General features: G+C 60.5%; 204 protein-coding genes, 3 tRNA genes, 1 other RNA gene and 1 pseudogene. 116 read left to right on the top strand and 93 right to left on the bottom strand.

Translation table 11 applies throughout. From position 1 onward, the window contains the following. Nucleotides 1–94 precede the first annotated feature (94 nt). From ACIPQ1_RS01065 to tig, 11 genes are all read right to left on the bottom strand, one after another. Entirely contained in the window at nt 95–2,206 is a 2,112-nt protein-coding gene (locus ACIPQ1_RS01065; protein WP_446533403.1) for an ATP-binding protein, read from the bottom strand. 273 nt (nt 2,207–2,479) lie between these two features. Continuing rightward, on the bottom strand, nt 2,480–5,557 hold the full coding sequence (locus ACIPQ1_RS01060) for an error-prone DNA polymerase (protein ID WP_446533402.1): 3,078 nt from the start codon (nt 5,555–5,557) through the stop codon (nt 2,480–2,482). Continuing rightward, nucleotides 5,554–6,975, bottom strand: a complete 1,422-nt coding sequence (locus tag ACIPQ1_RS01055) for a Y-family DNA polymerase (protein WP_446533401.1) — start codon at nt 6,973–6,975, stop codon at nt 5,554–5,556. Before ACIPQ1_RS01055 ends, ACIPQ1_RS01060 begins: the two co-directional genes overlap by 4 nt. Before the next feature lie 7 nt (nt 6,976–6,982). Further along, entirely contained in the window at nt 6,983–7,615 is a 633-nt protein-coding gene (imuA, locus tag ACIPQ1_RS01050) for a translesion DNA synthesis-associated protein ImuA (protein ID WP_250963988.1), read from the bottom strand. After that, complete coding sequence (gene lexA, locus ACIPQ1_RS01045; RefSeq protein WP_250963989.1) at nt 7,615–8,232, bottom strand: transcriptional repressor LexA; 618 nt, start codon at nt 8,230–8,232, stop codon at nt 7,615–7,617. The genes imuA and lexA (ACIPQ1_RS01045) overlap by 1 nt, the downstream gene beginning before the upstream one ends. Before the next feature lie 679 nt (nt 8,233–8,911). Then, a complete protein-coding gene (locus ACIPQ1_RS01040) occupies nt 8,912–10,783 on the bottom strand; it encodes a SurA N-terminal domain-containing protein (protein WP_446533400.1) in 1,872 nt (623 codons plus the stop codon). 224 nt (nt 10,784–11,007) lie between these two features. Then, nucleotides 11,008–11,280 (bottom strand): HU family DNA-binding protein, encoded by a 273-nt coding sequence (locus ACIPQ1_RS01035; RefSeq protein WP_002552737.1) that lies wholly within the window; start codon nt 11,278–11,280, stop codon nt 11,008–11,010. A gap of 149 nt (nt 11,281–11,429) precedes the next feature. Next, a complete protein-coding gene (gene lon / locus ACIPQ1_RS01030) occupies nt 11,430–13,826 on the bottom strand; it encodes an endopeptidase La (RefSeq protein ID WP_014339302.1) in 2,397 nt (798 codons plus the stop codon). A gap of 161 nt (nt 13,827–13,987) precedes the next feature. Beyond that, nucleotides 13,988–15,271 carry an ATP-dependent Clp protease ATP-binding subunit ClpX gene (gene clpX / locus ACIPQ1_RS01025; RefSeq protein ID WP_063322129.1) on the bottom strand — a complete coding sequence of 428 codons (1,284 nt, stop codon included), beginning with the start codon at nt 15,269–15,271 and terminating at the stop codon, nt 13,988–13,990. 112 nt (nt 15,272–15,383) lie between these two features. Further along, nucleotides 15,384–16,019: an ATP-dependent Clp endopeptidase proteolytic subunit ClpP gene (gene clpP / locus ACIPQ1_RS01020; protein WP_186609760.1), complete on the bottom strand. Its 636-nt coding sequence runs from the start codon at nt 16,017–16,019 to the stop codon at nt 15,384–15,386. A gap of 93 nt (nt 16,020–16,112) precedes the next feature. Beyond that, nucleotides 16,113–17,423 (bottom strand): trigger factor, encoded by a 1,311-nt coding sequence (tig, locus tag ACIPQ1_RS01015; RefSeq protein ID WP_122568033.1) that lies wholly within the window; start codon nt 17,421–17,423, stop codon nt 16,113–16,115. A gap of 264 nt (nt 17,424–17,687) precedes the next feature. Between tig and ACIPQ1_RS01010 the strand changes: the two genes are divergently transcribed. Then, on the top strand, nt 17,688–17,834 hold the full coding sequence (locus tag ACIPQ1_RS01010; RefSeq protein WP_446533399.1) for a hypothetical protein: 147 nt from the start codon (nt 17,688–17,690) through the stop codon (nt 17,832–17,834). A 13-nt stretch (nt 17,835–17,847) separates the two neighbouring features. On the opposite strand, the gene ACIPQ1_RS01005 is transcribed toward ACIPQ1_RS01010, so the two are convergent. The 3 genes from ACIPQ1_RS01005 to ACIPQ1_RS00995 all read right to left on the bottom strand — a co-directional run bounded on the left by ACIPQ1_RS01005 (nt 17,848) and on the right by ACIPQ1_RS00995 (nt 18,184). After that, a tRNA-Leu gene (locus ACIPQ1_RS01005) sits at nt 17,848–17,932 on the bottom strand. Between the two features lie 58 nt (nt 17,933–17,990). Further along, nucleotides 17,991–18,066 (bottom strand) — tRNA-His (locus ACIPQ1_RS01000). A 41-nt stretch (nt 18,067–18,107) separates the two neighbouring features. Beyond that, nucleotides 18,108–18,184 (bottom strand) — tRNA-Arg (locus ACIPQ1_RS00995). 281 nt (nt 18,185–18,465) lie between these two features. Here ACIPQ1_RS00995 and folD point away from each other — a divergent pair. Both folD and pbpG read left to right on the top strand, forming a co-directional pair. Then, nucleotides 18,466–19,320 carry a bifunctional methylenetetrahydrofolate dehydrogenase/methenyltetrahydrofolate cyclohydrolase FolD gene (gene folD, locus ACIPQ1_RS00990; RefSeq protein ID WP_053120836.1) on the top strand — a complete coding sequence of 285 codons (855 nt, stop codon included), beginning with the start codon at nt 18,466–18,468 and terminating at the stop codon, nt 19,318–19,320. A 340-nt stretch (nt 19,321–19,660) separates the two neighbouring features. Then, nucleotides 19,661–20,599 (top strand): D-alanyl-D-alanine endopeptidase, encoded by a 939-nt coding sequence (gene pbpG, locus ACIPQ1_RS00985; RefSeq protein ID WP_411387489.1) that lies wholly within the window; start codon nt 19,661–19,663, stop codon nt 20,597–20,599. A 374-nt stretch (nt 20,600–20,973) separates the two neighbouring features. Here pbpG and ACIPQ1_RS00980 read toward each other — a convergent pair whose 3' ends face one another. Together ACIPQ1_RS00980 and ACIPQ1_RS00975 are read right to left on the bottom strand one after the other, a co-directional pair. Beyond that, a complete protein-coding gene (locus ACIPQ1_RS00980; protein ID WP_186708331.1) occupies nt 20,974–21,168 on the bottom strand; it encodes a DUF6021 family protein in 195 nt (64 codons plus the stop codon). Nucleotides 21,169–21,269: 101 nt separating this feature from the next. After that, nucleotides 21,270–21,947: a peptidase C39 family protein gene (locus ACIPQ1_RS00975; RefSeq protein WP_411387018.1), complete on the bottom strand. Its 678-nt coding sequence runs from the start codon at nt 21,945–21,947 to the stop codon at nt 21,270–21,272. Nucleotides 21,948–22,171: 224 nt separating this feature from the next. Between ACIPQ1_RS00975 and ACIPQ1_RS00970 the strand changes: the two genes are divergently transcribed. Further along, on the top strand, nt 22,172–22,336 hold the full coding sequence (locus tag ACIPQ1_RS00970) for a hypothetical protein (protein WP_411387017.1): 165 nt from the start codon (nt 22,172–22,174) through the stop codon (nt 22,334–22,336). Nucleotides 22,337–22,423: 87 nt separating this feature from the next. On the opposite strand, the gene ACIPQ1_RS00965 is transcribed toward ACIPQ1_RS00970, so the two are convergent. Both ACIPQ1_RS00965 and ACIPQ1_RS00960 read right to left on the bottom strand, forming a co-directional pair. Continuing rightward, nucleotides 22,424–23,173: a TerC family protein gene (locus ACIPQ1_RS00965; RefSeq protein WP_053120828.1), complete on the bottom strand. Its 750-nt coding sequence runs from the start codon at nt 23,171–23,173 to the stop codon at nt 22,424–22,426. Nucleotides 23,174–23,199: 26 nt separating this feature from the next. Continuing rightward, complete coding sequence (locus ACIPQ1_RS00960; RefSeq protein ID WP_024619156.1) at nt 23,200–23,451, bottom strand: hypothetical protein; 252 nt, start codon at nt 23,449–23,451, stop codon at nt 23,200–23,202. 138 nt (nt 23,452–23,589) lie between these two features. On the opposite strand from ACIPQ1_RS00960, the gene nhaR reads away from it, so the two are divergent. Beyond that, complete coding sequence (gene nhaR / locus ACIPQ1_RS00955; RefSeq protein WP_092472701.1) at nt 23,590–24,486, top strand: transcriptional activator NhaR; 897 nt, start codon at nt 23,590–23,592, stop codon at nt 24,484–24,486. Here nhaR and ACIPQ1_RS00950 read toward each other — a convergent pair. Continuing rightward, nucleotides 24,483–25,643 carry an MFS transporter gene (locus ACIPQ1_RS00950; protein WP_186708323.1) on the bottom strand — a complete coding sequence of 387 codons (1,161 nt, stop codon included), beginning with the start codon at nt 25,641–25,643 and terminating at the stop codon, nt 24,483–24,485. The two genes, nhaR and ACIPQ1_RS00950, sit on opposite strands and share 4 nt — an antisense overlap. Before the next feature lie 282 nt (nt 25,644–25,925). Between ACIPQ1_RS00950 and sstT the strand changes: the two genes are divergently transcribed. Then, nucleotides 25,926–27,158 (top strand): serine/threonine transporter SstT, encoded by a 1,233-nt coding sequence (sstT, locus tag ACIPQ1_RS00945; protein WP_411387016.1) that lies wholly within the window; start codon nt 25,926–25,928, stop codon nt 27,156–27,158. Between the two features lie 222 nt (nt 27,159–27,380). On the opposite strand, the gene ACIPQ1_RS00940 is transcribed toward sstT, so the two are convergent. After that, nucleotides 27,381–27,890 carry a DUF1993 domain-containing protein gene (locus tag ACIPQ1_RS00940; protein WP_186708319.1) on the bottom strand — a complete coding sequence of 170 codons (510 nt, stop codon included), beginning with the start codon at nt 27,888–27,890 and terminating at the stop codon, nt 27,381–27,383. 130 nt (nt 27,891–28,020) lie between these two features. Here ACIPQ1_RS00940 and ACIPQ1_RS00935 point away from each other — a divergent pair, with 130 nt between their 5' ends. After that, on the top strand, nt 28,021–28,668 hold the full coding sequence (locus ACIPQ1_RS00935) for a YceH family protein (RefSeq protein ID WP_411387015.1): 648 nt from the start codon (nt 28,021–28,023) through the stop codon (nt 28,666–28,668). A 6-nt stretch (nt 28,669–28,674) separates the two neighbouring features. Here ACIPQ1_RS00935 and ACIPQ1_RS00930 read toward each other — a convergent pair whose 3' ends face one another. Then, nucleotides 28,675–29,496, bottom strand: coding sequence for a shikimate 5-dehydrogenase (locus tag ACIPQ1_RS00930; RefSeq protein ID WP_411387014.1), 822 nt, complete (start codon nt 29,494–29,496; stop codon nt 28,675–28,677). A 256-nt stretch (nt 29,497–29,752) separates the two neighbouring features. Here ACIPQ1_RS00930 and ACIPQ1_RS00925 point away from each other — a divergent pair, with 256 nt between their 5' ends. Further along, nucleotides 29,753–30,103: a hypothetical protein gene (locus ACIPQ1_RS00925; protein ID WP_063322141.1), complete on the top strand. Its 351-nt coding sequence runs from the start codon at nt 29,753–29,755 to the stop codon at nt 30,101–30,103. Between the two features lie 110 nt (nt 30,104–30,213). On the opposite strand, the gene ACIPQ1_RS00920 is transcribed toward ACIPQ1_RS00925, so the two are convergent. The 5 genes from ACIPQ1_RS00920 to ACIPQ1_RS00900 all read right to left on the bottom strand — a co-directional run bounded on the left by ACIPQ1_RS00920 (nt 30,214) and on the right by ACIPQ1_RS00900 (nt 38,001). Beyond that, nucleotides 30,214–31,734 carry a nucleobase:cation symporter-2 family protein gene (locus ACIPQ1_RS00920; RefSeq protein WP_411387013.1) on the bottom strand — a complete coding sequence of 507 codons (1,521 nt, stop codon included), beginning with the start codon at nt 31,732–31,734 and terminating at the stop codon, nt 30,214–30,216. 123 nt (nt 31,735–31,857) lie between these two features. Next, nucleotides 31,858–32,682: an arylamine N-acetyltransferase family protein gene (locus ACIPQ1_RS00915; RefSeq protein ID WP_250965650.1), complete on the bottom strand. Its 825-nt coding sequence runs from the start codon at nt 32,680–32,682 to the stop codon at nt 31,858–31,860. 101 nt (nt 32,683–32,783) lie between these two features. Then, nucleotides 32,784–33,578: an exodeoxyribonuclease III gene (xth, locus tag ACIPQ1_RS00910; protein ID WP_446533398.1), complete on the bottom strand. Its 795-nt coding sequence runs from the start codon at nt 33,576–33,578 to the stop codon at nt 32,784–32,786. Nucleotides 33,579–33,648: 70 nt separating this feature from the next. Then, nucleotides 33,649–36,225: a bifunctional diguanylate cyclase/phosphodiesterase gene (locus tag ACIPQ1_RS00905; protein ID WP_446533397.1), complete on the bottom strand. Its 2,577-nt coding sequence runs from the start codon at nt 36,223–36,225 to the stop codon at nt 33,649–33,651. Nucleotides 36,226–36,429: 204 nt separating this feature from the next. Beyond that, on the bottom strand, nt 36,430–38,001 hold the full coding sequence (locus tag ACIPQ1_RS00900) for a sensor domain-containing diguanylate cyclase (protein ID WP_411387010.1): 1,572 nt from the start codon (nt 37,999–38,001) through the stop codon (nt 36,430–36,432). 277 nt (nt 38,002–38,278) lie between these two features. Here ACIPQ1_RS00900 and chrA point away from each other — a divergent pair, with 277 nt between their 5' ends. Continuing rightward, nucleotides 38,279–39,637, top strand: a complete 1,359-nt coding sequence (chrA, locus tag ACIPQ1_RS00895; RefSeq protein ID WP_411387009.1) for a chromate efflux transporter — start codon at nt 38,279–38,281, stop codon at nt 39,635–39,637. Here the strand turns inward: chrA and arsN2 are convergent. Further along, nucleotides 39,634–40,065 (bottom strand): arsenic resistance N-acetyltransferase ArsN2, encoded by a 432-nt coding sequence (arsN2, locus tag ACIPQ1_RS00890; RefSeq protein ID WP_250965655.1) that lies wholly within the window; start codon nt 40,063–40,065, stop codon nt 39,634–39,636. The genes chrA and arsN2 overlap by 4 nt on opposite strands. 288 nt (nt 40,066–40,353) lie before the next feature. Between arsN2 and ACIPQ1_RS00885 the strand changes: the two genes are divergently transcribed. Together ACIPQ1_RS00885 and ACIPQ1_RS00880 are read left to right on the top strand one after the other, a co-directional pair. Continuing rightward, entirely contained in the window at nt 40,354–40,842 is a 489-nt protein-coding gene (locus ACIPQ1_RS00885) for a hypothetical protein (protein WP_411387008.1), read from the top strand. A gap of 139 nt (nt 40,843–40,981) precedes the next feature. Next, nucleotides 40,982–41,140: a hypothetical protein gene (locus tag ACIPQ1_RS00880; RefSeq protein WP_411387007.1), complete on the top strand. Its 159-nt coding sequence runs from the start codon at nt 40,982–40,984 to the stop codon at nt 41,138–41,140. Between the two features lie 131 nt (nt 41,141–41,271). On the opposite strand, the gene ACIPQ1_RS00875 is transcribed toward ACIPQ1_RS00880, so the two are convergent. After that, on the bottom strand, nt 41,272–42,489 hold the full coding sequence (locus tag ACIPQ1_RS00875; RefSeq protein ID WP_411387006.1) for an MFS transporter: 1,218 nt from the start codon (nt 42,487–42,489) through the stop codon (nt 41,272–41,274). Between the two features lie 309 nt (nt 42,490–42,798). Here ACIPQ1_RS00875 and ACIPQ1_RS00870 point away from each other — a divergent pair, with 309 nt between their 5' ends. Beyond that, nucleotides 42,799–43,716: an AraC family transcriptional regulator gene (locus tag ACIPQ1_RS00870; protein ID WP_411387005.1), complete on the top strand. Its 918-nt coding sequence runs from the start codon at nt 42,799–42,801 to the stop codon at nt 43,714–43,716. Between the two features lie 146 nt (nt 43,717–43,862). On the opposite strand, the gene ACIPQ1_RS00865 is transcribed toward ACIPQ1_RS00870, so the two are convergent. Beyond that, the gene (locus ACIPQ1_RS00865) at nt 43,863–45,374 is read right to left on the bottom strand and encodes an amino acid racemase (protein ID WP_411387004.1); all 1,512 of its coding nucleotides are present in this window, start codon (nt 45,372–45,374) and stop codon (nt 43,863–43,865) included. Between the two features lie 10 nt (nt 45,375–45,384). Continuing rightward, on the bottom strand, nt 45,385–46,680 hold the full coding sequence (locus ACIPQ1_RS00860) for a dicarboxylate/amino acid:cation symporter (RefSeq protein WP_411387003.1): 1,296 nt from the start codon (nt 46,678–46,680) through the stop codon (nt 45,385–45,387). 182 nt (nt 46,681–46,862) lie between these two features. Between ACIPQ1_RS00860 and ACIPQ1_RS00855 the strand changes: the two genes are divergently transcribed. Beyond that, nucleotides 46,863–47,810: a LysR substrate-binding domain-containing protein gene (locus ACIPQ1_RS00855; protein WP_446533396.1), complete on the top strand. Its 948-nt coding sequence runs from the start codon at nt 46,863–46,865 to the stop codon at nt 47,808–47,810. 320 nt (nt 47,811–48,130) lie between these two features. Here the strand turns inward: ACIPQ1_RS00855 and ACIPQ1_RS00850 are convergent, their stop codons facing one another. Next, nucleotides 48,131–48,406: a hypothetical protein gene (locus tag ACIPQ1_RS00850; RefSeq protein WP_250965768.1), complete on the bottom strand. Its 276-nt coding sequence runs from the start codon at nt 48,404–48,406 to the stop codon at nt 48,131–48,133. A 674-nt stretch (nt 48,407–49,080) separates the two neighbouring features. On the opposite strand from ACIPQ1_RS00850, the gene ACIPQ1_RS00845 reads away from it, so the two are divergent. Together ACIPQ1_RS00845 and ACIPQ1_RS00840 are read left to right on the top strand one after the other, a co-directional pair. Continuing rightward, nucleotides 49,081–49,359, top strand: coding sequence for a BrnT family toxin (locus ACIPQ1_RS00845; protein WP_250965769.1), 279 nt, complete (start codon nt 49,081–49,083; stop codon nt 49,357–49,359). Between the two features lie 5 nt (nt 49,360–49,364). Continuing rightward, entirely contained in the window at nt 49,365–49,727 is a 363-nt protein-coding gene (locus ACIPQ1_RS00840) for a BrnA antitoxin family protein (RefSeq protein ID WP_250965770.1), read from the top strand. Nucleotides 49,728–49,743: 16 nt separating this feature from the next. Here ACIPQ1_RS00840 and ACIPQ1_RS00835 read toward each other — a convergent pair whose 3' ends face one another. Continuing rightward, nucleotides 49,744–50,622, bottom strand: coding sequence for a TIGR03915 family putative DNA repair protein (locus tag ACIPQ1_RS00835; RefSeq protein WP_446533395.1), 879 nt, complete (start codon nt 50,620–50,622; stop codon nt 49,744–49,746). Next, on the bottom strand, nt 50,613–51,833 hold the full coding sequence (locus ACIPQ1_RS00830; RefSeq protein WP_446533394.1) for a putative DNA modification/repair radical SAM protein: 1,221 nt from the start codon (nt 51,831–51,833) through the stop codon (nt 50,613–50,615). Before ACIPQ1_RS00830 ends, ACIPQ1_RS00835 begins: the two co-directional genes overlap by 10 nt. A gap of 141 nt (nt 51,834–51,974) precedes the next feature. On the opposite strand from ACIPQ1_RS00830, the gene ACIPQ1_RS00825 reads away from it, so the two are divergent. Then, a complete protein-coding gene (locus ACIPQ1_RS00825) occupies nt 51,975–52,145 on the top strand; it encodes a YhfG family protein (protein ID WP_250965773.1) in 171 nt (56 codons plus the stop codon). Beyond that, nucleotides 52,145–52,744, top strand: coding sequence for a putative adenosine monophosphate-protein transferase Fic (locus ACIPQ1_RS00820; protein ID WP_411386998.1), 600 nt, complete (start codon nt 52,145–52,147; stop codon nt 52,742–52,744). Before ACIPQ1_RS00825 ends, ACIPQ1_RS00820 begins: the two co-directional genes overlap by 1 nt. Before the next feature lie 318 nt (nt 52,745–53,062). Here ACIPQ1_RS00820 and ACIPQ1_RS00815 read toward each other — a convergent pair whose 3' ends face one another. Beyond that, entirely contained in the window at nt 53,063–53,374 is a 312-nt protein-coding gene (locus ACIPQ1_RS00815) for a hypothetical protein (protein WP_250965774.1), read from the bottom strand. A 432-nt stretch (nt 53,375–53,806) separates the two neighbouring features. Between ACIPQ1_RS00815 and ACIPQ1_RS00810 the strand changes: the two genes are divergently transcribed. Continuing rightward, entirely contained in the window at nt 53,807–54,247 is a 441-nt protein-coding gene (locus tag ACIPQ1_RS00810) for a hypothetical protein (protein ID WP_250965775.1), read from the top strand. A 252-nt stretch (nt 54,248–54,499) separates the two neighbouring features. Here ACIPQ1_RS00810 and ACIPQ1_RS00805 read toward each other — a convergent pair whose 3' ends face one another. Further along, nucleotides 54,500–54,808 carry a BrnA antitoxin family protein gene (locus ACIPQ1_RS00805; RefSeq protein ID WP_250965776.1) on the bottom strand — a complete coding sequence of 103 codons (309 nt, stop codon included), beginning with the start codon at nt 54,806–54,808 and terminating at the stop codon, nt 54,500–54,502. Nucleotides 54,809–55,335: 527 nt separating this feature from the next. Here ACIPQ1_RS00805 and ACIPQ1_RS00800 point away from each other — a divergent pair. Continuing rightward, on the top strand, nt 55,336–55,551 hold the full coding sequence (locus ACIPQ1_RS00800; protein ID WP_446533393.1) for a hypothetical protein: 216 nt from the start codon (nt 55,336–55,338) through the stop codon (nt 55,549–55,551). 167 nt (nt 55,552–55,718) lie between these two features. Then, nucleotides 55,719–57,167, top strand: a complete 1,449-nt coding sequence (locus ACIPQ1_RS00795) for a hypothetical protein (protein WP_446533392.1) — start codon at nt 55,719–55,721, stop codon at nt 57,165–57,167. Between the two features lie 820 nt (nt 57,168–57,987). Here ACIPQ1_RS00795 and umuC read toward each other — a convergent pair. From umuC to ACIPQ1_RS00770, 5 genes are all read right to left on the bottom strand, one after another. Beyond that, the gene (umuC, locus tag ACIPQ1_RS00790; protein WP_446533391.1) at nt 57,988–59,265 is read right to left on the bottom strand and encodes a translesion error-prone DNA polymerase V subunit UmuC; all 1,278 of its coding nucleotides are present in this window, start codon (nt 59,263–59,265) and stop codon (nt 57,988–57,990) included. Beyond that, nucleotides 59,258–59,683 carry a LexA family protein gene (locus ACIPQ1_RS00785; protein WP_446533390.1) on the bottom strand — a complete coding sequence of 142 codons (426 nt, stop codon included), beginning with the start codon at nt 59,681–59,683 and terminating at the stop codon, nt 59,258–59,260. Before ACIPQ1_RS00785 ends, umuC begins: the two co-directional genes overlap by 8 nt. 169 nt (nt 59,684–59,852) lie before the next feature. Then, nucleotides 59,853–61,178: an ApeA N-terminal domain 1-containing protein gene (locus tag ACIPQ1_RS00780; protein ID WP_446533389.1), complete on the bottom strand. Its 1,326-nt coding sequence runs from the start codon at nt 61,176–61,178 to the stop codon at nt 59,853–59,855. A gap of 78 nt (nt 61,179–61,256) precedes the next feature. Further along, a complete protein-coding gene (locus tag ACIPQ1_RS00775; RefSeq protein WP_446533388.1) occupies nt 61,257–62,282 on the bottom strand; it encodes a phage portal protein in 1,026 nt (341 codons plus the stop codon). Continuing rightward, nucleotides 62,279–64,039, bottom strand: a complete 1,761-nt coding sequence (locus tag ACIPQ1_RS00770) for a terminase ATPase subunit family protein (protein WP_446533603.1) — start codon at nt 64,037–64,039, stop codon at nt 62,279–62,281. The genes ACIPQ1_RS00775 and ACIPQ1_RS00770 overlap by 4 nt, the downstream gene beginning before the upstream one ends. Nucleotides 64,040–64,206: 167 nt before the next feature. Here ACIPQ1_RS00770 and ACIPQ1_RS00765 point away from each other — a divergent pair, with 167 nt between their 5' ends. The 27 genes and pseudogenes from ACIPQ1_RS00765 (at nt 64,207) to ACIPQ1_RS00635 (ending at nt 83,718) form a co-directional block, all read left to right on the top strand. Further along, nucleotides 64,207–65,037: a GPO family capsid scaffolding protein gene (locus tag ACIPQ1_RS00765; protein WP_027912630.1), complete on the top strand. Its 831-nt coding sequence runs from the start codon at nt 64,207–64,209 to the stop codon at nt 65,035–65,037. A 43-nt stretch (nt 65,038–65,080) separates the two neighbouring features. Next, on the top strand, nt 65,081–66,088 hold the full coding sequence (locus tag ACIPQ1_RS00760) for a phage major capsid protein, P2 family (protein ID WP_027912631.1): 1,008 nt from the start codon (nt 65,081–65,083) through the stop codon (nt 66,086–66,088). Between the two features lie 10 nt (nt 66,089–66,098). Continuing rightward, a complete protein-coding gene (locus ACIPQ1_RS00755) occupies nt 66,099–66,797 on the top strand; it encodes a phage terminase small subunit (RefSeq protein WP_027912632.1) in 699 nt (232 codons plus the stop codon). A 104-nt stretch (nt 66,798–66,901) separates the two neighbouring features. Beyond that, nucleotides 66,902–67,363, top strand: a complete 462-nt coding sequence (locus tag ACIPQ1_RS00750; RefSeq protein WP_027912633.1) for a head completion/stabilization protein — start codon at nt 66,902–66,904, stop codon at nt 67,361–67,363. Then, nucleotides 67,363–67,575 carry a tail protein X gene (locus ACIPQ1_RS00745; RefSeq protein ID WP_446533387.1) on the top strand — a complete coding sequence of 71 codons (213 nt, stop codon included), beginning with the start codon at nt 67,363–67,365 and terminating at the stop codon, nt 67,573–67,575. The genes ACIPQ1_RS00750 and ACIPQ1_RS00745 overlap by 1 nt, the downstream gene beginning before the upstream one ends. A gap of 45 nt (nt 67,576–67,620) precedes the next feature. Next, a complete protein-coding gene (locus ACIPQ1_RS00740) occupies nt 67,621–67,944 on the top strand; it encodes a phage holin, lambda family (protein WP_172436079.1) in 324 nt (107 codons plus the stop codon). Continuing rightward, nucleotides 67,941–68,783: an N-acetylmuramidase domain-containing protein gene (locus tag ACIPQ1_RS00735; RefSeq protein WP_446533386.1), complete on the top strand. Its 843-nt coding sequence runs from the start codon at nt 67,941–67,943 to the stop codon at nt 68,781–68,783. Before ACIPQ1_RS00740 ends, ACIPQ1_RS00735 begins: the two co-directional genes overlap by 4 nt. Then, the gene (locus ACIPQ1_RS00730; protein WP_446533385.1) at nt 68,780–69,262 is read left to right on the top strand and encodes a hypothetical protein; all 483 of its coding nucleotides are present in this window, start codon (nt 68,780–68,782) and stop codon (nt 69,260–69,262) included. The genes ACIPQ1_RS00735 and ACIPQ1_RS00730 overlap by 4 nt, the downstream gene beginning before the upstream one ends. Then, nucleotides 69,259–69,465: a hypothetical protein gene (locus ACIPQ1_RS00725; protein WP_446533384.1), complete on the top strand. Its 207-nt coding sequence runs from the start codon at nt 69,259–69,261 to the stop codon at nt 69,463–69,465. Before ACIPQ1_RS00730 ends, ACIPQ1_RS00725 begins: the two co-directional genes overlap by 4 nt. Continuing rightward, entirely contained in the window at nt 69,462–69,905 is a 444-nt protein-coding gene (lysB, locus tag ACIPQ1_RS00720) for an Rz-like lysis system protein LysB (protein WP_446533383.1), read from the top strand. The genes ACIPQ1_RS00725 and lysB overlap by 4 nt, the downstream gene beginning before the upstream one ends. Further along, nucleotides 69,817–70,005 (top strand): annotated as a pseudogene (gene lysC / locus ACIPQ1_RS00715) (Rz1-like lysis system protein LysC); the annotation flags it as partial. The gene lysB and the pseudogene lysC, both read left to right, overlap by 89 nt. Next, nucleotides 70,002–70,478, top strand: coding sequence for a phage tail protein (locus tag ACIPQ1_RS00710; protein WP_446533382.1), 477 nt, complete (start codon nt 70,002–70,004; stop codon nt 70,476–70,478). The pseudogene lysC and the gene ACIPQ1_RS00710, both read left to right, overlap by 4 nt. Beyond that, nucleotides 70,475–70,945 carry a phage virion morphogenesis protein gene (locus tag ACIPQ1_RS00705; RefSeq protein WP_446533602.1) on the top strand — a complete coding sequence of 157 codons (471 nt, stop codon included), beginning with the start codon at nt 70,475–70,477 and terminating at the stop codon, nt 70,943–70,945. The genes ACIPQ1_RS00710 and ACIPQ1_RS00705 overlap by 4 nt, the downstream gene beginning before the upstream one ends. Nucleotides 70,946–70,990: 45 nt before the next feature. Next, nucleotides 70,991–71,566 (top strand): hypothetical protein, encoded by a 576-nt coding sequence (locus tag ACIPQ1_RS00700; RefSeq protein WP_446533381.1) that lies wholly within the window; start codon nt 70,991–70,993, stop codon nt 71,564–71,566. 120 nt (nt 71,567–71,686) lie between these two features. Beyond that, a complete protein-coding gene (locus tag ACIPQ1_RS00695) occupies nt 71,687–72,259 on the top strand; it encodes a phage baseplate assembly protein V (protein WP_446533601.1) in 573 nt (190 codons plus the stop codon). Beyond that, nucleotides 72,256–72,600, top strand: coding sequence for a GPW/gp25 family protein (locus tag ACIPQ1_RS00690; protein ID WP_446533380.1), 345 nt, complete (start codon nt 72,256–72,258; stop codon nt 72,598–72,600). The genes ACIPQ1_RS00695 and ACIPQ1_RS00690 overlap by 4 nt, the downstream gene beginning before the upstream one ends. Beyond that, nucleotides 72,597–73,508 (top strand): baseplate J/gp47 family protein, encoded by a 912-nt coding sequence (locus tag ACIPQ1_RS00685; protein ID WP_446533379.1) that lies wholly within the window; start codon nt 72,597–72,599, stop codon nt 73,506–73,508. Before ACIPQ1_RS00690 ends, ACIPQ1_RS00685 begins: the two co-directional genes overlap by 4 nt. Next, nucleotides 73,508–74,125 carry a phage tail protein I gene (locus ACIPQ1_RS00680; RefSeq protein ID WP_027912645.1) on the top strand — a complete coding sequence of 206 codons (618 nt, stop codon included), beginning with the start codon at nt 73,508–73,510 and terminating at the stop codon, nt 74,123–74,125. The genes ACIPQ1_RS00685 and ACIPQ1_RS00680 overlap by 1 nt, the downstream gene beginning before the upstream one ends. Then, nucleotides 74,122–76,305 carry a phage tail-collar fiber domain-containing protein gene (locus ACIPQ1_RS00675; RefSeq protein WP_446533378.1) on the top strand — a complete coding sequence of 728 codons (2,184 nt, stop codon included), beginning with the start codon at nt 74,122–74,124 and terminating at the stop codon, nt 76,303–76,305. The genes ACIPQ1_RS00680 and ACIPQ1_RS00675 overlap by 4 nt, the downstream gene beginning before the upstream one ends. 5 nt (nt 76,306–76,310) lie before the next feature. Continuing rightward, complete coding sequence (locus tag ACIPQ1_RS00670) at nt 76,311–76,712, top strand: phage tail assembly chaperone (RefSeq protein ID WP_446533377.1); 402 nt, start codon at nt 76,311–76,313, stop codon at nt 76,710–76,712. Between the two features lie 113 nt (nt 76,713–76,825). After that, nucleotides 76,826–77,995, top strand: coding sequence for a phage tail sheath protein (locus ACIPQ1_RS00665; protein WP_446533376.1), 1,170 nt, complete (start codon nt 76,826–76,828; stop codon nt 77,993–77,995). Nucleotides 77,996–78,052: 57 nt separating this feature from the next. Beyond that, nucleotides 78,053–78,568 carry a phage major tail tube protein gene (locus tag ACIPQ1_RS00660; RefSeq protein WP_095962940.1) on the top strand — a complete coding sequence of 172 codons (516 nt, stop codon included), beginning with the start codon at nt 78,053–78,055 and terminating at the stop codon, nt 78,566–78,568. Nucleotides 78,569–78,617: 49 nt separating this feature from the next. Further along, nucleotides 78,618–78,947 carry a phage tail assembly protein gene (locus ACIPQ1_RS00655; protein WP_145132726.1) on the top strand — a complete coding sequence of 110 codons (330 nt, stop codon included), beginning with the start codon at nt 78,618–78,620 and terminating at the stop codon, nt 78,945–78,947. An 8-nt stretch (nt 78,948–78,955) separates the two neighbouring features. After that, nucleotides 78,956–79,075: a GpE family phage tail protein gene (locus tag ACIPQ1_RS00650; protein WP_003183333.1), complete on the top strand. Its 120-nt coding sequence runs from the start codon at nt 78,956–78,958 to the stop codon at nt 79,073–79,075. Then, the gene (locus ACIPQ1_RS00645; RefSeq protein ID WP_446533375.1) at nt 79,065–82,010 is read left to right on the top strand and encodes a phage tail tape measure protein; all 2,946 of its coding nucleotides are present in this window, start codon (nt 79,065–79,067) and stop codon (nt 82,008–82,010) included. Before ACIPQ1_RS00650 ends, ACIPQ1_RS00645 begins: the two co-directional genes overlap by 11 nt. A gap of 5 nt (nt 82,011–82,015) precedes the next feature. Next, on the top strand, nt 82,016–82,456 hold the full coding sequence (locus ACIPQ1_RS00640; protein ID WP_145132730.1) for a phage tail protein: 441 nt from the start codon (nt 82,016–82,018) through the stop codon (nt 82,454–82,456). Beyond that, on the top strand, nt 82,453–83,718 hold the full coding sequence (locus tag ACIPQ1_RS00635; protein WP_446533374.1) for a phage late control D family protein: 1,266 nt from the start codon (nt 82,453–82,455) through the stop codon (nt 83,716–83,718). The genes ACIPQ1_RS00640 and ACIPQ1_RS00635 overlap by 4 nt, the downstream gene beginning before the upstream one ends. Nucleotides 83,719–83,722: 4 nt before the next feature. Here ACIPQ1_RS00635 and ACIPQ1_RS00630 read toward each other — a convergent pair whose 3' ends face one another. From ACIPQ1_RS00630 to ACIPQ1_RS00620, 3 genes are all read right to left on the bottom strand, one after another. Beyond that, nucleotides 83,723–84,364: a hypothetical protein gene (locus ACIPQ1_RS00630; RefSeq protein ID WP_446533373.1), complete on the bottom strand. Its 642-nt coding sequence runs from the start codon at nt 84,362–84,364 to the stop codon at nt 83,723–83,725. Further along, nucleotides 84,361–85,260 (bottom strand): hypothetical protein, encoded by a 900-nt coding sequence (locus ACIPQ1_RS00625; protein WP_446533372.1) that lies wholly within the window; start codon nt 85,258–85,260, stop codon nt 84,361–84,363. The genes ACIPQ1_RS00630 and ACIPQ1_RS00625 overlap by 4 nt, the downstream gene beginning before the upstream one ends. A gap of 410 nt (nt 85,261–85,670) precedes the next feature. Next, nucleotides 85,671–86,087 carry a helix-turn-helix domain-containing protein gene (locus tag ACIPQ1_RS00620; protein ID WP_446533371.1) on the bottom strand — a complete coding sequence of 139 codons (417 nt, stop codon included), beginning with the start codon at nt 86,085–86,087 and terminating at the stop codon, nt 85,671–85,673. 101 nt (nt 86,088–86,188) lie between these two features. Between ACIPQ1_RS00620 and ACIPQ1_RS00615 the strand changes: the two genes are divergently transcribed. From ACIPQ1_RS00615 to ACIPQ1_RS00565, 11 genes are all read left to right on the top strand, one after another. Continuing rightward, nucleotides 86,189–86,437: a hypothetical protein gene (locus ACIPQ1_RS00615; RefSeq protein WP_144924355.1), complete on the top strand. Its 249-nt coding sequence runs from the start codon at nt 86,189–86,191 to the stop codon at nt 86,435–86,437. Nucleotides 86,438–86,477: 40 nt separating this feature from the next. Next, nucleotides 86,478–86,951, top strand: a complete 474-nt coding sequence (locus tag ACIPQ1_RS00610; protein ID WP_305389115.1) for a YmfL family putative regulatory protein — start codon at nt 86,478–86,480, stop codon at nt 86,949–86,951. Continuing rightward, the gene (locus ACIPQ1_RS00605) at nt 86,948–87,238 is read left to right on the top strand and encodes an ogr/Delta-like zinc finger family protein (RefSeq protein ID WP_003183346.1); all 291 of its coding nucleotides are present in this window, start codon (nt 86,948–86,950) and stop codon (nt 87,236–87,238) included. The genes ACIPQ1_RS00610 and ACIPQ1_RS00605 overlap by 4 nt, the downstream gene beginning before the upstream one ends. Then, nucleotides 87,235–87,606, top strand: a complete 372-nt coding sequence (locus tag ACIPQ1_RS00600) for a hypothetical protein (RefSeq protein WP_003199719.1) — start codon at nt 87,235–87,237, stop codon at nt 87,604–87,606. Before ACIPQ1_RS00605 ends, ACIPQ1_RS00600 begins: the two co-directional genes overlap by 4 nt. A gap of 75 nt (nt 87,607–87,681) precedes the next feature. Further along, nucleotides 87,682–87,915, top strand: a complete 234-nt coding sequence (locus ACIPQ1_RS00595; RefSeq protein WP_446533370.1) for a hypothetical protein — start codon at nt 87,682–87,684, stop codon at nt 87,913–87,915. Between the two features lie 6 nt (nt 87,916–87,921). After that, nucleotides 87,922–90,774, top strand: coding sequence for a toprim domain-containing protein (locus ACIPQ1_RS00590; protein WP_446533369.1), 2,853 nt, complete (start codon nt 87,922–87,924; stop codon nt 90,772–90,774). A gap of 58 nt (nt 90,775–90,832) precedes the next feature. After that, entirely contained in the window at nt 90,833–91,171 is a 339-nt protein-coding gene (locus ACIPQ1_RS00585) for a DUF7673 family protein (RefSeq protein ID WP_305389110.1), read from the top strand. Then, complete coding sequence (locus ACIPQ1_RS00580) at nt 91,168–91,374, top strand: hypothetical protein (RefSeq protein ID WP_025569819.1); 207 nt, start codon at nt 91,168–91,170, stop codon at nt 91,372–91,374. The genes ACIPQ1_RS00585 and ACIPQ1_RS00580 overlap by 4 nt, the downstream gene beginning before the upstream one ends. Before the next feature lie 57 nt (nt 91,375–91,431). Further along, entirely contained in the window at nt 91,432–91,695 is a 264-nt protein-coding gene (locus ACIPQ1_RS00575) for a hypothetical protein (protein ID WP_446533368.1), read from the top strand. 277 nt (nt 91,696–91,972) lie between these two features. After that, complete coding sequence (locus ACIPQ1_RS00570; protein ID WP_305389108.1) at nt 91,973–92,518, top strand: DUF2786 domain-containing protein; 546 nt, start codon at nt 91,973–91,975, stop codon at nt 92,516–92,518. A 256-nt stretch (nt 92,519–92,774) separates the two neighbouring features. Further along, nucleotides 92,775–93,050 (top strand): pyocin activator PrtN family protein, encoded by a 276-nt coding sequence (locus ACIPQ1_RS00565; RefSeq protein WP_122567964.1) that lies wholly within the window; start codon nt 92,775–92,777, stop codon nt 93,048–93,050. Here ACIPQ1_RS00565 and ACIPQ1_RS00560 read toward each other — a convergent pair. Beyond that, on the bottom strand, nt 93,025–94,176 hold the full coding sequence (locus ACIPQ1_RS00560; RefSeq protein ID WP_446533367.1) for a tyrosine-type recombinase/integrase: 1,152 nt from the start codon (nt 94,174–94,176) through the stop codon (nt 93,025–93,027). The genes ACIPQ1_RS00565 and ACIPQ1_RS00560 overlap by 26 nt on opposite strands. A 103-nt stretch (nt 94,177–94,279) precedes the next feature. Here ACIPQ1_RS00560 and dusA point away from each other — a divergent pair, with 103 nt between their 5' ends. The 4 genes from dusA (at nt 94,280) to tal (ending at nt 100,283) form a co-directional block, all read left to right on the top strand. After that, the gene (dusA, locus tag ACIPQ1_RS00555) at nt 94,280–95,290 is read left to right on the top strand and encodes a tRNA dihydrouridine(20/20a) synthase DusA (protein WP_446533366.1); all 1,011 of its coding nucleotides are present in this window, start codon (nt 94,280–94,282) and stop codon (nt 95,288–95,290) included. A gap of 162 nt (nt 95,291–95,452) precedes the next feature. Further along, nucleotides 95,453–97,189, top strand: coding sequence for a DEAD/DEAH box helicase (locus tag ACIPQ1_RS00550; protein ID WP_446533365.1), 1,737 nt, complete (start codon nt 95,453–95,455; stop codon nt 97,187–97,189). Further along, nucleotides 97,186–99,174: a UvrD-helicase domain-containing protein gene (locus tag ACIPQ1_RS00545; RefSeq protein ID WP_411386952.1), complete on the top strand. Its 1,989-nt coding sequence runs from the start codon at nt 97,186–97,188 to the stop codon at nt 99,172–99,174. Before ACIPQ1_RS00550 ends, ACIPQ1_RS00545 begins: the two co-directional genes overlap by 4 nt. A gap of 182 nt (nt 99,175–99,356) precedes the next feature. Further along, complete coding sequence (tal, locus tag ACIPQ1_RS00540) at nt 99,357–100,283, top strand: transaldolase (RefSeq protein ID WP_186705210.1); 927 nt, start codon at nt 99,357–99,359, stop codon at nt 100,281–100,283. Nucleotides 100,284–100,501: 218 nt separating this feature from the next. Here tal and rssC read toward each other — a convergent pair whose 3' ends face one another. The 3 genes from rssC to ACIPQ1_RS00525 form a co-directional block, all read right to left on the bottom strand. Beyond that, a complete protein-coding gene (gene rssC, locus ACIPQ1_RS00535; RefSeq protein ID WP_025212773.1) occupies nt 100,502–100,984 on the bottom strand; it encodes an anti-sigma factor antagonist RssC in 483 nt (160 codons plus the stop codon). After that, nucleotides 100,984–102,165 carry a two-component system response regulator RssB gene (rssB, locus tag ACIPQ1_RS00530; RefSeq protein ID WP_053120765.1) on the bottom strand — a complete coding sequence of 394 codons (1,182 nt, stop codon included), beginning with the start codon at nt 102,163–102,165 and terminating at the stop codon, nt 100,984–100,986. Before rssB ends, rssC begins: the two co-directional genes overlap by 1 nt. A gap of 345 nt (nt 102,166–102,510) precedes the next feature. Further along, a complete protein-coding gene (locus ACIPQ1_RS00525) occupies nt 102,511–103,200 on the bottom strand; it encodes an MlaA family lipoprotein (RefSeq protein WP_411386951.1) in 690 nt (229 codons plus the stop codon). A 202-nt stretch (nt 103,201–103,402) separates the two neighbouring features. On the opposite strand from ACIPQ1_RS00525, the gene ACIPQ1_RS00520 reads away from it, so the two are divergent. Continuing rightward, the gene (locus ACIPQ1_RS00520; RefSeq protein WP_446533364.1) at nt 103,403–104,023 is read left to right on the top strand and encodes an HAD family phosphatase; all 621 of its coding nucleotides are present in this window, start codon (nt 103,403–103,405) and stop codon (nt 104,021–104,023) included. 108 nt (nt 104,024–104,131) lie between these two features. Then, the gene (locus tag ACIPQ1_RS00515) at nt 104,132–104,398 is read left to right on the top strand and encodes a DUF4404 family protein (RefSeq protein WP_250965531.1); all 267 of its coding nucleotides are present in this window, start codon (nt 104,132–104,134) and stop codon (nt 104,396–104,398) included. Between the two features lie 214 nt (nt 104,399–104,612). Here ACIPQ1_RS00515 and queF read toward each other — a convergent pair whose 3' ends face one another. After that, entirely contained in the window at nt 104,613–105,443 is an 831-nt protein-coding gene (queF, locus tag ACIPQ1_RS00510) for an NADPH-dependent 7-cyano-7-deazaguanine reductase QueF (RefSeq protein ID WP_446533363.1), read from the bottom strand. Between the two features lie 61 nt (nt 105,444–105,504). Next, entirely contained in the window at nt 105,505–106,026 is a 522-nt protein-coding gene (copI, locus tag ACIPQ1_RS00505) for a copper-resistant cuproprotein CopI (RefSeq protein WP_250965529.1), read from the bottom strand. A 151-nt stretch (nt 106,027–106,177) separates the two neighbouring features. Between copI and ACIPQ1_RS00500 the strand changes: the two genes are divergently transcribed. Continuing rightward, nucleotides 106,178–106,858 (top strand): heavy metal response regulator transcription factor, encoded by a 681-nt coding sequence (locus ACIPQ1_RS00500; protein ID WP_250965528.1) that lies wholly within the window; start codon nt 106,178–106,180, stop codon nt 106,856–106,858. Beyond that, nucleotides 106,855–108,207, top strand: a complete 1,353-nt coding sequence (locus tag ACIPQ1_RS00495) for a heavy metal sensor histidine kinase (protein WP_446533362.1) — start codon at nt 106,855–106,857, stop codon at nt 108,205–108,207. The genes ACIPQ1_RS00500 and ACIPQ1_RS00495 overlap by 4 nt, the downstream gene beginning before the upstream one ends. 200 nt (nt 108,208–108,407) lie before the next feature. Here ACIPQ1_RS00495 and ACIPQ1_RS00490 read toward each other — a convergent pair whose 3' ends face one another. From ACIPQ1_RS00490 to ACIPQ1_RS00480, 3 genes are all read right to left on the bottom strand, one after another. After that, on the bottom strand, nt 108,408–109,652 hold the full coding sequence (locus ACIPQ1_RS00490) for a lipoprotein-releasing ABC transporter permease subunit (RefSeq protein ID WP_186705218.1): 1,245 nt from the start codon (nt 109,650–109,652) through the stop codon (nt 108,408–108,410). A gap of 63 nt (nt 109,653–109,715) precedes the next feature. Continuing rightward, on the bottom strand, nt 109,716–110,399 hold the full coding sequence (lolD, locus tag ACIPQ1_RS00485; RefSeq protein WP_446533361.1) for a lipoprotein-releasing ABC transporter ATP-binding protein LolD: 684 nt from the start codon (nt 110,397–110,399) through the stop codon (nt 109,716–109,718). Between the two features lie 7 nt (nt 110,400–110,406). Then, nucleotides 110,407–111,657, bottom strand: a complete 1,251-nt coding sequence (locus ACIPQ1_RS00480) for a lipoprotein-releasing ABC transporter permease subunit (protein ID WP_250965525.1) — start codon at nt 111,655–111,657, stop codon at nt 110,407–110,409. Between the two features lie 94 nt (nt 111,658–111,751). On the opposite strand from ACIPQ1_RS00480, the gene ACIPQ1_RS00475 reads away from it, so the two are divergent. Next, nucleotides 111,752–112,348, top strand: a complete 597-nt coding sequence (locus ACIPQ1_RS00475) for a PilZ domain-containing protein (RefSeq protein WP_207961299.1) — start codon at nt 111,752–111,754, stop codon at nt 112,346–112,348. After that, nucleotides 112,345–113,067, top strand: coding sequence for a glycerophosphodiester phosphodiesterase (locus tag ACIPQ1_RS00470; RefSeq protein WP_053120741.1), 723 nt, complete (start codon nt 112,345–112,347; stop codon nt 113,065–113,067). The genes ACIPQ1_RS00475 and ACIPQ1_RS00470 overlap by 4 nt, the downstream gene beginning before the upstream one ends. Before the next feature lie 42 nt (nt 113,068–113,109). Here the strand turns inward: ACIPQ1_RS00470 and sthA are convergent, their stop codons facing one another. Together sthA and ACIPQ1_RS00460 are read right to left on the bottom strand one after the other, a co-directional pair. Next, nucleotides 113,110–114,504 carry a Si-specific NAD(P)(+) transhydrogenase gene (gene sthA / locus ACIPQ1_RS00465; RefSeq protein ID WP_003183399.1) on the bottom strand — a complete coding sequence of 465 codons (1,395 nt, stop codon included), beginning with the start codon at nt 114,502–114,504 and terminating at the stop codon, nt 113,110–113,112. 348 nt (nt 114,505–114,852) lie between these two features. Next, on the bottom strand, nt 114,853–115,902 hold the full coding sequence (locus ACIPQ1_RS00460) for an FAD:protein FMN transferase (RefSeq protein WP_446533360.1): 1,050 nt from the start codon (nt 115,900–115,902) through the stop codon (nt 114,853–114,855). Between the two features lie 172 nt (nt 115,903–116,074). On the opposite strand from ACIPQ1_RS00460, the gene tcuC reads away from it, so the two are divergent. Beyond that, complete coding sequence (gene tcuC, locus ACIPQ1_RS00455) at nt 116,075–117,373, top strand: MFS transporter (RefSeq protein ID WP_250962703.1); 1,299 nt, start codon at nt 116,075–116,077, stop codon at nt 117,371–117,373. Nucleotides 117,374–117,556: 183 nt separating this feature from the next. Here tcuC and ACIPQ1_RS00450 read toward each other — a convergent pair whose 3' ends face one another. Next, on the bottom strand, nt 117,557–119,020 hold the full coding sequence (locus ACIPQ1_RS00450; RefSeq protein WP_411386946.1) for a glyceraldehyde-3-phosphate dehydrogenase: 1,464 nt from the start codon (nt 119,018–119,020) through the stop codon (nt 117,557–117,559). A 168-nt stretch (nt 119,021–119,188) separates the two neighbouring features. On the opposite strand from ACIPQ1_RS00450, the gene mfd reads away from it, so the two are divergent. Genes mfd through ACIPQ1_RS00435 form a run of 3 tightly spaced genes read left to right on the top strand, consistent with a single transcriptional unit; the run spans nt 119,189 to nt 125,920 of the window. Further along, complete coding sequence (mfd, locus tag ACIPQ1_RS00445) at nt 119,189–122,638, top strand: transcription-repair coupling factor (protein WP_072407814.1); 3,450 nt, start codon at nt 119,189–119,191, stop codon at nt 122,636–122,638. A 10-nt stretch (nt 122,639–122,648) separates the two neighbouring features. Continuing rightward, nucleotides 122,649–123,215, top strand: coding sequence for a CsiV family protein (locus tag ACIPQ1_RS00440; RefSeq protein ID WP_186705225.1), 567 nt, complete (start codon nt 122,649–122,651; stop codon nt 123,213–123,215). A gap of 11 nt (nt 123,216–123,226) precedes the next feature. Then, nucleotides 123,227–125,920 (top strand): DEAD/DEAH box helicase, encoded by a 2,694-nt coding sequence (locus ACIPQ1_RS00435; protein WP_411386945.1) that lies wholly within the window; start codon nt 123,227–123,229, stop codon nt 125,918–125,920. A gap of 184 nt (nt 125,921–126,104) precedes the next feature. On the opposite strand, the gene nagZ is transcribed toward ACIPQ1_RS00435, so the two are convergent. Further along, nucleotides 126,105–127,103, bottom strand: coding sequence for a beta-N-acetylhexosaminidase (nagZ, locus tag ACIPQ1_RS00430; RefSeq protein ID WP_250962705.1), 999 nt, complete (start codon nt 127,101–127,103; stop codon nt 126,105–126,107). A gap of 183 nt (nt 127,104–127,286) precedes the next feature. Continuing rightward, nucleotides 127,287–127,994: a TetR family transcriptional regulator gene (locus ACIPQ1_RS00425; protein ID WP_446533359.1), complete on the bottom strand. Its 708-nt coding sequence runs from the start codon at nt 127,992–127,994 to the stop codon at nt 127,287–127,289. Between the two features lie 242 nt (nt 127,995–128,236). Between ACIPQ1_RS00425 and lexA (ACIPQ1_RS00420) the strand changes: the two genes are divergently transcribed. Together lexA (ACIPQ1_RS00420) and sulA are read left to right on the top strand one after the other, a co-directional pair. Beyond that, nucleotides 128,237–128,845, top strand: a complete 609-nt coding sequence (gene lexA / locus ACIPQ1_RS00420; RefSeq protein WP_003199651.1) for a transcriptional repressor LexA — start codon at nt 128,237–128,239, stop codon at nt 128,843–128,845. A 10-nt stretch (nt 128,846–128,855) separates the two neighbouring features. Further along, nucleotides 128,856–129,329 carry an SOS-induced cell division inhibitor SulA gene (gene sulA, locus ACIPQ1_RS00415; RefSeq protein WP_003199648.1) on the top strand — a complete coding sequence of 158 codons (474 nt, stop codon included), beginning with the start codon at nt 128,856–128,858 and terminating at the stop codon, nt 129,327–129,329. Between the two features lie 70 nt (nt 129,330–129,399). Here the strand turns inward: sulA and ACIPQ1_RS00410 are convergent, their stop codons facing one another. The 7 genes from ACIPQ1_RS00410 to ACIPQ1_RS00380 all read right to left on the bottom strand — a co-directional run bounded on the left by ACIPQ1_RS00410 (nt 129,400) and on the right by ACIPQ1_RS00380 (nt 137,956). Next, on the bottom strand, nt 129,400–129,633 hold the full coding sequence (locus tag ACIPQ1_RS00410; protein WP_250962697.1) for a hypothetical protein: 234 nt from the start codon (nt 129,631–129,633) through the stop codon (nt 129,400–129,402). 106 nt (nt 129,634–129,739) lie between these two features. Then, nucleotides 129,740–130,264, bottom strand: a complete 525-nt coding sequence (locus ACIPQ1_RS00405) for a DUF6586 family protein (protein WP_186705229.1) — start codon at nt 130,262–130,264, stop codon at nt 129,740–129,742. A gap of 214 nt (nt 130,265–130,478) precedes the next feature. Then, complete coding sequence (gene topA, locus ACIPQ1_RS00400) at nt 130,479–133,091, bottom strand: type I DNA topoisomerase (protein ID WP_446533358.1); 2,613 nt, start codon at nt 133,089–133,091, stop codon at nt 130,479–130,481. Between the two features lie 115 nt (nt 133,092–133,206). Next, complete coding sequence (locus tag ACIPQ1_RS00395; RefSeq protein ID WP_003199644.1) at nt 133,207–133,443, bottom strand: DUF1653 domain-containing protein; 237 nt, start codon at nt 133,441–133,443, stop codon at nt 133,207–133,209. A gap of 108 nt (nt 133,444–133,551) precedes the next feature. Beyond that, nucleotides 133,552–134,727 carry an acetyl-CoA C-acyltransferase FadA gene (fadA, locus tag ACIPQ1_RS00390; protein ID WP_053120718.1) on the bottom strand — a complete coding sequence of 392 codons (1,176 nt, stop codon included), beginning with the start codon at nt 134,725–134,727 and terminating at the stop codon, nt 133,552–133,554. A gap of 31 nt (nt 134,728–134,758) precedes the next feature. Further along, the gene (fadB, locus tag ACIPQ1_RS00385) at nt 134,759–136,906 is read right to left on the bottom strand and encodes a fatty acid oxidation complex subunit alpha FadB (RefSeq protein WP_411386943.1); all 2,148 of its coding nucleotides are present in this window, start codon (nt 136,904–136,906) and stop codon (nt 134,759–134,761) included. A gap of 612 nt (nt 136,907–137,518) precedes the next feature. Continuing rightward, on the bottom strand, nt 137,519–137,956 hold the full coding sequence (locus ACIPQ1_RS00380) for a hypothetical protein (RefSeq protein WP_411386942.1): 438 nt from the start codon (nt 137,954–137,956) through the stop codon (nt 137,519–137,521). A 101-nt stretch (nt 137,957–138,057) separates the two neighbouring features. Here ACIPQ1_RS00380 and ACIPQ1_RS00375 point away from each other — a divergent pair, with 101 nt between their 5' ends. Beyond that, nucleotides 138,058–138,498: a universal stress protein gene (locus ACIPQ1_RS00375; RefSeq protein WP_446533357.1), complete on the top strand. Its 441-nt coding sequence runs from the start codon at nt 138,058–138,060 to the stop codon at nt 138,496–138,498. Between the two features lie 126 nt (nt 138,499–138,624). Here the strand turns inward: ACIPQ1_RS00375 and ACIPQ1_RS00370 are convergent, their stop codons facing one another. After that, nucleotides 138,625–140,541, bottom strand: coding sequence for an ATP-binding cassette domain-containing protein (locus ACIPQ1_RS00370; RefSeq protein ID WP_186705233.1), 1,917 nt, complete (start codon nt 140,539–140,541; stop codon nt 138,625–138,627). Between the two features lie 213 nt (nt 140,542–140,754). Here ACIPQ1_RS00370 and ACIPQ1_RS00365 point away from each other — a divergent pair, with 213 nt between their 5' ends. Continuing rightward, entirely contained in the window at nt 140,755–142,683 is a 1,929-nt protein-coding gene (locus ACIPQ1_RS00365) for a transglycosylase SLT domain-containing protein (protein ID WP_411386941.1), read from the top strand. A gap of 277 nt (nt 142,684–142,960) precedes the next feature. Here ACIPQ1_RS00365 and ACIPQ1_RS00360 read toward each other — a convergent pair whose 3' ends face one another. Continuing rightward, entirely contained in the window at nt 142,961–144,727 is a 1,767-nt protein-coding gene (locus tag ACIPQ1_RS00360; RefSeq protein ID WP_446533356.1) for an ABC transporter transmembrane domain-containing protein, read from the bottom strand. A 257-nt stretch (nt 144,728–144,984) separates the two neighbouring features. On the opposite strand from ACIPQ1_RS00360, the gene ACIPQ1_RS00355 reads away from it, so the two are divergent. Next, on the top strand, nt 144,985–145,164 hold the full coding sequence (locus ACIPQ1_RS00355; RefSeq protein WP_186705236.1) for a PA1571 family protein: 180 nt from the start codon (nt 144,985–144,987) through the stop codon (nt 145,162–145,164). 249 nt (nt 145,165–145,413) lie between these two features. On the opposite strand, the gene pdxB is transcribed toward ACIPQ1_RS00355, so the two are convergent. Next, on the bottom strand, nt 145,414–146,556 hold the full coding sequence (gene pdxB / locus ACIPQ1_RS00350; protein ID WP_411386939.1) for a 4-phosphoerythronate dehydrogenase PdxB: 1,143 nt from the start codon (nt 146,554–146,556) through the stop codon (nt 145,414–145,416). Between the two features lie 360 nt (nt 146,557–146,916). Between pdxB and ACIPQ1_RS00345 the strand changes: the two genes are divergently transcribed. Next, the gene (locus ACIPQ1_RS00345; RefSeq protein ID WP_411386938.1) at nt 146,917–148,320 is read left to right on the top strand and encodes an MATE family efflux transporter; all 1,404 of its coding nucleotides are present in this window, start codon (nt 146,917–146,919) and stop codon (nt 148,318–148,320) included. On the opposite strand, the gene tusA is transcribed toward ACIPQ1_RS00345, so the two are convergent. Both tusA and rlmM read right to left on the bottom strand, forming a co-directional pair. Then, nucleotides 148,317–148,568: a sulfurtransferase TusA gene (tusA, locus tag ACIPQ1_RS00340; protein WP_250962690.1), complete on the bottom strand. Its 252-nt coding sequence runs from the start codon at nt 148,566–148,568 to the stop codon at nt 148,317–148,319. The genes ACIPQ1_RS00345 and tusA overlap by 4 nt on opposite strands. Nucleotides 148,569–148,756: 188 nt before the next feature. Beyond that, complete coding sequence (gene rlmM / locus ACIPQ1_RS00335; RefSeq protein WP_446533355.1) at nt 148,757–149,830, bottom strand: 23S rRNA (cytidine(2498)-2'-O)-methyltransferase RlmM; 1,074 nt, start codon at nt 149,828–149,830, stop codon at nt 148,757–148,759. Nucleotides 149,831–150,002: 172 nt separating this feature from the next. On the opposite strand from rlmM, the gene acnA reads away from it, so the two are divergent. The 3 genes from acnA (at nt 150,003) to ACIPQ1_RS00320 (ending at nt 155,535) form a co-directional block, all read left to right on the top strand. Further along, nucleotides 150,003–152,744, top strand: a complete 2,742-nt coding sequence (gene acnA, locus ACIPQ1_RS00330) for an aconitate hydratase AcnA (protein ID WP_446533354.1) — start codon at nt 150,003–150,005, stop codon at nt 152,742–152,744. Nucleotides 152,745–153,103: 359 nt separating this feature from the next. Beyond that, a complete protein-coding gene (locus ACIPQ1_RS00325; protein ID WP_446533353.1) occupies nt 153,104–153,892 on the top strand; it encodes a CPBP family intramembrane glutamic endopeptidase in 789 nt (262 codons plus the stop codon). 77 nt (nt 153,893–153,969) lie between these two features. Then, nucleotides 153,970–155,535: a methyl-accepting chemotaxis protein gene (locus ACIPQ1_RS00320; RefSeq protein ID WP_411386936.1), complete on the top strand. Its 1,566-nt coding sequence runs from the start codon at nt 153,970–153,972 to the stop codon at nt 155,533–155,535. Between the two features lie 162 nt (nt 155,536–155,697). On the opposite strand, the gene ACIPQ1_RS00315 is transcribed toward ACIPQ1_RS00320, so the two are convergent. After that, on the bottom strand, nt 155,698–156,390 hold the full coding sequence (locus ACIPQ1_RS00315) for an alpha/beta family hydrolase (RefSeq protein WP_446533352.1): 693 nt from the start codon (nt 156,388–156,390) through the stop codon (nt 155,698–155,700). A gap of 96 nt (nt 156,391–156,486) precedes the next feature. Between ACIPQ1_RS00315 and ccoN (ACIPQ1_RS00310) the strand changes: the two genes are divergently transcribed. From ccoN (ACIPQ1_RS00310) to ACIPQ1_RS00225, 18 genes are all read left to right on the top strand, one after another. After that, the gene (gene ccoN, locus ACIPQ1_RS00310; RefSeq protein WP_411386934.1) at nt 156,487–157,911 is read left to right on the top strand and encodes a cytochrome-c oxidase, cbb3-type subunit I; all 1,425 of its coding nucleotides are present in this window, start codon (nt 156,487–156,489) and stop codon (nt 157,909–157,911) included. A gap of 10 nt (nt 157,912–157,921) precedes the next feature. Further along, nucleotides 157,922–158,530, top strand: a complete 609-nt coding sequence (gene ccoO / locus ACIPQ1_RS00305; RefSeq protein WP_053120686.1) for a cytochrome-c oxidase, cbb3-type subunit II — start codon at nt 157,922–157,924, stop codon at nt 158,528–158,530. 5 nt (nt 158,531–158,535) lie between these two features. Next, on the top strand, nt 158,536–158,736 hold the full coding sequence (locus tag ACIPQ1_RS00300; protein ID WP_186705243.1) for a cbb3-type cytochrome oxidase subunit 3: 201 nt from the start codon (nt 158,536–158,538) through the stop codon (nt 158,734–158,736). Next, nucleotides 158,733–159,686: a cytochrome-c oxidase, cbb3-type subunit III gene (gene ccoP / locus ACIPQ1_RS00295; protein ID WP_411386932.1), complete on the top strand. Its 954-nt coding sequence runs from the start codon at nt 158,733–158,735 to the stop codon at nt 159,684–159,686. Before ACIPQ1_RS00300 ends, ccoP (ACIPQ1_RS00295) begins: the two co-directional genes overlap by 4 nt. 481 nt (nt 159,687–160,167) lie before the next feature. Next, complete coding sequence (ccoN, locus tag ACIPQ1_RS00290) at nt 160,168–161,610, top strand: cytochrome-c oxidase, cbb3-type subunit I (protein ID WP_053120682.1); 1,443 nt, start codon at nt 160,168–160,170, stop codon at nt 161,608–161,610. After that, complete coding sequence (ccoO, locus tag ACIPQ1_RS00285) at nt 161,610–162,218, top strand: cytochrome-c oxidase, cbb3-type subunit II (protein ID WP_072407855.1); 609 nt, start codon at nt 161,610–161,612, stop codon at nt 162,216–162,218. Before ccoN (ACIPQ1_RS00290) ends, ccoO (ACIPQ1_RS00285) begins: the two co-directional genes overlap by 1 nt. Nucleotides 162,219–162,223: 5 nt before the next feature. Further along, nucleotides 162,224–162,409 (top strand): CcoQ/FixQ family Cbb3-type cytochrome c oxidase assembly chaperone, encoded by a 186-nt coding sequence (locus ACIPQ1_RS00280; protein ID WP_003183474.1) that lies wholly within the window; start codon nt 162,224–162,226, stop codon nt 162,407–162,409. Then, on the top strand, nt 162,406–163,389 hold the full coding sequence (ccoP, locus tag ACIPQ1_RS00275) for a cytochrome-c oxidase, cbb3-type subunit III (RefSeq protein WP_186705245.1): 984 nt from the start codon (nt 162,406–162,408) through the stop codon (nt 163,387–163,389). The genes ACIPQ1_RS00280 and ccoP (ACIPQ1_RS00275) overlap by 4 nt, the downstream gene beginning before the upstream one ends. A 152-nt stretch (nt 163,390–163,541) precedes the next feature. After that, a complete protein-coding gene (locus ACIPQ1_RS00270; RefSeq protein WP_250962680.1) occupies nt 163,542–163,796 on the top strand; it encodes a type II toxin-antitoxin system Phd/YefM family antitoxin in 255 nt (84 codons plus the stop codon). Next, complete coding sequence (locus ACIPQ1_RS00265; RefSeq protein WP_250962679.1) at nt 163,797–164,213, top strand: type II toxin-antitoxin system VapC family toxin; 417 nt, start codon at nt 163,797–163,799, stop codon at nt 164,211–164,213. It abuts the gene before it with no gap. 449 nt (nt 164,214–164,662) lie between these two features. After that, nucleotides 164,663–166,078, top strand: coding sequence for a cytochrome c oxidase accessory protein CcoG (gene ccoG, locus ACIPQ1_RS00260; RefSeq protein ID WP_446533351.1), 1,416 nt, complete (start codon nt 164,663–164,665; stop codon nt 166,076–166,078). Between the two features lie 11 nt (nt 166,079–166,089). Continuing rightward, nucleotides 166,090–166,629, top strand: a complete 540-nt coding sequence (locus ACIPQ1_RS00255) for a FixH family protein (RefSeq protein ID WP_411386929.1) — start codon at nt 166,090–166,092, stop codon at nt 166,627–166,629. A 196-nt stretch (nt 166,630–166,825) separates the two neighbouring features. Continuing rightward, a complete protein-coding gene (locus tag ACIPQ1_RS00250; protein WP_446533350.1) occupies nt 166,826–169,276 on the top strand; it encodes a heavy metal translocating P-type ATPase in 2,451 nt (816 codons plus the stop codon). A gap of 24 nt (nt 169,277–169,300) precedes the next feature. Further along, nucleotides 169,301–169,519, top strand: a complete 219-nt coding sequence (ccoS, locus tag ACIPQ1_RS00245) for a cbb3-type cytochrome oxidase assembly protein CcoS (protein ID WP_003183505.1) — start codon at nt 169,301–169,303, stop codon at nt 169,517–169,519. Next, entirely contained in the window at nt 169,512–170,195 is a 684-nt protein-coding gene (locus ACIPQ1_RS00240) for a sulfite exporter TauE/SafE family protein (RefSeq protein ID WP_446533349.1), read from the top strand. Before ccoS ends, ACIPQ1_RS00240 begins: the two co-directional genes overlap by 8 nt. Before the next feature lie 271 nt (nt 170,196–170,466). Beyond that, on the top strand, nt 170,467–171,849 hold the full coding sequence (gene hemN / locus ACIPQ1_RS00235) for an oxygen-independent coproporphyrinogen III oxidase (RefSeq protein WP_411386927.1): 1,383 nt from the start codon (nt 170,467–170,469) through the stop codon (nt 171,847–171,849). Between the two features lie 94 nt (nt 171,850–171,943). After that, a complete protein-coding gene (gene fnr / locus ACIPQ1_RS00230; RefSeq protein ID WP_053120659.1) occupies nt 171,944–172,678 on the top strand; it encodes a fumarate/nitrate reduction transcriptional regulator Fnr in 735 nt (244 codons plus the stop codon). A gap of 76 nt (nt 172,679–172,754) precedes the next feature. Further along, a complete protein-coding gene (locus ACIPQ1_RS00225) occupies nt 172,755–173,303 on the top strand; it encodes an adenine phosphoribosyltransferase (protein WP_003183509.1) in 549 nt (182 codons plus the stop codon). A 127-nt stretch (nt 173,304–173,430) separates the two neighbouring features. Here the strand turns inward: ACIPQ1_RS00225 and recR are convergent, their stop codons facing one another. The 4 genes from recR to dnaX form a co-directional block, all read right to left on the bottom strand. Further along, complete coding sequence (recR, locus tag ACIPQ1_RS00220; RefSeq protein WP_003183510.1) at nt 173,431–174,033, bottom strand: recombination mediator RecR; 603 nt, start codon at nt 174,031–174,033, stop codon at nt 173,431–173,433. A 66-nt stretch (nt 174,034–174,099) separates the two neighbouring features. Then, on the bottom strand, nt 174,100–175,128 hold the full coding sequence (locus ACIPQ1_RS00215; RefSeq protein WP_411386926.1) for an NADP-dependent oxidoreductase: 1,029 nt from the start codon (nt 175,126–175,128) through the stop codon (nt 174,100–174,102). 287 nt (nt 175,129–175,415) lie between these two features. After that, nucleotides 175,416–175,754, bottom strand: a complete 339-nt coding sequence (locus ACIPQ1_RS00210) for a YbaB/EbfC family nucleoid-associated protein (RefSeq protein ID WP_003183512.1) — start codon at nt 175,752–175,754, stop codon at nt 175,416–175,418. Nucleotides 175,755–175,818: 64 nt separating this feature from the next. Further along, nucleotides 175,819–177,894: a DNA polymerase III subunit gamma/tau gene (gene dnaX / locus ACIPQ1_RS00205; protein WP_250962669.1), complete on the bottom strand. Its 2,076-nt coding sequence runs from the start codon at nt 177,892–177,894 to the stop codon at nt 175,819–175,821. Nucleotides 177,895–178,026: 132 nt separating this feature from the next. Between dnaX and ACIPQ1_RS00200 the strand changes: the two genes are divergently transcribed. Next, nucleotides 178,027–178,797: a substrate-binding periplasmic protein gene (locus tag ACIPQ1_RS00200; RefSeq protein WP_250962668.1), complete on the top strand. Its 771-nt coding sequence runs from the start codon at nt 178,027–178,029 to the stop codon at nt 178,795–178,797. Here ACIPQ1_RS00200 and ACIPQ1_RS00195 read toward each other — a convergent pair. Beyond that, complete coding sequence (locus tag ACIPQ1_RS00195) at nt 178,743–180,491, bottom strand: putative bifunctional diguanylate cyclase/phosphodiesterase (protein WP_446533348.1); 1,749 nt, start codon at nt 180,489–180,491, stop codon at nt 178,743–178,745. The two genes, ACIPQ1_RS00200 and ACIPQ1_RS00195, sit on opposite strands and share 55 nt — an antisense overlap. Before the next feature lie 337 nt (nt 180,492–180,828). Between ACIPQ1_RS00195 and ACIPQ1_RS00190 the strand changes: the two genes are divergently transcribed. Beyond that, the gene (locus ACIPQ1_RS00190; protein WP_186705257.1) at nt 180,829–181,143 is read left to right on the top strand and encodes a helix-turn-helix domain-containing protein; all 315 of its coding nucleotides are present in this window, start codon (nt 180,829–180,831) and stop codon (nt 181,141–181,143) included. Between the two features lie 184 nt (nt 181,144–181,327). Here the strand turns inward: ACIPQ1_RS00190 and ffs are convergent. From ffs to ACIPQ1_RS00160, 6 genes are all read right to left on the bottom strand, one after another. Next, an RNA gene (gene ffs / locus ACIPQ1_RS00185) (signal recognition particle sRNA small type) lies at nt 181,328–181,424 on the bottom strand. A gap of 350 nt (nt 181,425–181,774) precedes the next feature. Next, nucleotides 181,775–182,935, bottom strand: coding sequence for a zinc-binding metallopeptidase family protein (locus ACIPQ1_RS00180; RefSeq protein WP_250962666.1), 1,161 nt, complete (start codon nt 182,933–182,935; stop codon nt 181,775–181,777). Nucleotides 182,936–183,202: 267 nt separating this feature from the next. After that, nucleotides 183,203–185,560 (bottom strand): NAD-dependent DNA ligase LigA, encoded by a 2,358-nt coding sequence (gene ligA, locus ACIPQ1_RS00175; RefSeq protein ID WP_446533347.1) that lies wholly within the window; start codon nt 185,558–185,560, stop codon nt 183,203–183,205. A gap of 153 nt (nt 185,561–185,713) precedes the next feature. Next, nucleotides 185,714–186,559 (bottom strand): cell division protein ZipA, encoded by an 846-nt coding sequence (gene zipA, locus ACIPQ1_RS00170; protein WP_411386922.1) that lies wholly within the window; start codon nt 186,557–186,559, stop codon nt 185,714–185,716. Nucleotides 186,560–186,817: 258 nt separating this feature from the next. Next, nucleotides 186,818–190,306, bottom strand: a complete 3,489-nt coding sequence (smc, locus tag ACIPQ1_RS00165; RefSeq protein WP_411386921.1) for a chromosome segregation protein SMC — start codon at nt 190,304–190,306, stop codon at nt 186,818–186,820. A gap of 1 nt (nt 190,307) precedes the next feature. Continuing rightward, entirely contained in the window at nt 190,308–190,967 is a 660-nt protein-coding gene (locus ACIPQ1_RS00160; protein ID WP_186705262.1) for a GntR family transcriptional regulator, read from the bottom strand. 383 nt (nt 190,968–191,350) lie between these two features. Here ACIPQ1_RS00160 and xdhA point away from each other — a divergent pair, with 383 nt between their 5' ends. The 4 genes from xdhA (at nt 191,351) to guaD (ending at nt 197,483) form a co-directional block, all read left to right on the top strand. After that, nucleotides 191,351–192,805 carry a xanthine dehydrogenase small subunit gene (gene xdhA / locus ACIPQ1_RS00155; protein WP_446533346.1) on the top strand — a complete coding sequence of 485 codons (1,455 nt, stop codon included), beginning with the start codon at nt 191,351–191,353 and terminating at the stop codon, nt 192,803–192,805. Continuing rightward, on the top strand, nt 192,798–195,197 hold the full coding sequence (xdhB, locus tag ACIPQ1_RS00150; RefSeq protein WP_446533345.1) for a xanthine dehydrogenase molybdopterin binding subunit: 2,400 nt from the start codon (nt 192,798–192,800) through the stop codon (nt 195,195–195,197). Before xdhA ends, xdhB begins: the two co-directional genes overlap by 8 nt. A gap of 124 nt (nt 195,198–195,321) precedes the next feature. Continuing rightward, complete coding sequence (xdhC, locus tag ACIPQ1_RS00145) at nt 195,322–196,158, top strand: xanthine dehydrogenase accessory protein XdhC (protein WP_446533344.1); 837 nt, start codon at nt 195,322–195,324, stop codon at nt 196,156–196,158. A gap of 20 nt (nt 196,159–196,178) precedes the next feature. After that, nucleotides 196,179–197,483, top strand: a complete 1,305-nt coding sequence (gene guaD, locus ACIPQ1_RS00140; protein ID WP_446533343.1) for a guanine deaminase — start codon at nt 196,179–196,181, stop codon at nt 197,481–197,483. Between the two features lie 123 nt (nt 197,484–197,606). Here the strand turns inward: guaD and ACIPQ1_RS00135 are convergent, their stop codons facing one another. After that, complete coding sequence (locus tag ACIPQ1_RS00135) at nt 197,607–198,371, bottom strand: GntR family transcriptional regulator (RefSeq protein ID WP_186705267.1); 765 nt, start codon at nt 198,369–198,371, stop codon at nt 197,607–197,609. Between the two features lie 368 nt (nt 198,372–198,739). Between ACIPQ1_RS00135 and ACIPQ1_RS00130 the strand changes: the two genes are divergently transcribed. Further along, nucleotides 198,740–199,930, top strand: a complete 1,191-nt coding sequence (locus tag ACIPQ1_RS00130; protein WP_411386916.1) for a benzoate/H(+) symporter BenE family transporter — start codon at nt 198,740–198,742, stop codon at nt 199,928–199,930. A 158-nt stretch (nt 199,931–200,088) separates the two neighbouring features. Here the strand turns inward: ACIPQ1_RS00130 and ACIPQ1_RS00125 are convergent, their stop codons facing one another. Then, nucleotides 200,089–200,433 carry a YggL family protein gene (locus ACIPQ1_RS00125; RefSeq protein ID WP_186705268.1) on the bottom strand — a complete coding sequence of 115 codons (345 nt, stop codon included), beginning with the start codon at nt 200,431–200,433 and terminating at the stop codon, nt 200,089–200,091. Nucleotides 200,434–200,666: 233 nt separating this feature from the next. Between ACIPQ1_RS00125 and dacB the strand changes: the two genes are divergently transcribed. After that, entirely contained in the window at nt 200,667–202,133 is a 1,467-nt protein-coding gene (gene dacB / locus ACIPQ1_RS00120; RefSeq protein ID WP_411386914.1) for a D-alanyl-D-alanine carboxypeptidase/D-alanyl-D-alanine endopeptidase, read from the top strand. 329 nt (nt 202,134–202,462) lie between these two features. On the opposite strand, the gene ACIPQ1_RS00115 is transcribed toward dacB, so the two are convergent. Further along, complete coding sequence (locus ACIPQ1_RS00115; protein WP_446533342.1) at nt 202,463–204,847, bottom strand: sensor domain-containing diguanylate cyclase; 2,385 nt, start codon at nt 204,845–204,847, stop codon at nt 202,463–202,465. Between the two features lie 142 nt (nt 204,848–204,989). Then, nucleotides 204,990–207,260, bottom strand: a complete 2,271-nt coding sequence (gene rlmKL / locus ACIPQ1_RS00110) for a bifunctional 23S rRNA (guanine(2069)-N(7))-methyltransferase RlmK/23S rRNA (guanine(2445)-N(2))-methyltransferase RlmL (RefSeq protein ID WP_446533341.1) — start codon at nt 207,258–207,260, stop codon at nt 204,990–204,992. Nucleotides 207,261–207,792: 532 nt separating this feature from the next. Here rlmKL and rmf point away from each other — a divergent pair. Then, nucleotides 207,793–208,008 carry a ribosome modulation factor gene (gene rmf, locus ACIPQ1_RS00105; RefSeq protein WP_003223300.1) on the top strand — a complete coding sequence of 72 codons (216 nt, stop codon included), beginning with the start codon at nt 207,793–207,795 and terminating at the stop codon, nt 208,006–208,008. Nucleotides 208,009–208,310: 302 nt separating this feature from the next. Here the strand turns inward: rmf and ACIPQ1_RS00100 are convergent, their stop codons facing one another. After that, nucleotides 208,311–209,330, bottom strand: a complete 1,020-nt coding sequence (locus ACIPQ1_RS00100; protein ID WP_411386911.1) for a quinone-dependent dihydroorotate dehydrogenase — start codon at nt 209,328–209,330, stop codon at nt 208,311–208,313. A gap of 232 nt (nt 209,331–209,562) precedes the next feature. On the opposite strand from ACIPQ1_RS00100, the gene ACIPQ1_RS00095 reads away from it, so the two are divergent. The 8 genes from ACIPQ1_RS00095 (at nt 209,563) to cobA (ending at nt 221,395) form a co-directional block, all read left to right on the top strand. Beyond that, nucleotides 209,563–210,774 (top strand): CmpA/NrtA family ABC transporter substrate-binding protein, encoded by a 1,212-nt coding sequence (locus ACIPQ1_RS00095; protein WP_411386910.1) that lies wholly within the window; start codon nt 209,563–209,565, stop codon nt 210,772–210,774. Between the two features lie 14 nt (nt 210,775–210,788). Further along, nucleotides 210,789–211,364, top strand: a complete 576-nt coding sequence (locus tag ACIPQ1_RS00090) for an ANTAR domain-containing response regulator (protein ID WP_003199539.1) — start codon at nt 210,789–210,791, stop codon at nt 211,362–211,364. Nucleotides 211,365–211,830: 466 nt separating this feature from the next. Beyond that, nucleotides 211,831–213,042, top strand: coding sequence for a nitrate/nitrite transporter (locus ACIPQ1_RS00085; RefSeq protein WP_053120618.1), 1,212 nt, complete (start codon nt 211,831–211,833; stop codon nt 213,040–213,042). 9 nt (nt 213,043–213,051) lie between these two features. Then, on the top strand, nt 213,052–214,722 hold the full coding sequence (locus tag ACIPQ1_RS00080) for a protein kinase domain-containing protein (RefSeq protein WP_446533340.1): 1,671 nt from the start codon (nt 213,052–213,054) through the stop codon (nt 214,720–214,722). Between the two features lie 422 nt (nt 214,723–215,144). Continuing rightward, on the top strand, nt 215,145–217,598 hold the full coding sequence (gene nirB / locus ACIPQ1_RS00075; RefSeq protein ID WP_186728155.1) for a nitrite reductase large subunit NirB: 2,454 nt from the start codon (nt 215,145–215,147) through the stop codon (nt 217,596–217,598). Next, entirely contained in the window at nt 217,595–217,912 is a 318-nt protein-coding gene (gene nirD / locus ACIPQ1_RS00070) for a nitrite reductase small subunit NirD (protein WP_186705301.1), read from the top strand. Before nirB ends, nirD begins: the two co-directional genes overlap by 4 nt. After that, nucleotides 217,912–220,629: a nitrate reductase gene (locus ACIPQ1_RS00065; protein ID WP_446533339.1), complete on the top strand. Its 2,718-nt coding sequence runs from the start codon at nt 217,912–217,914 to the stop codon at nt 220,627–220,629. The genes nirD and ACIPQ1_RS00065 overlap by 1 nt, the downstream gene beginning before the upstream one ends. 10 nt (nt 220,630–220,639) lie before the next feature. Continuing rightward, nucleotides 220,640–221,395 carry a uroporphyrinogen-III C-methyltransferase gene (gene cobA / locus ACIPQ1_RS00060; RefSeq protein ID WP_250965641.1) on the top strand — a complete coding sequence of 252 codons (756 nt, stop codon included), beginning with the start codon at nt 220,640–220,642 and terminating at the stop codon, nt 221,393–221,395. Nucleotides 221,396–221,647: 252 nt separating this feature from the next. Here the strand turns inward: cobA and ACIPQ1_RS00055 are convergent, their stop codons facing one another. From ACIPQ1_RS00055 to ACIPQ1_RS00025, 7 genes are all read right to left on the bottom strand, one after another. After that, on the bottom strand, nt 221,648–222,682 hold the full coding sequence (locus ACIPQ1_RS00055; protein ID WP_250965642.1) for an OmpA family protein: 1,035 nt from the start codon (nt 222,680–222,682) through the stop codon (nt 221,648–221,650). A gap of 107 nt (nt 222,683–222,789) precedes the next feature. Then, nucleotides 222,790–223,380, bottom strand: coding sequence for an RNA polymerase sigma factor SigX (sigX, locus tag ACIPQ1_RS00050; protein WP_003183614.1), 591 nt, complete (start codon nt 223,378–223,380; stop codon nt 222,790–222,792). Between the two features lie 91 nt (nt 223,381–223,471). Continuing rightward, a complete protein-coding gene (locus ACIPQ1_RS00045) occupies nt 223,472–224,296 on the bottom strand; it encodes a mechanosensitive ion channel family protein (protein WP_003199523.1) in 825 nt (274 codons plus the stop codon). A gap of 2 nt (nt 224,297–224,298) precedes the next feature. Continuing rightward, the gene (locus ACIPQ1_RS00040) at nt 224,299–224,544 is read right to left on the bottom strand and encodes a hypothetical protein (RefSeq protein WP_014337331.1); all 246 of its coding nucleotides are present in this window, start codon (nt 224,542–224,544) and stop codon (nt 224,299–224,301) included. A gap of 63 nt (nt 224,545–224,607) precedes the next feature. Beyond that, nucleotides 224,608–225,603, bottom strand: coding sequence for a zinc transporter ZntB (locus ACIPQ1_RS00035; protein WP_446533338.1), 996 nt, complete (start codon nt 225,601–225,603; stop codon nt 224,608–224,610). A gap of 25 nt (nt 225,604–225,628) precedes the next feature. Next, nucleotides 225,629–226,120 (bottom strand): ribonuclease E activity regulator RraA, encoded by a 492-nt coding sequence (rraA, locus tag ACIPQ1_RS00030; protein WP_207965835.1) that lies wholly within the window; start codon nt 226,118–226,120, stop codon nt 225,629–225,631. A gap of 126 nt (nt 226,121–226,246) precedes the next feature. Continuing rightward, entirely contained in the window at nt 226,247–227,236 is a 990-nt protein-coding gene (locus ACIPQ1_RS00025; RefSeq protein ID WP_446533337.1) for an alpha/beta fold hydrolase, read from the bottom strand. Nucleotides 227,237–227,422 lie beyond the last annotated feature (186 nt).

Here is a 227,422-nt window from a genome sequence, read left to right as displayed (position 1 = left end):
GCACCTCGTTCATGGCAGGGCCGGATGGTTGACCGGTCTTGAACATTCGAAGGTGACGCAACGGCTTCGGTTCCATTTGTTTAAAACGCAGCGATCAACCGCCCAACACACTCCTGATCATCCGGGCCAATGCGTCCGGGCCGTAGGGTTTGCTCAACAAATGGGTGTCGGGGCTCAATTGATGGTTTCGGGAGATGATGTCCCGGGTATGGCCCGAGGTGAACAGCACCGGGACCGGCGGGCTCTGCACCTTGGCCCAGGCGGCCAGGTCGGAACTCTTGATCAGGCCAGGCATGACCACGTCGGTGAAAATCAGGTCCACCGCGGTGCCGTCCAGCAGCAGTTTCATCGCCTCATCGCCGTTGGCGGCCGTGAGGGTCCGATAGCCTGACTGCTCCAGCAGGTCCACCGACGCACTGCGCACCTCGTCGTTGTCCTCCACCACCAGAATCGTCTCCTGCCGTCCGGACTGAAGCGCGTCGTGTTGCTCGGTTTCCCCTACTTCGGGCGCAAGGCTTCGAGGGAAATACATCCGCACCCGCGTGCCTTCACCCAGGTCGCTGGAAATCTCGATATGGCCGCCACTCTGCTTGACGAACCCGAACACCATGCTCAATCCAAGCCCAGTGCCCTGGCCATCGGTCTTGGTGGTGAAAAACGGTTCGAACACTTGCTGCAGGACATCGGGCGGCATGCCGGCACCACAATCGATCACCGACAGTCGAACATAGTCGCCGGCCGGGATTCCCTTGCCTGCGCAGAACGCTTCATCGAGCACGATGTTCTCGCCGAGCAGGCGGATGGTGCCCTCGCCATCCATGGCGTCACGGGCATTGATTGCCAGGTTCAACAGGGCGTTTTCCAGTTGGTTGCGATCAACGTGGATGCACCATGGCGCCTGGGGCAGGCTCACTTCAATCTGAATGGTTTCGCCCAGGGCCCGTTGCAGCAACTCACCCATGCCCTCGTAGATGCGCCGAGGGTTGTAGACCGCCGGTGACAAGGGCTGGCGCCGGGCAAATGCCAGCAACTGCGAGGACAGCTTGGCCCCCCGCTCCACGGCTTCGATGGAAGCACTGACCCGTCGTTGCACATTGGCATTGTCTCGTTCGTGGCGTGCCAGTAAATGCAGGTTGCCGGCGATCACCTGCAGCAAGTTGTTGAAGTCATGGGCCACACCACCGGTGAGGCCGCCAATGGCCTCCAGCTTCTGTGACTGGCGCAACTGTTCTTCCGCTGCCAGCCGCGCCTGCACCTCGTTGGCGACGCGTTGCTCCAAATCGCGGGTGAACTTGAGCAGCGACGCTTCGGCCGTCTTGCGCTCATCGATATCAATCAGCACCCCCGGAAAACGCAGGGGCTTGCCCGCCCCATCGAACTCACATCGACCGCTGGCCAGCACCCAGCGATAGTTGCCGTCCAGGCGGCGAACCCGATATTCAGCGCTGTAAGACACGCCGGTGCGCACGGTCAGTTCGACCCGCTGGTTGACCTCTTCAAGGTCGTCCGGGTGGATACCCTGGCGGGCAATTTCGATGGGCAATGCGTCCAGCGAACAGTCGGGTGGGTAGTTGAAAGTACGGGCGAAACGCTCATCGCCCGATAACGTGTCGGCCTGGATGTCCCAGACGAACGACCCCAGCAAGGGCCCGGCCGAGAGCGCCAGCTGGATGCGTTCATTGACCGCGCGGTAACTGCGTTCGGCCGCTTGCCGGGCGCGCTCGGTCAATACGTGCTCGGTGGTTTCCACCACAATCGCCAACACCCCCGCCGGAGATTGGTCGTCATCGGGCACCGGGCTGTAGTAGAGGTCCATCCACACGTCTTCAGGCTTGCCATCGCGTAGCAGGACCAGCTCTTTGCTACGGTAGGACAAGGTGCCGCCGGCCAGGCAGACGTCCAGGACATGGCGATTGAATTCAGCGACCTCCGGCCAGCCCAACTCCACCGCGCACCCCAGCAGGTAGGGATGGCGGCCGCCAGCGAACTCGGCGTAGGCATCGTTGTAGATCATGAAGCCCTGGCGGCCCCACAACATCACCATCGGCAGGGGCGAAGCCAACAACAATTGGACAGCGCTGCGCAAGCTGGCGGACCAGTGCTCGATGGCGCCCAACTCGGTTCGGCTCCAATCGAACGCCCGGATACGCCCGGCCATCTCACCGCCCCACCCAGGGCACCCGTGATTCTGGGATAGAAACTGCATGGTCGACTCTGAGCCTCAAAATACCTGCAGGGAATCGGCATACACAAATCCCTTGCGATCAGAGCTTCGAGCGTCGGGTTGGCGTTTGGTTTCATGCTGACCGGTTTGCGCACGATCCCTGTGGCGAGGGAGCTTGCTCCCGCTGGGCTGCAAAGCAGCCCCAAAAAAGGCTGACGCAATCCTTCAGGCACACCGGGCCGGCTGGTTTACGACGGCTGCGCCGCCGAGCGGGAGCAAGCTCCCTCGCCACAGGGTTGTGGTGTTATAGCAACCTCAGCGGAAATCGCGGCTTTGCACCTGGATACCCGCCAACAATTCAGTCAGGTCGCTCAAGCGCCCGGCGATCAAGTGGCGGACCTCGCCGACGCTTTCCCAGCGCCCGTCGACCCTGAGCAATTGCGAGCCCACCAGGGTCTTGCGCTGGCGCTCGGCCAGGTCGCGCCAGACCACCACGTTGAGGTTGCCGAATTCATCTTCCAGGGTGACGAAGGTCACGCCGCTGGCCGTGCCTGGGCGTTGGCGGCCGGTGACCAGCCCGGCGACGCTGACGTTGCGGCCATGCTCCACGTCCTGCAATTCCCGTGAACTGCGGCAGCGCCGGGCGCGCAGTTCGGAACGCAGCAGGGCCAGCGGATGAGGGCCAAGTGTCGTGCCCAGCGTGGCGTAATCGGCAAACAGGTTTTCCCCCAGCGTGGGTTCGGGCAGGGTCACGGGCGGTTCTTCCTGGCTGGGCAAACCGGCGAAAAGGCCCAGTTGCTTCTGCACCCCGGCCACTTCCCAGCGAGCCCGATGGCGATCCCCGGCCAAGCCTTGCAAGGCCCCTGAGTCCGCCAGTTGCGCCTGGGCCCGGGCATCGAGTTGCGCGCGTTCACCCAAGTCGGCCACGTCGCTGAAGGGCCGCTGCCGGCGCGCCGCTTCGATACGGCGGGCATCCTCTTCGCGAAACCCCTTGACCAGGCGCAGCCCCATGCGGATCGCCGGTTGCCGGCCGTCCATGGGCTCGAGGCTGCACTCCCAATCGCTGGCGCGCACATCCACCGGGCGGATCGACAGTTGATGCCGGCGGGCATCCTGGAGGATCTGGTCCGGGCTGTAGAACCCCATCGGCCAACTGTTGATCAAGGCACAGGCAAACGCCGCCGGTTCGTGGCATTTGAGCCAGCTGCTGGCGTAGGTCAGCAAGGCGAAACTGGCAGCGTGGGATTCGGGAAAACCGTAATTGCCGAAGCCTTTGATCTGTTCGAAGATTTGCGCGGCGAATTCAGCGGTGTAGCCATTGTTCTTCATCCCCTGCGCCAGGCGTTCCCGATGGGGCTCCAACCCACCGTGACGTTTCCAGGCAGCCATGGAGCGCCGCAATTGGTCGGCTTCGCCCGGGGTGTAGTCGGCCGCGACGATGGCGATCTGCATGACCTGCTCCTGGAACAAGGGCACACCCAGGGTGCGGTCAAGCACTGTTTTCAGCGCTTCAGAGGGATACGTCACCGCCTCTTCCTTGTTTCTGCGCCGCAGGTACGGGTGCACCATCCCTCCCTGGATCGGCCCGGGCCGCACGATCGCCACTTCGATGACCAAATCGTAGAACCTCTCGGGTCTCAGCCGAGGCAACATCGACATCTGCGCCCGGGATTCGATCTGGAAGACACCGATGGTGTCGGCCCGCGAGATCATCTGGTAGGTCGCCGGATCTTCCTGGGGCAACGACGCCAAGGCATAACGCTGCCCCCGGTACTGCTCGATCAGGTCGAAACAACGCCGAATCGCGCTGAGCATGCCCAAGGCCAGGATATCCACCTTGAGCAGCCCGACCGCGTCCAGGTCGTCCTTGTCCCACTGGATGATGGTGCGCTCGGCCATGGCCGCGTTTTCCACCGGCACCAGGGTGTCCAGGGGCTGTTCGGAAATCACGAAGCCGCCAGGGTGCTGGGATAAGTGCCGGGGGAAACCGATCAATTGCTGGGTCAGGCCCAAGACCCGGCGCAACACCGGGCTGTCCGGGTCGAAGCCGCCTTCACGCAAGCGCTCCACCGGCGGCGCCTCGTCGCTCCAACGGCCGCAGCAATCGGCCAGGGCATTGACCTGGTCCGGCGGCAGGCCCAGGGCCTTGGCCACATCGCGCACCGCCCCGGCGCCGTGGTAACTGCTGACCACCGCCGTCAAGGCCGCACGATGACGACCGTAGCGCTGGAATACGTACTGCAGCACCTCCTCGCGACGGTCGTGTTCGAAGTCGACGTCGATGTCCGGCGGCTCGTTGCGCTCCCGGGACAGGAAACGCTCGAACAACAGGCTGGTGAGACTGGGGTCGATTTCGGTAATGCGCAAGGCGTAGCACACCGCCGAGTTGGCCGCCGAACCGCGCCCCTGGCAGAGGATATGGCGACTGCGGGCAAAGCTGACAATGTCCTGCACGGTGAGGAAATAGCTGTCATAGCCCAATTCGGCGATCAGGCTCAACTCCTTGTCGATCTGTGCCCGCACCTTGTCTGTCACGCCATCCTTCCACCGCTCGTGCATGCCCCGCTCGGTCAGTTCCCGCAGCCAGGACGCAGGATCATGCCCCTCGGGCACCAGCTCACGCGGATATTCATAGCGCAGTTGGCCAAGGTCGAAGGTGCAGCGCCGGGCGATGGCCAGGGTTTCATCGAGCAAGGCCCGCGGGTAGAGCTCGGCCAGATCCTTGCGGCTGCGCAAGTGGCGCTCGCCGTTGGGGTGCAGGCGCTGGCCGGCCTCGGCCACCGTGACGTGGTGGCGGATGGCGGTCATGGTGTCCTGCAAGGCACGACGGCCGCGCACATGCATGTGCACATCGCCGCTGGCCACGGCCGGAAGATCCAAGCGTTCGGCCAGTGCCAGGCAGTCCGCCAGCCGTCGGCGGTCGTCCTGTCCACAATGCAACTGGACCGTCAGCCACAAGCGCCCGGCAAAGATCGGCTGGAGCCAACGCCCGTGCTCCTCGGCGTCCTTGCCCTCGGCGACCCACAACGCCAGCAGCCCCGGCAAGGGCTCGTCGAAGTCCTCCCGCACGATGCGATAGTGGCCCTTCTCGCTGCGGCGACGGGCGCGGGTGATCAACCGGCACAAGGCTTGATAGCCGTCCAGGTTTTCCACCAGCAGCACCAGTTTCGGACCGTTCTCGACCTGGATTTCGCTGCCGACAATCAATTGCAGCGCCAACTCCTTGGCCGCCTGCCAGGCCCGGACGATCCCGGCCAGGGTGCATTCATCGGTGATCGCCAAGGCCTGATAGCCCTGCTGCTTGGCGCGACGGCACAACTCCAGGGCACTGGAGGCGCCGCGCTGGAAACTGAAGTTCGACAGGCAATGCAGCTCGGCATATTCAACGCTCATGCGAACCAGCCCTGCAGCCACAGCGGCCCGCCCTCGCCCACCGGTCGATAGGCCCAGCCCCGTTGTCCGCTGCGGGTTTCGATCAGGTAATAGTCGCGGCGCACATCCGCGCCATCCCACCAACCGGTCTCGATGCGCTCGGGCCCCATGAGGATCTGTGCCTGGCCTTGCGGCAAAGCCTGGGGTTCATCCAACAGCCAGCCGGGACGCTGCACGCCCTCGCGCGCCGGACAAACCTGGGAACGGGGTTGGGCCGTCATCTGCCAGGCGCACTCAGGCCGATGGTCGTCGCGAAACCCCAAGCCTTGCACGGCATCATCCCCCAGGCGGGCCCGCAGCCGTTCCCGCAGTTGCTCCCAGGGCAATGACTGTTGCGGGCGTTCGTCAAACAGCTCCAGGCGCTGGGGCACGAAACTCGGCAGGTCTTCTGCGCACAAGCGAAAACCCCGCACCGGGGCCTCGACCTGGACTTGTTCCAAGCGACCGCGGGCCAGTTCGAAGAGCATCGCCGGGTCACGTTCGGCGCTGAGCAGGCCGACCTTGATCACCGTATCCGGCAACCCGGCGTGTTCCAGGTGCAAGTCGAAGCGCTGCACGCCGCTGTCGCGGCCGCAGAGGAAGGCCGACAGGTCACCGGTCAGGCGGCGCAACGGGAACAGCAGCGCCTGATGGGATTGCACGTCATAGTTGAGTTCGATGCGCACATCGAAACGGTCGGGCGGCAGGTAGAACGACAGCGCCAGGGTGCGGCTGCCCGTCAACGCATCGAGGTGCTTGAGCACCTGGGCCTCGAAACGCCGAGCCAGGGTCTGTCGGGGCAAGGCCTGGACCTGGTTCAGGCGGCGCAGGCCCATGCGCGACAGCGCCGTGGCGACGTCGGGCTCCAGGCCAATTCGTTCCACGGGCATGTGGCCCAGGCAGTGCTGCAAGGTCTCGGCATCGGGCACCACCAGGGCGTCATAGGCATTGGCCAGCACCCGCGCCGCCACCGGGTTGGGGGCGGCGACGATGCGATGACGAAAGCCCAGCTCGGTCAATTCGGCGCGCAAGCGCGCCTCGAACACCGGCCAGGGTCCGAACAGGCCCAGGCTCGACTCGATCTCGAACAGCAGGGTACGCGGGTAATGCACGCTGACCTGGGAGCTGAAACGGTAGGCCCAGGCCGCCAGGAACTGTTGCCAATACTCGATCTGCGCCGCGTCGTACTCGGCGGTGGCAAAGCCTTTGCTCAAGGCCTGGGCGGCGGTCATGGTCTGGCCGGGACGCAAGCCCAGGGCCCGTGCCGGCGCGTTCACCGCTTGCTGGACCCGGCGCTGGGCCGGACCGGTCAGCAAGGCCAGGGGCTGGTCGGGATCGGGGCGCTGACGCAGCGCGGCGTCCAGCGCCAATTGCGGGAAAAGAATACAGACCCAGCGCATCGCAACCTCAATGCCCGGTTTGTGGGGCGAGCGTGGCAAAGGCAATCGGCGCCGAACGGGCCAGCCCGCCCCGGCACTTGAGCACGCGCAATTGCGCCGGCCGGGTATCGATGGCGATGCGCAAGGCCGCCGGCGACGGGTTGATAGCCTCCTGGATCGGGCGCCAGGCGAATGCCAGGGTCTGGCCGGTTTCCGCCGCCACTTGCAAGCGGCGCAAGGCCCGGTCGTCCGCTTGGCGGGGCCAGCACAGCACCGCGCCACAACTGCCCGACCGCAGGCATTGTTCGGTGGCCCAGAGGGCCTCACGCTCATCGGCACGGATGATCGACAACTGACGTAGGTCGATGCCGGCGTTCTGCCAAGCCTGGGGATAAGGCACGAATGGCGGCGCCACCAACACAATCCGCTCCCCCGCCGCCGCCAGCCGCGCCAGGGTCGGCCAAACCAATTGCAACTCGCCCACGCCCGGCGCGGCGATGAGCAATTCCGTTAATGCCGCTTCCGGCCAGCCGCCACTGGGCAACGCCGCGTCCAGTGCGTCATGGCCAGTGGGTTGCGGGCTGGCAGCCGGCGGCGCGGGCCGGCCCTTCCAGACCTGGCCGCCATTGAACAGCGTGTCCAGCGCAACGACAGCGCCCATCAGCCTTGCCTCACCAGTCCACAGAACACCCCTTCTATCGCCAGGTCCTGGTCGGCCTCGACGATGATCGGCTGGTAGGCCGGGTTGCGCGGCAGCAAACGCACCCGCTCGCCGGTGCGCTCGAAGCGCTTGATGGTGACTTCACCGTCCAGGCGCGCCACGACGATCTGGCCGTTGGCAGCCTGCGGCGTACGCTGCACGCCCACCAGGTCACCGTCGAGAATGCCGTCCTCGATCATCGAATCGCCCTGGACCCGCAGCAGGTAATCCGGCGCCTTGGTGAAAATCGCCGGGTCCAGCATCAGGCGACTGTGGACCTCGGCATCGGCGCCAATCGGCAGGCCGGCAGCCACTCGCCCCAGCACCGGCACGTCAAGCAGTTCGGGCCGCGACGGCTGGTTCAGCAAGCGAATGCCCCGGGCCTGGTGCGGATTGACTTCGATGAAACCAGCCTCGGTCAACGCCAGCACATGCTTGCGCGCCACGCTGCGAGAGGCAAAACCGAATGCCTCGCTGATTTCAGCGAGGCTTGGAGGCTGACCCTGATCGGCGATGCGTTCGCGGATAAACGTCAGGATGGCGGTGCGGCGGGGAGTGAGAGTCGTCATGGAGTACATTTGTACTCTTCCGGGGTTTTCCTGACAAGCGCCGCCAGTCAGTTCACACCGCAATACCCTGTGGGAGCGAGCTTGCTCGCGAAGGCATCAGCACATTCAACACCCAGGCAAGCTGACCCACCGCCATCGCGAGCAAGCTCGCTCCCACAATGGGATCGAAGTACGACTGTCAGAGCAGGTCGGTTGAAAGACCGTCTTCGCGAGCAGGCTCGCTCCCACAGGGGGAACGCGGTCTCACCAAGAACCAGGTCGGCTATCAGGCCGCCTCGCTTTTGCTTTTGCTTTTGCTTTTGATCTTGAGGCCCCGTTAACCACGCTGGCCGAACGCAGGCATTGTGGAGTGGGCATCCCGGCATGGATGCCGGGATAGCCGCGCTGGGCCATGGATGGCCCTTCGCGGCGGGCCCACGGAGCAATGCCGGAGAGAGGGCATGCCGAGCCTAGGCGAGGCACCGAGTGGTGGGGCAAGCCTTTTTTGCTTACTTTTTTTGGCGTTTGAAAAAAAGTGAGCCGCCGTCAGGGCGGAACCCTAAGTGGCCGTTACCGCAGCAACGGATATACACACAAAACCCGCCCCCTCTCAAAAAACCAAAAAAAAAACGACGCTTCCCATTTCTGCAGAAGCGCCGTTTCTCTAAATGAGCAGCATTACAACCAAGTTTGAAAAAGCATCAAGCAATCAGAAACGCTTGATATCCGCCTGACTCTCCAACTGCTTGCGGTACGCCGCAAAGTCCTGCTGACCCACGCGGGACGCGAGGTAGCGGCGATATTGCGCCTTCTCTTCGTCAGTCGGTGCCGCCGCTTCGTTTACACCGTTCAGACGCACGACCACCAGGCTGCCGTCAGGCAAGGTCACGCTGCTGAAAGTCGGCTTGTCCTTGGACTCAGGCTTGGGCATGCGGAACAGTGCTTGCAGCACCGCCGGGTCGATGCCTTCCTGGTTGCGGGTGACCGCCTCGGTGGCTTTCCAGCCCTGGCCGTCCACCGGTTTGTCCAGCGGCGTCTTGCCATCACGCAGGCTGGCGATCAACTCGTCGGCGCGGGTCTTGGCCGCTGCGCTGGCGTGTTCCTTGGTCAATTGAGCACGAATAGGGCCAGCCACTTTTTCCAGCGGCAGTTGCTCAGGCTTGCGGTGCTCCTTGGCACGCAGCACCACGACGGTTTCCGGGTCCAGCTCGATGGCGGTGCTGTTGGCACCCTCCTCCAGCACCTCCGGGCTGAACGCCGCAGTCACCACCGCGCGATTGGCCGCAATGCCTTCGCCGCCTTCACGACCGAACGGGGCCGATGTGTGGACGGTCAGCTTCAGGTCCTGGGCCGGTTGCGCCAGGTCGGACGCTTCGAACGAGGCATCTTCCAATTGCTTGGTCGCCTCCACGAAACGCTGCTCCACCTGCTGGGTCTTCAGATCGCGGGTCAGTTTGTCCTTGAGGCTGGCAAAGCTCGGCACTTCAGGTGCTTCGACACCCAGCAGCTTGATCAGGTGCAGACCGAAGTCGGTGCGCACCGGTGCCGAGACCTGATCCTTGTTCAAGGCGTACAAGGCCTTTTCGAACTCCGGATCGTAGACGCCTGGGCCGGCATAGCCGAGATCGCCGCCGTTGTTCGCCGAACCCGGATCCTGGGAAAACTCCTTCGCCAGGGCTTCAAACGATTCGCCTTTGGCCAGGCGAGCCTGGACCTCTTCGATCTTCGCCTTGGCCTGGGCTTCGGTGACCTTGTCGTTCACTTCGATCAGGATGTGCGCAGCCCGACGTTGCTCGGACAGATTGGCGATTTCTTTCTGGTAAGCCGCTTGCAGGTCTTCGTCCTTGACGCTGACCTGATCGAAGAAAGAGGCTTTCTTCAGCTCGAGGTAATCGATGACCACCTGGTCAGGCGTCATGAATTCCTTGGCGTGTTGGTCGTAGTAAGCCTTGACCTCATCATCGGTCAGCTTCACCGACTCAGGATCGGCCTTGATGTCCAAGGTGGCGAAATCACGGGTCTGCTTTTCCAAGCGGGCGAATGCCAGCACCTGGGCATCGGTGACGAAACCGCTGCCTGCCAGGCCGGCGCGCAACTGACCGATCAGCATTTCCTGAGCCAGCATCTGGCGGAATTGCATACGGCTGTAACCCAGCTGGCGGATCACTTGATCGAAACGCTCGGCGCTGAATTTGCCATCGACCTGGAACTCAGGCGTTTGCAGGACCACTTGATCGAGCGCAGCTTCGGAGAAAGCGAATTTCGCATCGTGTGCGCCTTGCAGCAGCAACTTGCGATCGATCAGGCCCTTGAGTGCCGAATCGCGCAGCATTTTTTCGTCCAGCAGGGAGGCGTCGAAATCCTTGCCCAACTGTTGCATGAGCTGACGGCGTTGCATGTCGACCGCTTGGCTCAGCTCGTTCTGGCTGATCTCTTCGCCGTTGACCTTGGCCGCCTCATTGGTGTTCGAGGTGGCTTGAAAAATGGCTTCGAAACCGGTCAACGCCATCAATGCGACGATGATCCCGATGATGGTCTTGGCAATCCAGCCTTGTGAATTGTCCCTGATATTCTGCAGCATGCGTCCCCCAGAAACGGTTGAACTTCAAATTTAGGCAACCGTGGAGCGTGGGTAGAATCCGGATAGAAGAAAGGCGCATCCGAGGATGCGCCTTCTCGTAACTGGCGGAGCGGACCGGGCTCGAACCTGCAAGCCCTGGCGTGCCAGACCGGTAGCAACCGGTCGTATTACCGCTCCGCTGCCAAGCCAGGCATGACCCCGACCCGGATAAACTCAACGAAACCTTAGTTAACGGCTTCTTTCAGTGCTTTACCAGCTTTGAAGCCTGGTTTTTTGGCAGCAGCGATTTCCAGCGTCTTACCGGTCTGCGGGTTGCGACCGATACGAGCAGGACGATCAGTCACGGAGAAGGTGCCGAAACCAACCAGAACAACGGAGTCGCCAGCCTTGAGAGCGCCAGTGACGGATTCGATTACAGCGTCCAGCGCACGGCCAGCAGCAGCTTTCGGGATATCAGCGGATGCAGCGATAGCATCAATCAGTTCCGACTTGTTCACTCTAAGTCCCCTTATATCTATTTGAGATGATTCTAAGTTTTTTTGGTGAAAGCAAAAACGAGTGCTGAATGGCCTGCAGACACTTAAGAGCCGCTTTATAACAAGGGCTCTAAAAAACTGTCAAGGAAGGCCCCCCAGGCAAATGCGTATTAATGCGTGCTAATTCTTTCCTTAGAGTCAGACTCTCGCTTTTCTTCCTTCGCGACAATCTCCGGAGCCACATCCGGCAAGGGCTCCGGCGCGTATTGCAGCGCAATTTGCAGGACCTCGTCAATCCATTTAACCGGTTTGATCTGAAGATCTTGCTTGATGTTGTCAGGAATTTCCTTCAGATCGCGGACATTTTCTTCGGGAATGATCACGATCTTGATCCCGCCACGGTGTGCCGCCAGCAGTTTTTCCTTCAATCCACCAATCGCCAGCACTTGACCGCGCAGCGTGATTTCACCCGTCATGGCCACGTCGGCGCGCACCGGAATACCGGTCAAGGCCGAGACCAGGGCCGTGCACATGCCTACACCCGCGCTTGGGCCGTCCTTGGGCGTAGCCCCTTCAGGCATGTGGATGTGCGTGTCGCGCTTCTCATGGAAGTCCAGGGGAATGCCCAGGCTCCGGGCGCGGCTGCGAACCACCGTCAGTGCCGCGGTGATCGACTCGACCATCACGTCGCCCAGGGAACCGGTCTTGATCAGTTGCCCCTTGCCCGGTACCACGGCCGCTTCGATGGTCAGCAACTCGCCACCGACCTGAGTCCACGCCAGGCCAGTCACCTGGCCGATCTGGTCCTGCTGCTCGGCCAAGCCGTAGCGGAACTTGCGCACGCCCAGGAAATGCTCCAGCAGGTCCGCAGTGACCTTGACCGCGAAGCGTTTTTCCAGCGCATGTTCCTTGACCGCCTTGCGGCAAACCTTGGCAATCTGCCGCTCCAAACCACGCACACCGGCTTCGCGGGTGTAGTAGCGGATGATGTCGCGAATCGCTTCCTCGTCGAATTCCAGCTCGCCTTTTTTCAGGCCATTGGCCTGGATCTGCTTGGGCGAAAGGTACTTCACGGCGATGTTGATCTTCTCGTCCTCGGTGTAGCCCGGCAGACGAATCACCTCCATCCGGTCCAGCAATGCTGGCGGGATGTTCATGGAGTTGGAGGTGCAGAGGAACATCACGTCCGACAGGTCGTAGTCGACCTCCAGGTAGTGATCGTTGAAGTTGTGGTTCTGCTCCGGATCGAGCACTTCGAGCAATGCAGAGGCGGGATCGCCGCGCATGTCGCTGCCCATCTTGTCGATTTCGTCCAGAAGGAACAGCGGATTGCGCACGCCGACCTTTGTCATCTTTTGAATCAATCTTCCCGGCATCGAACCGATGTAGGTACGGCGATGACCACGAATTTCCGCCTCGTCACGCACGCCACCCAGGGCCATGCGCACGAATTTACGGTTGGTCGCGTGGGCAATCGACTCCGCCAGGGAGGTTTTACCCACCCCGGGAGGACCGACCAGGCACAGGACCGGACCGCGAATCTTCTTCACGCGCTTCTGCACGGCGAGGTATTCAAGGATGCGTTCCTTGACCTCTTCCAGGCCGTAATGGTCGGCATCGAGGATGTCTTCGGCCCGTGCCAGGTCCAGACGCACCTTGCTCTGGGCTTTCCACGGCACCTGGACCAGCCAGTCGATGTAGGAGCGCACCACGGTGGCTTCGGCAGACATCGGCGACATTTGCTTGAGCTTGTTCAGTTCAGCCTGGGCCTTGGCCAAGGCATCCTTGGGCAAGCCGGCGGCATCGATGCGCTTTTTCAGCTCTTCGATTTCGTTGTGGCCTTCATCGCCATCACCCAGCTCTTTCTGAATGGCCTTCATCTGCTCATTCAGGTAGTACTCGCGCTGGCTGCGCTCCATCTGCTTCTTGACGCGACCGCGAATGCGTTTCTCGACCTGCAACAGATCGATTTCGCCATCGAGCAATGCGAGCACGTGTTCGACACGGGCCGACAGATCGATGATCTCGAGAATTTCCTGCTTCTGCTCGATCTTGAGGGCCATGTGGGCCGCCATCGTATCAACCAGTCGTCCAGGCTCGTCGATGCTGTTAAGCGACGACAGGACCTCTGCAGGCACCTTCTTGCCCAATTGCACGTATTGTTCGAACTGTGACAGCAGGCTACGGACAAACACCTCTGATTCACGCTCGGGCGCATCGACTTCTTCGATCAGCGACACTTCGGCCCGGCAGTGGCCGTCCACTTCGCTGAAACGCTCGACAGTACCGCGCTGCTCGCCTTCGACCAGGACCTTGACGGTGCCATCGGGCAACTTGAGCAACTGCAGAACCGTTGCAATCGTACCTACGCGATAAAGTGCGTCTTCGCCGGGATCATCGTCGGCCGGATTTCTCTGAGCCAGCAGCAGAATCTGCTTGTCACCCGTCATCGCAGCCTCAAGGGCTTCGATGGACTTCTCGCGCCCCACGAACAGCGGGATAACCATGTGCGGATACACCACGACATCGCGCAATGGCAGGAGAGGCAATTCGATGGTTGTCTTCATGATTTCGCCTCTACGGCGGCCCTAGGGCCGGAAACAGATGGAAGTAAGCTTGAAACCAAGATGGGGGCAGCCTTGAAAAAAAACAAGCGCTAAGACACGTCTAAAACGCGCTAAAAGCAAAGGGGCCCGAAGGCCCCTTCTTTATTCCGGCAGCGGGACGCTTAAGCGTCCGGTGCGGCCTTGGCAGCCGGCTCATTGTTTTCATAGATATACAATGGCTTGGACTTGCCTTCTATAACGCTTTCGTCGATCACGACTTTACTCACCTCGGACTGCGAGGGGATTTCATACATCGTGTCGAGCAATACGCCTTCGAGAATCGAGCGCAACCCACGAGCACCGGTCTTACGCTCCAGGGCACGTTTGGCGACCGATTTCAGCGCGTCGGAACGGAACTCCAGGTCTACACCTTCCATTTCGAACAGCTTGGCATACTGCTTGGTCAGGGCGTTCTTCGGCTCGGTCAGAATCTGCATCAACGCCGCTTCATCCAACTCATCCAGCGTTGCCAGGACCGGCAGACGACCGACGAATTCCGGGATCAGACCGAACTTGACCAAATCGTCAGGCTCGACTTCACGCAGGGACTCACCCACCTTCTTGCCTTCTTCCTTGCTGCGCACTTCGGCGTTGAAACCAATGCCGCCGCGGGTGGAACGGTTCTGAATAACCTTTTCAAGGCCGGAGAACGCACCGCCGCAGATGAACAGGATGTTACGGGTATCAACTTGCAGGAATTCCTGCTGCGGATGCTTGCGACCACCTTGGGGTGGAACGGAAGCGACCGTGCCTTCGATCAACTTGAGCAAGGCCTGCTGCACGCCTTCACCGGAAACGTCCCGGGTGATGGACGGGTTGTCGGACTTGCGGGAAATCTTGTCGATTTCGTCGATGTAGACAATGCCCATCTGGGCCTTTTCCACATCGTAGTCGCACTTCTGCAACAACTTCTGAATGATGTTCTCGACGTCTTCACCGACATAACCCGCCTCGGTGAGGGTGGTTGCATCGGCGATGGTGAACGGAACGTTCAGCAAGCGGGCCAGGGTTTCGGCAAGCAGGGTCTTACCCGAGCCTGTCGGGCCGATCAGCAAGATGTTGCTCTTGCCGAGTTCGACCTCGTCATTCTTCTTGTCACGCTGGTTCAGGCGCTTGTAGTGGTTGTACACCGCTACGGCCAGTACCTTTTTCGCACGTTCCTGACCAATCACATACTGATCAAGGATGCCGCTGATTTCTTTAGGCGAAGGCAATTTATGCGCGCTGCTCTCGGCCTGGGCTTCCTGCACCTCCTCGCGGATGATGTCATTGCACAGGTCGACGCACTCGTCGCAAATGAAGACCGAGGGGCCGGCAATCAATTTGCGTACTTCATGCTGGCTTTTGCCACAGAAGGAGCAATAAAGCAGTTTGCCGTTGTCCTCGCCGTTGCGGGTGTCAGTCATTCGATCGATCCAAATCCGATAGGCTTGCAACACAAGATGAAGGCAATTGCGGGCTTTTTCAAGCCCGCAGGTGATCGGACCTGCCGATCAACCTCATTTTGAGCTGCTTATTTTAAGCGGGGCGCTGGCTGATCACTTCATCGATCAGACCATATTCACGTGCGGCTTCAGCGCTCATGAAATTATCGCGATTGGTATCGCGCTCGATTTCTTCAAGCGTGCGCCCGCTGTGCTTGGCCATCAAGGTATTGAGGCGCTCGCGGATGAAGAGGATTTCCTTGGCATGGATTTCGATATCCGATGCCTGGCCCTGGAAACCGCCCAGTGGCTGGTGAATCATCACGCGCGAGTTCGGCAGGCAATAACGCTTGCCATGGGCACCAGCAGTCAGCAAAAACGCGCCCATGCTGCACGCCTGACCGATACAGGTCGTCGAAACGTTAGGCTTGATGAACTGCATGGTGTCGTAGATCGACATGCCCGCCGTCACCGAACCGCCCGGGGAGTTGATATAGAGATGGATATCCTTGTCCGGGTTTTCGGCTTCAAGGAACAACAGTTGCGCACAGATCAGGTTGGCCATGTAGTCCTCTACCGGGCCCACCAGAAAGATGACGCGTTCCTTGAGCAGACGCGAGTAGATGTCATAGGCACGTTCGCCACGGGCGGACTGCTCGATAACCATCGGGACCAGGCCGCCTGCGGCCTGGATGTCAGAGCTCTGCTGATAAAAAGAATTGCGGGACATGTCTCGCAGTCACTCCCAAATAGTTATGTCTTGAATACGCATAAGCCAGCACGAAGGCTGGCTTATGGGTGTTTATTTCTTACCGCAGAACCATCAATCGGCTTGTGGAGCTTCCACCGGCTTGACCGCTTCTTCGTAAGAGACCGCTTTATCGGTCACGCTAGCTTTCTGCAGAACAGTATCCACAACTTGTTCTTCCAGCACAACCGAACGGACTTCGTTCAGTTGCTGGTCGTTCTTGTAGTACCAGGACACGACTTGCTCAGGCTCCTGGTAGGCCGAGGCCATTTCCTGGATCAGCTCGCGAACACGGGCTTCGTCAGGCTTGAGTTCGAACTGCTTGACCACTTCGGCGACGATCAGGCCCAGCACGACGCGGCGCTTGGCTTGCTCTTCGAACAGCTCGGCAGGCAGCTGGTCCGGCTTGATGTTGCCGCCGAACTGCTGAACAGCCTGCACGCGCAGACGGTTCACTTCGTTGTCCAGCAGGGCCTTTGGCACTTCGATCGGGTTGGAAGCCAGCAGACCATCCATGACCTGGTTCTTGACCTTGGACTTGATGGCTTGGCGCAGTTCACGCTCCATGTTCTTGCGAACTTCGGCGCGGAAACCTTCCAGACCGGTTTCCTTGATGCCGAACTGGGCGAAGAATTCTTCGTTCAGCTCAGGCAGTTTCGGCTCGGAAACGCTGTTGACGGTCACGGTGAACTCGGCGGCTTTGCCAGCCAGGTCCAGGTTCTGGTAGTCCTCAGGGAAGGTCACGTTCAGCACGCGCTCTTCACCGGCCTTGGCGCCAACCAGGCCATCTTCGAAGCCAGGGATCATGCGACCGGAGCCCAGTACCAGCTGGGTAGCCTTGGCGGAACCGCCAGCGAACACTTCACCGTCGACCTTGCCGACGAAATCGATGTTCAGTTGGTCTTCGTTCTGGGCAGCACGCTCGGTCACTTCGAAACGGGTGTTCTGCTTGCGCAGGATGTCCAGCATCTTGTCCAGGTCGGCATCCGACACATCAGCGCTCAGGCGCTCGACGGCGATGGATTCGAAACCGGCAACCGTGAACTCAGGGAACACTTCGAAAGTAGCGACGAACTCCAGGTCCTTGCCTTTTTCCAGCACTTTAGGCTCGACGGACGGAGCGCCGGCCGGGTTCAGCTTCTGCTCGACGACCGCTTCGTAGAACGAAGACTGGATCACGTCGCCCACGGCTTCCTGACGCGCATCAGCTTCGTAACGCTGACGGATCACGCTCATTGGCACTTTGCCTGGGCGGAAACCTGGGATTTTGGCCTTTTGGGCAGTCTGCTGCAGACGCTTGTTGACCTGAGTCTCGATGCGCTCAGCCGGCACGGTGATGCTCATGCGGCGCTCAAGAGCAGAAGTATTTTCAACAGAAACTTGCATGGATATTCCTCGTTGCACAGACGTTGGCCGGGCGTTTCCGACCCCAGAATCAAGGGCATGCATTCTAGTAGGTCAAACTCAAGAAGTCACCCTACTGAAAACGCGCTGGAAACAGGCGCCGGATTTAGGACGGGACAAACGGTCATGCCCCGCCCGGATTGCAAATACAGTCGATTCAGTCCAGGGCTCTGCGCCAACGCTTCTATATATAGAAGCGGCTTGTCCGATCGCGCAGCGCCCCGCCCCACAAGGAGACCGACGGGCATGCTACGCATCATCACGAAACATATTCGCGACAAACCGTCCGCTGCGCTCAACCGCAAAAAAACAGCGCCGACGCCAGACACAGAACCACCGAAAACAAAAACGGCGCAGCCCTTTTCAGGTACTGCGCCGTTTTCTGCTATTTAAATAGCGACTTGTATGGTGCGGACGGAGAGACTCGAACTCTCACACCTTGCGGCGCTGGAACCTAAATCCAGTGTGTCTACCAATTCCACCACATCCGCGTATCAAGCTTTTAAAGCAAAGGCGCCAGATTGTTAGATCTGGCGCCTTTCTAGAATATGGGGTGGACGATGGGGATCGAACCCACGACAACGGGAGTCACAATCCCGTGCTCTACCAACTGAGCTACGCCCACCATATTGCCTTGTTGCCTTACTTGTGCCAAAGCTGCCTAATTGGCGCACCCGGCAGGACTCGAACCTGCGACCATCCGCTTAGAAGGCGGATGCTCTATCCAGCTGAGCTACGGGCGCCTTTTTAATCTGTATTCTTGGACGATTACAAACTAAGTGCTTTCAGTTTTGCCGAGTTGAAACAACCAACTCCGCTCGACCTTCTTAACCAGTGCTAGGCTGTGCCCGACAAGTGCGACGAATGTTATAGACGGCCTGATAGGTCGTCAACTCTTTTTTAAAAAAAATTCATTTAATTAAAGGGGTTAGGGGAATTTGCAGACCAAGCGCCTTTGCCCTCACGCCCCGGCGTGCGAGAATGCGCTCTCTTTTTTTCCCCTCTCGATGGTTAACCACGCGCAATGACTGCACAACTTATCGACGGCAAATCGATCGCCGCCAGCCTGCGCCAGCAGATCGCCCAACGAGTCACCGAGCGCCGCCAGCAAGGCCTGCGCACGCCCGGCCTTGCGGTGATCCTGGTCGGCAGCGATCCTGCCTCTCAGGTTTATGTCTCGCACAAGCGTAAAGACTGTGAAGAGGTCGGCTTCCTTTCCCAGGCCTACGACCTGCCTTCCGAAACCACCCAGCAAGCGTTGGCCGATCTGATCGATCGCCTGAACGACGATCCGAACATCGACGGTGTTCTGCTCCAGTTGCCGCTGCCTGAACACCTCGACGCCTCCAAGCTGCTGGAGCGTATCCGTCCAGACAAAGACGTCGACGGCTTCCATCCTTATAACGTCGGCCGCCTGGCCCAGCGTATCCCACTGCTTCGCCCCTGCACCCCCAAGGGCATCATGACCTTGCTGGAAAGCACTGGCGTGGACCTGTATGGCCTTGATGCCGTGGTGGTGGGTGCGTCCAACATCGTTGGTCGCCCGATGGCCATGGAGTTGCTGCTGGCCGGCTGCACCGTGACCGTGACCCATCGCTTCACCAAGGACCTGGCCGGCCATGTCGGCCGTGCCGACCTGGTGGTAGTGGCCGCCGGCAAACCCGGCCTGGTCAGGGGTGAGTGGATCAAGGAGGGCGCCATCGTCATCGACGTGGGCATCAATCGCCAGGACGACGGCAAGCTGGTGGGCGACGTGGTCTACGAGACCGCCCTGCCCCGCGCTGGCTGGATCACCCCGGTACCTGGCGGCGTAGGCCCGATGACCCGCGCCTGCCTGCTGGAAAACACGTTGTACGCGGCCGAAACACTGCACAGCTGATAGCCCTCGACAAAGCCCCTGTGGGAGCGAGCTTGCTCGCGATAGCGGTAGACCGGCCAACCTCCAGGTTGACTGACACACCGTTATCGCGAGCAAGCTCGCTCCCACAAGTGTTTCTGGTGATTGGGATTTAGCCGCCAGGTGTCGGTCGCTTGCATGGCTCGCGCAAACTACGAATTTTTCAGATTCGATTCGCCAGAATCCCCCTTCATTAAACTTTATTTATTCACAACCCCTGGCGGTACAGGCATATAGCGCTGCTGTCGCCCATACTCCTAGAATGCGACGTTTTTTTAAGTCGTTGCTCAACGGCACCTTCAACTCCATCGAGTCTACTCGCGTGAAAATCCATCTTTCGATCATCAGCCTGTTCATCGCTTTCGCAGGCAGCTTTATCACGCAAAACGTCGTTGCACAGGAAACCATCGCGCCCCCTCGGGACACGACCAAGCTACAAGTCGCCTCGGGCAGCGCGATGTTGCTGGACTTGCAGACGGATAAAGTCGTCTATTCGAGCAACCCCGACGTGGTGGTGCCGATCGCTTCGGTGACCAAGTTGATGACCGGTCTGATCGTGCTGGATGCCAAACAGAACCTGGATGAATACATCTCCATCACCATCGCCAACACTCCGGAGATGAAGGGGGTGTTTTCGCGGGTCAAGCTCAACAGCGAACTGTCACGCCGGGACGTTTTGCTGATCGCCCTGATGTCTTCGGAAAACCGCGCCGCCGCCAGCCTCGCCCACCACTATCCGGGCGGCTATGCGGCGTTCATTGCCGCCATGAACGCCAAGGCCAAGGCGCTGGGCATGACCAGCACGCATTACGTCGAGCCGACGGGCCTGTCGATCAACAACGTCTCCACTGCCAGGGACCTGACCAAGTTGCTGATCGCCGCCCGCAAGTACCCGCTCCTGAGCGAATTGAGTACGACCAAGGAAAAGACCGTTACCTTCCGCAAACCGGTGTATAGCCTGGGGTTTCGCAATACCGACCATTTGGTTCACAAGGCCAACTGGGATATCCAGTTGACCAAGACCGGCTTTACCAACCAAGCCGGCCACTGCCTGGTGCTGGTAACGAAGATGGGCAATCGCCCGATGGCGCTGGTGATCCTCGACGCCTTTGGCAAGTACACGCACTTCGCCGATGCCAGCCGGATTCGTAGCTGGGTGGAAACCGGAAAAAGCGCCGCCGTGCCGGCGGTGGCCCTGCAATACAAGGCCGCCAAGAATCTCAAGAGCCGCCAGAGTGGGGTGGTGGAAGCCTCCAAGTAATCCACGAATCAAAAAAGCTCCGATTCGTCGTAATGCCAACCTCATCGCGAGCAAGCTCGCTCCCACAGATGATCTTGGGTGTTCACAAGTTTTGTGTTCACTGAAGGCCCATTGTGGGAGCGGTGCACATGAATTTTGTGCCTGCTGAAGATCCAATGTGGGAGCGAGCTTGCTCGCGATAGCGGTGGCTCAGCCACATAGATGCCGGCATGTGCCCCGCTCTTGCTCTTGCTTTGGATCCTGATCTGGACGCTCTTCCAAAAGTGACCCGCTTTAAGAGCGGAACCGCCAGTAGCCGTTACCGCAGAAACGGATCTACACACCAAACTACGCGTCCATGAACAGCATTACCCAACTCGCTGGGACCTTTTAATCTATGGCTTCAAGTCACCCAGCGGATCATAAGGCTCAGGCTTTCGCTCATCCTTCTTATCCAGCGGCGCCTTGGCCGGCCCGACCGGATCGACCTGGGGATCCTCAAGGTCCGGCGAGTCCGGATCGAACCCCAAATCATCACCACTGGAATGCTCGGATGAATGTGGCCCCGTAGGTGTTTTCGACTGTGCCATGCGTGCCTCCTCCTATCACGGTCGGAAAAATGCCCAACCCTGACGATAAGAGCCCCAGCCCTGCCAGGTCGTGCCCGGCAAGTGACGAACGGGATGAACGATCAATGGGCGGCGCTGAGCGCCTTGGTGGCCCGCGCCGCCGCTTGCTCCTGCCCTGCCCCGGCCAGATCGGCCGCCGCTTTCAACCAACGCTGTGAGTCGACATTGGCCGGAAGCTGCGTGGGGCGCTGAACCAGCACCGCCCAGCCACCCGCGCTCTGGAAGGCCGACTCGAAGGCACTGAAACTCATCAACTGCCGACGATTCATGCCTGCACGCAACAACACCGTCTGCTTCTGGCGATTGTAGCCGGCAAGAATCCCATACCGAGGCGCGGCCCAAAACGCCGAACCATCGACATAGCGCACCAGCACCGGATAACCCGCCGCGACCTGCTCCAACAGCGCGGGCAGCTTGGCGTCGAGGGGATACACCAGCAGCCCGTACTCGCGCGCCAGTGTTTGCATATTTTTCTGCAAATGGGCTTCGCCACCGGGTAGGTGCAGGGGTTTTTCCAACAGACCTGGAGTGATCACGGTGCCTTGCAACGTCAGCAAGGCGGCCAGGGATTGCGGGGCGCCCTGGTGCATTTCGCCACGATAGAACGGCACGCTGTTGAGTTCTACCCGTTCGGGCAGGCGCTGGATCTGCGGCGATACGCTGCCCGCGCAACCCGCCAGGGCGACGAGGCAGGACACCGCCAGTACCAATGATCGAAACGATGGAATGACTGGCGACATGATGACTCTCTTGTTCAGGTACCCGGCATCCGGGCCAGGCGTGGGTCGACGATCATAAGGTGCGCACAGCCCTGGGTATAGCCATAACAATCGTTTTAAAAGGGCGATAGAACGAACCGATCCATACCCCAGCGCCATACATCGACAAGCTGCAACACTTGAGCGACTAGACTGTCCATTGTACTGAGTGCGTTATCCCGAACCGGGGATAGAAGGAGGCACAAATGAGCCTGACGACGACAATCCTGATGCTGATATTCGGCTGGCTGAGCGTAGCCACGGCCATGCTGTGGGGGGTGCTTCGAATCGCTCGACGCCACCATCACGCGCCACCTGCGCCATCGGGAAAAACCGCCAAACCTGCCCGGCACCACGCCGCCGCGCACTGACCCATCACCTTCAAACCCATCGTTCTCAAATCCAAAAAAAAAGCCACCCGGGCCTGGACCCGGGTGGCTTCTGCCTGCTGCCTGGAATCAGGCGTTGTCGGGCAGCGCCTTTTCCTTGGCCCTGCGGGACAACATGTTCAACACCTCGATCGCCGCCGAGAACGCCATGGCCGCATAGATATAGCCTTTCGGTACATGGGCGCCGAAACCTTCAGCGATCAGCGTCATGCCGATCATGATCAGGAAGCCCAGGGCCAGCATGACCACCGTCGGGTTGTCATTGATGAACTTGGCGAGCGGTTCGGCCGCCAGCAGCATCACCAGCACCGATACGACGACGGCGATGATCATGATCGGCAAATGCTCGGTCATACCCACGGCAGTGATGATGCTGTCGATGGAGAACACCAGGTCCAACATCAGGATCTGACCGATGGCCGCGGCAAAGCCCAGGGTCACACCGGACGTGGCCGACTTGGGATCATTCGGCGCCGGGTCCATGCTGTGGTGGATTTCAGTGGTCGCTTTCCACAGCAGGAACAGGCCGCCGGCGATCAGGATCATGTCTTTCCAGGAGAACGCCTGGCCGAGGATTTCGATGACCGGTTCGGTCAACTGCACAATAAAGGCAATCGTGCTCAACAGGCCCAAGCGCAGGATCAGCGCCATGCCGATACCGATCCGCCGCGCCTTGGCACGATGCTGTTCGGGCAGCTTGTTGGTCAGAATCGAAATGAAGATCAGGTTATCGATGCCAAGCACGATTTCCATCACGACCAGAGTCGCCAGGGCGATCCACGCGGTGGGGCTGGCGGCGAGCTGTAAAAGATAATCCATGGGTCAGTCCTGACTGATGTGACGCGTTAGATGGTTTTGGTAGGGGTTTGTGTTTCGTCAGCTTCGTCCGCTGGCTCTTTCTTCGGGCTGATCAAGCCGCCGGTGGCTTCGCTGATCGCCTGTTCGGCGGCCTTATGGGTATCGTCGATGGCCTGCTTGGCGGTTTCCGCAGCCTGCCCCATTAACTGCTGGGCACTTTTTTCAGCCTGTTCACAGCCCGCCAGTGTCGTTGCCGACATCACCAACAGGGCTGCAAGCCCCAGGGATTTATAGGTCATGGAATAAATGCCTCTTGAAGAATAGAAGGAGCTCGAAAGTGGCCCACCAATGGCCAGGCATTCTAGAGAGACGAATACTTCAGGAAAATTCGTATTTTCAGCGGTTATACTTCGGTTTTTACGAAGCAATGTGAACCCATGCTCAATTATCGACAACTGCATTACTTTTGGGTCGTGGCGAAAACCGGCAGCATCGTGCGGGCGTGCGAGCAGTTGAACCTGACCCCACAGACTATCAGCGGGCAGATTTCCCTGTTCGAGCAAACCTATAACATCAAATTGTTTCGTCGTGTCGGGCGGCAGTTGGAACTGACCGAAGCCGGCCGCCAGACACTGCCCTACGCCGAACACATGTTCCAGTTGGGCGGTGAGCTGGAATTGATGCTGAGGGCCCAGCCCAACGAGCAGCAAACCCTGTTCCGGGTCGGAGTGGCGGATGTGGTGCCCAAGTCCATCGTCTATCGGCTGTTGGCGCCGACCATGGAGTTGAGTGAGCCGCTGCGCATCACCTGTCGCGAGGACAAGCTCGAACGGCTGCTGGCGGACCTGGCGATCCAGCGCCTGGACCTGGTGATTTCCGACAGCCCGATGCCAACCCACCTGGACATCAAGGGCTACAGCCAGAAACTGGGGGAATGCGGGATCAGTTTTTTTGCCACCGCCGCGCTGGCCGAACGCTACGGGCAGGATTTCCCCCATGGCCTCAATGACGCTCCGCTGCTGATTCCCGGGCCGGAAACCGTGGTGCGCAGCCGCTTGCAACGCTGGTTCGCCGAGCAACAGATCCAACCGCGCATCGTCGGCGAGTTCGACGACAGCGCCTTGATGCAGGCCTTTGGTCAATCAGGCAGTGGGATTTTCATCGGCCCGAGCGTGATCGCCGAAGAGGTCAAGCGTCAGTACGGCGTAGAAGTGATCGGCCAGACCGATGCGGTGAGTGAATCCTTCTACGCCATTTCGGTGGAACGCAAGGTCAGCCATCCTGGCATCGTTGCGATTGCCGAAGGCGCCCGTCGCGAGTTGTTCAGCGCTTAGCTATCCAGGCAAGTCGCGCGGGGCTTGAAAGTCATCAGGAGCAACGCCAGCAGAATCGAGACGAAGATGAACCCGGCGGCCGCGAACCCGACACTGCCCAAGCCCAGGGTATCGATGACCCGGCCACCGATCATCGCCCCCAGGCCAATCCCCAGGTTGGCCCCGGCGATGTTCAACGAGGCGGCAAACGCCGGGGCCTGCGGGGCTGCCTTCATCAACCGCACATGGCTGACCAGGAACAACGCGGCCTGGGTCACGCCCCAGATGCCCATCGCCGCCGCCAGCGCGAGGGGTGAATGGATGCTTGGGACCAACGCCACCATGCCGCCGATCAGGAACAGGCAGAACACCATCGACGCGATCAGCGGATGCCGGTCCACCGCACGGCCGCCCAAGGAGTTGCCCAACAGCCCGACGGCGCCGAAGCCCATCAGGCACCAGCCCACCAGGGTGCCATCGAATCCGGCGAGGCGTTCGAGGATATCCGCCAGATAGGTGTAGGCGGTGAACATGCCGCTGAACACCAGGATCGACAACAGCACGTGCCCTTGCATCAACGGGCTGCGCAGGATCTTCAATTGCGAACGGAAGCTCACCTGATGCTGGTGCAAGTTGGTTTTCGGCAAATAAATAAACAGCAACAAGGCCTTGGCGAAGGCAATGACCGCCAGGATCGCGAAGGCACTGCGCCAGCCAAACGCATCGGCGATCAACGTGCCCACTGGAATGCCGAACACGGTGGCACAGACGATGCCGAAGCCGATCCGGGCGATAGCCCGCCCGGCCAGTTGCGGCCCGACAATGTCCACCGCCGTTTCACTGGCCAGCGCCCAGAACACAGGCAAGCCCAGGGCCGGGATCAATCGGGCAAGGGCCATTACCCAAATGTTGGGGGCAAAGGTGGCCAGCAGGTTGGCCAGGCCGAACATCACCAGCACGCTGATAAACAGCTTGCGCCGCTCGAAGCGGGCGAACCAGGCCGTGAGGAACGGCCCGAACGCCGCCACCGTAAACGCGAACAACGTCACCAGCAGCCCGGCCTGGGGAATGCTGACGTGCAGGTCGCGAGCGATGGAGGGCAACAGGCCGACGATGACGAATTCCGTGGTCAGCACGGTGAAACCGGCGGCCGACAGCAGGAAGATGGGTAGCAACATGTAGAACTCCAGCAAAACGACGACACCAGCGTTAGCCCTGGGGCCCGCTGGCGGAAAAAAAGTGAGAGTGACAAAGCCTAACAGAATGCGCGCGTCATACAAACGCTCGGCATGGCCCGGATAAGGGTGACGGACTGTCACAGGTCCGTCAGATTTTTCACCGGCTGTGCTAAAGTCCGCGGCCTGCAAACGCCGTACTTTCTCTCGGTCCGCTCATGTGGCCTGCCCGCTTGTTGCCCTGATCTGTCGACCGTTGAACACAATAAAATCAGAGATGCCGCTATGACAGCTTCGTCCGTTACCCCTTTGCAACGCCTTAAACGCACCAGCCTGGTGACGCAAATCATCATTGGCCTGATCGCCGGTATTGTCCTGGCATGGCTGGCGCCCGACCTGGCCAAGTCCACCGCCTTCATCGGCAAGGTCTTCGTGTCCGCGCTCAAGGCCGTGGCACCGATCCTGGTGTTCGTGCTGGTCATGGCGTCGATTGCCAACCACAAGCACGGCCAGGAAACCCATATCCGCCCCATCCTGTTCCTCTACCTGCTGGGCACGTTCGCCGCGGCGGTGGTCGCGGTGGTCGCCAGTACGCTGTTTCCGTCCAGCCTGGTGCTATCGACCCAAGACGTCGCAGTCACCGCGCCCGGTGGCATCAGCGAAGTGCTGCAAAGCCTGTTGCTGAGCGTGGTGGATAACCCGGTCCGGGCACTGATGGACGGTAACTTCATCGGTATCCTGGCCTGGGCCATCGGCATGGGCATCGCCATTCGCCATGCTGGCCAGACCACGCGCACCGTGCTCGAAGACCTGTCCAACGGCGTGACCGTGATCGTGCGCCTGGTGATCCGCTTCGCCCCGCTGGGGATCTTCGGGCTGGTGGCCTCGACCCTGGCCACGTCCGGCTTCGGCGCCCTGCTCGGCTACCTGCACCTGCTCACTGTGCTGATCGGTTGCATGCTGTTCGTGGCGTTGGTGGTCAACCCACTCATCGTGCTCTGGAAGCTGCGTCGCAACCCTTACCCGCTGGTGTTCACCTGCCTGCGCGAGAGTGGCATCACAGCGTTTTTCACCCGCAGCTCGGCGGCGAATATCCCGGTGAACCTGGAACTGAGCAAACGCCTGGGCCTGCACGAAGACACCTATTCGGTGTCGATCCCACTGGGCGCGACCATCAACATGGCCGGCGCTGCCATCACCATCACCGTACTGACCCTGGCCGCCGTACATACCTTGGGTATTGCAGTTGACCTGCCAACAGCCGTGCTGCTGAGCGTTGTCGCCGCCATTTGCGCCTGCGGTGCGTCCGGGGTGGCCGGCGGTTCGCTGTTGCTGATTCCCCTGGCGTGCAGCCTGTTTGGCATTCCCAGTGAGATCGCCATGCAAGTGGTCGCTGTGGGTTTCATCATCGGTGTCCTGCAGGACTCGGCGGAAACGGCGTTGAACTCGTCGACGGATGTGCTGTTCACGGCGGCGGCGTGCCTGGGTGAGGAAGCGAAGCTGGCGCGTACGGCGTAATCAGGAAGGAACTGAATCTTGCGGTGTCGGTGCTGCCCTCATCGCGAGCAGGCTCGCTCCCACAGTGGATCTGTGTCAGCCGCAAAACCTTGTGGGAGCGAGCCTGCTCGCGATAGCGCCAGATCGCTCACCTCCAATTAGCATGCTTAACCACCTAGACTGCAGCCACAAAAAAGCCCGGGAACGGCCCAAACCGTCCCGGGCTTTTTCATGCCGGCGGGGTTAGAACGCGCCCATGTAGTCACGCTTGCCCACTTCCACGCCATTGTGGCGCAGCAATGCGTAGGTGGTGGTGACATGGAAGAAGAACTGCGGCAGGCCGTAGGTCAGCAGGTAGTTCTGGCCACTGAAGCGTTTCTCCTTCGGCGTCCCCGGACGGGTAACGATTTCGATGCCTTCCTTGCCATCGATCTGCGCAGGGGCGATGCCATCGATAAAGGCCAATACCTTGGCGATCAGGGCTTGCAGCTCGGCGAACGTGGTCTCGCTGTCGTCATATTTCGGCACTTCAATCTCGGCCAGGCGCGCGGACACACCCTTGGCGAAATCCACCGCGATCTGCACCTGGCGCACCAGCGGGAACATGTCCGGGTACAGGCGGGCTTGCAGGAAAGCGTTCGGGTCGATGTTTTTCGCGGTGGCGTGGGCTTCGGCCTTGTTCAGAACGTCGCTCAACGCGTTGAGCATCTGCTTGAAAACCGGGACGGAAGCGGCGTACAGGGAAATAGTCATGGCAATCTCATGCAGGTGGCAGGAAAGAATGAATCAAACGGCAGCGATTATAGCCACGGCTGGTTGCACGGCTTGTCTTTTATTGCGCAAGGATTAGGCTAGGCGGCTTCCACAGCATAGGGAACGCGCGATGAGCATCGAAGAACAACAGCAGGCTGAAGAACCACGGCTCAATAGCACGGAAATCCGCATCCTCGGCGCGCTGGTCGAGAAACAGGCCACCAACCCCGAGACCTACCCGCTGACCCTCAACGCCCTGGTACTGGCCTGCAACCAGAAAACCAGCCGCGAACCGGTGATGAACCTCAACCCCGGCCAGGTCGGCCAGAGCCTGCGGGCGCTGGAAGGTCGCGGTTTTACCAAACTGGTGATGGGCAGCCGCGCCGACCGCTGGGAACATCGGGTCGACAAAGCCCTGGAGCTGGTGCCGGCCCAAGTGGTCCTGATGGGCTTGCTGTTCCTGCGTGGCCCGCAAACGGTCAATGAGTTGCTGACCCGCAGCGGACGGATGCACGATTTTGAAGACGCCGAGCAAGTGGTGCACCAGCTCGAACGCCTGATCTCCCGGGGACTGGCGCTGCTGGTGCCACGCCAGGCCGGCCAGCGCGAGGACCGCTATGTGCACGCCATGGGCGATCCGGCGGACATCGAAGCGATTCTCGCCGCCCGCCAGCATCCGGTGGAGCGTGGCGCGGGCGGCGGTGTCTCGCTGGAGCGCATCGAAGAGCTCGAAGCGCGGATCGCCGCACTGGAAGAACGCCTGGCGCGGCTGGAATAGCAGCGCCTACGCGGACCGGGCGAAAGCGACGGCTTTTTCGAATTGCTCCAGGTTGGGCCGCACGCCGGTGTACAGCACGAATTGCTCCAGGGCCTGGATAGCAATGACTTCCAACCCGGTGATGACCCGTTTGCCTTCGGCCCGGGCGCGCACGATCAGGGGCGTTTCCGATGGGATCGCCACCACGTCGAACACGGTCTCGGCGGCGGCGATGGTCTCGGGCTCGAACGCCAACTGGTCGGCTTCCGGGCCGCCGGTCATGCCGATCGGCGTGACGTTGATCAGCATCTGCGGCCGTCGCGCACCCAGTTCAGCTTGCCATTCATACCCCAGGGATTCGGCCAAGGCTCGCCCTGCGGCTTCATTGCGGGCGACGATCAGCCCGTTTCTGTAGCCACCATCGCGCAAGGCACTGGCCACCGCCTTGGCCATGCCGCCGCTGCCGCGCAGGGCAAAGGTCGAGTCCTTGGGCACGGCGTGGCTTTGCAACAATTGGGCAATGGCAATGTAGTCGGTGTTGTAGGCCTTCAGATGACCGTTGGTATTGACGATGGTGTTAATCGACTGGATCGCGGCAGCGGAAGGGTCCAACTCGTCCACCAGGGCGATGCAGGCTTCCTTGAACGGCATCGACACGCCGCAGCCACGAATACCCAAGGCACGGATACCGCCCACCGCGCCAGGCAGGTCCTGGCTGCTGAACGCCTTGTAATAGAAGTTCAGGCCCAGTTGCTCATACAAATGGTTATGAAAGCGCAGGCCAAAGTTTCCGGGACGCCCCGAGAGCGACATGCACAGCTGGGTGTCTTTGTTGGGGTTGATCTGCATGCGTGTCTCCTTGCATTCACTTTCGGACAAACGGAACGCCGCCCCGAAAGATCTATTGGATGATGATACCGCCAGGTCCGGCCAGATCCAGGCTGCTGGATGACGCAGCGCGGTAAAAAAAGCGCTACAGACCTTACACAATATTTACCCAACGGCGGCGCAAATCCTGAGAAAATCGCTGTCATAGCAGTATCCCCGCGATGCTCATCGGGTCTGTAGCAGACCACAGGCGCCGGGGCCGAAACGAGGAACAGCCATGAATCGTAGACTTCCCATCATCGCCCTGCTCATGGGGGCACTCGCGGTCACCGGCCAGGCATCCGCCCACGGTCGTGGTGGTTGGGAGGGGCCCGCCGTGTTTGGTGCCATCGTCGGTTCGGCCATTGTCGGCTCGGCCATCATCAACCGTGATCGTCCGGTGTATGTGCAGCAACCGGTCTACGTGCAACCGCAACCGGTCTACTACCAGGCACCACCGCCGGTCTATTACCAACCGCAGCCGGTGTATGTAGAGCGGCCAATCTACTATCGCCCGGCACCGGTGTATTACGGGCCACCACGGGGCTACTACTATGGCCCACCCCGGGGTCATTACGGCCGTTGGTAACCCGCCTCCGAGTAACACAAAAAAGCCTGTGATCATTGATCACAGGCTTTTTCATGTCCGCTGGATAAACCATGTGGGGAGGGAGCTTGCTCCCTCGCCACAGGGCTTTGTCAGACGTGCTCGCTGCTTTTCAGTCGGGTCGGCCCATGTTCCGCCGGTTCGTGAACAGGCTCTGCCACCACGGGAATCTCGTTGCCGTCACAATCATGCAGCTTGCCGTCGCTGAAATAATCGCCTTCGCGCAGCGCCGCCAAGTCCTGATAGCGCAACACCCGCTCGGTGCCGGCGGCGAAGACTGACTGCTGGTCGGAATTGCCCGTGGTGAAGTGGTTGAACGCCAGGTTCAGCATGATCGCCATGATCGCCGAAGAACTGATGCCCGAATGGAAGATGGTCGCGAACCAGCTCGGGAAATGATCGTAGAAGTTCGGTGCGGCGATGGGAATCATGCCGAAGCCGATAGAAGTGGCGACGATGATCAGGTTGACGTTGTTGCGGTAGTCGACTTTCGACAGGGTGCGAATGCCACTGGCCGCCACCGTGCCAAACAATACGATGCCGGCACCGCCCAGCACCGAAGTCGGCACCGCGGCGATCACACGGCCCATGAACGGCAGCAGGCCGAGTACTACCAGGAATACCCCGCCGGTTGCCACCACGAAACGGCTCTTGATCCCGGTGACGGCCACCAGCCCGACGTTCTGGGCGAAGGCACTCTGGGTGAAGGAACCGAAGATCGGCGCGATCATGCTCGACAGCATGTCGGCCCGCAGACCATTGCCCAGGCGCCTCGAATCGACCTTGGTGTCGATGATCTCGCCCACCGCCAGGATGTCGGCGGAGGTTTCCACCAAGGTCACCATGATCACAATGCACATCGACAGGATCGCGGCGATATGGAACGTCGGCATGCCGAAATGGAACGGTGTCGGGAAACCGAACATCGGGCCTTGGCTGACCGACGAAAAGTCCGCCATGCCGAGGAACACCGCGATGACCGTACCAATGACCATCGCCAACAGAATCGACAACCGCGAGATGGTTGCGCTGCCCATCTTGCTCAGCAGCAGTACCAGCACCAGGGTCACCGCGGCCAAGCCAATGTTGGCCATGCTGCCGAAATCGGCGGCGTGGCTGTTGCCGCCCATCGCCCAACGCGCCGCCACCGGCATCAAGGTCAAGCCGATGGTGGTAATCACAATGCCCGTGACCAGTGGCGGAAAGAACCGGGTGATGCGAGAAAACACCGGAGTGATCAGCAAACCAATCAGGGACGCTGCGATCACCGCGCCGAGGATGGCTTGAAAGCCCCCCTCCCCGCCACTGCCGACAATCGCCACCATGGTCGCGACGCCCGAAAACGATACGCCCTGCACCAAGGGCAGTTGGCAGCCGAAAAACGGCAGGCCGAGGGTTTGCAGCAAGGTGGCCAGGCCTCCCGCGAACAACGACGCGGCAATCAACAGACCGATGTCCGCCGGCGAAAGCCCGGCCGCCTGGCCGATGATCAACGGCACGGCGACGATGCCACCGTACATGGTCAACACATGTTGCAGGCCATAAGCCATATTCGCGCCGACGCCGAGGTTTTCGTCCTCGGGCCGTGGGAGTGAAACATGGGGCGTTTTCATGGTTCGGGGATTCCCTGTTTTTTGTTATGGGCACACTGTATTCAAAACTCAGGACAAATGTCCATAGAGTTGTATACAACTTGTTGCATACCCATCAGGAACAGCGCCCCGACCCAGCGCTTTTTATGACTGCAGCAACCCCACCACTGCGGGCCGCAACAGCTCGCGCGGCGGTACGCGCAGGCTGAATTCCTGCTCCAGCAAATCGATCAACTCATCGGCATCAAGGATCACGCGCCGTTCACTCTCCTGCCCTATCCGGTGTACGGCATAGCTGTTGCCGTTGAGGGTCTTGCGCAACCCGTCGCCGGTGCGGGCCACCATCAACCGGCCCATGAACGGCGACTCAGGGTGATTGCAGACGTACCAATTGCCGACGGTGTAGTCGATGTCTTCCTGGCGCTGCAGGTCGAACAGGTACATCGGTCGCCATTCGTCGGCGACGTTGGCGCGCAACAAGTAACCGTCCGCGTGGGTCTCGATGCGGTACGGCTCATGGGGCGTGACCTGGGTCTCACGACTATCGAGCAACAGCGGCGCGGTGGGCACCATGCCGCCAAAGCCGACGTCGGTGATGTAGCGCACACCCTCGATCGTCACCAGGCTCAGCCGATGGGTCCGGGCGGTCCAGGCGCCCTCAGGCGCATTCATCACCACGCGCCCGGTGATGCCGTGAGCGTCGTAACCCAGTGCTTGCAACAGCGCCAGGAACAGCTGGTTGAGTTCATAGCAATAGCCACCGCGCCCCTCTTCGAAAACCTTGCGCTCGACCGATTCAAGGTCGATGGGCACGGGCTGACGCAGCAACGTCGACAGGGTTTCAAAGGGGAATTCAGCGGTATGGCGCCATTGCAGCTGACGCAAGGTGTCGAGGGTCGGCGCCGGTGGTGCGTCGAAACCCAGGCGCCGCAGATAGCGAGCCGTATCGCTCAGTTGGGGATGACTCATGAGGGTGTCCTTTTCCGGGGTCGGCGCAGCGCTCACAAGCGCACTGCTATTGGGCGCCAGGTATAAGGCATTCCCCTCACAGAGACAACAATCGCCCCCGGTCAGCGCCGTTTACGCGAAGCCAGCCGGATCCAGGTGGGTGCATGGTCGCTGGGGTGGGGCTGGTTCCGGACCCAGGCGTCCACGCCCGCCTCGCTCAGGTAGGCGCTGGCGGCCGGGTTGAGCAACAGGTGATCGATGCGCAGCCCCGAGTTCTTTTGCCAGTGTTGGCGAAAATAATCCCAGAAGGTGTAGATCCGCTCCTCCGGATACAGGTGGCGCAGCGAATCGGTCCAGCCCTGGTCCAACAAGCGCTGGTAGCATTCCCGGCTTTCGGGCTGCAACAGCGCATCCTTGAGCCAGGAGCGCGGGTTGTAGATGTCCATGTCGGTGGGCACCACATTGTAGTCACCGGCCAGCACTACGGGATGATCACTGGCCTGCAACCCTTGGGCATAGTCGATCAGCCGTTCAAACCAGGCCAGCTTGTAGTCAAACTTGGGACCCGGTTGCGGATTGCCGTTGGGCAAGTAAAGGCACCCTACCAGCACGCCATGCACCGCCGCCTCCAGATAGCGACTGTGACTGTCGTCGTCCCCGCCGGGCAAGCCTCGGCGGCTCTCCAATGGCTGCGCACCGCGGGCCAGGATCGCGACACCGTTCCACGACGCCTGCCCGTGCCAGATCGCCCCATACCCCACCGACTCCAGCTCCGCCGCCGGGAAATCCTTGTCCGCCGCCTTGAGCTCCTGCAAACAGGCAATGTCGGGTTTCTCCCGCTCCAGCCATTCCAGCAGGTTGGGCAGCCGAGCCCGGATGCCATTGATGTTGAAGGTTGCGATCCGCAGGTTTTTCATAGGACCCGTACTCGAAATGTCACGTTACTGGCTGTGACCATCAACCCGTCGCGGTGGTTGCAACGAGTCTTCAAGAGCCGGTTTTCGGTAAGGCCCGACCGTTCTCCAGCAACTGTGCAAAGGCCTGTTTATCGATCGGTCGGCTGAGGAAATAGCCTTGTACCTCGTGGCATTGGTCCGAGCCCAATGAACCGAGCTGGGCCAGGGTTTCCACGCCTTCGGCAGTGACCGTCAGCCCCATGGCCTTGCCCAGGTTGATGATCGCCTGCACCACGGCGCGGTCGTTGCTGCTGTTGCTCATGGAGGCGATGAAACGCTTGTCGATCTTGATGCCGTCGAATGGATAGGTGCGCAGGTAACCCAAGGACGAGTAACCAGTACCGAAGTCATCCATGTTCAAGCGCACGCCCAGTTCCTTCAGGGCATTCATGACCTGCAGGGCGCCATCGACGTCGTTGAGCATCACGTTTTCAGTGATTTCGAGCTCCAGGCGACTCGCCGGGAAACGGGTTTCGATCAACACCTGTCGCACATCCTCCACCACGTCGCTGCGCTCGAACTGCGCTGGCGACAGGTTGACCGACACCATCAATTCCCCCGGCCAGGTCAGTGCGGTTTCGCAGGCCTCACGCAACACCCAACGAGACAGCGGGACAATCAGGTCGGTTTGCTCGGCCAACGGAATAAAGGCATCGGGGCCCAACAAGCCTTGCGTCGGATGCTGCCAGCGAACCAATGCCTCGACCGCCACGATCTCCCGACCATCGACGGTGTAGCGCGGCTGGAAATGCAGGACGAATTCATTTTTCTTCACGGCCTGCCGCAGGTCGCTTTCCAGTTGGCGACGGTGCTGGATCTGATCGTTCATTTGCGAGGCGAAATAGCACCAGGTTTTCTTGCCCTCGGACTTGGCCTGGTACAAGGCAATGTCGGCGCAGCGGATCAGTTCACCGGGCACGTAACCCTGACGGCGACTGACGGCGATACCGATGCTGGCACCGATGTGCAGCGAATGGGTTTCGTAGAGAATCGGTTGCTGCAAGCTGTCGATCAACCGCTCACAGAATCGATCGATTTCCGTGGTGTGCTCCATGCCGTTGAGCACCACCACGAACTCGTCGCCCCCCAGCCGCGCCACCAGGTCTTGCTCGCGGGTGCTGTCGCGCAGCCGCTGAGCCACTTCCAGCAACACCGCGTCGCCGGCCGGGTGGCCAAGGGAATCGTTGATCGGTTTGAAGTTGTCCAAGTCCACCATCAACAACGTCAGGGGGGCGGCATGTTCCTTGGCCACCAGCGCATCATCCAGGTACCGCGCCAGCTTGTTGCGGTTCGGCAAGCCGGTCAGCGCATCGTGCATCGACAGATGCTGGACCTGGGCATGGGCCGCCACTTCATCGGTGATGTCACTGGCCGTACCGCGATAGCCCACCACTTCGGTCTTGGTGTAGATCGGGCGTGCCGACACGCGACAGAAACGCAATTGCCCGGAATGATCGCGGTAGGAGCAGCGCAAGTTGCTGGTGCTCTGCTCCTCCGTCAGCTTGCCCAGCCAAAGGGCGATTGGCGTGGTGTCGCAATACAGCAGTTGCTCGATGTCCTGCCCCAGCCATTGCTGGTCGGAAAACCCGGTAACCGTATTGAAACGCGCCGACAGGTACGTGATGCGCTGCTGCCCGTCGATTTCCCAGATCCAGTCGGAAGCCGCCTCGGCCACGGCCCGGAAGCGCTCCTCGCTGGCCTCAAGGGCGTGCGCGGACCTTTCCAGGCTGTCGTAACTGGCGTCCACATGCCGTGCCGTGCGCAACGCATAACGAAAGAAGTAAGCGGTCAGCAGGGCCAGGATCAACAGCGCGGCCCCCAATGGCGGCACCAGGGACCAGAGCAATTGCTGGCCCGGACGCTCGAGTCGGGACACCAGGCTGTAGCCGGTACTGTCCAGCGGCACGGCCGGCTGGCCGGGCTCGAGCTCGGTGTCTTTCTTGAGATTCAAGTCGGTGAGGCCATAACTCTTGCCCATCTTGCGCAGCTTGACGGGGGTCAGTTGGTCGACGAACAGCAACACCGAGGTTCCTTTGGCCTCGACCTGGGGCCTTTCGTCGTTGGGCAGGATCACCGACGCCGTGACGACGGCCGGCCAACCCTCGAACAATGTGTAGCGGATCGTCGACATCGTCAGGTCGGGCTGTGCCTGGAGTTGGTCCACCAGCTCCGCCAGCGGCGTGTCCATATAAACCGAGGCGTCATCCTGGACATTGCGTCCACGCACCACGGCATATTTGGTGCGTTGCCGATCGATGACAAACACGCCTTCGTATTCGTCATTGGTAAACAGGGTCTTGCCCATGTTCTGTTCGGCGTAGGCCCACTGCACATTGACTTCACCGTTGAGGTGGTCATAAGCCGTGGTCCAATAGGCATAACTGGCAATGTAGTTTTTCGATGCGGTGATGCGATTCTCGAGGGCGCGCTCGATATAGAAATGCGTCTTGCGCACGTCCTCCGCGTCCAGCTTTTGCGCGATGTTGAACAGCGCAGCGATCGCCACCAGGACGCCCAGGACAAACAGTCCCGCGACGGCCACGACCAGGCGACGAGTAATGGGGGTGTGACGTGCGGTGCCTGAAGGGGTATCGGCAGTGGAATCCATTGACCTGCTCCTATCCTGTCAACGCTGGCCTCGGTGCCTGGAAAAATGAGGACCGGGGCCAGTCGTTCGTAACCTTAGCAGCCACTGCTCGATCCGTTGGCGAGCCCACGATGTTTTGCGAAAGAGCCTACACGCTGCTGGAGACCCGCCCGCGCGATGCCTGAATAGTTGACCGTGGCAGGCTGCCGATGATTCCAACCGATCTCAACGATCCGAGCGCGCCAAGCTGTCGAACCCGCCTTCGGTCGATAACACCGCCACCCGGTTGCGGCCGCTGTGCTTGGCCTGGTAAAGCGCCGCATCGGCGCGCTGGATGAAGACTTCGATGCTGTCCAGGCTGCTGGGCACAAAGGCATAACAGCCCAGGCTCACCGTGAGGTAGCCGGTCGGGGAGCCGGAATGGGTGATGTGCTTGTCGATGACAGTGCGCCGGATTTGCTCGGCCAACGCCATGGCCCCCGAAAGATTGGTGTCAGGCAACAGCACGGCAAACTCTTCGCCGCCATACCTTACCGCCAGGTCGGCCTTGCGATGGCAACAACTCTTGAGCACCTTGGCGACTTCCGCCAGGCAATGATCCCCGGCCACGTGCCCATAGGCGTCGTTGTAGTGCTTGAAAAAATCGATGTCGAGCATGATCAGGCTCAAGGGGCTGCGCTGACGGGCGCCCCGGCCGAACTCGATATCCAGGGCCCGCTCGAACAACCGCCGGTTCGCCAGCCCGGTGAGGCTGTCGTGAGTAGCAATCAGTGCCAAGGCTTCCTGGGCCTTGCGCAAATCCGCTTCGATCTTTTCGCTGTTGCGGACCTGGCGCACGAATACCCAGCCGAACAAGCAGATGCCCAGGACCACCAAGCCCACGATGAGGCTGGATTGGAAAGCCCGGTCATGCCAGCCCGCGAGAATCGATTCTTCGGACATCGCGGCGGTGACCACCAGCGGATAAGCCTGCAAATGTTGGTGCCCATACAACCGGATGACGCCGTCGATGGCTGAGCGGATGGTCGCATCGCCAGACATCCCGCCGGTCAGGGCATGGTTGTAGATATGCTCCTCGTCCAATGGGCGGCCGATCCGCGCCTCATCGAAGGGGCGACGGGCCAACAGTGTCCCGTCAGACAAAGCCAGGGCCATCTCGCCTTGCTCATCCAGGCTGAAGCTTTTAAAGAACCGGTCGAAGTAGGACATCTTGATGCCGGCCATCAACACGCCCTGGAAGTTGCCGTCTTTATCATTCAGGCGCCGGGAAACCGGAATGATCCAGTCGCCGTTTTGCCGACTGCGGACCGCCGGGCCGATATGGGCGATCAGGGAAGCATTCTGTTGATGGAAAGCGAAATACTCTCGATCCGCCACCCCTGCCCCCCTGTGCAGGTAGTCGAAGGAGGTGGTGATCCACTGACCGTGCTTGTCGAACAGGAACAGCCCATGCAACTGCTCGAGCGATTGCACGCGGCGGGCGAGGGTTTGTTGCAAGCGTGGCAATACCGCAGGGCCGAACCCATCGATCTGGATCCAGTCCGCCAGGCTGGCCAAAACCAGATCGGCCTGGAGGAAGGTGTCCTGGGCCTGCTGGGCCATGGCCCGGGTAAGGGTGGCCGAGGCGATGCGGGCCGACTCCAGGTCGTGGCGACGGGACTGCTCCAACTGCAGGAAAAGCAAACCGCACAGGCACAGGCACACCGCCGCGATAAACGTCACCGCGGCCTTGAGCAACGGCAGGCGTTTCAGGGCGCCGGCAGGGGTATGGAAAGGGTCGTAAATGGAGATAGGCAAGCGAGTTCCTGGAGAGGGTAAAAGCATGAGCAAATTCGCCCATAACCCTTAATATTCGTGAGCTTAGCCTACCGCTTGTGAGGCGGCAATTTGCCTGTGCAACGGAGCCGATGGGTGGCTTGAGTGGATCCAAAACACCGCCCGTCAGCTAACTGAAATGCGCATTCCTGAATGAAGAAGTACCCGTGTCTACAAGCAAACCTTCCTGGGGGCTATCTAAATCGCGTAACGCCCCATAACGTATGGGCGCCTTCGACTTTTAAGTGCCCCGCTGCCCATGAGCAAATCGACCCGAACCAATGACGAACAGCCCCTGACCCAACCCGACGCCGTCAGCCTGCGGGAGGCTTTCTGGTTCTGGCTCAAACTGGGCTTCATCAGTTTCGGCGGCCCTGCGGGGCAGATCTCGATCATGCACCAGGAACTGGTGGAACGTCGGCGCTGGATTTCCGAACGGCGCTTCCTGCATGCCCTCAATTACTGCATGTTGCTGCCGGGGCCCGAAGCCCAGCAACTGGCGACCTACCTGGGCTGGTTGATGCACCGAAGTTGGGGTGGCGTGGTCGCCGGGGCGTTGTTCGTACTGCCTTCACTGTTCATTCTCATCGCGTTGTCGTGGTTGTACATCGCCTTCGGTGAAGTGCCGGTGGTGGCAGGTATTTTCTATGGCATCAAGCCGGCCGTGACGGCCATCGTGGTGCATGCCGCCCACCGGATCGGCTCCCGCGCGCTCAAGAACAATTGGCTGTGGGCGATCGCGGCGGCATCGTTCACGGCGATCTTTGCCTTTGATCTCCCCTTCCCGTTGATCGTACTGGGTGCGGCTGCCGTTGGTTATTTCGGCGGTCGCTGGGCACCGGATAAATTCAGCCTGGGCGGCCACGCTACCCAGCACAAGTCCTTCGGCCCCGCCTTGATCGACGACGACACGCCAACCCCGGACCACGCCCGGTTCAGCGCTACCAGGTTGGCCCGGCTGGTCGTCGTCGGCGCGCTGTTGTGGGTCGTGCCAATGGGCCTGCTGACCGTGTTGTTTGGCTGGGACGGCACATTGACGCAAATGGCCTGGTTCTTTACCAAGGCCGCATTGTTGACCTTCGGCGGCGCCTATGCGGTTTTGCCCTACGTCTACCAAGGCGCCGTCGGACACTTCGGCTGGCTGACCCCGACACAAATGATCGACGGCCTGGCCCTGGGCGAAACCACCCCCGGGCCGCTGATCATGGTCGTGGCCTTCGTCGGCTTCGTCGGCGGCTACGTGATGCAGGTGTTCGGCCCCGAACAGGCCTTTCTCGCCGGGGCCGTCGCGGCCACGCTGGTGACCTGGTTCACCTTCCTGCCCTCGTTCCTGTTCATCCTGGCCGGCGGCCCGCTGGTGGAATCGACCCACAACGCATTGAAATTCACCGCGCCGCTGACGGCGATTACCGCAGCGGTGGTCGGAGTGATCCTTAACCTGGCGTGCTTCTTCGGTTACCACGTGCTCTGGCCCAACGGTTTTGCAGGGGCCCTGGACTGGCCATCGGCAATCATTGCAATTGCCGCGGCCGTGGCGCTGTTTCGCTACAAGCGCGGGGTGATCCAGGTCTTGCTGGCGTGCGGCCTGGCCGGGCTGGCGGTGCATTTGCTGCGCTAGACGAGGCGCTTGCTCAGGTACGTCGCCGAAGCCGGGCACAAGGTCTTGAACTGGGCCGTTGCGCTGATCGAAGCGGGCGCCAGCGAGCGGTCCCCCGGCTGATAGCCCTGGCCGGTAAAAAACGCGGCGGCGCTCTCGGTCAGCAGGTGAAGCCGGTCTGCCCCCTCGCGTTTTGCAAACGCTTCAATAGCGGCCAGCACCGCCGCACCAGTGCCCTTGCCTCGCAGTCCCTCAAGCACAACCAGCGAGCGCAGCAACCGCTCGGCCCCCTCTCCTTCTATGCCGGCAAACGCCACTTCAACGCCTTGGTGGCTGAAGCTGAAGAACTGTCGGCCAGGATACGTCAGGTCGTCCACGGGTAGGCCGGCCAAGCTAAGCGCATCGCGCAGTGGTTCCAGATGGTTATTGCTTAGAGCTGTCATACGCATGGCTTGGGCTCGCTCCTATTTATTGGTTATCCTCTAATTTGGCCAACCGACAGGGTGAATAGGAGGATGGAATTCCAATAACATGTCCCACCGTCAGGCACTGGAGATAACCGTGAGCATTTTTTTCGATGAGCTGATGGAAAGCGTGCAACAGATGGACGAACTCGTCCACGCTAAGCAGCTACCGTCACCACCACCTTCCGGCAACCCACCACCTCATGACCCAGCGCAAACGAACACCCCAGCCCATCAGCTAAGCTCAACCTATCATCACGACAGGGAATCGACATGAGCAAGGCAGACGAGCTAGCGGCCAAACTAAGGAAAACCCAGCAGACCCGCGCGGATACCGACAACTGTGCCGACCTGGCGATCGAGCACTGGCCCGCCCAGGTCTACGAACTGTATCGCCAGATCGAAATCTGGCTGGCGCCCGTGTGCGAGGCCGGCCTGGATATCCGGCGCAATCCCACCCACGTATTTGAAAGTCATTCCAGCGGTTCGACGTACAACTACGCGATCGATCAACTGGTGATCGAAGGCAATCATCGCCGCATTTCATTCGACCCGATTGCGCGTTTTTCGCCCCAGGGCGAGGGCTGCATTGAAGTCCATATGAAGGGGCAGGAACACTGCATCGTGCGCTCGCTCGGCGAGCATGGCGAATCGCTTTGGCATATCCAAGCCCTGCGATCGGCCGGGCAACCGCGTCCTGATCCTATCATTCTGGACGAAGACGCCTTGCTCTCGCTGATAGAAGAAGGCCTCGGCCTTTAACGCAAATGGGCGACTCTTGAGGTCGCCCTTTTTCATGGGGGATGAACTAGCCCTGCGGCGCAGATTCGCGTGTTGGATCTGCCCCGGGCACTGGTAGCGTCAGTTCCATCGCCGGCCTTCCTACAAGAGCGTTCAAGGCATGGTCGATTTCGTCCACCGCGCCTTGGGCGTACCGGGCATCCGCCCAACTCCAGTACGGATCGGATATCAGCCCGCCCACGGCGTGTGCGCACAATTCATCGCTGCTGATGCCCATCTTCCCGGCAGCAGCGATCACAGCCATCAGGGCTTGTTCTAATTGGGAAATTCGCTCGGTAGTCACAATCAACCAACATGCTGGATAAACAGACCCCGAGCATAACAAGCCATCAATGTGCCACCAAGCTCAGGCGCCCAACGGTCACCCTCTCCTGGCTTACAGGACTGGCCTCAATCCGCCGCGCCATAAGAGGCCGTATCCGAAATCGATGAAGGCTCTCGGACCGCTGAACGAGCAGCCAGCACCGTCAGCACAGCGGCCATCCCCAACACGGCCGCACTGGTTTCGAACGTCGCGCGATAGCCACTCAGATCAAACAGAACGCCACCCACGGTCGCGCCCCCGGCGATGGCAAGTTGGACGATCGCCACCATCAGGCCGCCGCCCGCTTCGGCATCTTCCGGCAGCGTTCGCGAAAGCCAGGTCCACCAGCCGACGGGCGCAGCCGTGGCCGCCAGGCCCCAAAGGCCGAGCAAGAGGGTCGTGACCGTCACCGACCCGCCGAACCCCACCAGGGCAATGGCAATCGCGGCCATCAGCAGAGGAATGACGATGAGCGTCCGATAGAGGTTGTTTTTCAAGCAGGCGCCGATCAGGAAAGTGCCCAGCAGCCCCGCCACACCGATCACCAGCAGCATGAAGGACAGCGTGGATACGCTCACTTGTGTCACCGACTCGAGGAACGGTCGCAGGTAGGTGAACAGCATGAACTGGCCCATGAAAAACGTGCTGACCGCCAGCATCCCCAGCGCGACCGGTGTCCGGGCCATCAACTTGAAGGCGTTGGTACTGCCCCGCTTCCCCTGCGTAGGCATGGCGGGCAGGCGTAACAGCAGCCAGACCAGGGCGATGCCAGCAACAGGCACGATGCAGAAAAACGCGCCACGCCAGCCAATAATCGCCCCGAGGAAACTGCCCAGCGGCGCCGCGACCACCGTCGCCAAGGCGTTGCCGCCGTTGACGATGGCCAGCGCTTGCGGGACGTTATCTTCCGGCACGAGCCGCATGGCCGTGGCCGCCGACAACGACCAGAAGCCGCCAATCGCCACGCCGATCAACGCACGTCCGACCATGAATACCGCGTAGTTTGGCGCGAACGCCACCACGGTACCTGAAACGATCATCAGCAAGGTCAGCCCCAGCAGGAGCCATTTGCGGTCGACCCGGGCGGCAATCGAGGCGATGAAGAGGCTGGTGACCAGGGCAAAGGCGCCAGAGACGGCAATGCCTTGACCGGCCTGCCCTTCGCTGACCTGAAGATCCGCCGCCACCGGCGTCAGCAAGCTGACCGGCATGAACTCCGAAGCCACCAGCACGAACGCGGCGAGGGCCATGGCAAATACCGCGCCCCAGGCGGGCGGGTCTTGTGGCAATGATTTATCGCTCATTGAATGACAATCCTGTATTTCTTGATGAACCTGTGGGAGCGAGCTTGCTCGCGATGACGACGGCACATTCACCCTCCCGTCCCAGGCAGACCGCTATCGCGAGCAAGCTCGCTCCCACCGTCTCGAATGGCGGCGTTTACCTATTTCGTGCCTGCTATCTTCATCGTCCAGATCAATGTGCAGGTAGTGCATACCGATGAGATTCTTGCCTGATCCTGGGAGTTGTTCCCGCGCATATAGGCAACGCTTCGCTTAGCGCGTTAATGTCCTGCCTATAGCGATTGAGCCGAGACGACACCCGGAGCCGACATGGCCACCCAACGCAGATCCATACAAGAAACATTGACCGCCATCATCGACGACTGGACCCCACACCCGGGCGACGTCGAAACGCCCATCCCCGGCCTCGCCTTCTTCCGACGTGAGGCCCCGGCACCGCCGGTGATTTGCATGATCGAGCCGAGCATCGTGCTGGTGACCCAAGGCGTGAAGCAGGTATGGATCGGTGGCGAGGCGTATGGCTACGACCCCGGGCGATTCCTCATGACCTCGCTGGACATCCCGGCCAATTCCGAAGTGCTTCAGGCAAGCCCCGAACAACCCTGCCTGGGTCTGGTCCTGAAGCTCGACTTGCGCATGGTGGCCGACCTGATCGCCCAAGGCAGCCTGTCGCCCCCGCGTGATCGAGCGGTCGGGATTGGCGCGGGCATCGGCACCGTGACGCCCGACCTTTTGGCGCCGTTCGCACGCCTGCTGGCGTTGTTGGAAGAACCCGAAGCGATCCCCATACTGGCACCGTTGATCCAGCGCGAGATTCACTACCGTCTGCTGCTCAGCGACCAGGCCGCGCGGCTACGGCAGATCGCCTCGGTCGATAGCCAGGGCTACCGGATCGCCAAGGCCATCGACTGGTTGAAACTCAACTACACCGAGCCCGTGCGCGTAGACGACCTCGCGGCGCGGGTGCAAATGAGCGCGCCGACGTTTCACCACCACTTCCGCCAGCTCACGGCGATGAGCCCGCTGCAATACCAGAAGTGGCTGCGGTTGAACGAAGCAAAACGCTTGATGCTCAACGAGCACGTGGACGTGGCGAGCGCGGCCTTCAAAGTGGGTTATGAAAGCCCTTCCCAGTTCAGCCGCGAATATGCCCGCTTGTTTGGTGCACCGCCCAAGCGAGACATCGCGGCGTTGCGCGGGCTAGGCAATCACACCAAGGCGGTTTGATTAATCCGGGCTTGATCCGTTGTGGCTTGATCCATTGTGGCGAGGGAGCTTGCTCCCGCTGGGCTGCGTAGCGGCCCGCTTTTTTGTGAGCGCTTCGCACTCAAGCGGGAGCAAGCTCCCTCGCCACAAGGGCCAACTTTCACCCGTCAAATCGCGGCAACATGCTCCAGGCTGTTCAAGACATTAGGCTTGCCAGCCTCCTGCGCCAACGCCACACACTTCAACGCCAGGATCATCGTCGGATCAACAAGCGCCACCCTATGCCCGTTGATCTCGAACGCCTCGCAATGCCCCAGCACCAGCGGCAACTCCGTGCACCCCAGGATCAGCACGCCCGCGCCCAACTCACACAAATGCTCGGTCGCCAGTAGCAACTGCTCCTTGCAAAGGCCTTGCGTGAAGCCGGCCTTGATACCCCGCCGTCCGTAGATAGCGTCCATGACCATCGCCTGATAATCGACACCGGGCGTGAGGACCTGGAGCCCGGCATGGCGCGCCGCCTGGTGATAGACCTGGCTCTGCACCGTACCGGACGTCGCCAGCAGGCCAATCGCCTGGCCCGAACCATAGGTGCGCGCAATCCACTCCACCGTCTCGCTCAACATGTTCACGATGGGCACCCTCAAGTGCGCCTGGATGCGCTCGACGAAGGCATGGGCGGTGTTGCAGGGAATCGCGATGGCGTTGGCGCCGGCGCTTTCAAGACGTTTGCAGGTGGCATACATCGCCATCGTCGGATCGGACTCGTCCCGCAGCAGGCTGGCCGTCCGATCCGGTATCTGCGGGTTTTGCTCGACCACCATCTTGATGTGGTCCTGGTCCCTTCCCGCCGGCGTGTTGGCCACCACCTTGGCCATGAAATCCACCGTGGCAGCAGGCCCGACGCCGCCCACGATGCCCAGCTTGAACGGTGGGCGCCTGGGCTGCTGGTCTAGCGTCGCGAAGTCGGCGTAGATCTCATTGATATCCAGCACGGTAATCCCGCGACGCTGCAAGTCGGCACACACCAGGGACAGCTCGGTCATGCCAGGCAGGATCACCGTCGCCCCCTGGGCCTGCAACGACAGGCACGCCTGGTAGACCGCTTCAAGCGGCGCGCCCTCGAGGTGACCGTCCTTGATGCCGTTGAGACCGTACATCGCCTCCATCAACTTCGCTTGAGTGTCTGCGTCGGGGTAAACAATCTGGAAGTCTTTGGCAAAATGTCGCTCGAACAAGCCGCAATGGCGCACGAAGTCGGAGGCGATCACCCCCAACGTCGTCCGGGGCGACACCGTATGGCGGACGTGCCGGGTCAAGGCCGCCATCATGTCCAGCACCGGAATGCCCAGTTCCTCCTCGATTTCAGCACGAAAGGTATGGCTGGCGAAGCACGGAAGCATCACCGCATCGAAGCCACTGTCCTCGAACGACTTGCACACTTGGAACACATAGAACTTGCGCGACGTCATGCTCGCGCCCTGGTCCAGCGGCAGCAGCACGTCCTTGAAGGGGTGCTGCTCGAACAGGAAATGGTAGCGCCCCTGATCCTCGAGCACCGCCCGGGACTTGACCAACTTGTAGAACAGATCGCCACCGGCCAGTGACCCAAGCCCGCCAACGATACCCAACTTGCGCACCACACTAACCTTGCGACTCGACTTCGCTTTAGCCTTCATGAATGTCTCCTCAAGCCACCGGCACCGGCTCGGATCGCGACCGAATAGGAGCATGTACATCCTCGTCCTCGTCGGCTTCTTCGGGGGGTTCGGACTTGGCGACCACCGCCGTGGCAATGCTGTTACCCACCACGTTGGTGGCGGTGCGGGCCATGTCGAGGAACTGGTCGATGCCGATGATCAACAGCAACCCGGCCTCGGGCAGATTGAACATCGGCAACGTGGCCGCGACCACGACCACCGAAGCCCGGGCGACACCGGCCATGCCCTTGCTGGTGATCATCAACGTCAGGAGAATCAGCATTTGTTGAGTGAAACTCAAATCGATGTTGTAGGCCTGGGCGATGAACAGGATGGCGAACGCCTGGTACATCATCGAACCGTCGAGGTTGAACGAATAACCCAACGGCAGCACGAAGCTGGACACGCGTTTTGGCGCGCCAAACTTCTCCAGCGCCTCGATGGTTTTCGGGTAGGCGGACTCGCTGCTGGCAGTGGAAAAGGCCAGGAGAATCGGTTCGCGAATGAGCTTGCCAAGGTGGAAAACCGAGCGGCCAAGGAACAGGTAGCCAGCACCGAACAGCAACACCCAAAGGATCAAGATCCCCAAATAAAACTCGGCAATCAACTTGCCGTAATCCACCAGCAACCCAAGCCCCTGAGTCGTAATGGCCGAGGCGATGGCGGCAAACACCCCAATCGGCGCGAAGGCCATCACGTAGTCGGTGATCTTGAACATCACCTTCGCCAACTCCTCGATGGAGTCGGTGATCCGGGTGTGGCCCGCCCGCTTCACGCCCGCCAATGCAAAGCCGAAGAACAGCGAAAACACCACGATCTGCAGGATCTCGTTGTTGGCCATCGCTTCGGCAATGCTGCGGGGAAACACGTGGCCTATGAACGCCTTGAGACTGAAGTCACCGGTATTGACCGGCACGACCACAGCCGCATGCTGGGCCACGTCCATGTTCAGCCCGGCACCGGGTTGGAACAGGTTGACCAGCCCCATTCCGATCAACAGCGAGACGACCGAGGCGGTGACAAACCAGGCCATCGCCCGCGCCCCGATCCTGCCGACGGAACGGGAATTGCCCATGCTGGCGATACCGCCCACCAGCGTTGCGAAGACCAGGGGCGCGATGATCATCTTGATCATGCGCAGGAAAATATCCGTGACCATCGAGAAGTAACTGGCGATCTCTTTGGCACTTTGCTCGCTCCCTGCGAAATGGTGACACGCCCAACCGACCAGCACGCCCAGGGCAATGCCCATTGCAATACGACGTGGGAGCTTATTCTTCTTCACGGTGCTGTCCTCAAGTAGTTCTTGGAGTTTTTTACTTGGCAGAATCGATTCTAAGGAGCGGACTCAAGAAGATGATGAGTAATCCAGCTAGCCCCATGCGCTTTTGGAATAGTTAGCGAAAGGCCGCGCTATGCCGGGAGATCGCGCAGTAAAATCGTGCTCTCACCGCGGGAGTTCTCGATATGCAACTCAAATGGCTGGACGATCTTCTGGCGATTGGCGAATGGAAAAACTTCTCCCGCGCGGCCGAGGTACGTTGCGTGACGCAATCGGCCTTGTCCCGGCGTATCCGTTCACTGGAGGAATGGGTGGGGGTCAAGTTGGTGGACCGGGGCACTTACCCTGTCCAGCTCACTCCCGCGGGGGTCACCTTCTGCGATGAAAGCCGAGAGGCGCTCGCCGGGTTATTGAGGTTGCGCTCGACCCTGCGGGACGTGGAACGCATGCCCGGACGCTCGATCCAGATCACCGCCGGCCACAGCCTGTCGATGACCTTCCTGCCCAAGTGGCTTTCGCAGTTCCAGCCACACAACGAACAGTTCAACGCCCGGGTGGTGGCCGCCAATATTCATGATGCCGTCATTGCACTGGAGGAAGGCAGTTGCGACTTGATGATGGTCTACCACCACTCGCTCGCCCCCATCCTGCTGGACCCCGAGCGGTTCGGCAGCCTGGTGCTCGGCCACGATGCGTTCATCCCCCTGTGCGCGCCCAACCGCAAGGGCGAACCGCTGTTCCGCCTGCCCGGCCGCGCCGGCAAACCGGTGCTCTACCTGGCGTACACGGCAACGACGTTCCTCGGTCGCGTCGCCGACATCGTCATCAACAACGGCCCTGAACCGATCGCGCTGGAGCGCTGTTATGAAGCGGACATGGCGATGCTACTGATGCGCATGGCCATCGAGGGCTACGGCGTGGCCTGGTTGCCGCAGAGTGCGGTGGCCGACGAGTTGGAGCGCGGGCTGTTGGTGCGGGCCGGTGGCGAACAATGGAGCACGCGATTGGAGATTCGCTCGTACTGTGCGCTTGCCAATCGCAACCCGACGATGCGCAAGCTGTGGAAAACGTTGGAAGGGGCTTCGTTGCAGCGGCCGGGCAGCGCGCCCTCTGCGCCCACGGAGGCGAATTGATCAACGTTACTCAAGCACTGCTCACAAGTTTTACTGTGGGGGCGAGCTTGCTCGCGATGACGGCAGCACATCCAGCCACTCATCAACTGACCCACCGCTATCGCGAGCAAGCTCGCTCCCACAGTGGATTTAGGGTGTACGCACTGTCTGTGAACACCCCGGAAAAAACTGTGGGAGCGAGCCTGCTCGCGAAGACGGCAGCACATCCAACCTCTCTACCAACTGACCTACCGCTATCGCGAGCAAGCCCGCTCCCACAAATCGCTGGCTGCAAAGGATGGTGAGTCAGGCAGGTGACCTTAAGAGATCACCCACTTCCATTACGACGCCAAAATCTGCGCCTGCAACCGCCGCCCAATCACATCCAGCAAATCACACCCGTCACGCAGGGGAATCGCTAGCACTTGGGCGAAATCATGGAGTACCACCGCATCCGTACTGATGTCGGAACGCATGGCGAGGTTTTCCAGTAACTGGGTGACAGCGGCAATGCGGTAAGCGGCGGTGTCGTGCAGCACGTCCAGCGGCGCTTCTGTGTCGATCAAGAGCGCGTGGAAATTGTTTTCGATACCGGTGATGGGCATGTAGCGGGACATGAGGGGTTACTCCTGCGGGGATGGGAGGTCAGTGGCGGATTGGGATGCCGCTGGCAAAGGGAGCGAATCCGGGATCGAGCTTCGGATATTTAGCAGGAGATGTTCGTGGGTGACGCTAGACGAAAGCCACCTTGGATTGGTTGTGGTTTTCGGAGGGTTGGGGGTGAGCTTTTTCATTTGGCTAACTTCCTGAGTAAGAGAAATATCTGCCAGCATCACTTCCACACGATGGGTGGCAGCTGTACGCGGGTGTGGAAGACCGGCACTCAGGAACCCGGCGCGCCCTAGGACGCCCCGCGTACAGCCGCCGTAATTTAACAGCAGACATAAGAAAAGTGCCTGCTTTAAATTTTGCGGCGCTACGCGCCTCTGAGTCAGGGCTTCCACACCCTGCCGCTGAATTTGCAGCGACGGAGAGAACTTAGCGCATGGGGTGATCGGGTGGATAGTCAGCGGAGAGCGACGCGTCTTGAGGGAAATTTCCGATGGGGGTGTCCGGCGTTGGACTCAGTAGTTCAGTTGATGGGACGCAAGAATGATTTCGATACGAATGAGCGCGCAACGCCATAAGCGAGAGCTGAGGTTTCATCGTATGGTTGAACGCACCCGTACTGCCCGCAAGCCAAACGAAAGGGCTGACACAGGGTCTTTTTTATACATATATAATATGCATAATGACAACATTCAGAATTCAATATGATCCAGCAAAAAACGTCGCGAACAAGAAAAAACACAAGGTGAGTTTGGCTGATGCCGAAGCTGAGTTTTATGACGAAATGGCTCTTGAGCGAGAGGATAATGATCACGATGAAAAACGGTGGATTATCATGGGGCAAGACGCCTGCGGTCGTGTACTCGTCGTTGCATACACCTACCGTGAGCCAAATTTCGTTCGCCTTATCAGCGCACGACTAGCCTCCAAAAAAGAACTGCGTCAGTACCTAGGAGGTTGAACCTCATGAAAGAAGAATACGATTTCAGCACAGCCAAGCGTGGGGCGGTTGCCAGCAGCAAAGGCAAAACCCGCATAACCATCATGCTTGATGATGACGTCATCGAGGCCGCTCGCGAACGCGCCGAAAGTGCTGGTACTGGATATCAGACCATCATCAACAATTTACTGCGTCAGGCTCTGGTATCTGAAACTGCCCACAATCTGGCACCGGCAGCCCAAAAGCGAACCCGAACAGTCAAACCCTATGCAAACGGCATTACCCGGTCCGATGTGAAGGATCTGGAAAAGCGACTAGCCGCTATGACTGAAGAGCTGCACAAGATGGTGGACGCATCTAAGCCCGGTAAAGCCAAAGCATCGGTATGAACTGAGAAGATCCGATTTACTCAGGGGCAAGGCACTGTCTTAACTCAGTGCCTTCACCCAGACCGACAATAATCCGCTTGCCCATTTTCTCCCCCACCTCCAACGCCTGCCCATCCCGCTGCTTCCCCCGCCGCGCCAACCCCACCAGTCGAGGAATCAACTCCCCTTCCGGCAAGTGCCGCCAGAATCGCCCCGGCATGTGCTGACGCAGCGCCTGGGGATTGAGCCGCGCCGGGTTGAAGATGTGCTTGTAATAAGTTCGCCACAGCTCCGCGCCGGGATCCTCGGCGTGACGCGCCCAATGCTGCCATTGCTCGGGGCAACGTCGCCGGTAATCCAATGACTGCCCATCAAAACGGATGCCGTCGCGCGGCGTTGCGATCAGCCAGCGTTGCTGTCCCAGTCGCTCGGCAAAATGGCCGCTGGCGCTTTCGAGGATGTCGTGGGCGGGCTGATGAAAAGCGACCAGATCCAACTGCAGTTGCTCGGCCAATGGCTGCGGCAAGGGAATAAAGCGCACGAAGGCATGCAGGTGATGAGCCTCGCGTTGCACCTGCTTGATCCGCCGCTGCAATTCACTGCCCAGGCGGTCGCCGGCGAGCATGGCCGTGCGGTCGCCATGGGCAACCCGCCAAAGCACTTCGTACAACAGATTCCAGCGTTGTTCGCCCTGGTAGCGGCCAGCCTGTTCGAGCTGAGTCAGCAAGGCCGCAGGGACCCGCGTACGGAACGGGCCAAGCCCTTGAGGCAGCGCTGCCGGCACGGCCAATAGATCGGCCATCGGACCTTGGGCCCAAGTGACATCGCTCGGGTCGATACCGTGGCCGAGGAGCGTTCGGGCCTGATCGCGCCACGTGGAGAAATCATCCTCACAATCCAGGGCAATCACGACCACAGCCCCATCTGTTCTGGCCGCTGGGGGTCGCGCAACCGCGCCCGTAGCAAACCGCTGCGCACCTGGGCGTCGGCAGGCCGGTAATCGCTGGTCACAATGAACGGTCGCGCCTTCTCCAGCACGCACCGCAACTGCACCAGGTCGTCATATCGCACCCGTCGCTCCCGGCGCAGTGCAACCAGACGTTGCACGCTACGCAGGCCAATCCCCGGAATACGTGCCAGCAATGCGGGTTCGGCGCGATTGATATCCAGCGGGAACACCTCACGATTGGCCAGCGCCCAGGCCAACTTGGGGTCGATGTCCAAATCCAGGTTACGGGTTTCACTCAAAAGCTCCCCCGCCTTGTAACCGTAACCGCGCATGAGAAAGTCGGCCTGATACAGCCGATGCTCCCGCAACAACGGCGGTGCCGACAGGGGCACGCTGGCGGGGCTGTCGGGAATCGGGCTGAACGCTGAATAGTAAACCCGTCGTAAACCGTACCCCTGGTAGAGCGACTCGGCGTTGCTCAGGATGGCGTGATCATCAGTGGCATCCGCCCCCACAATCACCTGCGTGCTCTGCCCGGCCGGGGCGAAACGCGGCGCTCGCGGCTCGCCGACTACCGCCTGTTGCCCCTGATGGATGGTGCCCATGGCCTGGCGAATGGTCGTCAATTGCTTCTCTGGCGCCAGGCGCTTGAGGCTGACATCGGAGGACAACTCGATATTCACGCTCAAGCGATCAGCCAACCGCCCCGCTTCCTCGATCAACAGCGGATCGGCATCGGGAATAGTCTTGAGGTGGATATAGCCACGAAACTGGTGCTCCTCCCGCAACAACCGCGCCACCCGTATCAACTGCTCCATGGTGTAATCGGCCGAACGAATGATGCCGGAACTCAAAAACAGCCCACTGATGCAGTTGCGACGATAAAAATCCAAGGTCAGCCGCACCACCTCCTCCGGCGTAAAACGCGCCCTCGGCACGTTGCTGGAACGACGGTTGACGCAATACTGGCAGTCGTACAGGCAAAAATTGGTCAGCAACACCTTCAGCAAAGAAACGCAACGTCCGTCCGGCGTATAGCTGTGGCAAATGCCCATGCCATCGGTGGCCCCCAGCCCCTCACGACCACGGGAGCTACGCTTGGGAGCACCGCTGCTGGCGCAGGAAGCGTCATATTTGGCAGCGTCGGCAAGAATGCCGAGCTTGGCGATCAGTTGCATGGAACGCTCTCGAATACTGGATATAAACACAGTATTTTGAGGCACGCCGAGATGCAAGCGCCGTTGGTCATTTCCGCGACATAGGTCATGCCAACGGGATGGGCTATAATCCGCCCATCAACGCGATTTGAGGTCCAGCCCATGGGCAATGTCAGCCTTGAAACCAAAAAGGCCTACGCCGCGAGAACACGTAGATCCAACTACGCGGCCAGCCTCCGTCTGGAAGGTTTCAAAACGACCTTCGCCGACGGCGAACACAAAATGCCAACGCGTGAAGAGGTCTTGAAGGCCTTCACCCAGACCAGAACCTGATGCCTGATAAATATGGAGTCGGTGAAGACGCTTATTGCTATCCCGGCTCCACGGTCCTTCGCAACAAACTCGATATCCGTGACGAACCGACCCTAAGCGAAGCCGAACAACAGCTCTCGGCCATCGCAGCGGACAACGTCGAATTCGGCCCTCCTCCCTACAGCCTGGCCTACCTTCAAAACATTCATCGAATTCTCTTTTCGGACTTGTTCGAATGGGCTGGAGAGTTGCGCACCGTTGGCATGTCCAAACAAGCCACCCGCTTTTGCCAACCTGAGTACATGGAGAAGGAAGCCAATAAAATCTTTGCCAACATGGCCGAGGCAAACTGGTTCGAGGGCATGGAGCGGACTGAGCTGATCGTCGCTGTGGCAGAGGCTTATTCCGACATCAACGTCGTACACCCCTTCCGCGAAGGCAATGGCCGTGCGCAGCGGATTCTGTTTGAACACCTGATCATGAACGCCGGGTTTGAAATCAGTTGGTGGGGGATTGAGAAGGACGAGTGGATCTACGCCAATATCGCGGCTTACAACTGCGTCATGGGGCCTATGGAGTTGGTGTTCGAGAAGTGCATTGGCAAGACCATTCAGCCATAAAACGTGACGTCTACTCCGGATAGACGCTCGTCCAATCCCTCGTCCGATCCAGACAATTCTATGCCCCACGTACTGTAATCCCCTCGCGCCGCTTCAGCGTAGTCACGATGATGGGTATAGCAACTTCTCAAAGCCTCGGCGAACCTAACTATCCCGCTAAACCACATCGATTCGTAGCAATTTTTAAGCAACCACTACCTTGTCCAGCCTGCTGCTATGCTTAGGTCTTCTCGAACGGAGTATATCGTACGGAAACCGGTACGAGATTTACTTCAATTCGCCCTGCCCCGTAGAGCAGTTATTTCAAGGATGGCATGCTCAAGCCAGCTCAATAGACCATGAGCCCCGCTTTTCCTGGTTACCGTAACGCTGGAACCACCTACCGTCGTAGAAGCCACTTCCTTCCTGCTGCAGTGTCGCGGTATAGAGATAGTCCTCCTCCTCAATCTCTTGCCGTATTTCGAACTGCCCCTCAGCAACTTGTCGAGCGTGATAGGTCACACGGCTACCAAACTCGTCGACATACTCGATGATCATTGCTTCCTCGCGTACCACCACCTGACAGGGATTAAGCTTTTCGCGATCAACACCATCGGTAGTGTGGTACATGCGTGAATCTGGAAAAATCATAACGAATTCCTATTTTTATGGTTTGCTTGGCACCAACCACTTTATCCTCAATCCATACACACGGCATCGCTGGTTAACCCGCCGAGGGGTTTGATCAGATGAGCTACTGCCTCCCGGTCACGGCTCAAGCTAGCCCCCATCACATCTTCAAAGCTTGGAAAAACAACCGCGCCAATGAGGACACCTGGACAGCCTTCAACTGGGGAGGCATGGAGTCGCATTAAGTAAAGAGCGGCACCGCCGATATACGCTTCAGCGCAGCGTTCGTGAGGAGGGAAAAGGGAATGAGGCGGCCCACCAGGCTCGCCGCGCTTTGTACACGAAACACGGACCTTGGCCCGACTCGCAGGACGATACTGCAGATTCAGTGACCACCCCTAATGTTGACACATAGGAGGTAGTCGCTCTTTTCACATGAGCGAGTAACGAAGCATGAAAACTCTCAATAAAATTTTGATCTTAACGCTCCTTACCCAAGTCGCGGCATGCGTAAGCAAGCCTTCAAGTGCGTACGATAGTGGATGGACTGAAAATACCAACGAGGACGCCTACAGCAGTTGCGGGCGCTACCGATGGGATAATAAGTTCAAGGAACCTTCGGTATTACAAAATCTTGTTGCGTCAGGCGCCCTCTCCAGCTCACAAGCACAGCGAGCGGAGAAGCAGGACGTACGCGTCGGTGATCCAGAATGCCTAGCCTATGCGGCCTATGGTTTGAATCGAGCCAAAATTGGGTTTCAGAGAAATGAAAAAGGTCAGGTCACTGAAAAAACTGCCACCTACCTTTGCTTCAACAGTGCGCCGGCCTGCTCAGGTATCCGTGTTCATTTCGCCGATGGAAAAGTCTCCCGTATCAGCACGGTGAGTGAGTAATCCATTCTGTCGCTCATGAACAGCGGGGCATCGAAGCATTGATAGGCTTCGTGCATATGCCTGACAAGCCGCCAATGCGATCAGGCCCACGGTCGACGGCATCGCTGATGCCGATAACTCATTGAGCCTGCACGGTCACGTTAGGAAAAAAGGGGACGGATTTATTATCCCGTTACCGAAACAAAGCTAATCAGCAAGCAGCAAAAAGCCGCCTCATCGGCGACTAATTATCTTGCGAATAATATCTGGTGACTAAGCCTTCAGTTCTTCTGGTGTATGCGTCTTGAGCCAATCGGCCAAAGCGGCGTTCATCCGTGTTTGCCAGCCCGGGCCAGAAGCTCTGAATCTCTCCAGCACGTCAGCATCGAAACGAACATTGACGTGCTCTTTAGTGGTTACCGACTTGGGTCGACCACGCTTTGGCTTGAGCATTTCCTTTGCCTGGGCTTTGCCAAACAATCCAACAAGCACCTCGCTGGCTGGTTTGGCCTTGGCAAAGTCTTCGGTCGACCATTCGGGATTTGCCGTATCGACCCTCTCAGGACTGGGTTTCTTGGTCATAATTTTTGACCTCCCGTTTGTTGGCTTTTCGAAAGCTGATGACGTGCAAACGGAAGTCCACGTTCTTCGACGTTGCGAGCGTCTTTGGCTGGGTCATAGGTAAGCTGCATGCAATTATCGTAGCCACATTAAAATCGCCAATACAAGGTGCGCGTTGAAACGCTGACCGAGCATGCGCCCTGTCTGGTTGTATCAAAGATTGAGTGGCCAGGCTTGAGAGCCCGGCAAGTACCCGACAAGCATCCCTGATAAACTGCGGCCATTCGCCCCAATGACTCAGATTCCCAATGTCCCTACAAACTGCCCCACTGTCCCGCCGCTTCTCCGTCGCCCCCATGATGGATTGGAACCACTGATTCTACAGCCTGCGTAATACGTGCCTTACAGCACCCCCCTGCGAAAACCCGTACCATTTTTGTACCACCTTCAGTCCAAAGCATTGACGCCTTTTTCCTTTCTCGCTGACATCAACCAGCCCAAGCATTACGGCTGCTATGCTTAACTCCTTTCGGAACGAGTCGGCAATCATGGCAAGCGAATACTCACTAGCGGATGTTCTGGAACGGCTTTATCAAAATCAACTGGCCCTAGAGGCTGCAGTGATGGAGCTGACTCTATGGGCTGATCAGCAAGATGCGTTGGAGACAGGTGAGAATGTTCGAGGGGCGCTTAGCACGATCACTGAAAATGCTGGACATATAAAACAAGGCTTGGCTCGTTTGAAAAATACGGATCTTCCTTAATTGGTAGTTATTAGCCGATTTCTGCATACGGCAGAGAGTTGCAATCGACCCACAAGCAACTCTCAACCTCAACGACGACGCTGTATTCCCACACTCGACAATCTGAGCGCGACTGCGTCAGGTTTTGCCAATGTCGAATGACTCGATCTCGTGCTCTTGGAGAAATCATGGAAAGGAAAACGTTGGAATGTGCGTTCAGCGGTATCTGGGCCAGATTTAAAAAATCCAATCAAGATAAGGTAAATCTGGAAGAGATCGAAAGTTGGGCGATGTCGAAAGGTTTAGTCGTCTCCGAAATTGTACGCAAAGATGTGGGAAGGTTTGGCAAGACCGATTGCGTAGTAATTCATACTGAGCACGGAAGCGCGTGTTTTCCAGTGATCACAGAAGCGAGCCGAGAAGATTGGATTAAGCGAAACGAGTCATATTCAAAGGTAGCAGCAATATGGAAAAAGCTCGAGTGGTTTTCCCCGTTCTGGATCTGTAGAGAAAACGTAACAACAATACTAAATGACTGTGAGCACCGAACCGCCGAAGACGCAATAATGCTGTTCAACTATCATACCTCTACCATTTACTCGCTTCCTTTCGAAGCTGTCTGCATAGAGCAAATAATGGTCGGTGCATCATGTCTCGCTGATATCCGTCCCTTGGCCAGAGAAGCGTATTTGGCATTTTACGCCGGTTACAAATCGGCAAGTATAGCGGCGCTCATCCCAGCCATTGAAGGAGCAATTTCAAAAATACTTCCCAAGAAAAGCCAGTCCTTAGCGACCATGGATAGAGTGAACAAAGCCGTTGCTGGAGCCATCAGTAACGCCGCCGAACTTCACTTTGAAGGAATGTGGACTCCCAGGGACTACAAAACCACTGAATACTTGTTCGGCATGGATGAAATGGTTTTTGCATTCGAAACATTCAGGCGGTGGTTGCAAGATTCATTTTACAGTAATACAGATGAATATAAAGGTGCAGCCCGTCTAAACAGGCATCTCTTTGCACATGGGCTTTCGCCCGAATGGCAACAGGCAAATTTGTCTCGATTGATTGTTGCCCTATCGACTGTGGGTGTCATTGAGTCGTGGTACCGCCAAGACAATTCAGCACCACTCCTCTTTCCGACGATGAACAAAGACAGCGAACTCTTATGGCAACAAGCGATTCTTCATGGTTCTGCTCAAATGATCATAAAACTCACGGAGGAAAAACATTACCACCAAAACGGAAGATTGGTCCCCGTTGTGCCAACCGACGACGGAGCGACCCTTCGAAAAGCGCTGCTAATGAAGGACTGCATCAACGACTTAGTGCGCCCTTTAAGATGCGCTGGATGGGCGGTGGAGTTTACGGATGTTTCAAGTGATCTTTATTTAAAAGTATTGGCGCAAAGCAAGCAAGGTGTGCTTAACGTCGCACTGCTGTACAGCTGTGGCAGCGATAACTCTTTGTACAAGGAGCTGGAGAAAGATTGTGACGCTATTTTGTACAGGGGCGGTCCATACCTACAAGAGCAATTCGCCAGAGGTGTGAAGGTACACGTTGGGCCAGTTGCAGGATGGCAACCTCCACTTGCGATCAACTATGGAAAGGAGAGTCCTGATGCTGCCTCCCTTTGAGCATATACCCACACGGCTGTCGGTCTCTTGGTAGTTACTGAGGTGAATCAACAACTCAACCTTCCGAAAGATCAAACACCCGCTGCGGTTTGATTACCCCCCTTGGAAACGGGCAGGAGTCGCCAGCGACTGACGCTGCGTGAGCTGATAGCGCGTGGATTGCACATCCTTGTGCATAGTTTCAGACGCTGCCCGCTAGGTCTGTCTGGCGTTTTTATGTTGACCCACGGGAAAGAGGTTAGGAGGGTTAGTTTTTTGCCGATCGCCTTAAAAGCCTTGTCTGATAAGGCATTGCGAAAGGTTCGCCAAGGTTAGCTTTTGGTTAGCTTTGGTAATTTCCTAACCTCTATTGATGTTAAATATTAAATTATTAAACTCCTTTAAAAACAGCCACTTACAAAACACTAACCTTTAACCTAACCCAATCTAACCTATCAAAGTTAGGTCTCAAGCCCAGCAAATAGGGGCGCTCCGGTTCAAAGCACCCCTTTCAAAAAAAACCTAACCCTTTTCCCGCGCCGCCTCCGAAATCCGTACGTCTGTGCATGCGTATGAGTACTGCGAAAGAAACCCACCTTCGCAGGGATCCGCAGGTATTCGATAGCTTGGATTAACTCTGCTAGCGCCCAGCGGGTTTGATTTCAACGGGGGTGCAGAAGTGAGGAAAAAAAGGCCTATTTAGCCCGCAGGCGCGGTGGGGGGACGACGGCGCGCGCCAGGTTTGCAGCACGCCACTGCCCGCCGATAGCGCCCCATTTCGGTGCGATTTCTTGGGGGCGAAAAAAAGCCGCCTCGGCGGGCGGCTCATGGGGTTAGCAGGTCATCGACAGTGCACCTGCCACAGCTGGTCTAGCCTGGTGGTGTAGCTCTGGCTCATCATCTCCCGCCGCATGCCCCAATCAGGGTTGACGGGCACGCTGGCTGATCGGAGTGTCCCTCTACCCCATCGCCCGTTGATCTGGTCCAGCACCGCCATCAACTTCGTAGCGTCGGCTGGTTGGGAGGTGGCAAACAGGTCGTCGGTGTACTCCCCCTGCTGACATAGGTTCATCAACAGCACCTCAGCCTTGCTGTACTTGAAGCCCGGCCGAAACACGCGGTCGAGCGCGTCCACTGCTGCCTTGGTCAGCAGCCGCACATCATCAGTGGGGTACGGCATGTCGATCAGCACACCATTGGCGTACTTCGCCTCCTCCGGGTTGAACATGCCGGTGCGGATGCTGACGCGGATCTTCTTGCACAGCGACTGCTGCGCCCTGAGCTTTTCCGAAGCACGCATCATGTAGGTAGCCACCGCTTCCTTGATAGGGGCCAGGTCTGTCAGCCGCTTCCCGAACATCCGACTACAGCAGATTTCCTGCTTCGGTGGGTCCGGCTCGTCCAGCTCCAGGCACGGCGTGCCGGCCAGCTCCCGGGCAGTCTTCTCGATCACCACGCTGAACTTCTTGCGTAGCGTCCACGGGTCGGCCTTCGCCAGGTCCATTGCGGTCTTGATGCCCATGGCGTCCAGGTGAAGTTTCATCTTGCGACCGACGCCCCAGACCTCGGACACGTCGGTGTTGCGCAGAACCCAGTCACGTTTGAACGGGTCGCAGATATCGACCACACCGCCGGTTTCCACCTGGAGCCGTTTGGCGGTGTGGTTTGCCAGCTTTGCCAGAGTTTTGGTGTGGGCGATCCCCACCCCGACCGGTATGCCGGTGCAGCGCAGCACCTGGCTGCGGATCTTCCGCCCGAGGGCATCCCGGCCGTCGATGCCGGTCATGTCGGCAAAGGCTTCGTCGATGCTGTAGACCTCGACGGCAGGCACCATTGATTCAATGAGTGTCATGACCCGCTCGCTCATGTCGCCGTAGAGCGCGTAATTCGACGAGAACGGGACGATGCCGTGCTTGTGCAGCTTGTGCTTGATCTGGAAATACGGTTCGCCCATCTTCACATAGGGCTTGGCGTCGTAACTGCGGGCGATCACGCAGCCGTCGTTGTTGCTCAGCACCACAATGGGCACGCGGGCCAGGTCGGGTCGAAACACGCGCTCGCAACTGGCATAGAAGCTGTTGCAGTCGATCAGGGCGAAAACTGGCTGGGGTTTAGGCATGGCTGCGCACGCTGCATGTAATGACGCCCCAGATCACCAGTTCGTCGCCCTCAAGCACGTACCTCGGTGGATACTTTGGGTTCTCCGAAAGGAGAATCACCTCCCTGCCGCGAATGCAAAGCCGCTTGCATACGGGCTCGTTGTTCAGCAGCGCTACGACGATGTGACCGTGCGCAGGCTCCAAAGCGCGGTCCACCACCGCGAGATCGCCTTCAAAAATACCAGCGCCTTGCATGCTCTCCCCAGCGATTGAGACCAGGTAGACATGCGGGGCGCGAATGTTCAGAACCTCATCCAATGAGATGTGCGCTTCGATGTGATCCGCTGCCGGAGATGGAAACCCGGCGGGCACTCGAAACGAACACAAGGGTAGCCTCAAGCCACCCTCGGCAATAAGGCCTAGAATTGAAAAGCTCATGACGCACGCTTCCAAAATACTGTACGGACATACAGTTAACTTTGTACAGGTTTCGCGGTCAATTTTGTATAGGAAAAATCTGACAGGCGGGACAGCTATGCGCGGGGGAAGCTGATCGATGCGGAGGGAGGGCCACGACGCCCAGAGTGGACGTAACGGGGGCTTCACGTTATAAGATCGGACAAAACTCTTTCTGATAACGTTGCACTAGAGCAGGATCAACCCCTATTTTCCGCAGCACAAAGCCTATAATCGTAAGTTCCATATATTGCGAAAGCAATATTAGATCTTCCATTACCATTCTCTTCATTAAATCCTTGGGCCGACCTACATGTGCAATCTCGTTCCGCAAATCGGATATCGCCCCGCCGATATCAGACCGCCCATATTTACTGAATACCTTTTGAACCCCCATTAGAATAACGCTTGCACCGTACTCAACTAACGGATATTCATATTTTTTCTCTTTTATTTTATCATCGTAGCTAATTGACTCTAGCTGAGTCGCGTACAACACGAGTTCTCCGTGCAATGAATGAAGGTATCTGGATCCCGTCTCTGTCTGTATACAGGACAGAATCGTAGAAAATCGGTCAGGATATTCCAACCACTTGCCGATCAATAGCTCTAAATCGATTTTGTTATCTGTAATAGGTAGGTGAAAGTGCGAGGCCTGTTGAGAGCTAAGCATGAGAGTTTTTGAACTCAACGTATTAGATGGAAAAAAAGCAAGGCTTCGGGCTCCCTTATCGCCGGGAGTCTCCTTATCAACGCTAATACTTTCAGGGTGGACGGGACTATAGATCAATATTGCAAATAAGTCGGCCAAAGCGGTAATATACTCGAAAACTTTATTGTAATCAGCGCCACCTTCGACATGAATCGAGAGGCGGTATTCAATATCCTTTTTGAGCATAAATCTTGCGGTCGGATTTTCTACTTTCACTTTATCAAAAGCGTTTTGAAGATCTTGAAGCGCGTCCTTGTCCCAGCTATATATTTGCTTGGTTATATCGTTATGCAGGGAACCAAAATTCGCGTTATTAGTAACCTTAACCTCGCCAAACGAAGTCTTTATTACCTTCAACGGCTTATCTGAAAATTTAACAAGCTCCTTAAAACCTTTTGGAAAAAAAAATTCCTGCAAATTGGTTAATGAGAAGTCAAAATCATAGAAAAGCTCATCCTCACTGATAAAATCGTTTACGAACATACAGGCAAATCCAACTTTACCTGTTCGCATGGTTAACCCACCCTTGAAACTTATTGACGACTGCGTTACAGAGAAGTCACCGATTAGACTGCATTTCTCACCACTCTCAAGGACACCATGTACTACTTTGGAATCCACTGGAAGCTCCTTCGACGCGACCCAATATTCCAGCACTACACCATCTTCCGGGGTGTAAACCACCCTACCACCGAACCTATTATCGAAGTTATTATCGGTAAAAAACTCACCCACCCACTGTTTCGATTCGAATAATTCACGCATATAATTCCCTTTTGGTATGCTGACCGCGTTTAGGAAGAGTAACAAATCGGCAGGCATTTTGGGCAAAGCAAAAGGTGGTTAAGATTCGTCTCCAGCCACATAAGATGTAAAGCGTAAAACGTCCTCGCCAATCCATTGGTTCAGCTGGGTCATTCGTGCCTGTATAGGCTCCAGCTCATTGGCCGCATAGATCTGCGCCGCCTCCTTGATAGATCCAAACCCACCCGCATTCTGCGGCACGATCCCCATCAACTGCGGCGGAATACGCAGGCTCGCCAGCACATCATCGCGGGTCTGATTCTTGATCGAATTGAATTCATCCTTGGCAGCCACCTCGCTGACAGGGATTAGCTGAATCCCGTCCTTCTTGCCCGTGGGCGAGTAAACAAACAGGTTGCGAAAATTCCCTGGTCCCTTGGACTCTTTCAGCGCCTTACGCAACGCATCAATATCCGCCTCAGTCTGCGCTGCGTCGGTCATGTACAGAATGAACCCCGCATGGCTCCCGTTCTCGTAATACTTACGCCGGAACAGCGTCGCCGACTCGTTCAGCAACGCCGACTGCAAAGCACTGATCCACTCCGGCAACCCATAAATCTCCTGATGCAAATCCGCCTCGCGCAGATGAAAAATGCTCCCCGGCTCAAACGCGTGCTCGTTCTTCCAGCCCTGCACCTGGTAGAACTGCCCCTCCGGCCCCACCCGCATGTACTTCGCCAACGACGGCACCAGTTGCCTGGTGCTGCCCAGCACCGAACGGCGCTTTTCCAGATATCCATTGCCCAGGCACAGGAAGTCTAGAGCGAACTGTTCAAAAGCCGCCCGGGACAGCATCGGATGCGGGATAAACGTTTTGCTCAGCAGGTTGCGCTTGAACATCAACCCCGAATGCAGATGCACGCTCGCTCCCACAGACCGGGCCAGGCCATTAAGCGACAACGGCGGCTCATACCACCGTCCGTTGAACCAGCACTCCAGATAATCAAACACTTCCCTTCCACCCAGCACCGGCGTCGGATCCCCAAAGCTGAACACCTGGGTACCCGCACTGGCGGCGTCGAGGGTGGCCGGCAGTAGCTCTTGGCTGGCGAGTTGTTCGGTCATGTGAAAATCTCCATACGCCCGGTATTGGCAGCGGTCTGCCCTTCGAGCGGTTCGTTCTGCAATGCGTGGAAGAGCGCCCAGGCCAGGTCGGCATGGCCGGTGTTGTCGTTGCGGCCGGCGGTGTAGGTGAACTGGCGACCGCCTGCGGTGATGGTTTTGCGAATCGCCATGAGCGACTGGGCCATGTCGGTCCAGCCGGCGTCGAACTCCAGCCGGCCCTTGTGGATCACGTCGTAGGCCTTTAGCACCAGGCGGGTTTTCACCTCGGGCGAGTAGCTGAAGGTGGTCACGGCCGGGAAGAACTGGCGCACCAGCTGGGCCACGCCGCTGCCCAGGCCGGTGACATCGATACCGATGTAGGTGACCCAGTAGCGGTCGCACACGCCCTTGATGGCGGCGGCCTGGGCGGCGAAGTCCATGCCGCGAAATTGGTGGCGCTCGAGCACGCGGAATTTGCCGCCGGGCACCAGGGGCGGCGCGACCACCACCAGGCCGGAACAATCGCCCGTCTCGGCCGGGTCATAGCCGACCCATACCTGACGGTCGCCGAACGGGCGCATGGCGAAAGGTTTGTAGTCCTCGGCCCACTCCACCCAGCTATCGACCATGCAGGACTGCAACACCGACAGCGGGAAGATGCTCGCGCCGTCATCAACGAATTCGCACATCAGCAGGTTGGCGAAGGCCTCGGGGCTGTACTCCCTGCGTAGCTCTTCGATGTCGAACAGATCGCACCCGCCGCGTTCGGCATCGAGGATGGTGACGATCTGGCGCCACAGCCGGTCCTCACAAAACCGGCCCTGCTGGAGCGCGCCGTGGGTCACGTCCACCTTGGTGTGCTGCGCGGCGGGTTTGCCCTTGTTGAAGCGCTCACCGGTCCAGAAGGTGTACGCCTCGTGGGCCATGCTCGACGGCGTGGAAAAGTAGGTTTTGCGCCACTTCTTGTGCATCGCCATGCCCGAGGCGACCTTATTCAACTCCTCGAACTTGAACGTCCAGAAGAACTCATCGAAGTAGAAGTTGCCGTGATAACCCTGGGCGGTGCGGGCGTTGGTCCCGAGGAAAAACAGCTCGGCGCCGTTGGGCAGCACAATCGGGTCACCGGTCAGCTCAACGCCGATCACTTCCCGGGCGAAGGCCTGAATGTAGCCACGGAACAGGTAGGCCTGGTTCTTCGAAGCCGACAGGAAAATCTGGTTGCGACCGGTGTCCAGGGCGTCGATAAACGCCTCGCGGGCGAAGTAGTACGTGGCGCCGATCTGCCGACTCTTTAGGATGACCCGGGTGCGCTGGTTGCCGGCCCGGTACCAGTCTTTTTGATAGTCGAAACAGCCGTCGATGAACGCCTCGCGCAGCAGCTCGATCTGGTCTTCGTTGATGTCGTTCTTCGGGGATTTTTTCTTCGGTCCCTCGTTGCGCTTGGCGAGGTTCGGGTTAAGGTCGGTTTCAGTGCCGCCGCCCTGGAATCGCTGAATGCGGGCCTGGCGCTCAAGCTGCCGGTGCAGCAGATCGATCTCCTTGAAATCGCCGCCGGTCTTGTTGTCCTTGAGGATCAACTGCACCAAGCGCGCCTCCAGGGCGCCGCCGATGCGTTCGACATTGTCGGCCCGGTCCCACTCGTCGCGGGCCTTCCAGCTGTGTAGCGTTTTTTCCTTTTCGCCCGTAGCCTCGGCAATCTCGCAGATGCGCCAACCCATCCAGTACAGGAACTTGGATTGGCGTCGGGGATCGATAGGCAGCAGGCAGGTCGTCGTCATGGCCGAGATGCTGCCGCCCATGGCGACGACTCAATAGCGCCGCCCCTTGTACCCTCCCCGCCTACAGTCCCGCCTCGTTGCCGCCGCTCGCGCCCGTGACGACCATGCCCCTCATTGCAACGCACTGCTCAACCCAGCAGGCGCCCCACGCACTGAGGATTCCCGGCATGAAGAAGTTTCGCAGCAACTGGTTCCGCGTCGCCGTCGAGGGCGCTACTTCGGACAAGCGCACCATCAAACGCAGCTGGCTGGAACAGGCCGCCAAGAACTTCAACCCGTCCACCTACGGCGCCCGTATTTGGCTGGAGCATTTCCGCAGCCTGTTGCCCGATAGCCCGTTCAAGGCCTACGGCGATGTCCTGGCAGTGAAAACCGAAGAGGTGGACATCAACGGCCAGAAAAAACTGGCCCTGTTCGCCCAGGTCGAGCCCACCCCTGAGCTGATCGCCATGAACAAGGCGAAACAGAAGATTTACACCTCCATCGAAATCGACGACAGCTTTGCCGACACCGGCGAAGCCTACATCGTCGGCCTGGCGGTCACTGACTCGCCCGCCAGCCTGGGCACCGACGTCCTGGCGTTCTCAGCCCAGAAACCGGACGCCAGCCCCTTCAAGGATCGCCACTACTCGGCAACGTCGATGTTTACCGAGGCGGTGGAAACCGAGTTGAAGTTCGAGGAAATCGAAGAGAAGCCCAGCATCGGCGCCCAGTTGTTTAACAAGGTGCAAGCGCTGCTGACCGGCAAGCAGGCCAAGGACGATACCGAGTTCGCCCAGATCGGCGAAGCCGTCGAAGCCATCGCCGAACACGTCAAGGATCTACCCGACCAACTGGCCGCCGAAAAGAAATTCTCGGCGGGGCTGAAAACCCAGCTCGACCAGGTCAGCACGGAACTCACAGAGCTGAAAAACAAGCTCTCCACCACCCAGGACCACAGCCAGAAAACGCGCCCGCCTGTAACCGGCGGCAATGACCTGGTCGTGACCGACTGCTGACAGTCAGCCCAACCACAGCCCCGAATCATGAAGGACGATCAACATGCGTAACGACACCCGAGTACTGTTCAACGCCTACCTGCAACAACTGGCGCAACTGCATGGGGTGACTGACGTCACCACCAAATTCACAGCGGACCCAAGCGTTGCCCAGACCTTGGAAACCCGCATTCAGGAATCAAGCACCTTCCTCAGCGCCATCAACGTCTATGGCGTACAGGAACAATCGGGTGAAAAAATTGGCATCGGCATCGATGGCACCATTGCCAGCACCACCGACACCACCGTCAAAGACCGCGAGCCCCGCGACCCGAGCGGCCTGGACGACCGTGGGTACAACTGCACCCAAACCAACTTCGATACCGGCCTGCGCTATCAGAAGCTGGACCAGTGGGCCAAGTTCAAGGACTTCCAAGCACGCATCCGCGACGCCATCATCAAAGCCCAGGCCCTCAACCGGATCATGATTGGCTGGAACGGGATCAGCCGTGCCGCTACATCCAACCCGCTCACCAACCCGCTGTTGCAGGACGTCAACATCGGCTGGCTTCAGAAAATGCGCCTGGAGAACCCTGCCCGTGTTCTGGAGGAGGTGGTGGCCGGTAGCGGCAAAATCGAAATCGGCGCCGGCAAGGACTTCGAAAACATCGACGCTCTGGTCGTCAGCATGGTCAACGAGTTCATCGAGCCCTGGTATCAGGAGGACACCGAACTGGTGGTCATCTGCGGTCGCCAACTGCTGGCCGACAAGTATTTCCCGATCATCAACAAGGTCCAGGCGCCGACCGAAATGCTGGCGGCCGACATCGTCACCAGTCAAAAACGGCTCGGCAACCTGCCAGCGGTACGCGTGCCGCACTTCCCGGCCAACGGCCTGCTGGTGACCCGCCTGGATAACCTGTCGCTGTACTGGCAGGAAGGTACCCGCCGCCGCACCGTTGTGGACAACGCCAAGCGCGACCGCATCGAGAACTACGAATCGGTGAACGAAAGCTACGTCATCGAAGACCTGGGCTGCGCGGCCATGGCCGAAAACATCACCCTGAACTGAGGCGGCCATCATGACCAACCCCTGCCGCCGCCACTTTGAACGTGTCACTGCCGCCATTGAGGCGGCCGCGACCGAACCCACCCAAACCATGGCCGGCGCTACAGCCTACGAACACCAGCTCAACCAACTGCTGCAAGACCGCCTGCGCCTGAAACAAGTCCAGTCCAACCAAGGCAAGGCCGAACTCAAGCGCCAGTTGCTGCCGAGCTATGAATCCTACGTACAAGGTGTGCTGGAAGGCGGCCAGGGCGCGCAGGACGAGGTACTGACCACCGTCATGGTCTGGCGCTTCGATGCCGGCGACTTCACCGGTGGGCTCGACATCGCGACCTACGTGCTGGAACACAAGATGGTCATGCCCGACCGCTTCGCCCGCACCTTGGGCTGCCTGGTCGCCGAGGAAGTCGCCACGGCAGCCTTCAAAGCTCAGAAGGTTGGCGAACCGTTCGACCTGGCGATCCTGCACCGCACCGCCGAACTCACCGACGCCGAAGACATGCCCGACCAGGCCCGCGCCAAGCTGTTTCTCGCCATGGGCCGCGCCACGCTGGAGGGCATCACCGAAGAGACCCCAGGACAACCCGGCCAGCTCCAGGCCGGTGTGGATCTGCTGAAAAAAGCCATCGCCCTGCATGACGCCTGCGGTGGCAAGAAAGATCTGGAGCGGGCCGAACGCCTGCTCAACAAAATTGCCGGCCCTGCCGGCTAACCGAGCGTCCCCACGCACCCCGCCGGCTCGGGGCGGATCGGCCAGGCCGCTCCTCCTGAACGTGAAGCCCCGACCACCGGCGACCTATTTTTGAGTGCTGTCCCATGAGCGGATTCGTAGCCAGCGGCCCCGTCGCCAGCGGCCATATCAACACCGACGCCTTCTGGCCCTCGATTGATCTCGACGAGCTGCGAGCCACCCTGCGGATCGATGCCAGCGTCACCGTGCCACGTTTGGAAACCGCCGCCGTTGCCGCCGCCATCAGCGTCAACCGTGAGCTGAGCGGATGGCGCGCCATCCAGCAGGCCGCAGGCCATGCCGAACTGGCAGACGTTCCCGGCGAAAAAATCAACGACGTATCTGTCCTGGTGCACCTCTACCGCCGCGCCATCGAAGCCGCCACCGGCGCCGAAGTGTGTGAGCGTTACCGCTCCTACGACAGCACCAACAGCGGCAATCAGAACGCCGAAGACCTCACGCCAAATATCGACGATTACCGCCGCGACCTGCGCTGGGCCGTGCGTGACTTCCTCGGCATCAACCGCACCACCGTGGAGCTGATTTGATGCCTGTCACCGTCCAAGCCTTTCAAAACGACACCGTTGACGCGTTGTGCTGGCGTCACTACGGCCGCACCGCTGGCGTAACCGAAGCGGTACTCGAAGCCAACCCCGGCCTGGCCGACTACGGGCCGATCCTGCCCCAAGGCCTGGCCGTGCAGATGCCCGAAGCCCAGACGGCCGCGCCACAGCGGCAGATGGTGAACCTATGGGACTGATCAACCTGCAACGAGCCCACGAACCCACCAACCCTGGATTACGGAATGAAGCGCATGCCTGAACGTCCCGACACCTGGGCCTGGCTCGCCGCCTGGCTCGAACAAAACTGGCCTGCCCTTTATGCGGGGATCCTGGGTCTGACCATCGCAGCGCTACGGATCATGTATGGCGGCGGCACCTTGCGGCGGATGGCCGTCGAGGCCCCCCTTTGTGGTGCCTTGGCACTGGCCGCCAGTCATGGCCTGGCGCTGCTCGGCATCCCCGTCTCAACCGCACCGTTCTTCGGTGGGGTAATCGGTTTGCTTGGGGTTGAGGGGACTCGCGCCGCTGCCAAGAAATTTTTCACTCGCAAGGTAGAACAGCTATGACGACGCTTCGCCACGGCGACCGCTCGCAAGCGGTGCGCATCCTGCAAAAGAACCTGAACGACCACGGCGCCAGGCTGGTGGTGGACGGCGACTATGGCGATTCCACTGAAGCGGCCGTAAGGGCATATCAGTTGAAAGTCGGTTTGGTCGCCGATGGCGTTGCCGGCGAAAAGACCCAGGCCAGTCTGGTCGGCGGTGACTGTCAGTTCCTGCTGAAAAACGAGGACCTGGTGCAGGCCGCGCAGATCCTCGACGTGCCACTGGCAAGCGTCTATGCCGTCAACGAGGTTGAATCCAAGGGCAAGGGCTTCTTGGCGAATGACAAGCCGGTGATTCTGTTCGAACGGCACATCATGTACCGCCAGCTCGCGACGCCGCGCCACGAAGGCGACAACCCCGACGAACTCAAGCGCCAAGCCGACCAACTGGCCGCCGCCAATCCGGCCATCGTCAATCCGAAGTCCGGCGGCTATGCCGGCGGCACTGCTGAGCATCAACGCCTGGGCCATGCGCGCCTGATCGACGACACCGCCGCGCTGGAATCCGCTTCCTGGGGCGCGTTCCAGATCATGGGCTTTCACTGGCAGCGCCTGGGCTATGCCAGCGTGCAAGCGCTGGTCGAGGACATGAGTGCAGGCGAGTCTCAGCAGTTCGCCGCCTTCGTGCGTTTCATCCAGACCGACTCGGTGCTGCACAAGGCCTTGAAAGGCCGTAAATGGGCCGAATTTGCCAAGCTCTACAACGGCCCGGATTACCAGCGGAACCTGTACGACATCAAGCTCCAGCGCGCCTATGAGCGGCACGCTGAGTGCGGCTGCGGCCAGGCGGTGGCGGCATGATTCCCTCTCGAATCGCTTACCTTGAAATCAGTCCAAGGCAAACGGGGAAAACCGAACGACTTGTTCGACACGCAAAATCTTGTCTTGCGGCAGGCAAAAGGGTGTGTTTCGTCACCTTGCAGGGTTCGGTCGAAGATATCCGCCACCGCCTGCCTGGCGCATTCATTTGGGGAAATGACGAAGAGGTGCCGTGCAGAGAAGACGATGAGGGTGTTATCTGGTTTTACGACGAATTTGACTGGCTCGACTCCACCAAAATCCATGCCGGCGCCTACTACGCAACCACACCGAAATTCCTACGAACCTTGGGCGAGCAAACAGCAGAAAACGATCTCCTTTTAGGACTGATCGAAGCCAACGACCGACAGTTCTGTCGATATACCTGGCCGGTCGATTTGTCCGACATTCTCAAAGAGACCCGCGCTTCGTACAGCCCCGAAGAATTCCGGCTGCTCTACCTTGGAGAGTTCCTAAAATGATCGACCTTGAACGCGTGCAACAGTTGAACGTGCAGGACGGCAACTTGCTGGTGGTGCCCGAAAATACCGAGCAAGCCTATATGGAATTGCTGTGCGAAGCCCTGGCCTACATGACCCCCGGTTGCCGGGTCGGCATCGTGCGAGGTCCAGTGGAGCTGTTGGACGTCGGCGGCATGAACAAACTGGGCTGGTACCGCGCATGAGCACCCTGCGCCAGGCGCTGTACGGCATCGCCCTGCTGGGCGCCCTGGCTCTGCTGATCTGGGGCCAGGAACAGCGCCTCACCGTAGCCGAGAAGAACACCGAGCTGGCGGAGAAGGACACCAAAACCGCACGCGCTGAAGCTGACAGGCTGCGCACCACGGTCGGCACGCTGCAAACCACCCTGAACGCCGAACGCGTTGCCCAAGCCGCCCTACGGACCCAGCAGGACCAGCTACGCCAGGGCCTGGCAAAGCGCGAGCAAACCATCGAGGCGCTGAAACGTGAAAACGAAGACCTTCGCAACTGGGCTGACCAGCCTTTGCCTGACCTTGCTCGCCGGCTGCGCGAGCGCCCCGCCCTCACCGGCGCCGACGCTTATCGTCAGTGGTTGTCCGGCCGTGGTGCCTTGCACCCTGCCGGCGACAAGCCCACTCAATAACGGCGATCAGCTCACCGACCAGGACCGCGTCGAAGCTGCATGGGCTGAATGCGCCGGCCAGGTAGACATGGTGTTCAACCATCAACAGGCGGCCCCATGAACAAACCCGAAAGCCTGCGGGCCCATCTGCTGAGCACAGTGGCCGAACTCAAGCACAACCCCGACCGGCTGCTGATCTTCATCGACAACGGTAAAATCCGCTGCACCGCGGCTGCCTCGCTGTCGTTCGAATACAGCTTTGATTTACAGGTCATCCTCACCGACTACGCCGGTCACCCCGACAGCGTCATGTTGCCGTTACTGGGCTGGTTGAGCGTGAACCAGTCCGAGCTGCTGGAGAACCTGAACAAGTCCGCAGAGGGCATCCAGTTCGAGGCCGACATCCTGGACAACAGCAAGGTGGACCTGAGCCTGACACTGCCGCTGACCGAGCGTGTGGTTGTGGGGAAAGACGCCGACGGCAATACCACCGTCCACCATCCAGGTGAACCTAAGCAGGTCGCCGCATTCCTTGACCCGGCGTGGATACCTGGTGCCCAAGGCACCGGCAGTGAATGGGTCGTGCCGAAGTGACCAACCGATTGGAAACGCTGGAGGATTGGGCCGCCGGCCTGCTGGGACAACTGGAACCGGCATCGCGCAACAAACTCGCCCGCAGCATCGGCCAGGCCCTGCGGCGCAGCCAGCAACAGCGGATCATCGCCCAGCGTAACCCGGACGGGAGCAAGTACGCGTCGCGAAAACAGCGCAATCTGCGGGGGAAGCAAGGCCGAATGAAGCGGAAGGTCCAGATGTTTCGGAAGCTACGCACGGCGAACTTTTTGAAGCTTCAAGCTGACGGCAACGCAGTCAGGATAGGTTTCGCAGGACGCATTGCACGCATCGCCCGGGTCCACCAATACGGATTAAAGGACAGGGCAGAAAATGGTGCGCCTGAGGTGCGTTATGACAAGAGGGAAGTACTAGGTTTTACCGATGCCGACGTAGATCTGATTCGCGATGGCTTGCTAGCCTATTTCAGCCAGCAAAAGGTAATCTAGCGACACCTACCACAGGCACCCGCATTTACCCATGGATTGGAACCAGTGAAGAAAAATCTTAATATCCGCATGGTCATTTTTATCGCCATAGCTCTCTCCTCAATGTTCGTCGGCGTAGCAGTAGCCGGTTATAATAATTTCCAGAGAGCCGCTACCTACCTAGCGATTACAAGTAGTTTTGCAATGTTCATAGTCCTGCTTGACATCAGACAAGACCGAGTCCTAAAAGGTTTTTTATTGATTGCCACAGGGGTGATATACCAACTCGTATACCCCAGATTTTTCTACGTATTTGTAGACAAAGCGTCGATGCCAGGCGACCTTATTGATCATTTTGAGATCTACAGCCAAGTCATATTACTAGCCTGTGCCGGGGCAGGCGGCAGTATTATCGCAGTCTATGCAGATAAAACCTCAAGCGATTACGAGCCAGCCGCAGCAATCCCGCCCCTAAACGAGCTAAGCGTGATAGAGAAAAATGTCATTGAGAATACCAGGCACATAGAACAACTAACAAAGTCAACCAGCCAATTGAATAAAAAGCTAGACGTCCTATTAATTACAACTGTCTTAGCGATCACGGCTACTGGTATTTTTATACTTCTATACTTTCTAAAGTAACTGATTCAAGAGCGGCAGAATCCGTATAGTTATTCCACCTACCACTTCGTGGCCTGTATAGAGCACTACTACAAGCTACGGTAGATGAAGTGGTACGCGCGTGGCGCCACCATCGGCGCCATGAACGACTTAGCCACCCTCGCCCGCCTGATCGAAAACCTCATCCGCTTCGGCACCATCGCTGCCGTCCAGATGCAGCCCCCACGTGTGCAGGTCAAAACCGGAACCCTGACCACTGCCTGGCTGCCGTGGATCGCCCTGCGGGCCGGCGCCGACCGGGAGTGGAACCCGCCGACCGTCAGCGAACAGGTTCTGCTGTTCAGCCCCTCGGGCCAGCTCGGCAACGGCGTCGCCTTGACCGGGCTTTTCAGTGACCAGATCCCCGCCAACGGCGAGCGTGAAGGCCTGCACCGCGTCACCTACCGCGACGGAACGGTGATCGAGTACGACAGCGTCGCTCACCACCTCAACGCCACGCTTACTGATGGCGGCACCACCAACCTGGTCAGCACCGGCGGCATCAACATCGTCGGCGACATCACCCACCAGGGCAATTACACCCAGACCGGCGACCAGAATGTCACCGGTGAGGTCACCGTCTCGGTAGATGTGGTGGCCGCCGGCATAAGCCTGGTGAGGCACCTGCACGGCGGCGTAATGCCTGGCAGCGGCAAGACGGGGAAACCGGAATGAATCGACACACCGGCGCCGCCATCAGCACCGTGGAAAGCATCGCCCAATCCATGAGCGACGTCCTTAGCACGCGCATCGGAACCCGGGTCATGCGCCGCGAATACGGCAGCCTGTTGCCCGAGCTGGTGGACCACCCTTTCAACGACATCACCCGCTTGCAGGTGTACGCGGCCACCGTCATGGCGCTGATGCGCTGGGAGCCGCGTATCAGCCTGAGCCGAGTGCAGTTCCAGGGCGCCACGCTGCAAGGTCAATCCTCGTTGGATATCGAGGGCAGCATCGTCGATAGCAACGAGCCGCTGAGCCTGAGCGTGCCTCTGAACCTGGGGGGTAGCGCATGAACTCATTCGTCGCGATTGACCTGGGCCAGCTCCCCGCGCCCGAGGTCGTTGAGCAGGTCGATTACGAGCAGATCCTCGCCGAGCGCAAGGCCTACGCCATCGGCCTCTGGCCGGTCGAGGAACAAGCCGAGATCGCTGCACGGCTTGAGCTGGAATCTGAGCCCCTGACCAAGCTGCTCCAGGAGAGCGCCTACCGAGAGACGGTGTGGCGCCAGCGCGTCAATGAGGCGTCCGTCGCCAACATGCTGGCCCTGGCAAAGGGCAGCGATCTGGAGAATCTGGCCGGAAACTTCAACGTCAAGCGCCTGGTCATCCAGGCCGCCAAACCCTCAGCCGTTCCGCCGGTCCCGTTGCTGATGGAAAGCGACGACAGCCTGCGGGAGCGGGCTCAAATGGCGTGGGAGGGATTGAGCACCGCCGGCCCGCGTAACAGCTACATCTTTCATGCGCGCTCTGCTGACGGCCAGGTTGCCGACGCCACTGCCGAGAGTCCTGCCCCGGCCGAGGCGGTGGTGACGGTGCAGTCGATCCTGGGTGACGGCACCGCCTCGCCCGCGCTGCTGGCAAAGGTCAATGCCTACCTCAACGACGACGACCGCCGCCCTGTCGCGGATCGGCTCACCGTGCAAAGCGCCCAAGTCATCAACTACCAGGTCAAGGCCAAGCTGTTTCTCTCGACGTCCGGCCCTGAGAGCGAGTTGATTCTCGCGGCGGCCAATGCGCAGTTGCTGGCTTTTGTGCACCAACGGCGCCGCCTGGGCTTGGAGGTTTCGGAATCGATTATCCACGCCTCGCTGCACGTCGAGGGTGTGCGCAAGGTCGTACTGGAGAACTGGGCGGACATCGTTGCCGCGAAGTATCAGGCCCCATACTGCACGGCCGTCGATTTGGCGTTGGGGGTTGAATGATGGCAGACGCGCCCCTTCTCCCCAGCAATTCGACGCCGTTGGAGCGCCAAGCGGCGCAGGCGCTGGCCCAGATCCAGCGTGTGCCGATTCCATTGCGCACGCTGTACAGCCCCGACCTTTGCCCACTGCCCCTTTTGCCCTACCTGGCCTGGGCCTTCTCCGTGGATCGCTGGGACAGCAAGTGGACCGAAGCGGCCAAGCGCGCCGCCATCCGTAGCGCGTACTACATCCATTCGCGTAAGGGCACCATCGGCTCACTGCGCCGCGTCGTTGAACCGCTCGGCTATCTGATTGAAATCATCGAATGGTGGCAGACCGTTCCGGTCGGCCCTCGCGCCACCTTCAGGCTCAAGGTCGGCGTGCTCGACACCGGTATCACCGAGGAGATGTACCAGGAACTCACCTGGCTGATCGACGATGCCAAGCCCCTGACACGCCACCTCACCGGGCTCGCCATCAGCCTGGAGACCACCGGATCAGTTCATATCGGCGCCTGCATTACCGAAGGCGACGAGATTGATATCTACCCACCCACCCAGCGAGACATCGAAGTCACGGGCTACATCCACCAGGGCGGCCGTGAACACCAGATCGACACCATGGACATCTACCCATGACAGACCAAAACAGCCAGTTTTTCGCCATCCTCACCGCCATCGGCAAGGCCAAGCAGGCCAACGCGGACGCCCTGGGCATTCCCTGGACATTCGCGCAGATGGGTGTGGGCGATGCCAACGGCACGGAGCCAATGCCCAACGAGCAGCAGACACAGTTGATCAACGAGCGCCGACGTGCCCCGCTGAATCAGCTCAAGGTTGACCCAGCCAACCCAAACATCATCATTGCCGAACAGGTCATCCCCGAGAACGTCGGCGGCTGGTGGATTCGTGAGGTGGGGCTGTACGACGCCGCTGGTGACCTAGTGGCTGTGGCTAACTGCGCGCCAAGCTTCAAGCCGTTATTGACCCAGGGCTCAGGCCGCACACAAGTCGTGCGGATGAACCTGATCGTCAGCAACACGGCGAATGTCGAATTGAAGATTGATCCCTCAGTTGTTTTGGCGACACGTCAGTACGTTGATTCCAAGATTCTTGAGGAACTGTACAAGCTCGACAGCAAGCAATCGGTGCGCGTAGCCACCACGACGAGCATCGCATTGACCGGGTTGCAGGTCGTTGATGGCGTGACGTTGGTTGCTGGGGATCGGATTTTGGTGAAGAACCAGGCGGCCGCCAAGGACAATGGCATCTACGTTGTTGGCGCAGCAGCATGGCAGCGTGCGCCGGATGCAGACAGCAGTGCTGAAGTCACCTCGGCGATGATTCTGTCGGTCGAGCAAGGCGCTACGCTGGCCGACACTCGCTGGCAGTTGGTAACGGATGGGGCGATTTTCCTTGGAACCACATCGCTGACCTTTCAGAACATTACCCAGGGGTTTGCAACCATCAACTCCCCGGCGTTGGTGAACCCAACGGCAAACACGCCGCCTCAGTTTGATAATACGAAGGCGCTGGTCACTTCCGAGTTTGTAAAGAGGATGGGGCTCGAATACGGGGATTACACCAACTACGCGGCGACGGCAACGCTAACCGCCTCTGACATTGGCAAGGTGGCTGCGTTTGCTGGCGCTGGGGCAATGTTCGCCACTCTCCCAACAGGCGGGACAATTCCGCGAGGGGCGGTGGTCAAGATCCTGTGCGGCATGGGAACGGTAACGGTAAAGGCCGCCGCAGGCGATTCGATCGATGCCGTTAACTTCGTCGGCAACATCTCCATGGCTCAAGGCGATACCGCTGAGTTTGTTCGTATCGGCTCGCTGTGGCGGTTGATTGGCGGCAGCGTCTCGCTGGAGTATTCAGCGTACTTTTCTACGGCAGTAAAACGGCAGGCAAATCCGCTCGATGTTACAGCCGGCGCCCTTATGCCGGTCGGTGCATTCGGGGCCGGTCGCGGCATTCTGAGCACCGAAGTCGACATGAATAATTACCTGGTCCCGGGTAACTATCTGACCCCTCTTGCCGGCTTGCTAAACATCCCACCCGGCTGGTCCTCGTCGGTCCGTTATAGCCTCGTCGTTGAAGGCTATATGAGTAACAACTACCTGGTGCAACGAATCACTGGCGGCTTATCGAGCGGTCAGACGCCGATTCTTGCCATGCGTGTCATGCAGAACGCGGGGGAGTGGTCGCCGTGGCAGTTTAGTTCTACGAATGAGCACGCGCCTTTTCGGGGTACCCAGGTATTCAAGAACGCAGGTGTTTTCACCTGGACGGTGCCTGTTGGCGTGAAAAAGGCTTGGGTTACCGTTATCGGGGGTGGTGGCGGCGGCGGTCGCGCAGGCGTCTCCGGGGCAGGATCAGGTGGCGGTGGTGGCGGTGGCTTGGCACAAAAGCTAGTTGATCTCTCAAGCGTGACCAGTGTCACGGTGACCGTTGGTTCTGGTGGCGCTGGCTCTACCGTAGAAGGGGGTGTTGGCGAAACCGGTGCAACGTCTTCTTTTGGGGCATTTCTATCTGCTACTGGCGGGGCCGGGGGCTTTGGAAACGCCTCGTCTGGTTACGCAAATGGCCCAGGGAGTGGTGGGCTCGGCACTGGGGGGGACGTCAACACATCACTTGGGGTTGGACATCCCAGTTATGGGCCATACGGTGGTTCAGGTGGTGGCCCCGGTAGTCGATCCACGCAAGGGCAGGTCGCAGGTAATTCCGGTGTTGGGCCTGGCGGTGGCGGGTCAGGTGCGTTCTACGGGTACAACGGTGGTGCGGGTGCTGCCGGCAACGTAATCATTCAGTGGTGATCAGCATGTGGGCACGAATCGAAAACGGGACGGTAGTCGAAACTACCGACATTGATCCAATCGAGCGCTTCCACCCGGATTTATTCTGGCAAGCCTGTCCCACGGAGACCCGGCCTGGCTGGACGTTAGAGGAGGAGGAATTTCTACCTCCGCCGACCATTCCTGCCTCCGATCTAGCCGATGCTGAGCGGGTATGGCGCGACAATGAACTGCAATCTACCGAGTGGCTGGTTACCCGCCATCGTGATGAACAGGCGTTGGAGCGTCCCCCCACGCTGACATCTGAGCAATACTCCGAACTACTCATCTATCGCCAGGCACTTCGAGACTGGCCTCAGACGGGGGACTTCCCAGACGTAGAGTTTCGACCCATCGCTCCGTCATGGATAGCGGAGCAGATTCAATAACGCTACTCCTTTTCTTCCTGTAACCCCCTCCCCTACAAGCCTCCGCGCTCGCCCAACCGGCGCGCGCGCGGCAGCCTGTGCACTGTCATCCCAATCACTGCGCAGGCAAACCCATGGCCGATTATCTTCACGGCGTGCGGGTCATCGAACTCAACGACGGCACCCGCCCCATTCGCACCATCCCCACCGCTGTTATCGGCATGGTCTGCACGGCCGACGACGCTGATGCCACCGTCTTCCCATTCGACACACCGGTACTGCTGACCAACGTACAAACCGCCATCGGCAAGGCCGGCACTACCGGCACCCTGGCGAAGAGCCTTCAGGCCATCGCCGACCAGACCAAGCCCTACACCATCGTCGTGAGGGTGAAGGAAGGCGAAACCGAAGCGGAAACCACCAGCGCCCTGATCGGCACCACCACGGCCGAGGGCAAATACACCGGCATGAAAGCCCTGCTCGCCGCCAAGGCCCGCGTTGGCATGGTGCCGCGAATACTGGGCGTGCCAGGCCTCGACAGCCTGCCGGTGGCCACCGCCTTGGTCACCATCGCGCAGCAGTTGCGCGGCTTTGCTTACGTTAGCGCCTGGGGCTGCAAAACCAAGGAAGAGGTGGTCGCCTACCGTGACAACTTCGGCGCTCGCGAAGCCATGGTCATCTGGCCGGAATTCCAGAACTGGAGCACCGTTACCAACGCGACCGTCACCGCCTCGGCCGTGGCCCGGGCTTTGGGCCTGCGCGCCAAGATCGATCAGGACGTGGGCTGGCACAAAACGCTGTCCAACGTCACGGTCAACGGCGTCACCGGCATCAGCGCCGACGTGTTCTGGGATCTGCAAAACCCCGCCACGGACGCCAACTACCTCAACAGCAACGAGGTCACCACACTCATCAATGAAGGCGGCTTTCGTTTCTGGGGCAGCCGCACCACCAGTGAAGACCCGTTGTTCGCCTTCGAGAACTACACCCGCACCGCGCAGATCCTTGCCGACACCATGGCCGAGGCGCACATGTGGGCAGTGGACAAGCCCATGCATGCCTCTCTGGTGCGCGACATCATCGAAGGGGTCAATGCCAAGTTCCGCGAGATGGTCGCGGCGGGCTACCTGATCGGCGGCCAGTGCTGGTACCCGGAGGACGCCAACGACAAGGACACGCTCAAGTCCGGCAAGCTGTTCCTGGATTACGACTACACGCCGGTTCCACCGCTGGAAGACCTCACGTTGCGGCAGCGCATCACTGACCGCTACCTGATCGACTTCGCCAGCAAGATCAACAGCTAAACCGGGCCTCCCCGCAAGGGGAGCTGACCCTGTGCCTGAGCAACGGAGAACCCCGCCATGGCCATGCCCCGCAAACTCAAAAACCTCAACCTGTTCAACGACGCCAACAGCTACCTCGGTGTGGTCAAGTCGGTCACCCTGCCCCCGCTCGGCCGCAAGATGGAAGCCTATCGCGGCGGTGGCATGAATGGCCCGGTCAAGGCTGATCTCGGCTTCTCGGATGACGGCATCCAGTTCGAATGGAAGACCGGCGGCCTGGATCTGATCGCCCTCAAACAGTTCGGCGCCGTCAACGCCTCGGGCGTCGCGTTGCGCTTCACAGGCTCGTTCCAGCAGGACGACACCGAGGAAGTCAGCGCCGTGGAGGTCGTGATGCGCGGCCGGCACGAGACCATCGAAATGGGTGACGCTCAGCCGGGCGAAGACACCGAGCACAGCATCACCACCACCTGCACCTACTACAAGTTGATCGTCGATAACGAGGAAATCATCGAGATCGACTTGCTCAACTTTATCGAGAACGTTAACGGCGTGGACATGCTGGAAAAGCAGCGCCAAGCCCTCGGTATCTGACCCACACTGCCCCATCGGGGGCGGTTAATTTCACAAGATGGAGCCCTAAATGAAACCTGAAGACACCCTCGAAGCGCTGCCGCCGGTTGACGACAACACCGTCACCCTGGACACCCCGATCACCCGTGGCAAGACCGTCATCGACAGCATCACCTTGCGCAAACCGCAATCCGGCGAGCTGCGCGGTGTGCAACTGGTGGACCTGCTGAACATGGACGTGGCCACCCTCATAAAAATCCTGCCGCGCATCAGCGCACCCGGTATCACCGCGCCCGAAGTCGCCAGCATGGACCCGGCCGACCTGCTCGCCTGTGGCAGCAAGATCTCCGGTTTTTTGTTGCAGAAGTCGGTGAAGACGGACGCGTCCCTCGTTGCGTAGAAGACGCCATGGCCGACCTGGCCGTGGTTTTCCATTGGGCACCGGCTGACATGGACCAGCTGGGCCTGCAAGAACTGATGGAGTGGCGCGAACGCGCCCGGGTGCGGAGTTCCACCGATGGCGAATGACTTAAAACTTCAGGTATTGCTCAACGCCATCGACAAGGCGAGCGGCCCCCTGAAGGCCATCAACAACGGCAGCATCGGTGCCGCCCGCGCCCTCAAGGAAGCCCGCGACCGTCTCAAGGAACTCAACACCCAACAGAAGGACGTCAGCGCCTGGCGCACCCAGCGCGCTGCTGCCGAACAAACCGAGCAAGCCCTCGTCGCCGCCCGCGATAAAGTACGGGCGCTGTCCCAGCAGTTCGCTGCCACCGGTGCGCCGACCAAGGCGATGACCAAGGACTTTCGGGCAGCCGTTCGCGAAGCGCAGAAGCTCAAGGAACAACATCAACAACAGGGCGAACAGCTCCAGGCCCTGCGCAGCAAACTGCAAGGCGCCGGCATCAGCACCAAGAACCTCAGCAGTCACGAACGCCAGCTGCGCGAGCAAATCAGCGCTACCAACGCCAGCATCAGCGAACAGGGCAAACGCCTGGTCGCGTTGAATGCTCAGCAAAAGCGCCTCGCCATCGAGCGTGCCAAGCTGGAGAAAACCCAGAACCTCGCCGGCAACATGGCTATGAATGGCGCCGCCGGCCTGGGTGTGGGATATGCAGCGAGTCGGCCGGTGGCTAAGGCCATCGGTGCCTTTGCACCAAACGAAGACTCGGCCACGCAACTCAAGGTTTCGATGATGGACGACACCGGCAAGGTGTCTGAAGACTTCCAGAAAATCACCGATCTGGCGACCAAGCTGGGCGACCGCCTACCTGGTACTACGGCCGACTTTCAGGAAATGATGACCATGCTGCGGCGCCAAGGCCTCAGCGCAAAGAGCATCCTCGGCGGCACCGGCGAAGCGGCTGCGTATTTGGGTGTTCAGTTGCAGATGCCTGTAACCGCCGCGGCTGAATTTGCCGCGAAGATGCAGGACGCCACCCGAACATCCGAAAAAGACATGATGGGGCTGATGGACATCATCCAGCGTGGGTTCTACTCCGGTGTAGACCCGACCAACATGCTCCAGGGTTTCAGCAAGATCGCGCCGGTCATGGACACCATCAAGAAATCGGGCATCGACGCTGCTGCCGAGCTGGCCCCGCTGCTGATCATGATGGACCAGGCCGGCATGGAAGGCGGCGCGGCCGGTAACGCTTACCGGAAAATATTCCAGGCTGGCCTGGACAAGGACGGGATCAAGGACGTCAACAAGATCATGGAGCTGGAAGGCAAAAACATCCGCTTCAAGTTCACCGATGACAAAGGCAACTTCGCCGGTTTGGAGAACCTGTTCGCCCAGGTCGAAAAACTGAAGTCACTGAACGACGAGGACCGCACGTCGACCATCAAACTGCTATTCGGCGACGACTCCGAAACCATGACCACCTTGAACACCATGATGAACAAGGGGCTCGACGGTTACCGGGAGGTTCAGCAGAAGCTGCAAAACCAGGCCGACCTGCGCAAGCGCGTCAACGAACAACTCGGTACCCTCACCAATGTCATGGAGGCCGCTCAAGGCAGTTGGACCAATGCCATGGCCGAGTTTGGCGCCGCCGTGGCACCTGAGCTGAAAGAGTTGATCCAGACCTTGGGAGAGGTTGCCAACAACGTCGGCGCCTGGGCTCGCGAGAACCCCAAGCTGGCGGGCGGCCTGGTCAAGGTCGTAGCGGCTGTGGCCGGTATGGCCTTCGTGTTTGGTGGCCTGGCATTGACGATGGCGAGCCTACTCGGCCCATTCGCCATGGTGCGGTACGGCATGGGTATGTTTGGCATTCGCCTGGGCATTGTTAAAGCCCAACTGATCGGTACGCGCACCGCAGCAGCAGGCGCCGGTGCCAATATTGGCAGGCTCGGGAAAGTCTGGCGGTCCCTGGTAGCCACTCGCTCGGCCGGAGGCTTGCTCAGCGCGCTACCGGCTTACGTCAGCAGCGCCCGCCTGGCTGCCGCCAGCGTGCTGCCGATGCTCGGCGGCGCGATCAGTGCGGTCGGTACCGCCATCATGGCTACGCCCATCGGCTGGCTGCTGGCGGCCATTGCTGCCCTGGTTGCTGCTGGCGTGCTGGTCTACAAATATTGGAACCCGATCAAGGGCTTCTTCCTCGGATTCTGGCAAGGCCTGGTCGGGGCCTTGCAACCGGTACTCGATAGTTTCGCCGGGCTCGGCCAATCGCTGCTGAACCTGGGCCAGGCCGTCATGACGCTGCCAGGTGTCGGCGCGGCCATGGAGCTTCTGGGCAACATCGCACGCCCGCTGTTCAGTCTGATATCAGATGGCGTCAGCAGCCTGATCACCTGGTTCGGCCAGCTACTTGCGCCCGTCGAAGACATCGGTGGTGCCGCTCAGTCAATGGGCGAACGCTTCGGTGCCGTCATCGGCAATATGCTGAGCCTTTTGTTAGGCCTGCCTGCACAGTTCGCTGAACTGGGTACGCAGATGATTCAAGGCCTGGCAAATGGCATCACCAACAGCCTGACCGTAGCCAAGGAGGCCATCACCGGGGCAGGCGATGCGGTGATTGGTTGGTTCAAGGAAAAGCTCGACATCCACAGCCCCTCCCGTGTGTTCGCAGAGCTGGGCGGCTTCACCATGGCCGGCCTGGCCCAGGGGCTTGAGGGCAGTCAAAACGGGCCACTGAGCGCCATGACCAGCCTGAGTAAACAACTCACGGCAGCCGGCACACTGGCCCTCGGTGCAACCGCCATGCCGCTGGCCGCCATGCCGTTGCCGCAATTTCCGGTCGGGGCTGCCGCTGCCTCTTCGTTGTCGATCGATGATCGGGCGCCCATCAGCCCTGCCCCGGCGCCGGTTCATGACAGCCACGACACCTACGAAATCAACATCCACACCACGCCAGGCATGGACTCCCAGGCGATCAGCCGCGCCGTGCGGGCCGAGCTGGCGCGCATCGCCAGCGAAAAGGCCGCCCGCCAGCGCAGCAAACTGTCAGATCTGGAGTAATCCCCATGATGCTTGCCTTGGGCATGTTCGTGTTCAGCCTGTCCACCGCCGCTTACCAAGAGCTGCAACGCCAAACCGAATGGCGCCATGCGAGCAACAGCCGCGTCGGCGCCGCTCCGGCTCGGCAGTTTGTCGGGCGCGGCGACGACACCATCACCCTGCCCGGCGTCATCCTGCCGGAACTGGCCGGCAGCGCCTTGAGCCTCGACGCCCTGCGCCTGATGGCAAACACCGGCAGGGCGTGGCCGATGGTTGAAGGCAGCGGCCGTATCTACGGCCTGTGGATTATCGATGGACTGAGCGAAACCAAAACGCTGTTCTTCCGTGACGGCACGCCTCGGCGTATTGAATTCACGATCAACCTCAAGCGCATCGATGACGACCGGATCGATCTGCTCGGCGCCGGTACCAGCGCAGGTGTGAACATCCTGAGGGCACTGCTGTGATTGATGCAGCCCTGTCCAAGGTGACCGGCTACGTCGAAAGCCTGGTCGAGCGCTACCGCCGCGATGCGGCCTACCCGGTACCGACGTTTCGTATCACCGTCGATGGCAACGACATCGCCCAGTTGATCAGCCCACGGCTGATGAGTCTGGAGCTGACCGACAATCGCGGGATCGAGGCCGACCAGCTCAGCATCACCCTCAGCGACCACGACGGGCTGCTGGCGATCCCGCCCAAAGGCGCGACCATCCGACTGTGGCTGGGTTGGAGCGACACAGGCCTGGTGGACAAAGGCACCTACACGGTCGATGAAACCGAACACAGCGGCGCGCCGGATGTTTTGAGCATCCGCGCCCGCTCGGCGGACCTTCGCAAAGGCCTGAAGACCAAGCGCGAGCGTAGCTGGAGCAACACCACCCTCGGCGACGTCCTGGGCGATATCGCCTTGGGCAACGGCCTCACCGCCACCATTGCCGGCGCCCTGGACGGATTGCCCATCCTTCAGCTGGACCAGGCCAACGAATCCGACGCCAACCTGATCAGCCGCGTCGGGGAAGAGTTCGACGCGGTGGTCACCGTCAAGGCCGGCTGCCTGCTATGCCTGCCGGCGGGCGGCGGCAAGACAGCCACCGGCGCCGAGCTGCCGCATATCACCCTCACTCGCGCCGACGGCGACCAACACCGCTACCTGCAAGCCGACCGCGACAGCTACGACGGTGTGCGCGCCTATTTCTACGACGTGAACAGTGCGAAGAAACAGGAGGCCATCGCCGGTGGTGGTGAAAACCTCAAAGACCTACGCCACACCTTCAGCGACCGCCAGTCCGCCCTGCGCGCTGCCCGGGCGGAATTCAACCGCCTGCAACGTGGTAGCGCGACGCTCAGCTACACCCTCGCCCGGGGTCGGTCTGACCTCATTCCCGAACTGACCTACACGCTCCAGGGCGTGAAGCCGGAAATTGACGAGATCATCTGGTACGGCGGTAACGTGCAGCACACCCTCAGCCCGGACAATGGATACACCGTCAGCCTGGAGCTGGAGAGCAAGCTGCCCGAGGATACGGTGGAGGGGTTGGCGGAGGAAAACAAAGGGGATTACACAGGGATCATCGCGTACTACCGCGACAAGAAAACAGGGAAGGAAAAGACTGTGACGGCTGGGGATCAGAGCAAGCCGAAGCGGTTGCGGTGGTTGTATGCCAGCGAGCGGACCGCTAAACGTGCCGTAGACCGAGAATGGAAAAAACTGTCAGCAACAATCTAACAAATCAATCAGAACTCGAGATTAATCTGTAAACGCGCTTAACAATCATTAGGACCGTCAACAAAAGGTTCACTGAAAAGAAAATAGAGACAGAAATCAAAGCCACCTTATAATCAACAACAATCACCTTTCCAAAAGCATAAATTGGCGAATAACTGTCCTTGAGTAAATATGACAATATCCCGGTGACTATTGAAAATAACGAGATAAGGATTGCATATGAAATACTTGATAGCAACTGATTAAGAAGCTGTGCATGAAGGGAGTAATGCGTATATAAGGCGCCACCCTGATTGATTTCTGGGGTATCACTCATTAAATCAGTTAACGATGTCGCTTCAAAATTTGGCTCCTTCGTTCGCTTCGTATCGATAGCAGCAATCTTTTCCTTGACTCGCTTATTCTGATCATAGACCAGAACCAACAAGTTCAAAAGCAAACCCGCAAAAATTGATGAGACTGACATCAATAAATTAATCAAGCCTGACTTATCCGAAATCCCCAACCAATAGAAAAGCCCGGCAAGCAAAAACGGAGTTATGATGAATATAAAAAAATCAGACCAGTCAATCTTCTTATCCGCATCATATATCGCGGCACGCAGATGCTCTCGAACAATAAAACCGATTCTGATTTTTTTACTCATTTCGAAACCTTTTCCACGAATTCTTTCATTAAAATATTAGCATAGTCGTGTAAACTTTTCTTATCTGGAGCGCCATCCGTAATAATTACATTATCCTCAGTTATTTCAATTGCTGCAATGGGATCACTCATTTTCATTGATACAATTTTTTTTCGGCCATTGGACTCAATAACAGCTCGCACATCTGTGGAAATCTTGCTCAATACTTCAACGGGACTATCCCCACCATCCGCCGCCTTGGACTGTAGAAAAGCAAAGGAGCCAAAACCACTACCACGCTTAGGCTTTATCACAAACTCAGTACGATGAACATCTAGCTGATCTGCCAAATCACCCGCGTTATCCATATCATAATTCGCAAGTCTTATTTCTTTTACGCTCGAATTATCCAACCACTCCTTGACTGTTTTCTCATGAGAGAGAGGGGTAATTCTGACCTTGAGATCGATCTGCCGCTTGAAGTATTCATTAAATTTTTCGTCAAAAAATGACTTAATCCCTCTATTTCCTGCGCTATGCAAAAGCGCAACCGCAGTTTTGCTATTAGAAGGCACGCAGAAGTTAAAATAAAAAAACCTTACATCAGAATCTTCATGAGTCTTATCGTAGGTCTTGGCTTTAGCTTTTACACTATAAATTGCACCCGGTATTCCATACTCCCCATACTCTACCCACCCAAATACATTTCGTCCCTTGCGGGTCAACTCAGTGACTCGAAATGTCTTTTTTGTTTCAGTGTCGTCATGAACATTATGCGACAACGCCTTAAGAAACGCCTCAATAAAATCGAGCAAGTCCTTAGACCGAACCTTATCTAATACATGGTATCGCTCTAAAAACTCCCCAGGCAAATACTTATCAAAAATCTTAAGCGAATATGGACGAAACGAATGCATAAAAAATCCTTTGTTAAAATTATTTGAATCACGTCACAACAAAAAATTGAGACACAATCGACACAAGAAAAAGGGCTACTCACACATCACCCCTATTAACGCACCAACCCCATCGTTCCCAATGTTACCGGCATGCACTTCCATCGAGACAATATTTGCTCGATAGCTCATACGTAAAACGAGTTAGGTATCTAAAAAAGAAGAACTTGGAAAATCTGAGATTTGCAGAACCACAGCGAACAAGCGAGCCGTGTTTAAAGGAGTGCCATTGAGCGTCGGGCTGACCATTCGTTACGTCCTTTTATTTGTGATGCCGGCATCCAGCCTCCCCGCGAGCTATTCGACCGAACCTCGCGGAGGGTAAGGTAACCGGCGTCCTGCCTGGTTGATCCGTTCTTAATGGGTACAGATTATGCTGGCCGTTTGGTATCGGCAAGGGCTTCAGTCAAATCCTTGAGGCGCTGCTCGATATCCATTAAGCGTTTCTTTTCCTCAGCAGCGCTTTGTATCTCCCGTTTACCCGCCTCTCCCAACGACCGGAACAGCTCAAGCATGGCCTCCTCCCGGGGGTCAATCAGAGCTGGTGTGGGGTTCGTCTCAGGCGCATTGCGAAGCATGGGGCCCTCACCCGCCAGGAGCCAGTCCAGTGAGATTCCTACGGTGTCACTCACGTTTACGCACAACGAATAAGGAATAGACTGACGACTTCGCCAGCTGCCAAGTGTTTGGCGGTTCACATGGAGCTTTCTAGCCAGCTCGCTATCGTTATCAACCGAAAAAACCGTCATCAAACGATCAAGCACGGCGTCGAGCGACGTTTTATTCATTTAGAGTCAATACCGCTTGATTTATGCAAAAAGAGTAAATAGGCTTATGCGTAACGAGTACATCTTAACCAACTAGGAACACATCAACCATGAGCCAAGCCATGGAAAAGCGCCAGATCCAGGCGCGACTGATTGAGCACGGCAGTAATTTCCGCCAGTTCGCGATCAGTCACGGCTACGAGCCTCGCACGGTGACTCAGGTAGTCCAGCGCTGGGCCGGTCACGACACGCTGCCTCGGGGGCGGTTGTCGTTCCGCATTCTGCGTGACCTCTCCAAGGTGATCGGCAAGGAAGTCCTACCCGGAATCCTCGCGGATTCAAACGAGCAAACAGAATGCAAGGCTGTGTGAAATGACTGTAGGGCCGATGGCGCCAGGGAGAAACCAGAACATGAAACGCCCACTACTAGCGACCAAGCGCCAAGTCATGAGCGCAGTCATCTGCGCTTACCCCGGCGGGCGCGAGTGCGCCGCTGCCCGGCTCGGTTATGAACTCAAGAAGTTCGATAACCATGTTTACGAAAACGCCGGCAGCCGCCCCCTGAGCGATGAGCAGATTCATTTGCTCGAGCAGGACGCTGGCACAACTCACTTGCCTGAATACATCGCAGCCATGTACGGCGGCATGTTCGTGCCGCTTGCTAAACCCGAGACGCTGGACAACATCGACCTGTACAGCCGGTCGGTACATGCCGCCGCGAAGCGTGGTTACGTCGATCAGATCATCGCGAAAGCGCTGGAGGACGGGGTAGTTGAACCAGGCGAGGCTGCGGCAATTCTCGGTGCTCACAATCGCTACATGGCTGCGCGCCACTCCGAAGTGCTTGCCACCATCCAACTGCACAGCAAGGAGCGCAAGCATTGAGCACTTACAAGCTGGTATGCCCTCACTGCCTCGGCCGCATGCGTATCCGCACCAGCGAAGGCACGCACATCTTCCTGCGGGTGGCCTACCTGCAATGCACCAACGAGGCCTGCGGCTGGTCGGTGCGGGCTGAGTTCGAAATGACTCATGAAATGAGCCCCAGCGGTATGGCTAACCCCTCCGTCAAGTTGCCCATCGCCGACATTGCCCTGCGCCGTGCTGCGATGAAATCCGCCAACGATCAACCCGACCTGCTCGACCAAATGGAAATGGAGTGTGCGCAATGAACCATGAAGAGCTTGACCACGACTATCGCAGCAGCATGCAACGGGTAGCGTTCGCCTATCTGCAACGGCACGAAGCGCAGCACCTGGTGGACTCTGACCTGCTGTACGAAAACTGCGTTCGGCATATGACCACCGCGTTGGAAGTGCCGGTGTTCATGGCGCAGAAGCTTGTGCACAACGCTTGGACCGAATTACAGGTCATCAACCAGCGCAAGTGGATCGGCGTGGACTGGGGCAACAGCCCGGGCAGCACTGTCGTCCACCTGATCGATACCCGGGCCGACCTTCGGTACCCGGTTCCGGCAAGGCTGCTGCCGCAGACCCTGCTCGCCCAGCGCGATGACGCGCTGAAGCAACACCCTCAGTAAACCCCGTTTAAACAACCCGCCCTGCCCCGCTTCCCGTGGGTTTGGGTGAGCTTTGCCCGAAATCCGAGGTGGACCATGCAAATCGACGTCGCCATCACCGCAAAACTGCCCCGCGAAGAGGCCGAAGCGCTGCTCCAAGCGCTACGGAGCCAGTACGCCCAGCAGTTCAACGAGCATTGGTACGACGACCGTTTTCGCAGGATCCCCGAGGGTTTGCGGCATGGCTCGTTGCTCGCGACCTTCCCGGTGATGGCCGCGCAAAAACGCCTGATTGGCGCCCTTAAATACAGTCTCGGTGAAGTGAAGTAAGACCCGATGAATAAGCGACTCGACATTTCCCATGGCTCAAAAACTTATGTACGTAAGCCCATGGAACACAAGCTGCGCGCTGATGTGCTTCAGCGCCTTGAGTCCGATTACGGCCTGCAACACATGGTTGGCACGAATTACATGCGCAAGGGCACTTGCCCTCAGTGCAACCAGAAGCGCTTGTTTTCTCGCCATGATGAACCCTGGTTTATTCGCTGCGGCCGTGAGGACAAGTGCCGATACCAGGCCCCAGTCAAGGAGCTTTACCCCGACCTTTTTGACGACTGGAGCAAGCGAGCGCCAGCCACCAATGATGAGCCAACAGCTACCGCAAAGGCATACCTCACCTTTGCTCGCGGCTTTCGGCTGGAGCTGATTGAGGGCTGGTACACCCAGGAAAGTTACTTTGACCGCGACCTGAATATTGGCTCGGCCACGGTGCGATTCCCCCTTGAGCATGGCGGGTACTGGGAGCGCTTGATCGACCAGCCCTCACGCTTCGGCAAGAAGAAGGCTCGCTTCCAACCCAAGCAAAGCTACAAGGGCTACTGGTGGTGTCCACCTTGTATCGATGTACTCCAGGTTGATGAACTGTGGATTGTCGAGGGCATTTTCGATGCCATCGCGCTCATTCATAACGGCATTTCCGCTGTTGCAGCGTTGTCCTCCAACGCTTTTCCTGAGGAGTCGTTGAAGGCCTTGATAGCAGGCTGTGAGGGGAAGCCGCCGAAGTTGGTCTGGGCCCTGGATAACGAGCCTGGCGCGCAGAAGTACACTAAATCGTGGGTCAGGCAGGCTCGCGAGCTGGGCTTCGTCTGCGAGGCCGCGCAGATCCCACAACCAGATGCTCGAAAGGTCGATTGGAACGATCTGCATCAACGCTGGGCGTTTCTGGACGGTGACGAGGCACGTGCCCAGCGGATCGACAAAGACCTCAAAGAAGCCAAGCACCAGGGCGCTCTGCTGATCGCCGAGGGCGCCACCGATAAAGCATTGCTCATGTACCAGTGGCGGGAACGGGAGGAGTTTCACTTCTGTTTCGACTCCCGCTTGTACTGGTGGAAGTTGGATATTTCCAAGTTCAACAGCGCCAAACAGGCGCTCGATGACAGCGACAAAAAAGAAGACCAACTACTCAACGAAAAGGCCATTCGCGAAAAGGCACTGCGCATGTCTGGCTGCGTGGTCGAGATCGCGAATTGCTACCCCAAGGCACTGTATTTCCAGCGCAACGAGATAACCGACGAGTCCTGGTATTTCTTCCGCGTCGATTTCCCACACGACGGTGGCTCCGTGAAAAACACCTTCACCGGCGGCCAGGTCGCTGCTGCCAGTGAGTTCAAGAAAAGGCTTCTTGGCATGGGCGCCGGGGCGGTATTCACCGGCAGTGGACAGCAGCTGGACAAGATCATGAAAGACCAACTGTTTGGCATTAAAACCGTCCAGACCATCGACTACGTCGGCTACAGCCGGGAATACGGCTGCTACGTGTTCAACGATGTGGCCGTTCGCGAAGGGCAACTGATCACAATCAACGAAGAAGAGTTTTTCGAGATGGGCAAGCTGAAACTCAAGAGTTTGCAGAAGGGAGTGAAGATTCAACTTACCAAGGATGCGAAAAACTACGACCCGCGCTGGCTAGATCTATTGTGGCAATGCTTCGGTACCCAGGGCATCGTCGCCCTGACGTTCTGGTTCGGCTCACTGTTTGCTGAGCAAATCCGTCATCGTTACCAGTCGTTCCCCTTCCTTGAGGCCACCGGTGAAGCCGGTGCCGGCAAGACGACCTTGCTGACATTGTTATGGAAACTACTCGGCCGTGATGGGTATGAGGGCTTCGACCCGTCCAAATCCACCAAGGCCGGCCGCAGCCGCTTGATGGGTCAGGTGTCTGGCATGCCTATTGTGTTGCTGGAATCCGACCGAAGCGGCGAAGACAAGGCACACACCAAAACTTTCGAATGGGATGAGCTGAAGGATTATTACGGCGGCGGCACCCTAGCGACCAAAGGGGTTAAAACCGCCGGCAACGAGACGTATGAGCCCCCCTTTCGGGGAACGATCGCCATCAGCCAGAACGCGCCGGTGGTGGCCTCCGAAGCGATCATGACCCGGATCGTCAAACTGCACTTCGTGCGACCGAACGTGACCCCAGAGAGCCGCGCAGCTGCGGACTTACTCAACGCCTTGGAAGGCGCGACGCTGAGCAACTTTGTGTTGCAGGCCGTGCGCAAAGAAGCCGACGTCATGGATCTGTTTGCACAGCGCCTGCCCGGCTACGAAGCGAAACTGCGCTGCCTGCACTCGCACTGCTTCGCTTGCGACACTCCTTTCAAAGACGAGCAAAGCGACTGCGTACATTGCGGCAACAAGCTGCGCGGCCACATCCGTGTCGAGCGGATCAACAAGAACCACGCCCAACTGCTCGCATTGCTCGACTGCCTGCGGATGGTGGTTTCGCTCACCGATGCGCAGATCAGCAACACCCGCACTCAGATTATTCGCATGGCGATAGAGCGCCAGGCCTCCATCAGTTCCGATCATCCGGTCGTGGCCGAATTTTGGGAGGTGTACGAGTACCTGGAAGGCCTCGACGCCGATGGGCCCGTGGTCAACCACAGCAAGAAAGACAACATCATCGCCATCAACCTCAACGACTTCGTGAAGTGCGCCGCAGAGCATCGCCAGAAAATTGCCGATGTCAGCGAGCTGCGCGAGCGGCTGAAGGATTCCCGCTCTCGAAAGCTGATCGACATCAACAAGGCGACGGATAGCGCGGTGCGGGCTCACCAGGCCAAGCACAGCAACGCGGTCATCACCAAGCAGCCAATCGTGAAGTGCTGGCACTTTCAGGCCTGACCAATCGACAGCAACACACACCAGGCGCGGCAACGCCTGCCACTCAAGGAGAAGCACCATGCACAACAAAACGCTCAAAGATTCCTTTGACGAGTTGTTCCAGTACCAGGCCGAACGTCCGGCCATCCGCAAAGCCGGCGTCGAGGCGCTGGTTCGCTTGCTGCCGGTCGCGCAGCGCGACACAGGTCAAAGCGGGGTAATCGGGCGTTTTCTGCTCGGGTTGTACAACGGCCCGGCACATCCGTTTGACCTGACCGAGCTGCGCCGTCTCGACGCAGGCCTGTTCGACGACTGCATTGCAGTCCTGCGGCTGGATAACAGCCCCGAGCAAGAGGTTCACACCTATTTCCCCGACGGCGATGAGATCTGGCAGGACCTGCGTAGGGTCTGGGCATGAAGTGGGCACCGAAACGCAACCGAGACGGGCAAGTGCAACAGAACTGTTGGATTACCGATAGCGGCTACACCGTGGCCGAGTGCCGGTTGCCTGAAGCGCGGTACCCGATCACTCGCCCAGGCGGCGAACTGCCTTTCGCGTATGCGAAGGACCGGGACGAAGTCATAGCGATCATCAAGCAAGACCAGGCCAGAACGGCCTGAAAAGACGGTGCCGGGGAGCGGCAACTCCCCGACACCTACCACCAAAGGAGAAGCACCATGCAAGTGAATCAAACCCAAGGTAGCGCCGCAGAGGCTACCACAAGCCCGCTGGGTATCGGCGATACGGTTAGCTACGTGGCAATCAGTGGCGGCGGTCGCAACTATCGCTTCAGTGCTCGCAAAGCTGTGATTGAAGAGATCAACGGCGACGTAGCCACATTGCGTAGCGCCAATGGACACACCACCACCCAGCCGCTGAGCAAATTGACACCGGACGGCCAGCCCAACGCCCTGACGCGCATGCTCATGGGAGGGCAGTAATTATGTCTGTCAGCCCAACGAGGACACGGCCAGCCATGGCAAGTCAACGCCTCGACCTGCCCAGCCGCTGTGATATCTGTGGCAAAGCACGCTCCACCCGCAAGCACCAGGCCTGTAGTCGGATTCGCCAGAAGCGCAAAACGCTGGAGTGGGCAGCTTTCATGGCTGAGCGGGAAGCAATAAGACAAAACCAAACGCGTCGCTACGCACGCTGACAATCAAAAAAGGCGGAACGCGGGGAGCGGCAACTCCCCCACCGCTTACCAGGAGAAGCACCATGCAAGCAAACATGCCCCGTGGGGGCGATGCGAAGGTCCAGGCCAAGCTACGCAAGCTAATGGCCCTCGCAGAGCGCGGCGAAGGCGGCGAGAAGGATAATGCGCAACGCATGCTGAATAACTTGTTAGCGCGTCACGGCTTAACCATCGACGACTTAAACGACGAGTGCCGAGAAATCCGTTGGTTTCCGATTTTGAACGTGTACGACCGTAAGCTCGCGGCGCAGATCATGTCCAAGGTGTGCGACACATGTACACCTGGCCTGTATACCAGCCGGGGCCGACCAAAGAAGGTCGGCGTGGAAGTTACACCGGCTGAGGCAATTGAGTTCGAGCTTCACTACGACGCCTTGCGAAACGCGCTGGCCGCGCACTTCGACGAGGCCTTCTCCGCATTTGTACAGGCCAACCGATTATTTCCCGCAACCCCATCAGGCAGTAAGGAGATGGAGCTGAGCGAGAGCGATATGCGGGTCGTTGCTATGGCTTCAGCGATAAAACCAACGCATGTCCGTCCCCGCCTTGGGCGGAAGGGGAACGTATGACGGTCCTCTTGCTTTTGTACTTATGCAGCGACGCAACTCGTACTGACTGCCAGGTTTTGCCTGCTCAAAGCTGGCATGGGCCGGATGCCTATGAGCAATGTATCGGCGCGTTGCCACGGCTCACCAACGCGCTGAGCGCAACGAATCGGAATAGGCACAGGTTCATTTGCGAGATCCAGGCGAACGAGGCGCAACCTGCAGGACGTGCCGCCCGGCCGACGCTCATTCACCAATCGTTTCGAATTTGAGGGACATCATGAACACAGCCTTTATCCTGATGGCCCAGTACGACGGCCAGGCGATTATCTCGCTGGAGCAGGTTTGCCGGGACTACTTCACGCACCTGACGCCCGACATGTTTCAACGCAAGGTGATGAGCGGGCAGATCAAGATCCCGATCACCCGCCTGGAACGCAGCCAGAAGTCGGCCAAGGGGATCCATATCACCGACTTGGCCGCGTATCTCGATCAACAGCGCGCAGCCGCGGTTAAGGAGAACAACCAGCTCAACGGGTTAAAACACGCCGTTTGAGCCATTTCATTGATGCGGCGCCCAGTTGGACGGGCGCCCTCAATATCTCTTCGTACCATTCCCACTTCACATAGCGATCACCCTTGCCACATAGGTGGGTGTAGCGCCTCAGCGAATTCCAATCCCTGTGTCCTGAAACGCTCGACACCCGGGGAATATCCCAGTCCATTTCGAACAGACGGCTTACACCTTCGTGCCGGAGGTCATGGAAGTGCAGATTCTGGATATTCAAGATCTTGCAGGCCTTCGCCCAGGACGTGGAAATTGATTCAGGGCTATAGGGGAAAATATCTTCGCCGACACGGGGCATGGTCTGGAGGATTTTCCAGGCCTCGTCTGGCACGTAGCACCACACGTCGTTGCCGATCTTCTGGCCTGGGTTCTTCATATCGCGTACCAACACTCGCTGGCCGGGCTCGTCGAGGTCGTTCCAGCGAATCCGGGTGATTTCGTCGAGTCGGCGCGTCGAGAACAGCGCGAAGCCCACCACTTTCATCATGTTGATGATGCTTCGACGCCGAGCCTGCATGTCCTGGTAATGCTTCATGAGCTTGCCCAGCTCGTCCAGCGTAGGGCGCCGGTCACGCTCGCGGCTTTTCAAGTTGTAGCCGAGCTTGCGCAGTACGCGCCGTGCGCCCCCCATCGCCAGAGGATCAAGCTGATAACCCCAAGCGTCTTTGCCAATGGAAAGCACCGCACCGAGGTGGGCCAAGTCGTTGCCGGCGGTCTGCGGCTGTACGCCTCCCCCCTCAGGGCTCATTCGCCATAGCGCGTAATCGACCAGGCATTGCGTGTTGACCTGGGTATCGTCCAGCTTGCCCATGTACGTTTCGCCAATGGCCGTGAGGGTTGCTCGTTTGGTCTTGCCCAGCGGCCGGGCTTTCTCAACCTCGATCAGGTACTGGTCAATCATCTCTTTGAGCGTGACGCCTTTGCGGCTCGCTCGCTCAATCGCACCAGGTTCATCCAGTTCGGATTCACGCTTTCGCGCCCAGGCCTGCGCCGCCTGTTTTCGGGCGAAGGTCTGGCTCTCTTGATAGACTTGCACTCCGTCGCGCTTGATGCGGATCTGAGCCGTGTAGCTAACAGACCCATCCGCCAGTTTTCTTGCCCTGATAGTCGCCATGTCAAAAGTGGTACGCGTCAGTTTTGAAGTGGTACATCGTACCACCGCCCCCTCAAAAACGCCTGAAAACACCCGAAATCACGCCCAGAACACGTTGAAGAAAATGCTAGATAAACAGAGCTTTAGCCCAGTAAATACAAGGCCTACGCTGTCTCGGCGCTTTAGTGTTGCACCCATGATGGATTGGACCGACGCCCACTGTCGCTTCTTCCTACGCATCCTCTCCAAGCACGCCCTGCTCTACACCGAAATGGTCACCACCGGCGCCCTGCTCAACGGTGACCACGAACGCTTCCTACGCCACCACCCATCCGAACACCCCCTAGCCCTGCAACTAGGCGGCAGCGTCCCGACCGACCTCGCCGCCTGCGCCCGCATGGCCCAGGAGCACGGCTACGACGAGGTGAACCTCAACGTCGGCTGCCCCAGCGACCGGGTGCAGAACAACATGATCGGCGCCTGTCTGATGGGTCATCCGGACTTGGTGGGCGATTGTGTAAAGGCCATGCGCGATGCGGTGTCGATTCCGGTGACGGTCAAGCACCGCATCGGGATCAATGGGCGGGACAGTTACGAGCAGTTGTGTGAGTTTGTCGGGACAGTACGCGAGGCAGGTTGCACGAGTTTTACCGTGCATGCGCGGATTGCGATTCTGGAGGGGCTGTCGCCGAAGGAGAACCGTGACATCCCGCCGCTGCGTTATGACGTGGCCGCGCGGTTGAAGGCGGATTTTCCGGAGTTGGAGATTGTGCTCAACGGCGGAATCAAGACGCTGGAAGCCTGCCACGAGCATCTGCAGACCTTCGACGGCGTGATGCTGGGACGCGAGGCTTATCACAACCCGTATCTGCTGGCCGAAGTGGATCAGCAGTTGTTCGGCAGCACTGCGCCGATCATCTCTCGGGCCGAGGCGCTGGCGCAGTTGCGGCCTTATATCGCCGATCACTTGGCCGCGGGTGGGGCGATGCATCACATCACCCGTCACGTGTTGGGGCTGGGGACCGGGTTCCCGGGGGCGCGGCGGTTTCGGCAGTTGTTGTCGGTGGACATTCACAAAACCAAGGATCCGTTGGCGTTGCTGGATCAGGCGGGGCAGTTGCTGGAGGGGCGCTGACACGCGCAAGTTGACGCAAACGCGCTTGGTTGGAAATACGTAACTTGCATTTAACCCAGCACTCGCCTCCAAAAGGGTCGATTGGATCCACAATACTCGCGCCTTGCTCCAACAGTATGTAAAACTGTTGTGCCATCACGGATCACAAGGACGAGTATCCCCATGCAAGGGCAACATCCGCTTATTGAAAAGCTTTTTGAATTCGTCCATGCCGAGCGCGATGCGAACCTTCATCAACTCCTGCAAACCTGGCAGCGCCCGTTACATCAGAAGCTTGAAAAGGGCCTGACCCAAGGCTTCACGCATCTTGAAAAAGCCGACAAGGCTACTTGTCTTTGGGCGTATCTCGATGACAGCGAATCGCGCTTTCGTGAAGGGGACATGCTGCGCTTGCACTTGGGCGATCCGTCCACAGGGTTGTTATGCGCCCGAATGACGTTTGAGCGTGAAGAGGACGGCCGTTGGTTACTGAGCGAGAAACTGGCCAATACAGTCTGGGACAACTATCAGGACGGACCTTGCTACGCCGACATGGACGCGTTGGACCTGACGCCTCGCTATGAAAAGGCCTTGGAAGATATCGCCGATTCGATCAATGCCGATAACATCATTGTCCCGTTGCTCGGCGATGCGCCGGTTATCACATTCAACGACGCAGATCTGGATTACGCCGAAAGGTTCGCCATCAAGAACAAGTGTAACGAGCATCAGGCCCGGGCCGTTGCCATGGCTTTTGCCGCCGAGCAGATTGCTTGCATTCAAGGCCCGCCAGGGACAGGCAAGACCCGTGCCCTGGCGCTTATCGCCCAATTGCTGGTAGAGCGTCACGAGCGGGTGTTCGTCACCTCCCATACGCACATGGCTATCAATAATGCCCTGGCAAAGATTGCCGAGCGAAAAATCCCAACCGTGAAGATTGGTGGTCGCCGGGATGATCTAAGCAAAACCGTTGACTGGGCAAAAACACCTGCCGACTGGGAAAATCTACCGGCGGACGGAAGTGGCTATGTCATTGGCGCGACACCCTTCGCCACCTGCAGCCAGCTGGAGCATTTCAAATTCGACACGGTGATCTTTGACGAAGCCAGTCAGATTACCCTCCCCCTCGCGCTAATGGCCATGCGCAAAGGTAAGCGGTTTATCTTCATCGGAGACCAGAAACAGCTGCCGCCGGTGCTGTTGTCCCAGTCGGTTCTTTCTGGCGAATCGATGTCGATATTCGGTCGTCTCACCTCCCAAACTGCCGACCATACGGTGATGCTCGAAGAAACCTATCGGATGAACCAATGGCTGACCGAATGGCCGAGCAAAAACTATTACAAAGGCAAATTACGGGCTGCAGGCCCTAACAAGGAGCGGCGTTTCAATTACGTTGGTGCAGAGGCCCCTATGAACTGCGTATTTGATCCAGACGCAAGCGCCGTGTTTATTCCCACCACAGACAGAACAGCCAGGACCCGCAACTATCGCGATGCCCAGCATGTACTGGAACTCTGTAAGACCGCCCAGACCATGGGCCTTGCCCTGTCTGATATCGGCATCGTCACGCCTTACCGAGCCCAGGGCCGGGCGATTCGAACGCTGTTGGCGCGTAGTTTCGGGCGCGAGATCGCCAGCACCGTTGTGGCGGACACTGTTGAGCGCATGCAGGGACAGGAACGTGAACTGATCATCGTCTCGTTGGCCAGTGGCGATGAGGAGTTCATTGGCGCTGTGGCGGAGTTTTTCTTCCAGCCCGAGCGATTGAACGTATCCATCACCCGGGCAATGACTAAATTGATCATCATCGGGCCTGAACTGAGCCAAGGAATTGAATGCAGCAACAGCATCACGCAGCAATGGGCCAATGACTATTTGAACCTGATCAGTCGATGCCGCAAAGTGGTGCTCACCCCATGACGCTATTTATCCCTGAATGGCAACGCAGCACTGGCGCGCATGTCCACGTCAAACGGGTGTTGCGCAAGCTGGACGACCACCATGTCGTTCGCCAGTGCCTCCCTCGAGAGGCCTGGGCGCCGGACTTTTTCCTTCAGCACGCACAACATCAATGGCTGGCCATGGTGCTGTGTGAACTCTCTTTTGAAACATTGGACCCTGATCAACTGTTCGCGGCTACCGGACAGCAGGCTTTCAAGGAGTTGCTCTCGCGCCTGGAAGCAACCGAGCCCGACGGGATGCCGACCGGGCAGCGGCTCGGCAGGCTGATCGTCATGTGGAACTGCACACCCGACCAGACCAAGCGGCTGTGGCTGCACTACTCAACGCCTGATGGCCCGCGGCTGATGTCGAAAAACACTTTTATCGAACATGGCCACGAACAACTGCCCAAGTTGCTTAACTCACTGAGCCATGAGGCCAGCGACACGCTCATGGGGCACTACTTTCCAGAGGCGGAAATACCCGCGATATGTACGACGCGCCGGCATTTCTCACGGGATAACTCGGCAAAGACCACTCGATACTTTCTGGACTCACAACAAGAGTGGGCCAGTAAGCTGGATCTGGAACTGCCTGAAGAACAAACGCAAACCTTGAATGATTTTTCGGTGCGTCTGGTCAACGGCGTGGCGGGTAGCGGCAAAACATTGATCGCCGCTAACCGGGCGTTGATCCTGGCAAAGAAATTTCCCGATCAGAAGATATTGATGCTGATCCACAATGTCCCGGTGGTTAAAGACCTCAAGCATCGCTTGAAGAAGGCCAGCCCGGGAGATCTACCGCGCAACCTGACAATCATGACCGCGCTGGCCTGGATACGGCAGCAATGGGTGAATCATTTTGAGCCGCAACCAGAGATGGCATCCCCTATCAAGGTTACAAGCCAGATCGCCCATTATCGAAAAGCCTTTCCGGACCTGAAGCCCGGCGATCAACAACTTCTGGATGAGTTCGACTTCATCAATGAATCACTGATCTGCGACGAGCATGACTATTTGGTTGCTGAGCGCGCAGGCCAAGGGTTTGCCTTGCGTAAGGAAGAACGGGTGCAGGTGTGGTCGCTCTACGGGCAAGTCAATGACGCGCTGAGCAAACAAGGCGCTCGCTTATGGAGTTCATTGTCTCGGGATTTATGTCTCACGAAGCTCGACAAGCTAGATAAATACCAGCACATCCTGGTAGACGAAGCTCAATTCTTTGCGCCGACCTGGTTTCAGCTGGTCAAGAGCACCTTGACCGACTCCGAGGGCAGCCTGTTCTTATGTGCCGACCCCAACCAGGGCTTTTTGAAAAGCCGACTCAGTTGGAAGCGTGTCGGCTTGGATGTGGCGGGTAAAACAAAGAAACTTCACCACTCCTATCGAACCACTCAAGCCATATTACGGGCTGCCGGCCTTGTCCTGGCCGAATTCACCCAAACCGACCCGGACGATTATTTGCAACCTGATTTCGACGGCATGGATGAAGGCGTTGCCCCGCTGTTGATCCGATCAGAGACTCCCCAGGATGCGGTCATACAGACCTATAACGAAATAGAGGGCTACCTGGAAACCCAGCAGATCAATCTATCGAATATGCTGGTTCTGTATGGACGAGACACCAACAAGAAACTCCTGTTCAAGGCGTTGAGCAAGCGATTCGGTTCGCGCAAAGTCTGGGATTTGAACAGCATGGAGTCAGTACACGTGGACGCAGATAACCTACGTGTTTCCAGCCTGGATACTGCTACCGGACTTGAAGCCAGCATCGTGTTTCTGCTGGGCCTGGAAAAACTCATGAAGGAAACGGCCCAGGCCGGAGTGCTTTCGGCCCAGGAGCGTGAACAAAACTCGCGCAAGCTCTATATGGCAATGACCAGGGCCGGCCAGCGACTGATCCTGATCTCGACGGCGCATCTGCCGGAAGGCATTGCAGGCTTGTTCCTGAACGCACAGCAGCCATGACCGTCAGGCAGTGATGTTGAACCTGCGGGCGGTTTTGGCATCGTATCTACCGATACCGCCCCGGCCTTTCAAACAGCCGTTTTCAGGTTGTTGCCGCTGGGGCCCGTCGATACCTCTTCACGCCCTTGAGTGGCTGCCGGCCCTCGGGTAATGTCAACAGACCCATAGGACAGAGCACGCTCATGACTTCCAAGCTGGAACAACTCAAACAGTTCACTACCGTCGTGGCCGATACTGGCGACTTCGAAGCCATCGCCCGCGTCAAACCCGTCGACGCCACCACCAACCCTTCCCTGCTGCTCAAGGCGTCGGCCATTCATGGCTATGCCGAGCAACTGAATGCCTGCGTGGCGGACTGCAAGGGCGATGTGGGTTTGGCCAGCGACCGTTTTGCCGTGGCGGTCGGGCAAGAAATCCTGAAAGTGATTCCTGGGCGTATTTCCACTGAAGTGGATGCGCGCCTGTCGTTCGACACCGAGGCCATGTTGAAGCGTGCGCATCGTCTGATCGATCTGTACGAAAAGGCCGGCATTGGCCGCGAGCGCGTGCTGATCAAGATCGCCTCCACCTGGGAAGGCATTCGCGCGGCCGAGCAGTTGGAGCGTGAAGGTATCCAGTGCAACCTGACCCTGCTGTTCTCCTTCGCCCAGGCCGCCGCCTGTGCCGATGCCGGGGTGTTCCTGATTTCGCCGTTCGTGGGCCGTATCTACGACTGGTACAAGAAAGCCAACGGCAACGATTACACCGGCGCGGATGACCCGGGCGTGCAGTCGGTGACGCGTATCTACAACTACTACAAGGCCAATGACTACAAGACCGTGGTCATGGGCGCGAGCTTCCGCAACCTCAACCAGATCGAGCAACTAGCCGGCTGCGACCGCTTGACCGTCAGCCCGGACCTGCTGGAAAAACTCGCCGCTGACGAAGGCAAGCTGGAGCGTAAGCTGGCACCTGGGCAAGCCGGGGAAGCGCGCTTGATCCTCAACGAAGCGCAGTTCCGCTGGTTGTCCAACGAGGACGCCATGGCGACCGAGAAACTGGCTGAAGGCATTCGTCAGTTTGCCCGGGACCAGGAGAAGCTGGAGGCGTTGCTGCAAGCCAAGCTTTGAGCTGATTCAGCAGGCATGCAAAAAGGGCGAACCTGGGTGGGTTCGCCCTTTTTTATGCGGTTTGGCCTAGGGGATGTGGTGGATTGATAAATGCCATCGCGAGCAAGCTCGCTCCCACAGGAGATTGAAGGCAGATCCAAATGGTGTGGTCGATGCAAGACACTGTGGGAGCGAGCTTGCTCGCGAAAGCGTCAGTTCGATCTACACAAGCCCAAGGCTCAAGGCCGCTCCAACGCATTCACCAGATCATGAAACGCTTCACGATTGGAGTCGTTGAGCCCCATGAGAATCTTGTGGGCTTCGAGCACCTTGATCCGCACTTCCTCTTCGGACTGGTCCTGGTCAGGCAGGTCGTCCAGGCATTCCGGGCACGGCACAGGGTCGCCCACGATGTTGAACACCTGGTCGAAGCCCATCGATTGCAGCAGACGGGTAATGTCGTTGTGGGTGGTGACGACGGTCGGCAGCAGGCCGACCTTTTGCCGCGACAGGATCGACAGCTTGGCCAACAGGCCCAACGTGGTGCTGTCGATGCTGCGGGTTTCGGTCAGGTCGATCACGATGGCGCTGAAATTCAGCGCGGTGAAGATCCGCTCAATAGTCGCATCCAGCGCCGAACACAGGGTAAGGCGCACTTCACCGACAAACTTCAGGACGAAGGTGCCGTCCTGCTCGGCGAACTGGATTCTACCGGTACTCATCAAAGGTTCCTGCTCAACACTAACAGGGCGATATCATCCGGCATCTCCCCGAGCGTGGCTAATCCAAACACTTGACGCAAGCCTTCCAGGCTGCCGCCCGCTGCACTCACCCGTTCAGGCAAGGCCGCTTCTTTCTCTTTGAGTGTAGGTTCTGTCAAAAGGTCCAAAATGCCATCAGACATCAGCGTCAGGCTGAAGGTCGGCGGCAATTCAAGCACATGGTCTTCGTAGGTGGCCTCGTTGAACAGGCCCACCGGCAAACCACGCCCTTCCAGGTAACGAACACTGTCTGGCGTATACAACACAGGCAAAGGCAGGTGACCACCGATGCTATAGGTCAACAAACCAGTCTCCTCGTCGATGACTCCACCGACCATTGTGACGTGTTTGCCCAGCTTACAACTGATCAGGCCTCGGTTGATATGCCCAAGGACTTCCGAAGGCTTGAACTCTGGCAGCGTGCCGTTGCGCTTGGACTCGAACAACAGCCGCGTGGTCATGAACTTCAACAGCACCGTCACGAAGGCCGAAGACGCACCATGGCCGGAAACATCCGCCAGGTAGAACGCCACTCGGCGCTCGTCAACGCGAAAATAGTCCACGAAATCGCCCGACAGGTATAACGACGGGATGATCTGGTGGGCAAAGCGGAAATCGTCGACGGTCCAAGGGCTGACCGGCAGCATGTTCATCTGCACTTGGCGCCCGGCGTTCTGGTCTTCCTGCAACAGGTTCAGGCTGGCTTCCAGCTCGCGGTTGGCGGTTTCCAGCTTCTCGCGGTAGCGTTGGTTCTCCACCAACAGGCGCGAACGGTCCAAGGCCCGGCGCACCGAATGCTCGAGCACGGCAAGGTCTTCAAGGGGCTTGATCAGGTAATCCGCCGCGCCCAGGCGCAATGCCTCGACCGCGTCGTTCATCACGCCCGCGCCCGACACCACGATCACCGGCGTCTGCGAGGAGATCTCGGTAACTTGGCGAATGAGTTCGAGTCCGCCCATCTGCGGCATGCGCAGGTCGCAGATGACCAGGTCGGGCTTGTCTTGCTCGAATACCTGAAGACCCTGTTGGCCATTGCTGGCCTGCAGGACGCTGAAACCACTGTCTTCCAAGTAGGCTGCGAGACTGGCTCGCACCACTTCGTCATCGTCGATTATCAGCAGCGTGGCACTGGTTTTTGGCATGTGGGCAAACGGCGCCAGAATTAGGTTGGCGTAGCGGGCTGGGCGGTCTGGCCTGGCACGCACTACTGGATTCGCTTTCTAGCCTCTCTGTCGTACCGGTTTCAGGCGATTGCCCTACACACCATTACATCAGAGGTGCCCTTCTAAGGCGCAGACGGTACTCCCATCCGCGGGGCGTTTCAAGCTCATGCAGATCGCCGCTTGCCGTCTTTATTTGTCAAAGCACAGAGAGTTATAAGAACCGAGCGAAGCGTAACTCAATGGAAGGATCAAACCCGCTCAAACCCGCCCCGAAAGCACAGAAGGCGGCCTTATGGGCCGCCTTCGTGGTTTTACAGGACGAAATTAAAAGTCGTCTTCGACCTGCCCATCCTTGACCTTGAATTCACGGTTTTGCAGGTAGGCGTTGCGGATGAAGACATATTTGTCGCCACTCACCATTTTCTCGGCCGACAACAGGCTGGCGCGGGTGTCGACGATGTTCAGGCCCCAGATGGAGTTACGCACCGAAACGTTATCGATATAGCGATACGGGGCGGTGTAGTTATCCACCAGCTTGGCCGGCGCATCTCGCAGGGTGCTTGGCCCCATCAGCGGCAACATGACATACGGCCCACTGCCCACGCCCCAGTAGCCGAGGGTCTGGCCGAAATCTTCATCGCTGCGCTGCAGGCCCATCTGGGTCCCCACGTCAAAGAAGCCCAGCAAGCCGAAGGTGGTGTTGAAGATCAATCGGGCGGTGTCGACCCCGGCAGCAGCCGGCTTGGCCTGCAGCACGTTGTTGGCCAGGTTGCCCACGTCACCGATGTTGCGGAACATATTGTGGATGCCGTCTTCGAGGAACTGCGGCGTCACGTATTGATATCCCTGGGCCAGTGGCTTGAGCGCATAGGTATCAAGGGTGTCGTTGAAGGTGAAGATGGGCCGGTTGACGCTTTCCCAAGGATCGTCTTCCGTAGCGGCCTGGGCGGCGAACGGAACCAGCAGGACGCAGGCGGAAAGACACAGCTGAGCTAGACGATGGCTCCAGCGCATAGGGGAAAACTCCTTGGATTGTTCAGGCAAGGGCGCCGAGCCCAGGCGGTAAGCTGGCTAGTATAAGACGGAACGCGAGGATAGGCAGCACCGAAAAAACACGCCGGCCGTAGGATGTTTCCGCTATTGGCGCCCTTCACTTCACTGTCACTGGACTGTCATCCGCGCACTTTAGGCTGCTGGTTATTTCAAGGACGTTCCCATGCCCCGCACCGAAGCCCTGCCCCTTCCTGCCCCCAGCCTCACCGCTGTACTGTTTGGCCTGAGCGGGTGCCTGGTAGATTTCGGGGCGCGCATTCGTCAGCCAGGGGCAGCGCCAGCGGATCACGCCCAGCCGACACCCGGCGCGCTGGAAAGCCTGCAAAGCTTGCAGCATCTGAACATCCCCTGCGCCTGGCTCGATGAATTGCCTCCAGCCACCAGTCATAGCCTCGCGGCCGTATTGCCTACGTCCATCAAAGCACCGCAACTTCCTGCAACAAATTATCCATGGCCGGCTCCGCACGCCTGCTGGCAAGCCCTGATGGCGCTGAATGTCCAGCAGTTGGACGGCTGCGTGTTGGTCAGCGGCGAACCCCGGTTGTTGCAGTCTGGGCTCAACGCAGGTTTGTGGACCATCGGACTGGCCTCCTGCGGCTCTTTGTGTGGCCTGGCGCCCGCCGAGTGGCAGGCATTGAGCCAACAGGCGCGGGAAGCCAAACGGGCCAAGGCCACCGTGCAGTTGTTCAGCCTGGGGGTGCACTCAGTGATCGATCACTTGGGCGAACTCGAGACTTGCCTGGCCGATATCTGTCTGCGTCGCATTAAAGGCGAGAAGCCCTGACCGGGATCATGCAGGGCGCGTGAGTGTGGATTACTCTTAAGGCAGGCCATGGACTTTTGCCGCTGCGTCGCGGTCCATGGTGTGCCTATCAATAAAGGGAGTACGCCAATGCCTGCCCGCCGCGAATTGCAAGACCAACTGAATGCCCTGCGCGAGCAATTGGACCAGAACCCACCGCTGTCTGAACCAGAGCGCGAAAGCCTGCATCAACTAATGGCTCAGATCGAAGCTGAGATCCAATTGGAAAACCAGCTTCAGGACAACAACCTGGTCGACGGCGTGAACCTGGCCGTAGAGCGTTTTGAGGTTGACCACCCAGGTATCGCCAGCACGTTGCGCAACATCATGTTGACCTTGGGCAACATGGGAATCTGAATGCCGGATGCCAAAAAGCCCTGCTAACCTAGCAGGGCTTTTTAGTTCCAACGACCTGAAATGCAATCCCCTGTGGGAGCGAGCTTGCTCCGGGCGGCGATCCGACGATAGCGATGTGTCAGCCAATCTCACTATTGAATGTGCCGGACTCATCGCGAGCAAGCTCGCTCCCACAAGAGCTCACCTCCACAAGAACCCACTGCCACAAGAAAAGTTATTGGCGGACCAGGCGATGGTTCGGCAGTTGAACGGCTTCAGTACTGCGATACGGGTTGATATCCAGCCCGCCACGGCGCACATACCGCGCATACACCGTCAATTTCTCTGGCTTGAGCAACCGCTGCAGGTCAAGAAAGATCCGCTCCACGCATTGCTCATGGAAATCCGAATGTTGGCGGAAGCTGACGATGTAGGCCAGCAGGCTGGCCGGGTCCAGGGCCGCGCCGCGATATTCCACCGCCACGCTGCCCCAGTCTGGCTGGCTGGTCACCGGACAGTTGGACTTGAGCAAATGACTGTGCAGGCTTTCCTCGACGATGCGCGAAGCATCGCAACGCAGCAGTTCCGGGCGCGGGTGCGCGTAGGAATCGACGCTGATGTCCAAGTCGTCGATGCACGTACCGGGCAGCGCCACGATGCCTTCGCTTTCCACATCCTTGAGACTGCGGATCCGTACACCCACTGGCTTGCCGGCAGCCGCCGAAAGGTCTTTGCGCAGCGTCGCTTCCAGGCTCGCGGTATCGGCGAACGGGGTCTGGTTCAACGAATTGAGGTACAGCTTGAAGGATTTGGATTCGATGATATTCGGCGAATCCGCCGGGATCGCGAATTCCCCGATGGCCACCACCGGCTTTCCGGACGGCAACAGCCAGGACAGCTCGAAACAGTTCCAGAAATCCACGCCCTTGTACGGCAGGGTCTCGGCCGTCAGGCCCAGTTCCGCCCATTTCGCGGTGCGCGGGATCGGGAACAGCAGTGACGGCGTGTACGTGGCGATGTATTCGCTGGATTTGCCCAGCGGCGAATGTTCGGCTGCGGGATGCATGACGGAAACCTGACTGAAGAATCAGTGGATTCTACCAGCCTTTGCCGCCGCCTTTGAGTGCTTACTGACTGACTGTCAGGTCGCCCTTCATCCCGGCCTGGTAGTGGCCAGGAATATTGCACGCAAACTCCAGGCGCGTGGCCTTGCTGAAGGTCCAGGTCAGCTCGCCGGTCTTGCCCGGCTCCACTAGCACGCTGTTGGGATCATCGTGGCGCATGCTCGCCTGGTCGTGGCCCATGGCGGCGTGATCCATCCCTGGCTTCATCGCGGTCGGCAGCAACTGGCCGCTCTGCTGCATCTTGAGCATTTCCTGTTGATGGTCGGCGTGCATGGCTGCGTTGCCCAGGTTGAATTCGTGGAGCAACTGGCCTTTGTTGACCAGCACGAACCGAACGGTCTCGCCGGCCTTGATATCCAGGGCTCCGGGATAGAACGTCATGTCACCCATCACCACCTCGATGCTGCGACTGGCCTTGGTCGCCGGTGCAGGCTGGCCGAAATCATAATGCCCCGGCGATGCCCACGACGGCGTACTGAGGGCCAGCGCGCAAGCGGCCAGGATCAAGCGTTTTCCCATCAACATGTCCATACTCCAAGCAGGTTCGGCATGTGGGAAACTCTATCGTTGCAGGCCTGCCAATCGGCTTACAGCTCGATTACAACTTTGTCAGGTTGCGCCACGAACCCACCCGCCACGGTATAACGCCCTCGTCCCAACCTGCCTCGAGCCGCCCATGAAATTGCTGATCGTCGAAGACCAAACCAAAACCGGCCAATACCTGCGCCAGGGCCTCGGCGAAGCCGGGTTCAACGCCGACCTGGTGGCCGACGGCATCACTGGCCAGCAACTGGCCTTGAGCGGTGAATACGCCTTGCTGATCCTCGACGTGATGCTGCCCGGCCGTGATGGCTGGCAAATCCTCCAAGCGGTCCGTGGGGCCGGCCTGGATACCCCGGTGCTGTTTCTCACCGCGCGGGATGCGGTGCAGGACCGGGTCCACGGCCTGGAGCTGGGCGCCGATGATTATCTGGTCAAGCCCTTTGCCTTTTCCGAGTTGCTGGCGCGAGTGCGGAGCCTGTTGCGTCGAGGCAACTCGACACAACAGGAAACCAGCCTGCAACTGGCGGACTTGCGCCTGGACCTGATCCGCCGCCGCGTCGAACGCAGCGGCCGGCGCATCGACCTCACCGCCAAGGAGTTCGCGTTGCTGGAAATGCTTCTGCGCCGCCAGGGTGAAGTGCTGCCCAAATCGCTGATCGCCTCCCAGGTCTGGGACATGAATTTCGACAGCGATACCAACGTCATCGAAGTCGCCATCCGGCGACTGCGCATCAAGATCGATGATGAGTTCCCCAATAAGCTCATCCACACCGTGCGGGGCATGGGCTATGTGCTTGAAGAGCGCAGCCTGTGAGGGGCCGGTGGTCGCTGAGCAGCCGCCTGGCGCTGCTGTTCGCCGCCTGCACGGCGGTGGTGTCGTTGTTCGCCGGGGTCTTGTTCAGCCGGGGCAGCGAGGCGCACTTCATCGAGCTGGACCAGCAACTGCTCGAAGGCAAGTTGATCGGCCTGCGCCGGGCCCTGCAAGACCTTAACGCCGAGCAGACCCAAAGCCGTCTGGAAGATGAACTGAGCCGTCAGGCCGACCTGGCGTTGCGCATCAAGGGTAGTGACGGGGTGCGCTGGTACGACAGCTCGATCCGGATCCCGGCGCAATTGCCGGAGCGCCCCGGCCTGTCGACCCTCAGCGATGCCGACAACGATTATCGAGTGTTGAACGCGCCGCTGTACCCCGACCGAACCGATTCACCGCAACTGACCTTGCTGCTGGACATCACTCATCACCAGCATTTCCTGCAGCGCATGCAACGGCTGATCTGGCTGACCGTCGGCCTCTCGGCCCTGGCCACCGCCCTGCTCGGTGCCTGGGCCGCCCGGCGCGCCTTGCGGCCGTTGCGACGCATGGGCGCCATTGCCGGCAATGTCTCGGCCCGCTCCCTCAACGCCCGGCTGCCAGAGGAACAAATGCCCGCCGAACTGGCGGAATTGGCCCACAGCATCAACGCCATGCTCGGACGCCTCGACGACGCGTTTCAACGGCTCTCCGCGTTCTCCGCCGACATCGCCCACGAATTGCGCACACCGCTGTCGAACCTGCTGACCCACACCCAAGTCACCCTCACCCGCGAGCGCTCCCTTGAGGATTACCGCGAGGCGTTGCACAGCAATCTCGAAGAACTGCAATGGATGGCGCAACTGGTCAACGACATGCTGTACCTGGCCAAGGCCGACCACGGCCTGCTGGCGCTCCATCGCGAACCGCTGCAATTGGCCGAGGAAGTGGACATGTTGCTGGATTTCTTCGCGCCCCTGGCCGAAGACGCCAACGTACGCCTGAGTCGCGACGGCGAGAGCCTGATCGAGGGTGATCGCAACATGCTACGTCGAGCCCTTTCCAACCTGCTGGACAACGCCCTGCGCTTCACCCCGGTTGACGGCGAAGTGCGGGTGAGGATGGTCGATGGGGCTCAAGGGGTGAGCGTAAGCGTGGAAAACAGTGGCGAGGGAATTCCAGCGGATTTGCTGCCGCGCCTGTTCGACCGTTTCTACCGCGCCGACCCGGCTCGCCAGGAAGGCAGCAGCGAACACGCGGGGCTTGGACTGGCCATCACCCGCTCGATCATCCGCGCCCATGGCGGGCAAATCCGTTGTGAATCGGCCGATGGCTGGACGCGGTTTTTGATCGAACTGCCGAAGGGTAATTAAGGCCGAATCAAGTCCCTGTGGCGACGGAGCTTGCTCCCGCTGGGCTGCGCAGCAGCCCCAAATGCTGCGCACGCATGCGCGGAACTTCCGTTTTTTGGGAGCGCTTCGCGCTCCAGCGGGAGCAAGCTCCCTCGCCACAAGAGCAATCGTCACTTGCCAGTGGGCTTGCAGTGAGTCAGCAAACCCACTGTTGCAGGGCCTCAGGAATACCGCAACGCCTGCGCCGGTTCGATCTTCGCCGCGCGCCACGCCGGGTACACGGTGGCGAGGAAGCTCAGGATGAACCCGGCCGAGCAGATCAGCACCACGTCCCCACGCTGCAGTTCCGACGGCAAGTTACTGACGAAGTACACGTCGGAACTGAAGATGTGCTGGCCGCTGACCCGCTCCAGCCAACCCACCAGCGCACTGACGTTCAACGCCGCGATCACGCCCAGCACGCCACCGATCAGCGTGCCGACGACGCCGATCACCGTGCCCTGGACCATGAAGATCGCCATGATCTGCCGCGGCGTGGCGCCGATGGTGCGCAGGATCGCGATGTCCGCGCCCTTGTCATTCACCACCATGATCAGGGTCGCGATGATGTTGAACGCCGCCACCGCGACGATCATCAGCAACAGCAAGCCAATCATGGTCTTTTCCATTTTCATGGCGCTGAACAGGCTGCCCTGGGTGTGGGTCCAGTCGTCAGACTTGTAACTCGCACCAAGACCGGCAGCGATGTCACCGGAGACCTTCGGCGCCGCGTACAGGTCTTTCACCGCCAGGCGCACGCTTTGCACCTGGTTCGGCTGCCAATGCTGCATCTGCGCGGCATCGGCCAGGTGAATCAGCGCCATGGAGCCGTCCAGCTCCGCGCCGACCTTGAACACACCCACGACATTCAAGCGCTGCATCCGCGGGGTGATGCCGCCCGGCGCGGTGCTGACTTCCGGCACGATGAGGGTCAGTTTATCGCCCACGTTCAGGCGAAAGCGCCGAGCCGTGATCTCACCGATCACCACGCCAAACTCGCCCGGTTTCAAGGCATCGAGACGCCCTTGGACGATATGCTGGGCAACGATGGACACCTTGCCTTCCTGGGCCGGATCGATGCCGCTGATCTGGATCGGCTGCATCGAACCCTTATGGCTCAGCATCCCTTCCATCTCGGTAAACGGCACGGCCGCCGTGACTGCGGGATTTTTCAGCGCCGCGGCGGCCACCGGCTGCCAGTCGTCGATCGGGTTGACGCCGACGATGGTGGCGTGGGGCACCATGCCGAGGATGCGCGAGCTCATTTCGCGCTGGAAGCCGTTCATCACCGACAACACCACGATCATCGCCAGCACGCCCAGGGCGAGGCCGATCATCGAGGTCATGGAGATGAACGAAACAAAGCGATTGCGGCGCTTGGCGCGGGTATAGCGCGTGCCGATGAAAATCGATAACGGTCTGAACATTCGCTGGGCACCGTATGCAAATAAAAGACCCGGCACTTGCAGCAAGTACCGGGTTTCGGTCGGTCAGATGGGGGTCAGGCAACCTTCCTGCAAATGCAGGACGCGGTCCATCTGGCGGGCCAGGTTCATGTCGTGGGTCACCACCAGGAACGCCGTGCGCATCGAGGTGCTGAGTTCCAGCATCAAGTCCTGGATGCCTTGGGCGGTGTGGGCGTCGAGGTTGCCGGTCGGCTCGTCGAGCATCACCAAGCCAGGCTTGTTGACCAGGGCCCGGGCAATCGCCACGCGCTGGCGCTCGCCACCGGACAGTTCGGCTGGCTTGTGCTCCAGGCGATGCCCCAGCCCTACCCGCTCCAGCAACGCCGTGGCGCGCTGACGAGCCTCGGGAATTGCCGTGCGGCCGATCAACAGCGGCATGCAGACGTTTTCCAGCGCGGTGAACTCGGGCAGCAGGTGGTGGAACTGGTAGACAAAGCCCAGGGACCGGTTGCGCAGCAGGCCACGGGCCTTCTCATTCAGCGCCGAAAGCTCTTCGCCGGCCAGCCAGACACTGCCAGCGGTTGGCGTGTCCAGCCCGCCCAGCAGGTTGAGCAAGGTACTTTTGCCCGACCCGGAAGTGCCGACAATCGCCACGCGCTCGCCTGGATGCAACTCCAGTTGCAGGCCCGACAACACCACCACCGACTCTGGGCCTTCCTCGTAGGATTTGCCCAGGTTGCGGCAGCTCAAGATTGCTTTTTCACTCATGCCCGACTCACTCATAACGTAACGCCTCCGCAGGCTGGGTGCGCGCGGCACGCCAGGCAGGATACAGGGTGGCGAGGAAACTCAGGACCAACGCGGCGCCGCAGACCATCAACACGTCATCGGACTGCAACTGCGATGGCAGGTAGTCGATGAAGTACACGTCGGCGTTGAGGAACTTGTGCCCGATCAGCCCTTCGAGGCCGGCGATCGCCGCGCTGACATTCAGCGCGGCGAACATGCCGACCAAAGCGCCGACGAACGTGCCGATGACGCCGATGACGGTGCCCTGGACCATGAAGATCCGCATGATCTGCCCCGGCGTCGCACCGAGGGTACGCAGGATGGCGATGTCGCCCTTCTTGTCGTTCACCACCATCACCAGCGTGGAGATGATGTTGAACGCCGCCACAGCGACGATCAGCAACAGCAGCAGGCCGATCATGGCTTTCTCCATGCGGATCGCCTGGTACAGGTTGCCGTGGGTGCGCGTCCAGTCCCGGGCGTAGTAGCGGTCTTCGCCAAGCTGCTGGGCGATGGTCCAGGCCACTCGAGGGGCCTGGAACAGGTCGTCGAACTTCAAGCGCAGGCCCTGGACCTGATCCGGCTTCCAGCGATGCAGGCGGGCGAGATCCTGGAGATTGGTCACGCCGAGGTAGCCATCGAGCTCGCCAGCACCCACATGGAAAATGCCGACCACGGTAAAGCGCTTCATGCGCGGGAACATGCCGCCCGGCGTCACGGTGACTTCCGGCGCAACGAACGTCAGCTTGTCGCCGATGACCACGCCTAGCTTCGCCGCGGCCTTGTCGCCGATGACGATGCCGAAGCTGCCCGGCGCCAGGTCGTCGAGTTTGCCCTGCTTCATGAAGTTGTCGATGATCGACACCTGCCGTTCCAGCCCTGGATCGATGCCGTTGAGCAGGACCTTGGACACCTTGCCGTCGTTGGTCAGCAGCCCCTGCATCTGGGTGAAAGGCGCCACGGCCAGCACCTGCGGGTTCTGCTTGACCTTGGCGGCCAGGCTCGGCCAATCGCTGATGGCTTCGCCGGTTTCGAGGGTCGCGTGGGGCACCATGCCCAGCACGCGGGTGCGCATCTCATGATCGAAGCCGTTCATCACCGACAGTACGACAATCATCACGACCACGCCGAGGGCGAGACCGATGATGGAGGTCAGGGAAATGAACGATACAAAATGATTGCGACGCTTTGCACGGGTATAACGCGTGCCGATAAATACGAAGAGAGGTCTGAACATGTCGGGGCTTGTTCGGAGGGAAAAGGAACGTCCTTGTGGCGGGGGTCACAAACCAGCTTTACACTCAGACCACCGCCGCTACCATGGGTTCGCCATGTCGACATTAGATGAAGAAGATCGCCGCGAATACTACCGTATCGAGGACACGATCGCACTGGAAATTCGGCCCCTGTCCATTCCTGAAGCTGCTGGCCAGGAAGTGTTGCAGGATGCTTCTCCATTGTTCAATCTGCTCAGCGAACTGCACCTGAGCGAATTCGAGTCGCAACACCTGCTGCGCCAAATCAGCGAGCGCGAACGCAGCATCGCGGCGTACCTCAAGGCGATGAACAAACGCATCGACCTGCTCAGCCAGGTCATTGCCTTGACGGTGCTCGGCGAAATCGGTGAACCGCAGCCAGTGATCATTTCCGAAGGCGGCATCGACTTCCAATACCCCACCCCCATCGCCGTCGGCGCGCACCTGTCGATCAAGCTGGTGCTGATGCCCCAGGCCCTCGGCTTGCTGCTGCGGGCGCGGGTCACGCACTGCGACCCCAAGGGCGACGGCTACGACGTGGGCACCGAGTTCGAACGCCCGACCGACGCCCAGCGCCAGTTGCTGGCCCGCTACATCCTGCAGAAACAGGCGCAAGAACGGCGCCTGGCCCGGGAACTGAACGAATCAGGTATCAATAAGGAAGAACCGTGACCCTCATTTATGGCCACCGCGGCGCCAAGGGCGAAGCGCCGGAAAACACCCTGACCGGTTTTCAGGAGTGCCTCAAGCACGGCGTACGCCGTTGCGAGCTGGACCTGCATCTTTCAATGGACGGCGAGTTGATGGTGATCCACGACCCGACCCTCAAGCGCACCACCGACCGGCGCGGCAAGGTGGTGGAGCATTCCGCCGCAGAGCTGGTGACCTACGATGCGCGCAAGGGTGGCCCGGGCTGGATCAAGCCGTGCCCGATCCCGCGCTTGGAGGAGCTGTTCGAGCAATGTGATTTCGAGCATTGGCAACTGGAGGTCAAGAGCGCTTCACGCACCCGCGCCGCCGCCACCGTGCTGGGCATCCGCGAAATGGCCCAGCGTTTCGGGCTGCTGGACAAGATCACCATCACTTCCAGTTCCCGGGAAGTGCTCAAGGCGGCCCTGGACCTGACCCCGGACATTTCCCGTGGACTGGTGGCCGAATACGCCTGGCTCGACCCGTTGAAGGTCGCCCAGAGCTACGGCTGCGAGATTCTGGCGCTGAACTGGACCCTGTGCACGCCGGAACGCCTGGCCAAGGCGCAGCGCCAGGGGCTGCATGTGTCGGTGTGGACCGTCAACGAGCCCGCGCTCATGCGCAGGCTCGCCGACTTTGGCGCTGACAGCCTGATTACAGACTTTCCCGGTTTGGCCACTGCCACCCTCGAGAATTGCTGAAATCGGTCTCCCCGGCCGGCTCAGGCCACCGGCCGGAGCCGCTCAAAAAAGCCGGTTGAGCCCGTCGTAGGCGGCTACCCGATAGGCTTCGGCCATGGTCGGGTAGTTGAACGTGGTGTTGACGAAGTACTTCAGCGTGTTCAGTTCGCCCGGCTGGTTCATGATCGCCTGGCCGATGTGCACGATCTCCGATGCCTGGTAGCCGAAGCAGTGCACGCCGAGCACTTCCAGGGTCTCGCGGTGGAACAGGATCTTCAGCATGCCTTGCGGCTCGCCGGCGATCTGCGCACGCGCCATGCTCTTGAAGAATGCCTTGCCCACCTCGTACGGCACCTTGGCCTGGGTCAGCTCCTGCTCGTTCTTGCCGATCGAGCTGATCTCCGGAATGGTGTAGATGCCGGTCGGCACGTCGTTGACGAAGCGCCAGCTGCCGTTGTCGACAATACTGCCGGCGGCCGAACGACCCTGGTCGTGAGCGGCACTGGCCAGGCTCGGCCAGCCGATCACGTCACCGGCACCGTAGATGTTCGGCACGCAGGTGCGGTAGTTCTCGTCGACTTCGATCTGGCCACGGCTGTTGACCTTCACGCCGATGTTTTCCAGGCCCAGGGTGTCGGTATTGCCGGTACGGCCGTTACACCAGAGCAAGGCGTCGGCCTTGATCTTCTTGCCAGACTTGAGATGCAGGATGACGCCATTGTCGACGCCTTCGACGCGGTCGTAGTCTTCGTTGTGGCGCACGGTGATGTTGTTGTTGCTGAAGTGATAGCTCAGGGCCTGGGAGATTTCCGAGTCCAGGAAGCTCAGCAACTGGCCGCGGTTGTCCACCAGTTCCACCAGCACACCCAGGCCGCTGAAGATCGAGGCATATTCGCAACCGATCACGCCGGCACCGTAGACGATGAGCTTACGCGGGGTGTGGCCCAGGCTCAGGATGGTGTCGCTATCGTAGATCCGCGCATGGTTGAAATCGATGTCGGCCGGGCGATACGGGCGCGAACCGGTGGCGATGATGATGTGCTTGGCCACCAGCTTCTCGACCACGCCGTTGCCACAGACCACTTCGACCGTCTGCTCATCGGCAAAGCTGCCGGTGCCGAAGAACACGTCCACGCGGTTGCGGGCGTAGTAGCCGGTACGCGAGGCCACTTGCTTGGAGATGACCTTCTCGGCGCTCTTGAGCACGTCCGGGAAGGAGAACCAGCGCGGTTCGCCGATGGCCCGGAACATCGGGTTGGTGTTGAACTGCATGATCTGCCGGACCGAGTGACGCAAGGCCTTGGACGGGATGGTACCCAAGTGGGTGCAGTTGCCGCCGACCTGCCGACGGCTGTCGACCATCGCCACCTTGCGCCCTGCCTTGGCGGCGTTCATTGCCGCGCCTTCCCCCGCCGGGCCGGAGCCCAGTACCACCACGTCGTAGTTGTAGACAGCCATGCGTACTCCTCAGAACAGGCCGCGATGCCACGCTTGGCATCCACGGCTAAATCATGCCGGCCGGCGGCATGAAGGAACAATTTTAGGCCGGTTCACGCGCCCGGCCACAGTCTATAGAAGCGTCAACGCCGCGCACATTACCCCTTGGTCGCGTCGTAGGCTAGTTTTGCCTGCGCTATTTCGCCACAGGTAGGCTTTCAAAACGCTGTCAGCGTTCACTTAAGATTTGCCCAAATCATCGTGGCGAGGGAGCTTGCTCCCGCTGGGCTGCGCAGCGGCCCCCTTTTGTGAGCGCTTCGCACTCAAGCGGGAGCAAGCTCCTTCGCCACGGTAATCCCGCTTCAGTGGTCATTGGTTTTTTCCACGGGTCATCCGTTCAAAGATGTCGTTGGTGCGGCTGACGAAACGCTCCCCATCCCGCAGCACGAAAAATACCCCGATGTGATTTTTTTCGGCATAGTCCCAACCCCGTTCAGGACCGAGAATCAGCAACAGCGTCGATAGTCCATCGGCCATCATCGCCGAAGGATGAATCACCGTGACGGACGCCAGGTTGTGTAGGACCGGCGCACCAGTACGCCCATCAAAGGTGTGCGAATAACGCTGGCCGCCCTGCTCGAAATATTTACGGTAGTCACCCGAGGTGGAAACCCCGTAGCCGTTGACCTCGATGATACGCTCAGCCACTTGCCGGTCATCCCGAGGCTCTTCCAGGGCAATGCGCCAGGCCGAACCATCAGGCTTACGCCCGACAGCCTTGAGTTCACCGGTGGCTTCGGCCAGGTAACTGTCGATGCCCAAGGCCTGGAGCCTGGCGGCGATGCGGTCGACGGCATGACCTGCGGCGATACTGTTGAAGTCGACCTCTACCGCAGCATCCTTGCACAACCGATCGCCCTCAATGCGCAGATGCTCGTGGCCAACGCGCTGGCGCACCTCGGCCAGTGCCTCGGCGCTCGGCACTTGCTCTGTGCGGGACTGGGGACCGAAGCCCCACAGGTTCAACAGTGGCTCCACCGTCAGGTCGAAGGAGCCATCGCTTTGGACCGACCATTGCTCGCCCACGCGGATCAACGCCAGGACCGGGCCAGGCATGACCTGGCAACTGTTGGCCGGCAGCGCATTGAAGCGCTCGACGTCCGAGTCGCTGCGATAGGTCGAGAATTGCCGATCCACTTCGGCCAGGATGTTTTCCACCTCGGCCTGCACCGTTTTCGGACCGGGCCCGGCGGGATGCCTGACGTACTGGATGGAATAGTGACTGCCCATGGTCGGGCCGTCGAAGCGCTCCAAGGTGTCGCCACCGCCGCAACCGGACAACACGCCGGCCAGCACCACAAGGCCTATCCATCGTCCAGTTAACAAATCTTCATCTCTCCTCAAAACCGCGCCCGCCATTATGGGCTACGGCGCGAACAAAAAGCCTGTGGGAGCGAGCTTGCTCCGGGCGGCGATCCGACGATAGCGGCGGAACGTTCGGCACCAAGGTGGCTGACACATAGCCATCGCGAGCAAGCTCGCTCCCACAGGTCCTGCGTTTCCAAAAAAATGTGAAAGTGAGTACCTACCCATGTCTTCCAACACGAGCAACGGCAAGGCGATTTTTCGCGTTGTCAGCGGCAACTTCCTGGAGATGTTCGACTTCATGGTCTATGGCTTCTACGCCACCGCCATCGCCAAGACGTTCTTCCCCGCCGACAGTGCGTTTGCCTCGCTGATGCTGTCCCTGGCCACGTTCGGTGCCGGGTTCCTGATGCGCCCCCTGGGAGCGATTTTTCTCGGTGCCTACATCGACCGCCATGGCCGTCGCAAAGGCTTGATCATCACCCTAGTGCTGATGGCCATGGGCACCATACTGATCGCCTGCGTGCCGGGCTACGCCGTCCTCGGCGTGGCGGCGCCCTTGCTGGTGCTGCTCGGCCGCTTGCTGCAAGGTTTCTCCGCCGGCGTGGAACTGGGTGGCGTGTCGGTTTACCTGGCGGAAATCTCCACGCCGGGGCGCAAGGGCTTCTTTGTCAGTTGGCAATCGGCCAGCCAACAGGCCGCCGTGGTGTTTGCCGGTCTGCTGGGGGTTGGCCTCAATCACTGGTTGAGTCCCCAGGAGATGGGGGATTGGGGCTGGCGCGTACCGTTCCTGGTGGGTTGCATGATTGTCCCGGCAATCTTCATGATCCGTCGCTCGCTGGAGGAAACGCCCGAGTTCCAGGCAAGAAAACATCGCCCTACCCTGTCGGAAATCGTCCGCTCAATCGGTCAGAATTTCGGCATCGTCCTGGCCGGCATGGCGTTGGTGGTGATGACCACCGTGTCGTTCTACCTGATCACCGCCTACACACCGACCTTTGGCAAGGCCGAGTTGAACCTGTCGGACCTGGACGCGCTGCTGGTCACGGTGTGCATCGGCTTGTCGAATTTTTTCTGGCTGCCAGTGATGGGGGCGTTTTCCGACAAGATCGGACGCAAACCCCTGCTGCTCGGTGCGACTGTCCTGGCGATCCTGACCGCTTATCCGGCCCTGTCCTGGCTGGTGGCGAACCCCAGTTTCAGCCATTTGCTGATCGTCGAGCTGTGGCTGTCGTTCCTATATGGATCCTACAACGGTGCAATGGTCGTCGCCTTGACGGAAATCATGCCGGTCGAGGTGCGCACCACCGGGTTCTCCCTGGCCTACAGCCTGGCGACGGCAACGTTCGGCGGGTTTACCCCGGCAGCCTGTACCTACCTGATCCATGTGCTCGACAACAAGGCCGCACCGGGGATATGGCTCACTGGGGCGGCAGTGCTGGGGCTGATTGCCACCCTGGTACTGTTCAAGGGTAATCGGCATGAACTGCGCACGGCGCAGGCTTCCGTAGTGGGCGGCGCCTGATAAATCGTCATCGCGAGCAAGCTCGCTCCCACAGTTGACCGAGTTGTTGCTGATGTATGCGGTCCAATGTGGGAGCGAGCTTGCTCCGGGCGGCGATCCGACGATGAGGCCAGCCCAGGCACCACAAACTCCAGACAAAAAAACGCCCCGACAAGTCGGGGCGTTTCCACAAGCGGCTAACGCTTAGCGCGGGAACGCTGGCGGGTTTACCCCGGCCATGTCTTCCATCACGCGAACCACCTGGCAGCTGTAACCGAATTCGTTGTCGTACCAGACGTACAACACAACGCGGTTATCTTGGCTGATGGTGGCTTCAGCATCCACCACACCGGCGTGGCGCGAGCCCACGAAGTCGGTGGACACCACTTCCTGGGAATTGACGAAGTCGATCTGCTTGTGCAGCTCGGAGTGCAGCGCCATATAGCGCAAGTACTCGTTCATCTCTTCACGGGTGGCGGCTGTCTCAAGGTTCAGGTTGAGAATGGCCATCGACACGTTCGGCGTCGGCACGCGGATCGCGTTGCCGGTCAGCTTGCCGGCCAGTTCAGGCAGGGCCTTGGCGGCGGCGGTGGCGGCACCGGTCTCGGTGATGACCATGTTCAGCGCTGCGCTGCGGCCACGGCGATCGCCCTTGTGGAAGTTGTCGATCAGGTTCTGGTCGTTGGTGTACGAGTGAACCGTTTCGACGTGACCGTTGACGATGCCAAACTTGTCGTTCACGGCCTTGAGCACCGGCACGATGGCGTTGGTGGTGCAAGAAGCGGCGGAGACGATCTTGTCGTCAGCAGTGATTTCGCCGTGGTTGATGCCGTGAACGATGTTCTTCAGCTTGCCCTTGCCAGGCGCGGTCAGGACAACGCGGTCGACACCCGGGCAGGCCAAGTGCTGGCCCAGGCCGTCGGCGTCACGCCATACGCCGGTGTTGTCCACCAGCAGTGCGTCCTTGATGCCGTACTGGGTGTAATCCACCTCGGTCGGGTTCTTCGCGTAGATCACCTGGATCAGGTTACCGTTGGCGGTGATGGTGTTGTTTTCTTCGTCGATGGTGATGGTGCCATTGAACGAACCATGGACCGAATCGCGACGCAGCAGGCTGGCGCGCTTGGTCAGGTCGTTCTCGGCGCCCTTGCGCACCACGATGGCCCGCAGGCGCAGGCCGTCGCCACCACCGGTTTTTTCGATCAGGATGCGCGCCAGCAGACGGCCGATACGACCGAAGCCGTACAGGACCACGTCAGTGCCTTTGCGAGCCGAAACGTTCTGCTGGCCAACCACATCAGCCATCTCTTCACGCACGAATTGCTCGGCGCTGCGGCCATTGCCTTCGTTGCGGAATTTGAATGCCAACTTGCCCAGGTCCACCGAAGCCGCGCCGAGCTTGAGCTCGCTCATGGCCTTGAGCAGGGGGAATGTTTCGTGGACGGAGAGTTCGCTGTCGTCGGAAGAACGGTGGCGCGCAAAGCGGTGGGCTTTGAGGATCGCGATGACAGACTGGTTGATCAGGCTGCGGCCATAGATCGAGCTCACCACGTTGTTATTGCGGTAGAGCTGACCGATGAGAGGGATCATCGCTTCGGCGAGCGCTTCACGATCAATCCATTCACCAAGACACTGGTCGGGCTTCTGAGTCACGGTAACCTTCCACATGTAGGGGCTGAAAAAAGGGGCTACATTATGCCGCCGAGTCCTCTGCGGAGCAATGCGCGCCCGTCGCGCCGTGGTTTTCCTGCCTGCCTGGGTAGTCTGCGACTGACAGCAGCCCCCTTCCCCCGCTACAATTGTCGACTTTGTCGCAATGCTGGAGCTCAATCTTCCGTGCCCGTTCTGCGTCTTCCGCTTCTCCCTGCCGCGGCAGGTAAACAGCACTGGGGCAACCTGCCCGGTGCCGCCCTGAGCCTGGCCATCGCCGAGGCTGCCAGCGCTGCAAAGCGTTTCACCCTGCTACTGACCGCCGACAGCCAAAGCGCCGAACGGCTGGAACAGGAGCTGAGTTTCTTCGCGCCGGATTTGCCGGTCTTGCATTTTCCGGACTGGGAAACGCTGCCCTACGACCTGTTTTCACCGCACCAGGACATCATTTCCCAGCGAATCGCCAGCCTTTATCGGCTGCCGGAGCTCAGTCATGGCGTTTTGGTAGTGCCGATCACCACAGCCCTACATCGCCTGGCCCCGACCCAATTTCTGCTCGGCAGCAGCCTGGTGCTGGACATCGGCCAGAAGCTCGACGTCGAGCAAATGCGCACCCGCCTCGAGGCCAGTGGCTATCGTTGCGTCGACACGGTGTATGAGCACGGCGAGTTCGCGGTGCGCGGCGCCTTGATCGACCTGTTCCCGATGGGCAGCAAACTGCCGTATCGCATCGACCTGTTCGATGACGAAATCGAGACGCTGCGCACCTTCGACCCGGAAAACCAGCGCTCCATCGACAAGGTGCAGTCGATCCGCCTGTTGCCGGCCAAGGAATTCCCGTTGCAGAAAGACGCCGTGACCCGCTTCAAGGCGCGCTTTCGCGAACGCTTCGATGTGGATTTCCGCCGTTGCCCGATCTTCCAGGACCTGAGCAGCGGGATCACGCCCGCCGGTATCGAGTACTACCTGCCGCTGTTTTTCGAAGAAACCTCCACCCTGTTCGATTACTTGCCCCAGGACACCCAGGTGTTTTCCCTGCCAGGCATCGAGCAAGCGGCGGAAAATTTCTGGAACGATGTGCGCAACCGCTACGAAGAGCGTCGCGTCGATCCGTCCCGGCCTCTATTGCCGCCAGCCGAGTTGTTCCTGCCGGTGGAAGATTGTTTTGCCCGTCTCAAGAGTTGGCCGCGCGTGGTGGCGAGCCAGCAGGACGTGGAAACCGGCGTCGGCCGTGAGCGCTTCCCGGCCAAGGCATTGCCGGACCTGGCCATCGAAGCCAAGGCCACGCAACCGCTGGCGGCGCTGGCGGGTTTTCTCGATGCATTCCCCGGCCGCGTACTGTTCACCGCCGAATCCGCGGGACGTCGCGAAGTGCTGCTGGAACTGCTCGAACGTTTGAAGCTGCGACCGAAGACTGTCGACAGCTGGCCGGACTTCGTTGCCGGCAAGGATCGCCTGGCGATCACCATCGCGCCGCTGAACGACGGCCTGGTTCTGGATGACCCGGCCCTGGCACTGGTGGCCGAAAGTCCGTTGTTCGGCCAGCGGGTCATGCAGCGCCGCCGTCGCGAGAAACGTGCCGACGCCGCCAACGACGCCGTCATCAAGAACCTCACCGAGCTGCGTGAAGGCGCGCCGGTGGTACACATCGATCACGGCGTGGGTCGCTACCTGGGCCTGGCGACACTGGAAATCGACAACCAGGCCGCCGAGTTCCTAACCCTTGAGTACGCCGAGGGCGCCAAGCTCTACGTGCCAGTGGCGAACCTGCACCTGATCGCTCGCTACACCGGCAGCGACGATGCCCTGGCCCCGCTGCATCGCCTGGGCTCGGAAACCTGGCAGAAAGCCAAGCGCAAGGCCGCCGAACAGGTGCGCGACGTCGCTGCCGAACTGCTGGACATCTACGCCCGTCGCGCGGCTCGCGAGGGCTACGCCTTCGCCGATCCGAAAGCCGACTACGAAACCTTCAGTGCCGGCTTCCCCTTCGAAGAAACCGTCGACCAACAGACCACCATCGAAGCCGTGCGCGCCGACATGCTCGCCCCCAAGCCCATGGATCGACTGGTGTGTGGCGACGTGGGCTTCGGCAAGACCGAAGTGGCGATGCGCGCCGCCTTCATTGCCGTGCATGGCGGCAAACAGGTGGCGATCCTGGTCCCGACCACCCTGCTGGCCCAGCAGCACTACAACAGTTTCCGCGACCGCTTCGCCGACTGGCCGGTGACCGTGGAAGTGATGAGCCGTTTCAAATCCACCAAGGAAGTGAACGCCGCCGTGGCCGACCTGGCCGAGGGCAAGATCGACATCGTCATCGGCACGCACAAGCTGCTGCAGGACGACGTGAAGATCAAGAACCTGGGGCTGGTGATCATCGACGAAGAACACCGTTTTGGCGTGCGCCAGAAGGAACAGCTCAAGGCCCTGCGCAGCGAAGTCGACATCCTGACCCTGACCGCCACGCCGATCCCGCGCACGTTGAACATGGCGGTGTCGGGCATGCGCGACCTGTCGATCATCGCCACGCCGCCGGCCCGGCGCCTGTCGGTGCGCACCTTTGTCATGGAGCAGAACAAAAGCACGGTCAAGGAAGCCCTGCTGCGTGAGCTGCTGCGCGGCGGCCAGGTCTATTACCTGCACAATGACGTGAAGACCATCGAGAAATGTGCCGCCGACCTGGCCGAGCTGGTGCCGGAAGCGCGCATCGGAATCGGCCACGGGCAGATGCGCGAGCGTGAACTCGAACAGGTGATGAGCGACTTCTACCACAAGCGCTTCAACGTGCTGATCGCCTCGACCATCATCGAGACCGGCATCGACGTGCCGAGCGCCAACACCATCATCATCGAGCGCGCCGACAAATTCGGCCTGGCCCAACTGCACCAGTTGCGCGGCCGGGTCGGTCGTAGCCACCACCAGGCCTATGCCTACCTGTTGACGCCACCGCGCCAGCAAATCACCCCGGATGCGGAAAAACGCCTGGAAGCCATCGCCAACACCCAGGACCTCGGCGCCGGCTTCGTGCTGGCCACCAACGACCTGGAAATCCGTGGCGCCGGCGAATTACTCGGCGACGGCCAGAGCGGCCAGATCCAGGCCGTCGGCTTCACGCTGTACATGGAGATGCTCGAACGCGCGGTCAAGTCGATCCGCAAGGGCGAGCAGCCGAACCTCGACCAACCCCTGGGCGGCGGGCCGGAAATCAACCTGCGAGTACCGGCACTGATCCCGGAAGACTACCTGCCGGACGTCCACGCACGGCTGATCCTCTACAAACGCATCGCCTCGGCCAGCGACGAGGAAGGCCTCAAGGACCTGCAAGTGGAGATGATCGACCGCTTCGGCCTGCTGCCGGAACCGACCAAGAACCTGGTGCGCACCACGCTGCTCAAGCTCAAGGCCGAGCAACTGGGCATCAAGAAAGTCGATGGCGGCCCCAATGGCGGCCGGATCGAGTTCGAGGCCCAGACGCCGGTCGACCCACTGGTGCTGATCAAGTTGATCCAGGGCCAGCCCAAACGCTACAAGTTCGAAGGCGCCACGATGTTCAAGTTCATGGTGCCCATGGAACGCGCGGAAGAGCGTTTCAATACCGTAGAGGCGCTGTTCGAGCGCCTCACTCCGACCACTGCTTGAAGGACGCCCCATGCGCCTGTTTCGCTCATTGACCTTGTTGTTGACCCTGGTCGCTCCCCTGGCGTTCGCCGACGACCTGTATCAGGTTGAAATGATCCTGGTACGCCAGAACGCCGAGCCGGCGATTGTCAGCCGCGCCGCACCGGAAGACTGGGACGCCGGCGCGCAACGCCTGGGCGCGGACAGCCAGCGCACGCCGGCCTTGGGCAACGTCGTCGAGAAACTCACCGCCAGCGGCCAATACACCGTATTGATGCACAAGGCCTGGCAGCAGACCCTCGGCGAACAGGGCCGAAAAGTTGCCATCAGCGACGGCACTGAACAGTTCGGCCAGTTTCCCATCGAGGGCACCCTGGAACTGAAACTGGGGCGTTTCACCGACGTGGATGCCGATTTCTGGGTCAACCAGATCGACGCCAATGGCCTGGTCACCGCCAGCGAGCGCCTCAAACAGCAGAGCCATACCAAGAATGGCCAACTGAACTTCCTCGACAACGGCCACCTCGGCCTGTTGATCAAGATCACTTCGCTGACTGCGCCCGCACCTCGGCAGGCACCTGAAGTCATTCCGGACTGATTGGCGCGCCTATGCCCTCGCCCCTGAGCAAACCCCTGGCACCTTCCTGGGTCAATCGATTCAAGGAACAGAGCCTGGAGCGCGGGCGCCGTTATGCGCTGGAAAACCGTGTCAGGATCGTCGAGGCCGGCGATAGCACCATCATCGCCAGTTGCGAAGGCTCTGGCGGCAGCGTCTACCGTCAGACCATTCGCCTTAAAGAGTCAGCCAAGGGCACGCTGATTCTGCTCGAAGCCGCTTGCTCATGCCCGGTGCGCATCAACTGCAAGCACTGCGCGGCCGTGTTGCTGCAAGTCCAGGAAACCCTGGCCTACCCAGCCGCCGAAAAGGACGCCCACCTACTGGAGAAACTCCAGGCGGTGCTGGACAACCGCAGCCCCAAGGCCCCGCCACAAGTGCTGGTGGACAACGTGCAGCCGGTGCCGCGCCTGTGGCTGGCCAGTATCGAGTTCAGCGCCTTCGAGCCACGCAACGGCAAGATGCAGCGCTACATCCAGCACCGCGCTGCCCTGTCCTTCAGTTATCTGGATGAATACGTCAGCGGCCAGCGCAACACCGACGTGCTGATTCGCCAGGAAACCCAGACGTTGCGGATAAAACGCCACACTGATGTGGAACAGTCCTACCGCGAACAACTACGAATCCTCGGCTTCAAAGTCGCGACCCGACAAAGCAAGGCCCTGCCGGAAAGCGCCGGCGAACTGTACGAAATGGTCAACGACAGCGCCTGGCTGACCTTCACCCTCAACGACCTGCCGAAACTACGCACCCAGGGCTGGGAACTGCAGATCGACGAGGACTTCGGCTTTGACCTGACGGCGGTGGACGAGTGGTATGCCACGGTCGAGGAAACGCCGGAGCGGGACTGGTTCGACCTGGAGCTGGGGATCATCGTCAACGGCGAGCGCCTGAGCCTGCTGCCGATCCTGTTGAACCTGATGCGCTCGCACATCGAATTGTTCAATCCCGAACGCCTGGCCCGGCGCCGGGACGATGAGCTGATCCTGGTCAACCTGCCCAACCGCCCGAACTCGGAGTTCGGCCCGCAGCAAGTGGCCCTGCCCTATGGCCGGCTGAAACCGGTGCTGGCGACCCTGGGCGAGTTTTACCTGCAAGAGCCCGGCACCACCAAACTGCGCCTCAACAGCGCGGACGCCTTGCGCCTGAACCCGCTGCAGGACATGCCGCTGACCTGGGAAGGTGGCGAACACATTCGCGGCCTGGCCCAACGCCTGCGGGACATCAAGGATTACACCGCCACCGCTCCAGAGGGCCTGAACGCAACGCTGCGGCCTTATCAACTCGAAGGCCTGAGCTGGATGCAGTCGCTACGACAGCTGGAAGTCGGCGGCATCCTCGCGGACGACATGGGCCTGGGCAAAACCCTACAGACCCTGGCGCACATTCTGAGTGAAAAAAATGCCGGGCGCCTCGACCGTCCGTGCATGGTAGTGATGCCGACCAGCCTGATTCCCAACTGGCTCGACGAAGCGTCCCACTTCACGCCGCAGCTCAAGGTCCTGGCGCTTTACGGTGCGGGACGCAAAAAACATTTCGAACGGCTGGTGGATTACGACCTGATCCTCACCACTTATGCCCTGCTCCCCAAGGATGTCGAGCGCCTGAAAGCGCAGCCACTTCACGTACTGATCCTCGATGAAGCCCAGTACATCAAGAACCCCACCAGCAAAGCCGCCCAGGCCGCCCGGGAGCTCAACGCCCGCCAGCGGCTGTGCCTGTCCGGTACGCCGCTGGAAAATCACCTGGGCGAATTGTGGTCGCTGTTTCACTTCCTGTTGCCGGGCTGGCTCGGGGACGTCAAGAGTTTCAACCGCGATTACCGTGTACCGATCGAAAAGCGCGGCAGCGATGTACGACTGCAGCACCTCAACGGTCGGATAAAACCCTTCCTGCTGCGCAGGACCAAGGAACAAGTGGCGACGGAGTTGCCACCCAAGACCGAGATCATCCATTGGGTCGAACTCAGCGACGCCCAGCGGGACGTCTACGAAACCATGCGCCTGGCGATGGACAAGAAAGTCCGCGACGAGATCACCCGCAAAGGCGTGGCTCGCAGCCAGATCATCATCCTCGAAGCACTGCTCAAGCTGCGCCAGGTGTGCTGCGACCTGCGCCTGATCAACGACGCCACCCTGCCCGCCCGAGGCAGCACCTCGGGCAAGCTCGACAGCCTGATGGAAATGCTCGAAGAGTTGTTTGAAGAAGGGCGCCGGGTACTGCTGTTTTCGCAGTTCACGTCCATGCTGGCGCTGATTGAGGATGAACTGAAGAAACGCGGCGTCGACTACGCCATCCTGACCGGCCAGACCCGGGATCGACGCACGCCCGTCAAGGAGTTCCAGAGTGGCAAGCGTCAGATCTTTCTGATCAGCCTGAAGGCCGGTGGTGTGGGCCTGAACCTGACCGAGGCCGACACCGTGATTCACTACGACCCGTGGTGGAACCCGGCCACCGAAAACCAGGCCACCGACCGTGCCTACCGCATCGGCCAGGAAAAACCGGTGTTCGTCTACAAGCTGATAGCCCGAGGCACGGTGGAAGAGAAGATCCAACTGCTGCAAAAGGAAAAATCCGACCTCGCCGCTGGCGTGCTGGATGGACGCGTGGCCGGCGATTGGAAATTGCAGAGCGACGATATCGAGGCGCTGTTCGCGCCGCTGCCGGACAAGCTCGAGAAGCGCTGACACTCCCTCAACTCATCCTGGGTGTCCATGAGTCTGGTGTTCACCGCAGAGCCACCGTGGGAGCGAGCTTGCTCGCGATAGCAGTGGTTCAGCCGGCTTAGATGCTGACTGTGTTGCCGTCATCGCGAGCAGGCTCGCTCCCACAGGGGGGGGGTTGCAATGTTCACACAACCAGAATCCCCTACTAATCAATCAGCTGCGCAGCTCTCAGCGCGCCGAGCGCCGCCAGCCAGCGTGGGTCCTGGCGGTACTCCGTGGAGGCACAGGCCTGTCCGCGCATGCGGGCGATCCGCGCCGAAGGCTTGACCTTCAGGCGCTGGGCAGCGCTCAGGGCCAGCTCCGCGGCGGCGCGATCGTTACACACCAGGCCCATGTCGCAACCCGCCGTCAAGGCCGCCTCGATACGACTGGCGGCATCACCGACCACATGAGCCCCGGCCATCGACAAATCATCGCTGAAGATCACACCGTCAAACTGCAACTCGCCGCGCAGGATGTCCTGCAACCAACGGCGAGAAAAACCAGCTGGATTGGCGTCAACCTGCGGGTAGATGACGTGGGCCGGCATGACCGCGGCCAGTTGCTTGCTCAGCTTGGCGAACGGTACCAGGTCGTTGGCGCGAATCTGTTCCAGGCTGCGTTCATCGTTCGGGATCGCCACATGGGAATCAGCCTCGGCCCAACCATGACCCGGGAAGTGCTTGCCAGTGGCCCCCATCCCGGCCGCGCTCATGCCACGGATGAAGGCACCGGCCAGCAACGCTGCGCGTTCGGGGTCACCTTCGAAGGCACGACTACCGACGACGGCGCTGCGCTGGTAATCGAGGTCCAGCACCGGGGCAAAACTCAGGTCGAGACCCACCGCCAGCACTTCGGTGGCCATGATCCAGCCGCACTGCTCGGCCAGGTATTCGGCGTTCGGGTTGTCGGCTATCGCCCGCATCGCCGGCAACCGCACAAATCCTTGGCGCAACCGTTGAACACGACCGCCTTCCTGGTCCACCGCCAATAGAAGGTCGGGGCGGATGGCGCGGATCGACGCACTCAATTCGCGCACCTGACGTGGATGCTCGATATTGCGGGCAAAAATGATCAGGCCGCCTACCTCGGGCTGGCGCAACAGGTGGCGATCTTCGGCCGTCAGCCAGGTACCGGCGACATCCACCATCAACGAGCCTTGCAGGCCAGCAGTCATAGCATTTCCTTAATAACGATGAACCCGTGCGGTGACACAGACACGACCACACCGCCAGGCCCAAGGCCCGGCAGGTCGCGGTCATGCAATAAAGAATGGAACGGGTTCGAAACGAGAGTCGGCATGGGCGGCTAGCTTAGCGGATGTAGGCAGCCGCGCCCACCCGTGCGCTCAAGCCTTGGCCAGCGCTGGCGTCGATTTGCTGCGTGGACGCAGTTGCGCAGCCGCCATGGCTTCATCGGTGATGCCACTTTCGGCACGCATGCCGGCTGCCAGGAACGGCACCATCAGGCGCATCACCTGCTCGATCGAGGTGTTCACGCCAAAATCGGTTTCAGCGATGGCCCGCAGCGCTTTGATACCGGACATGCTGAACGCGGCGGCGCCGAGCATGAAGTGCACCCGCCAGAACAGCTCGATGGGCGGAATGCGCGGCGCGGCTTCGTTGACCAGCAGCATGTAGCGACGAAAGACCTTGCCGTACATGTCTTCCAAGTAACGCCGCAGGTGGCCCTGGCTTTGGCTGAACGCAAGGCCCAACAGGCGCATGAAAATGGACAGATCGTTACCGCTGCGCGGTTGCACGACGAGGGCTTGTTCGACCAGGATTTCCAGCAGTTCTTCCAGGGTTGGCTTGACGTCGGGCTTGGCCTGGCGCCGCTCCAGTTCACGATCGAGGCTGAGGCAGAAAGGCCCGAGGAACCGCGAGAAAACCGCCTGGATCAACGCTTTTTTCGAGCCGAAGTGATAATTCACCGCCGCCAGGTTCACCCCGGCCTTGCTGGTGATCAGACGCAACGAGGTTTCGGCGAAACCTTTTTCCGCGAACAACTGCTCGGCAGCATCGAGAATGCGTTCAACGGTTTCCGACTGGGCCATGGTTACTCCGCCTGACAAACACTTGTTTGAAACATACGTTTCAGCCTAGGGGGTTGTCAAGCCTGCCGGGGCGTTTTGCGAACGGTCGGTCACGTATTTAACCACACCTTTTCACAGGTGGTAGCCCTGCCCCAACCAACAAGCCGACCGACCGTCCAGCGGCCCGCGAAAAAAGGAGGATTGCCAAGCGGCGTCCACTGTATATAATCCCAGTCACTGTATAAAAAGACAGAGCGATCAATATGCTAAAGCTGACGCCACGCCAAGCAGAGATTCTGGCCTTCATCAAACGCTGCCTCGAAGACAACGGCTACCCGCCGACCCGCGCGGAAATCGCCCAGGAACTGGGTTTCAAGTCGCCCAACGCGGCTGAAGAACACCTCAAGGCGCTGGCGCGCAAGGGCGCGATCGAAATGACCCCGGGCGCATCCCGTGGCATTCGCATCCCTGGCTTCGAAGCCAAGGCCGACGAAACCACCCTGCCGATCATTGGCCGGGTCGCGGCAGGCGCACCAATCCTCGCCCAGCAGCATGTCGAGGAATCCTGCAACATCAACCCTTCGTTCTTCCATCCACGGGCTGATTACCTGCTTCGTGTACACGGCATGAGCATGAAGGACATCGGCATCTTCGACGGTGACCTCCTGGCCGTCCACACCACCCGCGAAGCCCGCAATGGCCAGATCGTGGTGGCGCGAATCGGCGACGAGGTGACCGTCAAGCGCTTCAAGCGCGACGGCAGCAAGGTCTGGCTCATTGCCGAGAACCCGGAGTTCGCCCCCATCGAAGTGAACCTGAAAGACCAGGACCTGGTCATCGAAGGCTTGAGCGTCGGCGTCATTCGCCGCTAAAGGAGGCTTTATGCAGTTCCCTCACACACCACAACACACACAACTTCCGCTGTTCGAGGCATTCATGGCCCAACCGCTGGTTCCAGTCCTGAAAGAGGTCATCGAGTCGCCCTGGGGCGTCGAACCCGAGGCTTTCAGCGAACTGTCGTTACGTGGTGCGGCCGGAAACTGCCTGAACCTGCTGGCGCCGATTCTGCGAGAACTCAGCCAGGACCAGGATGCTCGCTGGTTGACGCTGATCGCGCCACCGGCCAGCGTTACCCAGGCCTGGCTGCGGGATGCCGGCCTGAACCGTGAACGCATCCTGTTGTTGCAGCCACGGGGCACCCAAAGCGCCCAACAGTTGACCTGCGAAGCCTTGCGCCTGGGCCGTAGCCACACCGTGGTCAGTTGGCTCAACCCATTGACCGCGACCGCACGGCAACAGTTGATCAGCGCCGCCCGCACCGGGGACGCACAAAGCCTGAATATTCGATTGGGCTAAGACAAACGCGGGGCTTCTCCAAGACAGAGAAGCCGGTCAGTCACATTATTCAAAAAGCCGACAGGCGGGATTAATGAAGGACCCGCGGCCCCTCATCCTTGTTGAATTCGCCTTCAACCAGGCGACCGGCCATCTGGACGCCCACGCTCAGCATCGCCTTGGCGACTTCGACGTGTTGGCCTTGGAGGAACACCTTGGCATCTTCGGAGAAGTTCAGGGTAACCAGAGAACCCTCGTCCTCGGCCCTGCGCAGCTCGATGCGGCCATCAGGAAGTTCGACAATTTCTAGAAAGGACGTAGGCATAAAAGTCTGTTCTCCACGAAAGGCGAGGATTATATAGTCATCGGCCAGGCTCCGCTCGGGATCTTGACCAAGCGTTATCAATGGACGTAAAGGGCCGAAGGGAAACTCAGCACTCGTTCAACCCTTCACGAAAGCGTATCGCCAAGCTCTTGAGGTTCTGGCGCCAGCTCTCCAGCTCTTCCCGGCTCAGCTCCTGCTCGGGATCCTGCTCGTCCAGATTGACCGCCACGATCAACGGCTGGGTCACGTCCCCCTTGGGCTTGCGCGGGGCTCGTGGCGGCTCGAACAGCGCCGCATGGGCCGCCAACAGCTTTGCCAGCCAGGTTTCCGGGTTGTGTGCCAGCTCGACCATTTCGGCCATTTCCGGGATGGCGATGGTTTCCAGCACTTCGCGGGTCAACAGCAGCTCGGCCCGCGGCGCATTCGCTTGTGGCAGGCGATAGAAACCCGCGATTTCATGGCATAACCCCAACAACGCACCGTATAGGTGAAACAGCGCGGACTCACGCCCTGCCTGGAGCAGCGCCGGGGAATTCATCGCACGCCCGTCTTCGGCCCGGGTGAGCGCTTCGAGCGACAGACCGGCGAAATAGATTTTCTGATTGGTGCGGGTATAGAGTTCGTGGGCCATGGCGGCATCTCCCCAACGAAATGAAAGCTTCACGCAAGTGCGACAGTGTCGTGGATCAACCAAGGCCACTGCAAGCCAAAAACAAAAAGGCCACATGAAAACCTATGGTTGTCATGTGGCCTTTTTGTTCAGTCGGGCCCTATCGAGGATGGCTGTGCCGCCCAGCGGGAGCAAGCTCCATCGCCATGGGGGTCTCGCCTAAACAGGCGTTCAATCAACGCTTGTCTTCAACCGTCCACTTACCGCCGTCGTAATAGGCCTTCCAGCCGGTCGGCTTGCCATCGACTTCAGTTTGCACGTACTGCTCCTTGGTCTTGCGGCTGTAGCGAATGACCGCTGGACGCCCTTCCGGATCCTTCTGCGGTGCTTCACAGAGGAAATGGTACTTCGGATCGATCTCGTCCTTGTGCGGCACGATCTCCATCACCAATGGCGCACGGGTCTCGCGGTTTTTCGGGAACTGGCTGGCTGCCAGGAACAGGCCGGAGGCGCCGTCACGCAGGATGTAGGTGTCGTTGACCTTCTCGCATTTGAGCTCAGGCATCTTCACCGGGTCCATCTTCGGCGGCGCCGCGTCACCGCTCTTGAGCAGTTTGCGGGTGTTCTTGCAGGTCGGGTTGGTGCAACCGAAGAACTTGCCGAAACGGCCGGTCTTGAGCTGCATCTCGCTGCCACACTTGTCGCATTCCAGGCTCGGGCCTTCGTAGCCCTTGATGCGATAAGTGCCCTCTTCAATCTCGTATCCGGCACAGTCCGGGTTGTTACCGCAGATGTGCAGCTTGCGCTTTTCATCCAGCAGGTAGGCATCCATCGCCGTGCTGCAGATCGGGCAGCGATGCTTGCCGCGCAGTACCAGGGATTCCGACTCGCCCTCGTCGTCCGCAGCGATTTCGTCGCCCGGCACCAGGTTGACGGTAGCCTTGCAGCGCTCCTTGGGCGGCAGGCTGTAGCCCGAGCAACCGAGAAACACGCCAGTCGAGGCGGTACGGATTTGCATCGGACGCCCGCAGGTCAGGCACGGGATGTCGGTCATGACCGGCTGGTTGGCGCGCATGCCGCTGTCAGGGCTTTCGGCTACTTCGAGTTTTTTCTTGAAGTCGCCATAGAATTCGTCGAGGACATTTTTCCAGTCCCGTTCGCCCTGAGCCACGTCGTCGAGGTTTTCTTCCATGCCGGCGGTGAAGCCGTAGTCCATCAGGTTCGAGAAGCTCTCGGACAGACGTTCGGTGACGATGTCCCCCATCTTTTCCGAATAGAAACGACGGTTGTGCAGCGCCACATAACCGCGGTCCTGGATGGTGGAAATGATCGCGGCATAGGTCGAAGGACGGCCGATGCCGCGTTTTTCCATTTCCTTGACCAGGCTGGCTTCGGAGTAACGGGCCGGCGGCTTGGTGAAGTGCTGGGTCGGATCGAGCTTGATCAGCTTCATCACGTCGCCCTGGGCCATGTCCGGCAGGACATCGTCATCCCCAGGCTTGGTGATCTGCGGCATGACGCGGGTGTAGCCGTCGAACTTCAGGATGCGCCCCTTGGCGCGCAGCTCGAAGTCGCCAGCACCGACGCTGACCGTGGTGGACAGGTATTGCGCCGGCAGCATCTGGCAGGCCAGGAACTGGCGCCAGATCAGCTCGTAGAGACGCTCGGCATCGCGCTCCATGCCCGACAGTTTGCTTGGCTCGGTGTTGGCATCGGACGGACGAATCGCTTCGTGAGCCTCCTGCGCGCCTTCCTTGCTGCTGTAGACGTTCGGCGTGTCCGGCAGGTACTTCTTGCCGAACTCGCTTTCTATATAAGTGCGCGCCATCGCCACGGCATCGGCCGACAGGTTCGTCGAGTCGGTACGCATGTAAGTGATGTAGCCGGCTTCGTACAAACGCTGGGCCATCATCATGGTTTTCTTCACGCCAAAGCCCAGGCGATTGCTCGCGGCCTGTTGCAGCGTGGAAGTGATGAACGGCGCGGACGGCTTGCTGCTGGTCGGCTTGTCCTCGCGCTTGACGATGCTGTAGCTGGACGCCTTGAGCTTCTCCAGCGCCGCCATGGCCTGGGCTTCATTGAGCGGCTTGAAGGCTTCACCCTTCTCGCGGGCCACGTCGAAGCGCACAGTCGCGCCTTTGGCAGTGCCGAGGTCGGCGTGGATTTCCCAGTACTCTTCAGGGATGAACGCCCGGATTTCCCGCTCGCGCTCCACCACCAGCTTCACGGCGACCGACTGCACGCGACCAGCCGACAGGCCGCGGGCGATCTTGGCCCACAGCAGCGGCGAAACCATGTAGCCCACCACACGGTCGAGGAAACGCCGCGCCTGTTGGGCGTTGACCCGATCGATATCCAGCTCGCCCGGCTGGGAGAAGGCTTCCTGGATGGCCTTCTTGGTGATTTCGTTGAACACCACGCGCTTGTAGCGGCTGTCATCCCCACCAATGGCTTCGCGCAGGTGCCAGGCAATGGCTTCCCCTTCGCGGTCCAAGTCCGTCGCGAGATAGATGGTGTCGGCATCCTTGGCGAGCCGACGCAGTTCTTCGATGACCTTTTCCTTGCCTGGGAGGATCTCGTACTTGGCTTTCCAGCCGTGTTCCGGATCGACCCCCATGCGTGAGACCAGCTGCTTGCGCGCCTTGTCTTTCGGCGACAGCGCCGGCGCTTCACCGGCAGCAGCCTTGCCGCGCTTGGCGGCTGGCTCCTTACTGGCGCTAGCCGAACCGCTGGTGGGCAGGTCTCGGATATGGCCGATACTCGACTTCACCACGTATTGGTTGCCCAGATACTTGTTGATGGTCTTGGCCTTAGCCGGGGATTCCACAATGACCAGCGATTTGCCCATGGATCAGAAAATTCCTGAATTCTAAAAAGTGAAAGGCGGTTGGCGCCTGACGCGGCACCGCTATATATAGTGGCTGCAAGGTGAGGTCAAGCGCAGGGTTGCCCGCATGCCGGCCTCAAGGCTTGGAAAAAATGCTCTCCTCGGCCTGCACCAAAGCAAAGCGTGGCACCTGTTCGCCGTCAACCTCGACGGACTCCTCGAACATGCTCAAGGGACGCACCCAAAAGCCGTAATCGCCATACAGGGCTTGATAGAAGACCACTTCTTCCTCGGTCTCGGAATGCCGCGCAATGCTGAATACGCGATACTGAGGACCTTTGTAATGCTGGTAGAGCCCAGGTTGTATCGGCATGCTTTGGCCCTCACTCAAATCTTTTCAAAATAAAAACAAATCTTTGTCTACTAACCCCGAAAAAACAAAAACCGGGGCACTTGGCCCCGGCTTCCATCGACGCAACGCTTAGACGCGTTCGAAGACAGTGGCGATGCCTTGGCCGAGGCCAATGCACATGGTCGAGACACCGAAGGTGCCGCCATTCTGCTTCATGACGTTGAGCAGCGTGCCGGAGATACGCGCACCGGAGCAACCGAACGGATGACCCAGGGCGATCGCACCGCCGTGCAGGTTAACCTTCTCGTTCATCTTGTCGAGCACTTTCAAATCTTTCAGCACTGGCAGGGCCTGTGCGGCGAAAGCTTCGTTGAGCTCGAAGAAGTCGATATCGGCGATACTCAGGCCTGCACGCTTCAAGGCTTTCTGCGTGGCCGGTACTGGACCATAGCCCATGATCGCCGGGTCCACACCCGCCACGGCCATCGAACGAATCACTGCCATCGGCTGGATACCCAGGTCCTGGGCACGCTGGGCCGACATCACGATCATGCACGAGGCACCGTCGGTGATCTGCGATGAAGTGCCAGCTGTCACGGTGCCACCCTTCGGATTGAAGGCAGGCTTGAGGGCCGCCAGGCTTTCCAGGGTGGTTTCCGGACGAATGGTTTCGTCGTAGTCGAACAGCTTCAGGAAGCCATTCTCGTCATAGCCCTGCATCGGGATGATCTCGTCCTTGAACTTGCCTTCCACGGTCGCCTTGTGGGCGAGCTGGTGGGAACGCACGCCAAAGGCGTCCTGCTGTTCGCGGCTGATGCCGTGCATCTTGCCCAGCATTTCCGCAGTCAGGCCCATCATGCCCGAGGCCTTGGCCGCGTACAGCGACATGTGCGGGTTCGGATCGACGCCGTGCATCATGCTCACGTGGCCCATGTGCTCGACACCACCGACGACGAACACATCGCCGTTGCCGGTCATGATCGCCTGGGCGGCGGTGTGCAGCGCGCTCATGGACGAACCACACAGGCGACTGACGGTCTGGCCGGCCGCGGTGTGAGGAATCTGGGTCATCAGCGAGGCCATGCGGGCGATGTTCCAGCCCTGCTCCAGGGTCTGGTTCACACAGCCCCAGATCACGTCTTCGACTTCGTTGGGGTCGACCTTGACGTTGCGCTCCAGCAGCTTGCTGATCAGGTGCGCCGACATGTCTTCGGCGCGGGTGTTGCGGTGCATGCCGCCCTTGGAGCGGCCCATCGGCGTACGACCGAAGTCGACGATCACGACGTCTCTAGGATTCAAGCTCATAAAATGTTCTCTCGCTCTAGTCGTTGGGCGCTTAACCGAAGAAGCGTTGGCCGTTCTTGGCCATTTCACGCAGCTTCGCGGTCGGGTGGTACAGCGCGCCCAGATCAGCGTACTGGTCAGCCAGGGCAACGAACTCGGCCACACCGATCGAATCGATGTAACGCAGCGCACCGCCACGGAATGGAGGGAAACCGATACCGTAGACCAGACCCATGTCGGCTTCGGCGGCGGTTTCGACAATGCCGTCTTCCAGGCAACGCACGGTTTCGAGGCACAGCGGGATCATCATCCAGTTGATGATGTCCTCGTCGGTGACGTCGCGCTGCTCGTAGACGATCGGCTTGAGCACTTCCAGCACCGACGCATCGGCGACTTTCTTCTGCTTGCCGCGCTTGTCGGTCTCGTAGGCGTAGAAGCCCTTGCCATTCTTCTGGCCCAGGCGCTTGGCTTCGTAGAGCACGTCGACAGCCGAACGACGGTCGTCTTTCATGCGGTCCGGGAAGCCTTCAGCCATGACGTCGCGACCGTGGTGGCCGGTGTCGATGCCGACCACGTCCATCAGGTACGCCGGGCCCATCGGCCAGCCGAATTTTTCCATGATCTTGTCGATGCGCACGAAGTCCACACCGGCGCTGACCAGCTTGGCGAAACCGCCGAAGTATGGGAACAGCACGCGGTTGACCAGGAAACCCGGGCAATCGTTGACGACGATCGGGTTCTTGCCCATTTTCTTGGCGTAGGCCACGGTGGTGGCAACAGCCAGCTCACTGGACTTCTCGCCACGGATCACTTCCACCAGCGGCATCATGTGCACCGGGTTGAAGAAGTGCATGCCGACGAAGTTCTCCGGACGCTTGAGGGCCTTGGCCAGCAGCGAGATGGAGATGGTCGAGGTGTTCGAGGCGAGGATGGTGTCCTCCTTGACCTTGTCTTCGACTTCAGCCAGTACCGCCTGCTTGACCTTCGGGTTCTCGACAACCGCTTCGACCACCAGGTCGACATGGCCGAAATCGCCATAGGACAGCGTCGGACGAATGCCGTTGAGCACTTCGGCCATCTTCGCGGCGGTCATGCGCCCCTTGTCGACGCGACCGACCAGCAGCTTGGCGGCTTCGGCCAGGCCCTGCTCGATCCCGTGTTCGTTGATGTCCTTCATCAGGATCGGCGTGCCCTTGGACGCCGACTGGTAGGCGATGCCGCCGCCCATGATGCCGGCGCCGAGCACGGCGGCCTGCTTCACGTCACGGGCGATTTCGTCGTAGGCCTTGGCCTTTTTCTTCAGTTCCTGGTCGTTGAGGAACAGGCCGATCAGGCTTTGCGCAGCCGAGGTCTTGGCCAGCTTGACGAAGCCGGCGGCCTCGACTTCCAAGGCCTTGTCGCGACCGAAGCTTGCGGCTTTCTGGATAGTCTTGATCGCTTCGACCGGCGCCGGGTAGTTCGGGCCAGCTTGACCGGCCACGAAACCCTTGGCGGTTTCGAAGGCCATCATTTGTTCGATGGCGTTGAGCTTGAGCTTTTCCAGCTTCGGCTGGCGCTTGGCCTTGTAGTCGAACTCGCCGCTGATGGCGCGCTTGATGGTTTCAAGGGCCGCTTCCTGGAGCTTGCCAGGTTCGACCACCGCATCCACGGCGCCGACTTTCAGTGCGTCTTCGGCACGGTTTTCCTTGCCGGCGGCAATCCACTCGATGGCATTGTCGGCACCGATCAGGCGCGGCAGGCGCACGGTACCGCCGAAGCCCGGGTAGATACCCAGCTTGACTTCCGGCAGGCCGATCTTGGCCGTGGTGGCCATGACGCGGTAATCCGCCGCCAGGCACATCTCCAGGCCGCCACCCAGGGCGATGCCGTTGATGGCCGCGACGGTCGGTACGTTGAGGTCTTCGAAGTCGCTGAAAATACGGTTGGCTTCGAGGTTGCCAGCGATCAGTTCGGCATCGGGCAGCTTGAAGTTGTCGACGAATTCGGTGATGTCGGCACCGACGATGAACACGTCCTTGCCGCTGCTGACGATCACACCCTTGATCGAAGCATCTGCCTTGATAGTGTCTACGGCCTGACGCAATTCATTCAGGGTTAGACGGTTGAACTTGTTGACGGACTCACCCTTGAGGTCGAATTTCAGTTCGACGATGCCACTTTCAAGAGCCTTAACCGTGATGGCTTTACCTTCGTAAATCATCAACTGATCTCCACGATATGGAAGCTGAACAGTACACGTTGGACGCTGGCCACTGGTTCGACACTGACGTTACCGTCGATGCTACGCCAATCCGCCAGGCACACCCGTCAACGCGATAGTCGGGGTCTGTAGGAGCGTTCTGAAAATACAAACGCTCAATTCATACGCCCGTTTGATTTGGGTACGTCACCTTCACGGAATTTCCGACAATTGTCAATCGCCCTAAACACGGGCGAGAACGCGACTTTACGGTCATTTCCGTACCGTACGGATCCGCAACACGGCGCCGCATGCGCAGCTATTCATAGGATCAATCATTAGAAAAATCGCCCTAATTCCAGACATATCGGGTCCAGCCGACTACGCTGTCGGGAGCGCGATTGAAATTTCAGGAACGAAGGGCGCTGCGAACGCACGCCCCGACACGAGATGGATTACCGGCCTGCCTGGCCAACCGCCCGATGAAACTGTCGGGCTTTTTTATGCCAGTAGGAGCTGCCGAAGGCTCGGGCCGCGTTCGGACGATCTTTTGATCTTTCACTTGAGACCCAATGGCCAGGGCAAAGATCGCAGCCTCGCTTCGCTCGACAGCTCCTACGCAGCCAAAGTCGCTCAGGCCAGCGCCTTGAGCGTGCTGGCAATGTCTTGCAAAACACTGGCTTCGCCTTTTTCGCCCCAGTACACCGCAATCATTTGCCGGTCGGCTTCGACTTTGTAGACGTTGGCCGGCAATTTTTCGAAATGATTGAGCAAGGACTCATCCTGGCAGACTTCCCGCCACTGATTGGCCCAGACGCCCGGTGCCGTTTGCCAATAGCTCCAACAGGCCGGCTGGTTGCCTCGCCGAGGCCGATAGTACTGGGCACAGGGGTTTGGCGGCTGCTGGCCGAGCCAGTGCGGCCACTCCTGTGGCGCCAGTTGCATGGCCAGGCCCAGGCGTCGCGCTTCCATGCGCAGGGCCATGCGACCGCTCTGTACACGGGACGGACGCAACCATGCCAATGGACTTAACACCACCAACAGGATTGACAGCACTATCCAGACCGTCATATTCGTACTCCCCGATTCTGATGAGCCATTGACCCAGGTCGCCGTCAATGCGCTTGAAACCAGCCATACTTACCGTATCGCAATTCTCTGGAGTGCCTTCCATGTACTACAACCACGTTCTGGTCGCCGTTGACCTCACTGAAGAATGCGATCCGGTCGTCAAGCGCGCCCTCGCCCTTTGCGAAGGCCGAGACACCCAGCTGTCGCTGGTGCATATCGTCGAACCAATGGCCATGGCCTTCGGCGGCGACGTGCCGATGGACCTTTCCCAGTTGCAGCAGCAGCAATTCGACCAGGCCAAGGAACGCCTTGACCGACTGATCGTGAAATACCCGGCCCTGAAGAAGGAGTTCAGCCACTTGACCTACGGCCAGCCACGCCAGGAGATCCATCACCTGGCCAAGGAACAGGGTTGCGACCTGATTGTCGTCGGCAGCCATGGTCGCCATGGCCTGGCGTTGCTGCTGGGCTCGACTGCCAACGATGTGCTGCATGGCGCGCCTTGCGATGTGCTGGGGGTGCACTTGGTCACGCCCACGTGAGCCTTATCCCCGTGGGGGAGCGCGCCTGCTCGCGAAAGCGGTGTGTCAGCCAAGACCAATGGCGCTGATCGACCGCTATCGCGAGCAGGCTCGCTCCCACAGGGATTGGTTTCTTATCTCAATGGATCAAGCGTCCAGCTCGGCCCAGCGCTCGACCAATGCATCCAGCTCGGCCTGCAGTTGTTCCAACTGCGCGATAACCTTGGCGGTTTCGGCAGCAGGCCGCTGGTAGAACCCGGCGTCGGCCATTTCGGCTTCCACCGCGGCGATCTGTTGCTCCTTCGCATCGATATCGCCCGGCAGAGCCTCCAGCTCGCGCTGCAGTTTGTAGCTGAGCTTTTTCTTCGCGGGGGCCGGAGCTGCGGCGGCAACCGGCGCGGGCTCGGCCTTGACCACCGCCGAATTCAGGTCGGCCTTGCCGGACTTGCTCTCGGTGACCCCAAGCAGACGCGGCGAGCCGCCCTGGCGCAGCCAGTCCTGATAACCACCGACGTATTCACGCACCAGGCCTTCGCCTTCGAACACCAGGGTGCTGGTGACCACGTTGTCGAGGAATGCCCGGTCGTGACTGACCATCAGGACGGTGCCGTTGAAGGTCAACAGCACTTCTTCCAGCAACTCCAGGGTTTCCACGTCCAGGTCGTTGGTCGGTTCGTCGAGCACCAGCAGGTTCGCTGGCTTGCTGAACAGCTTGGCCAGCAACAGACGGGCGCGCTCACCGCCCGACAGCGCCTTGACCGGCGTACGGGCACGCTGTGGACTGAACAGGAAATCGCCGAGGTAGCTCAACACATGACGGCTCTGGCCATCGATGTCGATGAAATCGCGGCCTTCGGCCACGTTGTCGATCACGGTCTTTTCCAGGTCCAACTGATGACGCAACTGGTCGAAGTAGGCAACGTCGATCTTCGTACCCTCCTCCACCTTGCCATTGGTCGGCACCAGGCCGCCAAGCATCAGCTTGAGCAAAGTCGTCTTGCCGGTGCCGTTGGCCCCTAGCAAACCGATGCGATCGCCACGCTGCAAGACCATGGAGAAGTCCTTGATCAGGAACGGGCCGCCAGGGTGGGCAAAGCTCACGTTCTCAAGGACCATCACCTGCTTGCCGGACTTGTCGGCAGTATCCAACTGGATATTGGCCTTGCCGGTACGTTCACGGCGCTCGCTGCGCTCAACGCGCAAGGCCTTGAGGGCCCGCACTCGGCCTTCGTTGCGGGTGCGACGAGCCTTGATGCCCTGGCGAATCCAGACTTCTTCCTGGGCCAGTTTCTTATCGAACAGGGCATTGGCGGTTTCTTCCGCCGCCAGCGCCGCTTCCTTGTGCACCAGGAAGCTGGCGTAGTCGCCGTTCCAATCGATCAGGCCGCCGCGGTCCAGTTCAAGGATGCGCGTCGCCAGGTTCTGCAGGAAGGAACGGTCGTGGGTGATGAACAGCACCGCCCCCTGGAAGTCCTTCAGGGCTTCTTCAAGCCAGGCGATGGCGCCGATGTCCAGGTGGTTGGTCGGTTCGTCGAGCAGCAGCAGGTCGGGCTCGGAGACCAGGGCCTGGGCCAGCAGGACGCGGCGACGCCAACCGCCGGACAACTCGGCGAGGGTCTTGTCGGCCGGCAATTGCAGGCGGCTCAGGGTGCTGTCGACCAGTTGCTGCAGACGCCAGCCGTCGCGGGCCTCGAGGTCGTGCTGCACGTGCATCAACTTGTCCAGGTCGGCGTCGGTGACGATGTTCTGGCTCAGATGGTGATACTCGGCCAACAGCGCGCCGACACCGTCCAGGCCTTCGGCAACCACGTCGAACACGGTCCGCTCGTCGGCCACCGGCAATTCCTGGGGCAATTCGCCGATCTTCAGGCCCGGCGCACGCCAGACCGAGCCGTCGTCAGGCTTTTGATCGCCCTTGACCAGCTTCATCATGCTGGACTTGCCAGTGCCGTTGCGGCCGATGATGCACACCCGCTCACCACGGGCGATCTGCCAGGACACCTTGTCCAACAACGGCATAGCGCCGAAAGCAAGGGACACATCGCTGAATTTGAGCAGGGTCATGAGCTTCTCCAAAAACCGGGCGCGCATTCTACCTGAGATGAGGCCTCAAGGGTCCGCCAATTTCGCTACTGAAGCACTCTGCACGACAAATGTTGCGAACTTGCACCGACAGCCCTGCAAAGCTTTCGCCGGCTGCTGGCAAAAGGCTAAGCTACAGACAGTTACCCTGGGTTAACCCTTGGGCTTGTCATGTTTTTTCTGCCCGGACGTCTCATGCGCAGTCGCCTTTTCAGTGTTTTATCGTGTCTTTTTGTATGTGCCACTGCCGTTCAATCCGCTCAGGCGGTGGATATTTCCACTCAGCGCCAGTATTACAACGAGGCCAAGCGGGCCTTGGCCAAGGGTGATTCGGGCCCTTACTTTCGCTACAGCCAGGCCTTGCGCGATTACCCGCTGGAGCCGTACCTGGCCTACGACGAACTGACCGCTCGCCTCAAGAGCGCCAGCAACGCCGAAATCGAAAAATTCCTCGCCGAGCACGGTGACCTGCCCCAGGCCAACTGGATGAAACTGCGTTGGTTGCGCTGGCTGGCCGAGCGCGGCGATTGGGCGACCTTCGTCAAGTATTACGACCCCAAGCTCAACTTCACCGAACTGGACTGCCTCAACGCTCAGTACCAGCTCAGCCATGGCCTTAAGGCCGAAGGCTATGCCAATGCCGAAAAGCTCTGGCTCACCGGCAAGTCACAGCCCCAGGCCTGCGACGCGTTGTTCGGCCTATGGGCATCCCAAGGCCAGTTGACCGAGCAGAAACGCTGGGAGCGCACCAAGTTGGCTGCCCAGGCGCGCAATTATCCGCTGGCCAACAGCCTGGTCAGCGGCCTGACCACCCTCGCCCCCCGTGGCAAGTTGCTGGTGGACGTGGCGCAGAAACCTGAGCTGCTCAACCAACCCTCGCGTTTCAGCCCGGCCGATGAACCGATGTCCGATATCGTCAGCCTCGGCCTGCGTCGCCTGGCCCGCCAGGATCCGGAAAAAGCCATGACGCTGCTGGATGGCTACGCCAGCACCATGCATTTTTCCCGGGATGAAAAAGTCGCGATTGCCCGGGAAATCGGCTTGACCCTGGCCAAGCGCTTCGACAGCCGCGCCTTGGACGTGATGACCAAATACGACCCGGAACTGCGCGACGACACCGTTTCGGAGTGGCGCTTGCGCCTGCTGCTGCGCCTGGCCCGTTGGGACGATGCCTACCAACTGACCCGCCGCCTGCCCGAGTCGCTGGCCAGCACCAACCGCTGGCGCTACTGGCAAGCCCGTACGCTGGAGCTGGCGCAGCCGCAAAACCCCGAGGCCCTGGCGCTCTACAAGCACCTGGCCCGTGAGCGGGACTTTTATGGCTTCCTGGCCGCCGACCGCTCCCAGTCGCCGTATTCCCTCGTCAACAAGCCACTGGTGATGAGCCAGGCGCTGATCAATAAGGTGCGCAACACACCGGGCGTGCGCCGGGCGCTGGAGTTTCATGCCCGTGGGGACATCGTGGACGGACGCCGCGAGTGGTATCACGTCAGCCGGCATTTCAACCGGGACGAAATGGTCGCCCAGGCGAAACTGGCCTATGACCTGAAATGGTATTTCCCGGCCATTCGCACCATCAGCCAGGCCAAGTACTGGGACGACCTGGACATCCGTTTCCCGATGGCCCACCGCGACACCCTGGTGCGCGAAGCCAAGGTGCGTGGCCTGCATTCGAGCTGGGTGTTCGCAATCACTCGCCAGGAAAGCGCCTTCATGGACGACGCCCGCTCCAGCGTCGGCGCCGCCGGTCTGATGCAACTGATGCCTGGCACCGCCAAGGAAACCGCGCGCAAGTTCAGCATTCCCCTGGCCTCCCCTCAACAAGTGTTGAACCCGGACAAGAACATCCAGTTGGGCGCGGCCTACCTGAGCCAGGTTCACAGCCAGTTCAACGGCAACCGAGTCCTCGCCTCGGCGGCCTACAACGCCGGCCCCGGTCGCGTGCGCCAATGGTTGCGCGGTGCCGATCACCTGAGCTTCGACGTCTGGGTGGAAAGTATTCCATTCGACGAAACCCGCCAATACGTGCAGAACGTGTTGTCATATTCGGTGATCTACGGCCAGAAGCTCAACTCACCGCAACCGCTGGTGGACTGGCATGAGCGGTATTTCGATGATCAGTGAGTATTAGCGCAAGCTGTTACTGAGAAGAAAAAATGCCCGCCACGAAAGAGGCGGGCATTTTTTTTGCTCGGTTACTGGGTCGGTTGCTGATCCCTGTGGGAGCGAGCCTGCTCGCGATAGCGGGGGGTCAGCGTGCAGCGTTTGTGTGGGTGAGCCCCGGTCGGGGGGACGGGCGAGCCTGCTCGCGATAGCGGTGTGACAGTCAGCATCTTTGTTGCTGATCAGCCGCTATCGCGAGCAGGCTCGCTCCCACATTGATCTCAACACATCAAACTCACTAAACATCCTCGCCGTGCTGATCGAACTGCAACGCCGCCAACCGCGCATACAGCGCATTGCTGGCGACAAGCTCCTGATGAGTGCCCACGGCAACCACCTTACCCTGGTCCATCACCGCGATCCGGTCGGCGTTTTTCACCGTGGCCAGGCGATGGGCAATGACCAGGGTGGTGCGGTTTTTCATCAAGCTCGGCAAGGCTTGCTGGATAAGGTGTTCGCTTTGCGCATCGAGGGCGCTGGTGGCTTCGTCCAGCAGCAGGATCGGTGCGTCCACCAGCAAGGCGCGGGCGATGGCCAGGCGTTGGCGCTGGCCGCCGGACAAGCCCAGGCCGCCGTCGCCCAGGTGAGTCTGGTAGCCATCAGGCATTTTTTCGATGAAGTCATGGGCATGGGCAATCTGCGCCGCCTCGCGCACCTGTTCAGGCGTCGCCTGGGGATTGCCGTAACGAATGTTCTCCTCGACCGTGCCGAAAAACAGCGCCGGGTTTTGTGAGACCAGGGCGAAGTGTCGGCGCAGGTCCAGCGGATCGAGTTGGGTCAACGGCACGTCGTCGATCAGGATCTGCCCTTGTACCGGATCATAGAAACGCAACAGCAAGTCGTAGACCGTCGACTTGCCCGCACCGGAAGGCCCGACAAGGGCCAGGGTCTCGCCGGCCTTGACGCTCAGGTCGAGACCGTCGACCGCATAACTGTCCGGCCGGGACGGATAGGAAAAACGCACGCCTTCAAGGCGCAGATCGCCGCGGACCCGCACCGGCAAGGTCACCAGGCCCGTGGCCGGCGGCTGGATGATGTTCTCCGAACGCAGCAGCTCGGCTATACGCTCTGCCGCACCGGCCGCCCGCTGCAACTCGCCGATCACTTCGCTCAGGGTCCCGAAGGCACTGCCGACGATCAGGCTGTAGAACACGAACGCCGCCAGCTCGCCACCGGAAATCCGCCCGGCGATCACATCCATGCCACCGACCCAGAGCATCACCCCCACGGCCCCCAGCACGAGCACGATCACCAAGGTGATCAGCCAGGCCCGCTGGGCGATGCGCTTGCGAGCGGTGTCGAAGGCCTGCTCCACCGTCACGGAAAAACGTTGTTCGTCCTGGACCTGATGGTTGTAGGCCTGCACGGTCTTGATCTGGCCGAGGGTTTCGGAGACATAGCTGCCGACGTCGGCAACACGGTCCTGGCTCTCACGTGACAAGCTGCGCACTCGTCGACCGAAGATCAGGATGGGCGCCAATACCAGCGGCAAGGCAATCACCACGATGCTGGTCAGCTTGGGATTGGTGATAAACAGCAACACGATACCGCCCACCACCATCAGGGCGTTGCGCAAAAACAACGACAGCGACGAACCGATCACCGATTGCAGCAACGTCGTGTCAGTGGTCAGCCGTGACTGGATTTCCGAACTGCGGTTGTTTTCGTAAAAGCCTGGGTGCAAGTACACCAGATGGTTGAAGACCTGCCGCCGGATATCGGCCACCACCCGCTCACCGATCCAGGACACCAGGTAAAAACGTGCAAACGTACCGATCGCCAGCCCCACCACCAGCACCATGAACAGGCCGATGGATTGATTGAGCAAGTGTGGCGAGCGGGTCATGAAGCCCTGGTCCACCAGCAAGCGGATGCCTTGGCCCATGGACAAGGTAATGCCGGCGGTGACAATCAAGGCCAGCAACGCGCCGGCGACTTGTTTGCGGTAAGGGGCGATGAAGCCGCTGGCCAGGCGTATGGCACGGCGATGTCGGGAGGAAAGCATCAAGGGCGTCCGATAATGCAGCGGAAAAAGGCCGGCCCGCGGGGTCAAAACGCAGCGGAACCAGGTTGAATCAGAATGAGTCAGGTTAAATATGACCACGACGACTAGCCGCTAGATGTTATCGGTCTAAAGTCTGGCTGGAAACGCATCTGTATTTCTGATTGAGTGGAGGTGTCGCCATGAACCTACAAGGAGTGTCATGGCTCGGTCACCTGGCGACATTAAAGTAGGCACACAACCTGATGAGGAGACAGGCCATGTCCTTGCAACACAGCAGCGACGACAAGATTCAAGTAATCCGCACGCAACCGGACCAGTCTCTGGGCTGCTCGTTCATCGATGAACAAGGGCGCGAAGTACCGATCACCGAAGACATGATCCGCAAAGCCTGCGGCGAGCTGGAAAAACGACTGGTCAAGCCTGCCGAACAAAAGTGATACAGCCCGTCTCGATTGAACCCGACCTTGATGTCGGGTTTTTTATGCCGGTTGATTTTGCAGGCTTCTGTGACCACGCTTCTGTGACCACGCTTCTGTGACCAGGCTTTGTGATCAGGCTCTTGTGGCGAGGGAGCTTGCTCCCGTTGGGTTGCGAAGCAGCCCCAATGCCTCGTCGGGGGCTAAAAAGCGACGACTGCTTCGCAGCCGAGCGGGAGCAAGCTCCCTCGCCACAAGAACGCACCGCCCTTAAAGGGTGGTGGCACCCAGCGCAGTCACGATCTGTTGCAAGGCCGCCGACGACCCTTCGATACGCACCTTCAAGCTATCGATTTCCCGGCGTGGCGGGTAGTGCTTGCGCAAGGCATCGAACGCACTGCGTTGCTCGTCGACGGTGCCCACCAGGCTGCGACGGAAGTTCGCATCGTCGCCACGGGGGTCGTACACGCTCCGGCACAGCGCCGCCAAGGCCCAGGCCGGGTCGGCTTCGGCGTCCAGGATGATGCCCCCCAGCCACGGCCGAGGCAACAGGTCGCTGAGGCGGACTTCAACCGGCTGTTCCAGGAACGCGCATAAAGCCTGGTAGATCTGGGCCGTGCCACGCTGGCGGCCATCAAGACTGTACCCGGCAATGTGCGGGGTGGCGATCACGCATAAGTCTGCCAGGTCCACGTCCACGGTGGGCTCCTGCTCCCAGACATCCAGCACCGCTTGCAGGTCTTCGCGCTCCAACAACACCTCGCGCAACGCGGCATTGTCGATCACCGGACCGCGGGCCGCATTGATCAGCCAGGTGCCGGGCTTGAGCTGGTTCAGGCGCGCTTCGTCGAACAGGTGCCAGGTCGGTTGCTCGCCGTCGCGGGTCAACGGGGTGTGCAGGCTGATCACATCGCACTGCTCGATGATCTGTTCCAGGCTCACATAATCGCCGCCCTCAACGGCCTGACGCGGCGGATCGCAGACCTTGACGGTCCAGCCCAGGCCCTTGAGCAGTTCGATCAACCGCCCGCCCACCTGCCCTGCGCCGACCACGCCGAAGGTCCGCTGCGCGAGCGCCACGCCTTCGATTTCCGCCAGGGTCATCAGGCTGCCCAGCACGTAGTCCACCACGCCACGGGCGTTGCAACCGGGTGCGCTGGCCCAGTGGATACCGGCCTCGGCCAGATAATCCAGGTCCAGGTGATCGGTGCCGATAGTGCATGTGCCGACGAAGCGTACCTTGCTACCCTCCAGCAGCGCCCGATTGACCTGGCTGACCGAACGCACCAGCAGCACATCGGCTTGCTCGACCATCGTCCGGTCGATTCCCCGGCCCGGTACCCGGCGGATTTCGCCGAGCCCTTGGAAAAACGCATCAAGCAGGGGGATGTTTTCGTCGGCGACGATCAGCATGGCAGAGCTCCTTTGGCGGGAGGGGCAGTGTAGGCGTTCCTCGCCTCGATGGGCCAGTCCTTGCCTCAGTGAACTAAATTGTGGCGAGGGAGCTTGCTCCCGCTCGGCTGCGTAGGAGCTGGCGAAGCCTGCGATCTTTTGTTCTTTCGCTTGATACTCAACTGACCTAGGAAAGATCGCAGCCTCGCTTCGCTCGACAGCTCCTACAGCGCAGTCGAGCGGGAGCAAGCTCCCTCGCCACAACAGCATCCGCACGACTGAGAAAGCGATTACAAATCCACAACACAGCTTTTTTCCTGACCACAGCGTCAAGGCGTAGAATTCGCCGCCTTGCGCTAATTTCTCTCGGACGCTTCGCCTGTGAATCCTGTCATCGACTCTCCTGCCACCCTTTCCCGCCCGGCCCGGGTGCGTCTGGAATTCAAGACCCTGCTGGCCTTGGCCGTGCCGATCATGGTGGCGCAACTGGCAACCACCGCCATGGGCTTTGTCGACGCGGTGATGGCCGGTCGGGTCGGCCCACGGGACTTGGCGGCAGTAGCCCTGGGCAACTCGATCTGGGTACCGGTGTTCCTGCTGATGACCGGCACGTTGCTGGCGACCACGCCAAAAGTGGCCCAGCGCTTCGGTGCCGGCACGTTCGACGAAATCGGGCCGCTGGTGCGCCAGGCACTGTGGCTGGCGCTGGTTGTGGGGTTGCTCGCGACCCTGGCGCTGTTCAGCGCCGAACCAATCCTGCACATCATGAAGGTCGATCCCGAATTGATCGGCCCCTGCATGGAATACCTGCGCGGCATCGGCACGGGCCTGCCGGCCGTGGCGCTGTATCACGTGCTGCGCTGCTTCAGCGATGGCCTGGGCCGCACGCGACCGGCAATGGTGCTGGGGCTGTGCGGGCTGGCATTGAACATTCCGCTCAATTACATCTTCATCTACGGGCACCTGGGCGTACCCGCCATGGGCGGCGTCGGTTGCGGCTGGGCCACGGCCATCGTGATGTGGTTCATGGCCCTGGGCATGGCCGGTTGGGCCCGTTGGGCACCGGCCTATCAGTCGAGTCGGTTGTTCAGCCGTTTCGACTGGCCGCAATGGACAGTGATCAAGCGCCTGCTGGGCATCGGCCTGCCGATTGGCATCGCGGTGTTCGCCGAGTCGAGTATTTTCGCGGTGATCGCGCTGCTGATCGGCAGCCTCGGGGCCACGGTGGTTGCCGGGCACCAGATCGCGCTGAACTTCAGCTCCCTGGTGTTCATGATCCCCTACTCCCTGGGTATGGCTGTCACGGTGCGGGTCGGCCAGGCCTTGGGCCGTCGCCAGCCCCGTGAAGCGCGCTTTGCCGCCGGGGTGGGCATGGGCACGGCCCTGGCGTACGCCTGCCTGTCGGCGAGCCTGATGTTCGCACTGCGCGGGCCTATCGCGGCGATCTATACCGCCGACCCGGTGGTGATCGAAGTGGCGTCGATGCTGATCGTCTACGCGGCGCTGTTCCAGTTTTCCGATGCGATCCAGGTCACGGCGGCAGGCGCGTTGCGCGGCTACCAGGACACCCGGGTGACGATGATCCTGACCCTGTTCGCCTATTGGGGCATCGGCCTGCCGGTGGGCTACGCGCTGGGCCTGACCGACTGGCTCGGCGCGGCCAGCGGCCCGAGCGGGTTGTGGCAAGGCCTGATCGTAGGCCTGAGCTGCGCGGCGCTGATGTTGTCGATCCGCCTGACACGCAGCGCGCGCAAGCAGATCCGCGTCAGCCGCTCGACGGACTAAGCGAGCTTCTTGCGGATCCAGTAGAGGTAGGTGCCAGCCGCTTCCTGCTGGGCCACCAGTTCGTGATCCAGGAACACGCAAAACTTGGGGATGTCGCGGCGAGTCGAGGGATCGGTGGCGATGACTTTCAACAGGCCACCGGGGGCCAGGTCACGGATGTGCTGGTGCAGCATCATCACCGGTTCCGGGCAATTGAGGCCCGTGGCATCCAGTGTGCCGTCGACCGGCGTGTCGTTCATTTCACTCATGTTCTACTCCTGAAACTGGCCGGTATTGTCGCGCAATGCCGGCGTTCAGTCACCTCTGGCTTAACGCCGCACCCTGTGGGAGCGAGCTTGCTCGCGATAGCGGTGGGTCAGCTTGCATCAATGTTGAATGTGCCGACGCCATCGCGAGCAAGCTCGCTCCCACAGGGGATCTCACAGTCCTTAGGGGATTAGCGGGACTTCGGCTTTTTGGTATCCAGCCGCCGCAGATGGCACGTCACTTCCTCGCGGTCGTGGTACAGCTGCTTGCAACCGATCTCGACCTGGATACCCCGGGCCTTGAAACCCTCGGTAATGCGCTCGAGCAGGCGTTTCACCTCGGCATAACGCTGTTTCATAGGCAGCTTGAGGTTGACCACAGCCTCGCGGCAATGCCCTTCGCCAATCCACTCCTCCAGCATCGCCGCGTTGCGCGCGGGCTTTTCGACGATGTCGCAGACCATCCAATCCACCGGCTGCTTGGGCTTGAACGTGAAGCCGTCCGCCATCAAGTGCTGCACCAGGCCGGTATCCATCAGGCTTTCGGCCATCGGGCCGTTGTCGATGGCCGTCACCAGCATGCCGCGGTTGACCAGTTGCCAGGTCCAGCCGCCCGGCGCGGCGCCGAGGTCCACGCCCGTCATGTCACTGTGCAGGCGCTCGTCCCACTGGTCCCGGGGGATGAAATGGTGCCAGGCTTCTTCGAGCTTGAGGGTGGAGCGGCTTGGCGCCTCCCGGGGGAACTTGAGGCGCGGGATGCCCATCGGCCACATTGCCGAGTTATCCGCGTCCGCCAGGCCCAGGAAGACTTCACGGCCACTCTTGAAGGTCAGCAGCAGGCGCGGCTTGCGCGGATCGTCCACCAACTTGCCGGCCCCGCTCAACGCCTTGCGCAGCGGGCCTTCGAATTTCTTGCAGAAGTTCGACAGTTCCTTGCCGTCATTGGTGTCGACCACCTCCAGCCACAAGCTGCCACAGACCGGGAAGCCGCTCATGTGGGCCAGGATGACGCTGATACGGTCGGTTTCCGGCAAGTCAATGAACGTGCCCCGCGCCCACTGGCGCGGGAAAATCAGCTCGGCAAAACGCTGCCCACGCATCAGCCGTTCGGCGCCGTCCTCTTGCGTGCAGACAAATTCGGCGCAGGCGCTGGCCGGCTTGGCCTTGGCATAGCCGGCCACGTTGAGCCGAGCCGCATGTTCGGCGATCTCGGAACAGACCTCGCCTTCGAAGCCCGGCCGGCAGTGCATAAAAAGCGTGTTCATTGAAACTCCGTAGCAAAGCCTGTCACGAAAACCGCCGCATGATAGCGGAGTTCGGAACCGCGGACCTTGCAATAGAGTCCAGTGATTAGTCATACGCTTAAAACAGGGCTAGGTTAGAGGCTCTGTCCGTTCCGTCAGTCCGTAGCCGTGCGGACTCAAAGGAGTGATTTCAATGCCGTCCCTCGATAGCCTGAAAACCCTTAAAACACTGCAAGTCGACGCCAGGACCTACCACTATTTCAGCCTGCCGGATGCCGCCCGAAGCCTGGGCGACCTCGACAAACTGCCCATTTCCTTGAAGGTGCTGCTGGAAAACCTGCTGCGCTGGGAAGATGAAAAAACCGTCACCGGCGCCGACCTCAAGGCCCTGGCCGGTTGGCTCAAGGAGCGCCGCTCCGACCGCGAGATCCAATACCGCCCCGCACGGGTGCTGATGCAAGATTTCACCGGCGTGCCCGCCGTAGTCGACCTGGCCGCCATGCGCGCCGCTGTGGAAAAGGCCGGCGGCGACCCCCAGCGGATCAACCCGCTGTCCCCCGTGGACTTGGTGATCGACCACTCGGTGATGGTGGACAAGTTCGCCAGCAGCCAGGCGTTCGAGCAGAACGTCGACATCGAAATGCAGCGCAACGGCGAACGCTACGCCTTCCTGCGCTGGGGCCAGAGCGCCTTCGACAACTTCAGCGTGGTGCCGCCGGGCACCGGCATCTGTCACCAGGTCAACCTCGAATACCTGGGGCGCACCGTGTGGACCAAAGAAGAGGACGGCCGCACCTACGCCTTCCCGGACACCCTGGTGGGCACCGACTCCCACACCACCATGATCAATGGCCTCGGCGTACTGGGCTGGGGCGTCGGGGGGATCGAGGCGGAAGCAGCGATGCTGGGTCAACCGGTGTCGATGCTGATTCCCGAAGTCGTTGGCTTCAAACTCGTCGGCAAGCTGCGCGAAGGCATCACCGCCACCGACCTGGTGCTGACCGTCACGCAGATGCTGCGCAAGAAAGGCGTGGTGGGCAAATTCGTCGAGTTCTATGGCGACGGTCTGGCCGACCTGCCCTTGGCCGACCGCGCCACCATCGCCAACATGGCCCCGGAATACGGCGCCACCTGCGGGTTCTTCCCGGTGGACGAGGTGACCCTGGACTACCTGCGCCTGTCCGGGCGTCCGGCTGACACCGTGAAGCTGGTGGAGGCCTATTGCAAGGCCCAGGGCCTGTGGCGTCTGCCCGGCCAGGAACCGGTGTTCACCGACACGCTGGAACTGGACATGGGCAGCGTCGAGGCCAGCCTCGCCGGCCCTAAACGCCCTCAGGACCGGGTCTCGCTGCCGAATGTCGGCCAGGCCTTCAGCGACTTCCTGGGGTTGCAGGTCAAACCCACCAGTAAGGAAGAAGGCCGCCTGGAAAGTGAAGGCGGCGGTGGCGTCGCGGTGGGCAACGCCGACCAGGTAGGCGAAGCCGAGTACGAATACGAAGGCCACACCCATCGCCTGAAAAACGGCGCGGTGGTGATTGCCGCGATCACCTCGTGCACCAACACCTCCAACCCCAGCGTCATGATGGCCGCCGGGCTGCTGGCGAAAAAAGCCGTGGAAAAAGGCCTGGTTCGCAAGCCTTGGGTCAAGAGCTCCCTGGCGCCGGGCTCCAAGGTGGTCACCGATTACTACAAGGCGGCCGGCCTGACCGAATACCTGGATAAACTCGGTTTCGACCTGGTGGGCTATGGTTGCACCACCTGCATCGGCAACTCCGGGCCGTTGCCGGACCCCATCGAAAAAGCCATCCAGAAAGCCGATCTCACCGTGGCCTCGGTCTTGTCGGGCAACCGCAACTTCGAAGGCCGAGTGCATCCACTGGTGAAGACCAACTGGCTGGCCTCACCGCCATTGGTGGTCGCCTATGCCTTGGCCGGCACGGTGCGCATCGACATCAGTAGCGAGCCGCTGGGCAACGACCGGGACGGCAAACCGGTGTACCTGCGGGACATCTGGCCCAGCAGCCAGGAAGTCGCCGCCGCCGTGGCCCAGGTCAACACCAGCATGTTCCACAAGGAATACGCCGCCGTGTTTGCCGGTGACGAGCAATGGCAGGCCATCGAGGTGCCGCAAGCGGCCACCTATGTCTGGCAGGACGACTCGACCTATATCCAGCATCCACCGTTCTTCGACGACATCGGCGGGCCGCCACCGGCAGTCAGGAACGTCGAGGGCGCCCGAGTGCTGGCCCTGCTGGGGGACTCGGTGACCACCGACCACATCTCCCCGGCCGGTAACATCAAGGCCGACAGCCCGGCCGGTCGCTACCTGCGCGAACAGGGCGTGGAGCCACGGGACTTCAACTCCTACGGTTCACGGCGTGGCAACCATCAGGTGATGATGCGCGGCACCTTCGCCAACATCCGCATCCGCAACGAAATGCTCGACGGCGAAGAAGGCGGCAATACGATCTACATTCCCAATGGCGAACGCATGCCGATCTACGATGCCGCCATGCTGTACCAGGCCGCGGGCACGCCGCTGGTGGTGATCGCCGGCCAGGAATATGGCACCGGGTCGAGCCGGGACTGGGCGGCCAAGGGCACCAACCTGTTGGGGGTCAAGGCAGTGATCGCCGAAAGCTTCGAGCGCATCCATCGCTCCAACCTGGTGGGCATGGGCGTGCTGCCGTTGCAGTTCAAGCTCGACCAGAACCGCAAGAGCCTGAACCTCACGGGCAAGGAAACCCTGGACATCCTCGGCCTCAATGACGTCGAACTGACGCCGCGCATGAACCTGCCCCTGGTCATCACCCGGGAGGATGGCAGCCAGGAGCGAATCGAAGTGTTGTGTCGGATCGATACCTTGAATGAAGTGGAATATTTCAAGGCCGGCGGGATTCTTCACTATGTCTTGCGACAATTGATTGCTGCTTGAAAAAACCGCCTCCATGGCGAATACAAGCCTGGACAAGGACCTGTGGGAGCGAGCTTGCTCCGGGCGGCGTTCCGACGATAGGGGCAGTTCAGTCAACATTGATGTTGGCTGATCCACCGCTATCGCGAGCAAGCTCGCTCCCACAGGTTTTATAACTGACTGACTGCTATTTAACAGGCACTGTTTTTGGATCAGCCCGCCTATAATCCCGCCAGCACCCACACAACCGCGCCAGCCAACCGCCAGCCCTTCCTGCGCATGAATCTGCATGGACACAAATGTGCTCTTTGCGCGACACAGTGGCGTCGAAGACCCGACGGCCGCCCTCGCCCAGAGTTCTCCCGCTAAAAGGATGTTGTATGCCCGCTTTATCCTGGCTTCACTTGGCCCTTCTTTCCACCGGCTATGGCTTGGCGCTGCTCTACGGCCAGTTGGCCTGGACTGCGGCCATCTCGGTGGCGCTGCTGCTGTTCGCCGGGTATGCGGTTCGCCAGCAACAAACACCGGTTGGCCAGTTTCTCGGGCATGCGCTGTTCATTGTCATGGCCCTGGCATTGGCCCTGCACTGGATGCCTGGCTTCTTCAACGGCCGGGCCATCGCACCCCAGCGTTTGACCGGTGACGCCGTACCGTTTGCCATGTACCTGAACCAGGACAAGCCGCTGATCGGTTTCTGGCTATTGCTGGCCTGCCCCTGGATCGTCGGCCGACGCTCACTGCGCCTGTCCGTCCAGGCCACGGCGCTGGGCCTGGGGCTGAGCGCGGTGCTGGCCCTCGGCGGGGCCGTGCTGCTGGGCATGGTCCATTGGGCGCCGAAGTGGCCGGATCACGCTTGGTTGTGGACCGCTAATAATCTTTTATTGGTCACGATCGTGGAGGAAGCGCTGTTTCGTGGCTACATTCAGGGGGGCTTGAGTCGACGCTTCAAACATCTGGCCCAGGGCGACAACCTGGCGCTGCTCCTGGCCTCGCTGCTGTTCGGCCTGGTGCACGCCGGCGCGGGCTGGCAATGGGTGCTGTTGTCAGGCCTGGCGGGCGTCGGTTACGGCCTGGCGTATCGTTTTGGTGGCCTGGGCGCGGCGGTCGCCACGCATTTTCTGCTCAACCTGCTTCATTTCGCCCTCTTTACCTACCCGATGCTGGCGTGATAGCGACAGGCAAAAATAACTTCAACTAAAACCTGACAACGCCGACAACCTTTCAAAGCCTTGCGGATCTACACACCATGCGTAACAACCAACCCGTCACACAACGCGAAAGGACCTTCCCGGCCCAGCAACGATTGATTTCCACCACCGACACCAAAGGTGTGATCACTTACTGCAACGATGCTTTCGTTGAAGTCAGCGGGTATTCGAAGGAAGAACTGATTCGTGCGCCGCACAATCTCGTGCGCCATCCCGATGTCCCCTCCGCCGTGTTCGCGCACATGTGGGGCACACTGAAACAAGGCTTGCCATGGATGGGCATCGTCAAGAATCGCTGCAAGAACGGTGACCATTACTGGGTCAACGCCTATGTCACGCCCGTGTTCGAGGGCAATCAGGTGGTCGGCTACGAGTCGGTGCGGGTCAAGCCCACCGCTGAGCAGATCGGCCGCGCCGAAGCCCTCTATCAACGCATCAACCAGGGCAAGTCCGCAGTGCCGGGCAGCGACAAGTGGTTGCCGATACTGCAGGACTGGCTGCCGTTCATCCTGGTCAGCCAGCTGGGCTTCGTCGTCGGCGCGTTTCTGAATTCTTCCTGGGGCTTTGCCCTGGCCGCCCTGCTGTCGGTGCCCTTGGGGCTGATGGGACTGCAATGGCAGCAACGCGGGATCAAGCGCCTCCTGCGCCTGGCTGAACAAACCACCTCCGACCCGCTGATCGCCCGGATGTACACCGACAGCCGCGGCGTCCAGGCACGCCTGGAGATGTCGATCCTCAGCCAGCAAGCGCGCCTGAAAACCTGCCTGACCCGCCTGCAGGACACCGCCGAGCACCTCAACGACCAGGCTCGCCAGTCCAATACCCTGGCCCACGACAGCTCCAGCGGCCTGGAACGTCAGCGGGTGGAGACCGAACAGGTCGCCACGGCCGTCAACCAGATGGCAGCAACGACCCAGGAGGTCGCCAGCCACGTGCAGCGCACCGCCGATGCCACCCAGGAAGCCAATCGCCTGACCAGCCGCGGCCGCGACATCGCCGGGGAAACCCGCGATGCCATCGAGCGGCTATCGGTGGTGGTGGGTGAGACCGGTCAAACCGTCACCCAACTGGCCAAGGACAGCGACGAGATCGGTGGCGTGGTCGACGTGATCAAAGGCATCGCCGACCAGACCAACCTGCTAGCCCTCAACGCGGCCATCGAAGCGGCCCGTGCCGGCGAGATGGGCCGCGGCTTTGCCGTGGTGGCCGACGAGGTAAGGCAACTGGCGCAACGCACCAGCGAATCCACCGGGCAGATCCACGCGCTGATCGCCAAGCTCCAGCAGACCGCCACCAACGCCGTGCAAACCATGGACGCCGGCCACCGCCAGGCCGAAGAAGGCGTGGCGCGGGTCATGGAAGCGGACCAGGCGCTGGTGGGCATCAGCGAAGCCGTGGCGCATATCACGGACATGACCACCCAGATCGCCGCCGCCACCGAGGAACAAAGCTCAGTGGCCGAGGAGATCAGCCGCAACATCAGCAATATCTCGGAACTGGCCGATCAGACTTCGGGACAGGCCCACAGCTCAGCGCTGCTCAGCGAAGAGCTGACCCGCACGGCCAATACGCAGTATTCGTTGGTGGAGCGGTTCAACCGCTGACTTCAATTGGGCAAACTGAAAACCCGGACGGCGAAAGCTTCCGGGTTTTTTGTTGCCTGGGCAGCCGCTATCGCGAGCAAGCTCGCTCCCACAGGGTGTTGTGAACGCCGCAAATCCCGTGTGGGAGCGAGCTTGCTCGTGACGAGGCCATGACAGGCAACATCAATCGCGAGACAGGAACCCGGCCACTTCTCGCGCCGCCGTCTCCAAATGCTGCTCATGACTGAACCCCGATACCTTCAGCGGCTTGAGGTCATGATCCCCCGCCACCAACCACAACACCTCGATGCTCGGTGACAAGGCGTAGCCCTGCACCGCCTCCCGATTACCCAACGCATCCCGCTCGCCCTGGACGATCAAGGTGCGGGTCTTCAATGCCGCCAAGTGCTCGACCCGCGGTTTCTCCGGCTTGCCCACCGCGTAGAAGGGATAGCCCAGGCATACCAGCGCATCGGCGCCCAGCTCATCGGCCAGCAGGCTCGCCATGCGCCCCCCCATGGACTTGCCGCCAATGGCCAGCCGCCCAGCGACATAAGGCCGCACCTTGGCGTACACCTCTCGCCAGCATTCGAGCAGCTTGGGCGCTGGGTTCGGTGGACGCTTGCCGCCATCCTGACGCCGCTGGGCCATGTAGGGAAACTCGAAGCGCAACACGTTGACGCCTTGTGCGGCAAGGCGTGCGGCCATTTCCTCCATGAAGCCGCTGTCCATCGGCGCTCCGGCACCGTGGGCCAGGATCAGGGTCGGTGGTTCGGCGCACACCCCGGGCCGCGCGGCCGTCCACAACCAGCCATGTTGCTCCACGCACCGCGCCCATTGATCCCCGTCAATACTGGCCTTGTGCTGTTTGTCCATGCTTGCCTCGCTTTTAGTCTGCCTATAACTCCAGGCGAAGAACGCCGCACTGCCTTGCGCAGGCGCTCACTTCGGCTGAACCGTGGATGGGGAACCATGAACACTTCTATCAGTACCGCCTACAACTACAAGGTGGTCCGCCAATTCGCCATTATGACGGTGGTGTGGGGCATCGTCGGCATGGGGCTCGGGGTTTTTCTCGCGGCCCAATTGGTCTGGCCACAGCTCAACTTCGATTTGCCCTGGACCAGCTTCGGCCGCCTGCGCCCGCTGCACACCAACGCGGTGATCTTCGCCTTCGGCGGCTGCGCGTTGTTTGCCAGTTCGTTCTACTCGGTGCAACGCACCTGCCAGACCCAGCTGTTTGCGCCGAAAATCGCCGCGTTCTGCTTCTGGGGCTGGCAACTGGTGATCCTGCTGGCGGCCATCAGCCTGCCGCTGGGCTACACCAGTTCCAAGGAGTACGCCGAGCTGGAATGGCCGATCGACATCCTGATCACCGTCGTCTGGGTCGCCTACGCCATCGTGTTCTTCGGCACCGTGGCCAAGCGCAACACCAAGCACATCTATGTCGGTAACTGGTTCTTCGGCGGGTTCATCCTGACCGTGGCGATCCTGCACATCGTCAACAACCTGGAACTGCCGGTGAGCTGGACCAAGTCCTACTCGGTGTACGCCGGGGCCACGGACGCGATGGTGCAATGGTGGTACGGGCACAACGCCGTAGGCTTTTTCCTCACTGCAGGCTTCCTGGGGATGATGTATTACTTCGTGCCGAAGCAGGCCGAACGCCCGGTGTATTCCTATCGCCTGTCCATCGTCCACTTCTGGGCGCTGATCACCCTGTACATCTGGGCCGGCCCGCACCACCTGCACTACACCGCCCTGCCGGATTGGGCACAGTCCCTGGGCATGGTGATGTCGCTGATCCTGCTGGCACCGAGCTGGGGCGGCATGATCAACGGCATGATGACCCTCTCCGGCGCCTGGCATAAGTTGCGCAGCGACCCGATCCTGCGGTTCCTGGTGGTGTCCCTGGCGTTCTACGGCATGTCGACCTTCGAAGGTCCGATGATGGCGATCAAGACCGTCAACGCCCTCTCCCACTACACCGACTGGACCATCGGCCACGTGCATGCCGGCGCGCTCGGCTGGGTGGCGATGATTTCCATCGGCGCGCTGTACCACATGATCCCGAAAGTCTTCGGCCGGCCACAGATGCACAGCATCGGCCTGATCAACGCGCACTTCTGGCTCGCGACCATCGGCACCGTGCTCTACATCGCCTCGATGTGGGTCAACGGCATCGCCCAGGGCCTGATGTGGCGGGCGGTGAACGAGGACGGCACGCTCACCTATTCCTTCGTCGAAACCCTGGTGGCCAGCCACCCAGGCTTCGTCGTGCGGTTGGCGGGCGGGGCGATCTTCCTCATCGGCATGCTGCTGATGGCCTACAACACCTGGCGCACCGTGCGGGCCTACCAGCCTGCCGAAGCCGCCGCTGCCGCGCAGATGGCCTGAGGAGTCCGCCATGAAACACGAAACAATCGAAAAAAACGTCGGCCTGCTGATGCTGCTGATGGTCCTGGCCGTGAGCATTGGCGGCCTGACCCAGATCGTGCCGCTGTTCTTCCAGGACGTGACCAACAAGCCGGTGGACGGCATGAAGCCCTACACCGCCCTGCAACTGGAAGGCCGCGACATCTACATCCGTGAAGGCTGCGTCGGCTGCCACTCGCAGATGATCCGTCCGTTCCGCGCCGAGACCGAGCGCTACGGCCACTACTCCGTCGCCGGCGAAAGTGTCTGGGATCACCCATTCCTGTGGGGTTCCAAGCGTACCGGGCCGGACCTGGCACGGGTCGGCGCGCGCTACTCCGATGATTGGCACCGCGCCCACTTGTACAACCCGCGCAACGTCGTGCCGGAGTCGAAAATGCCGGCCTACCCCTGGCTGGTGGCCCAGGCAGTGGACAGCAGCCACACCGAAGGCAAGCTGCGCGCCATGCGCACCCTCGGCGTGCCGTACACCGACGACGACATCGCAGGCAGCGTGGCCTCGCTCAAGGGCAAGACCGAAATGGACGCGCTGGTGGCCTACCTGCAAGTGCTCGGCACTGCCATCAAGAGCAAGAGGTGAGCCTGATGTTCTTTGAAATGAGCACTGGAATGATCCGTGGGCTGGGCACCGTCGTGGTGTTCATCGCCTTCATCGGCCTGATCCTGTGGGTGTTCAGCAGCAAGCGCGGACCGGAGTTCGCCCAGGCGCGCCTGCTGCCGTTCGCCGACGAGCCACCCGCCGACCTCACCCCCCAAGACCCTGCGACAAGGAGTACCCGGCCATGACCACCTTCTGGAGTACGTGGATCTGCGTACTGACCCTCGGCAGCCTCATCGGCCTGACCTGGCTGCTGATCGGCACCCGCAAGGGCGAGACCAAGGGCAGCGTCGACCAGACCATGGGCCACAGCTTCGACGGCATCGAGGAATACGACAACCCACTGCCGCAGTGGTGGTTCCTGTTGTTCGCCGGCACCCTGGTGTTTTCCGTCGGTTACCTGGTTCTCTACCCAGGCCTGGGCAACTGGAAAGGCATCTTGCCCGGGTACGAGAACGGCTGGACCGGCGCCCATGAATGGGAAAAGGAAATGGCCAAGGCCGACGCCAAGTTCGGGCCGATCTTCGCCAAGTTCGCTGCCATGCCCGTGGAAGAAGTCGCCAAGGACCCACAGGCCTTGAAGATGGGTGGCCGCCTGTTCGCCTCCAACTGCTCGGTCTGCCACGGCTCGGACGCCAAGGGTGCCTTCGGCTTCCCGAACCTGGCCGACAGCAACTGGCGCTGGGGCGGCGCCGCCGAGACCATCAAGGCGACCATCATGGGCGGGCGCATGGCGGCGATGCCGGCCTGGGGCGAAGTGCTGGGGGAGTCCGGGGTCAAGAACGTGGCCGCCTATGTTCGCCACGACCTGGCCGGCCTGCCTTTGCCGGCGGACAGCGGTGCCGACCTGCAAGCCGGCCAGCAGGCCTTCAACACCACCTGCGTTGCCTGCCACGGCGCCAACGGCCAGGGCACCGAAGCCATGGGGGCGCCGAACCTGACGCAACCGGCCGGCTTCATCTACGGCACCAGCCTGACCCAGTTGCAGCAGACCATTCGCCACGGACGCCAAGGCCACATGCCGGCACAGAATGAGTTGCTGGGCAATGACAAGGTGCAACTGCTCGCGGCTTACGTCTACAGCCTGTCCCAGGGTGTCGGCACCGAGCGCCTGCAAGCGGAACACAAAAGCGAATAAATCCTGACCACACGAACAGCCGCATTCATCTGGATGCGGCTGTTCCGTGCCCCTGCGCGACTCATTGTCGCACCCTCCCATGGTCTTTCTTTCGGTTCCCCTGAATCAGGTCTAAGCTTGCCTTTGCGTGCGCTGGCGACTGCCGGTTTCAGGTCGATCCGACCCGATGCGTTCGACAATCGTTCGACAAAAAGGCCGCAAAGGCAGGTGAATACCGGCTGTTGCGACAGTTGCCTGGCATCACCCGAACGCCGTGTTCGAACACACCCCGTTACAACCGACCTGACCCCCTCGCCTCTTTCCTTCGTTGCGACATTTTGCCGAGGGCCAATTTTGTCCCTACACCGAACATGGAAAGGCCGCAGAATCAGCTTTGGAAAGCATTGACCCAGGTCATGGCGCGTTGCAATGACCCCCCGCTTTCTCCATACTTGCGACCGATTTTTATCCTAATAAAACACCCAAACCGTGGAACCTTAGAATGAGCACAGCAATCAGTCCGACTGCTTATAACTATAAGGTAGTCCGCCAGTTCGCCATCATGACGGTGGTCTGGGGGATCCTTGGCATGGGGCTCGGTGTCTTCATCGCCTCGCAACTGGTCTGGCCGGAGTTGAACTTCGATCTGCCATGGACGACATTTGGACGCCTGCGCCCGCTGCACACCAACCTGGTGATCTTCGCCTTCGGTGGTTGTGCGTTGTTTGCCACTTCTTACTACGTCGTGCAGCGAACCTGCCAAACGCGACTGATTTCCGACAGCCTCGCCGCCTTCACCTTCTGGGGTTGGCAAGCGGTGATCGTCGGCGCGATCGTGACCTTGCCAATGGGTTTCACCACCACCAAGGAATACGCGGAACTGGAATGGCCCCTGGCTATTCTGCTGGCGATCGTCTGGGTGACCTACGGTTTGGTGTTCTTCGGCACCATCGTCAAGCGCAAGACCAAGCACATCTACGTCGGTAACTGGTTCTACGGTGCCTTCATCGTCGTGACCGCCATGCTGCACATCGTCAACCACGCCTCCCTGCCGGTCAGCTTCTTCAAGTCGTACTCGGCCTACTCGGGTGCGACCGACGCGATGATCCAGTGGTGGTACGGCCACAACGCCGTGGGGTTCTTCCTGACCACCGGCTTCTTGGGGATGATGTACTACTTCGTGCCGAAACAGGCCGAGCGTCCGATCTATTCCTATCGCCTGTCCATCGTCCACTTCTGGGCGCTGATCACCCTGTACATCTGGGCCGGCCCGCACCACCTGCACTACACCGCACTGCCAGACTGGGCACAATCCCTGGGCATGGCGATGTCGATCATCCTGCTGGCGCCAAGCTGGGGCGGCATGATCAACGGCATGATGACCCTGTCGGGTGCCTGGCATAAATTGCGCACCGACCCGATCCTGCGCTTCCTGGTCGTCTCGCTGGCGTTCTACGGCATGTCGACCTTCGAAGGCCCGATGATGGCCATCAAGACCGTCAACTCCCTGAGCCACTACACCGACTGGACCATCGGCCACGTACACGCCGGTGCACTCGGTTGGGTTGCGATGATTTCCATCGGCGCCATCTACCACATGATCCCGAAACTGTTCGGTCGTGCGCAGATGCACAGCACCGGCCTGATCAACGCGCACTTCTGGCTCGCGACCATCGGCACCGTGCTCTACATCGCCTCGATGTGGGTCAACGGCATCACCCAAGGCCTGATGTGGCGTGCGATCAACGACGACGGCACCCTGACCTATTCGTTCGTCGAAGCGCTGCAAGCCAGCCACCCTGGCTTCATCGTGCGTGCCCTGGGCGGCGCGTTCTTCGCCAGCGGCATGCTGTTCATGGCCTACAACGTGTACCGCACCGTTCGTGCCTCTGACCCGGCTGAAGCTGAAGCCGCCGCCAAGATCGCCGTAGTTGGAGCTCACTGATGAAGCACGAAGCAGTAGAGAAGAATATCGGCCTGCTGGCCTTCTTCATGGTCATCGCCGTGAGCATCGGCGGCCTGACCCAGATCGTTCCGCTGTTCTTCCAGGACGTGACCAACAAGCCGGTCGAAGGCATGAAGCCGCGTACCGCCCTTGAACTGGAAGGTCGTGACATCTATATCGCCAACGGCTGTGTCGGCTGCCACTCGCAGATGATCCGTCCGTTCCGCGCCGAGACCGAACGCTACGGCCACTACTCCGTTGCCGGCGAAAGCGTCTGGGACCACCCGTTCCTGTGGGGCTCCAAGCGTACCGGCCCGGACCTGGCCCGCGTTGGCGGCCGCTACTCCGACGACTGGCAGCGTGCGCACTTGTACAACCCGCGCAACGTGGTGCCTGAGTCGAAAATGCCGGCCTACCCGTTCCTCGTAGAAAACAAGCTCGACGGCAAAGACACCGCCAAGAAAATGGAAGTCCTGCGTGCCTTGGGCGTGCCTTACACCGATGAAGACATCGCCGGTGCCAGGGATGCCGTCAAGGGCAAGACTGAAATGGACGCGCTGGTGGCCTATCTGCAAGGCCTGGGCACCATCATCAAAAGCAAACGGTGATTTAGATGGATATCGGGATGATTCGTGGCCTGGGCACCGTCGTCGTGATGGTGGCCTTCATCGGCCTGGCGCTGTGGGTATTCAGCCCCAAGCGCAAGTCGGAGTTTGACGACGCGACCTTGCTGCCGTTCGCGGATGATCCCGAAGCCATCAAGCACGTCGAGCAAGCTTCTAGGAGTAACAAAGAATGACTACATTCTGGAGTCTGTACGTCACAGTCCTCAGCCTGGGAACGATCTTCGCCCTGACCTGGCTGCTGCTGTCGACCCGCAAGGGCCAGCGCAGCGAAGCCACCGAAGAGACGGTTGGCCACTCCTTCGACGGGATCGAGGAGTACGACAACCCGCTGCCGAAATGGTGGTTCATGCTGTTCGTGGGCACCATCATTTTCGCCCTCGGTTACCTGGTGCTCTACCCTGGCCTGGGCAACTGGAAAGGCCTGCTGCCAGGCTATAACTACCTGGACACCGAAAAGCAGACCGCCTTCGCCAACGGCCAGACCGGCTGGACAGGCGTTCATGAGTGGGAAAAGGAAATGGCGCGCTCGGACGCCAAGTTCGGTCCGATCTTCGCCAAGTTCGCCTCCATGCCGATCGAAGAAGTCGCCAAGGACCCGCAAGCCCTGAAGATGGGTGGCCGCCTGTTCGCCTCCAACTGCTCGGTTTGCCACGGTTCCGACGCCAAGGGTGCCTACGGCTTCCCGAACCTGACCGACGCCGACTGGCGCTGGGGCGGTGAGCCGGAAACCATCAAGACCACCATCATGGGTGGCCGTCACGCCGTGATGCCGGGCTGGGCTGCCGTGGTGGGCGAACAAGGCGTGGCCGATGTGGCCGCCTACCTGGTGACCGGCCTGCACGGTCGCAAGCTGCCCGAAGGCGCCAAGGCCGATCCGGCCAACGGCCAGAAACTGTTCGCGGCCAACTGCGTGGCCTGCCACGGTCCTGCCGGCAAGGGCACGCCCGCCATGGGCGCACCTGACCTGACGCATCCAGCGGGGTTCATCTACGGTTCGAGCTTCGCTCAACTGCAGCAGACCATCCGCTACGGTCGCCAGGGCCAGATGCCGGCCCAGGCCGACCTGCAAGGCAACGACAAGGTCCACCTGCTGGCGGCCTATGTCTACAGCCTGTCTCACGGCGAAAAGGCTCCGGCCGCTGACGCCCAGTAAGACAAGTCGCTGATACACGAAAGGCCCCGCCAATCCGATTGGCGGGGCCTTTTTGTTACAGCAGAAAAAACCTGGGCAAAGCTGTTGCGCTTGCGGCCTATCCATACCAGTAGTAACGTGTCTACATTCGAACTAAACATGAGGGCACGCCCATGTCCATCACCACCCTCTCCAGCCGTGAATTCAACCACGACACAAGTGGTGCCAAAAAAGCCACCCGCGAAGGGCCGGTGATCATCACCGACCGTGGCAAGCCGGCCCATGTGCTGCTAAGCATTGAGGAGTACCAGAAACTGACCGGCCTCGGCACCAGCATTGTCGAGCTGCTGGTCATGCCCGATGCGCCGGACATCGACTTCGAGACCGAGCGCGCCGTCATCACGCCTCGCTCGGTGGACCTGTCCTGAATGTTTCTACTCGATACCAACGTCATTTCCGAACTGCGCAAATCCCAGGCAGACAAGAACGTCCAGGCCTGGGCGCGCAGCGTTCCCGCGCCCAGCCTGTACGTTTCGGCGATTACCGTATTGGAACTGGAAACCGGCGTGCTGCGCTTCGAACGCAAGGACCCGACGCAAGGCAGCCGCTTGCGGGCCTGGCTGGATGATCATGTGCTGCCGGCCTTTGCTGGCAGGATCCTGGCCGTGGACCGTGCCGTCGCGCTGCGCTGCGCTCGCCTGCATGTGCCTGACCGCAGCAATGAATGTGATGCATTGATTGCCGCGACCGCGCTGGTCCATGGGTTGACCGTGGTGACCCGCAACGTGAGTGATTTCCAGAGCTGCGGCGTGGCGGTGCTCAATCCTTGGTCAGATCCATCCTGAGACTTCATGCGGTCCTGTGGCGAGGGGATTTATCCCCGCTGGGCTGCGAAGCAGCCCCAAAAGGCTGATCGCATCAATCTGACACACCGTGGTGACAGGCTTCAGGACTGCTTCGCAGCCCAACGGGGATAAATCCCCTCGCCACAAAGCGCAGGTTTATGCCTGATCGAAGTATTTGCTTGCACTGACGGCGAGTTTTCCAACCTACCAATTTGCCTGTCCGGCTCCCTTTCGTTTTTCTCCAACGCCATCGACTGTCTATAGTCAATTGATCTGGATCATGACTTGTTACATCCGCTACACCATTCGACCCAGACGCCCAACGCGACCAAAGGTCGCACCCTTGAGCCAGAGCGACAGGCGTATCATTGCGCCACTGCAACACCCTTTCTGACCGAGGTCGGCACGTACTGGCCCCGGCACTTTTCCACTGCCGTGGGATGCAATTGATGAGCAACCAGATTCCGGTACATGACGTTACCCCGCCTGCCAAGGACGCTAACAAAAGCGTCGACCTGTATGCCTCTCGGGAAAAAATCTACACCCGCGCCTTCACCGGCCTGTTTCGCAACCTGCGGATGGTGGGCGGAGCGCTCCTGTTCCTGCTGTATTTCGGTACGGTCTGGTTGAACTGGGGCGGCCATCAGGCCGTCTGGTGGAACCTGCCGGAACGCAAATTCTTCATTTTCGGGGCGACGTTCTGGCCCCAAGATTTCATCCTGCTTTCCGGGATGCTGATCATTGCCGCGTTTGGCCTGTTCTTCATCACGGTCTATGCCGGACGGGTGTGGTGCGGCTATACCTGTCCACAAAGCGTGTGGACCTGGATCTTCATGTGGTGCGAAAAAGTCACCGAAGGTGACCGCAACCAGCGCATCAAGCTCGACAAGGCGCCCATGGGTGCCAACAAATTCCTGCGCAAGTTCGCCAAGCACAGCCTGTGGCTGCTGATCGGTTTCGTCACCGGTGTGACCTTCGTCGGTTACTTCACGCCGATCCGCGAACTGGTGTTCGAGTTCTTTACCGGCCAGGCCGATGGCTGGTCGTATTTCTGGATCGGCTTCTTCACTCTCGCCACCTACGGCAACGCCGGCTGGCTGCGTGAACAGGTGTGCATCTATATGTGCCCTTACGCGCGTTTCCAAAGCGTGATGTTCGACAAGGACACCTTGATCGTGTCCTACGACCCGCGTCGTGGTGAAAGCCGTGGCCCGCGCAAGAAGGGCGTGGACTACAAGGCCCTGGGTCTTGGCGACTGCATCGACTGCACCATGTGCGTCCAGGTCTGCCCCACCGGCATCGACATCCGCGACGGCCTGCAGGTCGAGTGCATCGGCTGCGCGGCCTGCATCGACGCCTGCGACAACATCATGGACAAAATGGATTATCCCCGCGGCCTGATCAGCTACACCACCGAACACAACCTCTCGGGGCAGAAAACCAATAAACTGCGCCCACGCCTGATCGGTTATGCGCTGGTGTTGCTGACGATGATCAGCCTGCTGGCGGCGGCGTTCTTCATGCGCTCGCTGGTGGGGTTCGATGTCAGCAAGGATCGCGTGCTGTACCGTGAAAACGCCGAAGGCCGGATCGAGAACGTCTACAGCCTGAAGATCATGAACAAAGACCAACGCGACCATACGTACGTCCTGGACGCCGTTGGCCTGCCCGACCTCAAGCTGCAAGGTCGCCGGGAAATCAAGGTCGCGGCCGGCGAGATCTACAGCCAGCCGGTCGAGCTGTCCAGCGCACCGGAACAACTGCCATCGAGCGCCAACGAGGTGACGTTCATCCTCAAGGACGCCGATGACGAAAGCGTACATGTCGAAGCCAAGAGCCGGTTCATCGGCCCACAAACTCGTTGAGAGAAATGAACATGCCTGCAGCAACCGCCACCAGCCCTTGGTACAAGCACCTCTGGCCGTGGATCATCATTGCGATCCTGAGCTGTTCGGTGACACTGAGCCTGACGATGGTGACCATTGCGGTGAACAACCCCGACAACTTGGTCAATGACAACTATTACGAAGCCGGCAAGGGCATCAACCGCTCGCTGGAGCGCGAATTGCTGGCCCAGACCCTGCAACTGCATGCCAATGTGCAACTGGATGACGTGACCGGCGAAGTCAACCTGCGCCTGAACGGCGACAGCCGTCCCCAGACCCTGGAACTGAGCCTGATCTCGCCGACCCAACCGGAGAAGGACCGCAAGATCGTCCTGACCCGCAACGACAGTGAACCGGGGCGCTACGTCGGCCAGTTGACGGACAAGATCGAAGGCCGGCGCTTTGTCGAATTGCTGGGGATGGAGCACGACAAGACCTGGCGCCTGTTCGAAGAAGAGCAGATCAACCACGACCAGGCCATCCTGCTGGGCGATGAACCGCTGCAAGGCGCTGAAGACCTGAAAAAATAAGCTGCTGTTGTGGCGAGGGAGCTTGCTCCCGCTGGGCTGCGAAGCGGCCCTGAAGCCTGAGTCCCGGCGCTATCAGGCTCCATCGTGTCGGCTGCTTTGGGCCTGCTACGCAGGCCAGCGGGAGCAAGCTCCCTCGCCACAAAAAGCGCCCTCACTTGTAGCAAGCTCCTTCCACAAAGGCCTTCATGCGATACCCATGACCACTCCACAGCCCTGCTACCACTGCGCCCTGCCCGTTCCCCCCGGCAGTCGCTTCACCGCCGTTGTCCTCGGTGAAACCCGCGAGCTGTGCTGCCCGGGCTGCCAGGCGGTGGCCGAAGCCATTGTCGCCGGCGGCCTGGAAAGTTATTACCAGCATCGCAGTGAAGCATCGGCCAATCCTGAAACCTTGCCCGTCCAGTTGACCGATGAACTGGCGCTGTACGATCGCCCTGACGTACAGCAATCATTCGTGCGCCATGAAGGCGAACTGGCCGAAACCACCCTGTTGATGGAAGGCATCAGTTGCGCCGCCTGCGGCTGGTTGATCGAAAAACAGCTGCGCAGCCTGCCGGCCGTGGCCGAGGCGCGGTTGAACCTGTCCAACCATCGCCTGCATGTGCGCTGGGCCGATGCCCAATTGCCGCTGAGCACGCTGCTCGCCGAATTGCGCCAGATCGGCTACGTAGCGCACCCGTACCAGGCCGACCAGGCCTGTGAACAACTCGCCGCACAAAACCGCCTGGCCCTGCGCCAATTGGGCGTGGCCGGCCTGTTGTGGTTCCAGGCGATGATGGCGACCATGGCCACCTGGCCGGAATTCAACATCGACCTGAGCCCGGAGATGCACACCATCCTGCGCTGGGTCGCCCTGTTTCTCACCACGCCCATCGTCTTCTACAGCTGTGCGCCGTTCTTCAAAGGTGCCATGCGCGACCTGCGCACCCGCCACCTGACCATGGACGTTTCGGTGTCCCTGGCCATCGGCAGCGCCTACATAGCAGGTATCTGGACATCGATCACCGGCGTCGGCGAGTTGTACTTCGATGCCGTGGGCATGTTCGCCCTGTTCCTGCTGGCCGGCCGTTACCTGGAGCGCCGGGCCCGGGAGCGCACGGCGGCCGCCACCGCCCAGCTGGTCAATCTGTTGCCGGCCTCGTGCCTGCGCCTGGCGGATGACGGCCAGAGCGAACGTATCCTGCTCAACGAATTGCGCACCGGCGACCGGGTGCTGGTACATCCCGGGGCGGTCCTGCCGGCCGATGGCAAGATCCTTGAGGGTCAATCCAGCATCGACGAATCGCTGCTGACCGGTGAATACCTGCCACAGCCTCGGCAAGTGGGCGATGCGGTCACCGCGGGCACGCTGAATGTCGAAGGCGCCTTGACCGTCGAAGTGCTGGCCCTCGGGCAAGACACCCGGCTGTCGGCCATCGTGCGTCTGCTGGAGCGGGCCCAGGCCGAAAAACCGCCACTGGCGGAAATCGCCGATCGCGCCGCCCAATGGTTCCTGTTGTTCTCCCTGGTCGCGGCTGCGGCCATCGGCTTGCTGTGGTGGCAACTGGACGCCTCGCGGGCCTTTTGGATCGTCCTGGCGATGCTGGTCGCTACCTGCCCCTGCGCGTTGTCCCTCGCCACGCCGACCGCCCTGACTGCGGCCACCGGCACCTTGCACAAACTTGGCCTGCTGCTGACGCGCGGCCATGTGCTGGAGGGCCTGAACCAGATCGACACGGTGATTTTCGACAAGACCGGCACCCTCACCGAAGGCCGCTTGGCCTTGCGCGCCATTCGGCCACTGGCGGGCCTCGACAGCGATCAGTGCCTGGGCTTGGCCGCGGCCTTGGAAAACCGCTCGGAACACCCCATCGCCCGGGCGTTTGGCCGCGCGCCGTTGGCCGCCGAGCAGGTGCACAGCACCCCGGGGCTGGGGCTGGAAGGCCAGGTGGCGGAACAGCGCCTGCGCATCGGCCAGCCCGGTTTTGTCTGCGAGCTGAGTGACGCTCCCGTACCGCAGATGCCGGACGAAGCCGGGCAATGGCTGTTGCTGGGCGATGAGATCGGGCCGCTGGCCTGGTTCGTCCTCGATGACCGCTTGCGCGTCGATGCCCCGGCCCTGTTGGCGGCCTGCAAGGCACGAGGCTGGCGAACGCTGCTGCTGTCGGGCGACAGCTCACCGATGGTCGCCAGTGTCGCGGCCGAGCTGGGCATCGATGAGGCCCGCGGCGGCCTGCGCCCGGATGACAAGCTGGCGGTGTTGCAGCAGCTACACCAACAAGGCCGCAAGGTGTTGATGCTCGGCGATGGCGTGAACGATGTGCTGGTCCTGGCGGCGGCGGACATCAGTGTCGCCATGGGCTCGGCCACCGACCTGGCCAAGACCAGTGCCGACGCCGTGCTGCTGTCCAACCGCCTCGAGGCCCTGGTCCACGCCTTCAGCCTGGCCCGACGCACGCGCCGGGTGATCGTCGAGAACCTGATGTGGGCAGGGCTGTACAATGGCCTCATGTTGCCGTTCGCCGCCCTCGGCTGGATTACGCCGGTGTGGGCCGCGGTCGGCATGTCCATCAGTTCGTTGACCGTGGTGTTGAATGCCTTGAGGCTGACCCGCCAACCGAAGGCGCAGGTGTTCGCCGCCACGCCCGATACCCGTCCGCTGCCGGCCTGAGCCGCGCGGACATGGAGTTCCGACATGCCAGCTCTCTACGTGATGATTCCGGCCGCGCTGCTGATCGTGGCCATCGCCGTGTACATTTTTTTCTGGGCCGTGGACAGCGGCCAGTACGACGATCTCGACGGCCCGGCCCACAGCATTCTGTTCGACGACCAGGACCCGAACCACAAGGCAGCGGTGGACGAAGCCAGTGGCGAGGCCCGCAAGCCGGACGACAAGGCCCCGCCCCATGCTTGACCTGACGCCATTGCTGGTATCGGCGGTCATTCTTGGCCTGCTCGGTGGCGGCCATTGCCTGGGCATGTGCGGTGGCCTGATGGGCGCCCTCACCCTGGCGATCCCCAAGGAACAGCGCAGTCGGCGCTTTCGGTTACTGCTGGCGTACAACCTGGGGCGGATCCTGAGCTACGCCACCGCTGGGCTGCTGATCGGCCTGGCGGGATGGGCCGTGTCCAACAGCCCGGCCGCGATGATCATGCGGGTGCTCGCCGGCTTGCTGTTGATCGCCATGGGCCTGTACCTGGCGGGCTGGTGGAGCGGCCTGACCCGCATCGAAAGCGTGGGGCGTGGCTTGTGGCGGCACATCCAACCCGTCGCCAACCGCTTGCTGCCGGTGTCGAGCCTGCCCCGGGCCTTGCTGCTCGGCGCCCTGTGGGGCTGGCTGCCGTGCGGGTTGGTCTACAGCACCCTGCTCTGGTCCGCCAGCCAGGGCAATGCCTTGGACAGTGCCTTGCTGATGCTTGCCTTCGGCCTGGGCACCTGGCCGGTGCTGCTCGCCACCGGCCTGGCCGCCGAGCGCATCACTGCCCTGTTGCGCAAACGCAGCGTGCGGATGACCGGCGGGTTGTTGGTGATGGTCTTTGGCCTCTGGACACTGCCGGGGCCGCATCAGCATTGGCTCATGGGGCATTGATGATGTCAGTCCAGACAACTCAAAACCCTGTGGCGAGGGAGCTTGCTCCCGCTGGCCTGCGAAGCAGGCCCCAACACTCCTCAGGTAGAACGCATTAGCTGATATTGCGACTGCTGCGCAGCCGAGCGGGAGCAAGCTCCCTCGCCACGGTTTTTGAGTTGTCTGGACTAACATCATCGACAGCTCCGATGCGCCGTTGACGCAAATCAAAACAGCCTCGCCCACAGCCCCCTAGACTCGCCCCATGCCAGCCTATCCGGGGAACACCCGCATGCTCGACGCCATCCGTTGGGACTCAGACCTGATCCGCCGCTACGACCTGGCGGGACCACGCTACACCTCATACCCGACTGCGGCGCAGTTCGGCGGCCAGGTGGGCACCTTCGACCTGCTCCATGCCCTGCGTGACAGCCGCAAGGCCCGGCGGCCGCTGTCGCTGTATGTGCACGTACCGTTCTGCGCAAACATTTGCTACTACTGCGCCTGCAACAAGGTCATTACCAAGGACCGGGGCCGCGCCCACGCCTACCTCCAACGCCTGGAACAGGAAGTCCAGCTGATCGGCTGCCACCTGGACCCGACCCAGCGCGTCGAACAATTGCACTTTGGCGGCGGCACCCCGACGTTCCTCAGCCATGACGAACTGCGGCAATTGATGGCCTCGTTGCGCAAGCACCTGAACCTGCTGGACGACGATTCCGGCGACTACAGCATCGAGATCGATCCCCGGGAAGCCGATTGGTCGACCATGGGCTTGTTGCGTGAACTGGGTTTCAATCGGGTCAGCATCGGCCTGCAAGACCTGGACCCGGCCGTGCAACGCGCCGTCAATCGCCTGCAAAGCCTGGAAGAAACCCGCGCGGTGGTCGAGGCTGCCCGGACCTTGCAGTTCCGTTCGATCAACATCGACCTGATCTACGGGCTGCCCAAGCAGACTCCGGACAATTTCGCCCGCACCGTCGAAGAAGTGATCCACTTGCAACCGGACCGCCTCTCGGTGTTCAACTACGCCCACCTGCCGGAACGCTTCATGCCGCAGCGGCGCATCAACAGCCAGGACTTGCCAAACCCGGAGCAGAAGCTGGCGATGCTGCAAGGCACCATCGAACAGTTGACCGCCGCCGGCTACCGCTACGTCGGCATGGACCACTTCGCCCTGCCCGACGACGAGCTGGCCATCGCTCAGGAAGAGGCCACGTTGCAGCGCAATTTCCAGGGCTACACCACCCATGGCCATTGCGACCTGATCGGCCTCGGCGTGTCCGCCATCAGCCAGATCGGCGACCTGTACTGCCAGAACAGCAGTGACCTGAACCATTACCAGAACACCCTCGCCGACGGGCAACTGGCAACCAGTCGAGGACTGACCTGCACGGCCGACGATCGGTTGCGACGTGCGGTGATCCAGCAATTGATCTGCCATTTCCACCTGGCGTTCGCGGACATAGAGCACCGTTTCAATGTCGATTTTCGCGGTTACTTCGCGCCGCTGTGGCCGCAATTGCAGGCCATGGCCGAGGATGGGCTGATCGAGTTGGATGACACCCACATCCGGGTATTACCTGCTGGGCGCCTGCTGGTGCGATCCGTGTGCATGGTGTTCGATGCCTATTTGGAACAGCACAATCGCCAACGTTTCTCCCGGGTCATTTGAGCGCGACAATTTGACGAGTCAACCGCACTGGCCGGAGCGTCTGCTCTGGGGTACCCTTACGCCTTATGTGTGATTTCCCACAAGGATTTAAGAAATGTCCGAGCCAGTCAAACTGCGCGCCCACAACCAGGCCCATTGCAAGGATTGCAGCCTGGCCCCCCTCTGCCTTCCACTTTCGTTGAATCTGGAGGACATGGACGCGCTGGACGACATCGTCAAACGAGGCCGCCCGTTGAAAAAAGGTGAATTCCTGTTTCGCCAGGGCGACGCGTTCGATTCCGTCTATGCCGTGCGCTCGGGCGCCTTGAAAACCTTCAACTTGAGCGACGGCGGCGAAGAACAGCTCACCGGTTTCCACTTGCCCAGCGAACTGGTGGGCCTGTCGGGCATGGACACCGAGACCCATCCGGTCTCGGCCCAGGCGCTGGAAACCACCTCGGTGTGCGAAATCCCCTTCGATCGCCTGGACGAGCTGGCCATACAGCTGCCGCAACTGCGTCGCCAGTTGATGCGAGTCATGAGCCGGGAAATCCGTGACGATCAGCAGATGATGTTGCTGCTCTCGAAAAAAACCGCCGACGAGCGGATCGCCACGTTCCTGGTCAACCTCTCGGCACGCTTCCGCGCCCGCGGGTTCTCGGCCAACCAGTTCCGCCTGAGCATGTCGCGCAACGAAATCGGCAACTACCTGGGCCTGGCGGTGGAAACCGTGTCCCGGGTATTCACGCGTTTCCAGCAGAACGAGCTGATTGCCGCCGAAGGCAAGGAAATTCACATTCTCGACCCGATCCAGCTCTGCGCCCTGGCTGGCGGCTCGATCGACGGCTGATGAACCTGCGCGGCTGAGGGATTGGCCTCGCCGCGCTATACTGCCGCGTTTGCAGCCCTGCCAGGACACCTCGACGATGGTCTTTGACTCCTTCGACATCAAATCCCTGATCCGCCCCGTGATCGACTTCCCCAAGCCCGGCGTGATCTTTCGCGACATTACCCCACTGTTCCAATCCCCGACCGCCCTGCGCCTGGTCATGGACAGCTTTGCCCACCGCTATGTCGAGGCTGAGTTCACTCACATTGGCGCAATGGATGCTCGCGGCTTCCTGATCGGCTCGATCCTGGCCTATCAGTTGAACAAGCCACTGGTGTTGTTCCGCAAACAAGGCAAGCTGCCGGCCGACGTGCTGGCCGAGGGTTACCAGACCGAATACGGTGAAGCCTTCCTTGAAGTGCACGCCGACAGCCTGTGCGAAGGTGATTCAGTGGTGATGTTCGATGACCTGATCGCCACCGGCGGCACGCTGATCGCCGCCGCCAACCTGATCCGCCGAATGGGCGCCAAAGTCCACGAAGCCGCGGCGATCATTGACCTGCCGGAACTGCTCGGCTCCCAGCGTCTGGAAGACATGGGGATCCCGACGTTCTGCCTGACGCAGTTTTCCCTTAGCGAGAAATAATGGTCGAGTAAGCCTCCTGTGGGAGCGAGCTTGCTCGCGATAGCGATGGATCAGCCAATATCTATGCTGGCTGACACACTGTTATCGCGAGCAAGCTCGCTCCCACAGGGGTTATATGTTGTGGCTGTTACAACGCGATCGGCTTACGCCCCGCAAACGAATGCGCCAGCGTCCCGCCGTCCACCAATTCCAGCTCCCCACCCAGCGGCACGCCGTGGGCGATACGGGAGGCGACCAAGCCTTTGTTGCTCAGCAATTGGGCGATGTAGTGGGCGGTGGCTTCGCCTTCGACCGTCGGATTCGTGGCGAGGATGACTTCCGTGAACGTGCCCGCCTCTTCGATCCGCGCGATCAACTGTGGGATGCCAATGGCTTCAGGCCCCAAGCCATCGAGCGGAGACAAATGGCCCTTGAGCACGAAATAACGGCCACGGAAACCGGTCTGCTCCACCGCATACACATCCATCGGCCCCTCCACCACGCAGAGCAGGCTGTCGTCGCGACGCGGGTCGGCACATTGCGGGCAGAGGTCGTCTTCGGTGAGGGTGCGGCATAAACGGCAATGCCCTACGCCCTCCATGGCCTGGCTCAGGGCCTGGGCCAAGCGTGAACCGCCACTGCGATCACGCTCAAGCAATTGCAACGCCATGCGCTGGGCAGTTTTCTGACCTACACCCGGCAACGTTCGCAGGGCATCGATCAGTTGGCGAATCAAAGGGCTGAAGCTCATGGAGGAAATGTCCGACATAACAACGAGACGCGGTTTATACCCGCGCCTCCGATTAGCGTCAAATACTCAATCCTGCGCGACCCGCACCACCAACTTGCCGAAGTTGCGCCCTTCCAACAGGCCGATAAACGCCTGTGGCGCATTTTCCAGGCCGTCGACCACGTCCTCGCGGAACTTGACCTTGCCATCGCGCACCCAAGGCGCCATGGCACTGACGAACTCCGGCTGACGGTCACCGTAGTCGTCAAACACAATAAACCCCTGGATCCGCACGCGCTTGGTCAGCAAGGTGCGCTGCAGTTGCGGCAAACGATCCGGACCACTCGGCGCCTGATGATCGTTATAGGACGCGATCAGGCCACAAAGCGGGATTCGTGCCTTGGCGTTGAGCAACGGCACGACGGCATCGAAGACCTTGCCGCCGACGTTTTCGTAATAAATGTCGATGCCCTTGTCACAGGCCCGCGCCAATTCCTCGGCAAAATTGGCGCTCTTGTGATCGACACAGGCATCAAAGCCCAGCTCGTCGACCACGTACTCGCATTTCTCGCTGCCGCCCGCGACGCCGACCACCCGCAGGCCCTTGATTTTTGCCACCTGGCCGACCACCGAGCCCACGGCACCCGAGGCTGCCGCGACCACCAGGGTTTCCCCGGCCTTGGGCTGGCCAATGTCCATCAGCCCCATGTAGGCGGTCAGGCCCGGCATGCCCAACACCCCCAGGGCCATCGACGGACTGGGTAGCCCGGAAGGAATGGGCATCACGTTGCGCCCGTCACTGATGCTGTGGGTTTGCCAACCCGTAGCGCCAACCACCAAATCGCCCTCATGGAATTTCGGGTGCGTCGAACGCTCCACGCGGCTGACAGCGCCGCCGGTCATCACCTCATCGATTTCCACCGGAGCAGCGTAGGAAGGCGCATCACTCATGCGCCCGCGCATGTAGGGGTCCAAGGACAGGAACAACGTCTTGAGCAGGATCTGTCCCTCTGCCAGATCCGGCAGTGTCACATGTTCAAGACGAAAATTTTCAGGGGTGGGCGCACCTTGGGGACGGGAGGCCAGGACAATGCGCTGGTTGGAAATCGATGACATGGAGGCGTCTCCTTGTTCGTTGAGCGGACACGTATAGGAAGCAGACCATTGCCGAGGGGGCGGCGTTCGATGTTTGTTCGGTTGGACCGCAGTGACCGCATCGCGAGCAAGCTCGCTCCCACAGTGGACTGTGGTGAATACAAGATTTGTGCTCACTCATGAACCCTGTGGGAGCGAGCTTGCTCGCGATAGCGGCCTGACATCCACCGAAGTATTTGGACCAGAAACAAAAATGCCAGGCGCGATGCCTGGCATTGTGTGTAGCCCATCCCGACCGGGATGGCGAATCAGAACGGCAGTTTCATGCCCGGCGGCAATTGCATGCCTGCCGTCATGCCGGACATCTTGTCCTGGCTGTTGGCTTCGATCTTGCGCACCGCGTCATTGACGGCGGCGGCGAACAGGGCTTCGAGCATTTCCTTGTCGTCTTCGCTCAGGCCTTCGACCACGCTTGGGTCGATGCTGACGCGCTTGATGTCATGGCGACCGGTCATGACCACGGTCACCATGTCGCCGCCGGACTTGCCGGTGACTTCGGCGTTGGCCAGTTCTTCCTGCATCTTGGCCATCTTTTCCTGCATCTGCTGTGCCTGCTTCATCAGGCCGGCCATGCCACCTTTCATCATGGGAATCACCTCGAAAGTACTTGGATAAACAACGCACCCGGCCCGTTCGGCCCGGCGCCTTCAGTTATGAGCCCTGGGTGACCGGGGCCTCGACAGGTTCGATAGTATCGTGACGGACCACGGCGCCGAACTGTTGCATCATCTGCTGGATGAATGGATCGCCGTGGATCGACTCCTCGGCTTCGCGCTGACGGTCGGCACGACGGCGGGACGCGGCCTGGGCCGGGGTCTCCTGCTCGGGCTTGATCAGCTCGATGGTCAACGTCAGGTTACGCTGGTGGTACTGGTTCAGCGCATCGTTGAGGCGACGCTGCTGGGTCGCGTTGAACAGTGCACTGTGTGCCGGATCCAGGTGCAGCAGCCAGTGGTCGCCTTCCACCGCCATCAGCGTGCAGTTGGCGGCGATGCTGCCGGTCATGCCGCTGATCGGCAATTTAGGGAACAGTTCCAGCCATTGCAGGGCCAGGCCTGTGGCTGGCATCGCCGCCGGTTCGGGCTCGGGCTCCGGGGCCGGTTCAGCGGCGTGCTCGCTGGCCAGGTCATCCAGATAGCTATAGGCCGAATCCATGTCCGGCTCGATGTAGTCCTCGTCCAGCGGCGGCTCGTCGTCCAGGTCGATGCCCGGCGTGGCGACATCGACATCGGCCACCGTCGGCTCGGGCACCGGCGCGGCCACCCACTCTGGCGCATCGGGCACCACGCTGTCGGGCGTTGGCAGCGGCATTGGCGGCAACTCAGGCTGCTCGGCAACGGTTTCCAATACGGGCTCGACGACCGGCTGCTGGACAACTTCCGGCTCGACCGGGTCATTCCAAGGCAGGTCGATGACTTCTTCAACAACGGGCTCGGGCAGCGCCTCGACGACCGGTTCGGGTTCCGGCTCAGGCGTCGCGACAACAGGCGCCGGCATCGGCTGGGCGACAGGCACCACCGCGGCCGGAGCCGAAGCCACTGCCGGCGCAACGACAGGCGCGGCAGCCACTGGCTTGGCGGAATCAGCTGTGGCTTGGCTGATCCCCACTGGCTTTAGCGCTTGCCTCGGCGCATCCGCCGTGTCGGCTGGCCGGAACGCCAGCATTCGCAACAGGACCATTTCGAAGCCGCCGCGCGGATCCGGCGCCAGGGGCAGATCGCGCCGGCCGATCAAGCCCATCTGGTAATAGAACTGCACGTCTTCGGCCGGCAGCGCCTGGGCCAGGGCCAATACGCGGTCACGGTCGCCGTGGCCGTTGTCGACGCCTTCAGGCAGGGCCTGGGCGATGGCGACACGGTGCAGCACGTTGAGGATTTCCGAGAGCACGCCATTCCAGTCCGGGCCCTGCTCGGCCAGGTGACGCACCGCCTCGAGCAGCGCCTTGGCATCGCCTTCGATCAGCGCATGCAAGACGTCATAGACCTGGCCATGGTCGAGGGTGCCGAGCATGGCCCGGACATCGGCGGCCATGACCTTGCCTTCACCGAAGGCAATGGCCTGGTCAGTCAGGCTCATGGCGTCACGCATCGAACCATCGGCGGCGCGGCCCAGCAGCCACAGCGCATCGTCTTCGAACGGGACGTTCTCGACACCCAATACGTGGGTCAGGTGCTCGACCACCCTTTCCGGCGTCATGTTCTTCAGGGAGAACTGCAAGCACCGCGACAGAATCGTTGCAGGAAGTTTCTGCGGATCGGTGGTCGCCAGGATGAACTTGACGTAGGGCGGCGGTTCTTCAAGGGTCTTGAGCAGCGCATTGAAGGAATGGCTGGAGAGCATGTGCACTTCGTCGATCAGGTAGACCTTGAAGCGCCCACGGCTCGGCGCGTACTGCACGTTGTCGAGCAGTTCGCGGGTGTCCTCGACCTTGGTGCGGCTGGCGGCGTCGATCTCGATCAGGTCGACGAAGCGGCCCTCATCGATTTCCCGGCAGACCGAACACTCGCCGCAAGGCGTCGAGGTGATGCCGGTTTCACAGTTCAGGCACTTGGCGATGATCCGCGCGATGGTGGTCTTGCCCACGCCCCGGGTCCCGGTGAACAGGTAGGCATGGTGCAACCGCTGGCTGTCCAAGGCATTGATCAGAGCCTTGAGCACATGGGTCTGGCCGACCATTTCGCGGAACGAGCGCGGACGCCATTTACGTGCAAGAACCTGATAACTCATCGAAAACCGTCGCAACGAAGGAACATAAGCGGCTAATGCTAGCGGAGCAGGGGCGAAATTGCATCCGGTGTGCTCGTCTAATCTGGCTAAGCTTGGGTTGTCGACGCGGTTTTACACAGTCAGGGAGAGTTTATGCGCTCAGCCATGGGGGCTTTGCTGTTGTTGGGTACCGGTTGTTTCGCCGAAGAAGTCCCTTTGCGTTTCGCCATTACCGACGGCTGGGCAATGCCCATGGTACAGATCGAACGAGGCCGCCCGATCCAGGGCATCCTTCCCGATATCATGACCAGCCTGGCGACCCAAGTGGGAAGGCCGGCGCAATTCCACGTCCTGTCCCGCGCCCGGCTCGACGCTGCCATGAAACACGGCGAAATCGATATACGTTGCTATGTCAGCCCTGACTGGGTGAAGGACAATGGCGATTATCTGTGGAGCATCCCGTTGTTTTTCCAGCGCGACCTGCTCGTCGCCCCGACCAGCGCACCGGCGACGGTCACGCCAGCAACGCTTTCGCACCAAGCCATCGGCACCGTGCTCGGCTATAGCTACCCGACCCTGCAACCCTTGTTCGACACCGGTCAACTGCACCGCGACGATGCCCGTAGCCAGGAACAAGTGCTGGCGAAACTGCTGGCCGGGCGTTATCGCTATGGGGTCACCAACCAATGGGCGCTGGACTGGTTCAATCAACGGCATGCCGCTGATCGCCAGCTCCATGAGGTGACTGTCCTGCAGGAACAGCAGTTGAGCTGTTACGTGCGCAACGATCCGGACATTCCCGCACAACGCATTCTGAGGACATTGCTGAACATGAAAACGTCCGGGGAAATCGACGCGATCATCCAGCTTTACACCGGCCGCAGTGAAACATCGCGGGGCAGGAGCGAGGTGCCTTCGCCCTGATCGCCGGGCCGCTGTTGCCATTGGGACGGCGGAATGAACCCCTGAACCCAGTCGGGTATCTGTTCGGGCGGCATGGGCCGGGCGATGAAATAACCTTGTGCCACCTCGCAGCCCAGGCTCAGCAGCAGTTGGCCGTGCTCCAGGCTGTCCAGCCCCTCGGCGACCACCTCGCGACCAAAGGCCCGGGCCAGGCCGATCACCGCTTCAGTCAGCGCCAGGTCGTCGCGGTCATCAAGGATGTCGCGGACAAAGGTCTTGTCGATCTTGATGGTTTGCGTGCGCAGGTGCTTGAGGTCGTTGAGCGAGCAGTAGCCCGTGCCAAAACCACCCAGGGAAAAACCCACGCCCAGCGCCTGGCATGCCTGGAGGCAGGCGCTGACGTGGGCCAGGTTCTCCACGGCGACGGACTCGACAATCTGCAGGTCCAACAGCCGTGGCGGCACCGCCGGGTGCCGCTCCAACACCTGCCGCAGCCGCTCGACAAAATCCGCCCGCTGGAAATGCCGTGCCGAGATATTGATGCTCACCGGCCAGCCTTGCCCCACTTGCTGCCATTGCTGCAGCTGGGTCAAGACCTGTTCCATGACCCACTCGCCGATCTCGACGATCAGGTCAGTCTCCTCCACCAAGGGCAGGAACTCCCGAGGCGGCACCAGGCCACGTTGCGGATGCTTCCAGCGCAGCAACGCCTCCAGGCCGACCACGGTGCCATGGCGCATGTTGACCTTGGGCTGGAAATGCAGCCGCAGCTCGTTATCGGCCAGTGCCTGGCGGACCCGCTCGACGGTCTGGTAAGTGGCCCGTACCTCCTTGTCCCGGGACACATCGAACAGGTGAAAACGATTGCGCCCGCTTTGCTTGACCACATACATCGCCTGGTCGGCGTGACGCAGCAGGGTCTCGGCGTCTTCGTTGTCCCACGGGAACAGCGTGACGCCAATACTGGCGAAGACCTTGATGTCCTTGCCATCAATGCCATACGGCATGGAGACGGCGATCAACACCCGGTTCAACGCGGCATGCAACTCCTCCATTCCACGCACATGGCGCAGCACCAGTACGAACTCGTCCCCGCCCAGCCGCGCCACCACGTCCTCGCCACGCACGATGCTGCGCAGGCGCCTGGCAACCTCCACCAGCAGCCGATCACCGCTGGCATGGCCATAGCCGTCGTTGACGGCCTTGAAACCATCGAGATCGAGCATGCACACCGCCAGGGGCAGGTTCTCCGTGCGGGAAAATTCCAGGGCCTGATCCAGCAGGTCCGACAGATAAGTTCGATTGGGCAGTCCGGTCAGCACATCGTGACCGACCCGCCATTGCAGCGAATGCAGCAAGCGACGCTTTTCACTGACGTCGAAGCGAATCGCCAGGTAGCGCTCGATTTGCCCGGTTTCATCGTCGATCACCGGCACCAGGGTGGTGTCGACCCAATGCAGCGTGCCGTCCTTGGCCCGGTTGCAGATTTCCCCTTTCCAGACCTGCCCCAAGGTAATGGTGCGCCACATGGCGCTGAAGAACTCGCCGGGGTGCTGAGCGGAATTGAGTAGGCGATGGTTCGCGCCCAGCAACTCATCGCGCCGGTAACCAAAAAGGCTGCAAAATTGATCGTTGACGTAAGTGATGCGCCCGCTCAGATCGGTCTCGGAAAAAATCGCGGCGGCGTCAACGGCCCTGCGGTACTTCTTATCCATCGAAGCAGTCATCCATGAGTCAGGCTCATTTGTCGCGCGCGGTTGCACCGCCTTCAAGACAGGCGAAAATCAACTAGGCTCAAACACTTTGAGGAAGCTGGAGCGCGGGCCCTGGCGGCGCCCAGGGAGGGCTCAGCCCTTGCCTTGTATCGTGGCAAGAAACACAAGGCCCGGTCTTTGCACACCCCTCGGCTTCGCAAAGCGGGTCACCAAATACCCGTGCCAAAGGCCGATTCTACGAAACACATCACACTTTGCAAAGCAAGGTGATGGATCACGCGGTTGCCTAATGCGAAAATCTATCGTTAAGTTCTTGATTCTAAATGGGAATTAAGCGATGCAAATTTCAAGTTTGGGTCCGGCCATCAGACGCTACCGCAAAGTAGCGGGGCTTACTCAGGCTGAACTTGGCGAAAAAACCGGTTTTGACCCTAAAACCATCAGCCGCTTCGAAACCGGCACCTACACCCCCAGCGTCGAAGCCTTGTTCCTGCTTGCCAATGTGCTGGATGTGCAACTGAAGGCTTTTTTTGCCGACATGACCGATGAAGACGAACAGCGGGCGTACCTGTTCGGTGTCATACACAAAGCCACCCCGAAGGATCTTGGAAAGCTGATTGCGGCGGTCGACCAGGCCTTGTCCAAGCCTTGATGCAATGGAAGAGAAGCCTGGCCTGTCGATGCGAGACAGGCCAGGCTTCTCTTTGACACTCACTTGCCCTGTCCAGCAAAAACCTGGACAGCAGAAAGCACCGATCAGTATCGATCAGTGAAACAAAAAGAAATTTTGAATTTGGCAAACCTTGCGAACGAAGGCTTGGGCGTTATGGAGGCAACCCCACCAGCCACACCCCGGCACACAATGTTCCCGCTGTGGCTGCTTCCTTCCGGATCTGACCAGGTTCACGGGTAATCGTTGCGGGGGGACCGATGGGGTCACCATAACGACGCCCGCCTGACGGCGAGCCGCGCCATTGTACCTATCTGGCAAGAAGTTACAACCGTTCGTGTCGGATTAAAAACTGAAGGCGTTCAAGCACTTGCCATGGGAGCAAAGCTTGCTCGCGATGACGTTGGCACATCGGGCATGGATGCAAGTTGATCCACCGCTTTCGCGAGCAGGCTCGCTCCCACGGGGTTCTGTGCCTGACGCAGGAGCTGTGGACAGCCGAGAGCCAGTGTGGGAGCGAGCTTGCTCGCGAAGGCGTCGGTACATTCGGCATCGATACAAGCTGACCGGTCGCTATCGCGAGCAAGCTCGCTCCCACAGGGGATCTGTGCCTCTACAACAGCACCTCATCCGCCCGACCGCCCTCCTCCTGGATCACCAGATGGATGAAGTGCAGCTTGGTAATGACGGCGGCCGGTACGACGAACGGGTAGAAGTCCGGTTGGCCCATGCTGCGGGACAGTTCGTTGAGCATGCCGGCCAGTTCGATCCAGGCGTTGACGAACGAGAGGAAGGCCGCGCCGCCTGCGTGTTCGGCGTCGTACAACGTCTCGGGCGGGAACGGCTGGTAGTCGAAATCCATCTCCCGAGCACTCATGCCAAAGCCCAGGGCAGTGTCCACCGCGTCCATCATGTGCAGGTAATGGGCCCAGGTTTCCGCCCAGTCCTCCCATGGGTGCATGGTGGCGTAGGCACTGACGTAGCGGCTTTGCCAATCCAGCGGCGCACCTTGCTGGTAATGCCGATCCAGGGCGTCGGCATAGCTGGCGCGCTCGTCGCCGAACAGTTCGCGAAAAGCCTCGAGCCAGTGGCTGTTGGCAATCAACCGGTCCCAGTAGTAGTGCCCCACCTCATGGCGAAAATGCCCGAGCAAGGTGCGATACGGTTCGTGCATCTGCTGGCGCACATGCTCGCGATGGGCATCGTCCGCCTCCTTGATGTCGAGGGTGATCAATCCGCTGGCGTGACCCGTGGTCGGCGGCGTGCCATCTGGATCGACGCCGATGAAATCGAACGCCAGGCCGATGTCTTCATTGACGGTTTTCGGGATGACCGGCAAGCCGAAGGTGATCAGTTGCGCGACCAGTCGACGCTTGGCGGTCTCGACCTTGCGCCAACGTTCAGGATTTTCCGGAATCGACAGGTCGGGAATGGTGCGATTCAGGCTACAGGCGATGCACAGGGTATCGTGGCCATTGTCCGGCAGCAGCCAATTGCAGGCCGCCGGGGTGTCGAGGTTGGCGCAACGGCGAAACAGCCCCGCGTGCGGATCGGCATCCAGCGTCCAGGTGTCGGGTTGCTCACCGGGTTGCAGGGAGGACAGGCGGCTCCGCTCAGGCTGATAACCCAGCGCCGCCAGACAGGCCAGGCACTGGCTGTTGCGAAAGAACAATGACTGGCCGCAGCGGCACGGCCAGACCTTGCTGTTACGTGACCGATCACCCAGGAACGGCGCGGCGATGCGTGAGCTCAGTTGTTCGAAGAAGCGGTACATGGCGATCTCTCCCTGGAGCCTGCAAGACTAGATCACCTTACGCTCATGATCGTTCCAACGCGTTGCGTCATAGCGCCGATCAACCGTGGCGAGGGAGCTTGCTCCCGCTCGGCTCTGTAGGAGCTGGCGAAGCCTGCGATCTTTTGATCTTGATCTTTCGCTCACGACTCAATGGGCAGTGGAAAGATCGCAGCCTCGTTGCACTCGTCAGCTCCTACAGTACAGCCCAGCGGGAGCAAGCTCCCTCGCCACAAAAGCCGATCACCCTCAGACCGTGATGCCATGGCCCGCCAGGAAATCGACAAAGGCTTGTTCGTCGAGCACCTTGAGACCCAGCTCGTTGGCCTTGGTCAACTTCGAACCAGCACCCGGCCCGGCCACCACGCAGTGGGTTTTCGCCGACACGGACCCCGCGACCTTCGCCCCCAGGCTCTCCAACTTATCCTTGGCGACGTCACGGCTCATCAGTTCCAGCGAACCGGTCAGCACCCAGGTGTGCCCCGCCTCGGGCAAGCCTTCGACGACCTTCTTCTCGCTCTGCCAGTGCATGCCAAAGTCGCGCAACTGCTGTTCCGCCGCTTCGGCCTGCTGACGGTTGGCGGCGATGGCAAAGAACTCGCGCACGGCATTGGCCTGTTTTTCCGGCAGGGCCTGGCGCATGTCCAGCCAGTCGGCGTTCATCACCGCGTCGAGCGAGCCGAACTTGTCCGCCAGCTTCTGCGCCCCGCCCGGCCCCACCGAGGGAATGTGCAACTTGTCGAGAAAGCCGCCCAGGGTCGTGCTGGCGGAGAACTCGGCGCCCAACTCGCCCTGGTCCTGGATCTCCAGGCCATGGCGCAACAGGTCCTTGATCACCTGGCGGTTGTGCGGGTCCTCGAAGAAGCTGTGGATCTCGTGGGCGACTTCCAGGCCGACATCAGGCAAGTAAGTGAGCACCTGGGGCAACGCCGCCTGCACGCGCTCCAGCGAACCGAGGGAGCGGGCCAGGACCTTGGCGGTCTCCTCGCCCACGTCCGGGATGCCCAGGGCATAGATGAAACGCGCCAGGCTCGGCTGCTTGCTGTCGACGATGGCGGCCAGCAGGTTCTTGCTCGACAGTTCGGCGAAGCCTTCCAGGTCGACCACCTGCTCGAAGGTCAGCGCATACAGGTCGGCAGGCGATCCCACCAGGCCCTCATCCACCAGTTGCTCGACGCTCTTCTCGCCCAAGCCTTCGATGTCCATGGCCCGACGCGAGACGAAATGGATGATCGCCTGCTTGAGCTGCGCGCCACAGGCCAGGCGACCGACGCAGCGGTAAACCGCGCCTTCGCTGACGGTTTCGCGGCCCTTGCTGCGCTTGATCAGCTGCGTGCGCTCGACGTGGGAGCCGCAGACCGGGCATTGCTGGGGCACTTCCACCGGGCGGGCGTTTTCCGGACGGCGCTCGGTGACGACCTGAACCACCTGCGGGATCACGTCCCCGGCACGGCGGATGATCACCGTATCGCCGATCATCACGCCCAGGCGCGCCACTTCGTCCATGTTGTGCAACGTCGCGTTGGCCACGGTTACGCCGGCGACTTTCACCGGCTTGAGACGGGCCACCGGAGTCACCGCGCCGGTACGGCCGACCTGGAACTCGACGTCCAGCAACTCGGTGAGTTCTTCGGTGGCGGGAAACTTGTGGGCAATGGCCCAGCGCGGTTCCCGGGCACGGAAACCAAGCTCGCGCTGGGAAGCGATGCTGTTGACCTTGAACACGACACCGTCGATCTCATAGGGCAACGCGTTGCGCCGCTCGCCGATGTCACGGTAGTAATCCAGGCATTCGTCGACGCCGTGGGCCAGCTTCAACTCACGACTGATGGGCATGCCCCACGCCTTGAGTTGCTTGAGGTTGCCAATATGGGTGTCGGCGATGTCCGCCGTCACCTGGCCAATGCCATAGCAACAGAACTCAAGGGGACGGTTGGCCGTGATCCTGGAGTCAAGCTGACGCAGGCTGCCGGCCGCCGCGTTGCGCGGGTTGGCAAACGTCTTGCCGCCCGCCTCCAGTTGCGTGGCGTTGAGGCGCTCGAAGCCGGCCTTGGACATGTACACCTCGCCGCGCACTTCCAGCAGCGGCGGCCAGCCACTGCCCTGCAACTTGAGGGGAATGTTGCGCACGGTGCGTACGTTGACGCTGATGTCCTCGCCCGTGGTGCCGTCACCGCGGGTGGCGCCGCGCACCAGCATGCCGTCCTGGTACAACAGGCTGACCGCCAGGCCATCGAGCTTCGGTTCGCAGCTGTACTCCACTGCCGCGCCACCGCCCAGCAAATCGCCCATGGGCAGGTCGAGGCCTTCCGTCACCCGGCGGTCGAATTCGCGCAGGGTAGTTTCGTCGAAAGCGTTGCCCAGGCTGAGCATCGGGATCTCGTGACGCACCTGGCTGAACGCCGACAGCGCCACGCTGCCGACCCGCTGGGTCGGGGAATCGCTGGTGACAAGTGAAGGGTGCTGCTCTTCCAGGGCCTTGAGCTCGTGGAACAGGCGGTCGTACTCGGCGTCCGGGATGGTGGGTTCGTCGAGGACGTGGTAGCGGTAGTTGTGCTGATCCAGCTCGGTGCGAAGCTCTAGGATGCGGGTTTCGACGGCGTTCATGGGTGTTCTCTCATAAAGCAAAAGAGCAGCCTGGGCTGCTCATTCTTTTTAAACCTTTTGGGGGGCTTCGCCCCCAGCGGGAGCAAGCTCCCTCGCCACAAAAGCTCTCCTGCCACAAAAAGCTCTCTGGTCAGGGAGAGCCTGTGTCATTGATCAGCGCTTCTGGGTCAGCGCCCGGCGCTCGAATTCGACGATGCGCTGGCGGTAGTGCTCGATGGTCTGGGCGGTCAGCACGCTGCGCTGGTCGTCCTTCAGTTCGCCGTTGAGCTCCTGGGACAACTTGCGAGCGGCGGCCACCATCACGTCGAATGCCTGCTTGGGATGACGCGGGCCCGGCAGGCCAAGGAAGAAGCTCACCGCCGGCGTGCTGAAATGATCGATGTCGTCGAGGTCGAACACGCCAGGCTTGACCGCGTTGGCCATGGAGAACAGCACCTCGCCGTTACCGGCCATGCTTTCGTGACGGTGGAAAATGTCCATTTCGCCAAAACGCAGGCCGCTTTCGAGGATGTTCTGTAGCAACGCCGGGCCCTTGAAGCCGGCCGGGTCGCGGCAGATCACGCTGATCACCAGCACTTCTTCAGCCTGGGCCTGGTCCTTGTCGCCGCTCGGGGCCTTGTTTTCGTCCGGGAAGTCGCCGTCGCGACTGCTGAAGCTCGGCCCGCCATCCAGGTCGAGGTTCAGGTTCAAATCACCCTGGGACGGCTCGCTGTTGCGCTTGCCACGCTTGGAACCCGACTCCCGTGGCTCACGGGCAGGCGCGCTCATCGACGGCAAGTCATGCTCGTCCAGCTGCGGCTCCTTGTGGGCGTCCAGCACCCGCGGCGGACCCAGCAGCTCGGCGCTATCATCCTCATCGGGCAGGTTCGACAGGCTGCGATCCAGGCGAAACTTCAGTTTCCCCTTGCCGCCGCGCATGCGACGCCAGCCGTCGAAAAGAATACCGGCAATGACAATGATGCCGATGACGATCAGCCACTCGCGCAGACCGATTTCCATGTAATCCCGTGCCTCTATAAAAATGCTGAAAAATAAGGGGCTTAGCTATTTGCAAACCGCTTTAAAACGTGGCGCCAACTCTATGTTCTGAATGGCGTTTTGCCCACGCATACGAAAAATTGACATTAAACTAGCACGACCAAAGATAACTTTACACCGTCTGTCGCATAGGCTTGTGCCCAATCTGTGAATTGAACATCAGCCCCAGGGGTAAAAAATACCTGCAGCGTTCGAAGGTGAAGCCCTACAAGCCGTTGTTCAGGCATCCACCATGGCCATGGCCTCCTCCACATCCACCGCCACCAGTCGCGAACAGCCCGGCTCGTGCATCGTCACCCCCATCAACTGATCGGCCATTTCCATGGCGATCTTGTTGTGGGTGATGTAGATGAACTGCACCGTTTCAGACATTTCTTTCACCAGCCGTGCGTAACGGCCTACGTTGGCGTCGTCCAGTGGCGCGTCGACCTCGTCGAGCATGCAGAACGGCGCCGGGTTCAATTTGAAGATGGCAAAGACCAGGGCCAGCGCGGTCAGCGCCTTTTCGCCACCGGAGAGCAAATGGATGGTGCTGTTCTTCTTGCCAGGAGGACGCGCCATGATTGTCACCCCTGTATCGAGTAAATCTTCGCCCGTCAGTTCCAAGTAGGCGCTGCCGCCACCGAAAACTTTTGGAAAAAGGGCCTGCAAACCGCCGTTGATCTGATCAAAGGTATCCTTGAAGCGGTTGCGGGTTTCCTTGTCGATCTTGCGGATGACGTTTTCCAGGGTCTCCAGCGCCTCCACCAAGTCGTCGTTCTGAGCGTCCAGGTAGCGCTTGCGCTCGGACTGCTGCTGGTACTCGTCGATGGCCGCCAGGTTGATGGCCCCCAGGCGCTGGATGCGCTGGGCAATGCGCTCCAACTCCTCCTCGGCGTCCTTCTCGTTCGCCCCGGCCACCAGGGTAGCGAGCACGCCGTCGAGGTCGTAGCCGTCTTCCAGCAACTGGTCCTGCAAGGCTTTGCGCCGCACCGTCAGGGCTTGCCATTCCATGCGCTGCTGTTCCATCTGGCCACGGATCAGTTGCGATTGCTGCTCGGCCTGGCTGCGGCGCTTTTCGGCGTCGCGCAGTTCACGGTCGGCGTCCTCCAAGGCGATTTGCGCGGTCTTGAGCTCCTCGTCGACACTCATGCGCTTGTCGAGCAACTCTTCAAGCTTGAGGCGCAGCTCTTCCAGCGGCGCTTCGCCCTCCTCCAGATTGAGGCTCAACTGCTCGCGTTTTTCGGTCAGGCGTTCGGACTGCATTTCCAGCCGTTCCAAGGCCTGGCGCGTGGAATCGTGCTGGGCTCTGAGCGAGCCCAGGCGCACCGCCAACTGATGGGCGTGGTCCTTGTGCTGGCGTGCTTCCTGGCGCACCCGGTCCAGGCGCTCGCGCAAGCTGTCACGCTGGGCCAGCAACAGTTCGCGCTGCTCGGTGTCCAGCGCCATGGCATCGAGGGCTTCTTGCAATTGCAAGCGCGCTTCGCCGATCTGCTCGTGCTCTAACGCCCGCTGCTCACCCAGCTCGGCGATTTCTTCTTCCAGGCGGGTGCGGCGCAGCGCCAGTTGCTCGACCTTGGCCTTGCCGGCCGACAACTGCGCCTTGAGCTCGCCTTGCTGGCGCGCTTCATCCTGCAATAGTCGCCGCAGATGTTCGCGGCCGTTTTCCTGTTGACGCTGTTGCGCCCGCAGGTTTTGCAATTCGGTTTCCAGGGCTTCGACGCTGGCTTCGCGCTCTTCGCGCTCGGCGCCCAGGCGCTGGATTTCCTGGCCGCGGGCGAGCATGCCGCTCTCGGCTTCGCTGGCCCGGCGCACCCGCAGGAAATGCCGGCCAACCCAATACCCGTCACGACTGATCAAGCTTTCGCCGGCTGCCAATTGTCCACGCAGGGCCAAGGCCTGCTCAAGGCTGTCCACTGGCTTGACCTGCCCGAGCCAGGGCGACAGGTCGACCTGGGCCTCGACCTTATCGAGCAAGCTGCCGGGAATTCGCACGCCATCGCCGGCAGGGCTGAGCAGACGCAGATCGCCTTGAGTAAAGCCCGACAGGTCGAAGCCAGCGAAATCATCCACCAGCACCGCTTGCAGGTCGGCGCCGAGCACGGTTTCCACCGCCAGTTCCCAGCCAGCATCGACCTTCAGGCCCTCGGCCAGTCGTGGGCGCTCGGCCAACTGCTGGTCGCGCAGCCATTCAGCCGTACCCGTGCCTGGGTCCAGCGCCGCTTGCTGCAAGGCCTCCAGCGAGGCCAGCCGCCCATTGAGCCGCTGCAATTCGCCCTGGGCCTGTTGCTGGTTCTGCAAGGCCAGTTGCAAGGCTTGGCGCAGTTGTTCAAGGCGCTCGACCTGGGCATCTTCGCTGGCCTGCAGGTCTTCGAGGGTGGCTTCGCTGGTCGCCAGTTGCTCGCTCAGTTCCAGAATCGCGGCGTCTTCCGGATCCGCGGCGAGCAAGGCGCGCTCTTCGGACAGGCGGCGCTGGCGTTCGGCCAGGCGCTCCATGCTGGTTTCCAACTGCTGGATGCGCGACTGTTGGACTTCTGCCTGGCGCCGTGGCTCGGCCGACGTCAGGTTGAAACTGTCCCACTGCTCTTGCCAGCCATGCATGGTCAGCTCGGCTTCTTCCAGGGCTGCGGCGGCCTCTTCAGCGGCGGCGCTGGTGATTTCCTGCTCCGGCGTCAGCCTGTCCAGCTCTTCGCCGAGGGTCAACAGCAGCGTGCGGTCATGACCCAGGTGCGATTCGGTTTCCAGGCGCGCCCGCTCGGCTTCCTTCAAGTCGTCCTGCAACTGCCGCAGCCGCTGCTGACCATGCTGGATGCTCTGCTCGACCCGGGCGATGTCGCCCCCCACGGAATAGAAGCGCCCTTGCACCAGATTGAAGCGCTCGGACAAGTCATGGTGGCCGTCGCGCAGCCGCTCGATGGCCGCGTCAGCGTTGCGCTGCTCGGCCACCAAAGCTTCGAAGCTGATTTCCTGGTTGCCAATGATCGCTTCGCGCTGGCCGACCTGCTCGTTCAGCGCCTGCCAGCGCAAAGCCGACAGTTGGGCCTTGAGCTGGCGCTCCTCGCCCTTGTATTCCTGGTACTTCTTCGCGGCCTCGGCCTGACGGTGCAGACGTTCGAGCTGGCGTTCGAGTTCTTCGCGCAGGTCGGTCAGGCGCGCCAGGTTTTCGTGGGTGCGACGAATGCGGTTTTCGGTCTCGCGCCGGCGCTCCTTGTATTTGGAAATGCCGGCGGCCTCTTCGATGAAGTTGCGCAGGTCTTCGGGCTTGGCCTCGATCAGCTTGGAGATCATCCCCTGCTCGATGATCGAGTAGCTGCGCGGGCCCAGGCCGGTGCCAAGGAAAATATCGGTGATGTCCCGGCGACGGCACTTGGCGCCGTTGAGGAAATAGCTGTTCTGGCTGTCGCGGGTCACTTTGCGACGAATGGAGATTTCCGCATAGGCCGCGTACTCGCCCACCAGGGTGCCGTCGGAGTTATCGAACACCAGCTCGATGCTGGCCTGGCTCACGGGCTTGCGACTGGTGGAGCCGTTGAAGATGACGTCGGTCATCGACTCGCCGCGCAGGTTCTTGGCCGAGCTTTCGCCCATCACCCAGCGCACGGCGTCGATGATGTTCGACTTGCCGCAACCATTGGGCCCGACCACCGCCGCCATGTTACTGGGGAAGTTCACCGTGGTCGGGTCGACGAAGGATTTGAACCCCGCCAACTTGATGCACTTGAGCCGCACGTCAGGCCGCCGTCAGGGCAGAAACCACCAGGTCGCAACTGCGCTGGGCGTAGGCCGTGAGCACGATGCGGATCTGCGGCAAATCACGGGCCAGCACCGCGGCGAGCAGGCGCTGGAACAGGTCGAGGAACTCACTCATTTCCGCCTTGCGCTGGTCCAGGGCCAGGAAATAGGCACGGCTCATGGCCGGTTGCAGGTTCTCGACGGTTTCCTGCAAATACGGATTGTTGGCAAAGGGATAGGCGGCGCGCATCACGCTGAAGCTTTCATCGACGAAGGTGCGGATGTCCTGGCGCGCGTAGGCGTCGTTGAGACGCTGCTGGATCGCGACGAACGGCGCCATGTCGGCCTGTTCTTTCCAGCCATGGGCCACGGCGTTGCCCAGCAGGATGTACAGCTCGCTCATCAGGGTGCAGAGGCTGCGCACCTTGTGCTCGGTGAGTTCGGTGACGTGGGCGCCACGGCGCGGCAGGATCGCGATCAAATGGCGTCGCTCCAGGATCAGCAAGGCCTCGCGGACCGAGCCGCGGCTGACGTTGAGCGCCAGCGTGACCTTCTGCTCCTGGATGCGCTCTCCCGGTTTCATTTCGCCGCGAATGATGCGTTCGGCGAGGTGATGGGCGATTTGCTCGGCGAGGCTGTCCGGGGCCTTGAACGTCATGGTTGTCCTTCAAACTCTTCGATTTGCACAAGCGGCGCAGTGTAGCGCACTCGGTACGTCATGGCGCAGGGCCTGCAGCGGGTTTTTGGCACGATATAAGCAAAAAAAACCGGGCTCTCATCCTGGAACAGAATCTGTGGAAGAACCGGTGGGAGCCGAGCTTGCTCGCGATAGCGGTCTGTCAGCTTGCATCCATACTGAATGTACCGCCGTCATCGCGAGCAAGCTCGGCTCCCACAGGGTTCCAACGTGTCCATAAAGCGTTGTTCATCGACCAGATGGATTTTCTTGACCCTTAAGTCAGAAAATCGTTGACCGAAAAGTCAGACCTGATAAATTCAGGCCCACGTCGAAACAACAATAATGAGTCTGCGAGGCCTTCCGTGATCCAGTTTTTACTCAACCAGGAACTCCGTAGCGAGCACGCCCTGGACCCGAACCTGACCGTGCTCAACTACTTGCGCGAACACGTTGGTAAACCAGGCACCAAAGAAGGCTGCGCCAGCGGCGACTGTGGCGCGTGTACCGTGGTGGTGGGCGAATTGGAAACGGACGCCAATGGCCGCGAACGCGTTCGCTACCGCAGCCTCAACGCGTGCCTGACCTTCGTCTCTTCCCTGCACGGCAAGCAACTGATCAGCGTCGAGGACCTCAAGCACCAGGGCCAACTGCACAGCGTTCAGCAGGCGATGGTCGATTGCCACGGTTCGCAATGCGGTTTCTGCACACCGGGCTTCGTCATGTCGCTGTTCGCCCTGCAGAAAAACAGCGAGCAGGCCGACGCCCACCAGGCCCACGAAGCCCTGGCCGGCAACCTGTGCCGTTGCACCGGCTATCGGCCGATCCTGGCCGCCGCCGCGCAGGCCTGCTGCGGCAAGCAGCCCGACCAGTTCGACGCCCGCGAGGCCGAGACCATCGCCCGCCTCAAAGCCATCGCCCCCACCGAGACCGGTGAACTCAACAGCGGCGACAAACGCTGCCTGGTGCCGCTGACCGTGGCCGACCTGGCCGATCTCTACGACGCCTATCCCCAGGCGCGCCTGCTGGCCGGCGGTACGGACCTGGCCCTGGAAGTCACGCAATTTCATCGCACCCTGCCGGTGATGATCTACGTGGGCAACGTCGCCGAACTCAAGCGCATCGAGCGTTTCGACGACCGCCTGGAAATCGGCGCCGCCACCGCCCTCTCCGATTGCTACGAGGCCCTGAAAACCGAATACCCGGATTTCGGCGAACTGTTGCAACGCTTCGCCTCGCTGCAGATCCGCAACCAGGGCACCTTGGGCGGCAACATCGGCAACGCCTCGCCTATTGGTGACTCGCCGCCCCTGTTGATCGCCCTCGGCGCGCAAATCGTGCTGTGCAAGGGCCAGACCCGCCGCACCCTGGCCCTGGAAGACTACTTCATCGATTACCGGGTCACCGCCCGCCAGGAAAGCGAATTCATCGAAAAGATCATCGTGCCGCGGGCCAATGCCGAACAGGCGTTCCGTGCCTACAAGGTGTCCAAGCGCCTGGACGATGATATTTCCGCCGTGTGCGCGGCGTTCAACCTGCGCATCGACAACGGTGTGGTCCGCGACGCCCGCGTGGCCTTCGGCGGCATGGCCGCCACACCGAAACGTGCCAAGCATTGTGAAGCCGCATTGATCGGCGCGCCGTGGACCAATAGCACCGTCGAGCGCGCCTGCGCCGTCCTGGCCGAGGACTTCACGCCGCTGTCGGACTTCCGCGCCAGCAAGGAATACCGCCTGCTCAGCGCCCGCAACCTGTTGCGCAAATACTTCATCGAACTGCAAACGCCGCACATCGAGACTCGGGTGACCGCTTATGTCTAACCATCACGCCGTAGAGAAGACCCAAGCCGAACTGGCGGAGCTGTTCGCCCGCGACCTCACCACTGGCGTGGGCCGTAGCGTCAAGCACGACAGCGCCGCCAAGCACGTGTCCGGCGAGGCGCAGTACATCGATGATCGCCTCGAATTCCCGAACCAGTTGCACGTCTATGCCCGGCTGTCGGACCGCGCCCACGCCCGGATCATCCGCATCGATACCGCGCCGTGCTACGCCTTTGACGGCGTGCGCATCGCCATCACCCACGCAGACATTCCAGGCCTGAAGGACATTGGCCCACTGCTGCCCGGCGATCCGCTGCTGGCCATTGATGATGTGCAGTTCGTCGGCCAACCGGTGCTGGCTGTTGCGGCCAAGGACCTTGAGACCGCTCGCAAGGCAGCGATGGCCGCCATCATCGAATACGAAGACCTGGAGCCGGTACTGGACGTGGTCGAAGCCCTGCGCAAGCGGCACTTCGTGCTGGACAGCCACACCCACCAGCGCGGCGATTCGGCCACGGCGCTGGCGAGCGCCGAGCATCGTATCCAGGGCTCGCTGCACATCGGCGGCCAGGAACATTTTTACCTGGAAACCCAGATTTCCTCGGTGATGCCCACCGAAGACGGCGGCATGATCGTCTACTGCTCGACCCAGAACCCCACCGAAGTGCAGAAACTGGTGGCCGAAGTACTCGGCGTGTCGATGAACAAGGTCGTGGTGGACATGCGCCGCATGGGCGGCGGCTTTGGCGGCAAGGAAACCCAGGCCGCCAGCCCGGCGTGCCTGTGCGCCGTCATCGCGCACCTCACCGGGCAGCCGACCAAGATGCGCCTGCCTCGGGTCGAAGACATGCTGATGACCGGCAAGCGCCATCCCTTCTATATCGAATACGACGTCGGCTTCGACAGCCGCGGGCGCTTGCACGGCATCGCCCTGGAACTGGCCGGCAACTGCGGCTGCTCGCCGGACCTGTCGGCCTCCATCGTCGACCGGGCGATGTTCCACGCCGACAACGCCTACTACTTGGGCGATGCGACCATCAACGGCCACCGCTGCAAGACCAACACCGCGTCGAACACTGCCTACCGGGGGTTCGGCGGGCCGCAGGGCATGGTCGCCATCGAAGAAGTGATGGACGCCATCGCCCGGCACCTGGGGCTCGATCCGCTGGCGGTGCGCAAGGCCAACTACTACGGCAAGACCGAACGCAACGTCACCCACTACTACCAGACCGTCGAGCACAACATGCTCGAGGAAATGACCGCCGAGCTTGAAGAAAGCAGCCAGTACGCCGAACGCCGTGAAGCGATCCGTCGCTACAACGCAGGCAGCCCGATCCTCAAGAAGGGCCTGGCGCTGACGCCCGTGAAGTTCGGCATTTCGTTCACCGCCAGTTTCCTCAACCAGGCCGGCGCCTTGATCCACGTCTACACCGACGGCAGCATCCACCTCAACCACGGCGGCACCGAGATGGGCCAGGGCCTGAATACCAAGGTCGCCCAGGTGGTGGCCGAGGTGTTCCAGGTGGAAATGGACCGCGTGCAGATCACCGCGACCAACACCGACAAGGTGCCGAACACCTCGCCCACCGCCGCTTCCAGTGGCGCTGACCTGAATGGCAAGGCGGCGCAGAATGCCGCCGAAATCATCAAGCGGCGCCTGGTGGAATTTGCCGCGCGGCAATACAAGGTCAGCGAAGAAGACGTGGAATTCCACAACGGCCATGTGCGGGTGCGCGATCACATCCTGACCTTCGAAGCGTTGGTACAGCAGGCGTATTTCGCCCAGGTCTCACTGTCCAGCACCGGCTTCTACAAGACCCCGAAAATCTACTACGACCGCAGCCAGGCCCGTGGCCGGCCGTTCTACTACTACGCCTATGGCGCGGCGTGTGCCGAGGTGATCGTCGATACTCTCACCGGCGAGTACAAGATGCTGCGCACCGACATCCTCCACGATGTCGGCGCCTCGCTGAACCCAGCCATCGACATCGGCCAGGTCGAGGGCGGTTTCATCCAGGGCATGGGCTGGCTGACCATGGAAGAGCTGGTGTGGAATGACAAGGGCAAGCTGGTGACCAATGGCCCGGCCAGCTACAAGATCCCCGCCGTGGCCGACATGCCACTGGACCTGCGGGTCAAGCTGGTGGAAAACCGCAAGAACCCTGAAGACACGGTGTTCCACTCCAAGGCCGTGGGCGAGCCGCCGTTCATGCTCGGCATCGCCGCGTGGTGCGCCATCAAGGACGCCGTGGCGAGCCTGGGGGATTACCGGCAGCAACCGAACATCGATGCCCCGGCGACGCCGGAGCGGGTGCTGTGGGGGTGTGAGCAGATGCAGCAGTTGAAGACTGTTAGGCCTGCGGAAGCCGGGGCTGAGTTGGCTCCGCTTTAGACCGCGGCGCGGCCAATCGCGAGCAAGCTCGCTCCCACATTGGGTCAGTGTTCACAAATCCCCTGTGGGAGCGAGCTTGCTCGCGATAAGGCCGCCACAGACAACAGAGATGTCGAGGTGAATTATGTACAACTGGATCAGCGCCCTCGCCGACCTGCAAACCCGCGGCGAACCCTGCGTGCTGGTGACGATCATCGAAGAGCTCGGCTCCACCCCGCGCAACGCCGGTTCGAAGATGGTCATCAGCGCCAGCCAGACGTTCGACACCATCGGTGGCGGGCACCTGGAATACAAGGCCATGGAGATCGCTCGGCAAATGCTCGCCAGCGGCCAGCAGAACACCCATCTGGAGCGTTTCAGCCTTGGTGCGAGCCTGGGCCAGTGCTGCGGTGGCGTCACCGTGTTGCTGTTCGAACCCATGGGCCAGGTCCAGGCGCAGATCGCCGTGTTCGGCGCCGGCCATGTCGGCCGCGCCCTGGTGCCGCTGCTGGCGAGCCTGCCCTGCAAGGTGCGCTGGATCGACTCGCGAGAAGCGGAGTTCCCCGAACACTTGCCCCATGGCGTGCGCAAGATTGTGGCCGAAGAGCCATTGGATGAAGTCGATGAATTGCCCGCCGGCAGCTACTGCATCGTCATGACCCACAACCATCAGCTCGACCTGGAGCTGAGCGCCGCGATCCTCAAGCGCAACGACTTTGCCTACTTCGGCCTGATCGGTTCGAAGACCAAGCGCGTCAAGTTCGAACATCGCCTGCGTGATCGCGGTTTCGATAGCAATACCCTGCAACGCATGCGTTGCCCGATGGGTATCGGCGAAGTCAAAGGCAAGTTGCCTGTGGAAATCGCCATCTCCATCGCCGGCGAAATCATCGCCACCTATAACGCGGATTTCGGCCAGCACACCTCGCGCGCCGAACCCATTGCCAAGTTGCTGCCAGCTTCGCGCCGCAGCCAGCGTTAATCCCTTTATCGAGACAGACCATGCCTCTGACACGCAAAGCCTACCGCGCCGCCCTGCTCCACAGCCTCGCCGACCCGGCCGAAGTGGGTATCGAAGCGTCCTATGAATATTTCGAAGACGGCCTGCTGGTGGTGGAAAACGGCCAGATCAGCGCCATCGGCCACGCCCATGACCTGTTGCCGACCCTGGCGGCGGACATCGACATCGCCCATTACCCGGACGCACTGATCACGCCAGGTTTGATCGACACCCACATCCACCTGCCGCAAACCGGCATGGTCGGCGCCTATGGCGAGCAATTGCTGGATTGGCTCAACACCTACACCTTCCCCTGCGAAAGCCAGTTCGCCGACAAGGCCCACGCCGATGCGGTGGCGGATATCTTCGTCAAGGAGTTGCTGCGCAACGGCACCACCACCGCGCTGGTGTTCGGCAGCGTGCACCCACAATCGGTGAATTCGTTTTTTGAAATAGCCGAAAAACTTGATCTGCGGATGATCGCCGGCAAAGTGATGATGGACCGTAACGCCCCGGACTATCTGGTCGACACCGCCGAATCCAGCTACACCGAGAGCAAGGCGCTGATCGAGCGCTGGCACGGCAAGGGCCGGTTGCACTACGCCGTGACCCCGCGCTTCGCTCCCACCAGCACCCCGGAACAACTGACCCTGGCCGGTCAATTGCTGGGGGAATACCCCGACTTGTACATGCAGACCCACATCAGCGAGAACCTGCAGGAAGTGCAGTGGGTCAAGGAGCTGTTCCCGGAGCGCAAGGGCTACCTGGACGTCTACGATCACTACCAACTGCTTGGCGAGCGTTCGGTGTTCGCCCATGGCGTGCATTTATGCGATGACGAATGCGCGCGGCTGGCCGAGGCCGGGTCGGCCATCGCTTTCTGCCCGACCTCGAACTTTTTCCTCGGCAGCGGCCTGTTCAACCTGCCCATGGCCGAGAAGCACAAGGTGAACGTCGGGTTGGGCACCGACGTAGGTGGCGGCACCAGTTTTTCGCTGCTCCACACCCTGAACGAAGCCTACAAGGTGATGCAGCTGCAGGGCGCGCGGCTGAGCCCGTTCAAGTCACTGTACCTGGCCACCCTCGGCGGCGCGCGGGCCCTGCGCCTGGAGGACAAGATCGGCACGTTGCAACCGGGGACGGACGCGGACTTCCTGGTGCTGGACTACAACGCCACGCCGCTGCTGAGCTATCGCCTCAAGCAGGCCAAGGACATTGCCGAACGGTTGTTCGTGTTGATGACGCTGGGGGATGACCGGACGGTGGCGCAGACTTATGCGGCCGGCAGGTTGGTGCATCAGCGCTAGGCTGTATTGCCTGCCAGGACGCTATCGCGAGCAAGCTCGCTCCCACAGTGGATTTGTGGTGTACACATAACCCCTGTGGGAGCGAGCTTGCTCGCGATCGGCGGTATGACTGACTCAAATCCCTCAGAGCTTGGCCGTCGACCGCCCCGGCTTCTTGCTCTGCAACAGATGCGAGAACACCGCGTGCAGGTCATCCGACGCGCTTTCTTCGTCGAGGTTGAGCTTGCTGTCGATGTGGTCCATGTGATGCATCATCAGGTCCACGGCCAGCGTGGCATCGCGGGCCTCGATGGCGTCGATCAACTGGGTGTGTTCATCGTAGGAACAGTGGGACCGGTTGCCGCTTTCGTACTGGGCGATGATCAACGAGGTCTGGGACACGAGGCTGCGCTGGAAGCTGATCAGCGGGGCATTCTTCGCCGCTTCGGCCAGCTTGAGGTGGAACTCGCCCGACAAACGGATGCCAGCGCCACGGTCGCCCCGGGAAAAACTGTCGCGCTCGTCGCTGACCATCTGCCGCAGCTCAGCCAGTTGTTCGGCCGTGGCGTGCTGCACCGCCAGTTCGGTGATCGCCCTTTCCACCAGGCGCCGGGCCATGAACACCTGGCGGGCCTCTTCGACACTCGGGCTCGCCACCACGGCACCGCGATTGGGCCGCAGCAACACCACGCCTTCGTGGGCCAGGCGGGACAAGGCCCGGCGGATGATCGTGCGGCTGACTCCGAAAATCTCCCCCAGCGCCTCTTCGCTCAATTTGGTCCCGGGCGCCAGGCGTTGTTCGAGGATGGCCTCGAAGATGTGCGCATAGACAATATCGTCCTGGGTTCCGCTGCGGCCGGTTTTACCAGCTCGCGGTTGTTTCTTGAGGGGCTGCAACTGTTCGTTCATGGGCACTCGAGTCGGGAGAACTGCGGCGAATTGACCGTGACTGTAATACGGCACAGCGGGTCGCTGGCAAGTATCGCGTAAAAAACAGCTCGATTGTACACAACCTCTGATGGCAACACGACTGTACGGCTGTTTGCGGGCATGGCTGTATTGCAATCGATGATGGGGTTGAGTTTAGGCTTAAACCTCGGTTTTGTGGCGAGGGAGCTTGCTCCCGCTGGATTGCGAAGCAATCCCCCCGCATTCGTTCAGACCTCCAACAGGATGCATGACGACCGCTCCGCGGCCGAGCGGGAGCAAGCTCCCTCGCCACAAAAGCAATGGCTCGCCCGAGTCCAGACAATCTATAACAAGGACCACCGCCCACCATGACCGAAGTCACGACCACGCCACTTCGTCCATTGGCCGACACCTCGCCTTCGGCCATCGTCGCCGGGTTCATCGCGATGATGACCGGCTACACCAGTTCCCTGGTGCTGATGTTCCAGGCCGGACAGGCGGCGGGACTGACCAGCGGGCAGATTTCCTCGTGGATCTGGGCGATCTCCATCGGCATGGCGGTGTGCTCCATCGGGCTGTCGCTGCGCTATCGCACGCCGATCACCATCGCCTGGTCGACACCCGGCGCCGCGCTGCTAATCACCAGCCTGGGCGGCGTGAGTTATGGCGAGGCCATCGGCGCCTATATAACCTGCGCGGTGCTGGTGACGATCTGCGGCCTGACCGGCAGTTTCGAGCGCCTGGTCAAGCGCATTCCGGCCTCGCTGGCGGCGGCGTTGCTGGCGGGGATTCTGTTCAAGATCGGCAGCGAGATCTTCGTCGCCACCCAGCATCGCACCGGACTGGTTCTGGGGATGTTCTTTACTTACCTGATCGTCAAGCGCCTGTCGCCGCGCTACGCGGTGCTCGCGGCGCTGCTGATCGGCACAGCGCTTTCCGGCCTGCTGGGGTTGCTGGACTTCAGCGGCTTTGCCCTGGAAGTCGCGACGCCGGTCTGGACCACGCCGCACTTTTCCTTGGCAGCCACCATCAGCATCGGCATTCCGCTGTTCGTGGTGGCGATGACCTCGCAGAACATGCCCGGCATCGCCGTATTGCGGGCCGACGGCTACAACGTGCCGGCTTCGCCGCTGATCACCAGCACCGGCATCGCCTCGCTGCTGCTGGCACCGTTCGGCTCCCATGGCATCAACCTGGCGGCCATCAGCGCGGCCATCTGCACCGGGCCCCACGCCCACGAAGATCGCAACAAGCGCTACACGGCGGCGGTCTGGTGCGGGATTTTCTACGGAATTGCCGGGGTGTTCGGCGCGACGCTGGCGGCATTGTTCGCGGCGCTGCCCAAGGAACTGGTGCTGTCCATCGCGGCCCTGGCGCTGTTCGGCTCGATCATCAATGGCCTGAGCATCGCCATGAGCGAAGTGAAGGAGCGGGAAGCGGCGCTGATCACCTTCATGGTCACGGCGTCGGGGCTGACGCTGTTCTCCATCGGTTCGGCGTTCTGGGGGATTGTGGCGGGGGTGTTGACGTTGCTGATCCTGAACTGGCGCAACAATTGAAAGCATCGCGAGCAAGCTCGCTCCCACAGGGGATGTGTGTCGTTCACATCACCCCTGTGGGAGCGAGCTTGCTCGCGATAGCGGCCTGAAGGGCAACAGCTACCCAACAGACAGACACAAAAAAACCGGCACCCAAAAGGGCTGCCGGTTTCTGACCATCAAGCGACCGGATTGATCGGCTTTTCCGGGTACCACACGTCCAGCAACGGGCTGACTTCAACGCTGGTCAGCTCAGGACGGGCCTTGAGCCAGGCTTCAACGGCAGCGCGCTGCTCTTCGGTGACCGAGCCACGCTTCTGCAGGCAAACCAGACCGTAGTCGTCACCGCCGACGTAGCCCAGGCCATTGGCTTCCATGGCTTCTTTCAGGAACGCGTCGAGGAAAGCGTCAATAGCCTCATCGGCCAGATCTTCTTTGAAATCCAGGTTCAGTTCGAAACCCAGCTCTTGAAATTCATCCACGCACAGCTTTTTGCGCAGACGCTGGGAACGGTTAGTCGCCATTGGAACAATCCTCATAAGTAATAACGGCCGGCACTTTACCAGTTTGGTGCGTCGATTGCCCGACTCATCGGGCAAGTCCGTTAACCGTTGGTAAAAAAATACCGCTTCGCTGGGCTTGGGCACGGCACATGCCGTTGCGCCTTGGGGCATAATGCCGACACTTTCATGCCCGTTGAGGACGTTCATTTTCATGTCCTCGTATTTTCCCCCTCGCCTGTAGGGTTTTATTTCAAATGATCAAATCTTTGCGTCCATTGCTTCTGGCCAGCCTTCTTCTTCCCCTGGCCCTCCCTGTCACCGCCCACGCTGCCACGATCAACACCGCCCTGTCGCCCAACGTACAAAAGGCCCTCAAGGCCAGCAAACTGCAGAACGACGCCCTGTCCCTGGTGCTGGTGCCGCTCAACGGCCCCGGCACGCCAACCCTGTACAACGCAGATGTTTCGGTCAATCCGGCATCCACCATGAAACTGGTGACCACCTATGCGGCCCTGGAGATGCTCGGTCCCAATCATCAGTGGAAAACCGAGTTCTACACCGACGGCACCCTGAGCGGCGGGATCCTCAACGGCAACTTGTACCTCAAGGGCGGCGGCGATCCCAAGCTGAACATGGAAAAACTCTGGCTGCTGATGCGCGATCTGCGGGCCAACGGCGTCCAGCAGGTCACCGGTGACCTGGTGCTGGACCGCAGTTTCTTCATCCAGCCGCAACTGCCCGAGTTCAACGACGACGGCAACGACGAAAACAAACCCTTCCTGGTCAAGCCCGACTCGCTGCTGGTCAACCTCAAGGCCCTGCGCTTCGTCGCTCGCAATGATGGCGGCCGGGTGCTGGTGTCGGTTGAGCCGCCGATTGCCAGCATTCGCATCGAAAACGTGGTCAAGGCCGTCAACGGCAAGCAATGTGCCGGCGGCGTTCGCTACAACCCCGTCGCCCAGGCCGATGGCAGCATGACCGTCACTGTCAGCGGCCAACTCGGTGAAGGTTGCAGCTCCCAGACCTACCTGTCGCTGCTCGATCATGCCACCTACACCGCTGGCGCGGTGCGGGCCATCTGGAAGGAATTGGGCGGCAGCATCCAGGGCCAGGACCGCCTGGCCACGACCCCGGGCAACGCCAAGGTATTGGCCCGGGCGTTCTCCCCGGACCTGGCAGAGATCATCCGCGACATCAATAAATACAGTAACAACACCATGGCCCAGCAACTGTTCCTGAGCCTGGGCGCACAATTTCGCAACGAAGCCGACGGTGACGACGCGAAGGCTGCGCAACGGGTGGTACGCCAGTGGCTGGCGAAGAAAGGCATCACCGCACCGCACCTGGTGATGGAGAACGGCTCGGGCCTGTCCCGCGCCGAACGGGTCAGCGCGCGGGAAATGGCTGCGATGCTGCAAGCCGCCTGGCGCAGCCCGTATTCGGCGGAGTTCATCAGTTCGATGCCGATTGCCGGCACCGACGGCACCATGCGCAAACGCCTGAAGACCACCGCCATGGCCGGCGAAGCCCACGTCAAGACCGGGACCCTGAACACCGTCCGCGCCATCGCTGGCTACAGCCGTGACATCAACGGCAACACTTGGGCAGTGGTGGCGATCCTCAACGATCCAAAGCCATGGGGCGCTTCGTCGGTGCTGGACCAGGTGCTGCTGGACCTGTACCGCCAGCCGAAATTGCCACAGACGGCTTCGGTGCTCTAACCCAGCACATACCCAATGTGGGAGCGAGCCTGCTCGCGAATGCGGTATGTCATTCAACATCGATGTTGCTGACCGACCGAATCGCGAGCAGGCTCGCTCCTACAGTGAATCGGGCCATACACAAATCTTGTGCCCACTGAAGATCAACTGTGGGAGCGGGCTTGCTCGCGAAGGCGGTACAACATTCAACCATTGTGTTGACTGACATGCCGCCTTCGCGAGCAAGCCCCCCCCCCCCCACCCCCCCCCCCCCCCCCGCGGCTCCCCCCCCCCCCCCCCCCCCCCCCCCCCCCCCCCCGCTCCCACACTTTGACCTCAATATCCCCTGGCTATCCCAACTGCGTCTCGACCCGATCCCGCCCGGCCTGCTTGGCCGCGTACACGCCTGAGTCGGCCCTGAGCAGTAACGCATCGGCGCCCTCCCCGGCGCGCCAGGTGGCGATGCCGAAGCTGGCGGTGACCACCCCGACATCGTCGATGGGCCCAGCCCGCAAGCCTTCCCAAAGCCCCAGCGCCAGGGAATATGCGCTGTCACTGTCGGTGTCCGGGCACAGCACCACGAACTCTTCCCCACCCAACCGGCAGAACACATCGGTACGGCGCAACCGTTGGACGATGCGCTGGCAGACCGCCTGCAACACCCGGTCGCCCACCGCATGGCCGTGCTGGTCGTTGATGCGCTTGAAGTGATCGATGTCGAGCATGATGACCGCCAGCCCACCAGAACCGCGCTCGACCCGGGCCATTTCCGAGGTCAAGCGTTCCTGGAAATACCGGCGGTTGCGAATGCCGGTCAGGGCGTCGGTCACGGACAAGGCCCGCAGCTCTTCTTCCACACGCTTGAGGTCGGAGATATCCGAGATATAGCCGTGCCACAACACCCCGCCGCCAGGCAGCTCCTCGGGTGTGGCCTCGCCGCGCACCCAGCGCAGCCCGCGCAAGGGTAATTGCACCCGATACTCTTCCCTCCATGGGCTCAAGGTATTGGCCGAAGCACGGATCGAAGCGCGGACGCGCGTACTGTCCAACGGATGAATACGCGAGAAAATCGCCTCGGCGTTCTGCACCAGTACATCGGGTTCCAATTCATAGATGTCGCGGATACCGTCGCTGGCATAAATCACGCTGAAGCGACCATTGAAATCCATCCTGAACTGGTAGATCCCCCCAGGCACATGAGCACTGAGTTTTTTCAGCAACAGGTCGCGGGCCGCCAGGGCTTCGTGGACGCGCTTGCGTTCGGTGATGTCGATGCAGATCGCCAGGTGCCCGACCCACAGCCCCTGCTCATCGAGCATCGGCGTGGCCAGCATGTTCACGGTCAGGTGACTGCCATCGCGGCGCACCAGGGTCCATTCCCGCGCCTGCTGCCCACCCTGCTCGCCGCCCTCGAGCAGCATCGCATGGCAGGTCGGAATGGGTTTACCAAAGCGCGCGGCAAGCTGAGCGGCCCGAGCCTGGAGTTCGCGCGGCACATGCAGGCTCTCCAGGGTCATGCTTTGTAGCACGTCGCAACTCGGGTAGCCGAGCATCTGCTCGGCGCCAGCATTGAAAGTGGTGATGACGCCGCGCAGGTCGGTGGCAATGATCGCCACCTGGGTCGCGGCATCCAGCACACCGCGCAACTGGCCGTGGGTACCGCGCAACTCCTGCTCCCGGGCACGCAGTTCACCGGTGCGTTGTTCCACCAGTGCCAAGGCTCGCTGCCGCTGGCTGACCAGCACATAGAGCAAGGCACTGAGCAGCAGGCTGAGCAGACCACCGAGTATCACTATGCTCGTGACCGAAGAATGATTGGTCGACAGGAACACCCGGCTGGGCCGCAACTCCACCCGGTAGTCGCGATCGGCCAGGCGTAGCAGGCGCGTCGCCGACAACTCGCTCTGGCCCGGCGGGTTTGGGGATTCGAACAGCGCCTCCCCCCCGTTTTCGCTAGACAGGTCCACGACACGCATCGACAGATTGTCGTGACCGGGCGCCGGCAGTCCGTCGCCCGCCAACTGACGCATGCTGATGGCCGCCATCACGTACCCGAACGGTTCGCTGGCCGATTCCCGTATAACCGGCGCGACCAGCAGTACCCCGCGGGTGAACATCGGGTCGGCCCCCATAAAATCCAGGGGTTGCGAGGCCGCCACCCCGCCACGCTGACGCGACCGCTCGACAGTGGCACCGCGCAAGGGCTCGGAAAGCAGGTCCAGGCCCAGTGGGGGCCCGTAGGCGCTCCGACTATGAATGTAGAGCACCGGAACGTACTCGTCCCGTTCGGCGGCCAGTTGCAGGCCACCGTGGCCGTCCGGCTCGCGAATCATGAATTGAGCCCCACCGTCGGCCTGCGCCTGCCGTTCGAACGCTTGCCGCTCGTCCCGAAGGACCCTGGGCGCCCAGGCGAAGGCCCGGGTACGACGCATCAGCGAGTCGGCGTAGCCATGGAACTCATTGCTGGCTACCGCTTCGGAGTTGGCAAAAAAACGCCCGAGGCTGTCGAGAAACTGCTCCTGGTCCTGGAACTGTTCCTCGATGCGGCTGAAGCGCTCCTCGACTTGCAACTCGAAGCGCTCGCGCAATTGCCGATTGAACAGGTCCATCATCGCCCAGCTCAGCACGCCGCTCAGGCAGGTACCGGCCAGCAGCACCAGCGAAGCCACCAGCCAGGCCGAAACGTCTTCGCGGATAAAGCCCAGGATTCTGGGGCGCACCTGATGCAATGCCATAAATACAACTCGCAAAGGTACCAGGCATAGGCACAGCCCCGGACACAGCCTAAGTTATAGCTATTCGCCATCACTTTGACCAGTCCCCAAATGAGGCTAGAAGCCTTGAGCTACAAGGCTCCGTGGATCCAATCGATCTCCTTCAACGCGCCATGATCTTCCAAGCGCGGTGGATCTTGCCGTTGCGGGCGAAATCCGGATCGATGGTCTTGGCAGTGATCTCTTCCACTGCATAGCGCTCGCCGAGGTTGTCCTCGAGCTGGAACTTGCGGAAGTTGTTGGAAAAATACAGCACGCCGCCCGGCGCCAGGCGCGCCATGGCCAGGTCCAGCAACTGGACGTGGTCGCGCTGCACATCGAACACACCTTCCATGCGCTTGGAGTTGGAGAAGGTCGGCGGGTCGATGAAGATCAGGTCGTACTCGTCACGACTGGCTTCCAGCCAGGCCATCACGTCGCCCTGCTCCAGGCGGTTCTTGTCGGAAAAACCATTGAGCGACAGGTTGCGTCGCGCCCAATCCAGGTAGGTTTTCGACAAGTCGACGCTGGTGGTGCTCCGGGCACCGCCCTTGGCGGCGTGGACGCTGGCGGTCGCGGTGTAGCAGAACAGGTTGAGGAAACGCTTGCCGGCCGCCTCTTTCTGGATCCGCAGGCGCATCGGCCGATGGTCGAGAAACAGCCCGGTGTCCAGGTAATCGGTGAGATTGACCAGCAGCTTTACGCCGCCTTCGTTGACCTCGGTGAACTTGCCCTGGGCGCTCTGGCGCTCGTACTGCTTGGTACCGCTCTGACGCTCGCGGCGCTTGATCACCACGCGGCTCTTGTCGACGTTCAGTGCCTGGGGAATGGCCGCCAAGGCATCGAACAACCGGGCCGAGGCCTTTTCCGGGTCGATGGACTTCGGCGCGACGTACTCCTGGACATGTACCCAGTCGTGGTAGAGGTCGATGGCCATGGAGTATTCCGGCATGTCGGCGTCGTAGACCCGGTAGCAATCCACACCTTCACGCTTGGCCCATTTACTTAGCAGTTTGAGGTTTTTTTGCAGGCGATTGGCGAACATCTGCCCGCCTTCGCTCAACCGCGCCTGCTCGACCACAGGGGCTGGCGCCGGCGCCGGCTTGATCGGGTTGCCGTTCTTGTTGTACTGGCGCTCTTGTGGCACTTCCGGGGTTTGATCGTAGGCGGCCTGTTCACGCTCGGCCTGGCGCTGTTCCGGGGTGCGACGCTCGCCGGTGACGAACTGGTCCGGCAGCACCTTGATCAGCAGCAACTTGCACGGCAAGGCGCCGTTCCAGAACGAATACTGCTTGTGGCTGCGAATGCCCATGCGCTTGCCCAGGTCCGGCGCGCCGGTGAACACCGCCGCCTCCCAGTTCAGGCACGCCTGGCGCAGGCGCTCGCCGAGGTTCTGGTAGAGGTAGAGCAGGCTGGCTTCGTCACCCAGACGCTCGCCGTACGGCGGGTTGCAGATCACCAGGCCCTTCTGATTCTGGTCCGGGCGCGGCTCGAAGGTGGCGACTTCGCCTTGATAGATCTTGATCCACTCGCTCAGGCCCGCACGCTCGACGTTATTGCGGCCCGGCTGGATCAGCCGCGGGTCGGCTTCGTAGCCACGAATCCACAACGGTGGCTTGGCCAGCCCGGCGGCGGCGCGCTCGGAGGCTTCTTCGTGGAGTTTCTTCCACAACGCCGGCACGTGGCCGAGCCAGGCGGTGAATCCCCACTGCTGGCGACGCAGGTTCGGTGCCATATCGGCGGCGATCATGCCGGCTTCTACCAGGAACGTGCCAACACCACACATCGGGTCGGCCAGCGCCCCGCCTTCAGCGGCAATGCGCGGCCAACCAGCGCGGATCAGGATCGCGGCAGCGAGGTTTTCCTTCAGCGGCGCGGCGCCTTGCTGCAGGCGATAACCGCGCTGGTGCAGGCTGTGGCCGGAAAGGTCGAGGGAGAGGATCGCTTCGCCGCGGTCCAGGCGCAGGTGAATCCGCAGGTCCGGGTTGAGCTTGTCGATGGATGGCCGCTCACCCGATGGCGTGCGCAGCTTGTCGACGATGGCATCCTTGACTTTCAAGGCACCGAAATGGGTGTTGTCGATGCCCGAGCCGTGGCCACTGAACTCTACCGCCAGGGTGCCATCGGCCAGCATGTGGTCTTGCCAGTCGACATCCAGCACACCGTGGTAGAGGTCTTCGGCGTCCTTCATCGGGAAGCGCTTGAGCACCAGCAACACGCGGTTGGCCAGGCGCGACCACAGGCACAGGCGATAGGCCGTTTCCATGTCGGCCATGCCACGCACGGCCGAAGTGTGCTCGCGCGCCTCTTCAAGGCCAAGCCCGACGGCTTCCTCGATCAGCAGGCCTTCGAGGCCCTTGGGGCAAGTGAGGAAGAGTTCGAAACGATCGGACATGGGATTTCCAGAGCCTTTGGCTAAGTGGACCGGGCAACGCATTGCCGGGCCGGGTTCAATCAGGTGCTTTTCTCAAGGGCACCCGCGTGGCACGAAAGTGTGCCGTGCCGCCCTCGCCGCTCAGGTTAAAAGAGCTTAGATGCGAAGGCAGATAAAAAATTCTGTGCAACAAATTGTGAAAAACTCGACCCTTTCGTCGAATAGTACCCGAGTGCAACGGGTGGACATTCTCATTCGAGAAAGGGCAGCCCCTGTTGGCGCAGGGCCGATCATACAGGGGTCTTGCTCAAAAGCGGTCAACGAACATCAAGTTACTTATCGCCCTAACATCTTTATTGTTACGTGCTTATGACAAAACGATCATTCCATCCCTGTGACGCTTTGGTTAGAACTCAACACAGGTTGACGTCGCAACGGCGTCAACACCTCGGCTCGTCACGCCGGCAACGAGCCACCAACGGCAGAATGATTCTGCCCCGGCCTCGATAGAGGTCGACGCTAAGCAACAGTCAACAAGTGAGGGCAACACCCTATGAGAAGACTTAAGCGTGATCCGTTGGAAAGAGCATTTTTGCGTGGTTACCAATATGGCGTTGGTGGTAAATCCCGTGAGCTTTGCCCCTTTACTCTACCGTCGGTACGTCAAGCCTGGATCAATGGCTGGCGAGAAGGACGCGGCGACAACTGGGACGGTATGACCGGCACTGCGGGTATCCACAGACTCAACGAACTTCACGCCGTCGGCTGACACAGGGCTTATTACTCAAGAACTCGACAATTTGACATCCCAATCGATTTAACCACGCACGTCCCATCCGGGCGGCGGGCTACGGCCCAAGGGGCTCCTTCGAGGAGCCCTTTTTAATGCCTTTTTTGAACTTGAGCTGCGAAAGCTGTTGTGGCGAGGGGATTTATCCCCGCTGGGGTGCGAAGCAGCCCCTGTAAGCAGCCCTCGGTGTGTCAGGTTTATTGTGTGATTTTGTGGGGCTGCTGCGCAGCCCAGCGGGGATAAATCCCCTCGCCACAAATGGATCTTACCAACCTAAAGAATCACCCCAACGCCGCAATCGCATCCACCGACTCACGAATCAACGCCGGCCCCTTGTAGATGAAGCCCGAGTAAACCTGCACCAGGCTCGCCCCGGCGGTGATCTTCTCGGCGGCGTGCCGGCCTTCGGTGATCCCGCCCGCCGCAATGATCGGCAAGCGCCCCGCCAATTCAGCGGCCAGCACCTTCACCGTGTGGGTGCTCTTGTCACGCACTGGCGCGCCCGACAAGCCACCCGCCTCGTCACCGTGCTCCAGCCCTTCGACGCCTTCGCGTCCCAGGGTCGTGTTGGTGGCGATCACTGCGTCCATACCCGTCTCGATCAGGGCCTGGGCTACCTGGGCGGTCTCCTCGTCGGTCATGTCCGGGGCGATCTTGATCGCCAGGGGCACGTGCCGGCCGTGGGTCAACGCCAGTTCCGCGCGACGTTGGGCCAGGTCGGCCAGCAGTTGCTTGAGGGAATCACCGAATTGCAGGCTGCGCAGCCCCGGGGTGTTGGGGGAGCTGACGTTGACGGTCACGTAGCTGGCGTGGGCGTAGACCTTGTCCAGGCAGATCAGGTAGTCGTCGACGGCGCGCTCCACCGGCGTGTCGAAATTCTTGCCGATGTTGATGCCCAGCACGCCCTTGTACTTGGCCGCGGCCACACGGGCCAGCAGGTGATCGACGCCCAGGTTGTTGAAGCCCATGCGGTTGATGATCGCCTCGGCTTGTGGCAGGCGGAACAACCGTGGCTTGGGGTTGCCCGGCTGCGGACGCGGCGTGACGGTGCCGATTTCCACAAAGCCGAAACCCAACTGCGCAAAGCCGTCGATGGCCGCGCCATTCTTGTCCAGGCCCGCCGCCAACCCGACCGGGTTGGGAAACGCCAGGCCCATGACCGTCACCGGCACTTTCGCCGGCGCCTTGCACAGCAAACCGTTGAGGCCCAAACGCCCGCCCGCGCCGATCAAGTCCAGGGACAGGTCGTGGGAGGTTTCCGGGGAAAGTTTGAACAACAGCTGACGGGCCAGGGTGTACATGGGCGGCTTTGACTCGGGCGAAGAAATGAGGCGGCGATTATAGCCGGGCAACGGCGGCTCAAGCGAGGCGCCCGCACAAAACGATAGCGCTGGCATATGCCTTGCACCCTTTTGGTCATCAGCGCCCATGCCAGCGACGGAATGAGTGCCACACTGTTTTAAGGGACAACGGCGTCGTCGTCCGGTCTCCTGGGCCCGGACACGGCGCTTTTTCATGTGGAAGGTGATAGTGATGAATGAAGTTCCAGCCAACCCCCTGGCCTGGGTCAACGGTAGCGATGCCCCGGAAAAGAGCGCGGTCAACCTCGGCTTCATGGCCTTGAGCGACTGTGCCCCAGTGGTGGTCGCTGCCACCCAGGGCTTCGCCCAACCCTACGGCTTGACCCTGAATCTCAAGCGCCAGGCGTCCTGGGCCAACCTGCGGGACAAGCTGGTCAGCGGTGAAATCGATGCCGCCCACAGCCTGTATGGCCTGGTCTATGCGGTGCACCTGGGCATTGGCGGGGTCGCACCGACCGACATGGCGGTGCTGATGGGGCTGAACCAGAACGGCCAGAGCATCAACCTGTCCCATGGCTTGCAGGCCCAAGGCGTGACCAGTCCTGAAGCACTGGAACGGCACGTGCACCAAACTCGCCCGAAACTGACCTTCGCCCAGACGTTCCCCACCGGCACCCACGCCATGTGGCTCTATTACTGGCTCGCCGCCCAGGGCATCCACCCCTTGTCGGATGTCGACAGCGTGGTGGTACCGCCGCCGCAAATGATCGCGCACCTGCAAGCCGGGCGCATCGACGGGTTTTGCGTCGGCGAGCCCTGGTGCGCCAGTGCGGTGAAACAGAACCTCGGCTTTACCCTGGCGACCACCCAGACCATCTGGCCCGACCACCCGGAAAAAGTCCTGGGCTGCACCCGTGCGTTCGTCGAACAATATCCCAATACCGCCCGGGCGTTGGTGATGGCCATTCTCGAAGCCAGCCGTTTCATCGAACAAAGCAGCGAAAACCGTCGCAGCACCGCGCAACTGTTGAGTGCACCGGAATACCTCGACGCCCCGCTGGACTGCATCGAGCCGCGCCTGCTGGGCATCTATGCCGACGGCTTGGGCAACAGCTGGCAGGATCCCCACGCGATGCGCTTCCATGGCAACGGCGAGGTGAACCTGCCGTACCTGTCCGACGGCATGTGGTTCATGACCCAGTTCCGTCGCTGGGGCTTGCTGCGCGAAGACCCGGATTACCTGGCCGTGGCCCGGGACGTTCAGCAACTCACGTTGTACCGTGAAGCCTGTGGGGCGCTGGACATTGCGTCCCCGAGCCAGGACATGCGCAGCAGCCAACTGATCGACGGCACCACCTGGGACGGCTCGGACCCGGCCGGGTACGCCCGCAGCTTCAAACTGCACGCCTTGAGCGATGCGGCTCCCCTTCTCGCCAGCCGCTGACAGGAGCCACGACCATGCTGCGTATCCTGCTGATCAACGACACCGCGAAAAAAGTCGGCCGCCTCAAGGCTGCCCTGATTGAAGCCGGCTTCGAAGTGATCGACGAATCCGGCCTGACCATCGACCTGCCGGCGCGCGTCGAAACGGTGCGTCCGGACGTAATCCTGATCGATACCGAGTCACCCGGACGCGATGTGATGGAGCAAGTGGTGCTGGTCAGTCGCGACCAGCCACGCCCGATCGTCATGTTTACCGACGAGCACGACCCCAATGTGATGCGCCAGGCGATCAAGTCGGGCGTCAGCGCCTACATCGTCGAAGGCATCCACGCCGCGCGCCTGCAACCGATCCTCGACGTGGCCATGGCCCGCTTCGAAAGCGACCAGGCCCTGCGCGCCCAACTCCTGGCCCGGGACCAGCAACTGGCCGAACGCAAGCGCATCGAACTGGCCAAGGGCATGCTGATGAAGATGAAGGAATGCAACGAGGAGCAGGCCTACACCCTGATGCGCCGCCAGGCCATGAGCCGCCAGCAGAAGCTGATACAGGTGGCGGAGCAGATCATTGCCATGAACGAGTTGCTCGGCTGAAAGCCTTGTAGCGCAGGGCCTGCCGCCATCGCGAGCGAGCTCGCTCCCACAGGTCCGAGCACACCTCAGGTCCCTGTGGGAGCGGGCTTGCTCGCGAAAGCGGTCTTACTTCCAACATTGATATCGACTGACCCACCGTCTTCGCGAGCAAGCCCGCTCCCACAGGGTTTACGGGGTGAGCACGACATTGGCGGACAACCACAATCCCTGTGGGAGCGAGCCTGCTCGCGATAGCCCTCCCCCCATCCCTCGGGTTGGCACAGATCTCGCTTAAGCAACCCCACAGGTAACCAACGGCGGTTGCCCCACCTACGACAAAGACGTCGCACACCCTCCTTGCCTCTCTGGCGATCCGGGTTGCGGCGTTTTTTTGTTTTGGCCCTTCGGGGCCGGTGGTGCGACCACAGGCGGCGCACTGCTCCAAGCACTGACTCATTTCTCGAGACTTTTACAGCTGAGGTGCGCGATGAATTCAAGCTTCTGGAAATCCGGCCACACCCCGACACTGTTCGCGGCCTTTCTTTATTTCGACCTGAGCTTCATGGTCTGGTACCTGCTCGGGCCACTGGCGGTACAGATCTCCGCCGACCTGCACCTGACCACTCAGCAACGCGGCCTGATGGTGGCGACACCGATCCTGGCTGGCGCCGTGCTGCGCCTGTTCATGGGCCTACTGGCCGACCGGATTTCACCCAAGACCGCCGGCATGGTTGGCCAGGTGATCGTGATCGGTGCGCTGTTCTGCGCCTGGAAACTGGGCATCCACAGTTACGAACAAGCCCTGCTGCTGGGCCTGTTCCTCGGTGTGGCCGGCGCTTCGTTCGCCGTCGCCCTGCCCCTGGCCTCCCAGTGGTATCCGCCGCAACACCAGGGCAAGGCCATGGGCATCGCCGGGGCTGGCAACTCGGGCACCGTGCTCGCCGCGTTGATCGCACCGGTCATGGCCGTAGCCTTCGGCTGGACCAACGTGTTCGGCTTCGCGCTGATCCCGCTGGTGCTGACGCTGGTCCTCTTCGCCTGGCTGGCCAAGAATGCCCCTGAGCGACCAAAAGCCAAATCCATGGCCGACTACCTCAAGGCCCTGGGCGACCGTGACAGCTGGTGGTTCATGTTCTTCTACAGCGTGACCTTCGGCGGCTTCATCGGCCTGGCCAGCGCCCTGCCCGGCTACTTCAACGACCAATATGGCCTGAGCCCCGTCACCGCCGGCTACTACACCGCTGCCTGCGTCTTCGGTGGCAGCCTGATGCGCCCCTTGGGCGGCGCCCTGGCGGACCGTTTTGGCGGCATCCGCACTTTGCTCGGCATGTACACCGTAGCGGCCGTCTGCATCGCCGCGGTGGGCTTCAACCTGCCGAGTTCCTATGCGGCCCTGGCCCTGTTCGTTTGCACCATGCTCGGCTTGGGTGCGGGCAACGGCGCGGTGTTCCAACTGGTGCCACAACGCTTCCGTCGCGAAATCGGCGTGATGACCGGGCTGATCGGCATGGCCGGCGGCATCGGTGGTTTCGCCCTGGCGGCGGGCATGGGCGCGATCAAGCAAAGCACCGGCAGCTATCAACTGGCGCTGTGGTTGTTCGCCAGCCTCGGTGTCCTGGCCTGGTTCGGCCTGTATGGCGTCAAGCGTCGCTGGAGAACCACTTGGGGGTCGGCAGCCGTCACCGCTGCTCGGGTATAACCTGCAACCATGAGCCTGCAATTGAGTTTTGCCGAGGCCAGCGCCATCGGCCCGCGGGAAGAAAACCAGGACGCCCTGCGCCTGGTCACCCCCGCCCCGGCCCTGGCTGCCAGCAAGGGTTACCTGTTCGCCATCGCCGACGGCGTGAGCCAATGCGCCGATGGTGGGCTGGCCGCCCGTTCGACCTTGCAGGCCCTGGCCCTGGACTACTATTCCACGCCGCAAACCTGGGGCGTGGCCCAGGCGCTGGACCGGCTGTTGCTGGCCCAGAACCGCTGGCTGCAGGCCAACGGCGGCGGGCAACCGCTGCTCACCACCGTGAGCGCCCTGGTCCTGCGGGGCCGGCGCTTCACCTTGGCCCACGTCGGCGATTGCCGGGTCTACCGCTGGCATGCCGATCACCTGCAACGGGTCAGCGAAGATCACGTCTGGGAACAGCAGGGCATGCAGCATGTACTCAAGCGGGCCCTGGGGCTGGATCAGCACCTGATCCTCGACTTTCTCGATGGTGAACTGCGCACCGACGAAACCTTCGTGTTGCTCAGCGACGGCGTCTGGGCGGTCTTGGGGGACACGGCCATCGCCGGCATCCTTCGCGACCAACCCGACCTGGACCTCGCTGCGCAGACGCTGGTCAACGCCGCGCACCTGGCCGGTAGCCAGGACAATGCCAGTGCGTTGTTGGTGCGGGTCGATGCCCTCGGCGAAGCCAGCATTGGCGATGCCTTGATCCAGCTGCAGCAATGGCCCTTGCCGCCGGCGCTGAAACCGGGCCAGGTATTCGAGGGCTGGCAGATCGAAAGCCTGCTCGGCCAGAGCCAGCAATCGTTGCTTTACCGGGTGCACGACGGCCAAGACCAACCTTGGCTGCTGAAAACCTTGCCCGTGCAGCTACGTGACGACAGCCGGGCCGGTCAGGCCTTGCTCTCGGAGGAATGGTTTCTCAAACGCGTCGCCGGGCGGCAGTTTCCCGAAGTCCATGGGGTGCCCCAGCGTCAGCATTTGTACTACGTGATGCGTGAATATCCGGGCGCGACCCTGGCCGAGGTGTTCAACCAGGGCGGTCCGCTGCCCCTGGCCCAATGGCAGGACCTGGCGCAACGGCTGGTGCGAGCGGTGGGCCTGTTGCATCGACGGCAGATCTACCACCGCGACATCAAGCCGGAAAACCTGCACCTGGGCGACGACGGAGAATTGCGCTTGCTGGATTTCGGCCTGGCGTATTGCCCGGGCTTGTCCGAGGACCAGGCCAACGTGCTGCCCGGCACACCCAGCTACATTGCTCCGGAAGCCTTCGGCGGCACCGCGCCCACGGCGCAACAGGATTTGTACGCCGTCGGCGTGACCTTGTATTTCCTGTTGACCGGGCATTATCCCTACGGCGAGATCGAAGCCTTCCAGCGCCCGCGCTTTGGGGTGCCGGTCAGTGCCAGCCGCTATCGGCCGGACTTGGCCGAATGGCTCGGGCAAAGCCTGGAACGGGCCGTCGCGGCAGACCCGGGCCAGCGCTTTGAAACCGCCGAGGAATGGCTGTTGCTGCTGGAGCAGGGCGAACGCCGCAGCTTGAGTGTAAGGCCCCGGCCATTGCTGGAAAGAGAGCCGCTGAAGGTCTGGCGGACGTTGGCGCTGGTGTCATTGGTGGTGAATGTTGTGCTGTTGTTTCTGGTGTTTCACTCATGACCGTGGCGAGGGAGCTTGCTCCCGCTCGAGCGCGCAGCGGTCGCCTTTTTTTGGGTCTGCTTCGCAGCCCAGCGGGAGCAAGCTCCCTCGCCACAAAAGCTTTTTCGCCAATCCCTTCACGCTCCATTACCGGGCAACACGCTTTGATTCGGTGCAATAAATCCCTCCCCAATCCGCTCAACCAGCCCGCTGTTCAATAAATCCGCGCCTTCGCGCCACTTGGCACAACCACTGCATTACCTACCCCACCATACATAAAGCAACGCCTCCAACGATGAAGGCGGTGCTTCCCGAGAGAACGGGACCAGGACAAAGGCGTCCTCGCTAGCTTGCTAGCGGGACGCCTTTTTTTGTTTTCGTAAAAATTGCCGAGCCAGTCCGATCGCCGTGATGAACCGGACATGAGCTTGCGGAGAACCCTGATGAAAAAACTCAAACTGGTGATGATCGGCAACGGCATGGCCGGGGTTCGCACCCTCGAGGAACTGCTCAAGCTGAGCAACGAGCTGTACGACATCACGGTGTTCGGCGCCGAGCCCCACACCAACTACAACCGCATCCTGCTTTCGCCGGTGCTGGCCGGCGAGCAGACATTCGAAGAGATCGTGCTCAACGACCTGAGCTGGTACCTGGACAACAACATCAAGCTGCTGCTCAACCGCAAAGTGGTGGAGATTGACCGGGTCAAGCGCCGCGTCATCGCCGAAGACGGCAGCGAAGCCGAATACGACCGCCTGCTGATCGCCACCGGTTCCACACCGTTCATCTTGCCGATCCCCGGCAACACCCTTGAAGGCGTGATTGGTTACCGCGACATCGCCGACACCCAGGCGATGATCGACACCGCCAAGACCCACAAGCACGCCGTGGTCATCGGCGGCGGCCTGCTGGGCCTGGAAGCGGCCAACGGCTTGAAGCTTCGGGGCATGGACGTGACCGTCGTCCACATCGGTGAATGGCTGTTGGAACGGCAACTGGACAAGACCAGCGGCCAACTGCTGCAAACCGCCCTGGAAAGCCGTGGCCTGAAATTCCGCCTCAGCGAACAGACCCAGGCCCTGCACGACGCCGGCAACGGCCGGGTCGGCTCGGTCCAGTTCAAGAACGGCGACATCATTCCCGCCGACCTGGTGGTGATGGCCGCCGGCATCCGTCCCAATACCGAACTGGCGGAAAAATCCGGCATCCCCTGCAACCGCGGGATCCTGGTCAATGACACGATGCAGACCTATGACCCGCGCATCTACGCCATCGGTGAGTGCGCCAGCCACCGCGGCACCGCCTACGGCCTGGTGGCGCCGCTGTTCGAACAGGCCAAGGTCTGCGCCAACCACCTCGCGCAACTGGGCTTCGCCACTTACAAGGGTTCGGTCACATCGACCAAGTTGAAAGTCACCGGCATCGACCTGTTTTCCGCCGGCGACTTCATGGGCGGCGAAGGCACCGAGACCATCACCCTTTCCGACCCGATCGGCGGCGTCTACAAGAAACTGGTGATCAAGGATGACGTGCTGGTGGGTGCCTGCCTGTACGGCGATACCGCGGACGGCGGCTGGTATTTCCGGCAGATTCGTGAGAATCACGGCATCAGCGAGATCCGCGATCACCTCATGTTCGGGGAAAACGCACTTGGCGATGTAGGACACCAAGGCCAGGACAAAGCCATGAGCATGGCCGACACCGCCGAAGTCTGCGGCTGCAACGGCGTGTGCAAGGGCACCATCGTCAAGGCGATCCAGGAGCACGGGCTGTTCAGCGTCGATGACGTGAAAAAACACACCAAGGCCGCCAGTTCCTGCGGCTCTTGCGCCGGCCTGGTGGAACAGATCCTGATCAACACCGTGGGCGGCGCGGCGGACGTCAAGCCAAAAAGCGAAAAAGCCATCTGCGGTTGCAGCGACCTCAACCACGGCCAGATCCGCCAGGCGATCCGCGACCAGCACCTGCTGACCATCGCCGGCACCATGAGCTACCTGAACTGGCGCACCCCGAACGGCTGCGCCACCTGCCGCCCGGCGTTGAACTACTACCTGATATCCACCTGGCCTGGCGAAGCCCACGACGACCCACAGTCGCGCCTGATCAACGAACGCGCCCACGCCAACATCCAGAAAGACGGCACCTACTCGGTGGTCCCACGGATGTGGGGCGGCGTGACCAACCCCTCCGAGCTGCGGCGCATTGCCGACGTCGCCGATAAATACAACGTGCCGATGGTCAAGGTCACCGGCGGCCAGCGCATCGACTTGCTGGGCATCAAGAAGCAAGACCTGCCCGGCGTCTGGAAAGACCTCGACATGCCGTCCGGCCATGCCTACGGCAAATCCATCCGCACCGTGAAGACTTGCGTGGGCAGCGAGTTCTGCCGCTTCGGTACGCAGAACTCCACCCAGTTGGGCATCGAGCTGGAACACGACCTGTTCAATATGTGGTCGCCGCACAAGGTGAAGCTGGCGGTCTCCGGTTGCCCACGCAACTGCTCGGAAGCCGGGATCAAGGACGTCGGCATTATCGGTGTCGATTCCGGCTGGGAGATGTACATCGGCGGCAACGGCGGGATCAAGACCGAAGTCGCAGAGTTTTTCGTCAAGCTCAAGACCGCCGAGGAGGTGCGTGAATACAACGGCGCCTTCCTGCAGCTGTACCGCGAGGAAGCCTTCTACCTCGAACGCACCGTGCATTACATGCAGCGGGTCGGCATGGAGCACATCAAGAAAGCCGTGCTGGAAGACCCCGAGCGGCGCAAGGCCCTTCACGAACGCCTGAAGTTTTCCCTGTCGCTGGAACAGGACCCTTGGAAACAACGCCTGGAACAGCCTCAGTTGAAGAAAGAGTTCGAAGTCATCCCCGTGAAGAACCTGGAGGTGCCGGCATGAACTGGCTGGATATCTGCGCACTGGAAGAGATCAATATCCTCGGTTCGCGCATCATCAATGGCCCCAAAGGCGATATCGCGATTTTTCGTACCAGCGACGATGAAGTGTTCGCCCTCGATGACCGTTGCCCGCACAAGGGTGGCCCGCTGTCCCAAGGGTTGGTCTACGGCAAGCGCGTGGCCTGCCCGCTGCACAACTGGCAGATCGACCTGGAAACCGGTCTGGCCCAAGCCCCGGACGTGGGCTGCGCCCATCATCATTCGGCCCGTGTCGAAAACGGCCGGGTGCAACTGGCCCTGCGGGACGCAAGCTGATGAACCGCCAGATCACTGCCTCGACCTGCTGTTATTGCGGGGTCGGCTGCGGCGTCCTGATCGAGCATGACGGCGAGCGCATCCTCGGCGTCAGCGGCGATCCCGCCCACCCGGCCAACTTCGGCAAACTGTGCAGCAAGGGTTCGACCCTGCACCTGACCGGCGACCTCGCCGCCCGCGCCCTGTACCCGGAGCTGCGCCTGGGCAAAGGCCTGGCCCGGGCCCGCACCGGCTGGAACAGCGCCCTGGATCACGCCGCCAGCGTCTTCGCCGACACCATCGCCGAGCACGGCCCCGACAGCGTGGCGTTCTACATCTCCGGCCAGCTGTTGACCGAGGACTACTACGCCTTCAACAAACTCGCCCGGGCGTTGGTGGGTACCAACAATATCGACAGCAATTCGCGGCTGTGCATGTCCTCTGCCGTGGTGGGCTACAAGCGCAGCCTCGGTGCCGACGCCCCACCCTGCAGCTACGAAGACCTGGAGTTGAGCGACTGCGTGATGATCGTCGGCAGTAACATGGCCTACGCCCATCCCATCCTGTTTCGCCGCCTCGAAGAGGCAAAATCCCGCCGGCCGCAGATGAAAATCATCGTCATCGACCCCCGGCGCACCGACACCTGCGACCTGGCGGACCTGCACCTGGCGATCTTGCCGGGCACCGATGTCGCCTTGTTCCATGGGATTTTGCACCTGCTGCTGTGGGAAGACTGGGTCGACCGCGCCTTCATCAAGGCCCATACCGAAGGTCTGGCGGACCTGAAGAACCTGGTCCGCGACTACACCCCGGCGATGGTCGCCCAGTTGTGCGGCATCAGCGTCGAACAACTGCACCAGTGCGCCGAATGGGTCGGCACGTCGCCGAGCTTCCTGTCGTTGTGGTGCATGGGCCTGAACCAGTCCACCGCCGGCAGCGCCAAAAACAGCGCACTGATCAACCTCCACCTGGCCACCGGACAAATCGGCCGGCCGGGGGCGGGCCCGTTCTCGCTGACCGGCCAACCCAACGCCATGGGCGGACGGGAAACCGGCAGCCTGTCGAACCTGCTGCCGGGCCATCGTGAAGCCGCCAACCCGGAACATCGTGCCGACGTCGCCCGTTATTGGGGTGTGGAGCAATTGCCCGCCACCACCGGCCTGAGCGCCATCGAGCTGTTCGAGCAGGTGCGCAGCGGCAAGATCAAGGCCTTGTGGATCGCCTGCACCAACCCGGCCCAGTCAATGCCCGACCAGACGGCGGTACGTGAGGCCCTGCAAGCCTGCCCGTTCGTGGTATTGCAGGAAGCCTTCCGCACCACCGAGACCGCCACGTTTGCCGATCTACTGTTGCCGGCGGCCAGTTGGGGCGAGAAAGAAGGTTCGGTGACCAACTCCGAGCGGCGTATTTCCCACGTCCGCCGGGCCATCGACGCACCCGGTGAAGCGCGTCCGGACTGGGCAATCACCGTGGATTTCGCACAACGCCTGGAGAAACGCCTGCGCCCGGGCCAACCCAGCCTGTTCGTCTTCGACACCCCGGCCCAGCTGTTCGACGAGTACAAACAGCTGACCCGTGGCCGCGACCTGGACTTGTCCGGCATCAGCCATGCCCTGATCGACCGCCTCGGCCCCCAGCAATGGCCCTTCCCGGAAGGCGCCACGGTTGGGACGGCGCGACTGTACGTGGACGGGATTTTCCCGACCGACAGCGGCCGGGCGCACTTCGTGGCCGATCCCTATCGCGCCGCCAAGGAACTGCGTGACGCCCGCTACCCATTGACGCTCAACACCGGCCGCTTGCGGGACCAGTGGCACGGCATGAGCCGGACCGGCACCGCTGCGCAGTTGTTTGGCCATGTGAACGAAGCCGTGCTCAGCCTGCACCCCGACGAACTTCTCCGGCATCGCTTGCAAGCGGGCGACCTGGTCAACCTCAAGAGCCGTCGCGGCAGCGTGATCGTGGCCGTGGACAGCGACGACAGCGTGCGCCCCGGCCAGGCGTTCCTGCCCATGCATTGGGGCGATCGGTTCCTCAAGGGCGGCGTGAATACCCTGACTCAACCGGCCTTCGACCCCTTGTCGAAACAACCGGAACTCAAGCACAGCGGCGTGCGCCTGGAACCGGTGAACCTGCCTTGGCAGCTTTTCGCTTTGATCGAAGGCGATGTTCAACAGCATCTGGAGGCCCTGCGTCCCCTGTGCGAGGCGTTTTCCTACGTCAGCCTGAGCCTGACCGGCCGCGAACGTCCCGCACTGCTGATTCGCGCTGCCAGCGCCGTCGCGCCTGAACCGCAACTGCTCCAGGCCATCGACGAGCAATTGGGCCTGATCGACGGGCCGGTGCTGGCCTACGACGACCCGCGTCGCTCCATCGGTAAACGAGTGCGCATCGAAAACGGTCGCATCACCGCCATTCGCCTGGCCGGTGAAACCCTGGCCCGGCATTGGCTGCAGAACCTGTGGCTGGAAGGCCGTGCCGATGAACAACTGCGGCGCTGGCTGCTGGCGCCGTTGAGCGCGCCGCCGGGCAATGTTGGCGCCACAACGGGTGGCAGCAAAACGCTGTGCAACTGCATGAACGTCAGCCAGCGCGCGGTCTGCGCCGGCATCGAGCGTGGCCTGGACTTGCAGGGGCTCAAACAGGAACTGGGCTGTGGCACGCAATGCGGCTCCTGCGTACCGGAAATCAAGCGCCTGCTGGTTGCCACCGCGCAACCACTGGCGGCTATCTCGTGAGGAAAACACTATGAACGCAAAAGTCTGGCTGGTGGGTGCAGGTCCCGGTGACCCTGAATTACTGACCCTCAAAGCCGTGCGCGCCTTGGGCGAGGCCGACGTGGTGTTGATCGACGACCTGGTCAATGCCGCGGTGCTGGAGCATTGCCCCGCTGCACGCATCATTGCCGTGGGCAAGCGCGGCGGCTGCCGCTCCACCCCCCAGGCCTTCATTCATCGATTGATGCTGCGTTATGCCCGCCAGGGCAAATGCGTGGTGCGCCTCAAGGGCGGCGACCCGTGCATCTTCGGCCGCGGCGGTGAAGAGGCACAGTGGCTGCGCGAGCATGGCGTCGAGGTGGAAATGGTCAACGGCATCACCGCCGGCCTCGCGGGGGCGACCCAATGCGACATTCCACTGACCCTGCGCGGGATTGCCCGGGGCGTGACCCTGGTCACGGCCCACACCCAGGACGGCAGCAGCCTGAACTGGCAAGCCCTGGCCCAAAGCGGGACCACTTTGGTGGTGTACATGGGCGTGGCGAAGCTGAGCGAGATCCGCGAGCAACTGCTGGCCGGCGGCTTGGCGGCGGACACGCCCGTGGCCATGATCGAAAACGCCTCCCTGCCCCACCAGCGTGACTGCCGCAGCGACCTGGCCTCGATGGAGGCCGCTGCCAGCGCCTTCCAGCTCAAGAGCCCGGCGATCCTGGTAATTGGCGCCGTGGCCGAAGCAGCCGAACTGGCCGCCTCACCGCCGGCTTTGGCCCAGGTTTGCGCCCTCTAGCAGACACCCCAAAACCTGTGGGTGCGCGGGGGGGCGCTTTGCGGGTGGTCCTGTTAGCCCTGGGGTGCCTGACCCACCGCCATCGCGAGCAAGCTCGCTCCCACAATGGATCGGGGTATGACCGAAGAGGCCGCCTCGCGAGCAAGCTCGCTCCCACAGGTCTCCCACAGGTCTTGTGTTCCACCCATCTCCATAAATCGCAGGCAAAGAAAAGCCCGGCCGAGGCCGGGCTTTTCCAAAGCTGTAGGCTAATTACTTAGCTTGAGCTTCAACCTGCGCTTCTACGCGACGGTTAACTGCACGACCAGCGTCAGTGGCGTTGTCGGCAACTGGGCGGGATTCGCCGTAGCCAACAGACTGAACGCGGGACGATTCAACACCGTACTGGTTGGTCAGAACGTTCTTAACGGCGCTTGCACGACGCTCAGACAGCTTCTGGTTGTAAGCGTCAGGACCGACGGAGTCAGTGTGACCTTCAACAGTAGTGGTGGTGGATGGGTACTGCTTCATGAAATCAGCCAGGTTCTTGATGTCGCCATAGCTGTTTTCTTTAACGACCGACTTGTCGAAGTCGAACTTGACGTCCAGCTCAACACGAACGACTTCAGCAACAGCTGGGCAGCCATCAGCGTCAACAGTTACGTTGGCTGGGGTGTCAGGGCACTTGTCGACGTTGTCGCACACGCCATCGTTGTCGCTGTCGGAGCAGACTTCAGCAGGTGCTGGAACTGGAGCAGCAGCTGGCTTGGAGCCGCCACCGAAGTTCACACCGATACCAACGCTAGGAGCCCACTCGGTGTCGCCCTGGTCGATGTTGTACTGAGCTTCAACGCCAGCACGGGCGTAGAAGTTGTCAGTGAAATACAGCTTGGCGCCGCCACCAACGTTGGCGAAGGTAGAACGGTTACGACCGTTGCTGCCATTCTGGTCGATGCTCTGGTCGGAGAAACCGGCCGAAACATAAGGACGCAGCATGTCGCCTGGGTTGTTGAAGTGGTACAGAGCGTCCAGAGCGGTGTTCGCGCCCTTAACGTTAGTGCCGTCTTCGGTGCGTGCGTTGTGCACTTCGTCGTAGGCCAGACGCAGTTCAACGTCGTCGGTCAGGAAGTAACCAACCGAACCGCCGAACAGGTTGCCGTTGTTCTTGAAATCACGAGCGCTGTCGAACATTTCTTTCTTGGCGAAGCCTTCGATTTCAACTGCGCCTTGGCCTTGTGCCAGAGCGCCGAACGAAGTGGCAGCAATCAAAGAACCAATGGCAAAGCCCAAGGTGTTTTTCAGTTTCATCCGTTAAATCCCCATCTGGTGATTGTGAAGCAGTCCCGCAAACCGGGGGACAACTCGGCGGCAAGTCTATCAGAACTTGCCTACACGTAAGAGATATTTGCGCCGAACTAAGTTTCAGCAATGCCTGCAAATTTCTCACGCAATTTGTCAAGAGCGCGCTTGTAACGCATTTTTGTCGCGCTCAAACCCATATGCATTATGTCTGCGATCTCCTGAAATTCCAGCTCTGCGACAAATCGTAGCACCAGAATTTCCCGGTCGATCGGGTTTACATAGACCAGCCAGCGATCGAGTCCACCCTTTTCCTCGGGCTTGGGCGCCTTATCTTCCGACGCTTCCTCGAGAGGGTCCAGGCTCAACGCGTCCATCAAGCGACGCTTTCGCCGTTCCTTGCGATACTGCGTGATGCATTCGTTGTACGTGATGCTATAAAGCCATGTCTTGAACTTCGATTTCCCCTCGAAGTTCTTCAGGCCATACAGCACCTTCAACATCACCTCCTGACAGACATCGTCAGCATCACGATCGTTCCCGAGATAGCGCGCACAAACGTTAAATAAAGTTCTCTGGTAACGACGCATCAACTCTTCATAGGCGCGTGTTACGTGAAACAGCTCCGTATGCGCGCGCGCGACCAACTCCTCATCGGAGAGATCACGGGGGTCGTAGCGCGTGGATAGCGATTGGGGTTTGTTCAAAACAAGTCGGGCCGACAGTCTAGGTCAATGTGCGCCGCAGCCTGGGCTAGCAGGCATTTCGCGGCGGCATACATTAGCAGGATTTGCCGGGTTAGCGGCTACTCACATGCTGTTCCAGCAAGATCCGATTGGAAAGCGACACCAGTTCGCCCTCCTCGGTCAGCAATGTGGTTTTCACCGTGCCGATCTCTTCGATCTGGCCTTCGACCTCGCCAACACGCACTTGTTGCCCAACCTCATACAATTCACGCACATAGATTCCCGCAAGAATCTGACCGGCGATCTCCCGGCTTCCCAATCCCATTGCCAGCGCAACCGCCAGACCAACGGTTATCAATACAATCACGATCACATGGTTGAGCAGGTCAGTCTTGACCTCCAACTGGCTGATCGCCACCGAAATACTGATGATAATCACCAGGCCCTGGGCGATACGCCCCACGCCAGCGGCATAATCCAGCCCGACGCCTTCGGCCGCACCGCGCACCAGCCCATTGGCCAGTTGCGCCAGCAGGACACCGACCAGCAACACCAGCGCGGCACCAAAAACCTTCGGCAAATACAATGCAAGCATATCGAGCGTAGCCGAAACTCGCTCAAGGCCAAGGGATTCTGCTGCGGAAACCAGGAAAATCAGCAATACGAACCAATACACGATCTTGCCGACCAGGGTCGAGATCGGCACTTGGATGCCGCCACGGGACAGCAGCTTGGTCAGGCCGGTGCCGCCCATCAGGCGATCGAGACCCAGCTTGGCGAGCAGCTTGGACAGCAGCGTGTCCAGCAACTTGGCCACGACAAAACCCAGCAACAGCACCACCAGCGCGCCGAAGAGGTTCGGGATGAAGTTAGCTACCTTGGTCCACAACGCAGTCATTGCCGTGACGAGGCTCTGGGTCCAGAGATCAAGTTCCATATTCAATCAGCCTTATCAGCGGTGCGAGTAACAGGTTTACGGCGGGAAACCGGCGAGACATGGGCCGATCCATTATTCAGGGCGATCATCAGCGCGGGCAACCAGCGGCCCAGCAGGCTGAACAGATCGCCCGCGCCGACCTGGCGGTTGGCGGTTTTCAGTACACGCCCCAAGCATGCGTCGTCGTCCCGGCTGGACGGCGAAGCCTTGAGCATGTCGCGCAAAGACTGTTCAAACGGATCGTGCATACGCACCTCTCGTGATGTCTGTGGAAGACGCGATCACATTTCGTCGGGTCACATGAAACCCCATCACACCCAGCGCAAACGGCGGAACAACCACCACTGCCCCGTCGCGACGCAGATCATCAGCAGGCACGCGACCATGAAACCGTAGGGGCTTTCGGAAAACGGAATGCCACCGACGTTGATACCTAAAAGGCCGGTGAGAAAACTCATCGGCAGGAAAATCCCGGTGATGATGCCGAAGCGGTACATGGTGCGGTTCATGCGCACCGACAGGCGCCGGTCTTCGGCCTCCAGCACAAGCCCCACGCGCTCTCGGGTCAATTCCAGCTCTTCGAGATAACGGGTCAGGCTGTTGTTCAATTCGTTCCAATAGTCGCCATCGTCCTCGACGAACCAGGGCAACTTGATCCTCGACATCTGGCCGAAGATATCTCGCTGTGGCGCCAGGAATCGCTTGAGTCCGGCAGCCCTTCGACGGATGTGCAAAATGGCGTCATGCTCGGGGGCATACCGTTCGTCGGCGTCGAGTTTTTCTTCCTCGCCATCGACGATTTCCGAGAGGCAAGTGACCAGGTCCTGCACCTTGTCGGTGAGGTATTGCGCCATATAAAGGATGAGTTCGGAAGCGTTCTCGGGCCCCTTGCCCTCGGCCAGTTGCGCCAACAGTTCATCGGTGGCGCGCAACGGCCGCAGGCGCAGGGAGATCACTCGCTGGGCAGACGCGAAGATCCGTACCGAGACCATGTCTTCAGGCTCGGCGCCCGGGTTGAGGTTGATCCCGCGCAGGAACAGCAGCAGTTCGGCGTTGGGCAACGGCAACAACCGCGGCCGGGTGTTCTCTTCCAGCAGCAGGTCGCAGTTGAATTCGCTCAGGCCGCTGGATTTGCGCAGCCAGGTGTGGGTTTGCGGATGACTGCGATCCCAGTGCAGCCACAGGCTTTCGTGGGCCTTCAGCTGCAAATCGTCGAGTTCGGTCCGGGCTATGGAACGCGCGCCGCCTTTACCGTCCAGCACCAGGGCATGCACCAGCCCCCATTGCGCGTTTTCTTCCTCGAACATCCTCATCCCTTATGGCTGCGGTGCTTTATTCAGGCATCTTCAGTGGGCTTGGCGAAACGATCACGCCGTTGTTGTCGGCATAGACATACTCGCCCGGGCGGAACGTCACGCCAGCAAAGGTCACTGCTATATTGAGCTCGCCGACACCACGCCGGTCGGTCTTCATCGGATGGCTGGCCAGGGCCTGGACCCCGAGGTCGGTCTGGGCAATGACGTCGACGTCGCGGATGCAGCCATAGATCACCAGGCCTTCCCAGCCATTCTTAGCCGCTTTCTCGGCCAACATGTCACCCAGCAGGGCCCGGCGCAGCGACCCGCCGCCATCCACAACCAGCACTTTACCCTTGCCATCGAGTTCAACCTGCTCCTTGACCCGCGAGTTGTCCTCGAAGCACTTGATGGTCACGATTTCGCCGCCGAAGGAATCGCGGCCACCGAAATTGCTGAACATCGGCTCCAACACCTGCACCAGGTCCGGGTAGGCGTCGCACAGGTCGGGCGTGAGGTAATGGTTCATCGAACAACTCCTGAAAGGCTGGAACGTCAGATTGAATGTGCAACCGTTTGTGACCGGAACCGCTTGAAGCGTCATATCTTAGCCGCAAGCAGACCAGAGCGAAATGCCCTTGTCAGAGCCTTCGCCTCAAACCGCCTCGGCCAACTGCGGCTGTTCACCCAGCAAGGGCGCCTGCTGATCCTCGAGCCAACGAGCCACCAGCGGCCAGACCTCAAGGTGGGCGGCCTTGCTGACCAGCATCTCGACGTGACCGAAATCGTCAGTGAAACCCTGTCCCCGACCCAGGCAGACAAACTGCTTGTGCGTGGAACCGATCTGGTCGAAGAGTTTGCGGCACGCCCAAGTCGGGTCCTGGTGATCGCCGGTGGCACTCACCGCCAGCACCGGCAACTGGACATCGGCCAAGCCGGCCCACCAGTTCTTCTCGGCATCGCCGAAACGCCCGAACAGGCCGTACCAGCGCATGCTTTCCAGGGCCAGGCCAATGGGCTCGTCCTCGGGGCCGCGCTTGAGCCTTGAACCGGACAACTGGGCAAAGCGCTTGAGGATGAAGCGGCCGCTCCATTCCACCGGCGGGATCTTCAGCGGCCAGTAGGTGCGGCTGACCTGGGTGCCAAAAAATGCCGCCGACGCCACTGCGGGCTCGCCCAGGTAGTGGCCGCCCAAGGCTGCCGCCAGGGTAATGCCCCCCAGGGAATGACCGATCCAATGGGGCACTTGTCCGCTCTGCTCACGCACGAAGGCGCCGATGGCCGGCAGGTCGTAACGGGCGTAGTCAGCCACCCGATTGTGGCGATAACCCTGGTTACGCTGGGATAAGCCATGGCCGCGCATTTCGGGAATCCAGACATCGAATCCCAGGCGCGTCAGGTACGCGCCCAGGCCGAGGCCTTTGGGCGAATACCAGAAACGCCGATTGGAAAAACTGCCGTGCAACAAAATCACCGGGACACCACGGGTTTCGCCGGGATCAGCCATGCCCAGCCGCGTGACGGCCAGTTCGACGCTGGCGTCCGGGCTGTTGCCGGGTTTCAAGCGATAGACGTCTTCGCTCAGATCACCGCGCCGCTCGGCACTGATCAGGGCGACAGGAAAGAGGTTGCTGCTGCTTTGCATAATCTTCTTGCACAAAAAAGGGCGGCTTCCTTGTGGAGCCCGCCCTACTTCAATCAAAAGGGGCCCGGATAATGCCCATCAGTTGAGCCCCCTGTGGGAGCGGGCTTGCTCGCGAAGACGGCGGAACAGTCAACATGGATGTTGTCTGACGCACCGCTTTCGCGAGCAAGCCCGCTCCCACAGGTT

Source organism: Pseudomonas sp. LARHCG127 (genome assembly GCF_052871455.1).
The sequence above is the reverse complement of the archived record's forward strand: the minus strand, read 5'-3'. Positions and strand labels throughout refer to the sequence as shown.

Bases quoted from the DNA above. Each gene is read 5' to 3' on its own strand.
- ACIPQ1_RS01065 (WP_446533403.1), bottom strand. From the start codon at position 2,206: ATGCAGTTTCTATCCCAGAATCACGGGTGCCCTGGGTGGGGCGGTGAG.
- ACIPQ1_RS01060 (WP_446533402.1), bottom strand. From the start codon at position 5,557: ATGAGCGTTGAATATGCCGAGCTGCATTGCCTGTCGAACTTCAGTTTC.
- ACIPQ1_RS01055 (WP_446533401.1), bottom strand. From the start codon at position 6,975: ATGCGCTGGGTCTGTATTCTTTTCCCGCAATTGGCGCTGGACGCCGCG.
- imuA (WP_250963988.1), bottom strand. From the start codon at position 7,615: ATGGGCGCTGTCGTTGCGCTGGACACGCTGTTCAATGGCGGCCAGGTC.
- lexA (WP_250963989.1), bottom strand. From the start codon at position 8,232: ATGTACTCCATGACGACTCTCACTCCCCGCCGCACCGCCATCCTGACG.
- ACIPQ1_RS01040 (WP_446533400.1), bottom strand. From the start codon at position 10,783: ATGCTGCAGAATATCAGGGACAATTCACAAGGCTGGATTGCCAAGACC.
- lon (WP_014339302.1), bottom strand. From the start codon at position 13,826: ATGAAGACAACCATCGAATTGCCTCTCCTGCCATTGCGCGATGTCGTG.
- clpX (WP_063322129.1), bottom strand. From the start codon at position 15,271: ATGACTGACACCCGCAACGGCGAGGACAACGGCAAACTGCTTTATTGC.
- clpP (WP_186609760.1), bottom strand. From the start codon at position 16,019: ATGTCCCGCAATTCTTTTTATCAGCAGAGCTCTGACATCCAGGCCGCA.
- tig (WP_122568033.1), bottom strand. From the start codon at position 17,423: ATGCAAGTTTCTGTTGAAAATACTTCTGCTCTTGAGCGCCGCATGAGC.
- ACIPQ1_RS01010 (WP_446533399.1), top strand. From the start codon at position 17,688: ATGCTACGCATCATCACGAAACATATTCGCGACAAACCGTCCGCTGCG.
- folD (WP_053120836.1), top strand. From the start codon at position 18,466: ATGACTGCACAACTTATCGACGGCAAATCGATCGCCGCCAGCCTGCGC.
- ACIPQ1_RS00980 (WP_186708331.1), bottom strand. From the start codon at position 21,168: ATGGCACAGTCGAAAACACCTACGGGGCCACATTCATCCGAGCATTCC.
- ACIPQ1_RS00975 (WP_411387018.1), bottom strand. From the start codon at position 21,947: ATGTCGCCAGTCATTCCATCGTTTCGATCATTGGTACTGGCGGTGTCC.
- ACIPQ1_RS00970 (WP_411387017.1), top strand. From the start codon at position 22,172: ATGAGCCTGACGACGACAATCCTGATGCTGATATTCGGCTGGCTGAGC.
- ACIPQ1_RS00965 (WP_053120828.1), bottom strand. From the start codon at position 23,173: ATGGATTATCTTTTACAGCTCGCCGCCAGCCCCACCGCGTGGATCGCC.
- ACIPQ1_RS00960 (WP_024619156.1), bottom strand. From the start codon at position 23,451: ATGACCTATAAATCCCTGGGGCTTGCAGCCCTGTTGGTGATGTCGGCA.
- nhaR (WP_092472701.1), top strand. From the start codon at position 23,590: ATGCTCAATTATCGACAACTGCATTACTTTTGGGTCGTGGCGAAAACC.
- ACIPQ1_RS00950 (WP_186708323.1), bottom strand. From the start codon at position 25,643: ATGTTGCTACCCATCTTCCTGCTGTCGGCCGCCGGTTTCACCGTGCTG.
- sstT (WP_411387016.1), top strand. From the start codon at position 25,926: ATGACAGCTTCGTCCGTTACCCCTTTGCAACGCCTTAAACGCACCAGC.
- ACIPQ1_RS00940 (WP_186708319.1), bottom strand. From the start codon at position 27,890: ATGACTATTTCCCTGTACGCCGCTTCCGTCCCGGTTTTCAAGCAGATG.
- ACIPQ1_RS00935 (WP_411387015.1), top strand. From the start codon at position 28,021: ATGAGCATCGAAGAACAACAGCAGGCTGAAGAACCACGGCTCAATAGC.
- ACIPQ1_RS00930 (WP_411387014.1), bottom strand. From the start codon at position 29,496: ATGCAGATCAACCCCAACAAAGACACCCAGCTGTGCATGTCGCTCTCG.
- ACIPQ1_RS00925 (WP_063322141.1), top strand. From the start codon at position 29,753: ATGAATCGTAGACTTCCCATCATCGCCCTGCTCATGGGGGCACTCGCG.
- ACIPQ1_RS00920 (WP_411387013.1), bottom strand. From the start codon at position 31,734: ATGAAAACGCCCCATGTTTCACTCCCACGGCCCGAGGACGAAAACCTC.
- ACIPQ1_RS00915 (WP_250965650.1), bottom strand. From the start codon at position 32,682: ATGAGTCATCCCCAACTGAGCGATACGGCTCGCTATCTGCGGCGCCTG.
- xth (WP_446533398.1), bottom strand. From the start codon at position 33,578: ATGAAAAACCTGCGGATCGCAACCTTCAACATCAATGGCATCCGGGCT.
- ACIPQ1_RS00905 (WP_446533397.1), bottom strand. From the start codon at position 36,225: ATGGATTCCACTGCCGATACCCCTTCAGGCACCGCACGTCACACCCCC.
- chrA (WP_411387009.1), top strand. From the start codon at position 38,279: ATGAGCAAATCGACCCGAACCAATGACGAACAGCCCCTGACCCAACCC.
- arsN2 (WP_250965655.1), bottom strand. From the start codon at position 40,065: ATGCGTATGACAGCTCTAAGCAATAACCATCTGGAACCACTGCGCGAT.
- ACIPQ1_RS00885 (WP_411387008.1), top strand. From the start codon at position 40,354: ATGAGCAAGGCAGACGAGCTAGCGGCCAAACTAAGGAAAACCCAGCAG.
- ACIPQ1_RS00880 (WP_411387007.1), top strand. From the start codon at position 40,982: ATGGTCGATTTCGTCCACCGCGCCTTGGGCGTACCGGGCATCCGCCCA.
- ACIPQ1_RS00875 (WP_411387006.1), bottom strand. From the start codon at position 42,489: ATGAGCGATAAATCATTGCCACAAGACCCGCCCGCCTGGGGCGCGGTA.
- ACIPQ1_RS00870 (WP_411387005.1), top strand. From the start codon at position 42,799: ATGGCCACCCAACGCAGATCCATACAAGAAACATTGACCGCCATCATC.
- ACIPQ1_RS00865 (WP_411387004.1), bottom strand. From the start codon at position 45,374: ATGAAGGCTAAAGCGAAGTCGAGTCGCAAGGTTAGTGTGGTGCGCAAG.
- ACIPQ1_RS00855 (WP_446533396.1), top strand. From the start codon at position 46,863: ATGCAACTCAAATGGCTGGACGATCTTCTGGCGATTGGCGAATGGAAA.
- ACIPQ1_RS00850 (WP_250965768.1), bottom strand. From the start codon at position 48,406: ATGTCCCGCTACATGCCCATCACCGGTATCGAAAACAATTTCCACGCG.
- ACIPQ1_RS00845 (WP_250965769.1), top strand. From the start codon at position 49,081: ATGACAACATTCAGAATTCAATATGATCCAGCAAAAAACGTCGCGAAC.
- ACIPQ1_RS00840 (WP_250965770.1), top strand. From the start codon at position 49,365: ATGAAAGAAGAATACGATTTCAGCACAGCCAAGCGTGGGGCGGTTGCC.
- ACIPQ1_RS00830 (WP_446533394.1), bottom strand. From the start codon at position 51,833: ATGCAACTGATCGCCAAGCTCGGCATTCTTGCCGACGCTGCCAAATAT.
- ACIPQ1_RS00825 (WP_250965773.1), top strand. From the start codon at position 51,975: ATGGGCAATGTCAGCCTTGAAACCAAAAAGGCCTACGCCGCGAGAACA.
- ACIPQ1_RS00820 (WP_411386998.1), top strand. From the start codon at position 52,145: ATGCCTGATAAATATGGAGTCGGTGAAGACGCTTATTGCTATCCCGGC.
- ACIPQ1_RS00815 (WP_250965774.1), bottom strand. From the start codon at position 53,374: ATGATTTTTCCAGATTCACGCATGTACCACACTACCGATGGTGTTGAT.
- ACIPQ1_RS00810 (WP_250965775.1), top strand. From the start codon at position 53,807: ATGAAAACTCTCAATAAAATTTTGATCTTAACGCTCCTTACCCAAGTC.
- ACIPQ1_RS00805 (WP_250965776.1), bottom strand. From the start codon at position 54,808: ATGACCAAGAAACCCAGTCCTGAGAGGGTCGATACGGCAAATCCCGAA.
- ACIPQ1_RS00800 (WP_446533393.1), top strand. From the start codon at position 55,336: ATGGCAAGCGAATACTCACTAGCGGATGTTCTGGAACGGCTTTATCAA.
- ACIPQ1_RS00795 (WP_446533392.1), top strand. From the start codon at position 55,719: ATGGAAAGGAAAACGTTGGAATGTGCGTTCAGCGGTATCTGGGCCAGA.
- umuC (WP_446533391.1), bottom strand. From the start codon at position 59,265: ATGCCTAAACCCCAGCCAGTTTTCGCCCTGATCGACTGCAACAGCTTC.
- ACIPQ1_RS00785 (WP_446533390.1), bottom strand. From the start codon at position 59,683: ATGAGCTTTTCAATTCTAGGCCTTATTGCCGAGGGTGGCTTGAGGCTA.
- ACIPQ1_RS00780 (WP_446533389.1), bottom strand. From the start codon at position 61,178: ATGCGTGAATTATTCGAATCGAAACAGTGGGTGGGTGAGTTTTTTACC.
- ACIPQ1_RS00775 (WP_446533388.1), bottom strand. From the start codon at position 62,282: ATGACCGAACAACTCGCCAGCCAAGAGCTACTGCCGGCCACCCTCGAC.
- ACIPQ1_RS00770 (WP_446533603.1), bottom strand. From the start codon at position 64,039: ATGACGACGACCTGCCTGCTGCCTATCGATCCCCGACGCCAATCCAAG.
- ACIPQ1_RS00765 (WP_027912630.1), top strand. From the start codon at position 64,207: ATGAAGAAGTTTCGCAGCAACTGGTTCCGCGTCGCCGTCGAGGGCGCT.
- ACIPQ1_RS00760 (WP_027912631.1), top strand. From the start codon at position 65,081: ATGCGTAACGACACCCGAGTACTGTTCAACGCCTACCTGCAACAACTG.
- ACIPQ1_RS00755 (WP_027912632.1), top strand. From the start codon at position 66,099: ATGACCAACCCCTGCCGCCGCCACTTTGAACGTGTCACTGCCGCCATT.
- ACIPQ1_RS00750 (WP_027912633.1), top strand. From the start codon at position 66,902: ATGAGCGGATTCGTAGCCAGCGGCCCCGTCGCCAGCGGCCATATCAAC.
- ACIPQ1_RS00745 (WP_446533387.1), top strand. From the start codon at position 67,363: ATGCCTGTCACCGTCCAAGCCTTTCAAAACGACACCGTTGACGCGTTG.
- ACIPQ1_RS00740 (WP_172436079.1), top strand. From the start codon at position 67,621: ATGAAGCGCATGCCTGAACGTCCCGACACCTGGGCCTGGCTCGCCGCC.
- ACIPQ1_RS00735 (WP_446533386.1), top strand. From the start codon at position 67,941: ATGACGACGCTTCGCCACGGCGACCGCTCGCAAGCGGTGCGCATCCTG.
- ACIPQ1_RS00730 (WP_446533385.1), top strand. From the start codon at position 68,780: ATGATTCCCTCTCGAATCGCTTACCTTGAAATCAGTCCAAGGCAAACG.
- ACIPQ1_RS00725 (WP_446533384.1), top strand. From the start codon at position 69,259: ATGATCGACCTTGAACGCGTGCAACAGTTGAACGTGCAGGACGGCAAC.
- lysB (WP_446533383.1), top strand. From the start codon at position 69,462: ATGAGCACCCTGCGCCAGGCGCTGTACGGCATCGCCCTGCTGGGCGCC.
- ACIPQ1_RS00710 (WP_446533382.1), top strand. From the start codon at position 70,002: ATGAACAAACCCGAAAGCCTGCGGGCCCATCTGCTGAGCACAGTGGCC.
- ACIPQ1_RS00695 (WP_446533601.1), top strand. From the start codon at position 71,687: ATGAACGACTTAGCCACCCTCGCCCGCCTGATCGAAAACCTCATCCGC.
- ACIPQ1_RS00690 (WP_446533380.1), top strand. From the start codon at position 72,256: ATGAATCGACACACCGGCGCCGCCATCAGCACCGTGGAAAGCATCGCC.
- ACIPQ1_RS00685 (WP_446533379.1), top strand. From the start codon at position 72,597: ATGAACTCATTCGTCGCGATTGACCTGGGCCAGCTCCCCGCGCCCGAG.
- ACIPQ1_RS00680 (WP_027912645.1), top strand. From the start codon at position 73,508: ATGGCAGACGCGCCCCTTCTCCCCAGCAATTCGACGCCGTTGGAGCGC.
- ACIPQ1_RS00675 (WP_446533378.1), top strand. From the start codon at position 74,122: ATGACAGACCAAAACAGCCAGTTTTTCGCCATCCTCACCGCCATCGGC.
- ACIPQ1_RS00670 (WP_446533377.1), top strand. From the start codon at position 76,311: ATGTGGGCACGAATCGAAAACGGGACGGTAGTCGAAACTACCGACATT.
- ACIPQ1_RS00665 (WP_446533376.1), top strand. From the start codon at position 76,826: ATGGCCGATTATCTTCACGGCGTGCGGGTCATCGAACTCAACGACGGC.
- ACIPQ1_RS00660 (WP_095962940.1), top strand. From the start codon at position 78,053: ATGGCCATGCCCCGCAAACTCAAAAACCTCAACCTGTTCAACGACGCC.
- ACIPQ1_RS00655 (WP_145132726.1), top strand. From the start codon at position 78,618: ATGAAACCTGAAGACACCCTCGAAGCGCTGCCGCCGGTTGACGACAAC.
- ACIPQ1_RS00650 (WP_003183333.1), top strand. From the start codon at position 78,956: ATGGCCGACCTGGCCGTGGTTTTCCATTGGGCACCGGCTGACATGGAC.
- ACIPQ1_RS00645 (WP_446533375.1), top strand. From the start codon at position 79,065: ATGGCGAATGACTTAAAACTTCAGGTATTGCTCAACGCCATCGACAAG.
- ACIPQ1_RS00640 (WP_145132730.1), top strand. From the start codon at position 82,016: ATGATGCTTGCCTTGGGCATGTTCGTGTTCAGCCTGTCCACCGCCGCT.
- ACIPQ1_RS00630 (WP_446533373.1), bottom strand. From the start codon at position 84,364: ATGAGTAAAAAAATCAGAATCGGTTTTATTGTTCGAGAGCATCTGCGT.
- ACIPQ1_RS00625 (WP_446533372.1), bottom strand. From the start codon at position 85,260: ATGCATTCGTTTCGTCCATATTCGCTTAAGATTTTTGATAAGTATTTG.
- ACIPQ1_RS00620 (WP_446533371.1), bottom strand. From the start codon at position 86,087: ATGAATAAAACGTCGCTCGACGCCGTGCTTGATCGTTTGATGACGGTT.
- ACIPQ1_RS00615 (WP_144924355.1), top strand. From the start codon at position 86,189: ATGGAAAAGCGCCAGATCCAGGCGCGACTGATTGAGCACGGCAGTAAT.
- ACIPQ1_RS00610 (WP_305389115.1), top strand. From the start codon at position 86,478: ATGAAACGCCCACTACTAGCGACCAAGCGCCAAGTCATGAGCGCAGTC.
- ACIPQ1_RS00600 (WP_003199719.1), top strand. From the start codon at position 87,235: ATGAACCATGAAGAGCTTGACCACGACTATCGCAGCAGCATGCAACGG.
- ACIPQ1_RS00595 (WP_446533370.1), top strand. From the start codon at position 87,682: ATGCAAATCGACGTCGCCATCACCGCAAAACTGCCCCGCGAAGAGGCC.
- ACIPQ1_RS00590 (WP_446533369.1), top strand. From the start codon at position 87,922: ATGAATAAGCGACTCGACATTTCCCATGGCTCAAAAACTTATGTACGT.
- ACIPQ1_RS00585 (WP_305389110.1), top strand. From the start codon at position 90,833: ATGCACAACAAAACGCTCAAAGATTCCTTTGACGAGTTGTTCCAGTAC.
- ACIPQ1_RS00580 (WP_025569819.1), top strand. From the start codon at position 91,168: ATGAAGTGGGCACCGAAACGCAACCGAGACGGGCAAGTGCAACAGAAC.
- ACIPQ1_RS00575 (WP_446533368.1), top strand. From the start codon at position 91,432: ATGCAAGTGAATCAAACCCAAGGTAGCGCCGCAGAGGCTACCACAAGC.
- ACIPQ1_RS00570 (WP_305389108.1), top strand. From the start codon at position 91,973: ATGCAAGCAAACATGCCCCGTGGGGGCGATGCGAAGGTCCAGGCCAAG.
- ACIPQ1_RS00565 (WP_122567964.1), top strand. From the start codon at position 92,775: ATGAACACAGCCTTTATCCTGATGGCCCAGTACGACGGCCAGGCGATT.
- ACIPQ1_RS00560 (WP_446533367.1), bottom strand. From the start codon at position 94,176: ATGGCGACTATCAGGGCAAGAAAACTGGCGGATGGGTCTGTTAGCTAC.
- dusA (WP_446533366.1), top strand. From the start codon at position 94,280: ATGCTAGATAAACAGAGCTTTAGCCCAGTAAATACAAGGCCTACGCTG.
- ACIPQ1_RS00550 (WP_446533365.1), top strand. From the start codon at position 95,453: ATGCAAGGGCAACATCCGCTTATTGAAAAGCTTTTTGAATTCGTCCAT.
- ACIPQ1_RS00545 (WP_411386952.1), top strand. From the start codon at position 97,186: ATGACGCTATTTATCCCTGAATGGCAACGCAGCACTGGCGCGCATGTC.
- tal (WP_186705210.1), top strand. From the start codon at position 99,357: ATGACTTCCAAGCTGGAACAACTCAAACAGTTCACTACCGTCGTGGCC.
- rssC (WP_025212773.1), bottom strand. From the start codon at position 100,984: ATGAGTACCGGTAGAATCCAGTTCGCCGAGCAGGACGGCACCTTCGTC.
- rssB (WP_053120765.1), bottom strand. From the start codon at position 102,165: ATGCCAAAAACCAGTGCCACGCTGCTGATAATCGACGATGACGAAGTG.
- ACIPQ1_RS00525 (WP_411386951.1), bottom strand. From the start codon at position 103,200: ATGCGCTGGAGCCATCGTCTAGCTCAGCTGTGTCTTTCCGCCTGCGTC.
- ACIPQ1_RS00520 (WP_446533364.1), top strand. From the start codon at position 103,403: ATGCCCCGCACCGAAGCCCTGCCCCTTCCTGCCCCCAGCCTCACCGCT.
- ACIPQ1_RS00515 (WP_250965531.1), top strand. From the start codon at position 104,132: ATGCCTGCCCGCCGCGAATTGCAAGACCAACTGAATGCCCTGCGCGAG.
- queF (WP_446533363.1), bottom strand. From the start codon at position 105,443: ATGCATCCCGCAGCCGAACATTCGCCGCTGGGCAAATCCAGCGAATAC.
- copI (WP_250965529.1), bottom strand. From the start codon at position 106,026: ATGTTGATGGGAAAACGCTTGATCCTGGCCGCTTGCGCGCTGGCCCTC.
- ACIPQ1_RS00500 (WP_250965528.1), top strand. From the start codon at position 106,178: ATGAAATTGCTGATCGTCGAAGACCAAACCAAAACCGGCCAATACCTG.
- ACIPQ1_RS00490 (WP_186705218.1), bottom strand. From the start codon at position 109,652: ATGTTCAGACCGTTATCGATTTTCATCGGCACGCGCTATACCCGCGCC.
- lolD (WP_446533361.1), bottom strand. From the start codon at position 110,399: ATGAGTGAAAAAGCAATCTTGAGCTGCCGCAACCTGGGCAAATCCTAC.
- ACIPQ1_RS00480 (WP_250965525.1), bottom strand. From the start codon at position 111,657: ATGTTCAGACCTCTCTTCGTATTTATCGGCACGCGTTATACCCGTGCA.
- ACIPQ1_RS00475 (WP_207961299.1), top strand. From the start codon at position 111,752: ATGTCGACATTAGATGAAGAAGATCGCCGCGAATACTACCGTATCGAG.
- sthA (WP_003183399.1), bottom strand. From the start codon at position 114,504: ATGGCTGTCTACAACTACGACGTGGTGGTACTGGGCTCCGGCCCGGCG.
- ACIPQ1_RS00460 (WP_446533360.1), bottom strand. From the start codon at position 115,902: ATGGCGGGCGCGGTTTTGAGGAGAGATGAAGATTTGTTAACTGGACGA.
- tcuC (WP_250962703.1), top strand. From the start codon at position 116,075: ATGTCTTCCAACACGAGCAACGGCAAGGCGATTTTTCGCGTTGTCAGC.
- ACIPQ1_RS00450 (WP_411386946.1), bottom strand. From the start codon at position 119,020: ATGTGGAAGGTTACCGTGACTCAGAAGCCCGACCAGTGTCTTGGTGAA.
- ACIPQ1_RS00440 (WP_186705225.1), top strand. From the start codon at position 122,649: ATGCGCCTGTTTCGCTCATTGACCTTGTTGTTGACCCTGGTCGCTCCC.
- ACIPQ1_RS00435 (WP_411386945.1), top strand. From the start codon at position 123,227: ATGCCCTCGCCCCTGAGCAAACCCCTGGCACCTTCCTGGGTCAATCGA.
- ACIPQ1_RS00425 (WP_446533359.1), bottom strand. From the start codon at position 127,994: ATGGCCCAGTCGGAAACCGTTGAACGCATTCTCGATGCTGCCGAGCAG.
- lexA (WP_003199651.1), top strand. From the start codon at position 128,237: ATGCTAAAGCTGACGCCACGCCAAGCAGAGATTCTGGCCTTCATCAAA.
- sulA (WP_003199648.1), top strand. From the start codon at position 128,856: ATGCAGTTCCCTCACACACCACAACACACACAACTTCCGCTGTTCGAG.
- ACIPQ1_RS00410 (WP_250962697.1), bottom strand. From the start codon at position 129,633: ATGCCTACGTCCTTTCTAGAAATTGTCGAACTTCCTGATGGCCGCATC.
- ACIPQ1_RS00405 (WP_186705229.1), bottom strand. From the start codon at position 130,264: ATGGCCCACGAACTCTATACCCGCACCAATCAGAAAATCTATTTCGCC.
- topA (WP_446533358.1), bottom strand. From the start codon at position 133,091: ATGGGCAAATCGCTGGTCATTGTGGAATCCCCGGCTAAGGCCAAGACC.
- ACIPQ1_RS00395 (WP_003199644.1), bottom strand. From the start codon at position 133,443: ATGCCGATACAACCTGGGCTCTACCAGCATTACAAAGGTCCTCAGTAT.
- fadA (WP_053120718.1), bottom strand. From the start codon at position 134,727: ATGAGCTTGAATCCTAGAGACGTCGTGATCGTCGACTTCGGTCGTACG.
- fadB (WP_411386943.1), bottom strand. From the start codon at position 136,906: ATGATTTACGAAGGTAAAGCCATCACGGTTAAGGCTCTTGAAAGTGGC.
- ACIPQ1_RS00380 (WP_411386942.1), bottom strand. From the start codon at position 137,956: ATGACGGTCTGGATAGTGCTGTCAATCCTGTTGGTGGTGTTAAGTCCA.
- ACIPQ1_RS00375 (WP_446533357.1), top strand. From the start codon at position 138,058: ATGTACTACAACCACGTTCTGGTCGCCGTTGACCTCACTGAAGAATGC.
- ACIPQ1_RS00370 (WP_186705233.1), bottom strand. From the start codon at position 140,541: ATGACCCTGCTCAAATTCAGCGATGTGTCCCTTGCTTTCGGCGCTATG.
- ACIPQ1_RS00365 (WP_411386941.1), top strand. From the start codon at position 140,755: ATGCGCAGTCGCCTTTTCAGTGTTTTATCGTGTCTTTTTGTATGTGCC.
- ACIPQ1_RS00360 (WP_446533356.1), bottom strand. From the start codon at position 144,727: ATGCTTTCCTCCCGACATCGCCGTGCCATACGCCTGGCCAGCGGCTTC.
- ACIPQ1_RS00355 (WP_186705236.1), top strand. From the start codon at position 144,985: ATGTCCTTGCAACACAGCAGCGACGACAAGATTCAAGTAATCCGCACG.
- pdxB (WP_411386939.1), bottom strand. From the start codon at position 146,556: ATGCTGATCGTCGCCGACGAAAACATCCCCCTGCTTGATGCGTTTTTC.
- tusA (WP_250962690.1), bottom strand. From the start codon at position 148,568: ATGAGTGAAATGAACGACACGCCGGTCGACGGCACACTGGATGCCACG.
- rlmM (WP_446533355.1), bottom strand. From the start codon at position 149,830: ATGAACACGCTTTTTATGCACTGCCGGCCGGGCTTCGAAGGCGAGGTC.
- acnA (WP_446533354.1), top strand. From the start codon at position 150,003: ATGCCGTCCCTCGATAGCCTGAAAACCCTTAAAACACTGCAAGTCGAC.
- ACIPQ1_RS00325 (WP_446533353.1), top strand. From the start codon at position 153,104: ATGCCCGCTTTATCCTGGCTTCACTTGGCCCTTCTTTCCACCGGCTAT.
- ACIPQ1_RS00320 (WP_411386936.1), top strand. From the start codon at position 153,970: ATGCGTAACAACCAACCCGTCACACAACGCGAAAGGACCTTCCCGGCC.
- ACIPQ1_RS00315 (WP_446533352.1), bottom strand. From the start codon at position 156,390: ATGGACAAACAGCACAAGGCCAGTATTGACGGGGATCAATGGGCGCGG.
- ccoN (WP_411386934.1), top strand. From the start codon at position 156,487: ATGAACACTTCTATCAGTACCGCCTACAACTACAAGGTGGTCCGCCAA.
- ccoO (WP_053120686.1), top strand. From the start codon at position 157,922: ATGAAACACGAAACAATCGAAAAAAACGTCGGCCTGCTGATGCTGCTG.
- ACIPQ1_RS00300 (WP_186705243.1), top strand. From the start codon at position 158,536: ATGTTCTTTGAAATGAGCACTGGAATGATCCGTGGGCTGGGCACCGTC.
- ccoP (WP_411386932.1), top strand. From the start codon at position 158,733: ATGACCACCTTCTGGAGTACGTGGATCTGCGTACTGACCCTCGGCAGC.
- ccoN (WP_053120682.1), top strand. From the start codon at position 160,168: ATGAGCACAGCAATCAGTCCGACTGCTTATAACTATAAGGTAGTCCGC.
- ccoO (WP_072407855.1), top strand. From the start codon at position 161,610: ATGAAGCACGAAGCAGTAGAGAAGAATATCGGCCTGCTGGCCTTCTTC.
- ACIPQ1_RS00280 (WP_003183474.1), top strand. From the start codon at position 162,224: ATGGATATCGGGATGATTCGTGGCCTGGGCACCGTCGTCGTGATGGTG.
- ccoP (WP_186705245.1), top strand. From the start codon at position 162,406: ATGACTACATTCTGGAGTCTGTACGTCACAGTCCTCAGCCTGGGAACG.
- ACIPQ1_RS00270 (WP_250962680.1), top strand. From the start codon at position 163,542: ATGTCCATCACCACCCTCTCCAGCCGTGAATTCAACCACGACACAAGT.
- ACIPQ1_RS00265 (WP_250962679.1), top strand. From the start codon at position 163,797: ATGTTTCTACTCGATACCAACGTCATTTCCGAACTGCGCAAATCCCAG.
- ccoG (WP_446533351.1), top strand. From the start codon at position 164,663: ATGAGCAACCAGATTCCGGTACATGACGTTACCCCGCCTGCCAAGGAC.
- ACIPQ1_RS00255 (WP_411386929.1), top strand. From the start codon at position 166,090: ATGCCTGCAGCAACCGCCACCAGCCCTTGGTACAAGCACCTCTGGCCG.
- ACIPQ1_RS00250 (WP_446533350.1), top strand. From the start codon at position 166,826: ATGACCACTCCACAGCCCTGCTACCACTGCGCCCTGCCCGTTCCCCCC.
- ccoS (WP_003183505.1), top strand. From the start codon at position 169,301: ATGCCAGCTCTCTACGTGATGATTCCGGCCGCGCTGCTGATCGTGGCC.
- ACIPQ1_RS00240 (WP_446533349.1), top strand. From the start codon at position 169,512: ATGCTTGACCTGACGCCATTGCTGGTATCGGCGGTCATTCTTGGCCTG.
- hemN (WP_411386927.1), top strand. From the start codon at position 170,467: ATGCTCGACGCCATCCGTTGGGACTCAGACCTGATCCGCCGCTACGAC.
- fnr (WP_053120659.1), top strand. From the start codon at position 171,944: ATGTCCGAGCCAGTCAAACTGCGCGCCCACAACCAGGCCCATTGCAAG.
- ACIPQ1_RS00225 (WP_003183509.1), top strand. From the start codon at position 172,755: ATGGTCTTTGACTCCTTCGACATCAAATCCCTGATCCGCCCCGTGATC.
- recR (WP_003183510.1), bottom strand. From the start codon at position 174,033: ATGAGCTTCAGCCCTTTGATTCGCCAACTGATCGATGCCCTGCGAACG.
- ACIPQ1_RS00215 (WP_411386926.1), bottom strand. From the start codon at position 175,128: ATGTCATCGATTTCCAACCAGCGCATTGTCCTGGCCTCCCGTCCCCAA.
- ACIPQ1_RS00210 (WP_003183512.1), bottom strand. From the start codon at position 175,754: ATGATGAAAGGTGGCATGGCCGGCCTGATGAAGCAGGCACAGCAGATG.
- dnaX (WP_250962669.1), bottom strand. From the start codon at position 177,894: ATGAGTTATCAGGTTCTTGCACGTAAATGGCGTCCGCGCTCGTTCCGC.
- ACIPQ1_RS00200 (WP_250962668.1), top strand. From the start codon at position 178,027: ATGCGCTCAGCCATGGGGGCTTTGCTGTTGTTGGGTACCGGTTGTTTC.
- ACIPQ1_RS00195 (WP_446533348.1), bottom strand. From the start codon at position 180,491: ATGGATAAGAAGTACCGCAGGGCCGTTGACGCCGCCGCGATTTTTTCC.
- ACIPQ1_RS00190 (WP_186705257.1), top strand. From the start codon at position 180,829: ATGCAAATTTCAAGTTTGGGTCCGGCCATCAGACGCTACCGCAAAGTA.
- ACIPQ1_RS00180 (WP_250962666.1), bottom strand. From the start codon at position 182,935: ATGTACCGCTTCTTCGAACAACTGAGCTCACGCATCGCCGCGCCGTTC.
- ligA (WP_446533347.1), bottom strand. From the start codon at position 185,560: ATGAACGCCGTCGAAACCCGCATCCTAGAGCTTCGCACCGAGCTGGAT.
- zipA (WP_411386922.1), bottom strand. From the start codon at position 186,559: ATGGAAATCGGTCTGCGCGAGTGGCTGATCGTCATCGGCATCATTGTC.
- ACIPQ1_RS00160 (WP_186705262.1), bottom strand. From the start codon at position 190,967: ATGACGTTCAAGGCCCCGGACAGCCTCGCCGAGCAAATCGCCCATCAC.
- xdhB (WP_446533345.1), top strand. From the start codon at position 192,798: ATGTCTAACCATCACGCCGTAGAGAAGACCCAAGCCGAACTGGCGGAG.
- xdhC (WP_446533344.1), top strand. From the start codon at position 195,322: ATGTACAACTGGATCAGCGCCCTCGCCGACCTGCAAACCCGCGGCGAA.
- guaD (WP_446533343.1), top strand. From the start codon at position 196,179: ATGCCTCTGACACGCAAAGCCTACCGCGCCGCCCTGCTCCACAGCCTC.
- ACIPQ1_RS00135 (WP_186705267.1), bottom strand. From the start codon at position 198,371: ATGAACGAACAGTTGCAGCCCCTCAAGAAACAACCGCGAGCTGGTAAA.
- ACIPQ1_RS00130 (WP_411386916.1), top strand. From the start codon at position 198,740: ATGACCGAAGTCACGACCACGCCACTTCGTCCATTGGCCGACACCTCG.
- ACIPQ1_RS00125 (WP_186705268.1), bottom strand. From the start codon at position 200,433: ATGGCGACTAACCGTTCCCAGCGTCTGCGCAAAAAGCTGTGCGTGGAT.
- dacB (WP_411386914.1), top strand. From the start codon at position 200,667: ATGATCAAATCTTTGCGTCCATTGCTTCTGGCCAGCCTTCTTCTTCCC.
- ACIPQ1_RS00115 (WP_446533342.1), bottom strand. From the start codon at position 204,847: ATGGCATTGCATCAGGTGCGCCCCAGAATCCTGGGCTTTATCCGCGAA.
- rlmKL (WP_446533341.1), bottom strand. From the start codon at position 207,260: ATGTCCGATCGTTTCGAACTCTTCCTCACTTGCCCCAAGGGCCTCGAA.
- rmf (WP_003223300.1), top strand. From the start codon at position 207,793: ATGAGAAGACTTAAGCGTGATCCGTTGGAAAGAGCATTTTTGCGTGGT.
- ACIPQ1_RS00100 (WP_411386911.1), bottom strand. From the start codon at position 209,330: ATGTACACCCTGGCCCGTCAGCTGTTGTTCAAACTTTCCCCGGAAACC.
- ACIPQ1_RS00095 (WP_411386910.1), top strand. From the start codon at position 209,563: ATGAATGAAGTTCCAGCCAACCCCCTGGCCTGGGTCAACGGTAGCGAT.
- ACIPQ1_RS00090 (WP_003199539.1), top strand. From the start codon at position 210,789: ATGCTGCGTATCCTGCTGATCAACGACACCGCGAAAAAAGTCGGCCGC.
- ACIPQ1_RS00085 (WP_053120618.1), top strand. From the start codon at position 211,831: ATGAATTCAAGCTTCTGGAAATCCGGCCACACCCCGACACTGTTCGCG.
- ACIPQ1_RS00080 (WP_446533340.1), top strand. From the start codon at position 213,052: ATGAGCCTGCAATTGAGTTTTGCCGAGGCCAGCGCCATCGGCCCGCGG.
- nirB (WP_186728155.1), top strand. From the start codon at position 215,145: ATGAAAAAACTCAAACTGGTGATGATCGGCAACGGCATGGCCGGGGTT.
- nirD (WP_186705301.1), top strand. From the start codon at position 217,595: ATGAACTGGCTGGATATCTGCGCACTGGAAGAGATCAATATCCTCGGT.
- ACIPQ1_RS00065 (WP_446533339.1), top strand. From the start codon at position 217,912: ATGAACCGCCAGATCACTGCCTCGACCTGCTGTTATTGCGGGGTCGGC.
- cobA (WP_250965641.1), top strand. From the start codon at position 220,640: ATGAACGCAAAAGTCTGGCTGGTGGGTGCAGGTCCCGGTGACCCTGAA.
- ACIPQ1_RS00055 (WP_250965642.1), bottom strand. From the start codon at position 222,682: ATGAAACTGAAAAACACCTTGGGCTTTGCCATTGGTTCTTTGATTGCT.
- ACIPQ1_RS00045 (WP_003199523.1), bottom strand. From the start codon at position 224,296: ATGGAACTTGATCTCTGGACCCAGAGCCTCGTCACGGCAATGACTGCG.
- ACIPQ1_RS00040 (WP_014337331.1), bottom strand. From the start codon at position 224,544: ATGCACGATCCGTTTGAACAGTCTTTGCGCGACATGCTCAAGGCTTCG.
- ACIPQ1_RS00035 (WP_446533338.1), bottom strand. From the start codon at position 225,603: ATGTTCGAGGAAGAAAACGCGCAATGGGGGCTGGTGCATGCCCTGGTG.
- rraA (WP_207965835.1), bottom strand. From the start codon at position 226,120: ATGAACCATTACCTCACGCCCGACCTGTGCGACGCCTACCCGGACCTG.
- ACIPQ1_RS00025 (WP_446533337.1), bottom strand. From the start codon at position 227,236: ATGCAAAGCAGCAGCAACCTCTTTCCTGTCGCCCTGATCAGTGCCGAG.